The following is a 230,686-nucleotide window of genomic DNA, read 5'->3' as shown; positions in this document are numbered from 1 at the left end:
AATGGCACTGTTTTAGATCTGAAAAGTTATAATAAAATATTGGAGTTCAATCCGAAGCAAAAAAGAATAAGAGTGCAGAGCGGTGCAACGTGGAATGACATTCAAAAAATTATTAATCCATACGGCCTTGCCATTCAAGTTATGCAATCACAAAATATCTTCACCATCGGTGGTTCTTTAAGTGCAAATGTACACGGAAGGGATATTCGGCATGATGCACTTATAGATACAGTTGATTCATTTCGTTTATTAATGGCAGACGGCGTAATTAAAAATGTAAGTAGAAATGAAAATGCAGAACTATTCTCTTTAGTAATAGGTGGATACGGTCTATTTGGAGTCATTCTAGATGTAACACTAAAGTTAGCAGAAGATGAACTGTACCAAATACGAACTAAAACGTTAGATTATCACCAATATACTTCTTATTTCAAGGAGCATGTTGAGGGTGATGAACAAGTGAGGATGCATTTAGCTCGTATTTCTGTCGCGCCAGATTCATTTTTACGTGAGATGTATGTGACAAATTACGTTCTCGCTACGAATCAAGAGAATCGAGAACAATATATTACTTTAAAAGAAGAAACAAATGTTGTACTTCCAAAGTTTTTTCTTGGATTATCTAGGTACAGCGACTGGGGAAAAACGATGTTTTGGAATATCCAAAAAAAATATTTTGAACGTACGGATGGATCTTATGAAACTCGTAATAATGTAATGCGATCAGATAGTGCATTCATGGAATATGAAAATCCGAATCATACAGAAATTTTACAAGAGTACTTTATTCCTGTTAATCACTTTTCTTCGTATATAGATGACCTCAGAAAAGTATTAGAACAAGAAGAATTAAATCTTCTTAATGTTACTATTCGATATGTGACAAAAAATGATAGTGCAGTTTTGTCATACGCGAAAGAGGATATGTTTGCTCTTGTACTTCTTATCAATCAGGGACGATCTGAAGAAGAAATAGAAAAAACAAAAAAAGTGATACAGAAAATGGTGAATGTTACTTTGCAACATGATGGAAGCTACTATTTGCCATATTATCCTTATACAGAAAAACAACAATTGCAAAAAGCTTACTCACTTACAAACGAATTTTTTCAAAAAAAGAGGGAATACGACCCACAAGAACGGTTTGTTAATCTATTTTACAAGGAGTATGGTCAATGACATATACAAGATTTGTAGTTTCACAAAGTCTCATTATGATGGCAGGAAGTATGGTGTTTCCTTTTTATGTATTACTACTAAGAAACGTTGGCAACAGTTTTTCACAATTTGGCTGGGCATACGGTTTATTTGCGTTAACATCAGCTCTTGTGTACCCTCTGATTGGTAGAATCTCCGATCGATTCGGTGATAGAAAGCTCTTAATCATATATTCTTGGTCAATGGCTGTTTTGATGCTATGTTTTCCAATTGCTACAGATGTTTGGCATGTATATATTTTGCAAATTATGATGGGGTGTTTAGGAGCTGTGCAGAAAAATACAGAAAAAACATCGCTTGTACGAAAGGTAGAACGTCAAGATGCTGGTTATGAAATTGGAAAATATCACATATGGACATCCTTAGGAGCAGCAATAGCTATTATTTTAACAGGATACTTAGTTGATTTTTTAACCATCGGAACTATTTTTTATGTCGCTTCAATTCTATATATGATAAGCGGTATCGTAATTTGGCGGACAAATAATCAAACCACATATAACCGATAACATATGTTATCGGTTATATGTGGTTACATAAAAGTTTAATTTACATTTAAATGCTGTAAAAACAAAGTAGCTGATACGTAACGCTTCGCTAACCTTTGTACATAAGCAGTATGAACAGATAACGTTGCAATAATAATTGCATTTCGAATTGCTTCGCGTTGTTCTTTGTTTATATGTTCAATTTTAGCTGCTAATTGATCAGCTTTTTCTTTAATTGTTTGTTCAATAGTACGAATCGTATTCGTTGTATTGAATTGAACGTAACCTTGTTGATTCAGTTCTTCAAATAAAGAAGAGTAAAAAACATATAATTGAATAGGATTAATTAAATCATCAGTACGATCTGCAGGATCATTCACAATAAGCTTTAACAACTTTCGAATGGACTCAAAATCGAGTGCTGTTTTTAAATCTTCTACAATAAATAATAAGGCTGCTTGTTCAATTGAATATTTTTTTCCTTTTTGCGGAGAACCGATCATTTCTTTTATATCGCGTTTCACCCAGTTTTGCAGTGCTGTAATAGAAAAATTAGTGTTTTCAATTTGATTTCCAAGTGCGACGATTTCATTTAAAGAGAATCCAATATCAATTTCTTCTATTTTAATAAGCTTTTCAAAAATAGGTGCTAGTGCAGTTGTAAGAAAGGCCGTTACACTTTGACCACTCTCAATATCTTCTTTATGCGACTTTGTCCAAGCTTCTTGTAAAATTGCAAGAGGCTTTTTTGTATTCCACCCTCTAAGAGAAAGGAGAAGCATTGCCATTTCGTTTCGTGTGAGATGAAATGTTTCCATCTTTTCACCTCCGATAATATAAAAGTTCTTATGAACTTATATTATGTATTGTTTTATATAAAGTCAATTGTATTCTCGTGATTTTTCTGGTAGTCGAATAAAGTTAATAATCATAAGAAATAACTCTTGATTATTATTACAAAAGTTCATATAATAAGTTCATAAGAACCTTTCTATTAACTTTAAGGTTCATCTATCTTTTTCATAGTTTAAGAGAAGGATAGATACTATATACTTATAGTAGAAGGAGAATGAATATTATATGTTAAAGAAAATCGTTACACTATTGACTGCATTTATGTTTGTCTTCGCCGCTGGTAGTTTTATTTCAGTAGATAGTGCTTATGCAAAAACTTACAAATCTGGTCAAAAATCTTATACTCCAAGTTCAGGCCAAACACAAAAATCAACAGTGGATTTAAAGAAAAAAGATTCTAATGTAAATGCAAATAAAACGACAGGTTCAAAAACAAAAGCAACAAATACAGCACCAAAAAGCAATAAAGGAAGCTTTATGAAAGGTCTTTTAGTTGGTGGTATTGGTGGTTTATTAATGGGTAGCTTATTTGCTAACATGGGAGCTCTTGGTTCTGTATTAGCATTTATGATTAATATGTTCGTAATGGCTGGTATTGTAATGTTAGCGGTTCGCGCATTCAAATATTTTAAAAATCAACGCAAGAAACAGGTGGAAGAAGCAGCATGGAAACGATAAAAATTTCCGAACAAGAGTTGATTAATGCACTCTGTGTATATATTGCACAAAAACGTCAAGTTCCCCCGGAACAAGTACTTGTGGAACTGATGTACGATGACGATTACGGCTTCTCAGCTGAAGTAGAAGTAAATGGACGTCAGCAAATTTTAATTCAGGCAAATTTAATCGAGGCACTTCGCTTATGGCTTGATATGGAATATCATATTAATCCGTTTGCAGCAAGATTACAGCTTGAATTAGATGATGAAGAAGGTATTATCGCTTTGGCGAATTTAAATGATTCATATGAGTAATATAAAAAATAGCTGTTGAGATGTAACTATTCTCAGCAGCTATTTTTTTGCTTTAAAGAGAAAATATACGTTATAAATTGATGGTAATTTAGGATACTGCTGTTTTTCTCGTACATACTAACATAGTACATAAAAAAGGAGGGAATATAATGGATTTTCAGCAACAAGGTTCAACATATCAATCATTACAACATTATAAAGAAGGATTAGGAAAGTTTACGCAGCAAATCCCAGAAATCGCTGAAGCTTACAACGCTTTTACACAAGCTTGCTTCCAGGAAGGAACCTTAACAAAACGAGAAAAGCAGTTAATCGCATTAGGCATTAGTTTAGCTATGCAAGATGAATATTGTACAATTTATCACACAAAAGGTTGTATGGATCAAGGGTGCTCTGATAAGGAAGTACTAGAAGCGTGCGGCGTTGCATCAGCATTTGCTGGCGGCGCTGCAATGAGTCAAGCTGTTACACTTGTACAGGAATGTATGGAAGAATTACACCGACAGAAGCATTGAAAGATCGAAAAACTCCTTCTCATGAAGGAGTTTTTGTTCATTCATGAAAATGAATCATAGGAACTTGTTAATTATGGTGCATGATTTTCATCTAACGACTGAATGAAAGTATCTACTACTTTATTAAAACGGTCTGTTTCTTCTAAGAAAGGGCAATGACAGCTATCTTCGAAAATGATAAGCTGAGAGTTTTTAATATGTTTGTGTAAATGTTCACCTGCTGCAACAGGAATAAGTTTTTCTTCTCTCCCGAAACAAAGTAGAGTAGGAGTGGTAATTTGATCTAAGTAGTGTCGATAGTCCACAACAGATTGGTCAAATAAAACAGCACTTGCTATAGACTCCGGAATAGTTGTCACTTCTTTTAACATCCACTCAAAATCTTCTTCAGAAAGAGGTTTTTTGAACATTAATGGTATAAATCCTTTCAAAAAACCAACTCGATCCATTTGAATTTCTCGCATTATATGAATAAGAGCAGGGAAATCAAAAGCTCCAATCGGAAAATCGGGCCATTTAAAATCCGAAGCTAGTTCATCTACGATAACAGAAGCTTTCACGTTACTTTCTCCGAACTGTTTCAAATATTCCCAAACAATAAATGCCCCCATAGACCAACCAACTAATACAACGTTCTCAAGAGATAATTTTTCAATAAAAGCATGTAAATCACGTGCATAGTTTGCAATGGTATGCCCATATTGTGCGTGAGAAGAACGGCCATGACTTCGCAAGTCCAGTGAAATCGCGCGGTAGTTTTCACTAAAATAAGGAAGTTGTTTATGGAAAAAGCGACTGCTCATCCAAACCCCATGTACGAATATAATCGGCGTTCCTTGACCTTGATCTTTATAATATATATTCACATCATTATCAAGTTTTATATAAGGCATGTACATAAACCTCCTTTTCACAGAAAAAATAAGTTTATATATTCAAAAATATGCTTTATTTCAGTTATGTATTCAAAGCTTCTTATGATAATTCAATATCATCTTTGGTATTTGAACAGAATAATTTTACACATTGGCACAGAAATCTTGAATTTACATGTAAATTCAAAAGAAAGCTTGATTATTTATAAAAAAAATTCGCCTAAAATATTGTCATATTCTGTCCTTTAAGATATCCTTTTGTAGAGAGGTGAAATCATGGAAAAAGTACTTATTTTCGGGCATAAAAACCCAGATACAGATGCAATTTGTTCTGCAATTGCATATGCAGAACTAAAAAAAGAATTAGGAATGAATGTTGAGCCTGTTCGTTTAGGCGAAATTAGCGGTGAAACACAATTTGCTTTAGATCATTTTAAAGTAGAAGGACCACGTTTTGTTGAGACAGTAGCAAACGAAGTGGACAACGTTATTTTAGTTGACCATAACGAGCGTCAACAAAGTGCTAATGATATCGAATCTGTTCGTGTATTAGAGGTAATCGACCATCACCGTATTGCTAACTTTGAAACAAGCGATCCTTTATACTACCGTTGCGAGCCAGTTGGTTGTACAGCTACAATTTTAAATAAAATGTACAAAGAAAACGGCGTTGCAATTCGTAAAGAAGTTGCAGGATTAATGTTATCTGCAATCATTTCAGATTCTTTATTATTTAAATCTCCAACTTGCACAGATCAAGACGTAGCAGCAGCTCGTGAACTAGCAGAAATCGCTGGTGTTGATTCTGAAACATACGGCTTAGAAATGTTAAAAGCTGGTGCAGATTTAAGTGGTAAAACAATGGAGCAATTAATTTCCCTTGATGCGAAAGAGTTCCAAATGGGCGATGCAAAAGTTGAAATTGCACAAGTAAATGCTGTTGACACAAACGACGTTCTTGCACACCAAGCAGAATTAGAAAAAGTAATCTCTGCAGTAGTAGAAGAGAAAGGTTTAGACCTATTCTTATTCGTTGTAACAGATATCTTAACAAATGATTCTGTTGGCCTTGCAATTGGTAAAGCAGCACAAGTTGTTGAGAAAGCATACAACGTAACATTAGAAAATAACACAGCTACTTTAAAAGGTGTTGTGTCTCGTAAAAAACAAATCGTTCCTGTTTTAACAGAAACATTCCAAACTCTATAAGAGAAGCTTTGGACGAAAAGGAAAGAACAAGCCGATATACAGTCTGCTTGTTCTTTTTTTGTTTTTAGGAAGCATAAAAATTCGGATATTAAGGTCTGTTACTTTAATGTTTCATATTGGAAAGATGAAAATTGGGTAGGAAGAAGAGAAAAACCTGATGTTTTTATCTGTGAATGAAAAATGCTATGATTTTATTGCAAATTACTATTTCATATTTTAAAAGTAATAATGAAAAAATGCAGCAGATTATATAGGATCGAAAGAGAAAAGAGGTAAGAAGGTAACAATGAAAAGATTATGCATCATTCCATGTGGGAAAAAGAAGATTTGGGATAAGTACCCTGATGAGGGGCCGACAGAAGCAAGAGAAGTGTACATTAGTCCATTCGGAAAAGCGTGCCAAGCGTATGCTTCTCAATTTTTTACACACTGGGTAATTTTATCCGCAAAGCATGGATTTTTACTGCCAACTGATATAGTGAAAGAAAACTATGATCTTGCTTTTAATTCGAAAAGTAGTGAGATTATTAATATAGAGCAACTAAAAAAACAGATGATGGATAAAGACTTGCTAGACTTTGATGAAATTGTTCTGCTTGCAGGCAAGAAGCATAAAAAAGTAGTGACAAAGCTATATCCAGAAGAGATTATTTCTTATCCATTAGAAGGCTGTAAGGGGATTGGATATATGTTGCAGAGGCTCAAGAAGGCGGTTGAAAATCATAACGAGATTCAGTAACAGTTAAAAGAATTTGATTTATGAGGGAGATTAATAATTAGTTATTGAAAAATAAAGGGGCATTAGGGATCCCCCTTTATTTTAAAGAGAATTTTCATTAAGATCATAACTATATAAATCCATTTTAATGTTCCAACACATATGTCACTGCTATACAAAACACAATATGCCCTGCACTCGCTTGCTCCTTTTGTTTAAAACATGGCATGTGGCAGAAAAGGGCCCTGACCGCTCCTACGCACGGCCAGTCGCTCACGCCCTCTCATAAAAAGAAGAGCGATTTTATGTTTTGTATATATATAAATGTTAGTTATAGTTTACTACTTGCTTCATAAGGTTTCTTATCTCTTTAACTGGTGGTTTTTTATCGTATATATCAATATGTGAAGAATAATAATTTAAATTTCTAACAAGACCTTTTCCGATTTTTTCCTTTAGGAAAGGAAATACTTGTCCAGTGTAGTCTTCGAGAGATTTACAATAGTATTTTTCATCCAAATAAATGCTATATTTACATGTTAGCTCTACTAGTGGATTACCTTCAGAATCATATACATCTTTAGATTCAATAATGTCTATTAGTGCAAATCTATCATTAAGATAAACTTTTTTCTTCTTTTTAGGCTTATTAGAAAGAATAAAAGCGATACCTATTGCGTTAATCAAGATGTTGCCTCCTATAAATATAAAGTGAAACTTTAATCAGCCCTCATTACGGGCAGCACATCTCCCAACTAATTTCTTTGCCTTTGCTGAATTTTGAGGTGGGGGTCTTACTGCCTATTAATACGGTATAAAAAAAGATACTAATAAAATATATCGATATGTGTTAAATGTAAAGGGATAAGGTGGATTTAGATAACAATGGAAATAATCATATCAAATAGCGAATGATAATTTTGATATTAGTCATTTTTTTATTAATATTATTGCTAAAAATGGTTTTCTCTAGCTTTACATGAGTTGTTAATAATTATTCGTAAGCATGCGAAGTGTTGGAGAGAAGTAGAGAGTACAATGACTTTTGACTAATGGTATAATACTAATAAATGAAAGACTAAGAAAAGCAGGTGAATTTTTTTTGTTTACAAAAGCACAAGAACTTTTAGCTTCCTATTTTGGCTACTCGTCATTCCGTAGAGGGCAGGATGAAACAATTAAAAATATATTGGATGGAAAAGATACCGTTTGTATTATGCCAACAGGCGGTGGTAAATCTATATGTTACCAAATTCCAGCACTCGTATTAGAGGGCACAACATTAGTTATTTCTCCGCTTATTTCACTGATGAAAGATCAGGTTGATACTTTAACGCAAAATGGAATTCCCGCTACATATATTAATAGCTCTATTTCAATCACTGAAGCCAATCAACGCATTCAACTAGCAAAACAAGGGCATTATAAATTGTTATATATTGCGCCGGAGCGTCTTGATTCTATTGATTTTGTTGATCAACTAATTGATATGAAAATCCCGTTACTGGCAATTGATGAGGCACACTGTATTTCACAGTGGGGGCATGATTTTCGCCCAAGTTATTTACATATTCAGCGTGTACTTGATTATCTTCCAACGCAGCCAATCGTACTCGCATTGACGGCAACGGCAACGCCGCAAGTACGACAAGATATTTGCAGTACTTTAGGAATAGCAGAACATAATACGATTATGACGACTTTTGAACGAGAAAATTTATCGTTTTCCGTTGTAAAAGGACAAGACCGTGATGACTTTTTGTCAGGATATATTCGTCAAAATAAAAAAGAAGCGGGTATTATTTATGCAGCGACACGTAAAGTTGTCGATCAACTTTATGAAAAACTAAATAAAGAAGACGTTTCTGTAGCACGTTATCATGCTGGTATGAATGATAACGATCGTAATGAACAGCAAGAACGTTTTTTACGAGATGAAGTAAATGTAATGATTGCAACATCTGCATTTGGAATGGGAATTGATAAATCTAATATTCGATACGTGATTCATTATCAACTTCCGAAAAACATGGAAAGTTACTATCAAGAAGCTGGACGTGCTGGACGTGATGGCTTAGATAGTGAATGTATCCTACTTTATTCTCCGCAAGACGTGCAAGTACAGCGATATTTAATTGACCAGTCAACAGGAGCTTCTCGATTTTCTAATGAACTAGAGAAACTGCAACATATGACAGATTACTGCCATACAGAAAATTGTTTGCAATCATTTATTTTACAATATTTTGGCGAAGAACCAAAACAAGATTGCAGTCGCTGCGGCAATTGTACAGACGATCGAAATAGTGTCGATGTTACAAAAGAAGCACAAATGGTACTATCATGCATGATTCGAACAAATCAACGTTTCGGTAAGCAAATGATTGCGCAAGTATTAACAGGGTCAAAAAATAAAAAGGTAATTGAATTTAATTTTCATACGTTACCGACGTATGGATTGCTATCAAATCAAAGCGTGAAAGAAGTTAGTGAGTTCATTGAGTTTTTAATCTCTGAGGAGCTCATTGCAGTTGAGCATGGGACGTATCCGACATTAAAAGTAACAGCAAAAGGGAAAGAGGTTCTAGTTGGTAACCAGTCTATTTTCCAAAAAGAAAGAGTAGAAACAAAGAAAATTGTAAAAGATCATCCACTATTTGAAGAATTGCGTCATGTGCGTAAAGAAATTGCACAAGGAGAAGGAGTGCCACCGTTTGTTATTTTCTCTGATCAAACATTGCAAGATATGTGCACAAAACTGCCAAAAACACTAGAAGAAATGCTACAGGTAAAAGGTATAGGTGAGCATAAACTGGAGAAATACGGTAATATATTTTTACAAGTTATCGTAAACTTTCTTGAACAGAATCCTGATATAGATACGATGATTACGACAGAAATTGTAACAGAACGAAAGCAATCGAAAAAGGCAATGAAAAATTCTCATCATGCTACATATGAAATGTATAAACAGGGAGATACACTTTCTCATATCGCTGAAGTACGCGAACTGTCCATGCAAACTGTAGAAAATCATTTAATTCGTTGTTTTGATGAAGGGATGGAAATAGATTGGCCAAGCTTTGTTCCGAAAGAATATGAATCTATGATTGCATCCGCAGTAGAGCGAGCTGAAGGTGGATTAAAAGCTATTAAAGAACAGCTTCCTGATAATATTAGTTATTTTATGATTCGTGCTTATTTACAAATGAACAAATAACAGAGTGATAGCGAGGGATGAGAATATGCATTATGTTTTTGTATATGGAACGCTGCGAAAAAATGAAGCAAACGCTCATTTTTTACAAGATTCCATATGTATTGCAAACGAATCTTGGACATACGGTTCATTATTTGATACGAATGAAGGGTATCCAGCGATGATTCATTCAAAGGATAAGAAAGTATATGGGGAAGTATATAGAGTAACAGATGCTGTATTAAGAGATTTGGATAAATTAGAGGAATATACAGGGGACTCTGAACAAGATCTATACAACCGAATTACACAAGCTATCTATATAAACGAAAAGATATTAGAAGCTTATGTATATATAGCACAAAAGCAAGATATACTGCAGCATCAGATTGTAGAAGGTGATTGGGTATCCTATCGTAAATTATTATATAAGGATAGATAATGGAAGGAGAGGGAGAACCCTCTCCTTTTTTCATAAATACATACAGAAAGATAGAGGAAGCATGCCAATGATTTAATCAGAACAACTAAAAAAAACAAATGCCTTCACCAGAATGGATTAAACAGTTAGTGTAGTTATTTTATAATTCGTGCTTATATACAGAACAAATGATAATTTGTATGAAGTCATTTCGCTTTACATGATATGAATGATTCGTATAGAATATAATCGATCTTTATTTCATGTCACTTCTAATTTATCCAGATTTTTAATACGCTAATGAATGAGAGAGGTTTGAAAGGGGCGTAAGGTATGAATAAACTAATATTTAAACAATTTGCGATGACAAGAAGTTATTTTATTAAAAACGTAGAATCACTTTCGAAGGAAATAGTAAATGTGCAGCCAGACGGTTTTAACAATACGATCCAATGGCATATTGGCCATGTATTAACGGTTACTGAACAGTTTATGCTCGGCTTTCCACATAAAACGACGCATCTTCCTGCAAATTATATCGAATTATTTGGAAACGGTACAAAGCCAGCTGATTGGAAGGGAGATGTACCTACCGTAGATAAACTCATTGTTGAGTTGAAAGATCAATTAGTTCGTCTTCAACAAATTCCTGCTGAACAGTTAAATGAAACGCTGGAAAAACCATTTATGGGACTTGGAACCTTTGGAGAATTAGCCGGCCTTACATTAATGCATGAAGCAAATCATTTGGGGCAAATTCAAGCGATGAAGCGCATTATTGAACACGCGGGAATAAAGAACTAACAAAATCAAAAAAATAATTTGATGACTTTCAAAAGGAGTTATTCTCAGATGAGATAGCTCCTTTTGATTTTGCAAAAGCACTTATAGGATTCTTTTTGATTTAGACAATTTTTTAATTGAATTTTACGTTAAACCAAAAATACCGTGAGAAGAAGGAGTTGAATGACTATGATTCAAGCGAAACAACTCAATTTTATTGTTGAAATCATGAAAAATTTTAAACATCCGTGGTTTATTGCAGGGGGATGGGCTATTGATTTAGGAATAGGAGTAGTAACGAGAACACATGAAGACATAGATATTTGTATTTTTAGAGAACATGCTGAAGAAGTCTTTACATATTTCTCTGATTGGGACATTTATGTAGCAATTCCGGGAGAGGGACGAGTCGATCCATGTTTAAACTTAGAAGATATAGCTCTTCCAAGATATGGTTTACATCTATACAAAGAACAAGATTTCATCGAGATATTATTAACAGATAAGGAAAATGACAAAGTTTTATTTCGAAAAAATAAAAATATATGGATGGATTATAAGCACTTTGTTCATGAAGATGCACTTGGACGTAAATTTATTGCCCCTGAATGGCAGCTGCTATTTAAAGCAAAAGAGGACAGAATAAAAGATGAACAAGATGTTAAGGCATATATACCATATATGAATGAACAACAAAAGTTATGGTTAACGAGTGCGCTAAAAGAACAATTTCCTTCGTTAGCATGGATTAAAGAGTTAATATAGGTTTTTCTTAGGAAATTTCCTCTAAACACTTGACTTACAGGCTTCATTTTTAATAGAATTAATCTTCGACTGAAAATTTCAACGAATAGGAGGGAATTACGAACATGAAGGAAATATTTGAACTAGAGTTAGAGAAATTAAATAACACGCTTTCGCAAATTAATCAGCAATTGCATAAGCTAGAGAGTATTCCAGTTTATCATGGAGAAAACTTTACAGAACAAGTGCTTGAAACTATGCGAGAATCTAGCCGGCAAAGACTTCGAATCGCCAGTCAGGAACCTTATTTTGGACGCTTAGATTTTCAAGAAGAAGGAGAGCTGCAGCAAAAACCTGTCTATATTGGTAAAGTTGGTGCTTCTGATGAAGAAACGCAGCAACCAATCGTCGTTGATTGGCGAGCGCCTGTTGCAAGTATGTTTTATTCATTTACTGGAGGAGAGGATGTAGCTTTTTATGATTCTCCAGAAGGAATCGTTGAAGGGATCGTTCACTTAAAACGCAACATTGCTATTCGGAAGCAAACATTAGAACGAGTTGTAGATACATATGTCAGAGGAAGTGATGATCTATCACTAGCAGATGATTTTCTTCTCTATCGCTTAGGAGAAAATAAAGATAATAAATTAAAAGATATTGTTTCAACGATTCAATCAGAACAAAACGAAATTATTCGTGCGGAAAAAAATGTTCCCCTCATTATTCAAGGTGTTGCAGGTAGTGGGAAAACAACAATTGCCTTGCATCGTCTTGCTTTTTTAATTTATCAATATCGTGAGCAGCTTCGCGCTGAGAAAATGATAGTTTTTGCACCTAACAGCATATTCCTTGATTATATATCCAGCGTATTACCAGAGCTTGGTGTTGGTGATATTCATCAAACTACATTTCAAGATTGGGCATTACATACTTTAGAAAATAGCGTTTCTGTACAGAGCACTGATAAACAATTACAACAAGCATTCTCTATTCATAAGGACAAAGATGAGATAGCGGCTGGTAAATTAAAAGGATCCATGGAGTTTCAAGTGTTTATCAATCAGAGTCTGTGCAACTACGAAAAAAATATCGTGCTAACGAAAGATTTTGAGCCTTGGGACTATTCAGTTTTACAAGGAGAGGTAATTCAACAGTGGTTTGAAACAGAATATAAACACTATCCGATAGGAAATCGAAGAGATCGAATTGTCGCTCGTATGAAGCGGTGGATTGAGATGGAACTCAAGATGATTTCGGACACAAATAAAAAGAAGCAACTAAAAAAACAAGCAACGCAAAGGCTTAATAGCTATTTAAAATTTTGGCCGAAGATGACTGCGCTATCCTTTTACAGTATGTTAATGAAACAAGAAGATATTTTAAACGTATTACCAACTGAACTTGTACAAGAAACGGCAAAAAACTGTCGAAAAAAAGAGGTTGCACTAGAAGATTTAGCGCCGCTCATCTATATTCATCACTATTTAGAGGGGATAAAAACTGGGCAAAAATTTCATCATGTTGTGATTGATGAAGCGCAAGATTTTTCCCCGTTTCAGCTTTCCATCTTAAAAGAAATAACACTTGGAAACTCCTTTACTATTTTAGGTGATTTATCACAAGCTATTCATGAATATCAAGGTATTCACGATTGGCAACAGTTTCAAGAAGTATTTAATCAAAATACCCAGTATTTCGAATTAACGAGAAGTTACCGCTCAACAAAGGAAATTATTCACTTTGCAAATGAGGTCATTAAAAATGCCAATATTCCAGTAGGGCTTGCCAATCCTGTTTTTCGCAGCGGCGAAAGTGTAAAAATTATCTCGACAAATAATCAATTTCAATCTGTTTTAACTACAGTGAAGACCATGCAAGAACAACATGTAAAAACGATTGCTATCATTGGACGAACTGAGGAAGAGTGCCGTGAGATATACGGAAAACTCACAGAAGCTGGTATTTCTACAAATATAATAGAAGCCAATCAAAGTAAATATGAAGGCGGTATTTCAGTCGTTCCTGTCTATTTAGCAAAAGGATTAGAATTCGACGCAGTACTACTTATCGATGTAGATCAGGCTCACTATAAACAAACAAAACAAGATGCTAAATTGCTGTATGTCGGATGTACTCGCTCTCTACATGACTTACGGATTTTTTATTCAGGGACATGTTCACCTTTAATTCAACAAATTCCAAGAGAATTGTATGAAGAAAGGATAGATGTTTAATCAAACTAGAACAGAAATTAAAAAGATGTAGCGCAAAAAAGTACTTTATACTAGTACCTTTATGGCTACATCTATTTGTTCTGAGATATTAATTTTTTCACACCATTACTTTTACCAATAACAACTATTTGAGCCATGTTAATGAATAATCCTGTCTCAACCACACCTGTTAATGTTTTCAAAAATTGATGTGTTTCAATTGGATTTGTTATGAAATCAGGAAAAGCACAATCTACAATAAAATTTCCATTGTCTGTTATGTAAGGTTGATTATTTTGAAGACGTAAAGTAGTTGTACAGCCTAATAATGTGCGGATTCTCTTTGCTGTATGCTCTGCTGCAAAAGGAACAACTTCAACAGGCAATGGAAATTCCCCTAAACGGGACACTAATTTAGATTCATCTGCTACGATAATAAGCTGTTTTGATGCAGTTGCGACTAACTTTTCGCGAAGAAGTGCACCGCCGCCGCCTTTTGTTAATTGTAAATCATCACTTATTTCATCCGCTCCATCAATAGTTAAATCAAGTTCATCTACTTCAGATAAAGACACTAAAGGAATTTGTAGCTCTTTCGCAAGTTGTTCTGTTTGTTTAGAAGTAGGTACACCACGAATTGCTAAACCTTCTCTTACAAGTTCTCCTAATTTTTGTATTGTCCAATACACAGTTGAACCCGTACCAAGTCCAATTGTCATACCTTCTTTTATGAAATCAACAGCGTATTCACCAGCTAAGCGCTTTGTATGCAATATAGTACCTCCTTATCGTACAATTATTCAGCTGGCCTTGGTCCCGCATCCATTCCGGAAGTCTCGACTGTTAAAACAGGGCGTACTGTCATATCTGCATTCACATACACTTGACACGATAAACGTAAGTAATCTTCTACACCTTTTTCCGCAAATGCACGCTTTTCAACCCGGTTAGGTTCACAAAAATCACCATCTAATATTTCTACTCGGCAAGTTGTGCATTTTGCTTTTCCACCGCAGCGGTGAAGAATACTTACACCGTTATCTTCCAACGCTAATACTAATTTTGTTCCGACTTCCACTTCAAAAGTTCCTGTTCCTGGAACGGTTATTTTTGGCATTTTATCTCCTCCTTATATAAAATGTTAATAACATAATTATCACCTTGCCATGTATAAGGTAAACATAAGACTATATAACGTTTCATTAGTGAAAAAATTACTTTGAAAAATTCGTAGATGCCGTAACTTTTTTCTTTGTTAAATCGTTTATTAAGTAAGCGCGCTTAAAAGGAGTGATCACTTTGAATACAAAGAGAAAGATGATTTCACAATCCGATTCGGATATTCAACAATCAAATAAATCTGTTATTGTTAAACATTATGCGGAACTAAAGCGTTATTGTACATTTTTAACACAAAGCACATGGGACGGAGAAGATCTTGCGCAAGAAACGATATGTAAAGTATTGAAGAAATATACAAATGCGGAATGTAACCAAAGTATTTGTTTAACGTTGTTATACAAAGTGGCTCGTAATCAATGGTTGGATCAAATGCGAACAAAAGCACATGAAAGAGAAAATGATCAAGAAGCTTCTTATGAACCACATGCAAACGTTGCTGAATTATACGCTTTAATCGAAACAATGCTATCTTGTTTAAATGAAATGCAAATTGTCATTTTTTTATTAAAGGATGTGTTTGACTACAGCTTAGCTGATATCGGGGCCATTACTTCTATGTCAGAAGGGGCCGTAAAAGCTTCCTTGTTTCGAACACGTAATAAATTAAAAATGATAAAAGAAGAGGAAGGTTTTGTATCTTCAAAAGATATGGAAGAAGAAATTGAAATACTTGTAAAAGCAATTCGGCAACAAACACCAGAACTATTGGTAAACCTTATACCAACACTGAAATTTTCAAGAATCTCGCTACAACAACCATTAATTTTATTACATCAAAAATCTTCTTACAACTGTTTCTCATGTGCTGCTTAAACTAAAATGCTGGAGGGATTTTTTATGAATACAATTCCTTATGTTATAGAGCAAACGAAACTTGGAGAACGTTCGTATGATATTTATTCCAGATTATTAAAGGATAGAATCATTATGATTGGTCAAGAAATTAATGAACAAGTCGCCAGCAGTGTTGTTGCGCAGTTGTTATTTCTCGCAGCAGAAGATGCAGAAAAAGACATATCTATTTATATAAACAGTCCTGGCGGTTCTACTTCTGCTGGTTTTGCGATTTTAGATACGATGAATTATATTAAACCGGATGTACAAACCATTTGTATCGGTTTAGCCGCTTCATTCGGAGCGTTATTGCTGCTGGCAGGAGCAGAAGGGAAACGCTTCGCTTTACCAAATAGCGAAATTATGATTCATCAGCCACTTGGCGGAACGCAAGGGCAAGCAACTGAAATTGAAATTTCTGCAAGGCGGATTTTGAAGTTAAAAGAACATATTAATCAAATTATTGCTGATAAAACAGGGCAGCCAGTTGAGAAAGTAGCAAGGGATACAGAACGAGATTATTTTATGAGCGCAGAAGAGGCAAAAACTTACGGTATTGTAGACGGAATTATTGGTTAATACTGAAAAGGGGTTGTTTGAACATTATCGTTCAATAACCTCTTTTTAGATTGAATTTTCTCAATTAATGGAATAAAATGAAAATATTATATATTCTTCAGTATTAATATATAAAATACATATTATTTAAGGAGCTTATAATGCAAAGGAAAAGATTAAGAGATTTAGATATTAATATCGGAAAATTGAAACCAGGAACATTTAATGCAATTACCGATGTAGAAGGCGTAATCGTCGGTCACAAAACAATTTTACACACAGATGTTTGTTCAGGACTTACTGTTATTCTACCTAACAACGGAAATCTAGCTGGGTCGCATTTTCCAGCAGGATTCTTTTCTTTTAATGGAACTGGAGAATTTACTGGAAGCCATTGGATTGATGAAACAGGTACTTTAGTAACTCCTATTGTTTTTACCGGCAGTCATTTACTCGGTTTAGCGCATCATTTTCTTTCGCGTGCTACAAGAAGAATTGAAAATTTAGAACCTTTTTCAAATGGAACAGTGGCAGAGACTTGGGATGGTTGGTTAAGTGATTTAGAAAAAACCTCCATGACATATGAAGATTTAGAAGAAGCGATTATACATGCCAAATCTGGTGTAGTTGAAGAAGGAAATGTTGGTGGCGGTACAGGAATGATCTGTTTTGAATTTAAAGGCGGAATCGGTACCGCTTCCCGAATTGTTGAGTGCGAATCAGGTACTTATACAGTTGGAGCTCTTGTACAAACTAATTTTGGTAGAAGAGAAGATCTTATTATTAATCATAAACCTGTTGGAAGCATATTAAATGAAATGGAAGTACCATTACCATGGGGGACTCCAGAAAATGCAGGCTCACTTCTCGTTACATTAGCAACGGATGCTCCATTATTGCCTTCACAATGTGAAAGAATATCAAAAAGAGCATCGCTAGCAATGGCTAGGTTAGGAGCCATTGGAGAAGAAGGTAGTGGAGATTTTTTCCTGACTTTTTCAACTGGGAATTGCTATTCTTATGATAATGAAAAAGCTTATCCTGTCGATATGTTTCCATCAGAACAGCTAGATTTTATTTTTGAAGCGGCAATTGAATCTGTTCAAGAAGCAATTATTAATTCTATGTGTATGGCAGAAACCATAACAGGACAAAAACAAAGACAAGTGCACGCATTGCCGTTAGATAAGTTAGTACAAATTTTAAAATAACGAATTCTATGTATGTTTCCTCATAATCAAAACAGTTTTATTTGTAAGAAACACGAAAGGTACATATACACCAGGTAGTGTAATTTGATAGAAAGAACTTGTTAAGAAGGGGATTAACATGAAAATAGAAATAGTTTTTGAAGAATTTCCAATTTTAGAATCTATGAATCTAGTATTAAAGAAAATTGAAGATGTTCATTTACAGGACGTATATGCAATCTACAATAACGATAAAGTGTTTGAATACTGCGGAATTATACCGAAACATAATATGAAGACGGTAAGTAAGATGATTCAACACTTTGAGAGGGACTATATTAAACAGAGTAGAATTAAATGGGGGATTTTTCGAAAGAATGAAAGTGATACATTAGTTGGAATCATTGAAGCAATGGATTTTAATCGAAAGGTCAATATGGTTACAATCGGATACTTTTTAGCAGAAAAGTATTGGGGAAAAGATATTGCACCTGAAGCGGTTCATGCAATCGTAAAATTTTTATTTGAAGACGTTCATATAAATAGAATTCAAGCTGAAGTTATGCCGGCAAATGAGATATCAAAGAAAGTGCTTTTAAAGAATGGATTTATAAAAGAAGGTTTATTAAGACAGGCTACATTATGGTCCGGAAAGGGAGTCGTCGATTTAGAAATATATAGTATTCTTCAAGAAGATTATAAATGATATAGACAAAATTACATTCACTTAGTTTATGCTTTTCTTAGAGAAGTAACAACCTTCATTTAAGTTTTTTACGATAATAAAGTGAAACCTCCATCAGTGGGGGTCATACTGCCCGTTAATGCGGGATAAACCTCTATCAATCATTTTTCGCCTATCATTGCATTGCTAGCAAATTAGAGAAACGGAAAACCTCCAAAACGAAAAAAAAATTAATTCTCATAATTAAATTTTTTGTTTTGAGGTATCTCTTTTTTTGCTAGCTTTATTTTGCTGGCGGCTACCTCTTGTATGAAAAAACAATCATCATTTATTCCTAACGTTCGTAATAAAATAGTAGAAGGACATTCATGTTAATGGGAGGAAAAGGAATGCACCATAACGACCGGAAAAGGAAATGGAACAACTTTTCCAAGACAATTCCGTACTCTCTTTTAGATGTAAAAAATGAATTAAAGAAAAAAAGTGAAAAAAAGCAACTTTTCGTTAAAACATGGAAATTAACAAAAGAAGAGACAATGTTAATTCACCAAATTAAAGAGCAAACAAGACAACACAACAAAAATAATGTGACGCGAACACATGCTTATTATCGTTTTTACCTCCAATACCCAGAAATACACTGGGCGTTGCTTGGACATATGGTATCGCGTAATGGTGGTTGGAATATGACAGATTTAAAAGGGGAGTTATATACAAGGCTATTGTCAGAAAAGGATCAAGTCACCTTCTTTTCTTTTTTAGAACGAGGCAACTGGTTAATCTTCCAGGATGTATATCCGCAATTTTTATTGTACGAACAAAGTGTGAAAAGATCCGAAAGACTGTTTCATCTTCTGCCTTATTTCCATGTATCAACGTTTATGGAAACGATATGGAACCATTTTTGGAGCACAGGTGACCGCTATACGTTAGCTATTGCCACCGTTATTAATGAACAAAGCTATTTAGAAAAAAGAGTTATTCAAAATGAACGTTTTAAAAAGACTGTACTGAATAGTATTGGATTCAAACTGTATGATTTTTTCCGCTTTAATCATATCCTTTTTCCATTCTATAAAGATGAGACTAAACAAAAAATATTGCTTTTCGGCGATACAATGAAACATTTCACCTCCCTGCATGAGCGGATTTTACTCGGAAAACGATTATACTCACTACTGTTTCGACATGAGAACGTTTTACAAAGAGTAGTAAATTGGGCTCATGATCATCCTCATACTGGTTCACGAAAAGACTACTGGCCGCATTTATTTTATGATGTAAATGAATCATTCTCTCGTGCATTTTATGAACGTCGAATAAAGAACTGCCAATTAAGAAAAGGTGCAAATCGTTTATATAGCCCGCGACTAATATACGCATGGAAAGATCTTCATCATGAAGAAGCGGAAAGTGAAGACTGGTTTGAAGACTGGCGCATCATGGACTATTTAATCGATAAGGGAGAAATGGCAGATGGGAAGATTTATAATGAATACTGCAAAACGCTTGAAAAAATTGAATTTGCCATTCTGGTCAAAAAAAATGTCTTGCTCCGAGAAGAAGAAGGGGAGGAATAACTCTCAGGCTTTTGTAGCCACTATCATTTTCTCTAGTTTGATCGGAACATATTTAGACCTACTGTTTGTCAGTAAACAAATGTATGCCTTTCCAACAAGACCATTCCCACATATATTTACAATCAATGTCGTGTTTACATTATTGATATTACCAGTATTTACCATGTTCTTTTTACAGATTGCAAGAATGTTACCTTCATTTTTAAAAATCCTATTTATCACTTTGATTGGACTTTGTATGAGTATTTCCGAACGGTTTGCGGAGCAGTTAGGATGGTTCACTCATAGCGAAGCATGGCATCATTCTTATTCTTTTTTCGGATACACAATATTCATGATTCTTATATGGAAGTTTTATCGTTGGTTTCAATAACAGGAAATTGTGTTAAAGAGATCTAAAAAATAAACAAAAAGATTGTTCGAAATCCTGTATTGGAATTTAAATAGGGTTTATTAAAAAACTATCCGTTCAATGAAGGGAATGGATGATGTTATTAAGTTAACGAGTGCTAATTGAGCAACCATATTTATTTCCAATAACACGCGTTATGTTGATATTACATGTATAATGGATACATAAAAAAACGCTGACTTTTTATCATCAGCGTTTTTTTTATATAAGAGGTTTTTGAATTAAAGTAGCAAATTCTATTTCATGGACATGCCCGTCGTCTAATGTAGTAGTTCCTTTAACATAGTGTACATGTTTTCCGTCGCCAACTGGGATGGCAGGACCTGTTTCTATTGCAACCTTATGATGATGATCAAAAAAGTCAGTATTAACCATTATTATATGTACATGACTATCTCCTTTTGGAATTACTTCACTTGTAAATCCAGCAAAACGATGATTATGCCTGTCGTTTCCTTCTTCTGCCAGTTTAGTACTAGCAACAAATTCATGTACATGTGTCTGAACCGTATCTGGTGCTTTTCCTGCAGATACTATAGCTGGTTCTGTTACGTTTTCATTATTCGTTTTTGTGCTAGATATATTTTCCGTTCTAGGTATATTCTCCGTCCTAGATGTATTTTCCGTTCTCTGTTTCCCCCTACCTGAAAATTCTCTATTCATAAAGATAATGCCTCCCTTTATATAAGGTTATGGTACATTTTATTATAATTAGTAAGAATATATGTTAAGAAAATCCCTTCAAATTTTATTCTGAAGGGATTTTCTTAACATGTTAGATAAATTGACTACCGATGACATTCGTGTAACGGTATTATGAATCATAGCGGAAGAAAAGGAATAAAATACAGTGTAAAAGTCTGTTGTTTTTCTAAAATTTGTTTTAGTATAAATAAGGGCACCAAAAAATAGAAAGAGGTGTCAAAATGTATGGAATAATAAATTATGAGGTATTTTTAATTACAGGAATTCTTTTAAATCTAATTCCTGGTACAGACACAATGTATATAGTGGGAAGAAGTATTTCACAAGGCAGAAAAGCAGGTGTTTATTCTGTTTTTGGTATTATCACTGGCTCTCTCGTTCATACCTTGTTAGTTGCTTTTGGATTATCCATCATACTTACAAAATCTATTATCTTGTTTAATGCTATTAAAATCATTGGTGTTATCTACTTAGTATATTTAGGAGTTAGAATGATTATTGATAAAACGAATATAAATTTTCATTCTACTGCAACTAGTAAACTGAACGTTAGAAAGATATATGTACAGGGACTTTTGACAAGTCTTACGAATCCAAAAGTTGCTTTATTTTTCATTGCATTTCTCCCGCAATTTATAGATACAAAAGCTTCTAGCCCTATACCTTTTATTATTTTAGGACTTACTTTTACAATCACTGGATTATTGTGGTGTCTATTTATTGCTTATTTTTCTTCCTATGTTACAAAAAAACTAAGAGGAAACGAAAAGGTAGGAACTGTTCTGAACAAAATAACAGGAATCATTTTTATCGGTATGGGGCTGAAGTTACTTCAAGCAAAAGCTCCTCAATAAGCAAACAAAAGCCCCCTTTTAGAAAAGTTATATAAAAGTTTAATTGGATATAAAAAGCCTCTTTAGAAAAATCTTAAAGAGGCTTTTCTTTTGAAAGTATTGTATCTAAAAATCTACTTTATTACGTTCTGTAAGTATTATAAATCGCACATCTAATCTAATATTTTATATCCCAACTTGATCTATAAGATTTTGAATTTGTTCTTTTGGAGTATTTGTACATATACCTCCGTGATAACAAATTACTGATTCAATATCTAAATCTAAATATTTCTCCAGAGAAGAAAGAGCCTTATTCATATCTAATGTTGTTTTCTCGACAGGTCCTTGTAAAGAACCATTTACACATATCATAGCATCACCGGCAACAAGAGTTTTGCTTTTCTTTAAATAAAGGCTAATATGCCCAGGGGTATGTCCAGGTGTATAAATTATTTGAATCCCTCCACAATAGGGAAGTTCTTGTCCATCTTTTAAAGTCTGATCTACTTTCGATTTAGGAGGATTCATATACAAGAATTGCATTTCCTTAGGAAGAGATGCCCACGCTTCTTTGCTCATACGTTCAGGATCTGTTTTCATAAGTGGGAATATTCCTTCGATATATGGCTTATCAAGTTCATGCGCATACACATCGATTTGATGAGTAACTGCTTGTAATATTTCAGGAAGGCTTCCAATGTGATCTAAATCTTGGTGTGTTACAATGACCGCTTTTAATTTTTCAAAAGGAACCCCCACATCATTCATAGCAGTACGGATTTGATCTAACTGTCCAGGCATACCAGTATCGATCAAAACAGCTGTTTCTTCGTCCCACATAAGTGTAGGATGCAAAACGAAACCTTGTATTTTTAATTCAAGCATTGATACTCCATTTGAAATCTTCATGGATTGAATCCCCCTTAATAGGTGTGTTTGGATTATTATTAACTCCTACATATATTATTTATCACACCCAAAAAACCTAAGTCAATAAATAAATATTTAATCATAACATAAATAAATATTTTTGTCAATACTCCGAATTGATCTTATTATTAGATTCAATCAAATAGAGAGGAGGAGTTCAAAATTGTATAAAGAATATAAAAAGATATTTTAAATAAGGAGTTGTTCCTGTGGATCTTACATCAAATGTTACAGCGATTGTTTTAGATTTAGATGGTACTTTATTGAATTCGCAAAAAGAAGTATCCAAAAGAAATTTACAAGCTATACTCGAATGTTATAGAAAAGGAATAACTGTTATTTTTGCAACAGCAAGACCCCCGCGTTCGGTGAAAGCTTTTCTTCCTCAGGAACTTCAAGAGATAGCAGCCATCGTGTATTACAACGGTGCTTTAATTATTGATAACACATCAGAGTACAGACAACATTATCCGATTGAATCAGCTATTACAAATGAAATTATTGAATATGTGATCACTCATCATTCGGATGCGTGTCTGTCTATTGAATCAGAAGATACGTGGTACAGTAATAGGTCATTAGATTATAGTAAATCTATGAATACAATTGTAAACCCAATCGTAGTTTCTTTACATGAATTTAAAAGAATCAATGCTTCAAAATTATTAATCTCAGAATATCCGTATTACGAGAATTTACACAAGCAATTTGAACATAAAGTAAACACGGTGTGTACCGATTCAGGAACGTTAATTCAAATTATGGCCAAAGGCGTTTCTAAGAAACAGGCTATAATGGATCTTTGTGTTCAAAATCATATTCCGATGAACAGCATAATGGCATTCGGTGATGATTGGAATGATTTAGAGCTTTTTCATGCGTGTGGTTTTCCAATCGCTATGGAAAATGCAATACGTGAACTAAAAGCAATTGCATATTTTGTTACTAAGTCTAATGATGAAGACGGTGTAGCTCAAGTATTAGAAAAGTTAATTTGTACCGTCAATAATAGTTAAAAATGATCAAACTTTTTTATAAAAGATGGATTGAATTAAAAATATTCAGAGCGTGTTTTAATCAATTTTTTTAAAACACGCTCTTTCTTTTTGTTTGATTATCAAGGTTATTAGTATGAATTTGATCAAATACTATTTCAAAGCTACAAATTCAAAAATTTCATTTTTTTGTAAAAAATATAGCTTGAACACCATTGACCAGGGAGGTTAACAGAAGTACAATGTGATTGACTGATGTGGTCAACTGCAATTTTTAGAATGAAAGAAAAGAGGGCTGCCCCTATGTATTCAAAATTTTTGAACCTGGATAAGGAAAAACAAGACCGCATAATAAATGCTGCGATAAAGGAATTTGCCCAGAAGGGATATGATAAGGCATCGACTAATGAAATCGTCAAGGAAGCGGGGATATCAAAGGGGTTATTATTCCATTATTTCCAAAATAAAAAGCAATTGTATTTATTCTTGTATGAACATATGATCGATATTCTAATGGAAAAAATTACAGAAAAAATAAATTGGGATGAAAAAGACATTTTTGTCCGCTATCGGCAAATCGCATTGCTGAAAATTGAAATATATCAAATTTATCCCGAAATGTTAAATTTCGCTAAGTCGATTTATAAAGACTCCTCCCCCGCAGTGAAAATTGATATAAACCGCAGGGCGAAGGAATTGTTCGAAAGTTCCTTTAATAAATTATTTTCCGATATTGATCTTTCTAAATTTAAAAAAGGGATTGATATCAAAAAGGCGATCAACATTATTAATTGGACATTGGAAGGGTTCGCCTATCAAATGCAAGAAAAAGCATTGTCCCTATCCTGGGAGCAAATCGATAGCGAGGAGACAATGGCAGAAATGGAAGAATACTTGAAAATACTAAGAAATTCTTTATACGAATAAGGAGGTGATCAATTATATACAAAATTGGTCATTTCGCATAACTGATGGAGGAGAAAAAGGGAGGTTTTATAAATGAACGTAATAGAAATTAAAAATCTAACCAAAACTTATGGCAAGGCGAGAGGAATATCCGATATTAGTTTTAATGTTGAACAGGGTGAAATTTTCGGGTTTATTGGACCTAATGGTGCTGGGAAGTCGACAACGATTCGTACATTATTATCGCTCATTTATCCAACGAGCGGCAGCGCCACGATTTTTGGGAAAGACTGTATTCAATTTGCTCCAGAAATAAAAAAGGAAATTGGCTATTTACCATCAGAAATTTTTTACTATGACAATATGAAAGTAAAGGACCTATTAAAATACTCAGCCAGCTTTTATAAAAAGGATTGCAGTAAGAAAATCAAAGAGTTAGCAGAAATTATGGACTTGGATCTCAATAAAAAAATTGATGACCTTTCTTTAGGAAACAAAAAGAAGGTTGGGATTGTTCAAGGGCTGCTCCATGAGCCTAAACTCATTATTTTGGATGAACCGACGAGCGGGCTTGACCCATTAATGCAGCAAAAATTCTTTGAACTATTAGAGGAAGAGAATAAAAAAGGTACTACGATTTTATTTTCGTCGCACATCCTCAATGAGGTTCAAAGATTATGTAATCGTGTTGCCATCATTAAAGAAGGTAAAATCGTAACTGTAGAAAAGATTAGTACGTTACAAGAGAATAACTATAAAAAGTTTAAAGTTGAGACGAAATCAGCCCTAGACAAGAATTACTTCCAAATCGACGGGGTCAATAAATTAGAAGTTCACAATAACGTAACTAGCTTTTTATTTAAAGGTAATATCAATACGGTGATGAAAAAAATCGCTGAAATTGAAATCGCGAATTTGTGGATTGAAGAGCCGGACCTTGAGGAGATCTTTATACATTATTACGAAAAGGAGGCCTAAGAAACTATGAATATCTTTATGCATGAATTGAAGGCTTATCGAAAGTCTACAATCATATGGTCGCTATCGTTAATTGTAATCATTATTATTTTTATGTCGATGTATTCTTCATTTGCTGAGGATGCAAAGGGTTTTATGAAAATATTAGAAAATTATCCAGAGGCGATAAGAAATGCAATCGGGTTTAATCAAGAAAATTTTTTTACTATTTTAGGATTCTATAGCTTCCCATTATCGTTTATTACTCTTTGCGCAGCAATCCAGGCGATGAATCTCGGCACTTCCATTGTCAATAAGGAAGTGCGTGAAAAAACAGCGGACTTTTTGCTAACGAAGCCTGTTACACGTACAAAAATTTTGACAGCCAAGTTATTGGCAGCACTGGTTTCGATTGTCATGACGAATATCTTTTATTTCGCTGCAGCTAGCTTTGTGGCATTACAAGTCAAGACAGATGATTTTAGCTTAAAAATTTTCTTTTTGCTTTCGCTTACAATTTTTTTCATTCAGCTGATATTCCTATCCTTAGGAATTATCATTTCCGTTATTGTTCAAAAGATCAAATCCGTGCTGACCGTCTCGCTTGCTACCGTCTTTGCTTTCTATTTTGTGGGAATGTTCAGTGATACGACAGGTGATGAAGTGAAACGTTATTTTTCGCCGTTTAAATATTTCGACACCACCTATATCATTAAACATTCCAGCTATGAAACAACATTTTTGATTGTTGGTGCAGTTATTATTATTCTTGCTATTGCAGCTAGTTATGTTGTCTATATCAAGAAGGATATCCATGCTGTTTAAGAATGCTAGCTTTGCTTGCGGAAAGCTAAATGGAGGGGTTCGGTCATGAATATATTTTTAAAAGAATTGAAGTCTCATCGAAAATCGCTCATATTTTGGAGCATCGGTGTCTTCCTTATGGTGGCATCAGGAATGACTAAATACGAAGCGTATTCGACGTCGGGCCAATCAATAAATGATTTGATGGCAGATATTCCAAAATCGCTGCGGGCTGTATTAGGTTTCAGTGATTTGGATTTAACGAAGGCCAGCGGCTACTATGGTATGCTTTTTCTCTATTTATTATTAATGGCAACCATTCATGCAGTAATGCTCGGAGCAACCATTATTGCCAAAGAAGAACGGGATAAAACATCTGAGTTTTTATTCGTAAAACCAGTATCTAGAAGTAAAGTTATTACAGCAAAGCTATTGGCAGCTTTCACAAATATCGTAATCTTTAATCTCGTAACATTCGTTTCGTCCATTATTCTTTTAGGGAAATACAGCGATGGTGAGGCGGTTAATGGTGAAATCGCAATCTTAATGGCGGCAATGTTCATTTTGCAGGTTTTATTTATGGTTATCGGCAGCGCACTCGCTGCTGTAAAAAAGAAACCAAAAACAGCTGCATCAGTAGCTACTGGAATCCTATTATTTACGTATATGTTATCAATCATTATTGATTTGAATAAGAATATGAAAGGCTTAAGATATTTTACACCATTTAAATATTTTGAAGCAAAAAATGTAATGTATGGTGGTGGTTTAGATGTAATCTTTGTAGTAATTTCACTAATGTTGATTCTAACACTTTTGGTTGTAACTTATGTATATTATAAAAAAAGAGATTTGAATGTTTAGTAAAAAGACCGTAATTTGCGGTCTTTTTTTATGGTTATCAAAATCAACAATGGAATTTAACAGAACCTATAAGGAGTAACGTGAAAAAAGACAGCCTATGAGCTATCTTTTTTCATACTATTTAAATCGTCTTAAAACGAGAAACTCCCACCATTTCCACGGCAGTAGATTTTTTAATAGAATCATTAACTTTACTCCTTTTCCAATTGGATAACGTAAAGTTGGATGCTGTGATTCAGCAATAGCTACTATTTTCTCAGCGACATCTTTCGGATTTTCTAAAGTTTCACTCCCATTATGAATATGTTGTTCAATTTTCTTCATGTATTCTTTGTAGGGGGACTCGGATTCAGAAGTAGCTTCCGCGAGTTTTTGTCCAATTTCCCAAATATTTGTGTTATATGATCCCGGCTCAATTAATGAAACGTCGATCCCAAACGGTTTTACTTCTAAACGAAGGGACTCACTCCAACCTTCGAGTGCATATTTTGAAGCAACGTAAGGGGAGAGGCCAGGGAAACCCATTTTTCCACTGATGCTACTAACATTAATAATTTTCCCTCGTTTTTGTCTTCTCATAATTGGAAGAATAGCCTGTGTTACTGCGATAGCTCCGAACACGTTTGTCTCAAATTGTTTACGGTATTCTTCAATTGGAATTTCCTCCGCAAAACCACCGCTTGCGTAGCCCGCATTGTTAATAAGAATATCTATCCGTCCAAGGTTGTTTATAAAAGCTGTAAATTTCCCAATAGATTCTTCGGAAGTTACATCTAACGGATGAATTTTTATATTTTGTTCTATATGCAACGATGTAGCTTTTTCAATCAACTCTGTTTGTTTTTCAACATTTCGCATCGTAGCAATTACAAGATAGCCATTTTTAGCAAATTCTAATGAAGTGTGGAGCCCAAATCCACTTGATGAACCTGTAATAATCACGATTTTTTCTGTCATTTGTTTCTCTCTTTCTATTAAAATTAAGTTTAATTTCATCATGTCGAAAGGATAAGGAGAAATTCAATAGCTTAGTAAATAGACAAATACACACATTTGTATTTTTGGTAAAAAGTAGATTTCAAAGGAATTCACTTTTTATGTCGGAATATGCGCTTACCAGGGAAATAATACGAAAGTGTTTTTATTCCCTAAAATAATCTAAACAGTATAGACAAACTAGTTTTTATAAATAAAGCCCGCCCATATACATTTCCGTTAATGTATGTACAATATCTTCAAGAGAGAAATCTCGTTCATTTCGAACGATTTCCCACAAAAACATTTCATTCGCAAAGAACCAACTTCTCGCTACTAAAAAACAGTTCAAATCTTTACGTGCTAAACCGCTGTTTTGTGAATACGTAATATCTTGAACAATCCGCTCAATAAACCGTTCTCGAATAGCGCTCCATCTGTACCGAACTTCGTCAGAAGCACCGATTGCTTCTTCAACCACTTGTAATAGTTGTCTTTCCATTTCCGCCATTTGTAAAAATGCACGCACTTGCTGCTGAATCATACTACGAGCTTCTTGCTTCGTTACTGGTTGAAAGACACATTCTGCGATTGTATAAAATTGATTCATCACATCATCCATTAATACAATAAGTAAATCATCTTTATTTTTAAAGTATACGTATGCTGTCCCGTATCCTGTTTCTGCCTTTTTGATAATCTGGGAAATTGTTGTTTTTTGAAATCCATGTTCAATAAAGACTTCACGGCCAGCAAATAATAGTTTCTTTTTTGTTTCAAGTGAACGTTGTTTTCTAGCTGAGAAAACATCTTTGCTCATATGTACCACACCTTTGTGTTGAAATATCAGAAAATTTAACTTTATTCTAGGTGAAACATTTATTAAATGTCAACTGACATTATGTCATTGACGTTATGTCAATTTTGGTGATATATTTTAACTAATTAGAATTGAAAGAAAATTAAACAGAAGGTGATAGAATGCATTCAAAACCATTTGAACCATCTTACGAGCATGCTCGTCAATGTGACATTTATGATGAGCTTGCATCGTTTCAACATGAGTTTTATAAAAAAGAAGGAACAATTTATTTAGATGGAAACTCACTTGGGCTTTTATCAAAACGAGCTGAACAATCTTTATTAACATTGCTAGATTCATGGAAACAATTTGGCATTGATGGTTGGACAGAAGGACAGCATCCATGGTATTTCTTATCCGAGCAATTAGGAGAATTAAGCGCTCCACTTATCGGTGCTTCACCTGAAGAAGTAATTGTAACCGGCTCCACGACAACAAATTTACATCAAGTTGTCGCTACGTTTTATGAACCAAAGGAAGGGAAAACAAAAATCCTTGCTGATGAATTAACATTCCCATCCGATATTTACGCATTGCAAAGCCAAATTCGTTTAAAAGGGCTAGATCCTGCTGAACATCTTATTCAAGTGAAAAGCAGAGATGGAAGAATGTTAAATGAAGAAGATATCATTGCAGCAATGACAGAAGATATTGCGCTCATTGTACTTCCGGCAGTGTTATATCGAAGCGGGCAAATTTTAGATATGAAGCTTCTTACGAAAGAAGCACATAAACGCGGTATTCATATTGGCTTTGATCTTTGTCATTCCATCGGTTCTATTCCGCATCACTTTCAAGAATGGGATGTCGATTTTGCAGTTTGGTGTAATTATAAATATTTAAATGCCGGTCCAGGTGGAGTTGGTGGCCTGTACGTTAATAAAAAGCATTTCAATCGTTTACCAGGATTAGCAGGCTGGTTTAGTTCCCGAAAAGATAAACAGTTTGATATGGAACACGAACTTACGCCAGCCGGGCATGCCGGTGCATATCAAATTGGAACACCACACGTGTTAAGTGTTGCACCGCTTATCGGTTCTTTAGAAATTTTTAAAGAAGCGGGCATAGAGCGATTACGACAGAAATCTCTTCATATTACACGCTATATGATAAACCTAATACATCATGAATTAACAGATATGGGCTTTACACTTGGTAATCCGTTAGACGATGAAAAAAGAGGCGGACATATTTATTTAGAACATAAAGAAGCAGCACGTATTTGTAAGGCACTAAAAGCGAATGGAATTATTCCTGATTTTCGCGCACCAAACGGTATTCGTTTAGCTCCTGTCGCTTTATACAACACGTATGAAGAAGTATGGAAAGCCGTACAAATTTTGAAGAAGATTATGGTGGAAGAGCAGTATAAACAATTTGAAAATAAACGAGAGGTTGTGGCATAAGGATGAAAGAAAACAAGTGGATTGATATTTCTCAACCTCTAAACAATGATATTGCCACTTGGCCGGGCGATACGCCTTTTTCCTATGAAGTGTCATGGACAAAAGAACAAAGTGGATCTGTTAATGTTGGTAAAATTTCAATGAGCATTCACACTGGAACACATATTGATGCGCCGTTTCATTTTGATAATGATGGTGAAAAAGTAAGTGATCTTGATATTAACGTCTACATTGGTCCTGCTCGAATTATTGATGTGACAGGTTATAAAAGCATTGGAGCAAAAGAGTTAAAAACGCATGATTTAGAAGGAGTAAGTAGATTATTATTACGGACCTCATCAAAAACAAATCCGCACGTATTTCCTGAAACAATTCCGTATTTACGTGCTGATCTTGCACCTTATCTGCATGAAAAGGGCGTGCGCTTAATCGGTGTAGATGTCCCATCTGTTGATCCGCTTGATGATAAAGAGCTAGCAGCACATCATGAGTTATTTAAACACGGTATTCATATTTTAGAAAATGTTGTTCTAGAAAATGTACAAGACGGAGACTACGAACTTATTGCTCTGCCGCTTTCGCTAACAGATGCAGACGGTAGCCCGGTTCGTGCTGTAATAAAACCATTATAAAAATAGCCTATACTGCATAGAGAGGATGTACACATATGAAAGAAAATGAAAAAGTAATTATGGAGAAGGGGATTCATACAGATTTTCGTAATAACATGACATACGGGGAATATTTACAATTAGATAGTTTACTATCTAGCCAAAAACGACTCTCTGATCATCATGACGAAATGTTATTCATCGTGATTCACCAAGCAAGTGAGCTTTGGATGAAATTAATTTTACATGAATTAGAAGCAGCTAACGAATCAATCAAAAACGAAAAACTTGCACCTGCTTTTAAGATGCTTGCACGTGTTTCAAAAATTCAATCGCAAATTATTCAATCATGGGATATTCTTGCCACGCTCACACCAGCTGAGTATATTGAATTCCGCGATTCACTTGGTCAAGCATCCGGATTTCAATCTTATCAATATCGAATGATTGAATTTGCGCTTGGCTATAAAACACCACATGTTCTTAAAATCTATGAAAAAGATGAAGAATTGCACGCTCGTCTACATAAGGCGCTTCATACACCGAGTTTATATGACGTTGCGATTCAAACTCTTGCAAAAGAAGGATTTCCAATTAACCCAAATGTGCTTCAGCGTGATATTACGCAACCATATGAAGCAGATGCAACAGTAGAAGCAGCGTGGTTAGAAGTCTACTCAGATGTAAAGAAATATTGGGACTTATATCAATTAGCTGAAAAGCTAATCGATATCGAAGATTGGCTGCAGCAGTGGCGTTTCCGTCATATGAAAACTGTAGAACGTATTATCGGACATAAAATGGGAACTGGCGGTTCTTCAGGCGTTTCTTATTTAAAACGTGTGTTGGATCAATCCTTCTTCCCAGAGCTTTGGAATATCCGGACAAAATTGTAAAAGAAAAGTCGGTAGCTATTATCAGTTACCGACTTTTCTTTTTAATAATTATTTCATGGTATAGTAAAGACTAGTAAAAAAGTCTTTATTCGGAGGAACGTATATTGGATTTTTACGCATTAGAAAATATGCTCAAAAAAAAGAAAGTACATTCATTTTTAATTCACCAACGTGGTGAATTCACTACAAAGTACTATAAAACAGAACAATGCGCACATAACTTATACAAAATCAATTCTATTACAAAAAGTATCGTATCTACTCTCATTGGAATCGCCATTGATAAAGGTTTTATAAATGGTATACATAGTCCCATAATAGAATGGATTCAAAATATACCAAAAGAAAAGCAAGACCTGACTATATATCATTTATTAACGATGACAACAGGTGAGGAGTGGCAGGAATTTGGAAACGGTGTTGTTTTCCCAAATGATTTTGTCGAGTCTGATCATTGGATAGATTATATTTTAAAGAAACCAATGATAAATCGGCCTGGAACAAAAATGAATTATAATTCAGGTTCCTCGCATCTATTAAGTTATATTGTACAAAAGGCAACTAACATGACGACGGAACAATTTGCAAAGGTACATCTATTCGATCCTTTACATATTACCGACTACGAATGGCAGCAAGATCCACAGGGAATTTTTGTTGGCGGCTTTGGCATGAAAATGAAAGCAGAAGACATGCTGAAAATTGGCTTATTATGTCTACAAAATGGATATTGGAACGGACAGCAACTTGTATCTTCAAGCTGGATTGAGCAATCCCATCAAGAAAGATTTACAACATATGAACATATTGGGGCATACGGTTATCATTGGTGGGTATTAGATCAAAACAATTTCGACATGCCCTACCATACATATTTTGCGATGGGATATGGCGGACAATATATTATCATTGTTCCTCAATTAGAGTTAGTTACAGTCATTAGTAGTCAAATGCCAAAGCGGGGCTTAGTACCGCTTAAACTGTTTATAAAACATTTACAAGAAACGTACTAAATTAACTTAGCACAGAATGAATGTTTGCAAAGGATAAGTTGGGGGATGGATATGAACAAGTTATTTACAATAGACTGTGGTGAAATATTACTAAGAGAGTTTAGAATTGAAGATGTTGATGCTATTTATGAACTTACTTCACAACCTGAAGTTTATGAATTTTTGCCAGATTGGCGTTCAACAAGAGAACAACGATTAAACTGGGTTACAAATTATGAGGTACCATCCAATAAAGAGTTTTTGTCAGCCGTACCTAATATCGGTGGTCAAAATTATTTGAAGTTAGGAATTGTATTAAAGGAAACTGGCAAATTTATTGGTTTCTGCAATACAGGTATCAAAGAAGAGCTGAGTGAACCAAACCGAGAAATCGCTTTTGCTATTTCAAAACATTACAGAAATCGAGGGTACACAACAAAAGCAGTAAAAGGATTGGTAAAATATTTGTTTGAGAATACAGATGTTGAACTACTAAATACCATTGTTCTTCCTCATAATGTAAGCTCGAATAAAGTAATTCAAAAATGTGGTTTTCGTTTTAATGGAAATATGGAGATTGAAGACCAACAATATTATCATTACATTCTTCACAAAGAGGAATGAAAAAGTACTAAATAATATAAAACCTTTTACTACAAACATTTCATATTCAACAAACGGGTGCTTTAGTTTAAAAAAGAGTACACAATAAAAATAGCCTGTATCTTTGATTACTAAGTAATCGTAGATACAGGCTTTATTTTTCGGTAATTAACTGCCCTTATATATATTTAAAGAAATTCTAACCTTTTTATACAAATTGCATTGTAAAACGACAAATCTACTTACAGAACTTGTACAATGCTTACACACGATTGTAAGTCCATGTTTTTTGATACATTTGATTGCATGAGTAATGTTTTTGTTTTAGTGTATTCTGCCAACGTTCCGCAATGCTAAGAATACACACTTCTGTAATTATTCATTCTAAACATGAATTTTTAAAACAACATCAGTTCATTTGTAGACTCACTCTATATAATGCTTGTTCTTCTGTTGCGGTATTTTGTTTTTTCTTATCTCGGCGTTTCTTTAAAAAGAATGTTTAAAAATGTTTCTGTTTTTGTTTCAAATTCTACATCAACAAATACTCCAAATTCTTTTCCGTTCTTCTCTCGCAACCACAACTTAAATTTTTCAACTGATACATTTGCCGTTTTTGGTTTTCTTCCTATGTGAAGATAATCGATAATATCAGCTTGTGGGTATTTTTCTTTCGTTTTTTGCACTGCAAGCTTTCCCCATTTTGCGTATGGAGGTTGAGCATGAATGATTGAAAACGGTCTGTATATAAATAAAGCTACTGTAACAAGTCCGATACATATAATTAAACGTGTATATAAAGGTTTCATATTAAGCTCCTTTATCCCGCTACTTTTGGGCAGTAAGACCTCCACCTCAAGATGCAGAGAAAGGGAAGAAAATAGGTGGAGGAATACTGCCCGTAAGAGCACGATTGGTTCAACTAACCATCAGTAGGGTATAAAGCCCCCCACTAATGGAAGTTTCATTTTATAGCATTTTCTATAGTGTTTACACTTAAGCGAATTCATATGAATTTGCCTTTTTTTGTCTTCCTTACATAAAACCGCATCATTTACAAAAAATAACCTTGAAATCATCGTCATATTCAAGGAGGTTGAACTATGCATCGTAAAGCTTTCTTCAAAGTACCGCTTTTACTCGTTACATTTGCGGCCGCTTTGTTAGTAAGTAGTGTTCATGAGAAGGAAGTAGGGGCTTTTTCTAATCAAGTCATTCAAAAAGGAGCCTCTGGGGAAGATGTAATCGAACTACAATCAAGGCTCAAGTATATTGGATTTTACAATGGAAAAGTAGATGGTGTCTTTGGATGGGGTACATATTGGGCACTTCGGAATTTTCAAGAAAAGTTTGGGTTACCGGTTGACGGACTTGCAGGTCCAACTACAAAACAAAAACTCGTTAAAGCTACAAAATATGAAAAACAACCAAATAACACAGCAAATAAACAAAATAACAAACCGGCGCCAAATAAAGGTACAAATGTTCCAAATGGATATTCACAAAACGACATTAAAATATTGGCAAATGCTGTATACGGAGAATCTCGCGGTGAACCTTATATCGGACAAGTTGCCGTAGCAGCTGTTATTTTAAATCGCGTCAGCAGCCCGTCTTTTCCAAATACAGTGGCAGGTGTGATTTATGAGCCGCGTGCCTTTACTGCTGTTGCGGATGGACAAATTAATTTAACACCAAATGAAACAGCAAAAAAAGCTGTACTTGATGCAATTAACGGATGGGATCCATCTGATGGCGCGATTTATTACTTTAATCCAGATACAGCAACAAGCCAATGGATTTGGAGTCGTCCGCAAATCAAAAAAATTGGAAGACACATTTTTTGTCGTTAGGAGGTGGATGAGATATGTTTAGAGGTTTCATTATCGTTTTATTAACAATTGGAGTTGTAGGTACAGGATATTGGGGATATAAAGAGCATCAAGAAAAAAATGCTGTTTTAATTCACGCTGAAAACAACTACCAGCGGGCTTTTCATGATTTAGCGTATCAAGTTGATTTATTACACGATAAAATTGGGACAACATTAGCAATGAATTCACGAACATCATTATCACCTGCATTAGCTGACGTGTGGCGTATCACATCTCAGGCGCATTCTGATATTGGCCAATTACCACTTACATTGCTCCCGTTTAATAAAACAGAAGAATTTCTAGCAAATATCGGAGATTTTAGTTATCGTACAGCTATACGCGATTTAGATAAAGAACCATTAAATGACCAAGAATATAATACACTCCAGCAGCTATACAATAATGCTGCAAATATTCAAGATGAACTGCGCAAAGTACAGCATCTGGCCTTAAAAAATAACTTGCGTTGGATGGATGTTGAACTAGCCCTTGCTTCTAATAATAACCCAGCCGATAACACGATTATCGATGGATTTAAAACTGTGGAAAAAAATAGTCAATCTTACTCAGAAAAGCGTTTTGGGCCAACGTTTACAAGTTTGGAAAAAGAAACAAAAGGCGAGACGCACATATCTGGTCCAAAAATTTCAGAAGATCAAGCAATAAATATTGCAAAATCTTTTCTTAGCTTAAAGGGAGATGAAAAGATTTCTGTTGAAAAAAGCAGCAAGGGAGCAAAACAAAAATTTTATAGCATTACTGTGAAAGATCCAAAGACAAATAGTGAAACGAATATGGACATTACTGAACAAGGTGGATATCCAATTTGGGTCATGAGCAATCGGGAAATTAAAGAACAAAAAATGAGCTTAAATGAAGCAGGAGAAAAGGGACTTTCCTTTTTAAAACAAAATAAATTCAAAAATATGGAGTTATATGAAAGTTCACAATACGACTCTGTCGGCGTTTTCACATTCGTAACTAATCGGGACAACGTACGTATATATCCAGAGTCCATTCAAATGAAAATCGCACTCGATGACGGTTCGATTGTTGGCTTTTCGGCAAAAGACTATTTAGCTTCTCGTAAAGATATAAAAATTCCAAAACCAACACTATCGGCTTCGGATGCACGAAAGAAAATCAATCCGAATTTGAAAGTTATGGAAGAGCGTGAAGCAGTTATTGTAAATGACTTGCATAAAGAAGTACTATGTTATGAATTTTTAGGAACACTTGGCAAAGACACATATCAAATCTTTATTAATGCCAATAATGGCACGGAAGAAAAGGTGAAAAAACTACAAAGTGTAGAACAAGTTTATGATTAATGAATAGGAGTGACACCTTTGAGAAAAATCTTTTATTTTTGTATCTGTTTGCTTCTATTAGCGAGCTGTAATACAAAAAAGAACAATAATGCAGCGAGTCCAAGTCCAACTTCGAATGCTAAATTGATTTCAACAAAAAACGAAACAAATCAAGATGTTACATATAAATCAGATGAAAAAGTGGCGGATCACTTAGCAAGGTTAGCATCGAGCGTACCGGGTGTAAACGATGCAACAGCAGTTGTACTTGGAAGATATGCAGTTGTTGGAATTGATGTTGACGCAAAACTAGATCGCTCTCGAGTGGAGACAATCAAATATTCAGTAGCAGAGAGTTTAAAACATGATCCACTCGGAGCAAATGCAGTTGTTGTAGCAGATATCGATACGTATCAGCGCTTAAAAGAAATGGGCAAACAAATAAAGGAAGGAAACGCAGGAAAAGGAATTCTCGATGAACTCGCAGCAATTGTCGGGCGTGTAATGCCGCAAGTACCAAATGATGTATTTGAAAAGAAACAGATCAATCCAACTAAAGAAAACGATCAACAATTACAAAAAGGCGAACAAAGTGAACTAAAACAAGAACAAGTTGATCAATCCAATCAAAATTTAAAACGATAAAAATAATCCCCGTGTTATATAGCACGGGGATTATTCCTTGGAAAAAAATCGAATATTTTATTTATTCATAAAAATATTATATGATTTTGTATAAAAGAAAACATACGTTTTTGTAAATGGAGGAATATACGTCATGCAAATAAATGGATCTATTCAACTCGTTCCATATACGGAAAAATTTAAAGAATCTTTGCAAACATTTACTTTACCTGAAGAACAAGTGCAATTTACAGCCCATCCAATGGAATTACTCAAAAAAGTAGAACAAGATCCAACTCGAAATCCTATTGTTATTTTAGCTGATAACAAGCCAGTCGGTATTTTTGCGTTGCAATCGGGAAGTCGTGTACAAGAATATACAAATAAAGAAAATTCTTTACTGCTTGTTTCATTTTCAATCGATTACACAGAACAAGGGAAAGGATATGCAAAACAAGCGTTATATCAGTTACCACATTATGTAGATTCATATTTTCCGAACATAGAAGAAATTGTGTTGGCAGTCAATGAAAGAAATATTCCCGCTCAAAAATTATATGTAAAAGTTGGATTTGAAGATAGAGGCCATCGTAGAATGGGACCAATTGGACCGCAATTTGTTTTATACTTACCAGTCAACAAACCACTACTTAAACGCTAATGTGCTTTAAAATGGTGAATCTGTAACAGTTCTGATAGGGAAGGAATAGTCAATCAGAAGTCTTCTTGTATGAACCATAAATGTTATGATGGGAATTAGAGTTTTGATATATGGAAGCTTGATGTTATTGCAAGTCTAGATATAAATTAACTTCTGCTTAATACCCATTTAATGCTAAAATAGTAAAGTGGTGGCTTCTTTCGAGACAGATACTAGGTAGAACTTATTGGTGTAAAAGAATCAATTAATTTTGGAAAGTCCTTTAATTTTTTAGTGCGAACGTAAAGCGTACATGAAATTCCAAGGACATTCGCACCTGAATTTTTACGATTTATGATTAAATTTTATGATTTTCTGTATAAGTTTCTTTATTCAATAAAGAAACTAGTGTATTTTTGAACGGGATTTACGCATTTATGCGTTATTTTGAACAAAAATCGCAGTCGCATCCCTCGTGGATGCGTGGATTGAAATTCATTTTTAAATTTCATAATATGGTAAACCCCTTGTCGCATCCCTCGTGGATGCGTGGATTGAAATTGAGTATTTGAAAAAGGAATGGGAAGGCGAAGAGTCGCATCCCTCGTGGATGCGTGGATTGAAATAGTTCCTATAACACTTGATAGTGAGTGGTTCAGGTCGCATCCCTTGTGGATGCGTGGATTGAAATAATTCTAACGCAGTGCTAATACGGATTAACGTTGTCGTATCCCTCGTGGATGTGTGGATTGAAATCATGCTAACTTTTGTGTATAAGTAATTGGTTGAAAGTCACATCCCTTGTGGATACCTGAATTGAAATAAGACAAATACTGGAGAGTTTGAAAATTAACATTAATGCACCTCCAATAATTCCATATAAATTTAGGGAAGATACATTATTACTAGGGAGGGAATAAAATGAATTATATTGCCCACATCCGTGAAAGCGACAATGAAATACAAACTGTTAAGGAACATTTATTAGAAGTGAAAAATTTAGCAGAATCCTATGGAGAAAAGCTTGGTGTAAAGCACCTAACCGGTTTAGCCGGGATACTTCATGATATAGGGAAATATACGAATGAATTTAGAGAATACATATTAGAAGCTGTTAGTAATCCTGATACACCACCTAAAAGAGGAAGTGTAGACCATTCAACTGCAGGCGGAAAGCTTCTATACGAGCTTTTTCATACAGCAGGGAACATCACTCGTTATAAAGGAATAGCAGCTGAAATTGTTGGAAATGCTATTATCTCTCATCATGCCTACCTCCAAGATTTTTTTAGCCCAAATTTAGAATCTAACTATTTAAATAGAGTTCGAGATAAAGAACTAACTGAATATCATATGACGAAGCGCTACTTTTTTGAACATGTTATGAGCGAGACAGATTTTTATGCGTATGTTGACGAGGCAGCTGTTGAATTAGAGAGCTTTTTAGCTAAAGAGCCCCCAGAACATAGCGAAAAACAATTGATGTTTTTGACGAAATTTATCTTCAGTACTTTAATTGATGCTGACCGAACGAATACAAGATTATTTGAAGAAAATAAAACCTATGAAATACTAGATAATTATGAAGAGTTGTTCAGCGTATACTATGAAAAAATTATGGGAAAAATTAATTCATTTAAAGAAGAGGAAAGTACCCCTATCAATCATCTAAGAGCAGAGATGTCAGATCGGTGCGATTGGTTTGCCGAGAGGCCATCAGGAATATACACGCTATCTATTCCAACTGGTGGCGGCAAAACATTAGCAAGTTTGAGATATGCTCTAAAACACGCCAAACTGTATAATAAAAAACATATCATTTATATCGTTCCCTATACAACTATAATTGAACAAAATGCAGAAGAGGTTCGAAAAATATTAGAAGACGAGACCAACATTTTAGAGCATCATTCAAATGTAATCGAAGACATGAACGATGATGATGAAAGTCAAGACGGTATTATGACTGTACAGCAAAAATTAAAGTTAACTAAGGACAATTGGGATTCTCCTATTATTTTTACAACGATGGTACAGTTTTTAAATGTATTTTATGCAAAGGGAACTCGAAATATTAGGAGACTGCACAATTTAAGTGAATCTGTTATTATTTTTGATGAAGTGCAAAAAGTTCCTATTTCCTGTGTATCCCTATTTAATCAAGCATTAAACTTTTTAAAAATATACGCCCAATCTAGTATTATTCTCTGTACTGCTACTCAGCCGGCACTAGACTTTGTTGAACATAAGTTAGAAATCGATACAAATGGTGAGATGATTGATAACCTAGAATATGTTATTGACGCGTTTAAACGGGTAGAAATTGTTGATAGGGCAACTGATCAAACGTTCAATAATGATAAGCTTACTAATTTTATTCAATCAAAAATAAGAGAAGTTCAAAGTGTTTTAGTTATTTTAAATACGAAATCCGTTGTTAAACATCTATATACCCAATTAAAAGACAGTGAAATATGTATTCCAATTTATCATTTAAGTACGTCGATGTGTGCTACACATAGAAATAAGATTTTAGACGTAGTAAGAGAACATTTAAAGAAAGGCAATAAAATCATTTGCATCAGCACTCAGCTTATTGAGGCTGGAGTAGATATTAGTTTTGAGTGTGTAATTCGTTCTTTGGCAGGATTGGACTCCATTGCCCAAGCTGCAGGTAGATGCAATCGGCATGGTGAGAAGGAAATACAAAATGTATATGTTATCGATCATGAGGAAGAAAAATTGGACCGTCTAAAAGAGATTAAAGTTGGAAAACAGGTGGCAAGAAGAATTCTTATCGATATTAGACGAGATAAAACAAATTATGGCGGACATATTTTATCCAGACAGGCTATGGAAAAGTATTTTAGAGAGTATTATATGGAATTTGAATCGAATTTAAATTATGTTATACCAAAGCTTAAAAAGGAGATGACTGAGTTATTGTCCGCAGCAAAAGGGAATAACACTTACTATCAAGCCTATCTTCATAAAGAGAGAAAGCCGCTTCCATTATTTATTGCAAACAGTTATAAAACAGCGGCAGAACATTTTTATGTAATTGATAATAATACGGTTTCTGTACTTGTTCCTTACGGCGAAGGAAAAGAGATTATCGCAGAATTAAATAGCAATGTAACAATTGCTAATCTTACAAAATTATTAAGGAAAGCTCAACAGTATACGATAAATCTTTATAAATATGAACAGGAGCAGTTAATAAAGAATGATGGATTGGTCAGCTATCTAGATGGGAAAATTTTAGCGTTAAAAGAAGGAGCTTATGATACAGAATTTGGCCTCAACCTTGAAAACGACAGTCAGTTTGATATAAGCATGTACTAAAAAAAGCTAATCTAAAAGACATATAATATCTTTTAGATTAGCTCTTTTTAAATAATATAGTACATTTTTCAATCCACGCTTATAAAAGTGACAATTTATTGAAAATATTTACAAAATAATCTATTATTTAACTACAAAGGAAAAATAAAAAAGGAGGTGGCATTATGAGAAATTCAATTGAATTTGAAGTATATGGTAATTACGCGTTATTTACCGATCCTTTGACAAAGATGGGGGGCGAGAAACTTTCCTATCAGGTTCCTACATATCAAAGTTTGAAAGGTATTGTCGAGTCTATATATTGGAAGCCAACGTTATTAATGATAGTCGATGAGATTCGGATTATGAATCCAATTCGAATGGAGTCAAAAGGAATTCGTCCAATTGAATACGGTGGAGGAAACACGCTTGCCAATTATACTTATTTAAAAGATGTGAGATATCAAGTTCGGGCACACTTTATTTTTAATCCGCATCGCCCTGACCTATCTTTTGACCGTAACGAGCATAAGCATCATAATATCTTGAAGCGTGCTCTTCGTGCTGGAGGGCGGAGAGATATTTTTCTCGGCACAAGGGAATGTCAGGCCTATGTGGAGCCGTGCGTATTTGGCGAAGATAAAGGATTTTATGACGATTATGGAGACATTCATTTAGGTACTATGGTTCATGGTATTAACTATCCAGATGAAACAGGAAAAAATCAACTGGAAGTGCGTCTATGGAATCCAGTTATGAAGAATGGTATTATCCAATTTATAAGGCCGGACCAGTGCAAGCACGTACGTAAAATTATGGATATAGATCCGAAGCATTTTGATGCTACTAATATTGAAGCAGCAGACGACCTGTTACAACAATTAGAACAGGGGTGAATACATGAGTTGGTTATTGAATCTATATGAGACTTATGAATCTAATTTAAATCAAGTTGGTGTAATTGAAAAGAAATATAACGGTCAGGAATTCACATTGCTGCCTATTTCTCACACAACACAAAATGCACATATTGAAGTACAAATTACAGAAGACGGTGAATTTCACTCAGCAGATGTTATCAATAAAAGCGATGCTAGTACATTAATTCCATGTACGGAAGACTCAGCAAATCGGGCTGGTTCCAAAATAGCTCCTTATCCACTTCACGATAAATTAAGTTATGTGGCGGGAGACTTTGTAGCGTACGGTGGGAAAATCAAAAAAGAAGAACCTTTTGCATACTACATCAAACAATTGGAAGAATGGGTAAACTCCCCATATGCCAATGCTAAAGTGAAAAGTATTTATAAATATTTAAGAAAAAAACAATTAATTCAAGATTTAGTAGCAGAAAAAATTCTCCATTTAGATATTAATGGCCACTTAATAGGCTCATGGGATAAAAAGTACGAGTCTTTGCATAAAGAAAAGCCAGCCCTATTTTCAGTTCTTAGCGGCGAACAAGAAAGCGCTTTCATTCGATTTAATATTTACTCATCGAATGAAGTTTTAACGAAGGTGTGGAGAGATAAGGACATATACAAGTCTTTCATTTCTTTTTATAAAGACTCACTAGGTGATACAGACATTTGCTATGTAACAGGTAAATCGTTACCGAGCACGGATAAACATGCTAATAAAATAAGAAATGCAGCAGATAAAGCAAAATTAATCTCAGCAAACGATACAAGTGGTTTCACGTTTCGAGGGCGCTTTAGTAAAAGCGATGAGGTTGCAAGTATTAGCTATGAAGTATCTCAAAAAGCACATAATGCCTTAAAATGGCTGATTAATCGTCAAGGAAAGACAATTGATCAGCGAGTGTTTCTCATATGGGGGAATGATGAACTTGATATTCCGGATTTTACAGATGATACATTTTCAATCAAACCAGTACCAATTGAAAAAAACAAAAAAATAGCTTTTACTAATCAGGAATTTGCTCATGAAGTTTCTAAGGCTTTAGACGGCTATAGAAATGACTTATCAGTTCAGTCAAATGTCAATATTCTAATCATTGATTCTGCAACTACAGGTCGATTGGCAGTACTTTACTATCGTAATATAGATAAAGATATATATATAAATAAATTAAAGAAATGGCATTCAACTTGTGCATGGCTCCATCGATATCAAAAGGATGAAAATGGGGAATACGTACAGTTTTACGGTGCTCCAGCTACGCGAGATATAGCCTTTGCTGCTTATGGACCAAAGGCTAGCGATAAAGTGGTCAAAGGATTAATGGAGCGTATGCTTCCGTGTATTGTTGATGGTAAGAAAATTCCTTTGGATATCATCAAAAGTGCCTTTCATCGTGCTTCAAATCCTGTAGCAATGGAAAAGTGGGAATGGGAAAAAACACTTACTATTACATGCGCATTAGTAAATAAAATGGAGGGATATAAAGTGGCTTTAGACTTAGAAAATAATGACCGTTCCTACTTGTTTGGTCGCTTATTAGCTATTGCTGATGTTTTAGAAAGACGAGCGTTAGGCACAGAGGAAACACGTGCCAGCAATGCGATTCGTTACATGAACTCTTTTTCTAAGCATCCTGCAAGAACATGGAAAACTATTCAGGAAAGTATGCAACCTTATCAAGTAAAGCTCGGAATAAAAGGATTATACTTATCAAAATTGATAGACGAAATAGCATCTAGAATTCATTTTGATGACTTTAACAATAAACCGCTATCTGGTAAATATTTATTAGGTTTTTATAGTCAACGACATGATTTGTACCAAAAGAAAGAGAATGTAACGGAAGAAGAAAAATAAAAAGGGAGTGTGGATCATGACGACATTAGACCATAAGATTGATTTTGCTGTTGTATTATCTGTTACGAAGGCGAATCCGAACGGGGATCCATTAAATGGAAATCGACCAAGACAAAATTATGATGGATATGGTGAGATATCCGATGTATCCATAAAAAGAAAAATTCGAAACCGCTTGCAAGATATGGGAGAAGCTGTTTTTGTTCAAGCAAACGATAGAAAGGTAGATTCCTTTAACAGCTTGCGGGAGCGTGCTGAAGCTAACCTAAAACTAGAGAAGATCATGAAGTCTAAAGAAAATTCAAACGATGAGTTTGCAATGATTGCATGTAAAGAATGGATTGATGTAAGAAGTTTTGGACAAGTTTTTGCATTTAAAGGTACGGGTAAAGGAACAGGTGTCTCTGTTGGTGTTAGAGGACCAGTATCTATTCATACTGCAACGAGTGTTCATCCAATTGATATCACGAGTATGCAAATTACAAAAAGTGTGAACTCCGAGCCAGGAAAGGACAAAGGCTCTGATACAATGGGAATAAAGCATCGCGTGGATTTTGGAGTGTATGTTTTTTATGGTAGCATTAACACACAGCTAGCTGAAAAAACGGGTTTTACAAATGAAGATGCGGAAAAAATTAAACAGGTACTTGTTTCATTGTTTGAGAATGATACATCAGCTGCCAGACCAGAAGGAAGTATGGAGATTCATAAGGTATACTGGTGGGAGCATAACTCTAAAATAGGCCAATATTCCTCAGCAAAAGTGCATCGAACATTAAAAATCGAAAGTGGCGTGGAAGAACCAAAAACATTTGATGATTATACAATTGCTTTAGAGAAATTAGAAGGCTTAAAGGTAGAGGTTATTGATGGTCTATAATGATGAAGATGATTTTCTAATGTTATCTGGTATTCAGCATTTTCAATTTTGTAAGCGTCAATGGGCGCTCATTCATATTGAACAGCAATGGGAAGAAAATGTAAGAACGATTGAAGGGCAACATCTTCACCATAAAGCTGATCAACCATTTCTTAGAGAAAAACGCGGGAAGAAACTCATTGTTCGAGGGATGCCTGTAAAGTCAAGTAATCTTCAAATTACAGGTGTTTGTGATGTGGTAGAGTTTATTCAAGATGATAGCGGTGTTGAAATAAATGGGGCTGAAGGAAAATATATTGCTTATCCTATCGAATATAAACGTGGAAAACCAAAGAAAAATGATGCAGATTTATTACAATTAGCAGCACAAGCTATGTGTTTGGAGGAAATGTTGCTTTGTGAAATAAACATGGGATATATGTTTTATAATGAAATAAAACATAGGGTTGAAGTACCTTTAACAATTAAGACTAAAGAAAAAGTTAGATCCATTGTCGCGGAAATGCATGAATACTATAAACGCAAACATACACCTAAAGTAAAAACAGGGTCATTTTGCAAAAGCTGCTCCCTTCAACATATTTGCCTGCCAGAACTAATGAATAAACGGTCAGTGAAAGGTTATATTGAAGGGAAGATTAAGGAATGAAAAAGCTGCTTAATACATTGTTTATTACTCAACCAGATGTATATTTATCATTAGATGGGGATAATATCGTACTTCTGAAGGAACAAGAAAAGCTAGGCAGGCTGCCACTTCATAATTTAGAGTCTATTGTCTCCTTCGGTTATACCGGTGCAAGTCCAGCGCTAATGGGCTATTGTGCAGAAAGAAATATTTCACTGGTATTTTTGACGATAAATGGAAGATTTCTTGCAAGAGTAATCGGGAAAAGCAAGGGTAATGTAGTTTTAAGAAAGAAACAATATTCTATGTCTGAAGATGAAAGGGCATCAGCAAAAATTGCTCGTAATTTTATTACAAGTAAAATCTACAATAATAAATGGATTGTTGAAAGAATGACAAGAGATTACCCATTGCGAATCGATGTAACTCAATTCAAAGAAGTATCTCAGCATTTATCATCTATCATTCTTGAAGTGAGAAAATGTGAAAATTTAGAAACATTAAGAGGTTGGGAAGGGCAAGCTGCCATCAGCTACAATAAATTAATTAATCAAATGATACTACAACAAAAAGAGGATTTTTATTTTCATACTCGTTCTCGAAGACCACCGTTAGATAATGTTAATGCAATGCTATCATTTGCTTACACATTACTAGCAAATGACATGGCATCCGCATTAGAAGGTGTTGGATTGGATGCATACGTTGGTTTTCTACATCGCGATCGACCTGGAAGAGTTTCCTTAGCTTTAGATGTAATGGAAGAACTGCGTGGTGTTTACGCCGATAGATTTGTTTTGTCACTAATTAACAAAAAGGTTATAAATAAAGAAGATTTTTTGAAAAAAGAAAATGGCGCTGTTATTATGACAGATGAAGCAAGGAAAAAATTTTTGACAGCTTGGCAAAATAAAAAGCAAGAGAAGATAACACATCCATACCTAGGTGAAAAGATATCATGGGGATTAGTACCGTATGCACAAGCCTTATTGTTAGCTCGTTATTTACGTAATGATTTAGACGAATATCCACCATTTTTATGGAAGTAGGTGCAGCATTTGCTAGTATTGATTACATATGATGTAAGTACAGTCACTAGTGCAGGGCGAAAAAGACTACGTAAAGTCTCGAAAGTATGTCAAAATTATGGTCAACGTGTCCAAAACTCGGTATTTGAATGTGTTGTAGACGCAACCCAGTTTACTACCTTAAAAATAGAGCTTGCTACTATTATTGATGAAGATCAAGATAGTCTCAGATTCTATCGTTTAGGTAATAACTATAAAACTAAGGTAGAGCATATTGGTGTAAAAGAATCAATTGATTTAGAAAGTCCTTTAATTTTTTAGTGCGAACGTAAAGTGCACATGAAATTCCAAGGACATTCGCACCTGAATTTTCACAATTTATGATTGAATTTTATGCTTTTTCTGTATAAGTTTCTTTCATTTAATAAAGAAAATAGCGTATTTTGAACGGAATTTACGCATTTGTACGTTATTTTGAACAAAAATCGCTGTCGCATCCTTCATAGGATGCGTGGATTGAAATTACTGCCTAGTACACAAAAAAGGGGATGAATGATGTCGCATCCTTCATAGGATGCGTGGATTGAAATCAAAAACTTGCGATCATTTGTTGACGAAATGTTTGTCGCATCCTTCATAGGATGCGTGGATTGAAATACTCATAAGCTGTATTTCTTTTGTCATCACATCGGTCGCATCCTTCATAGGATGCGTGGATTGAAATGTAACTTGTAGCTATTAATATGTATGCCATATTCGTCGCACCCTTCATAGGGTGCGTGGATTAAAAAAGGAGATAAGTTACAGAAAAGGGTAATTGTTTCATGGTGTATATAATGACAGCTGCCATTTGCATACTTTGGTTTTTCCAATGATGTACGTATCTGAATCTGAATGGTTATAATACTGATTAAATTAATTATTATTTGAGTCTATACCAAAATCTGTGCTTGACGATAAATATATAACTTTCTCGTTCCTTTACATACGATAGAATCAAGGGAAATATGATCATGTCTTTTAGGAGAAATCAAGAACACGCTTTAACGTAGATCCATTATATTAATACCTTTTTACAAAAATGCTTTTACTCTGCATATGTACTTACTCGCTTATTTAGATTCTTGTTAAACACTCATGTAGACGTAGTAATTTTTGATTCACCATAATGCTTAATTTTTTCACAATGGCTCTGAAAGATATAATTCAACACCTATTTTTTAAACTCTCTATTAAACTTCCTGTTTATTGTACAGACATTTTCTGATATAAAAGTAATCATCTATTGTCAATTATTATTGAGTTTTTTGTTTACTTTTTGGCATGAGTAGGCTTAAGATGTTTTGTAAGCATGTTATTGTTTAGCTGATTGTACATATACAAAACAGAAAAATACCAGTATTATATAGAAGCTAGAAAGAAAGCTGAAAGGGATTGAGAATTGTGAAGAAACTTGATGTACTGTTAATGGTGCTCAGCGTCCTGTTCCCAGTTGCAGGTATAATGAAACAAATTCCTCTACAATTATCATTATTTATGGGAGGATTATTGTTTTTAACTAGTTTTGGAAGTTATCATGCAAAACGAATGCATTCACGAATATTTAGTTGGGTAGCTTATACAGCATTTATCACACTCTTGCTGACTATTTGGAATCAATTCGTAACAACCAGCTCCTTAGTAGCAAACGCAAAAATTGCTGCATGTATTGCTGTGATCCCGTTTTTATTCCGATTCCGTACATATGCCATTACACTAGGATTACTCGCATTATGGGGCGCAATGTTATGGGATATAAAACAAGTACATTCATTAGCGGTTCTAGGGCGGATGATGAACCTACTCACAACAGAACGATTGTATTTACTTATTCTAGTAGCAGGATTTTTAATTGGCGGATTACTTGCAAATGCACTATATCGTGATAACAGTCGTAACGGACAAGACAAAACAAGCATATTTAAACAAAAAAAGAAGCGAATGAGACCTACATTTAAAATTCGTATTCCGAGTTTACCAAGAATTAAATTTAAAATGTTTAAGTTCGGTAAAAAATCCTCCAAACAAAGAGAAACTCGTCCGTATGAACGAAACTATGAAGAGAGAACACCAACTTACCATACAACACAAACAGAACAACATAACAATACTGGAACAGGACATGGACAAACGAGAATGGAACGAAGAAAAAATCGTTATAATGCATAGAGAATATGTTTGTACAAATATAAAAACCCGCAATTTCCCTTCATACAATTGATGGGGCATTGCGGGTTTTTACTATATAATAATTAATATATCAAATATATTACTCATAAAATCCCTTGATTTGAAGAGGTACTTGAATAAAGTAAAGTTTCCGCTAATTACATACTTAGAGAAATGGTAATGAAAATACACTCATAAAGGAGAAACTATGCTCAAACACTTACAAAAAACAATCGAACATTTAACTGAAGAAGAAGCAAAAGAGGTGCTCTTCAATTTACTCTCACAACTTCACTCACTAGAAACACATTTTAATAAAGAAACATTAACTTCACTTACAAATACACCAATAGAACTAATTCAACAGTACATACAAAAGACTGATATTACGAAAAGTAAGCATGTTCATATCGCTTTTGGTGATTCAGCAGCAGGTTCTTTAAAACACGCTCTAAAAGAAGCTAGCATTCAAGAAGAGTATGTTTTGTTATTTTCCGATGCTTTTTCTGTTGGGCCTCTTTTTCACTTAGATCAAGAGGCAGGACAAATTGCTCGTCAGCAATGGCTCCAGGAAAAATTACCGATAGAAGGCTACTTGTATGAAGAATATTTGCCAGAAATGAAAGTAACTTTAGAGAAATTATATGCGATTCCGTCTCATATTCCGATTACAATTTGGACAGGGAACAATGCATATGAACATATAGGACTTATTTTTGTTTTATTTTTACTAAAAGAGGCTACTCATGATATATATGTCGTGAATACAGCTGATGGTTTTGATAAATTATTCCGTACACCAAATTTGGATTATACAGTACGCCATACCGCAGAACTTGCTCCTAACAGATTAATGGCAATACGCGAAGCATATAAAGAGCAATCTCCTTTAATAAAAGAAGAGCGACAAGTACTTGAAAATGAATGGAAAGCATTACGCGAAGATTACGAAGTTTTACGTATTTGGGAGAATAATCGTGTTGTTTCTGTTTCAGAAGATTATATCGATCATTTCATCGTACAATGTGCAAAAAGTTTAGAAACTGATGGTTTTACAGATCAATTTTATAAAGCTTCTCGATTAGTCGGAGAAGTTTTAGGACGTTTTGAGCAATGCGTAGGTGATGCTTTTATTGAATATCGCCTGAAATCATTAATACAAAAAGGGATTTTTCATATGACAGGGTCTTTACATTCCATGAGGTCTTATAGCGTACGATTAGCACAGCCAGAAAAATGAAAGCGAATAAAAGGATATATATATGTGAACATCTCCTTTTATTATTTTCATATAAAAAGTAATATACGATTGCAATTTTCTGAATTTTTTTAAAAATTAAATGCGTTATAATGATGATTAAAGGTTACGTTTACCAAATATTTCTGAAGATGAAGATTGTAGAAAGATCTTCAAGAATGAAATGAATGGTAGTTATCAAACAGCTGCTACACGATTTGAGGAGAAGAATAATGGTATATTTACGACAATTATTTTATTTTGGTTATCAACAAGCTCTTTCATGCGTTTTTCCTGTACTGATCTTTTTGACACTTGCTCTTTCAAAACTGATCCATATTCCTGGTCTATACCGTTATGATTTTATCTTACTCATCTGCCTTCTCATTCAATATGGAATGTATAAAACCAGGTTAGAAACAAAAGACGAGCTCAAAGTGATTACCGTTTTCCACTTCATTGGGTTAGCATTAGAAATATATAAAGTACATCATGGTTCTTGGTCCTATCCAGAACAAGCATGGACAAAGGTAATGGGAGTGCCACTTTATAGTGGTTTTATGTATGCGAGTGTTGCTAGTTATATATGTCAAGCATGGCGCAGGCTACACTTGCAAGTAGAAGGATGGCCAAAAGCGATATGGACGATACCACTGGGAGCAATGATTTATTTCAACTTTTTCACACACCACTTTATGTATGATTTCCGCTGGATTCTAACGGCCTTATTATTTGTGGTCTTTTTTCACACTTATGTGCATTTCTCTGTGCAGGAAATTACATATAAAATGCCGCTTGTTCTTTCGTTTTTATTGATTGGTTTTTTCATTTGGATTGCAGAAAATATCGCAACTTTTTTTGGAGCGTGGCAATATCCAAATCAACATGGAACATGGAAACTCGTTCACATTGGGAAAATTAGTTCATGGTTTTTACTCGTTGTCATTAGCATTATGATTGTGGCACAACTAAAACAAATCAAAATCCAAAAAAGTAATAGTTCTTCTTACCATAACTATGATAGCTAAAAGTATGTATGAATACTAAACAAAAGAGGCGATCTGTTTTGAAGAAAAGAAGAGTAATAGCCTTTTTTACATGTATTGTAATAATTGCTTTTGGAATAGTGATTGCTGTATTTAATAAAATGAATAATGAAAACGACTTAGATTGTAGAGCTAATGCTGTTCAAATCAAAGCTGTTGCGGTAGATGATAAGAATAAACCTGTATCTAACGTGAAAGTTTATGAAAATTCAATCACTAATCAGGAACGAACTGTTACAAATTCACAAGGAGAGTTTCAATTTTACTCCAGTGTTTGTGGCAAAATTACTTTACTATTTGTTACTCCAGATGGAAATACATACACAAAAAAATATGATAGGGAAGATGTACCTAACATAGTAAAGTTAGAGTAGTGAATTATATAAATTAAAAAGCAAGGGGTGTGCATATGAACATCTCTTTTTTTATTTCCACATAAAAAGCAATATTCAGTCGCAATTTTCTCAACTTTTATAAAATTCAATGCGTTATAATGGTCATTAGGTGCTATGGTCACCAAATATTTCTAAAGATGGAGGTTGGAAGTATGTCTTCAAACAATGAAATGAATCGCAACACATTGCCTGAGATACAATTAACTTCATCAAAATTTAAGCATGAAGCATATGACATTTACAAAGAGTTACGTGCATCTCATCCTGTCTATTCGGTATATCCTCAAAATTGGCTTATTACAAGATATGAAGATGCAGTGAGTCTTTTGAAAGATGCACGATTACTGAAAAATGCTGAAAGTGTGTTTAGTAAAGAAGAATTTGAAGCCTCTTTTACACTAAAAAATGGAGAATTTTTGAGAAAACAGATGCTGAACTCTGATCCACCTGACCATAGTCGCTTAAGGTCCCTTGTTCAAAAAGCTTTTACTCCGCAGATGATTTTACAGCTGAAAGATAGTATCCAATCCATTGCTGATGCTTTACTAGATAAAGTAGAACACCAGCACACTATAAACCTCGTAAACGATTATGCTTTCCCGCTGCCAATTATTGTGATTAGCGAGATGCTTGGTATCCCACAAGAAGATCGAGATAAATTTAGAGTATGGTCACATGCGGTTATCGATTCTCCAGAGACGCCAGAAGCTATTCTTGAAGTCGATAAAAAACTAGGTGAATTTCTTCACTATTTACAATATTTAATAGATAAAAAACGAGAAAATCCTTCAGATGATTTAGTAAGTGCATTAATACAAGTAGAAAGCGGAGGAACAAAATTAAGTGCTCCAGAATTAAGTTCGATGATTATGCTGCTTATCGTTGCTGGACACGAAACAACTGTCAATTTAATTACAAACATGATGTTAGCGTTGCTTGAGCATCCTGATCAGTTGCAGCTTCTGCGACAAAATCCTGATTTAATTGATTCAGCAATTGAAGAATCATTACGTTTTTACAGCCCTGTTGAATTAACGACTATGCGCTGGGCAACGGAACCATTTACATTACATGGTCAAAACATTCAGCCAAAAGATGCGATTATCATTTCATTAGCTTCTGCCAATCGCGATGAAAAGATATTTCCAAACGCTGATGTTTTTGATATTACAAGAAAAAATAACCGTCATCTTTCTTTTGGACATGGCATTCATTTCTGCCTTGGTGCGCCGCTCGCTCGTTTAGAAGCGAAAATTGCAATTCCTACCTTATTACACCGAATGCCTAATCTTAAAATAAAAGGAACAAGAGAGGACATAAAGTGGAGTGGTAATTATTTAATGAGATCATTAGAGGAATTACCATTATCTTTCTAGACAAATGAATACGAAACAGTATGACACCTCTCAATACTGTTAATACTAAGCAAAAAGGAGGTGTCATACTATGGCTCAAGATGTGCTTTGTGAAGTAAATAACTGCCAGTACTGGGGTAATGGAAATAAGTGCAATGCAGATTCTATTTATGTAGTAAGTCATACAGGAAAACAGGCATCTGATAGTAAAGAAACAGATTGTAAAACATTTATACCAGAAGTTTAATTTTCTAGGGGTAACCACAATGTAGGTTACCCTTTTATTATTTATATTATCGATAATAAATATCATTTTCATTCATGTTTTTATACATTTTTTATTTAAAGAAAATTAAAGAGGTCAACTAAAAGGACTAGTTTCTCATTTAAATTGTTCCATTCGATTTTATAAAATAGATGAATAAGAGAATTCATATCTCTAAATGAATCTCATTTTTACAAAACAGGCATGGATTATTTTTTGATAATCAAGAGAAATATCCTTTATAACGTCACTCAAATCATGACGTTATTTGTGTTTAGCGCATATTGATAATTTTATTATAAGAAAAAAACATTTAATCCTTGACCTGAAATGCGTTTCATAAATTATAACTAAGATATTGTTGAATACGAACAAAAATATACTCATATATGAAAACGATATCACTCGTTATACAGAAACGAAAGCAGGGGATCGAATGAAACTTATTGCAATTGATTTAGATGGAACTCTTCTTACATCAAAGAAAGTAATTAGTGAAGAAAATGTTACCGCAATTAAGGAATGTCAGGAAAAAGGACATGTTGTAATTATTTGTACAGGGCGCTCTATAATAGATGCCCAAAAACTTTTGCAAGAAGCAAATCTAAAATGTCCAATCATTGCCGAAAACGGTGCAATTTTGTATTCAAGTAACAAAATGTTGCAACGATATCCAATCGTAACTGAACATGCGAAAGAAATTGTTGATTATCTAGAAGAAAGAAATATATTTTATCAATTGTATACAGATCAAGGTGTATACGTTCCAGAATATGGAGAAGAAAGCGTTCAATTTGAGATGGATTTTATAATAGAATCTGATTCACATGCTGATAAAGAAGAACTGAAACATATAGCAGCTTTATATTTACAGCATACTGAAATTAAAAAAATTGCAAGTTGCAAACCACTATTTTCAAAGCAAATTCATATTCATAAAATACTACCATTCTCGTATCAGAAGGACAATTTAAAGTTATTAAAAGATCAATTCATCAATAATAAGGAATTATCAATTACTGCATCTTACTGGCACAATCTTGAAATCAATCATATCCATGCTCAAAAAGGAAATGGATTATATACGCTAGCTAACTATCTTGGTATATTAAGAGAACATACTATTGCAATTGGTGATGGTTTAAACGATATGTCTATGATGGAGAAAGCTAACATATCTATCGCAATGGGCAATGCAGTAGAAGAAATCCAGGCAATTTGTCGTTACAAAACACTTTCAAATGATGACCACGGTGTTGCTTATGCCCTTCGACGCTATGTCTTAAATAATATAAATAGTTAATGACGAAAAAGAGAGCAAATTTTGTTGGAATTTGTTCTCTTTTTTTTGTTTTTATCCACTTTTCTCCTCAATTCTATTAAAAAACAAAAAATTTCTAAATAACTCTTCTTTTTCTATGTACCTTGATGAATATAATTCGTATAATAAAAAAGCTAAATAAATTAAAAATTAGACATAATTAAAAAATTAATATAAATACATTTAAATTATATATAGAGGTAGAGGTGGGAGTATATGTACCGACTTAGGGAACTTATTAATATTAAGGAAATACAAACAATAGCAGAACAATTTTATCTTTTAACACATATTTCACATCAGCTTCTTGATTGTAATGGAGAGGCATTCTTTCATTACGGCATACAATCCATCGATTTAAATTTACATATAGAAATTCATGTCCCAATTATAATAAATGAACACACCATTGGAGATTTCATCATTTTTGCTCCTAAAAATAAAGTTGAGCCTTGCACAACATATTTCAAATCCCTTGCAGCGTTTATGACCGATATCGGAATGAATAAATTGCAGCAACTTGAGGAAAATCAGTCGATACCTGCTAAAAATATATATACCATTTTACAAAACATGCCTGTTATGGTGGACGCATTTGATGAAGAAGGAACTTTTGTTGTATGGAATAGAGAATGCGAACTAGTAACGGGTTATAGTGCAGCTGAAATTATTAAAAATCCTCACGCATTAGAGTTACTTTATCCGGATGAAGTATATCGAAAACAAATGCAACATGAATTTTCCATACGGGGTAAAAATTTTCGAGATTGGGAAATGACACTTACTTGTAAAAATGGTGATAAGAAAACGATTATGTGGTCAAACATATCTGAGGAATTTCCTGTCCCTGGATATAGCTATTGGGCAGTTGGTGTTGATATTACACATCGAAAACAGATTGAGGAGGAGCTCATACAAAAATCCTCAGAATTAGAATTAATTTTCAAAGCACTTCCAGATTTATGTTTTTTAACAAATTTTGATGGAACAATCGTTGACTATAAAGCAGGCTGCCCATCAAAGTTTTATGTACCTGTCGAACAATTTATGGGAAAAAAATTTCAAGATGTTTTACCTTCAGATGTCGCCGAGCAGCTGAACGAAGCAATTGCAAAAATACAACAGAAACATTCTATGGAAATTATAGAGTATTCCTTACCAATGCATGATAGTACTTATTTTTTTGAAGCGAGATGTTTGCCACTTTTAACAGATAAAGTTATGGTTATGGTTCGTGATATTACAGAGAAGAAAAAGACAGCAGAATTATTAAATAAATCAGATACATTAGCTGCGGTTGGTCAACTTGCTGCAGGAGTTGCGCATGAAGTACGAAACCCTCTAACTGTCATTAAAGGATTTATACAATTATTACAAACTCGAGAAAGACATGATACAGAATTTTTTCGACTCATGATTTCTGAAATTGAGCGAATCGAATCTATCATTCATGAATTTTTATCAATCGCTAAACCTGAGATTACTTCTTTCGAAAGGAAGAACCTTTGTTTTATATTAGAAAATGTTGTGTCATTAATTAACACAAAGGCAATTATGACAAATATTCACATTGCATGCCAATCAAATCCTGACTTCTTATATATTGATTGCTGCGAAAATCAATTAAAGCAAGTATTTATCAATATTTTACAAAACTCTATTGAAGCAATGCCAAATGGAGGGGAAATCATAATTACTGCTAAAAAAATAAACGACAATGAGGTAGTTATTTGTATTTCAGATGAGGGACTAGGGATTCCCGAAGAAAGGATTATAAAACTCGGAGAACCTTTTTATAGTACGAAAGAAAAAGGGACAGGTCTTGGTCTAATGATTAGTTATAAAATTATTGAAAGTCATCAAGGAAGAATTCATATAGCAAGTAAAGTTCGAGTAGGGACATCGGTTGAAATCTATTTACCAATTTCTCAACCTGTTTAATATAAGATATATTTTTGTTGCTTCAATTTGCAGACATATTAAACGGATAACGCAACAAAGTGAAAATATTTCAATTCATTTATTTAAAATAAATCTGCAAAACAAGAGTAAAAGAACCTTCTATTTGGTAAATTCTTTTACTCTTATTTTGTATGTAAATAGAACTTCGAGTGATTATGCTATCATTTTGTCGTATGGTGTTCCTTTTAGATGTCATGCCAATATATTGTTTTTTCGATTATTACAATGAAAAATTATACAAGGTTTTAGAAATCCAAATATTAATTAATAGACAAGAAGAGGATATATAAAGAAGAAGTATTTATTATGTAAGTGTACTCAAAAATGACGTATTACTTCGAGGGTTCTTATTACTACAATCGAAAAGTCTTTGGCTAAAAAACTCTTTTACCTAGTGATGTTGTCCAATCTTTTTCCCCTTTTTTTGCATTAACTAGTAGTAGCTTGGAAAGGAGAGAGGAGAGAATAAAGATGGAGAACAGAGAATTTAGGCCTAAATTATATAAGCCTACGGATGAAAAAAATCTGAATATCCCTAGTCGAAATAAAAACGAACGGAATAAAGATTATGATATAGAAGTAAGCATTATTATTCCTTCCTATAATAAATACCCGCTAAATTTATTAACTTTATATTCTTTAAATAACCAAACATTTGACCTTTCGAAAATGGAAGTCCTCTTTATCGATGATGCTTCAACTGATCAAACCTTACAAATGGTACGAAAGCATCATTTTTCTTATCATTTTAAGTATATTAAATGCCAACGAAATCTTGGCAGAGCGAAAGTTCGAAACGTTGGAATGAAATATTCAAGAGGGAAAGTTCTTATATTTTTAGATGCAGAAATGATTGCAGAGCCTGAATTTGTTGAAAATCATTTTAATTATCATCAATCAATGGATAACTTGGTTTTATCAGGAGCTATGTATTATAACGCGGTATATTCTTGTATATTTTCGGAATTTAGTCAAGAACAAATAAAAGAAATATCCACTATGGCAAAAAACGACCGAGTGCTCTACGAACGAATTGAAAACTATAAGCATTCCAACATTTCTGCTCCTTATCCGCTATTAGAAAGAAAAGATATTGATACTAAGCTTTATAGAGAATTAAAGGTTAAGACGCCTTCATCACATTGGTATAATACAATACAAGAAAATTTTGATGCACAATTAAATGGATTTCATTTTCCGTGGATGGCCTTTTTAACCGGAAATGTTTCCGTACGTAAAAAATTAATTGAACAAGTGGGGCCATTCGACAAAGAGTTTATAAATTATGGTTATGAGGACTGGGAGTTAGGATATCGCTTGTATAAGGCTGGAGCTAGATATTTAGTTAGTAATACTGTTACGGCTTATCATCAAGAGCATCCTGTCGGAGAAAGCAGATGGAAAGAAGCGACGGGAAATTACCACTTATTCACGCTAAAACATCCTGACGTGGATGTTCTTATCCTAGGTCTAGAGCTTGCCCGAATTACAGATTTATTAATGATGAACAAAGTATTAGGCGAGTATAAGTTACTCGTTCAAAATCACCCAAATGATTCACTATCTTTTCAAAAAAAGTTCACTGAAATTCTAGAGACTATTGCACTTTTGTTAAAGATTGATATTCGACATATAAATATATTAGAAGCAGCCGGTTTTGACTTAGAGCAGAAAAATGAGCTTCTATCGGATATCAATAAAATAAAAAAACTAAGAAAGTATAGCAATTTGGTTTATGTCGTAGAGAAAATTTTTGGAAAAAATTACAATAGAGTGGGTTTCCTAAAATAAATCGCAAAGTTTTAATCGTTATTTTATACACTTTCTTTGTCTAAGTTATCTATATTATGTTAGGAGTGGGAACGTAAATGGTTTCAATTATTACTTGTACAATAAGAGAGGAGTATATAGAGAACGTTTTCAGAAACTATGAACAGCAAGTATGGAGAGATAAAGAATTAATTATTATTTTAAATAAGGATACTATGGATCTAAATAAATGGAAAAAAAAGGCTGTTAGTTATCATAATATCCGTGTGTATCAACTACATGAACAGGCAACTTTAGGCGATTGTTTAAATTTTGGAGTAGAAAAATCTAAATATAATCATATAGCCAAATTTGATGATGATGATTACTATGGTCCATATTACTTAGCTCATGCGATGCCCGAATTTAAAAATACAGAAATTTCCGTTTTAGGAAAAAGCTCTTATTATGTTTATTTTAAGAATAAAAAAGCTTTGATGTTAGTATCAAATACAGAAAAAGCATTTACTGATTCTGTAGCAGGAGCTACTCTAATCTTTAAAAAAGAAGTATTCAAAAAAGTTCAATTTGAAAAAGTAAATAGAGCTGAAGATTATTTTTTTATAGACAGCTGTAAAAAGAATGGTTTTAAAATCTATTCTACTGATAAACATAATTTTGCTGTCGTACGCCATGATACGGAGAAACACACATGGAAATTATCTGACGAAGATTTTATGCAGTGGGGGGAAATGATCGCTAATACAGATGATTTCCGATCATTTGTTGAACGTTCTAAATTTCCATATAAATAGTCTTTAGGGAGAATGGTATGATTCCTATTATAAATCTAATAATAAAAACATAGAGATTTCTTCATCTCTATGTTTTTACTTTTGATTCTGTTAAACGATAGATAATGTTAATAATTTAGCAAAAACGAGAGATTTAAACCTTCCTTGCTAAGCTAACTTGTCAGTTAATTTAACAAGAAATGCAACAACACTATTTAACAGAGCATTATTTTAAAACAACTTACTAATAAATTTTCAACAACTACAAAGTAACTAACATATATGGTCTCAAGTTTATAAATGTGCTTTATCTAGACATCAAGTTAAATGAAATTCCAATAAAGTGAAACGTCTATTTGGAAAAGACAAACAGAAATTTTCTTATTTCTATATCTACTTTAAAAATCGATTATCCACTTTCTCATTTAATTTTAATCTTTCTTTCATGGTCTTTTCTTTTTTTGTGGTTAAAATATAAATCAACAATTACTTTACATAATCACAGGGAGAAGGGAATGAAAATGTCAAGAAGTCTATTCAATCAAATTTTTCATTTATCTATAAAAATTATAGGGTCTTGTATTATTGCATTTAGTGTTACAATGTTAGTGTTGGATTTCATGGTAGGAGATCGAATAGTATTTAAAGGACTGAATAAAAATCTTGGTTCTTTTGCAGAATATGGAGCGATCGCAGCAGGTTCTTTATGGTTATTTCGTAATATTTGGTTATATTTTCATAAAAGAAAAATAACGGTTGCAAAATACACAAAAGAACTTTACATGTTATTAAAGCAATATCATACGTTTATCGGATATGCAGTTTTTTCAGTTGCTACTTGTCATGGTATATATTTTTTAATGGTAGGCAGCAGTCATATGATTCGGATTTATAGTGGAATTTTCACCTTGATAGGATTAGTTCTTGTTGCGATAGCAGGGATTCTATTACACAAACTAAAAAATAAGAAAAAATATATAACGTATCGAAAAGCTCATCAAATTGTTGCCATTTTATTTGGAATTGGATTACTCATTCACCTTGCCGTATAGGAGTGATAGTATTGCAACGTATTTTAATTATCGAAGATGAAGAAAGTTTAGCAGAATTTTTAGAGTTAGAACTAAAATATGAAGGATATGCAGTAGATGTTGTGTATGATGGACGAAAAGGATTAGAAACCGCTCTTAATCATAATTATGACATCATTCTTCTTGATTTAATGCTTCCTAATCTGAACGGGATAGAAGTATGCCGTCGATTGCGTGCAACAAAAGAAACACCTATTATTATGCTAACAGCTCGTGATAGCATCATGGATCGTGTAACCGGATTAGATAGCGGTGCAGATGATTATTTACCAAAACCTTTTGCCATCGAAGAATTATTAGCAAGAATGCGTGTAATTTTGAGACGAAATCAAAAAGAAGAACATAAAAATAAACTCCTTTTAAGATTTAAAGATTTAGAGCTCGATGTAGAATCTCGAACTTTGCACAAAATAGAAGAGATCATTGAATTAACAAATAAAGAATTCGAGTTGCTTATGATGTTTATGAAAAATATTAATCGTGTATTGACGAGAGATATGCTTTTGGAGCAAGTCTGGGGATACAATGCAGTGGTAGAGACAAATATAGTAGACGTATATGTTCGTTATTTACGTAATAAATTGAGTAGCCAAGACAAGGAAGATTACATTCAAACTGTCAGAGGCGTAGGGTATGTGATGCGATGATGAAGCAATTAAAAAAACACATCCGAAATCTTCCTATAAAATGGAAATTAACACTATGGTCAAGTGCATTATTATTTATCTTGTTCTTTTTATATAATATTTTACAGTTTGTTATCATTGACCATTGGACGCTAAATTATGAAAAAAAACAAATTGATAGGCAAGTAAAAGAAATAGAAGCCTATTTCAATAACGAGAATACAAATCACACAGCAAATACGATTGAAAATAGCAAAGAGTTTCTTGCAAGTATAAATGATAAAAATCAAATGATTCGAATTTTGGATGCAAAAGGAAAAGCGCTTGTCACTGTTTCACGCGACTTTAATCCGAACTGGGTTGTTCCAAAGAATGTCGATCAATCAGAAACTTCTATGACAAGGCATCTTGAAGATAAGGTACTTGTGCAGCGTATGCCTATTACAACACGTACATTCACTGGCACAATTGAAGTTGGGCAAAATTTCGAAGCTTTCGATCATTTAATGAAGCTGATTTTTCTTGTTATGGTAGCTGCTGGTATCGGCGGATTATTACTTAGCTTTTTAGGCGGTACAATTCTTGCAAAGCAACTTTTATTAAGTGTTCAAGCTATTACAGATACGATGAACAAAATTAAGACAAATGGTTTAAAAGAAAGAGTGCCGATTCACGAAAATAACGATGAATTTGCCAAGCTTGGATTACTTTTTAATGAGCTGATGGACAATTTAGAAACTTCCTTCATGCAACAAAAACAATTTGTTGAAGATGCATCCCATGAATTACGCACACCACTTGCGGTTATACAAGGACATCTCTCTATGTTAAATCGTTGGGGAAAAGACGATCCTGATGTCTTGCAAAAATCTCTGAATTCGAGTTTAAAAGAAGTGGATCGTCTCAATAAGCTTGTATCAGAGTTATTAGAATTATCCCGAGCAGAATCAGAACAAATATATCCTGCTGCAGCCGAGCCTGTACATGTAAATTCAGTAATAGAACAAGTCACACAAAATTTCGAATTGTTGCATGCTGACTTTCAATTCGCTAGACAGCTACATGCGAATCAGGCATATGTCTCTATTCCTTCTTCTTATCTCGAACAAATTTTAGTCATCATACTAGATAATGCTATAAAATATACAAAAGAACATGAAAAATACATTTGTTTGCAAAGTAAGGTAGAAGAAGATAAAATTAAAATCACCATTGCAGATCATGGAGTCGGAATACCTGAATCTGACCTACCATATGTACTCAATCGTTTTTATCGAGTCGATAAAGCAAGAAGCCGGAAACAAGGTGGCAATGGATTAGGACTTTCCATTGCCAAGCGTCTTACAGAAAAATACAATGGACGCATCATGATAGACAGCAAAGAACAAGAAGGAACAAAGGTTACTTTATCGTTTTATTGTGTAAAAAATATATAACAAAAGCGGAAGATATCGTATATATCTTCCGCTTTTGTTATTAGAAACTAGCATAGGAATTTTTAAGATACAAAAGAAAAATGAGAAAAAGATGAGAAAAATTTAAAGAGTATTTCATATAGCTCGTGTATACTGTGTAAATCAACAATAATTGATAACATGTTTAATTAATTAAGGAGAGACTGATATGAATTACACAATATTTCACTGGATCAATAGTTGGGCAGGATCGTCTGCTTTTCTAGATAAAGGGATGATATTCATTACAAAGAGCGCACCCTATATTGCAATTATTTTCATGCTTTCTTTATGGTTTAGCAACAAACAAAAAGAAGCCGCTATTCGTAAGCAATATACAGCTTTGTATACGGTTCTTTCTCTTGGTATAGCATTACTTTTAAATGCTGTGATTCACTTAGTATATTATCATCCACGACCATTTATCACATACCATGTACACCAATTAGTACCACACGCTAATGATTCTTCGTTTGTAAGTGATCATGCTGTACTTGTATTTTCTATCGCATTTACAATGCTTTTACGTGGAGAAGCTTGGAGAAATATCGCTTTACTTTGGGCTATATTGGTCGGGATTTCACGTATATATGTTGGTGTCCATTACCCAGCAGATATTATAGGAGGAGCCGTTTTATCTTTCGTAACAAGCGCTTTAGTCATCAAATATACAAGTAAAATAGAACCTTTGGCACATCTATTGTTTCAAATTTACGCTAAAATAACAAAACGAATTCCGTTGTTATCTAAGTATAATCACACAACTTGAAGTGTTCACCGCCTATCAATATAATATGTCCTATTTGTAGATTAGAATACAGATAAATGGTGATAATAGTAATACTGTACATCAATTTAAAGGATGATATTATGATTTATATCTATACGGACTATGGCGGAACACATACAACTTCACTAGCAGCAGCGTACCATCTGAAAAAGTTACCGACTGATCGAAAACTTACAAAAGATGAAATATTAAACGTTGATTATTTTAATAAATTAAAAACCTCTGATATGGGGAAAATCATTTTTCATGGACGCGATGAAAATGGAGATCCTGTTTATACGGTTGGCCACGGTGCATCTAAAGTTGTCGTTCCAGCTTTAAAAAATTTAAGTGTACTATTACAAGATAAATATCAAAACCATGAAAAAATTGTGTTCTCTAATACATCACCAACTGTTCCAATCGCTATGACATTTGGTGGTTTATTTTCAAGAAGATTAAAAATCGATTTTATTGGTGTACCATTATTAGTTTTCGGCGCAAAACAAGCCTGTAATAATATTATCAGGCTTGTAGAATATACGAAACAAGCCGGAAGACTAACAAATGAAGATGTTGTGATATTAGAAAATGAAAACTTTAAATAGTTTATAACAAAAAGGATGGCTAACAACATATTAGCCACCCTTTTTACTATAATATCTCAACTTTTTTTCGAATCACAATCTTGTCAATGTCCTCTTCTTCATCACCAACATATAAACCACGTTCTTTCAAATACATCTCAAAATACAAATCAGCTTCAGCACGCTCATCGTAGGGCTTCACTGATAAAACAAATCCCATTTTATGTTGTTCTTCCAATTCAACCGTAGAAATATAGGCGGGGATTTTATTACGTAAAAATAACTCTTTAACTGGAATAATCATGTCTTTCATTAACTTTGATAAAAGATTCATTTCAAATTCAAAATTAAAGCGATCAATGCTAGATAAATCTGCAAAAACAACCCCAATAAAACCAGTATTAAAAATTTCTTGGTAATCTTCCTCTTCTATCTTTCCATTGTAAAAATTCTTTTCAATTAAGTAATTTTTAAAATAAGCAACGCCTTCAGACTCTTTAAAAGGTTTCGTAGAAAGAACGAAACCGATTTTCTTTTGTTTATGTAAATACACGCATGATAAGTAAGCAGCAACATTATGTTCAGCAAAAAGAGAACTTGTTGCTTGTACAAGACCATCTAATACATGATGTGCAATATGTAGTCGTTTACGGGAAAAATAATATGATTTTTTTTGTAATTCCAATGTATCGATAAACACAGAGCCAATAAAGCCTGTATTTGAAATGGTAGGAGTATGCTTTTTTCTTCCTCTGCGTTTATTTTGAGCCAATGTAATCCATCCTTCCTAATACCTATCCGATAGGGGAGAGGGAGTATAAAACGAACATTTGTTCTTATATTAATATTGTACTATTTACTGGTTAAAAAGTAAATGTTTAATCTTTAAAAATAAAGTGAAACTTCCATCAGTGGGAGTTTTTTCCCACTGATGGAAAGCTCTCACCAATCGGGCTTTTACGGGCAGTTATCCCCACCTATCTTGAATCTTGAGATGGGGGTCTTACTGCCCGTTAATGCGGGATAAATAAAAAGATGCCTCAAAAAGGCATCTAAATTAAGAAAAGGGGCGAGTAATCACCCCTTATGAATAATGTATATTTATATTAAGAAATAGAGACAATTTCTTCTGCATCTTCGACGTCTAAATGACAATCCATTGTACGTACATCTTGATCTTCATGGCTTCCAAAATAAATAGTAATTTTCATATGTATCGCTCCTTTATTTTAGGAATACCTAAAATAATCATTTATTGATTTCTATTATATACCACTTTACATATTCGTACAATCTTACCAATATTAAAAAAGAGTTTATTCAATATCAAGAATATTGATATAATAAAGTCATCTATATTGAAGGAGGAATTAACATGCAAAAAACACTAAAACCATTTTCAAATGAAGGAAGAGGAGTGAATATCAACTAACGCAAGATAACACTCCTACTTCCAAAATCATCATAAAAAACGAATGGTAGAAAGTAGGAGAACAATTGAAGAAACAAACTATCGCGTCACATAACATTGGAATTTTATTTTGGGTACAGTTTTTTGGAACGATAAGTTTTTTGCAGCCGGTAATGACACTTTTTTATATGGAGAGAGGCTTAACAGCAGCAAATATATTTGTTGTACTCATGTGTTGGAGTGGGGCCGTACTTGTTGGAGAATTGCCAACAGGTATTTTTGCTGATAGGCTCGGTGCAAAGTTGTCATTTTTAACAGGATCTATCATAAAAACGATTAGTATTTCTATCTTATTATTTGCAGATAATCTATGGCTATTTTGTCTATATAGTTTATTGAACGGTTTTTCGGTTACATTTTTCTCTGGCGCAGACGAAGCATTAATTTATGAGTCATTAAAGGAAACAAATGAACATCATTTAATGGATAAAGCCATGGGGAAGATCCAATCAGCAGGCTTTATTTCAATGTTAATCGCTGTAATCTTCGGTTCGTATTTCGCTAAAGATTTACGCGAAGAACAATTTACACTTTTAATTGTACTCGGAATATTATTTCATCTGATAGAACTTGTTTTATTACTTTTTATTAAAAGCCCAAAGAAACTGTCATCTTACCGAGAAGAGTCTTTTTCACAAGTAATCGAAGGAATAAAGGTTATTCGTGAAGCACCACAATTACTCGTTATGTTTTTAAATGTCTCTCTTGTATTCATTCCGGCAAGTGCAGTTTATGATACATTTAACCAACCATTGTTCACGAATGCAGGCCTTCCTGTATTTGCAATTGGTATTATGTATGCTTTAGCTGCCATCCTTGGATACTTTTCTTCAATATCAATCGGATGGCTTACTAGCAAATTCTCACGTATAGTTTTAATGAATGCAACAGGTGGTTTAGCTGTTTTAGGGCTGCTTTTATCAACGTTTTATGGAAATACACTGTGGGTCGTATTAGGAGCGTTCTTTATTTTACGGTTTGTACGTGCCATTCGATATCCGATTTATTCGCAGCTTAGTAATGACATTATTCCATCCCATGTACGAGCAACAACGATTTCGTTACTATCTATTCTAGATTCGATATTAGATCTTGCTATTTTCGGAACACTATCATTTTTAGCCGTTCATGCATTACCATTTGTCTTTGCTGGCTGCGCATGTATTGCATGTATCGGAACGTTTTTACCGATTAATGGTGTTAAAGCAGGCGTTGAAATACATCATTCAACGAATCGAAATGTAGAGTAAAAAATGCCCCACAAGTTTTCAATAAACTTGTGGGGCTGTAAAAAATAAGGAAAAACAATTATTTTATCCCATTTTCGGGGGAAGTAAGATCCCATAAAATCTCGATTTGGCGAGCTTTCCATTAGTGGGGAACCACTGATGGAAGTTTTATTTTATATCAAGGAGGGAAAGAAAATGTTAAATATACAAAAAGCTAACCTAGATGATATGCAATGGGTTAATTTTCAATATAAAAAGGCTAACTTTGTACCGTCACATTTAGACAATGAAGAGATTGGAATTGCATATTTAAATGGCCAAAAAGCCGGCTTAGGAAGGCTAGTAAAAATTGATAAAAACAACTTTGAAATAGGTGGAATATATACGTTAGAAGGCTATAGAGGAAAGAAAATTGCTGATAGTATCGTTGCATTTCTTATTAAAGAAGCTCGGAAACTTCAAATTCAAAATGTATATTGCATTCCATATGAACATTTACAACCTTTTTATAGTAAACATGGATTTAAAGAAGTAGTAGATTTAGCTGCGGTTCCTAAACAAATTATAGATAAATATAATTGGTGCTTAAAGCAATATGATATAAAAACATTGTTAATGAAATTATAGACTTGAGAACACACATAAGCTGTGTTTTTTTGTTTTTCGAAAAAGTACGGACAAGGAAAACATATTTATTCCTTCATAATCTCTCTCTAATATTCCAAACGATTTGCTGTATACTCGTTTCTTGATATTGATATATTTATATCCCTTATTTTATTTCGAAAAATTTTTATATTCACACTCTTAGAATTATTTTTACATAACCCTAAATTAGGCATTTGAACAAGTTACAATACCTAATTGTAGGTCATATTTTGTTGGTGAGTGCATTCACAATAATCTATCGTCTTACTTATTGCGGGGCGTATTTTCATTATGGCTCGCTAAAAAAATACATGGGGGTTATGAAATGAATAATTTTCAACAAGAACTACAAACGTTAAATCTAAATGATTATCAAACTGGAAATGTCGTATACTGGGATAGCCAAATTCCTTCTCCATACTATATTGATGAGGACTATACTCGTCGTTGCGGAGGTTGTGGTCGTTGCGGAGGGTTTGGCCGTTGCGGAGGGTTTGGCCGTTGCGGAGGGTTTGGCCGTTGCGGATTCCGTTGCTTTGGATGCTTTGGATGCATTGGATTTGGATGTGGCGGTTGCGGCGGTTGTGGCGGTTGTGGCGGTTGCGGCGGTTGTGGCGGCGGATTCTGCGTGGACGGAGTATGCTTTATTTAATTCCTATTTTTTAATTGAAACTTCAAATTCAAAATGTATATTGCATTCCATTTGAACATTTAAAACCTTTTTATAGTAAACATGGATTTAAAGAAGTAGTAGATTTAGCTGTGGTCCCTAAACAGATTATAGATAAATATAATTGGTGCTTAAAGCAATATGATATAAAAACATTGTTAATGAAATTATAGACTTGAGAACACACATAAGCTGTGTTTTTTTGTCTTTCGAAAAAGTACGGACAAGGAAAACATATTTATTCCTTCATAATCTCTCTCTAATATTCCAAACGATTTGCTGTATACTTGTTTCTCAATATTGATATATTTATATTCTTTATTTTATCTCAGGAATTTTTTATATTCACACTCTTAGAATTATTTTTACATAACCCCAAATTAGGCATTTGAACAAGTTACAATACCTAATTATAGGTCATACTTTGTTGAAGAGTGCATTCACAATAATCTATCGTCTTACTTATTGCGGGACGTATCTTTATTATGGCTTGCTAATTATTTACACGGGGGTTATGAAATGAATAATTTTCAACATGAATTACAAGCGTTAAATCTGAATGATTATCAAACTGGAAATGTCGTATACTGGGATAGCCAAATTCCTTCTCCATACTATATTGATGAGGACTATACTCGTCGTTGCGGAGGATGTGGCCGTTGCGGAGGATGTGGCCGTTGCGGAGGATTCGGTCGTTGCGGAGGATTTGGATGCTTTGGATGCTTTGGATGCGGTGGATGCTTCGGATGCTCGTTGTTCTGGTTTATTTAATACTGATTTGTTAACGGAAATTTTACTTCAAGAAAAGTGTTGCCACATGATTTTTGTTGTAGAAACACTTTTCTTGAACCGTTCTTCACTTTCCATTTGACATAAGAAAAAATAGGATACATAAAATTGTTATGACGGAAGTTATCACGCTCATTCAAGAACAATGAACAGAGAAGGAGGAGTACAATGACAAAATTAAACGCTTCTACACGTTTAAAAATGAAAAGAGATACTTTTTTTCTCTCTGATCCAAAAGGAGAAGTGTATTTTAGAAATAATGCCAGTTCATTCCGAATGGAAGGGACGTCTATCAACCAATGGATTGAAAAACTGATACCAATGTTCAATGGAGAATACACATTAGGAAATTTGACAAATGGCTTATCTGAGCCATATCGAAAGCGAGTATTTGAAATAGCAGAAATACTGTACCAAAATGAATTTGCAACAGACATAAGTCAAGATCATCCACACCAATTACCAGAAAACATTCTCCAAAAGTATGCATCTCAGATTGAATTTTTAGATAACCTCGGTGTTTCAGGTGCATATCGTTTTCAATCTTATCGCCAAACGAAAGTATTAGTTGTTGGCTCTGGTTCTTTTTTTGTTTCTCTTATTTCCGCATTACTTGAATCTGGGTTACCGAAATTTCATATGATGATTACTGACCGAGTATCAACCAATCAAAGACGAATAAAAGAATTAATAGAACATGCCCAAAAAACAGACCCCGAGGTGAGGGTCGAAGAAATTTTTCCACAAAAAGAAAAAGTAAATATTTTAAAAAGGGCTTTGCAACCATTTCATACAATTTTGTATGTATCACAAGAAGAAGACATAGAGGAATTAAAAATCCTTCATTCCATTTGTAAAGAAGAAAAAAAGATATTCATCCCTGCCATATATACGCAAGGAGTCGGATTAGCCGGGCCACTCGTTCACCCAGAAAGTGATGCTTGCTGGGAATCAGCTTGGCGACGCATACACAAGTCTGCATTTTCTAAAAATTCTCAAGAACACACTTTTTCTTCTACACCAGAAGCAATGTTAGCAAATGTAATTGTATTTGAACTGTTTAAAATGGTTACAGATGCAACAAAGTCCACGCAAACGAATCAATTTTTTCTGTTAAATTCAGAAACATTAGAAGGAAACTGGCATTCATTTCTGCCTCATCCCTTAGTAACTGAAAAAATGGGAATCGAATGGATAAAAGATTTTAATACAAGAATCAAACAGAACGCAAATAAAAATGAATTGAATGAATCTACTCTGGACTTGAATTACCTTGTATCAAAAGAAGCAGGGATTTTTCATATTTGGGAAGCAGGGGACTTAAAACAACTGCCATTGGCTCAATGTCGTATTCAAACAGTTAATCCGCTGTCGGAAGGACCTGCTGAATTATTACCCGATATGATTTGTACAGGTTTAACACATGTGGAAGCAAGATACGAAGCTGGATTAGCTGGAGTTGAGACTTATATGTCACAAATGGCTAGCTTACTTGTTTCAAAACTTCCCGAACATCAACAAATAAAGAACGGTATGATAGATTCTCAGGAATATGTAGGAGTTGGAACAGGGAAAACAATCGAAGAATGTGTTTTACGAGGATTACAAAAGTGTTTAAATAAAGAATTTTATAAGAGACAGCAGCGCCAAAATATTGCCGTTTCTCGAATAGAGTTAGATGTCATAGACGATGAGCGTTGCCGCTTTTATTTGCAAGCACTTACCACTCTGCAAGGAACACCTACAATCGCTTTTGGAGAACCCATTTTCGATTTTCCTGTTATATGGGTCGGCACGAATAATCGTTGGTACGGAAGTGTAGGATTCGATATAACAATAGCATTACGAAATGCATTACAGCAGGCACTTATAGAAGCACAAAATTGTGATGATTGTCTTACATCACAAGCATTAGAGTCTTCATCAGTTTTATTACCAGATAAAACGCCATTACATTTCGTTATTTCTTCTTACGAAGACAAGACACAATTAGAAATATTACAATCTGCTGAACAGATACTAAAACAGAACGGAAAACGGCTCTGTGTATTTGAAATAACGCTAGAAGCAGTCTGGAAGGAGGAATTGGCAGGAATATTTGGAGTATTATTGGGAGAGGAGGAATCCCAATGAGCACCTCCATTTTAATTATTGGAGAGGGACTATTGGCAAATCACGTATATGAAGAATTATCTGTCCAATATGAAATCAATCAACACACTGATTTTGATCTAAAAATACCCGCAACAACTGATTTAATTCTCGTATTACACGATACTTGGAATCCTTCTTTTCATAAAGAAGCAGAAAGTATACTTCAATCAACGAATATTCCTTGGCTGCGAGCCTTCGTTTCATTCGGAGAAGGAATAATCGGTCCACTAGTTCGGCCTGGCACACCAGGATGTTCCCAATGTGCAGATATACGCCGTACTTTCGCAGGAAATGATTCTAAAGAGATGTGGAAGATATTGCAGAGCCTAACAACAAAAAAGGAAATACCTCGAGACACATGGGCATCAAGGAATGGATTATTACAGATGACGCATATTTTGCTAGAAGAAGTGCGGTGCATTTTACAAGATGATCATGCACGATTAGAAGGACACATGTTTTTCGTTAATTTACAAACATTGAAAAGCTCATATCATTTTTTTCTACCTCATCCTTTATGTTCAAATTGTAGTCAAATGCGTAATGATTCATCAAATTTAGCCGAGATTTCATTACAATCAAGCCCAAAGATTAACATAAATGATTATCGTTGTCGTTCAATCTCTGAACTGAGTAACGTATTAGCCAAGGATTATCTAGATTATGAAACTGGGTTTTTAAATGATAAAATGTATAACCTTACACCTCCATTTGCCGAGGTAACTGTAAATCTTCCGTTTCTCTTTGGAAATGAAGTAACAGCTGGCCGTACCCATTCATATGCAGCGAGTGAATTAACCGCTATTTTAGAAGGATTAGAACGATATTGCGGTCTAGAACCTCGAGGGAAACGTACAGTTATTCAGGACACATTCCGCAATTTAGATCATCAAGCACTTAATCCCCTTGAAGTGGGTGTACATGCAAGAGAACAATATATGCAGCCTAATTTTCCATTTAAACCGTTTCATCCAGATCGTCCAATGAATTGGGTATGGGGTTATTCATTTTTGCAAGAACGTCCAATTTTAGTTCCAGAACTACTTGCTTATTATAGTTTAGGCGGTAGAGATGGTTTTGTTTATGAGACTTCCAATGGTTGCGCATTGGGTGGCAGTTTAGAGGAAGCGATTTTTTATGGCATTTTGGAAGTGATTGAGCGCGATTCATTTTTGCTAACTTGGTATGCTCAGCTTCCTCTCCCGCGTCTTGATCTTTCTTCTGTCAATGATCAAGAGTTGCAGTTAATGGTCGAACGAGTGCATGCAGTAGGGGGATATGATATACATTTATTTAACTCGACCATGGAGCACGGAATTCCAAGCGTCTGGGCACTAGCAAAAAACAGAAAGGAGAAGGGAATAAATATTATCTGTGCAGCTGGAGCTCATTTAGATCCGGTACGGGCAACGAAAAGTGCAATATATGAATTAGCTGGCATGATGTTAACGCTTGATAAGGAATTTGAGGCGAATCGCAAGAAATATGTACAGATGTTCCATAATCCTTCCCTCGTGAAGCAAATGCCTGACCATCCTATGGTATGCGGTTTGCCAGAAGCGGAAGAACGGTTTCAGTTTTTGCTAGATGAGAATTGCCCGTTACAAACATTTACCGAGGCATTCAAACAGAAAACAAGACATGCGGATTTGACAGATGATTTAAGAGAAATGCTTCAGATGTTGCACCAGTTAAATTTCGATGTGATTGTAGTAGATCAGACAACACCAGAAATAATGCGAAATGGATTACATTGTGTGAAAGTACTCATCCCAGGAATGTTGCCAATGACATTTGGGCACCATCTTACGCGCTTAACAGGTCTAGAGAGAGTATTACGGGTACCAATGGAAATTGGGTATACGAAGCAAGCGCTAACGTTTGAACAACTCAATCCACATCCGCATCCGTTTGCGTAAGCGATGATTAGGAGGGAGAAGGATGGGTTTAGAGACATTTTTGAACAATTTACATTTTAATACCGACGAATCAGCATCTTCGACTTGGGAAGTGGATTGGGAAGACGGTCCACTTTCATATAAGCTTTATCGGGACTTACCGGGAATTCCATTATCTTCAGAAGTAACACTGTCACTTGAAAATCTCGAAGTATCAACAGAACCTAATCTTCGCGAAATCGGTCACTTTCTCTGGTACGTATTTGGGATTACTCAATTCTGTCAGTCAACCTTACCGACACCAGAAATAAATTTTATGCAGTCGTATCGGAGATTTGTTCCCTCGGGCGGAGGCTTATATCCAAATGAATTGTATATATATTTAAAGACAGAAAATGTGCCTGTTGGAATTTATCACTATGATGTAGCGCACCACCGCTTAGTGTTATTAAGAGAAGGTCATTTTGATTCATATGTAACGCGGGCACTTGGGAATAGTTGTGACATATCCACTTGTTTTGGTGTTGTTTTTGTATCGACAATGTTTTGGAAAAATTTCTTTAAATACCATAACTTTTCTTATCGTCTGCAAGGATTGGATGCAGGCGTGTTAATCGGACAATTGCTAGAAGTAGCAAACCGATTTCAGTTCACATCAAGCGTGCATTTTCAATTTCTAGACCGGGCCATCAATCATTTACTTGGGTTATCCGAAAAAGAGGAGAGTGCGTATGCAGTTATCCCTCTATCGGTAAATTCTATAACCCCACAGTTTAATAATGATGATGCTGCTACGAATAAAGAAGTCTCTGCTACTCAATTATGCGAAGAATTACCAGTTATTCATCATAATCACTATGTCCGATCACGAAAGATTGCAGAGTATCCGATGCTGATTCAAATGAATGAAGCATCTATGCTTGAATCTACACGATCGTTTCAAAAAATCAAGAGTGAAACGAATAAAATGCGTGATGGTCAAGCGTTAGTTCTTCCCCGTATAAAGCGAATGTCGTACGACTTAGCATCAGCGTGCCAAAATCGATTTTCACCGGAAATGGATTTTACTTTTAGGAAAATGAGTCAAGAACAATTGACTAAGTTATTATATGAAGCAACTGCTTCCTTTGCCTATCAAAACGATTTGGATACAAAGCACGAAGAACTCGCATCCCGTGTTTCCCTATACGTATGTTTATTTGGTGTTGAAGGTATCCAAAGCGGCGCTTATCATTATGATAATAATGCTCATACATTACGACAAGTACATCTTGGAGATCATCGACTCTTATTGCAAAGCGGGATGACATTTCACAATGTGAATTTATTCCAAGTACCACTTTGTATACATGTAGTAGGGGATAGAACTCATCTCAAAACAGCACTTGGCTATAGAGGATATCGCATTCAACAGATGGAAGCAGGCATCCTTGTACAAAAATTATTGTTAGCAGCTTCTGCCCTGGGGCTAGGAGGACACCCGCTTCTTGGATTCGATGCCAACTTATGTGATGAAATTTACAAGCTAGGTTCAGAAGAAAAAACGAGCCTAATCCAGATCCCAATTGGTTTCCATCGTCAACGTCCTTGGTTGAAAGGGAGTTTGCATAGTTAAATAGTTATAAATTAAAAATAACCTAGTTTATAAGGAAGGAGTATCAGATAGCTTGAATTCAATTGAATTCAAGCTTTTTAATGCTGTAAAAATGTTTGCATCAGAACCGTAAAAATTCCTTTTTTACACGCTGTGCACTTTTAGAATCTTACTTTACAAATCCTTAACACTAAGTTTATTTCGGCAACATAATAATTTGATAATTTTTAATAGAATTAATATTTTGTAAAAATGTGCCGAAGGAGTGTGGATGATGAAGAAGGAATATTTGTCGATAAAAATACGGCAAATTAGTATTGTATGGTTGGTAGTCTTTTATGTTGTAAGTATGCTAGCATCAACTGTTTCTTTGCCTGTATATGCGGCTGAGTCTTTATTTCAAACAGTAAAAGAAGATGGTTTTACCGTTGGGCCTGGTGTTGTGCATAAGAGTCTCACTCTTAAGAATGAAACTCATATTGAAGCGGTAAATATGATAGAAGTAGACCCGAGCAATCCTCATATTAAGCTTGAAGTCACTTCTCCGAAAGGGAAGGTAGTGGCACTGGATACGGTGCGTAATCAAGCGAAGCAAATTGACCGCGAAGGAAATCGGGTAATCGCTGGCTTCAACATGGATTTTTATAATACCGATCCGAACTATGCAGGTGTACCAAACGGATTGCAAATTACACAAGGAGAAGTGATAACTGCTCCTGTAAGTACGCAATCAGCGCTTGCTGTAATGGCAGATGGAGACATTAAGATTGCTAAGAATCTTAAAATGACAGGTACTATTTTGAATCCTGCAAACGGTCAGGAGAGAACGGTTGATGGAGTGAACAGACCGCGTACAGATTCTGCTTCTAACAACCTGTACTTATATACTTCTAAGTTCAACTCTACTACAAAGTCTGCTGGCGCAGGAGTAGAGGTTGTGATTAATCCTTCAAACACGAAGCTCGAGGCAAATAAAGTGTTAACCGGAAAAGTAGAGGCTGTCTATGAAACAAATAATACAGCTATTCCTGACGGGAAGTGGGTTCTTTCTGCGACAGGCGATCAAGCAGCTTGGGTGAAGGAAAACTTTTTTGAAGGAAAAGAAGTGCAAATCAATATACAGTTCAATGAGGGTTTTAACAATGCAGTGCAAGCAGTTTCTGGCGGTGCTGTGCTTGTAGAAAACGGAAAGCCTACTGAACAAGCTTTAAATGATGATAAGGATCGTCATCCGAGAACGTTTGTTGCTTCTAAGCAGGGAAAGCTGCATGTAATTACATTTGACGGAAGACAGCCGACATATAGTGACGGTGTAACTTTGGCGGAGGGTGCCAAATATCTTGCTGAGCTTGGTATGGAAACGGCCATTAATGTTGATGGTGGCGGTTCTACGACATATACAGCCAGAATGCCAGGGGATCAAACACTTTCTGTTTTAAACAGTCCATCTGACGGCTATGAGCGTTCTAACTCTAACTCTTTAATGATTGTATCAACAGCGCCGGTTTCAGATCTTGCATATCTTGTTCCGGTACCAAAAGGACCATTAAAGGTTCTTGTAAATGGAGGGATTGATTTTTCTGCAAAAGGGCAAGACCAATATTTTAATGGTGTGCCTGTTGATACACAAAAGTTAACCTTTGCAGTAGATGATGCAATTGGAAATATTTCCTCAGCGGGTAAGTTTACTGCAAGTAATACAGTAGGACAAGGAAATGTAAACATAAACTTAGGAGCTATTTCTCAATCTGTACCTGTAGAGGTTGTAAATGAACTTTCCTCAATTAAGATTTCACCAAATCCGGTTATTGTCAATCCAGGGCAAAAACAAACTTTTCATGTAAAAGGGTATGACCAGAGCGGAAATGAAATCATCGTTTCACCAAATCTCCTTAAGTGGGAAGTGACGGGGAATATTGGCACCATATCTCCTAATGGGGAATTGACAGCTGCAAATGAAACGGCGACAGGATCTGTTATTGTTTCCTATGGAAGTACAAAAGCGGAAGTCGCGGTAAGCGTCGGAAAGCCTCCTGTTGTGATTGAGGATTTTGAAGACCTAAACGATTTATATGTTTCCTCGGCAAGAGCAAATATTGTAAGTCTGGATTTAATGAGTCGTTCAAAGCCTGTAAGAGTCGGCACCCATTCTGCAAGGCTTTCCTATGATTTTACTGGAACAATTGGAACGTCTGCAGCTTATGTGAACTTTAAAGGTGCAGATGGAAATATAGGACGTGAATTAGAAGGAAGACCTTCTAAGCTTGGATTATGGGTATATGGAGATGAAAAGAACCATTGGCTCCGTGCGGTTATTCAGGATGGCAACGGTAAAAACATTCCGCTTAGTTTAACGGGTGCAGGAGAGTTGAACTGGGAGGGATGGAAGTACGTATCAGTAGATATCCCATCTGATACAGTAACTCCAATTAAGCTGCGTCAAATTTATGTTGTGGAAACGAGTAATAGTAACAAAAATAAAGGAGCCATTTATTTTGACCATTTGCGTGCAATTTACTCTGATACTGGAGAGGATCTAATAGGGCCCGTCTTTTCTGATGTGTCTCCCGCAAAGGGAAAGCGCGTCTATACGAATACACCTGATATTTCAGCAGTCGTAAAGGATGAAGGAAAGGGTGTAGACACTGGTTCCCTTAAGATGATGATTGACGGCAACGTTGTACAGCATCAATACGATGCAACAACAGGCAAGATTTCTTACAAGCCTGCTGAGCCATTAGCAGATGGAGAGCACCACGTTGTTATTGATGGCATGGATATTGCAGGAAATCCTGCGCTGCCAAAAGCAGACTGGAAGTTTGTTGTGTATACAGGAGATGATCTGGATAAGCCGGAGGTTACTATTATTTCTCCTGCGGATGGCATCACAACACGTACAAACCAGCCGCGCATTGCTGCAAAGTTGTTTGACGAGTATAAGGGAATCGATGTAAGTAAGATACAAATGACGATTGATGATAAAGATGTTCCGTTCCAATACGATGAAGCGAGCGGAACCGTGTATTATATGCCTAGAATTGCATGGGAAAACGGAACAAATCATAAAGTAAAAGTAACCGCAGTGGATAAAAGCAATAATGAAACGGTAAAAACATGGTCATTTACCATTGGTTCGCCGCTCGGACAGCCTAAAAAACAAAATCATTTTCAAATGAGCGTTATCGGTGATGGCGGTTATTATACAGCAGGACAGGGACAAACGGCAGCGGATATTTTGCTTCGAGAACAAATTAATCGGATTAACCAAGAGCCTTCAGAGCTTATAGGGTATACGGGAGACATCGTAGAAAATGATACAGCCGAAAATTTTGCGACAGGTCTTGCAAATATGAATCTCTTTAAAATGCCGTATATTGTAAGTATAGGAAACCATGAAATTTCCGGTACAAATTCGCGCTTAAACTATCAAAAAACGTTTGGTGAGCCGACATATATGTATGATTATGGAAATACGCGCATCATTGGACTGGATAGTGCAAACGGAGGTCTTACAAATTCTGATGCATCACAATGGCCTTGGCTGCAAGAAGTGCTAGCAAACAATAATAAAAAAAATGTACTTGTGTTTATGCATGTACCGCCAGATGAAATTAGCGCAGATGGAGAAGACTATAATACAGGACACGGATTTTCCAATCGAGAAGAAGCACAGAAGTTTTATGATATGATGGGTGCCTACAAACAGCAGAACCGTAATAAAAATATTGTAGTATTGAGCGGCGATCTTCACGCATATCAGCATAAAAATGTACAAGGTGTAGATTATATCATTTCAGGCGGAGGTGGAAAGTATACGCATATCCCTCCGGAAAAAGGCGGCTTTTATCATTACCTCAACTTAAAGATAAAAGGTAATACAATAAGCTGGGATGTTATTCCTTTATTAGACTCCATCAGCTTCAATGCAGATTCCGTAACGGTAGAAACAAATGCGAAAGTGAAACTGGAGGCAAATGGCAAGTTTATGACGAGCACGAACACCCCAATTACGCTTCCAATTGCACCGCCATTCAAGACAGAATGGAAATCGAACAATGAAAAGGTTGCCTCTGTAGATGACACAGGAACCGTTACAGCTTTATCTCCTGGAGAAGCGGTAATTACGGTAAAAAGTGGCTGGCGAGAAGGACAAATAAAGCTTATTGTGCCAGATTCTCCTGCAAAAGCTGCAGTGATATATGCAGCGCAGTTGGCGAATGGAGATTTAACTACACAAGAAAAAATTATGGATGCCTATAAAGCTATTTCTTCTGCGGAAGACCTAGTAAAAGCATTGCCAAATAGCAGGGAAAAAAGTGACTTAATAAAAAGAATAAGCATACTTAAGGAAATCGTTAATTTAAACCAGCGTATATACGAAATTCAGTCAGCTGCATATACAAGCGCTGAATCAATAGATCAAGGAATTACCAACTATGAAAAGGTAGATGCGCTCATGAAGGTAATTCCGGATGAAACAGAAAGAAAGCTTGTGAAGGAAAAGTTGATACAAGCAGAAGTGCCGATTGTACAAGGTATAAAGGTGGTGTTGGAGCAGCAAGATAAAATGAACCGAATGAAAGATACGTGGCTTCGTTTTGTAGTCACACATGGAATTCATAAGTTCAATCCAGCCGATGAATCTGGTATGCAGCAAGTATATGGTTATATTAAAGATATTGTAAAAGAACATGCGACAGAGCAAGAAATAAAAGCTGCAATTCAAAAATATATGAAACACGATAAAAACATCTAAAATAGTTAGTTTCAGATACTATACGCAAGTTACTTTTCAGTCTTTAGTATTTTAAAGACTAAAGCTGTTTAAAAGAATATCCAAGAAATTTAAGAAAACAGCCGGCTGCATATATGCAGCCGGCTGTTTTCGTTCAGACTTATTCAATACCGTACTAATAAAAACTGTAGTTTTTGAGACTTTTGTTTGCAATATTTATTTTATCGGCAGTATTTCTAACAACGATTAGGATAGGTGTTTAGCATTCTTTGTTACTTCAATTTTACTGTGAGCGTACTTCTTATGAAGCCACTCATAAATAATTGGAATGATAATAAAGCTGTTAATTGTTGATGTAATCATTCCTCCTATAACCACGATACCTAATGTTTGAGAAATAACCGTATCTGTACTATGAGAAAATGCAAGTGGTAACAAAGTAAGAATTGTTGCCGCTGCTGTCATTAAGATTGGTCTAATCCTTGAAAGACTACCATTCAATACAGCTTCTTTAATAGGCATTCCTTCTTTTCGATTTCGTTCGATTTTGTCGATTAATACAATTCCGTTCGTTACCACGATTCCCGTCAACATAAGTACGCCAATTAAGGCTGCTAAGTTCCACTCCCCGCCGAATAACATTAGTGCAATTACTACACCACTTAAGGCAAGCGGAATGCTGAGGAGTACAGCTAACGGAGCTCTCCAACCTTTAAATACTGATGAAATAATCAGTAACACTAACAAAATGGAGAACGATATAGCGATGGACATATCAAAAATCATTTGTTTGACTTGTTCTGATATACCCCCAATAGAATAACTCACACTATTCGGAAGCTTCATGTTTTGCAGTGTTTGATCCACTTGGTTTGAAATTTTGCTAATGTCATTTGAAGTAATTTGAGCTGTAACGGCAGAAAATGGTTGACCATCTCGTTCACTGATTGTAGACGGAGATGTATCTTTTGTAATCGTTGCTAGCTGGTCAAATCTTACACTATTTCCGTCTTTCGTTTGGAACGTTTCAGCTCCTAATGAAGCCATTACATCACTTGGCGAAGCATCGATCTGAACCTTTGAATCCTGTCCAGAAGCAATTTGATCTAGATATACGTCTACTGGAAGGTTCTTGTGATCAATGGTAATCGTTGCATCCTTCGCCTGTGCCATATATCTGTTTACTACTTTTAGGATATCGGCAACATTTACACCTTGTTGTTCAATAGCTGAACGATTTAAAGTTACTTTATATTTCGGTAATCCATTTGTTAAATCTACTTGTCCATCTACGCTTAATCCAGGTATTTTTGCTAACTCCGTTCTTACCTTTTGAGCCGTTTGATCGAGTGTAACTTGGTCTGCACCAGTCAGCAATAGTTTCATTTGTGAATCATCACCGGAGATATTTTGACTAGTTACGGTATAGGCTACTTTATCGGAAAGATGCGGCAATTGAGATTGTAAATTTTGAATAACAGAATCGGCATCCTTGTCATTTTTCAATGTAACAGAGAGATTCGCGACATTTGGACTTTGAATAAATCCTCCTCCTTGGTCGAACACATCATCACTTTGAGGAGTCATAGTGGAACCAAAGCTAGACGAATACGATTTCACCTTCGGATTTTCTTTTAAAGTTTGTTCCACTTTTTGAACTTCTGCATCTACCTCTGGTAATGTACTTCCTTTTGGTAATTCTACCTTAACGGCAATTTGACCAGATTTGGCGCTTGGCAAAAAGTTAATAGGAAGGAAGGCAGCATAAATGACTGCGAACACAAAGATAATTACAGATCCAAACACCATTGCTTTTTTATGATTTAGAGCAGATTGTAAAACTGGCTTCATCATCGGCTCTATGCTTACTGATTTTTTATTGGATGGAGCACCTTTCCAGCCCATGAATGCTAAAGCTGGGATGACGCACATCGCAACAAAGAATGAAGTAATAAGCGCAATGACTACTGACCAAGCAAATCCACTGTAAGATGCACTGATCATACCTCCTACCATGGTGATTGGTATAAATACTGCAATAGTTGTTAAAGTGGATGCGAGAATCGCAGGTAACATTTCCGTTACCGCAGATCCTAGTATTGAGAGTAAAGATTTCTCTTTTGATTCTTCTCTTTTACGGTACATGTTATCCAAAATGACAATCGAATCATCCACAATTCGTCCCATCGCTACAATCAAACCGGAAACCGTTAAAATATTTAACGTGATACCCATAGATTTTAATATCGCAGTTGTTGCCAATAAGGAAATCGGCAATGAGATTGCAATGAGCAAAGTAGATCGAACATTACGGAAAAAGAAAAATACACAGATCATAGAGAATACACAGCCGAGTAATCCTTCTCGAACTAATCCGAATAAGGAACTGTTTAACTCCTGTTCGCGATCCAATAAGGTTTGCATTGAAACGTCACCATTTTTAACAGGTGCAAGATTTTGTACTCGATCTTTTACTTGTGCTGCTACGTCTGTAATATTAGCAGAAGGTGTTTTAATGACGTTTAGCACTACGCTAGGTTGACCATTTGTTCTAGACATGGTCTTCACATCATTTAAGGAACGAGAGATATCCGCAACCGCTGATAAAGGTACAGTTTTTCCTTGTGCGTTTTTAATAGGTACATTTTTAAGTTGTTGTTCATCTAGTGTTAATCCATCAAAGCTTACTGGAATGGATAATTGATTATTTTGCATTGTTCCTTTTGGCAAACTTGGAAGAGATGTAGATAATGATTTATTTACATCATCCAGTGTTAGTCCGTTTTTTTCTAAATCCTTCGTGCGTACGTTTAATACAAATCCATCTTTTGCTCCGCCAAAGACGCTCACATCTGAAACACCTGGTACGGATTTGATTTGTTTTACAATGTCTTGTTGTACGGTAGAGCGCAGTTCTTGTTCATTAAATTTAGAGCTTGTTAAGCTATACGTTAAAACAGGAAATGAACTTGTAGTTACTCTCGTCACAGTTGGTTTCGCTGTAACAGTAGGCGGTAACTGTGCATTTGCCAACGCTTTGTTTACTTCGTCTTCTGCTTTCTTCATGTCAAAATTCATAGGGAAATACAAACTCATAAACAAACCACCGTCATATGAGGTTGTCTCTACGTTTGCTAATCCGTCTACAGTTTGTGCAGCACTCGCAAGTGGATCTGTAATCTCTTTCTTGATTTGATCTGCTTGCTCCGCAGGAACACGCATACTTACTGTAAGAGTGGTGTTGTTAATTCCTGGTAGATAGTCACGTTGCATTTTGAAAGCAGAAATGCCTCCCCAAGCCAATATAATGAGAGCACAAACAATCATTAATATGCCTCGTTGCATCGCTCCCTCAACAATCTTTTTCATTTTCTTACCTCCTCGTTTCATTCATGTAAATAGAATCAATCACAAGTGACAAAAATAGAAAATATAACATTTCTCTAGTAATCAGAGGATCTATTTCAGCCTATTTTCCTCATTTTTTCTTAGCTTAGGCCTCTATAGCTATACTTAGCTAAAAAGGGGATATGTTCTGTTAATCTCTTGTACATGTAGAACACCAATTGTACTAAAGGCTCCAATTTTTTTGAGAACTGCATAACCAATATACTTGTCCCATATGAAACAAGAGCACCGCCAATCACATCTGCAGGATAATGGACTCCGACGAATATACGGGAAATGCCAACAATGATAGCCCATACTAATACGGGATATTTCCACGAATCGTTTCGTAGCAACAGCGTACATGCTATAGAAAATACTAATACCGAATGATCACTTACAAATGAAGAGTCAGCAGGATGCGATATTAATTGATGAACATGATGTGCCACGAATGGACGTGGATGGTAGTAGACAAGGTGAAGGATTGCGTTTATGGACAATCCAAGTAAGCAAGAAAAGACAATGTATATAGCTGTATACTGTTTCTCTGCTCTTTTTTCTTTGTTTGCAGTAAACCATAGAAATAACATAAATGCGATTACGACATAAGGGACGCTATTAGTGATGAATATCATACCTCTATCTAGAAAAGAGGAGCGACCGGCCAAATCGTTAATCCATTGAAATATTTCATAGTTCATATTGTTCAGCTCCTTATTTATAGGTTTTGGGTGTCTTATGTAGAAAGATAAAAACGCAAGCTCACCAAAAAACGTGTATTCTGAGTGTATCGTGGGAAACTGAACATCCTATGAAAATTACATTAAAAATGGATTAAAAATGAAAAAGCACCTAGAGTTTAGTGCTATAGTGGTTTATAAATGAAAATAAAAACAAAAAAAGAATGAGGCTCGGAGGAACGACATGGAACATTTTATATCATTATTTGAACAGCACAGTTATATTATTTTATTCACTGTTATTTTGATTGAACTGCTTGCGATTCCGATTTCGGCTGAATTCTTTATGAGTTTTGCCGGATATTTTGTGTTTCAAGGAAAAATGGATTACACTTTGGCCATTCTGACAGCTATTGCTGCTGGAGGAGTCGGAATTACAGTTACATACTGGATCGGAAGGTTAGGAGGCTATAAACTGATCGAGAAGTATGGACGGTATATTCACCTTGGACCTAAGAACTACAAAAAAGTAGCTGCCTGGATGGAACGATCAGGCAGTAAATTGTTGGTAGTTGCTTATTTCATTACTGGGGTTCGGCACTTCACAGGATACGTATCTGGTATTTCAAGAATGCCCTATCGAACCTTTTTTGTTCCAGCATATATAGGGGCAAGCTTATGGGCAATTAGCTTTATTACACTAGGTAAAATTTTAGGGCCGCGCTGGCAGGATTTTCATAAATTGGCCGGACAATATCTCATCTACATTGTCCTTGGACTCGCTATCGTTATCGGAGGGTTACTAGTTTATAAATTTTACAAAAAACAAATCAAAAACTTTTTCGTACGACTGCTTAATCGGCTTATTTCTTACTTTCGAACCATTCGAGCAACGGAAGTGTTCCTTATCAGTCTTACACTAGTCTTATTAGGAATGATAACCTTAATGTTGGGAATGGCACAGGATTATTTATATAATGAGTTTACTCAGTTTAATGAGGTTACTATATATATTGTTCATTCTATACTTCAAACAGGTTGGACAAATAGCATGAGCAGATTCCTATCGTTGCAGTCACCTATCGCATTTAGTATTCTCATTATTATTACGATTTTAGCCATTTGGAGAAAAGGAAGGAATAGATGGCTTGAAGGCCTCTTACTTATCGTTTCCATACTTGGAGCGCATATGTATCATAATGCGGTCACACACACACTGTCTTATTTTCATTTTATTGGAAAAGAAGCGGCAACTCGTTCTTCTACTTTTCCGGATGAAAAAGCAACAATTACCATTATTGTGTATGGCACCTGCTTATTTCTAATGGTACGTCATATGAAGAATAAATATATACAATTTGTTCCCCCTCTTCTGGGTATATTGCTTTTACTATGTATAGCAATTGCAAACATTGGGTATTCTCATATACTTCCAAGCGATATCGTGGGTGGATATGTATATGGCGCGGTGTGGATGTTCTTGAATTTCTTGCTATTTGAGATGTTTCGCCTTATCGTAAATAAGCAAATTTAATATTCAGTGCATACAGGAATATGACAGACAATGAATGTAGAAAGAAGAGGAGATTATGAACAAACGGATTTTAGTTGTAGAAGATGAAGTGCAAATAGCAAGGGTACTACAGTTAGAACTGGAGTATGAAGGGTACGAAGTATTAGTAAAATATGATGGGAAATCAGGATTAGAAATAGCCTTACACGAAAATTTAGATCTAATCTTGCTAGATGTAATGTTGCCAGAATTGAGCGGTATAGAAGTGTTACGACGATTAAGAAAGGCTGGTATCCATGTACCAGTAATCCTTTTAACAGCTCGAAATACAACATTAGATAAAGTTATGGGCTTAGATCAAGGGGCAAATGATTATGTTACAAAACCGTTTGAAATGGAAGAACTTCTTGCGCGGGTACGTTCAAGCATTCGTTCAAACACCATGATTACAGCTGGTGTTCCGTTAAATGAACAAACACCTCTTTTATCCATTGCTGATTTGTCGATAAATATGGATACGAGAGAAGTGACAAGGAACGGGAAATCCATTTCACTAACTCCAAAAGAGTATGATTTATTAGTATATTTACTTACAAATAAAAACAAGATTGTAACACGTGAAGGTATTCTTACTCATGTTTGGGGATATGAATACGAAGGAGAAACGAACGTAATTGACGTGTATATTCGTCATCTTAGAAAGAAGATAGACGAGGAGTTTTCTTCTCCGTTAATTCATACGATCCGGGGAATAGGGTATTCCATAAGGGAGAAATAAGATGAAGATCACGACAAAAATTAATTTGTTAACGACAGCTTGGCTATTTTGTATATTACTCATTATAAACGTTGTTGTATTTTTTGCTTTTATGAAAACGACTGTAAATATGGAAGAAGAAGTGCTGTTTGAAAAAGCGAACGATATTATACAAGAACTTCATAAACAAAATACAACGACGCTAACAGAAGACAAATTAAAATCATATTTAGTCGAGCATTCCTTCATTCGGATTATAGATCCTGATTCTCAAGTGATTAGCCAAGTCACGGATGATAAACATTTATCTAATATAGAAGCTAAATTCTCTAAAAAATCTGAGTCACAGTTATACAAAATTCGAGAGGAACAAATCTTAATCACTCGCGTTCCCATTACTTCGGATAATCATGTTGTGGGCACATTGGAGATTGGCGAGCGATTAACCGGACTTGAAACGAGAAAAGACATTTTATTATCTATTCTTATCGCTTGTTCCGCTATCGCCATTATATTATCTCTTCTCAGTGGAAGATGGTTGTCAAATATTATTATGCGACCTATTTCTAATATGATTAAAACGATGGAAGATATTGAACAAAGTGGTGTTCCAAAAACAATAGCTATTCATAAACAAACAAAGGATGAACTTGAAAAACTGGCTACAGCGTTTAATCTTATGATTAAGAGGCTACAAGAAAACTCTGAAAAACAGAAACAATTTATTTCAGATGCCTCTCATGAACTAAAGACTCCTCTTACAGTCATTAGAAGTTATGCCAATTTAGTAAGAAGACGAGGCATCCAAAACGAAGAAATGACAATAGAAGCGATTGAGGCAATCCATTCAGAAGCAACTCGAATGCAAAGAATGACGGAAGCGTTATTGGATTTAGCAGCATCAGAAAAAGAAACTGTTTTAGAAATAAAATCATCTGATTTAGTATCACTATGTCATAGCATTCTACAGCAATTTAAAGATGTTTATAGAAGAGAAATTACACTCCATTACGATCAAGCACCTATCATGGTTAAAATGGATGAGCTGAAGATAAAACAAGTCATCATCATATTGCTCGATAACGCTATTAAGTATAGTTCTGACAAAATTGAAATTTTCTTGGACAAGAATGAAAATCATGCTGTGATACGAGTAAGCGATTATGGTATCGGTATACCGAAGGAAGAAATAGAGCATATTTTTGAACGATTTTACCGGGTAGATAAAGCAAGGAGTCGAGAGACAGGAGGAACGGGATTAGGACTAGCTATCGCAAAAAATATTATGAAACAGCATAAGGGAGAAATCAAGATACGAAGCGAGGAAGGAAAAGGAACAGATGTGGAATTACTTTTACCTGTTTCCTCTATGAATGAATAAAGTAGTGAGACTAAAAAATAATAGTGAGGATAGATTTTAGAAATCTAAATCATCGTTTTATTTGGTTTCTTTAATTTCTACACTTTTTACGTTTGGTCATCTCTCTGATGCATCATGGTAGATATTTAGGTCTATGGTTGCCTGCATTTAACATGTTGTAATCGCTGCATTATTGATGATAGGCATGTGTATTTAAGGAGGATTTTTTTAACGAAATGAAATTGAAATTACAACTAACTCGCGCGTTTTTTATTAGTCTTTTGTGCGCTATTGCATTTGGGCTCATTGCACTGCTTATAAGTGACCAAAAAATTGTTGGATTTGACAATGCTGTCATTTCTTTTATTCAAGGACTGGAATCTCCAACACTTACAAGTATCATGAAGTTCTTTACTTTTATCGGGTCGGGATTACCCGTTGTTTTTCTTACGTTAGCTATAATCCTTTTTTTATATAAGGTTTTGCACCATCGAAGAGAATTGATTTTATTCGTGTGGGTTGTTATTGGATCGGCACTTCTAAATTGGATATTAAAGATGATATTTCATCGTGCCAGACCGACTATTCATCGCATTGTTGATGCGAATGGATTCAGTTTCCCTAGTGGTCATTCGATGGCGGCATTTAGTTTGTACGGAATCGTCACTTTTTTGCTGTGGCGGCATATCAAAAGTTCATTTGGTCGTGTTATTTTAATTTTAATTAGCGCAACAATGATTCTTGCTATTGGCGTAAGTCGTATATACTTAGGAGTTCATTATCCAAGTGATGTACTGGGAGGTTATCTAGCTAGCGGATCGTGGCTTACCACTTCAATCTGGGCATATCAGTTATATGAAGAAAGACGTTATAAAGCAACACAAAATTAACATGAAAGTCGTTAATTGATGCAGGAATTCTACTGTCCGTTAGTGCGGGATAAAACAATTGAATAATAAAAATCAATGGCTAATTTCATTTACCGTATTTTTACAATTAATAAAACACAAAAAAGAATAAACATGTGGATTAACTCCTATTCATTCAAATAGAGTAGAAAAGAGTAGTATAGGACATAATTACATTTGAAAAGACGTTAAGGAGATGATTCAGATGGAAAAACAACCTACTAATAATAAAAAAACAAACATTAAAAAATTAAATACTGAAGAAAATGCTATTTACAGCGATCCAAAAGATGCAAGTAATATGCAGCCAGTACCACAGCCGAAAGACTATGATGAAATAGAATATTAATTAATTAGCAAAAAGAAACCGAAACGATATTGTTTCGGTTTCTTTTTCAATGTACTGTTCACTTAAAAGAGAATTTTCTTATTTTTAAGCTACTCAACAGATAGTGATAATTCAATAAGGGGTACCTTCACATCCTCATCAAGCTAAAAGATTTCATAGCTTACAAACAAAAAGAATGATATTCTATCCGTAGACTATTTGTAATAATTTCCTTTTACTTTTTGGTTTTAAAGAGAAATGTATCTAAATCTCTTTAAAACAAACGAAAAATTTTAAAGCGGGGGACATAGGACCATGATTCAGTATAAAGATAATCACATAACCATCTTTCAAAGCGCTCTTTATCAAACAAACTCAGTTATTATAGAAACTGATAAATTAGTATTAGTAATAGATCCTACTTGGTTACCTAATGAAGTAAATGAGATTCAGAACTATGTTTATAAAAATAAAAAACATAAAGACGTTTACTTACTCTTTACACATTCCGATTTTGATCATATTTTAGGTTATGGTGCGTTTTCTCACATCAAAGTAATTGCAAGTAAGAAATTAAATGATACCCCCGACAAGCAATCAATTATCAATAGTATTAAAGATTTTGATGATTCCTATTATTTAACAAGAGAATATGAAATAAAATTTCCAAATGTAGATATTTCAATTAGCAAAGAATATGAGGAATTAGAAATAGGAGACATAAAATTTTATTTTTATCATGCTCCAGGTCATACTGAAGATGGCATTATTACAGTTCTCGAACCATTTGGTATCGTAATAGCTGGAGACTACTTATCTAATGTGGAGTTTCCGTATATTTATCATAGCAGTGATGACTATTTAGCAACTTTAGAAAAATTCGAATCTATAATAGAGAAATATGACATTAACATCTTAATACCGGGACATGGTGGATTTACAAATGATAAAACAGAGATGAAAAAGAGAATATCCGAATCAATTGATTATATTTTACAAGTTAAACAGTTACTACTAGAAGACAAACAAGAAGAAACATACGCCCTCATAAAAAAATATAATTATCCAAAAGCAATGAAAAAATTTCATGATTATAATCTTACCTTGTTAAAAAAAGAGTTAGCATTATAAAGTAATCTCTTCTTTTATTCCAAGCCATATAAAAAACACTCAAGAGTGATTAAAGGGATTAGTCCGTCTGTTCACTCTCCTACAGAAAAACCGATGAAAATCTCATAGGTATGGGAAAAAGACAGTCTTTGATATATTAGATGTCATTTAAATTTGTATCAAGTTTGACGATTAAGCACCTTAATTTTTAAAAAAGTGAAACTCGTTAAACTTTCCTTACATAAGCTTAGCTTAATCGTGATGTGGCTGTCCTCCAATAATCATATTAGATGACAGCTTTTTGGTGTTATTCCTGATTATCAGGCGGAAGAGAAAGAAAGACTAATGAACCAATGAGTTCAACTGAAATGCTAAAATCGTCGTTAATTGTAATTTCTACACATGCAACTAACGGTAACGTAATGATGATTACGTTACCATCAATTGAAACCCCTGGTGTACATGTGTCGTAGTCACTTATAGAAAGCTCTATTTCTGTCTCTGGAGCAATTAAAATTTCTAAGCATATATTCATGCATTGTTCGAATGAATAAGCTATTGTAGACCTCTCCTTTCCAAATAACCCATAATTCCTATGTAGATAGACACATAAAGTAGCGTTTATAAGAACAAGAATGAATAGAAAAGTTCACGATATGTTGGCTATCTTTTTAATTACATCTTTGAAGGTAGTTCTCATACCATTCTATTTAAATGTATACCCTCTTGATTGGACATGTTATCTATTTATCAAAAATAATGTACGTAGTAAGGAAATGATTGGGGAAATAATCTAGAGTAAAAAACACTATATAGGCTATCTCCTTAAAATGAAGAACAATAACAATGCTTCTTAGATGGTTTGCTGTTAAGAAGCTACTTAGTTCATAAGGATAAAGATCGGCGAAAAAATCATCTTAACATAGGTAATTTATTGGAGGTTTTATCATCTCTTATGTGGAATAAAATCTTATCCATACATTACTAATTTTTTAGGGGGGAATTGTAATGAATTTTAAATTAGCCTCTGTAACACTAGCCACAGCTTTAACATTCAGTGCTCTCGCAGGAAACACTGTGTTAGCACAAACAAAAACAACAAACAACTCAGCTCAAACGGAAAAAAATTACTTGATTGCCTTTAAGAAAGATTTACCAAGCAATTATCAATCTATTATTTCGAATGCAGGTGGACAAGTTATCCGCGCCATTCCTGCCATCGGTGCTTTAGAAGTAAAGTCGAGCAATGCTTCCTTTTTAGATAATTTGAAAGGGGTTTCTTCTATCCAAGCTGCGAATCAAGAGATTGTCCATGCTTTAGATAAAGAAGAAATAAGTCCAGCAGCAGCGGACGGAATGCCCGTAACCGATATCCCGCAGCCAGAAAATATAGATAGCTATTGGGACTATCAATGGGATATAAAAAATATAACGAAAGACGGCGCATCCTATAAGATTAATGGTGGAACTGGAAAAGGAGCAACAGTTGGTGTAATTGACAGCGGTATTGACGCGAATCATCCTGATTTAATAAAAAACTATACCGGCGGCCAGAACTTTGTACCAGCTGGCGAAGACGAAACTGAAACAGGCGATTCTGCTGATGTAATGGATCGCGGGGGACACGGAACTCATGTAGCAGGATCAATTGCAGCGAACGGTAAACTAAAAGGGGTTGGACCAGATCTTAAAATTCGTTCATATCGTGTTTTCCCTGAATCGGGCAGTGCACCAACAGCTTGGATTGTAGACGCTATTGTTGCTGCTGCAAATGATAAAGTAGACGTTATTAATATGTCTATCGGTGGATTTGATAGCTTGAAATACTATTCTAAAGGACAAAGATATAACGATGTTGCCGATGTTCTTCTTTGGAAACGTGCAATTGAGTACGCTGTACAAAAAAATGTAACAGTCGTAGCTGCCGGTGGAAATGAGTCATTGAATATGAATGATAAAAAGATGGTAACTGATTACTTAAATAAGGAATACGGATCAGCTGACCTTATTTTTAAAGGTCCATCCGTTGAAACTCCTGGTCAAATTCCGGGTGTAATCACTGTATCTTCTTCTAATCAATGGTCAACTGATAAAATTGCATTCTACTCTAACTATGGAAACAGCTTTATTGATGTAGCGGCACCAGGCGGTGATAATGGTCCTACATATGCTGAGACAGGCGATTTAAACCAGCGCGATTTTCATTATCGTGCATTAAGTACATGGCCAACATATTTAGAGCCATATTTTACTTCAAATCTGCATAACTACGCTTTACTTCACGGGACATCAATGGCTTCGCCAAAAGTAGCGGGGATTGCAGGGGTTATTAAAGCAGCTCATCCAACATACTCTCCTGCACAAGTCGCAAACTTAATCAAGCAAACAGCAAAAGATTACGGTAAACCAGGACAAGATGCTTTATTTGGAGCTGGTGAGGCAAATATTTATAATGCGTTATCAAATATAAAAAAATAATCTAGAAAATTTAGGATACTGATACACTTCTCAAATGATTCTATTCCTTCAGACATTACATTTATTATAAGTCCGATATAACCTTAATACGGTTAAAATCGGACTTTTTTACGTGAAAACAAACTTATTAATGTGGTTTAATTAGCGAATTTTAAATAAAACTTTATAAATTTGTATACCTCATCCAACCACTCTCAGATCGTTCCGCATTGTACTTACCGTAAGATAAAAGCTTCATCGCCGAACGATTAGCTGCATGAAAAACTAAGCTCAGTTTCCACTCCTCATCCATTTCATCAGGATAGGCTGTGGATTCGTAAACATAATAAGCCGCCATAATGCAAGGGATTACTTGCTTTGGCTCAAATTCATAAGTATTTGCATCATCAACAACCAAATCAATGACACTTCTTTTTCCAGGTTGAATTTCTTTTCGGAGCAACTTCTTTACCGTCTCTGGTACTAATTCTAATATCTCTTCCCTCATGGTAGTCATTTTTTAGGTCTTTCAGCACGAAGTATCGCATCATTTGTTGGGGTGTTAGGTACATAATTCCCATGGCTGTCGATGCTGTGTGCTTCCTTATCGTATTGTCCATTGGCATTATGTTTCTTTGTTGTGAACGGGTCTTGATTGTGTCCCATGATTGTCACCTCCAATAAGAATAGTATGTGCTAACAAGTATATATTTTGCCTAAAAGAAAGTTCACAAAAAGTGGAAACAAGAGTTGTACATCTCATCAATTCATAGTGAATTTACTTAGAAAGAAAGGAACAATTTTATCTGTATCAAATTGTTCCTTTCGTACAAAATAGGTACAAACTTAAAAAAGGAGGATCATTTATGACGAACCGAAATGATAATCGAGAACGCAAAAACAAATATCCTAACAACTTAAAAAACGATACTGAATTCTCCAAAGATGTAAATATTAGAAGCGAAGTGACGAAAAAAGATTTAAATAAGTAATGGTTTGAACTATTAGATATGAAAAAAGCTTGGATTTAATCAGATCCAAGCTTTTTCATATAACAAAAATTCAGTCATACTTCTTATAAAATAGAACAAATTTCATTTACCGTATTTTGGTAAAAAATAAAAACAATTAAATACATAAAGAAAAAGAATACACAAACCATATTTCATGAAGGATGTGTAAATCATTATTGAATATAAAAGAAAGAGGGGAATTTCACCATGAAACTAACACCAGAACAGCGTATTCAATTGCATGGATTTAATAATCTTACTAAATCATTAAGCTTTAATATGTATGATATTTGCTATACAAAAACAAGAGAAGAAAGAGAAGCCTATATAGAATACATAGATGAACAATATAATGCAGATAGATTAACAAAGATTTTAAAAAACGTATCTGACATTATAGGTGCACACGTATTAAATGTAGCCAAACAAGACTATGTTCCACAAGGAGCAAGTGTAACAATTCTAGTTTCAGAAGGCCCAATTGTAGAAGTTCCAACTGAATCATTTAACGAATCACCCGGACCTCTTCCCGGATCGGTCGTCATGCAGTTAGATAAGAGCCACATCACGGTTCATACGTATCCTGAATATCATCCCAATGAGGGGATTAGTACGTTTAGGGCCGATATCGATGTGTCTACATGCGGAGAAATTTCACCACTTAAAGCATTAAATTACCTTATTCACTCATTTGATACGGATATTATGACAATTGATTACCGAGTGCGGGGATTCACAAGAGATATAACAGGTAATAAATTATTTATTGACCACGAAATAAGCTCAATCCAAAATTACATCCCAGAGAATGTAAAAAATTTATATGATATGATTGATGTTAACGTATATCAAGAGCATATTTTTCATACGAAATGCAAACTAAAAGAATTTGACCTAAACAACTATTTGTTTGGATATACACAGGAAACATTATCTATAAACGAACAAGAGGAAATTACAAGGAAATTAAAAGTGGAAATGGATGAAATATTTTATGGAAAAAATATAAATCATGGCTCAATTGAAGAGAGTTCAAATGAATGAGACATCCAAAGTGGCAGTTAAAAAGCAGGGAAACAATCCCCTGCTTTTTTGCTTTTAGTTATGAAAAAGGCTTTTCGCTCTTATGGTCAGTACTCGAAGTATTAAAGAAAGGTGTTCTTCATTTTTTGTCGAAATTGAAATTTGGTATAGATCCAATAAAGAAAGGGATAAAAATGAAAAAATGCGAGCAATTAATTTCATGGGTAGAACATATAAAAGAACGAAACCATAGCTCCGCAGCAGCACTTTTTATTATGAAAGACAATAAAGTTGTATTGGAGCATTATAGCGGAACCCATTCTAATACAAAAAATAGCCCTCCTATTACAGCGACTTCACAGTTTAATGTTGCTTCTGCAAGAAAGAGTTATTTAGGACTTGCGATTGCCTATGCAATTTATGAGGAGAAAATTAGGAGTTTAGATGATTATGCTATAGATTACTTCGAAGAATATGATAAAACTTTACTCGGTAAGACAACTTTAAGACATTTAGTAACACATTCTCACGGTTTACATATGAGTGACAATGGAATCATTTATCGAGAGTTTCAACCAGGAGAGGAATGGGCTTATAGAGGCGTTAACATCGAAATGATGACACATCTAATCTGCAAATTATACAATAAAAGTTTTCCAAAATTGCTGAGAGAACGAGTCTTCATACCTGCAGATTTTAAGGAAACAGCTTGGCAAACAACAGATCATGAAGATTTAGTAAAAGTAGTAATAAATCCAAATGAAGAAGCTGTATGTAAGATAGGGGTATCAGATGATGGAACAGAAACAAATCTTTTTGTCTCCGCTAGGGAATTCGCTTATTGGGGAAATCTTCACTTAAATAAAGGGTATATGAATGGAAAACAAATCGTACTGAAAGAAGTCATTGAATTAGCAACACAAATACAAAGTCCTGATTATAAAAATAAAGATTTACCGCAGAACGGATTATTTTGGTTTGTTCAGAATACACCAGCATTACAAAGTGAAATCGGTGAAAGAGTTCCAAAAGGATCTTATCAAATATTAGGTGTGACAGGACCAACAATTTTAGTTATTCCTGAATATAATGTCGTTGTCGCAAAAATGTATAACAAAAGATATAACTATGGAGGAGAGAATTATCTTTACTACTTACGAGAATTTAGCAATAGAGTTGCCGATATATTTGCTCACTAAATGTTCATACAAACTGTTACTATAGGGGGCACCATATCAAAAAAAAGAAAATTGTACGTTTAGACACAATTTGGACACATTAATACTTTTTTATAGGTTTTTTGTCTCGTAATGGCCATAATTTAATTAACTCCATTTAATTTTTCCATAATAAAGATGACATAATTCTAAACCCTAAAGGGAAAATTTTATTAATGAAAAGCTTTATGCAGTAAATTTTATAAAAAAGGTGATCGAATGGAATTGTCTAACGAAAGCAAAACTTATCATGCTGGAGATATTGTCTATGTTTTTTATCGCAATCCCCACACTCAGGATGTAGCAAATGTACAAGCCGCAGCTGTTGTAAATAACCCTAATACTCCTAATGAATTAGCATTGTTTCTTTATGAAACTTATTATCCACTTTCACATGAAATGGCTGTTTATTCTACAGAAGAAGAGGCAAACCAAGCTTACAACTACTATTATGGGGATGCTTCAGAAGGGATGCTAGAATGAATAATCCATTCATGCCTAAACTTGTATACTTTGAACCCAAAGCACTGGATTATCCATTAGGGAGAGAGCTTCATGAAAAATTTGCAAAGACGGATGTTGAAATTCGGCATACTACTTCTCATAATCAAGTGAGAGATCTCCCAGGAGAAAACGATTTTCAAAAGTATCGGGTAGCAAAATCTACTCTTGTCGTGGGCGTTAGAAAAACACTAAAATTTGATACCTCAAAGCCTTCAGCAGAGTATGCTATTCCGTTTGCAACAGGCTGTATGGGCCATTGTCATTATTGTTATTTACAAACAACAATGGGAAGTAAGCCATATATCCGTACCTATGTAAATGTCGACGAAATTCTAGAAGCTGCTGACAAATATATAGAGGCACGTGCGCCTGAACTGACAAGGTTTGAAGCCTCCTGTACATCCGATATTGTGGGAATTGATCATTTGACCCATACCCTCAAACGCGCAATTGAACATTTTGGAGAATCCGAGTATGGAAAATTGAGGTTTGTTACAAAATTTCATCATGTAGATCATTTACTTGATGCAAAGCATAATGGAAAAACAAGATTTCGGTTTAGTGTAAACGCTGATTATGTTATTAAAAATTTTGAGCCAGGAACTTCTCCACTAGCTAAAAGGATTGAGGCAGCTGGAAAAGTAGCAAGAGCAGGATATCCCCTCGGATTCATTGTTGCTCCTATTTATCTTCATGAAGGTTGGAAAGATGGATACTATCAGATGTTTGAGCGTCTTGATGCTGAATTACCCCCTGATGCACGTGATGATATCACGTTTGAATTTATTCAACATCGTTTTACAAAGCCTGCTAAGAGAGTGATTGAAAAAAATTATCCAATGACAAAATTGGAATTAGATGAAGAGAAAAGAAGATATAAATGGGGAAAATACGGAATTGGAAAATACATTTATCAAAAAGAAGAAGAAGAAGATATAAAGAATTATCTTTATTCTTATATGGAGAAGTTCTTTCCCAATGCAAAATTAGATTATTTCACATAGAAGAATAATAATTAAGTAGAGGTATTTAAAATAGCTCCACATATTTTCCACAAAGCAGGAAAATACTAATACTTGATTTAATACTTTAATTTCAAAGTATTAAATCATAATTACTAACTGCGATACTAGGAGGACGTTACTATGAATATTCGTGAAGGATTAATTCCAACTACACTAGGTACAGCAGTTACAGCTGCGGGTTATGCCCTTAAGCAAACTCGTGGGTCTAATAAGATGATTGCAAATACAGTATTTGGATTTGGTTTAGCTCACGTTGTTTTAGGTGTAATTGATCTTGTGGAACATCGTCGTTAGAAGATAGGGCAAGCACCTTTTGATGCTTGCCTTTTTAATATCGAAAGTGTTTATTAATTTTTAATTTTGTTTATTTTATTAAGGTAATCCAAAAATTAGCTACATATGTATACGAAAAGGATTTTGTTATCTAGGTTAAAGGAATGGGCTCGTTCCTTTCAAAAGTTACTGACTGCCAAAGAAATATTAAAAGAGCCCAATATGCCTGCTTTATCCACTTTTTATGAAGCGTTAGTCAATTTGAAGTGAACCCAAAATGTAAGGCACTCTTTTTAAAATATATATAAGAGTATTGTAGAAAAAATAATTAAGAAGCAATCATAATTACTTACTTAATCCGTTCCAATAAAAATCAACAATTTGTTGTGCTAAATCTTCTATATCAGGGATAAGGGGATTTTGATCAACATCTTTGTAGTCTCCAACGTATAGTAAAGCAACAAAGGCGTGAGCACTTAAAAGCGTGTGCCTTTTAGGGATCTCCCCTTCTTGTATCGCTTTATCTATGGTTTGTGCCAAAACTTCATACATTTTATCTTCTGCATCTTGCATTTGTTTTAAGTGCTTATCCGACAGGGAAATCTTTGCATCCCTCATAAAGCTTTTTATATCAATGTCCATTGTAGCGGTTAAATGGATTTTTGCAACATCAAGTAAGCGCTCTTTAAGAGGCTTATTTGTCGAAAGAATCGTATACATATTTTCTCTAATTCGAACCATCATTTGAACCATTGTATCAGTAAAAAGATCAGCCTTAGTAGCATAATAATAGTAAACGGTTGCCTTTGTCACATCACATTCTTTAGCAACATCATCCATAGAAACAATTTGATATCCTTTATTTAAAAATAAATTTGTAGCAATGGTTACAATTTTATCTTTTGTAGATATAGTATTTTTATTTTGACGTGGTCTTCCCAAGGGACGCTGTTTGTGTTCCAATTCTATTCGCTCCTGACTTTTCAAAGTTAAAACTATTATAGCATATTTATATAATAGTTCTTGATTAATTAACTGACTAGTATATATAATTAATGCAAATATTTAGTTAGAAAGGGGGATATTTATGAAAAAACATCCTCTATATACTTGGGGACAATTGGTTGGGGGACCAAAAGCAAGGTGGATTACTCTTTTGGTATGGGTCTTATTAACCTTGGTTTTATCATTTACATGGCCAGCAGTTAATACAGTTGAAGATGAGACGGCTCCAAATCTTCCTGAAAGCGCTATGTCACAACAAGCTAATCGTTTAATTAAACAGGAGTTTCCTAATGATGCTGGAAACCCCGCGCTTATCGTTTGGCATAGAGACAAGGGTTTAGAAGCGAATGACTTTAAGGCAATTCAAGATACTTACAACCAGCTTAAAAACACACCATTAAAAGGTCAATCCATGTTACCGCCATTTGATACAATGCCACAGCAAACATTAGCAAAGAGTGTTTCAGAAGATGGTACGTCTCTAGTAACTCCTGTATTTTTTAACACAACAGCAGGGACAGATATTCTTCAAGAGAATATGAATGAATTGCAGCGTGTTATAAAGGATACTTTGGCAGATGATCCTTTTAAAAGAAAAATTTCTGATTCTGGTCTGCATGTTCGTCTCTCAGGGCCAGTTGGTATTCAGACTGATGCAGTAAGCTTATTCAGTCAGGCTGATGTAAAATTACTTGTTGCAACAGTGCTACTTGTTTTAGTTTTACTCATTCTTCTGTATCGCTCGCCACTTTTAGGAATCTTACCTTTAATTGTAGTTGGGTTTGCTTATGGGGTAATTAGTCCAACTTTAGGATTTTTAGCAGATAAAGGATGGATTACTGCTGATGCACAAGGAATTTCAATTATGACTGTACTTTTATTTGGAGCTGGTACTGATTATTGTTTATTTCTTATTTCAAGATATAGAGAGTTTTTATTAGTAGAACAAAATAAATTTAAAGCTTTGCAACTTGCTATCAAAGAATCGGGTGGGGCAATTATTATGAGTGCTCTTACAGTAGTAGTTGGATTAGGTACCCTTTTACTTGCTCATATTGGTTCTTTCTATAGATTTGCAGTACCATTTAGTGTTGCTGTGTTCCTAATGGGGATTGCCTCATTGACGCTTTTACCCGCATTACTAGCTATTTTTGGGAGAGTAGCATTTTTCCCATTCATTCCAAGAACAAAAGAAATGAATGAAGAATATGCTAAGAAAAAAAGGAAAACAATTAAGTTAAAGGAATCGAAAGGGTTCTTAAGTAAAAAACTTGGAGACCTTGTTATTCGTAAACCATGGACAATTATCCTGTTAACACTATTCTTATTAGTTGGGTTGGCTTCATTTGTTCCACGTGTCCAATTTACGTATGATTTATTAGAATCATTTCCAAAAGATATGCCTTCACGTGAAGGATTTGATTTAATCTCTAATCATTTTTCACCTGGTGAGTTAGCACCTGTACAAATTGTTGTTGATACAAAAGGAAAAGATGTATCTGTCAAAGAAGAATTAACAAAACTTTCTTTTGTAGATCAAGTAACAGAACCAGTGCAAGGAAAACTGAATAATCAATTACAAATGTTTGAAGTTTCAATAAAAGATAATCCGTATTCTATTGAGGGGATGAATAAAATCCCTGAGTTAAGAAAAAGTTTAGAACAGGTAATGAAAAGTGCTGAAATAAGTGATGCTAATAATTACATATGGATTGGAGGAGAAACGGCTACATTATACGATACGAAACAAACAACTGAACGTGATCAAAATGTGATTATTCCTGTTATGATTGGTATTATTGCATTATTATTACTTGTTTATTTACGTTCTGTTGTGGCGATGATCTACTTAATTGTAACAGTGGTATTATCATTCTTCTCTGCATTAGGAGCAGGGTGGTTACTACTTCACTATGGTATGGATGCTCCTGCAATACAAGGGGCGATTCCTCTATATGCATTTGTGTTCTTGGTAGCATTAGGAGAGGACTATAACATATTTATGGTTTCTGAAATATGGAAAAACAAAAGAAGCCAGCCACACCTTGAAGCAGTCAAAAACGGGGTAGTTCAAACAGGTAGTGTTATTACGTCTGCTGGTTTAATCCTAGCAGGAACGTTTGCGGTTTTAGCTACACTACCAATCCAAGTACTTGTTCAATTTGGTATTGTTACAGCAATAGGAGTACTACTAGATACATTCATTGTAAGACCACTTCTTGTCCCTGCCATTACAGTGGTTCTAGGACGATTTGCATTTTGGCCGGGTAAGCTTTGGAAGAAAAAAGAGAGAACAAAAGTAGATGCTTGAAAATATTATAAAATTAAAAAACCAAGGAAAATTAATTTTCCTTGGTTTTTTATTAGAAATAAAATATGTATACAAAATAAAAGTAGTATCTAAATACTAATTACTTTTCAAATTTTCGTTTTTGGGTGTTCTTTGTCTTCTATATCAGTTTCAGGCATTCCGTACAATCCATTCATGGCTTGTTCTACTGGTTGAAGTCCAGTTATTGTAGTCTCAGACTTTAAGTTTTTTGAATTGTTACTCTTTTCTTTTTTAGAATGTGGAAAATTCATTTTTATACCTCCAAACACTAAATTTTTTAAAAATAAAAAGCGTATGAAAGAGTTTGGCAGATAAACAAATGTATTATCTGTCAATTGAATGAACAATTATTTGAGCTATTAATGTAATAGCATATACATAGTATGTTATCTTTTCTAGAAAATATGTAAGATGATATAGTAAGATTTTAATTTAGATGTGTATTTAGGCCTCACCATATAAGTAAAAGTATCTATATTAGAAGATACCTTGTCTTCTGCAATAAAATCGTATATATCTAAACAACAAAAAGACACTTGTCAATGAAGTGTCTTTTTGTTGCGAAAGAACAATAAAGTCATTTTTATATGAAAGATAATACTCTGTATTAATTTTTATTTCAATATCCGTATTTCGCGTAGCATTGTGGTTATAATAAACATCGTTAGACAATCATTAAAAAGAATTGAAATAAGAAAAGAGAAGGAAGGATGATATGAAACATTCATCTGTTAATCCATGGCTTGTTGTCTTCGGTACAATCATTGTACAAATAGGCCTTGGAACGATTTATACATGGAGCTTATTCAATCAGCCTTTAGTGAATAAATTTGGTTGGAATCTTAACGCTGTTGCTATAACCTTCTCAATCACTAGCTTTTCTTTATCATTTTCAACTTTGTTTGCGAGTAAATTACAAGAGAAATTGGGAATTCGCAAACTCATTATGATAGCCGGATTAGCTCTAGGAATTGGCTTGATGCTTAGCGCACAGGTTTCCTCATTACCAATGCTTTATGTGCTAGCAGGTGTTGTTGTAGGTTACGCAGATGGTACAGCCTATATCACTTCACTATCCAATTTAATAAAGTGGTTTCCAGAGCGTAAAGGTTTAATTGCTGGTATTTCTGTCTCTTCATACGGCACGGGCAGCTTAATTTTTAAATACATTAATGGAAAGCTAATTGATTTAGTTGGCGTATCACAAGCGTTTTTCTATTGGGGCTTAATTGTTGCAATTTTGGTAGTAATAGGCGCGTGTTTTATACATAAAGCCGCTGAACATGATACAGTTCAGGAAACAATGAGCCATGATTATACAACAAGGGAAATGCTACGTACAAAAGAAGTTTATATGTTATTTATCATGCTATTTACATCATGTATGAGTGGCTTATATTTAATTAGCATGGTAAAGGATATTGGTGTTCAACTTGTAGGGCTTAGCGCGGCAACAGCAGCTAATGCGGTTGCTATGGTCGCTATCTTTAATACGGTTGGTCGAATCATTTTGGGGCCGTTATCAGATAAAATCGGCCGTTTAAAAATTGTTTCGGCAACTTTTGTCGTTATAGGTATGTCTGTTTTTGTTCTCAGTTTTGTGAACTTAAATTATGGTATCTATTTCGCCTGTGTAGCAAGCGTTGCTTTTTGCTTCGGTGGAAATATCACTATTTTTCCAGCCATTGTTGGTGATTTCTTTGGTCTAAAAAATCATAGTAAAAACTACGGTATCGTGTATCAAGGTTTTGGTTTCGGAGCACTCGCAGGTTCCTTTATTGGTGCACTTCTAGGTGGATTTAAGCCAACTTTTATGGTAATTGGCGCATTATGTATTGTGTCATTTATCATCTCTATTTTGATTAGACCACCTAATCAGCAAAAGGAACAACAAAAAATTTATCGCGAAACAGCGTGAGTATGTTTAATATTTATTACATTCTAAAAAGAGACTCATTTAAGGTTTAAAGACAAAAGAAGAGGGGTTTACTTTTCATTAGAAAAGCAAATCTCTCTTCTTCATTCATACTTCTAAATACATATGATTTTTAAATTTGATTAATGTGAATTCACATACTCTCTAGATCTTAACATAAAGATCTAAGCTAGGATCTGATCCGCGTTGATATGTGAACAAAAATAAACTTCTGAATTTTCATCATTACACTCAAAAAAGGCGTATCCAGCAATTATGGATTTAGTAAATAAATAGATTAAATTTGATTTTAGAGATGCAGTTACAGGCGAACAATTGGTACAGTTCTTATGTAATGCTATGAAATTATAAATAGAGTATGGCATATAAAGAGAAATATAAGGTAGTATAAAAAATAAGATGTAAAAATTTTAAGAGAGGACAGAAAATATTATGATGGACCAATACGAATTGAAACAGGAGCTACAACATATCAAAAATAACAATTACTCCGTCCCGGAAGATGTAGATGCATATCCATATGCACAATGGATGCTTGATTATATCGGATCATCCGATGCTGAGCTGCGTGATGAATTGATTTACAGTACGCTCGAACGATGGATTAAAGGCGAAGTATTTAGACAAAAAGAGCTACGCGGACTGCTGCTGCAGGCACTAAGTCCTGATTATTTATTTTACAAAATCGGTGAAAAGGAAACAGATTCTGTTTTTAAGCGTGCATTTTCTATTCTAATTCCACCACTTATTTTATCTGTTCATGAAAAAGAACTGTTATTATCTGAAGAACAGCTGTATAGCGTCGCAGAACAAGTTCTTGAATATGTGTACCTTGAACAAGATGTAAGAGGATATGTAGAAGGGAAAGGATGGGCGCATTCCACAGCGCATGCTGCAGATGCCCTAGACGCTTTAGCCCGTACGATACGAAATCGCGAATTTTCGCACGCAATCCTTGCTGCTGTTCGTCATAAGATTCGTCTGCATGATTACTTGTACATAAACTTTGAGGATGAGAGATTAGTGACAGCAGTAATGTCTTTATGGAACCAAAATATCTTGGTACAAGAAGAATGGAAAAACTGGCTTTACAGCTTTACGATAATTGAAGCAGCCCCAGTTCCTCAAAATGATATATTAGTACAAAATATTAGAACGTTTTTAAGAAGCTTGTATTTCCGAAGTTTGGAACAAGAGGGAAACTCTGCGTTTACGATTGCTGTGTTGGAAACTTTGAAAGAATTGAAGAAATTTTAATATAGAAAAATGTTGGAATTCCGTTAGCAAGTGTTACTCTCATAGTGTTATATAAAACATAACTGGATTGCTGGATCGGATTATTCGAGCACAAGTGGATAGATATTGGGAATGGTCTAGTAAAATTGTGTATTTAGATCCCTAAATGTTTATTTTGAAGATACTTTATGATTAGGTACATAAAATTAGTTTTTCTCACAATTAATAAAATCGAGGTAGAAGAAATGAAAAAACTTTCAGCATTCATGTGTATTTCCCTACTCTTACTAGGGGCATGTGAACAAAAAGAAACGAATACATCTAAGAATCAAACAGAAAAGCAACAAGAATCCCATACATCGAAACAAACAGAAAAACAACAAGAGTCTCATGCATCAAAACAAAAAGATGTATTTGCAGCTACTCGAACAGCTTTATCAGCAAAGACAAAAATGAATATATTCTTACCAACAGAAATCCCTCTGTCTAATGAAAACAAGTTTTTATCTGCATACACAGAAGGTCAAGATAAAAATTACACTGTTACATTTTTTGAAAGCAATAGCCCATTACCTGTCGATTCCGCTGCACTTTCGGATTCTAATCAAGCTAAGCAAATTGCAAAACTTTTTGTCCAACAGTATGAGACAAAGGAAGAAGCGGGTAAAAGTTTATGTTCAACGTTTGCATTAAATCCTGATTACGATAAAGGTATACCAAGCAATGATGATCCTAGCGGAATAGATTTAGGATATGGAGTCAAAGGTTTTACCGATGGGGCAGCAGGAACGATGTATTTGAATGCTGTTAAGGATCATTGGGCAATTTTCGTAAAAAGTCCATCGGCAAATAAAGATGACAATATACCTGTAGCAAAATCCATAGTGAAGCAATTAGAGAAAGGGCCACTACCAACTCCAGACTCTTACGCAGTTATAGAAGTGGATACGAGACAGAAACAAAACCGTGTATATTGGCAAAATGGAAATACTTTATATGGGATAGAAACAAGCGGCGCTATCCAAGATGCATTATCTATTGCTGCTCACTTTGAGTCTACGTCTAAGTGATTAACAAATGTATTTGCTCAATTAAGTGGATAAAAGGATCTAAAAAGGTCATTGACCTCTAATCAATTTAGTAAATATATTTCTGGGATAAAAAATAACCAATTGTTTATCAAAAAAGAGCCTTAATTATTAAGACTCTTTTTTTGTGTATTTAGCATAGCAGTGTAAACAAAATAATATCCATGTAGAAAATGAAAAGATCATCAAGCAATAAACCTTCACAAAGTGTTGATGTAAATAGATATGAACTTATCGATTTTTGATGAACTAGAATTGTTTTCTAAAGAGTTACAACGATATATGTCACCTGATGCCTTAGAGCAATTAGTTAAAAATGTAGGATTTGTTAAACGAAAAAGTAAATACCGCGCACAAGATTTAGTGGCCCTATGTATTTGGTTAAGTCAAAACATAGCTCATACTTCATTGACACAATTTGAACTTATCTTTAAAACATGGAAATTATTTTTTCGTATTCATCAGTGTAATTCTGTAAAATTAGAACGACTAGAATGTCATTTATATGGACAATTAATTAGCATCCTTCTTTGTTCATCCACCATGTTTCAAATGTGTCAATTACTCCTCATCAAGAAGAAACGAAAATTAAGCGAATATAAAGCGATTTATATCATAAAAGATTATTTTCCACTTCTTTATCAGGCTCTACAAAAAGACACCCAAGAGATATCAAAGATACTACTTCGTCTGTTCAATCTTCTACAGAGAAATGGGCGAAAATCCCATAGGTATGAGAAGAAAACAGTCTTTGATATCTTAGGTGTAGTATACAAATTTTCTATTTCTCACAATCATGTAGCATAATCCAAAAAATTGAAACCCGATAAGGTTTATTTGGTATGCAAATCTTTAAAGAACTTACACTGGATCTTTAGAAAAAAGAAAAAATCTCACCTGAAATTAAACTTATATAATCTTAGCTTGATGGGCATGGGGGCCGCCCACATTTTAACGAAAATATATGCTAAGCAAACTTCGACATAAAATGAGCCGAGTATAAACTTTTTTATAAAAAAGTTTGATCATTTCAATGAGCCTTATTCCACAAAAGAACCCTTTACTTTAAGTACAAATCTTCATTTAGTAGTAATATCATATATCCTCATTCCTGTTTATTATTCAAATATTTCTACTAAGCTGCTAAACTTTAGGGGAAAGTGATGATTGGACAGGACCGCCATAAAAAAATCGAAACGTGATTCTAGTTGCTCCTTTCTAGTTGGCTAGAAGATAGGAATTTTGCATACTCTAATGGATTAAGGAATGCCCGGTCAATCGTTTGTTCATCACAAGACCATAATGACTTCTTTCCTGGCTTAATATTACATTCAAAAAGAAATAAAGAACCTTCTTTATCAATCCCAATATCAATGCCCATTTCTCCATAGCTGCCATAGGTCAATTCAAGCTTTTCAAAAATGTTGAAAAGTAATCTCTCTAATCTAGTTTTCAAACTACATATTTCTTTATCCGAAAATCCTAATTTTTCACGAAAGAATTCCTCAAATGGGTAAATAGATGACTTTGTCTTTGTGTTCGTAACATGTGAGTTTTTTGCACTGACACGGACTGCATGGGACACACATTCTAATTCACCCTTTCCGTTTCGTTGGACATCACATCTTAAGTCTAAAGTGCTGTGTTTATATTGTAATAAATCAATCGACTTTTGGACTATAAACTCATTACCTGCATAGAATGAATGTATGATCTGTATCAATTCTTCTAATGTACTTGCAGTCCCTTTCTTTAACTTTCCTTTTATAAAATATTTATATTCATAGCAGTTAGTTTTTTTGGTTACGTATATTATCCCGTTTCCATTATTTTGTCTGAATGATTTTAAATAAAGACTTGAAGTATCTTTTAACATATTAACTAAATCACTTTCATTTTTATACAATATTGTTTCAGGCAGATGAGGACGTATTTCTTCATATTTATATAATTCTTGGAAGGAATACCATTTATTATAAAAATGATTAGAGTTTATTTTTGTTATACTCATTTTTTCGATCGTTTCCCTGACTTTTTGTACATCTTTATTATTTTTGGATTCTCCTCTCCGGTTGTAATATACATCAGGAAATGGGAATTCAGCAACAGTCCACTTGCTTGTTTTAATATTATAATAGACCCCCTTAATTTTTTTTTTGTTATATTCCACATCTCTTTCTGAAAAAAAATACAGGTTTGTTTTGGCTATATTATTCATTTTTTGGAGCCTGTTATTATTGCGGCCTACTTTTTGTTTTTTTAATAAGTTTATGACACTCCATGTAACATGTACGCCAATAAAGGGGGAGTTGTTATCTGACTCATATTCATTCACTTCCATATTTATCACCTTCTTATATTAATAAGTTTATGACACTCCATGTAACATGTGCACCAATAAAGGGGGAGTTGTTATCTGACTCATATTCATTCACTTCCATATTTATGTTTAATCTCTAAGCTTATATTATAGTTTTTACTTTAAACCGCAACGGCACCTGTCCAACTAAAAAGAAATAATTCTTTTGATCCGCAGCAGCTTCTCTTAAGTACTTTTTTGTATTTATGGAAATTTTACTCTCTCTTTTTCTTAAACAAAGATTCTGGCTGAATTTTTTACCAGTTACTGAAATAACAGCAGGTTGTAAGCCGTTACAGATAAAAACAGAACTACATAAATATATATATAATTTTGTGAAAGGATGTTTAAAAAATGTGCGTACCTCACATAGAAAACCTTCCAAAACCGATAATTGGTGTTTTTATGAATTCTAAGACTAAACTATTTAAAAAAGGTCCCTATAACGGTTACAATTTACTAAATAAAGCAAATGAACGTACTAAGGCTACTTTATATTTTTTTACAAGAAAAAATGTTGACATAGATAGGAAACTCATTAATGGTTATGTTTATGACAAAGAAAATGGCCAATGGATTCAAAAGGTTTTTCCATATCCTGATGTTGTATATAATAGAATTGTGCAAATGGACAACATGAAATACAAGTATATTAGAGATAGTTTTCGAAAAGAGAAGGTTATCTTTTTAAATCCAGTCGCACGTTTAGATAAATGGGACCAGTATAAGATTTTTAACGAAAATTATACCCTTAAAGAATATCTTCCTGACACAGTCTCTTTTTCAGAAGAAAATTTAAGGACAATGTTAAACAGGTACAAAGAGGTTTATGTAAAGGGTACTGTGAGTGGACAAGGCAGACATGTAATCCAAGTTATCCAAACCCTTGATAATAAATTTCAGTGCAGATATTACGAAAGTGAATTAATAACATATACTACTGATAGTCTGGTCAAAGTTATAAAAAGATTAAAAAAAAGATTAAATGGAAAAGAAGCAATCATCCAGAAAAAAATTGAATCGCTAAATAGAAAAATTGATTTGAGAATAGAGATACAAAGAAATAAACACAATAATATTGAAATTGTCGGAGCAGCAGTCCGTGTTGGTGATAAAAAAGTTCCTATCCTAAATACACGTTCTCAGCCAACGATATATAATTTAGAAGAATTCTTTTCGGAACAACTGTATTATTCAAGAAAAGAGTTGCAAAGTTTACAACAGGAATTAACTACATTAGTAAAAGCAGTTTTTCTGACTTTAGAAGAAAAATACGGAACTTTCGTTGAAATGGGTATTGATATAATGTTAGACCAAAACCATGATTTGTACCTGATTGAAAGTAATTCTACCCCAGGACGTAAATCGCTATATCATGGATGTGGTTCAGAAAGCGTCTCTAAAGCGTTCTCTAATGTTCTGGAATATATAAAATGGTTGACCCAGGATAAATTGAACGGTAGCTAAATGACATACAAGGATACCACTTACCTTTTTCACAAAAAAATAACATAAAAAACCTCCAGTTATTGATGGAGGCTTTGAAAGAATTGAAGAAATTTTAGTATAGGTGGATAAGAGCACTGAACAAAAACATTGTCCTCTAATCGACTTAGTAAGTATATTTCTGTTATAAAAAGTAATCTAGAAAAAGAAATATCTATTATTTATCAAAAAAGAGTCTTAATAATTTAAGACTCTTTTTTGAGCATTTAGCATAGCAATATAAAATAAATAGTATCCATAGAGAAGATGAAACATCATCGAGTACATAGATATTATTCCTTACATTTTGAAATTATATTTCATAACACCGATAAAATATTGAAATTATATTTCATTGATGTTATGCTGTAACCAACAAAAGAAAGCGGTTTCAAAAAATGAATGAGGGTGAGAATTATGCTAGAAAATTTAACAACCGAAACACGTAATAAAAAAACAATGAATTTAGACGAAATGTCAACAATTGATCTTTTAACAATCATGAATGAAGAAGATGCACAAGTCGCAGAAGCAGTGAAACAAGAACTTCCACAAATCGCAAAAGCAGTTGAAGCGATTGTTGCAGCAAAAAGAACAGGCGGCCGCTTAGTATATATAGGTGCTGGAACTAGCGGACGTATTGGTTTGTTAGATGCGGTTGAATGTCCTCCAACATTCGGAACAGATCCAGAAGAAGTAATTGGATTAATCGCTGGTGGTGAAAAAGCCTTCATTAAAGCAGTAGAAGGTGCAGAAGACAGTAAAGAATTAGGTATTCAAGATTTAAAAAATATTAATCTAACAAACAAAGATATTGTAGTAGGAATTGCAGCAAGCGGCCGAACTCCATACGTTATTGGTGGATTAGAATATGCAAATTCAATAGGCGCACAAACAGTCGCAGTATGCTGTAACAAAGGATCAGCAGTAGGAAAAGTCGCAAACATTGCCATTGAAGTAGTAAACGGACCAGAAGTATTAACTGGTTCAACTCGCTTAAAAGCGGGCACATCACAAAAATTAATTTGCAATATGCTTTCAACAGCCTCTATGGTAGGAATCGGTAAAGTGTACGGGAATTTAATGGTTGATGTTCAACTAACAAATGAAAAGTTAGTAGAGCGCGCAAAGCGTATCGTGATGGAAGCAACATCTTGCGATTATGAAACAGCTGAAACCTACTTAGTAAAAGCAGATAATAAGCCCAAAATCGCGATTATAATGATTTTGACAGGACTTTCAAAAGAAGGAGCAATGAAGAAATTAGAAGAAAGACAAGGATTTGTTAGACAAGCATTAAAATAACCGAAAAGAGGGAGACATGATGAACAAATATCATAGCATGGCATCTCAAATTTTAGATGCGGTTGGTGGTAGCGCAAATGTTTCAACATATACAAACTGTATGACACGTCTTCGTGTTACACCTGTAGATCGTGATTTAATTAATGAAGAAGTATTAAAAAAGATTGATGGGGTTCTTGGTACTGTTGATGATGAAACATACCAAATTATCCTTGGACCAGGTGTTGTAACAAAAGTAGCAGAACAATTCGGCATTGTGTTAGCAGAGAAAAAAGGACAAGGTGGTTCTTCAAAAGCTTCTTCTGCAGAAGAACTACAAGCAAAAAGTGCAGACATCAAAGCAGAATTAAAGAAAAAGAATAATACACCTTTTAAAAATTTTTTAAGAAAAATTGGAAGCATTTTCATTCCTCTTATACCAGCATTCGTTGGAGCAGGGTTAATTGCTGGTATTGCTTCTATTCTATTAAATAATATTACAGCAGGCAATTTAGACAAAGAAACTTGGGGACAATACGTAACAGTTTTAAATGTGATAAAAAATGCACTTTTTAGTTATTTAGTAATTTATGTCGGCATTAATGCGGCAAAAGAATTCGATGCAACGCCAGCACTAGGTGGAGTAATCGGTGGTATTACCCTTTTAACTGGCATGACGCCAGAAAATCCAATTCCTAATATCTTTACTGGTCAGCCGTTATCACCAGGACAAGGTGGAGTTATTGGGGTATTATTGGCTGTTTGGATCTTAGCATTTGTAGAAAAGAAATTACGTAAAGTGATTCCCGATGCAATTGATATTATTGTGACACCTACAATCGCATTATTAATAGTAGGACTTGTAACCATTTTCTTGATTATGCCGTTTGCAGGTTTCGTTTCAGATAACTTAATTGGTGCTATCAATTGGGTATTATCACGCGGTGGTGCATTTGCAGGATTTGTACTTGGTGCATCATTCTTACCACTTGTTATGTTAGGATTACACCAAATATTAATACCAATTCATATTGAAATGATCAATACAACAGGTATGACACAATTACTTCCTATTCTTGCGATGGCAGGTGCTGGGCAAGTTGGTGCAGCAATCGCATTATGGATTCGCTGCCGTAAAAATAAATCTTTAAGAAATGTAATCAAAGGTGCACTCCCAGTAGGAATTCTCGGGATTGGGGAACCGTTAATTTACGGTGTTACACTACCATTAGGCCGCCCTTTTATCACCGCATGTATCGGTGGAGGTATTGGAGGAGCGGTCATCGGATTACTTGGTAACGTTGGTGCAATTGCTATCGGACCATCTGGTGTAGCATTAATTCCTTTAATTGCTGGTGGAGTATGGTGGAAATACGTCATTGGATTATTTGCAGGTTACATTGGTGGGTTTATCGTAACCTATTTTTTTGGTGTACCAAAGGAAGCGATGACGGAACAAGAATAATATATCTTAAAAAGTACGATTAGACTTTAGGTCAATCGTACTTTTTTTGTATAATAAGAACAAATGAAAAGGAGCTGACAGAGTGAAAGTGAGCAGTATTCAATCTCAAATTGAGTTAGTTTTGAATGAATTACCTGTATCTGAAAAAAAGGTAGGAGAATACATTCTGCTACATGCTAAAGACGTCACAAATATGACTATACATGAATTAGCAAAAGCGGCAGAAGCAAGTAGCGCAGCTGTTATTCGCTTTTGTCGTTCTTTAGGAATATCAGGATTCCCAGCTTTAAAAATGCGTTTATCTGCAGAAGTAGAACACATTCGACATGTAGGATATTTAGATATTGAATCAAACGAAGAAGTGCAATCAATTATTGAGAAAACGGTCTCTAATACGGTACAAACATTTCATGACACTGCTAGTCAACTAGAACCAGAATCTATTGAAAAAGCAGTAGATATATTACATAATGCAGATGTTATCTATATTTACGGAGTAGGAGCATCATTCCTTGTCGCTGAAGATGCTGCACAGAAGTGGAATCGCGTAGGAAAAAAAGCATATGCTATTTCAGATCCTCATGTATTGGTAATGACAATGGCAACACAATCAGAAAGCGCAGTATTCTGGGGAATTTCTTACAGTGGAGAAACAAGAGAAGTGATTCAGTTAGTGAAAAGCGCAAAAGAATTTGGGATGAAAACCATTGGTCTTTCTCGTATAGGAAATAATAAACTTTCACAAATGGTTGATGTTTCTTTATTTACAGCTCGTGCTCCAGAAGCTGAGCTTCGTAGCGGTGCAACAAGTTCTCGTTTTGCACAATTATTTGTAGTAGATGTAGTATTTTTTACATATGCCTCTTCTCAATATGAATTTACAGTAAAACAATTAAAAAAGACAAAACAAGCGATTCAGGATCTTTATGATTAATAAAAGGTGCGAAATATATAGTTTTTTATAGTAACGGCAGCAAAGTATTCGAGATTCAAATTGTTAATAAAGAAAGAAGATGGGTCTTATTGTAGACATTCATCTTCTTTTTATTTATACCAGACATTTGTCAACACTCACTGCTATATTTGTTTTTTAATAAAACAATTAGTTATCTTTCTTTTTTCCTATGTAAAGTAAGTGAGAAGATACTCCTAAAACGTGAGGATTGGTTGCTGTTTCTTTTAATAATTCAATAAGTTGAGTGAACTCATCTTTTCCACGATTTTGCCAGTATTCCCATTGCTCTTTTGATAAAAGAGTACCTATGTTAGATGAACCGATAAGATTTAATGTCTCAAAGCCATAAGACTCCATAAAAGGTTTTATGTCTTCAATATTAAAGTAATAAGCTCCTGTAAATCGTCCTTCGTCACTATGATTAAATTCACCCGTACGGATGAATTGCTGAATGGAGTCCATGTTATCATTCGGTTTCCACGTCTGAGGATATAGCAGCGATGAAAGAACATGCTTAATTCTTGGCATAAAAGCTACGTAAACAATCCCATCGTTCTTTGTGACCCTATATAATTCTTTAATTGCTAAATTACGGTCTTGCTCTGATTGTAAATGATACATAGGTCCCATCATAAGAGAAGCATCGAACTGCTCGTTTTCCAATAAAGTAAGACTTCTTGCATCTGCAGCATGAAAACCATCAAACCGGTCAGATAAACCTAGTTCTCTTGCTTTATTTTCACCAACCTCAACTAATCTAGGCACAAGATCAGTTAATGTAACTCTATATCCTTGTTCAGCCAATTTCATAGCATATTTACCAGGTCCGGCTCCATTATCTAGTACTTTCCCTGTCTTAGGTAAATATTTTTGTATATAGTGCCAATTAACCTGAAATTCTAATGGTTCACGATCAAGACGTCCCCACTCATCAAAGGTAGAATAATACTCAACAACTTTATTTACCTCTGTTTTCAAAGAGTTTTTCATATTCATTATTTTTATCGCTCCAATCAATATGTACTAATTGATATATTTTCGATTTAAAATTTCAAAGTCCTTCTAACAACTCAAAACTCCAATGTCCTTAATTTTTACAAACATTTTCTTCAGCAAAAAGGGGAGTTATAGAAGTAAAATACAAAAACACCTAAACTATGAATGAACTATGCTACAAATTTAAAAAGAGAAGCTAAAGAGAGGGGGGATGTCTAAGCTGGCAATAGGCTGGCTGATTGTGGATTGAGTCACATGAAGATTCCGTGCAGCTATAGTCAGAGAACCGTGTTTTGTACCTTCAACAATATAGTAATTATTAAACATTAATGGCTGCATCCCTTTTCTAATATTAGTAGCACTTACTTACAAATTAAAATCTTTAATTTTATTTAATTATAATTTATAAGTATAATCAAAACGGTAATAATATTTATAAAATTTAAAATACTTACAATATAGGAGGGGGTAGAATGTCATTACAAATACCTATTTGTTGGTCAACGAGTTTTTTCTAGTTTTATAGACAGTACATAATAGATATTATGTATGATTTATTATTTGAGCGGAAAATAAAATAGCTAAAATTGAAAAACCTAACTAAACCACTTGATTCGTTAGGCTTCTTTAAAAATATTTTTAAAAATCGATATTTTCTTTTATAATGTTCAAACCAATTTGTCCATCTGTACGTTTACATAGAACGAAGGGATAAAAATTCAGACACGATTACAAAAGGAGGGAATCAAAAAACGTGTAGGTGTCTTGAAGATTTATCATGCAAAAAATTTTTAACGAGGTGAAGAAATGTTAAAAAAAATGAAATTTAAAAGTGTATTGGTTGTAGCTTTGATGTTTGTTATTATTCTTCCGACTGCCATTTTTGCCTCAGTTACTGAAAAGAAAAGCCCTATGGCAGAGGAGAGCTTCGATGGCAACATCACTAACAACTCCCTTGCTGTAAGTCCCGATGAGCAGATTGCGATTGTTTCAGATAGTCGCGAACAATCCATACGTATCTATGACCTTGCTAAAGGCACTTTACGAAAGGAAATCGATGGCTTTGTCACACCGAGAAATATCGTGTTCATTAACAATGGCTCAGAGTTCGTCGTCTCGGATAGTACGCTTGGCACTTTGCGCTTCTATAACACAAAAGGCCTAACCTTAAAGGATGAAGTCGTAGTCGGTCCAGGTGCATTCGGCACTGCTGTCAGCCCTGATGGAAAAACGCTATACGTGAACAATCAGGCACACAGTTCTGTAACTGTCGTGGACCTTGAGAAACGCAAACCAACTGCGGTCATCACTGGTTTCGCCCAACCACGCCAAGGTATTACAGTCTCTCCGGACGGAAAATATGTGTTTGTAACAAACTTTAAAGGAGATAAGGTGTCCGTAGTTGATGCAGCCACTAAGAACATCGTACGTGAGATTACTGGTTTCTCTATGATTCGTGGAATCTCCGTGAGTGCTGATGGTCATACATTGTATGCCGCAAACAGCGGTCGTGACAGCATTTCCGTGGTGGACATCTCTCTAGGACAAATCGTCAACGAGGTAAAAGTTGGACATGAGCCATACGGTGCAGCCTTGTCACCCGATGGTAAATTGCTTTTCGCAAGCAACAAGGCAGACAATACTATCGATGTGATCAACGTCTCTGATAACCGTGTGATTAAAACAATCAGTGGTTTCACAGAACCCCGTCAAGCAATTGTCTTTAACCGGGAGGGAGAACGCGCTTATGTCCTTAATCGGGATCTTTCCATTTCCCGTGTGAATGTAAAAGACTTATCCATCACCGATACGATCAGTGATAAGTCAAACAAATACAAGCTTCAGGTGTTAGAATCGGATGGAATCGGAAAATATTTAGCAGATGATCAAGGAATGACACTTTATTACTTCACAAAGGATGAACCAGGAGTAAGTAATTGTAAAGGTAAATGTTCTGAAATTTGGCCTACATTCCATGCGGAAAACATAGTGGCTCCTAGTGGATTTAATAAAAGCGATTTTGGAACCATCACAAGAGAAGATGGACAGAAGCAAACAACGTATAAAGGCCATCCTCTTTATTACTATTTTAAAGATACGCAGGTCGGTGATATAAATGGACAAGGCGTAAATAATGTCTGGTTTGTTTTAAATAAAAAGATTTTTGAGAAATAAACAATTGCTTCAAGTAACATAATCCGTATAAGCAAAAACCTCTTCGAAACCAAAAAGAAGGGGTTTTTGCTTTATTTTAACTTGATAGATTTTTGTCATTTAAGTGTTGAGACAACAAACTGAAGCATATTGAGGAAGTAAAACAAAAAGTTGCGGAGATGATTAGCAAATGAAAATAAATGAAATCGAATCAACTAAAAATATGGAGTACCTTCAAGAATTGAATCCAGAAAAAGATATTAGCGAACTATTTAAAAAAGGACGACGAATTGGTATATATGGTTCATCATTTGATCCTATCACAAATGTTCATTTGTGGACTGCTTCCACTGTGGCACATCGTAAAAAACTAGATTACATTATCTTTTTACCTTCTACAAACAAGCGTATCGATAAAAAAATACAAACGACCGGTGATCACCGTGCTAAAATGATTAGTTTAGCCATACAAGATAACCCGAAGTTCATTCTAGACACTCATGAATTAAACGTATTACCAGGCAAACATTATACATACTATACAATGAAGCATTTTAGGACTATATTAAAAGAAGCAGAATTGTTCTTTATCATGGGTGCAGACCTTTTAGTAGATATCGCTGATGGAAAATGGAAGATGGCTGAAGAATTAATAAGTGAAAATAATTTTATCGTTATGGCTCGCAATGGTATCGATATGCTCCAAACGATTAGTCGATCTGCTCTCCTTCGCAATTATGACGATGGTAGGTTTCAATTAATCGATAAAGGATTAGCTATGGAAATAAGTTCTACATATATACGCGAAGAATTTTCTAAAGGCGGCGAACCGCGTTACCTTCTCCCAGATAGCTGCTACTATTACATCAAAGAAAAAGGTTTGTATCAATAATAGGGATTACATTTCATATAAAACTCTAAAAACCGAAAGGGAAGATTTTGTAATGACAACTCTACAACAAAAAATCATGTCGGACTTAAACGTATCAGCAGTAATTGATCCTACTCAAGAAATTCGTAAAAGAGTCGATTTTTTAAAGGAGTATGCACTTAAAACAAGAGCAAAAGGCTTCGTTTTAGGAATTAGCGGTGGTCAAGATTCAACATTAGCTGGAAGACTCGCTCAACTAGCAGTAGAAGAACTGAGAGCCGAAGGGCATAATGTAAAATTCGTAGCTATTCGCTTACCTTACGGAGTTCAAAAAGATGAAGCTGATGCACAAGCAGCGTTACAATTCATTCAAGCAGATGAAGAACTTGCATTTGACATCAAAACTACAGTTGACGCTTTTGCAGAGCAATATAAAAAAGATGCAAAAGAGCAACTTACAGATTTCAATAAAGGAAATGTGAAAGCTCGAGTTCGAATGATTACACAATATGCAGTAGGTGGTCAAAATGGCCTTCTTGTAATTGGTACAGACCACGCAGCAGAAGCTGTGACCGGTTTCTTTACTAAATACGGCGATGGTGGTGCTGACATTCTTCCGTTGTCTGGATTAACAAAAAGACAAGGAAGAGAACTATTGAAAGCTTTAGACGCTTCAGAAAGATTGTATTTAAAAGTTCCAACAGCTGATTTATTAGATAATAAACCACAACAAGCAGATGAAACCGAGCTAGGAGTTACTTATGATGAATTGGATGATTATTTAGAAGGTAAGAAAGTAGAAAAAGAAGTAGCAGAAGCGATTGAAAAACGATATTTAGCTACAGAACATAAACGACAACTTCCTGTAACTATATTTGATGGTTGGTGGAAGTGATGAAAAGCTGCGGTTATTCCCGCAGCTTTTCTTATTTATCCTGCATGAAAATAAAGATTAGATCTCTAATTTTTATTTTTGTATGCCGTCAATCATGAGTTTATTTTTCAAAATGATTTTATTGAATATATAATCATATCAATATAATAAATTGATGATGTAAAATCGTTATTTTTATCATTTAAGTTAAGTAAAAATAAAGGCTTTAGCATCTTTCTTATAGTTGCTAAAGTTTTTATTTTATTGATTATCTTTTTATTAACGGTAGACAGAACATTTATTCTTTCAAATGATATAGAAGAAGATATACTCAATTTTTATATCTGTTGAAAGGGGATACTGTTAATGTGTAGAAAGGTCAAAAAGAAGTCTAAATACACGATGGAAAAGGCAGAAATGATTAAGTTATATTTAGAAGGTTCTAGCACATCAGACATCGCAAATTTAGCTAATGTTTCTTCTAGATAAGTTCGCATGGTCCTAACAGATAACAATATTGAAAAGAGAGCGCGTGGAAGCTGGAAGCGTAAATATGATTTAAATGAAGATTATTTTAAAATTTGGTCTAACAACATGGCATATATTTTAGGTTTTTTCGTTGCTGACGGTGTAATAGCCAAAAACAGTCACACAGTTAGTATTTCTCAGTTACTAAAAGAAAAAAAGATTTTCTTATTGAATATCAAAAAAACAATTCGATTAGCAAATCCTGTGAAAGTATCGGAATCAAAAAAACAACATTTCAAAGTTGGATAAAAAGCGATTTAGAATTTAAAAACCAATTTGAGCACCTGACCGAAATACTCAACAAAGTTCAATGATTGATACTAAACAACAAAAAAGATTAGCGCGTTTATAGAGCAATATAGCAAACGCAATAATCTTTTTTGTATTTCATTGTTCACTCTTAAACCTCAGAAGGGAAGCCGAGATCAAAAAAAAGAACTTACTTAATTATAGTTGATTTATTTTTTACAGTTAACATAATATAAATTATAGGAAGTTGTAAAATGAGAGTGGTTTCATATCTCTAAATCCAAGTAAACTATATATTTTGAGACGGAATAGGGGTTTTTGAAACAATCTATAGCATGTTCAAATAATCATTTGAAACTCCATATTTCAAATGAACCATTATGATTTCATTCAGTAAAATTTATCACAGCACACAGCTGGAGAAATTTTATGCTAAATGATCAGAGCCATAATTTATATTTATATTGCACTTAAAAGTTTATTTTCTAGCTTAGTTTCAATTATACATTTAATATTGATATCTTATTTTCTGAATATACACAGAAATATGTTTTATATAAAAATGTGTCATAATTCCAACTCTAACCTATTTTTCCTTTACTCAAATTTAATCATTTTCAGTTAACATAATATATTTATAAAATATAAAAATCCTCCCTTATTTTAGGAAGAATTTTAATAAATGACTTGTATTCTATTAGATATAATTTTTTCTACAAAATCCGTATTTACTATCTTTTCTGTTTGACGAATTAAATGTAAAATGCCACTTTTTCGATTATGATAAATCACTTTACGTTCTTCATTTCGATATATTTGCACCAGTATTCCCAGTGTATCAACATCACCTTGTTGTACGTTATAACTTTGTAGCAAGACATCATTACAAATAATGTAAATCACATGAGGATTATTTGTCACGCTCTGTTTATTTCCAACAAATGTGATGGTTTGCTTGATTCAATATACTGGCTGTCCATAATAATGACATTTCTCCATGATTTTTATGATTACAATTCACAAAAAACGCCTCATAGTCGTCAAATACAATCTTTTCAGCAATTTGAAATGTATTTCTTGCTTTTCTAATGCTTTCTCGCAATGGTTGTATGCAGGAAAATGCTTTTTCATTTGCAATTAAAAACTTTTGTTTCGCTTGTGCTGCTGCATATTCTACTTTAAGTAATTCATACAAATCACGCTCTTCTACATAAAGAACTGTATCAAATTTTGATAAATAAGCTAAATATCAACCTTCTAAATCCTCTGTAAGACGCATTTCTTTTGCGATTACAATCTGTGACTAAGATAGGAATATCTTTCGTATGTTCAAGAAATAACGTTGCTTTATGCTGATAAAAAGCTTTCTCGTGAGAAGAAATAACTGACGTATCATATAAGAACACATGGTCTTTCTTTAAAATACTATCTATACTCTCTTCAATGTCTGTAATGAAGTGTGTTTATTGTTGGATAAAACTTTTTAGTTCTGAAGATGTCACTCTGCTGCCTCTCCCTTCATTTTATGGAAATACCCAATAACTTCTTCAAGAACTTGTTGGTTAGTTTGTTGTGCTACATAAGGTAAAGTATACTGATTCATTAACTTTTCTAGTTTTCCAAAGTTCACAACATTACTTCGTTCAATCATATAAGGATCTAACCCAAGAGCTTCAAATTCTTTATGATAATCAATTGTTTTATCAAAATATGTTTCCAATGTTTTTTCATCAATTAGGTACAATTTATAGAGACGAATAAGAGTTGCTTTGTGCGGCGCCTGAAAACGGCTCATACAAAGAAGAATCTTTGTTAATGTAGTTTCAAATTCATTTTCTGTATCCGTATAAAAAGCATTTAACTCATGTTCATCAATTAATAGAACCTATGCAAAATAATCAGCTTTTTGTTCAAATTGATTTTTATCAAGGCCTACATGAATAATATGTAATTGCTGCTTAAGCTATTGAAATGAAATAAGATGATACAGTTCATGAAGCAGACTAAAATTTTGATAAATTCGAGATTGATACGTATTCACATAGCAAATATACTTATCCGTATTTGTAGAACGAATAAAACCACCCAAAGACTGATTTTGAATTGGTGCTTCAATGAAAAAATGTTGTGTAGAAATATATTTTTTCGCACCTTCAATCATTGTCCAGCCTCTTGGGTGGTAATGCTGCAAATACTTTTTCATTAAATTTTCTACTTCAGACTTTATCTTTTGATTTTCTTCTAAAATTTGCGGAAGATCTGCAGACGAAAGCTCAGGCATGTGAATCACCTCTATCATAAATTTCAAGTAAGTCACAAATTTTTGTTAACTGAGCTAACTCTTCTTTTCCTCTCTCTGACAACAGATTACCGGCCGAAAAAGCGAAATCCCTCTCCTCTAGCTCTTGATAAAAACGTTTGTTCATGACCTAAAGTATTAGCCAGTTTGGCCGCAAAATCATAAATACCATTCATTCGTTTTCCATTTAGATAGTCAGAGAAATTTGACTCAGACATGTTCATACATTTCGCTAAACGTTTTCTTTTTAAACCTTCTGCTTCAATATATTGATTCATATTACGAAAAATAATAGATTCTGAATGCCTCTTCCTCACTTCCGTCCTAATAGTACACTTCTTTATATATGTTTATCCTATCTTTAACGCACATGAAAAATCCATTTAAAGAAAATTCTTGTAAAATTCATTTTCATAAACAATTAATTTCCCCAATAATTGATCATAAAAATACTCTTTCCGAGTTTATTCTCAAAAAGAGTATCAATCATCCAATATTAACCTGGTTTACTTATTTTCATTTTTTGTGCTGATGGTGGACAAGTTAAATTGTGCTCGTGAATTTTTTTATTAATGATTTCAACCATTGCAGCAAACTCTTCCTTCTCCATGCATGTATGCAATTTTTCCTTTAACGCATCAATTTCTTTCGAAAGTTCAATCCACCTCGGTAATATATGATTATCTTTCATTGTCTTATATAGTTGTTTTTCTGGATTATAAGAGAGACTTTTATCAATTTGTAGCGGCTTTCCTTTTCCTACTAAATCATCAAATACGCCTTCTTTTTGAGAACGTTTAATAATAGAACTAATATGATCTTCGTACGTATATGACCAAACTTTCTCATCTTTCACTAAAATTTCTTGTTTCTTTAATGCCTTATCTATTTCTTTTTCTCTATCCTTCATATGTTTTCTCCTCCCTTTTTATTATTTCATAGGTATTTTAAATTGTTGTAAGGATACTAATCCTTGAGCAAACTGTCTATGCCACCACAATTCATCGTGACCACCAGGGAATTCAACATAAGTGCTTTGATACTCTTTTTCTTTAAGTACTTCTGATAATCTCCTATTTGCTTCTAACAATGGTTTATTTTCTAACTCCCCAGCACTCATATAAATATGTAATGGTAATGTGCCGCTTCTTTTAAATTGATTTTCGATCCAAGGGTGTGATTCTGCGTAATCTTCGTTTTTCCAATGTACAGAACCAGACATTGATAAAACGTTTCCAAAGAGATCTGGATATCGCAATGCTGTATAAAAAGCTGCTAAACCACCGAGACTGAATCCGCCAATTGTTATATGATACGGATTTGCATTAACATGATACTTTTGTTGAATCCACGGAAATAGTTCTTTTGCTAAAAACATATTCATTTCCTCGTAAAATGTGAGTTCTGTAAATCGATCTACATGATCAATGCCAATTAGAATACACGGTGGAATTTCCTTTGTATGTATAAGATGATCTAGTGTTGCAGTTGCTGATAACGTCTGCAGCATAGAACTGCCATCAAACATGATAAGAAGGTCATAAGGAGCTTGTTCAAGTGAGTAATTATGCGGAGTATATATCCAAAGTTGTCGTTCATTCTTTAATATAGAACTATGAAACTGATGTGTTTCTACTTTTCCTTTTGGAATATGAGTTTGTCGCTTAGTTTTATCAATTTGTGACGATAGGCCTAACTCGAAAACAGATATTGGTCCTGCTTTATGCCCAAATATTTTAGAATTCAATGGATCACGCTTATAATTTTCACTTCGTTTTACCCAATCTTGTTCAAAGTCATCATTAATTGAAAAATAATACGTCGAAGCAAACCTATTTTTTGTTCGAAATGTTTTAAACCATATGTTTGTATGTAAAAGCTTATTCATTTCATTGGCCGTCAAATCCCACCCAGGAAAACTGCCAAATACATATGCATTTTCGGTTTGTTCATCACCTAACCAAATATATGTAACAAGATGGTACTCATCATCAATTGGGCAAGTCTCCACAATAGGTGTTTCTTGTTTCTTTATGCTCTCTAAAAACAATGTAACAGCAGCAGGATTCCCTAGATTTAATTGCTTCGCCAAATCATACATAATTGGACTCATTAGTTTCTTCATTTTTTGCCTCCTTTCCTCTGTTCAACTCAATACTTATTTCAGTAACAAGTGGGTTGTTTCCTCGTTATTTACTATGGATATAGTGTATTTTTTGTGAACAAATTTTATATTTAAGACTAAATAGAATAAAGTATTCGACTATAAAAACTTTACAAACCAAAAAGGTGTTTTCTAGACGTGAAAACACCTTTTTAACATAAATCCAGTTTCAAGAATTTAAAGTGTACTAACCCAACATGTTTCTATGTCATGCTCTTGAATTTTTTTCATAAGTGTTTGTACGGCAGCATCCGGCATGACTTTATATCTTTTTAAATTTTCTTCAGTAGGTATCATCCAATAAAAATCCAGATGAGATTCTCTAGATTTAGGAGGTGTTTCCGTGTTTAATTTATCACTGTTAACTTTAAAGACATGATTAATTTCATAATGTAGTGTGTCTCCATCTTTCCACTGATTTTCAATTACACCAAGGAATTTTTCGATTGAACAAGCTGCACCTATTTCTTCTTCCCACTCTCGTATAAGTGCATTTTCGACTGACTCACCTAATTCAATATGTCCTCCTGGTAAAAAAGAATGATGCCCCTTAAAATGTGCTACCAAAAGCTTTCCGTCTTTTATAAGTACACCCCTGACAATATGGTGAAAGCGAGTTCTCATACTTTGGCCCTCCTTATTTACTCATCAGATATTAAATTCTAATGTAGGAAGTCAAATTCCTTTGCCGGTTGAATATAGATGACATCATTAAAACTATTTGGTTTTTTTGTTGTAAAAATACGGTAAATGAAATTAGATTGAACGTAAATTGTTCAATCTAATTTCATTACGCTCTTATGCTTTTCATTAAAATCACCTAATCATGACCACGATTTCAACTTTCTCCATCTAACAAAATATTAGTTTACTTAATCCATTGTTTTAGGTGCTCAAATTGATTTTTTGCATCACTATAACCAAGTTCATATAAATGAACTAATCTTTCTTTATTCCGTTCTAATCCACTTGCAGGTAACTGAACACTTGGTTGTATAACAAAGAAATTCTCTTTTTGTTTTTCTGAATAGAGATAAGATATAGTATTATTATAGATTTCATAATGCTCAACAAGACGATTTGCCACATTAGGATAATGTCGATACAACCATTTCGCAATAGACGATAGCTTATTCCGTTGTTTTTCAAATCCTGCTGGTTTCGTCATAATAACCACATTTTTTTGAAATCCATCAGCCTGCGCTTTCTGAATCGGAATTGGGTCTGTAATCCCTCCATCTAGTAACTGTTTATCATCATATTCAACTGCCGGAGCAATAAATGGTACAGAGCTTGATGCACGAATAATTTTTAAAATATCATTTCCGTGTTCATGTTTATTGTAATACACAGCTTCGCCTGTCTCACAATCAGTTGTGCCAATAACAAACTGTTCTGCCCCGTTTTGGAATGTGTGAAAATCAAATGGAACAATTTTGTTAGGTACTTCATCAAATAAAAAATCCATGCCAAACAATTCACGTTTTCGTAAAAAATTTCGAAATGATATGTAACGTGGATCGCTTACAAGTTCCGTGTTTACTTTCTTATTTCTTCCTTTTTGACGAGATAAATACGTAGCAGCCATACAAGCCCCTGCTGAAACACCTATCACATAAGGAAAATACAACTCTTTTTCCATGAAAAATTCTAATACACCTGCTGTATAAAGTCCTTTCATTCCTCCGCCTTCTAAAACTAATCCAATATTGTTCATATATTGTCCCTCTGTCATATTTCAAATTAGTAGTGTATAAAAAGTTCTTACACAAATATATTAGCATAAGATATTATGATGAAGTATTAAATTGTTTCATTGCAATTGAAAATGAATTCTCATATCGAAAAGTAAGAATCTGCTTTTCCGTTTCATGTTACAATAAAAGAAACTCATTCTATACATAAAGGAGGACTTCATAATGGGTTTATTTAGTGGCATTTTAGGAAATGCATCTGATGCAGATATAAGCAGCGTAGAACGTGATTTACAAGCGATTATGTTAGACGATGAGCAAGTAGAACACGCTTATAAGTTAATTCGTGATTTAATTGTATTTACAAATCGCCGAATGATTTTAGTAGACAAACAAGGTATGACTGGTAAAAAAACAGAATACCATTCTATTCCATATAAAAGTATTACACAATTTAGCATAGAAACAGCTGGTCACTTTGACTTGGAGGCTGAATTAAAAATTTGGATATCAGGTATGCATGATCCAATTACGAGAGAATTTAGAAAAGACGATAGTATTTACAGCATTCAAAAAGCACTTGTAGCCTACACAACAAAATAACAATATTGTATTTTTATACAACATAGAAAGTATTTACCCCGTATATTTTGGAACGATATACATAAATTTTGATTAAAAATACAAAAAAGACTATCTATCAGAAGATAGTCTTTTTTGTATTTTATCAAATTATCTTTTTGATATTTTAAATAATCTTGTTCAGCTATTAAGACCAACGTAATTTATTATTTACTAAAAAAATATTGTAAAAACTTTTTTAATGATACTTGTCCAAGCCATATCTATTCTATTCCATATAATGATTGTAGTTAGATGATACTAACTAATAATTTAAACCCAATTTGGAGGGATATTGGAATGGATGATTTAAAAAAAATGATTTCTTCAACACTTAATGAAAAACAAAAGAACGAACTATTCAATATAGTACTTTCAGATGTTTTAAATAGAAATGATATAACAGATTCATTTCTAAAAAATTTACCCTCAGAGAAAAAAGCACAAATTAAAAAAATCTTTTCTGAATTACAAAATCAAATTAATAACATTTTAGACTAAAAGGAGAGAGTTTATGTCTGGAGTTTGGTATCCAAATCAAGATAAAAAATGGAGTGCATTAGATTCTTCAAAGCCTCATCCATCCTTCAACGATCCAACAATTTCAGAAGAAGCTAAGCAAAAAAATAAAATGTATCAATTGTCTGAAGAATATATTGCGATTGTTGACTCTGCTGACGTTCAAGTTACTACCACAGATACAAAAGTAGCACTATCGATTCAAGCAGCATTACAAGCAGCAATTACTGCTATTATAAGTATATCTATTGCAGATAGTGAAAAAGCTGATAAAATAGCACAAGAACTTTTTCAAAAATCAGCTATTACACAAATCAATAGACAACGTACTATTATTAGAAATTCTCGAAACGTTTCAGTAACTACTACAGATACTGATATAGCAGTAAATATTCAAATCCTTCTTCAAATTTTAGTAGCTTTATTAGTTAAAGTAAATATTTTATAAAAAATAATTTAACTTTCCTATCATGGTTCACAATTTAAAATTCAATATAAGAATCCATTGATTTTTAGGCGTTGTGTAAAAGCGTCTTCCAAGAACCCCCTCCAATTGGGGTTTTTTTATAGTTGAAACTTTTTTTAATCAGCTAAACCGCTGCAAATACATGACACAAAAGGATATTTTTTCACTTGTTAGATCCAAAAAATTATCAACATTAGCTATAGATATTTATATGGTTCTCCTTATTAAACTAAATGGATATAGTTTAATAAGGAGCTTGTCAATTCAAATTTAAATAAATGCTAACTGTGGGACAAAAAAGTAGTCATTTTAAACTTCAATTATTATAGGAAGAATCATTGGCTTTCTTTTTGTATGTTCATATACAAATTGTCCGAGTGTTTCTTTTATATTTTTTTTAAGAACATTCCATTGGCTAATATTCGCTTTTTGTGAATTGTTGACAGTTGTTACAACCAGTTGATTAATTTGCTTTAAAAAATCTTCTGAATCGCGCACATATACAAATCCACGAGAAATTGTGTCTGGACCAGAAATCATTTTCCCATCTGTTTTACTGAGAGTTATGACTATAACAAGCATACCATCCTCTGCAAGCTGTTTACGGTCACGTAAAATAATATTTCCAACATCACCAATACCCAATCCGTCTACATATACATTTCCTGCAGGTATTCGTCTAGTTTGATAAGCAACTTGGTTCTTTATATCAACAACATCACCATTATTCATAACAAAAATATTATCTTTCTCAACACCAACGGACTCTGCTAAAAGGCGATGATGATGTAACATTCTAAATTCCCCATGAATCGGAATGAAGTATTTGGGTTTCATTAAAGTAAGCATTAATTTTAGTTCTTCTTTATAAGCATGCCCAGAAACGTGCATCCCCGTTGAACTTCCTGTTCCATAAATCACATTAGCTCCTAATAAAAATAAATTATCTACAATACGCGAAACATTTCGTTCATTCCCTGGTATAGGAGTTGCAGCTATAATAACGGTATCTTCAGGCAGAATATCTACCTGTCTATAGTTTCCACTAGCTAACCGAGCTAAAGCAGCCATTGGCTCACCTTGACTACCAGTACAAAGAATAGCGACCTTTTCTGGCTCCATTTGGTTGATTTCATGCGCTTCTATCAGCATTCCCTCTGGAATATTCAAATATCCTCGCTCCAATGCAACAGATACTACATTCACCATACTTCTTCCAAGCAAAGCGAGTTTTCGATTTGTTTTACGTGCTGCATCTACCACTTGCTGTACGCGATTCACATTAGAAGCAAAAGTGGAAAGAATAACTTTTTTACTGGCCTTGAGAAATGCCTCTTCAATATGTTCACCTACAATTCGTTCTGACGGAGTAAATCCAGAACGTTCCGCATTTGTACTTTCAGAGAGTAAAGCTAAAACACCATTACTTCCAATTTTGGCCATTTTATGGATATCTGGATATTGATTATTTACAGGAGTCAAATCAAACTTGAAGTCACCTGTATGTACTACCGTACCTTCTGGTGTATGAAAAGCAATGCCAAGACAGTCCGGAATACTATGATTTGTTTTGAAAAAAGTTAGACTAATTTGTCCAAGTTCAATTAACGATTCAGAATCAATAACAAATAGCTCTGTTACATCTTGAAGTTTATGTTCTTTTAATTTAACTTCAATTAAACCTAACGTTAAATGTGTTGCGTAAATTGGCACATTCAGTTGTTTTAATATATATGGAATGCCTCCAATGTGATCTTCATGTCCGTGTGTAACAACTAAAGCCCGAATCTTATCTTGATTTTCCTTTAAGTATGTAATATCAGGAATAATCAAATCAATTCCTAATAAACTTTCATCGGGAAACTTCGATCCACAATCAATGATCACAATGTCATTTGCATACTGTATAACATACATATTTTTTCCTATTTCCTTTATGCCGCCTAAAGCAAAAATGGATAGTGTATTTTCTGCTGTGCTCAAAATGAATATCCTCCTTTTTTAAATTTTTATTCCCTATTAAAAATCTATTTGTTTATATATTTTCCAACACATACAAATTTATTATCTCTTACAAAACGAATAAGTATATTATTTACTTCTTTAACTGAACATAGTTAAAGGTGCTAAAAGGGGCATTCAAGAAGCTAGGAGGTTCTAGAATTATGAAAGCTGTGACTTATCAAGGACCAAATCTTGTCGAAGTTAGCCAGGTAGAGGATGCAAAAGTTGAAAAGAAAGATGATATTATCGTAAAGATTACCTCAACTGCTATTTGTGGATCTGATTTACATTTGTATCAAGGGAACATGCCATTACCTCCAGGATATATTATTGGCCACGAACCGATGGGTATTGTAGAAGAGGTAGGACCTGATGTCACCAGGGTCAAAAAAGGAGACCGTGTTGTAATTCCTTTCAATGTTTCATGTGGGCATTGTTTTTATTGTCAACACGAAATGGAGAGTCAATGTGATAATTCAAATCCTCACTATGATTCTGGAGGATACCTTGGCTATACAGAGAAATTTGGTAACCATCCAGGTGGCCAAGCTGAGTATTTAAAAGTTCCTTTTGGAAATTTTACTCCGTTTGTTATCCCTGAATCATGCGAGCTTGAAGATGAGTCATTGCTTTTTTTATCCGACGTTCTTCCAACTGCATATTGGAGTGTAATAAATGCAGGTGTAAAACCTGGCGATACTGTCATCGTTCTTGGATGTGGCCCTGTTGGATTGATGACTCAAAAATTTGCTTGGATGAAAGGTGCTAAACGTGTCATCGCTGTTGATTACTTAGATTATCGTATAAATCATGCCAAAAAAATGAACAAAGTTGAGGTATTCGAATTTACAAAATTCCCTGATATGGGAGAGCATTTAAAAGAAATTACTCATGGGGGCGCCGACGTAGTTATTGATTGCGTTGGTATGGACGGAAAAAAATCACCTCTTGAATATCTTGAACAAAAATTAAAACTACAAGGTGGCACTCTTGGTCCTATTCAAATTGCTACGAAAGCTGTTAGAAAATGTGGAACGGTGCAAATAACGGGTGTTTATGGAGGAAACTATAATGCATTTCCTTTAGGAGCATTTTGGACTAGAAATATAAATCTTAAAATGGGACAAGCCCCCGTCATTCATCTTATGCGGGAACTGTTTGAAAAAATAACAAATAACGAGTTTGATCCAAGAGAAATTATTACACATAAAATACCTCTTGAAGACGCAAGTCATGGTTATCGAATTTTTAATAATCGTGAAGACGATTGCATAAAAGTCATTTTGAAACCATTGTAGCTTTGTAATAAAGTTTGATAAAAAGGACACAGCTAATCTTTATTAGATAGCAAACAAAAAAGAATCCATTTTGAAAAAAGATCGATCAAAATGGATTCTACAGTTTTGATATAGATGTGATTTTTATAAAAAAGTTTAATCATTCTAGGATTGGACATTATATAATAGCAAAAATGAGTAGTAGATATTATCACTATCTAAAAAAATGTTTTATTGCTTCAAGTTGTATTTTATGATTACATTCATCACAGCAATATTTCCCTCTCGGATTTTCCTTGAATTTCTTATATTTTTCAGTTCCTTCATATACCCGAAATACATTTTTACAACAAAAACAAATAACCTCATAAAATATCATGTACTTCCCCCCTTCTCAGGGTGATACATTGGAACGTTAAAAATTATTTTTAAATATATTTTAACTATCCTATCAAGTTCCATTACTAAATGTCATAAAACATCCTTAAATTCCGCTCCAACCATTAAAGTTAAAATTTATTTCAAATAAACGTAACCACAGCAAGTGCAAAGCCGTCATATCCTTTGGAACCAACAGTTTGAAGTGCTGTTGCACTCACGCGTGGCTCAGTAGCGAGCAACTCATAGAATTGTCGTATCCCTTTTACACTCTGATCATCACCTGAATTTTCTAGCACTGCACCATCACGTACAACATTATCTCCAATAATTAAAGTACCTGGACGAGAAAGTTTCAGTGCCCATGCTAAATAATACGGATTATTCCGTTTGTCAGCATCAATAAAGATGAAATCAAATGGCTCATGTTTTTCATCAACAAGCTGCTGTAGTGTATTTAGCGCTGGCCCAAGACGCACCTCCACTATATCACTCAAATTAGCAAGCTTAATGTTAGAACGAGCCACTTCTGCATGCTTTGGGTCTGCTTCTAACGTAAGAAGACGACCATCTTTAGGTAATGCCCGCGCCAGCCAAATAGTACTATAACCACCTAACGTACCAATTTCTAATATAGTGCGTGCTCCTTGAATTTGCGCAAGCAATTGCAGGAATTTCCCTTGATTCGGGGAAACATCGTGCGCGGGTAAGCCAGAATCTGCGTTAACTTGGAGTACCGTATCAAGTACAGGATCAGACGGAACTAGTAAATCTGTTATGTAGCGATCTACCTCAGTCCATTTATTAGATATCCCCATATAAACTGTCCCCCTTGCAGTTCAACTGCTTAATTTATTATCTATAGAACTGTTACCATCCTAATCGATCACGAAGAGAAGTAATATGTGCAGTATGATGACGACCATGCCATGCGTAAAGCCCAATCGTTACACCTAATTTATTAGATCCTGATTCAGGATGATTAAACGTTTTTTCAAAATCATTATGTTTCATAAATCGCAGTAAAGAAACCCATCGCGTATGTAATGATTCTAAAAGTGATAGAGATACGTCTATTGGTAATGTAGAATCAGGAAGCTCTGCCCATTTTTCTTCCATATACGGTTTAATCGTTGGATTATTTTCCGTCAGTGCCAATTTAAACCGAATATAACTATTCATATGACTATCTGCAATATGATGAACGACTTGGCGCACTGTCCATCCACCAGGACGATACGGCGTATCAAGCTGATTTTTATCTAAGTCTTTTACTGCTTGTGTTAATTCAATAGGAAGATTTTCAATTTGTTCTATCCAATTCTCTATTGTATCTTGTGTAATGTTCTCTTCATAAGTGAAATGACCGATTGGATAACGTAAGTCCATAGTTGTATTGCTCCCCTTCTTTGTTTTAATTAGAATGTTTCCAAATATAATGGATAAAATCAATTTTTTGGCCGTGTAACTCTGCTGTATTTTCATCAATTGAGATGCGTGAAAAAAGGTTCTTTTCTAATACTTTTTGAGAAGCAAAATTATTATTTGTTGTTTTCGCATGAATTTTAGTAACATGATAGTTTGTTGCTTCATCTAAGAGGAGTTTTACAGCTTTAGTTGCAATACCTCTTCCAACATATTTTTCGCCTAATCGATAGCCAAGATACCCGAATTCTTTATCTTTCTCAATATCTACTAAATTGATTCTCCCGACAATTGTTCCTGCCTGATTTCTTATTAGGTGAAAATATGAAATACCTTCAAGTTGTTCTTTTAATAATTCATAAAATATCTTTTGAAACGTTTCATATGTATAGTAATCTTCACCACGACTAGGCAACATCTTTTCGAAAAAAGACCGGTTACTACATTCAAAAGCAAACAATTTTTCTGCATCTTGTTCCTTTAACTTTTCTATGTAGACTTCCATTCGATAACCATTCCTTTTCAACATCAATCAACTATATACATTTGCTATTTCGTCACAAAATCCTGCTGAAAAAAAAGGCTACTTTCCTCGACTCATAAATATAGCAAACAGTACTTTTGGATGAAAAAGATGTAAGGGACTGCGAATTAAATTCATAACATTAACCAATCGAATATAAATTTCCGGATTAAAAGCAGAAAGACGATATACCTTTTTGGTGTACCACTGTTTAAATGGTTGCATAAGAGGTCTGTCCCCTTTAATGTTCGAAACGCGAAATGCTTCTGTTGTAGTCATTTCCCACGGCGTTGCTATCAACTCCGAAATACTCTTATGAAATTTGTAGGTGAAATCTTTTTCGAGATGTTTATTTTCCCGGAGACATCTTTCCAACTCTAAAGCTTCCATTGCAGCGACTGAAATCCCTTGTCCAAAAACGGGATCAAAACGGCAATGAGCATCTCCAATTACTAAAAAACCTTCCGGAACATGTCTTATTAAGTCAAAGCGGCGACGCACTTGATAAGGAATTTTATGTATTCTTATATCCGAAAGAGGCTCTGCTATTTCAAGAAAACTTCGCACATCAGGGACCGGTAATTTCTGAGCATAAGCAAAAAATTCTTCATCAGTTTGCGGAGCACGCTCATTTGCGTAACCGCTAAAAGTTACATAAAAACGATCGTCTTCAATTGTTTGAATAAGAGCACCATAAGGGTTTTCAGGAAAACTAGGAGAAACAAGAAGGTTACACCAATCTAGCCGTTCTTTTGTTTTTAAACGAAATACTCTAGTAGCATAAAATAGTTGAATCCATACTTTTTCCTCTTTAACCTGTATACCATGTGTTTGTAACCACTCTACACTCTTTGACCCAAACCCGCTTGCATCCACAACTACATTTGCATGAATTTCTTCTTCTGCACCTGTTTCAAGGTTTTTCACTCGTACTCCGTATACTTTATTATGCTCTTCATCTATCAAAATTTGTTCAACCATCATTCTATATCTAGTTACAATATTAGCTACTTGATCAATTCGTCTTTTTAAATGCCACTCAAACATAGGACGGCTTTGTTGAACCATGGTTAAATCTCCTGTAAATTGTGGTTTCCAACAACCAAAATGATGCCACTTCACATCTTGTGTAAAATTACTTACAATACTTTGATCCTCAATTAATTGCGAAATAATTTGAGGAAATAATTCCTCAATTGCTTCTTCTCCGCCTTTTAATAAAACATGTGGATGATAACTTTGCGGCACTCTCTTTCTAGGAGTCTTTTCCGTCCATTCTTCACCTATTTCTAAAATTATTACTTTCTGAAAAGAATGAGATAAAGCCTTTGCAGAAAGTTTTCCAGCAATGCTGCCTCCAATTACAATCGCGTTCTCCAATATGTTGCCCCCTATCTACCTTTTCACTATTTCTCTATCAATTTTACTACTTTAAAACCTCTCAATGGGACATAACGGATTTAAAAATCCTGTATCATAATATTAATACAGGATTTTAATTTCTAGTGATATTTCATTCATCTTTACTTTTCATAACAAGAATCGCATGCGCAAATAATCCACAAGCAATCCCAATAAAAATTCCGATGTTAGGCTTTTCTAATAACATTCCACCTGCTAAACCTAACATAAAGAATCCCCCATAAAATAACCTTACCATTTCCTCATATTTTTTCATGTTCCTTCTCCCTTAAAATACACCAGTAAATTGTAAGGTAAGAATGAGAAGTCCAAGGGCCCATACATAATACGCAAATGTTTTTAAAGAATGATGTTTTAAATATTGAATCATCCATGAGACGGCAATATATCCAAAGAATGCTGCAGATAGTGTACCAACAATAAGTGACGTGTTAGAGATTGCTTCTGCTTTACCTTGAAAAACATCGACTAACTGTAAAATAATTGCCCCAACAATTGCAGGTGTTGATAATAAAAATGAGAAATAGGCTGCTGTTTCACGATCTAATTTTCTCCAAAGTGCTGCGACGATTGTCATGCCTGAACGAGATATCGCTGGAAAAATAGCAAATGCTTGAAACGAACCAATAATAAATGCGTCTTTATATGTTATATTGTCCATCTTCTTCCGTCCGCTTTTTTGTTTCTCTGCCATATATAAGAATAAACCTGTCACTAAAAATTCCCATCCAATCGTTATACCTGTTTTTGAAATCTCTTCAAAGAAATCTTTAAATAGTAAACCAATTACAACCGCAGGAATTGTTCCAATAATCAATAAGTACGTTAATTTTGAGAATGGATTTTTTATTAAATAGAGAAATTCTTTTTTATAGTAAATAAAAACTGCTAATAACGTCCCTATATGAAGCATCGTATCTAAAAAGAGCCCTGCCTCATCTAAACCAAAAAGGTGCCTTCCTAAATACAAATGACCGGTACTGCTAATTGGTAAAAACTCTGTTAAACCTTGAATAATTCCTAGGATAAAGGCTTCTAACCAATTCATGATTGTCTCCTTTCAAGTTTGCTTGTACCAGTATATGTTTGTACTTTTTTAGTTATGTAAAGTTACTCGTTTTTAATAGATTCTTATACCAAATGAAAATAATGTGATTTAGAAAGCAAAGTGATAACAATTGACAATGAAGAACCCATAAAGATAATATAAATGCATAGATAAGAATATATGTTCGTTTTGTAAAAATGAACAATTCTTTGTATTTAATAAAAGGAGTGAATAGAAAATGGAAATCTCAAATCAAAAAATTACTACCTTCTTAATGTTCCTTGGAACAGCCGAGGAGGCAATGAAACATTACACTTCTATATTTGATCAATCAGAAATCATAAGTATTTCTCGTTATGGAACGAACGAAGCCGGCGCGGAAGGGACTGTGTTACATGCTACATTTTCATTAAAAGGACAACAATTTATGTGTATTGATAATAGTAATAAAGATGTACATCAATTTACTCCCGCCATGTCATTGTTTGTCTCTTGTGATACAGAAGAAGAAATTGATCGAGTTTTTAATAAGTTATCTGAGGATGGCGCGGTACTAATGCCATTAACTGCTTCTCCTTGGAGTGCAAAATTTGCTTGGGTCCAAGATAAGTATGGTGTTTCTTGGCAATTAAATCTTGTTAAATAAAGTTCAATCAAAAATCTTTCAGAAACATTTTTGATTGAACTTAAAGGAATGACACGCTCATAAAAGGTGTCCAAAAGCTATAATAGCGTGTCATTTTTATAATATATTTTAATTGATTATGAAAAGCTTTATGTACGCAGCTATTGTACATATCAGAATAATGAAATTATTTCCAAACCAGCCGTAGTTTACATAATACTCTTTGTCCTGATGCAACAAAAAGTAAGGCATGTAATTTGGTTCTTGAAACCCTTGAGAGAGTAAGGTAGAATTAAGATGCAGTAGAAATGAAAAGACCTCGTTTAGAGAATTAACACATCACAGCGATCGTAAGTTGCAACTTTTTTGCAGAAATGAAAAGACCTCGTTTAGAGGATTAAAAACTAGTAGAATATGTAAATATACAGAAAACAAAAAGAAGCTAATCATCTACATATAGTAGGTAATCAGCTTCTTTTTGTTTTGCAATAGACTTTTTCAGTTGTAGCTTTGAAATAAGGGTTGTATTTTAATCAAACTTTATTTCAAAACGGTACGACTTTTTTTCTAAACAGTTACACTTTATTCCAAATCAATAGTGGTAGTAAACGAGGTCATTTATAAGTATTGTGTAACAAACTATATAATAAGTGAGTATCCGAAATTTAAAAACATATTATAACCAACTATTTCAATGCTTCTAACATTTCCTATAAAAGTTTACCGAATTACAGTTTATTCATTAAGCCTTGGTTGCGCAAAACCCATTCTGCACATAGACCAATTAAATGCTGTTTTTTGAATTTCATCACAAATGTCCCACAAGTTATTTACTAAACGTAATTCAACATTACGTTTAAACAGTTCTTGAAATAAATCAACTACTTCTAACTTAGCAATCGGAATTTGTGTTGTTTCACTTACATAATAGCCAGCAATCTCATCTTGAAGTGTGAATTGTTTTATATCAAATTCATACAAGTATAATTTAGTATTTTTCATCGTTTCAAACCATTTGTTTTCAATCACTACTACATGTGAACATGATCTTGATGATATATATGTTTGCTTGTCGATTTCAGATGTATTTGATCCAATATGATAGCAAACGCGTGGACAATTTCTAGGCATTAAAAAGTTAGGTAAACGTTTATCATCGATTGCCCATACAAGTCCCTTCTTTGGATCTAAGTCCGTTCTAGTAGGTATTCGGGGCTGAAACACTTGTATATGACTCTCTTCACTTACATGGAATATCCGCACACGATTCCCTCCTTAAAATACATTACCTTGTCCTTATCCCTTGTTTTCTTAATTTGAATACAATATAGCTCGACAAACCATATTTCCATATAGCTTGCCTATAATGAAAACGCTAATAAGTGAAAATTTGAAATAAAGTCACGATGTTTCTAAAAAAGACGCGAAGTTTTGAACAAAGTTGCGACGTTTCTAAAAAAGATATGATGCTTTACCTCTTCATAATCAAACTTAATTTTAAAACTACACTTTATTTCAAAGCTACAACTGAAAAAGCCTATTTCATAATAAAAAGAAGCTGATTATCAACTATATGTAGATGATCAGCTTCTTTTTATTTTCTATCGACATGTTCTACTAGTTTTTAATCCTCTAAACGAGGGTTTTTCATTTCTACATAAATAGGGAGTGATTGGAATGGCGAATTATAGTATTGGTATTAATCCTCTAAACGAGGTTTTTATATCTACTGTATCTTTATTTTACCTAATTCTACCAAAAACTTCAAGAGCTAATACTATTATTATACAACTGGATTATTATATAATTTTTGAAAAAAGGTGCCTTTTAGACACCTTTTTCCTATATATATTTTTTGTTGCATTTGTGTAAATGGACTGTGATGCTATATTTCTATCTAATCTATCTTAAATCGTCAATAAACTGAAGTAGTACCTTATTCATTTCTTGATATATATTCCTCACGCCCAGCTCATTATTGTTAAAAAGAACGAAAAGCTGTGTTCGCAGCATCCTAAAGAATGTATCCTCTAATTCTGAAACATCATTGATTGGTAATTCTTTATTGACGTGATTATATATATCTTGCTCAGAACATCCTTTCCACCCATGGGCAAAAATAAGCTTATTACGAAGCTCTGCAAGTTTATCTAAGGCTTTAGATGTATTGAGAAATATTTGTAATTCGCTGTTACCTTGCTTGATATAAAAGTCTATAATTGCTTCCATTGAAAAGCGAGTAAGCGGGCGATCTAATTCCACACGAACGCCTTTATAATTTTCTAGGAAGTTCAGTAAATTCTTCTGTCCCGTAAGCCAAGATTCATTTACGTATTTACCTTTCTCCTTTAAAGCAATTTCTAGCCTATCTTTTAAAATTAGTTGCAATGATTCTTCGTGAAAGCGGAACACACGTCCTACCACATCAATAAATTGTCCTCGTTGATATAACATCCACATGTTCCAATATAGTTCAGACATCATACGGCTTATATTAGAATCTTTCGAATCATTCAAGTCATAAATTTGATTATAAAGTTCTTCAACCACACGTCTATACTGAGGACCGTTATCCCATACTTGCTGAATACTTTCTTCTGCCTTTTCAAAGTCAAAAGATGCTCTTGAATGAGCATATTGAAGTAATTGTTCAATGTTATTAATAGAGTGCTTTGCTTCAAATTCCTCAGAGTGGCTCTGAATCATTTTCAATGCTGCATAATAATCGTAGTTCTCTATATTTTCCCTTATTGTATCTATGTAGTTCTGCTTCATAAGAATTTTACCAATTTGCAATTGAATAGGCACATTTGAATTATTGGGCAGATAAAGAATTTCTACCTTATTTTTCAAATACTTCATGCTATTTAATAACAACATTGTACTCATAGCAGGAGTCCCGCTTGTAATGGATACGTATACTTGATTGGTTGAACTCAAGTTGCCCGCAACGCGTCCTATCTCCGCTTCATAAAATTCATTCATTACATCCAAATCTGCAGGATTTTGTTTAGTGAATCGAATGATAGGTTTTTTTAACCCATCCAATAAATGCTTGAATTGCGGACTTTGTTTTAAATCCATTAAATAAGCTTGAAGTACTTTTGCCACATGAACAGTATCTGTAAAATGCGGCATTTCTTGATCCGACGTGAAGAGAATGATTTCATGAATCTTTTCTTTGTTACGCTTATTAATGCGTTCAAGTGTCTTTTCAACTATTGGGAACATTATCTTATTTTTATAATCCTGATAGTTTTCAGAGATGTATTCACTTATTTCCCGAAATCTTAATTTATTTGCAATAATATCTGTAAATGTTTCTCCAAGTATTTCGATAGGTTCTTTAAAATATAAATCACGATTTCCTATATTGAATATAACTACATTTTTCATGGTTTTCCCTCCATTGCAGCTATTCTTCAAATCCATTCCCGTCAGTTAGTACGAATGTTTGTCGGGAGTTTCTGAAAACTGATAGCACTTTCTGTAATCCCACTCTACACTCTCTTAGTTATACTAATGTACCAGCGGGAATCCACACCTTATATTTTCCTAGTCCAAATACCGTTTGTTTTCCTATATGACTAAAAGATCCACATTGCAAGTATGGAACTAATTTTTTCAGGTCACCTTGTAATTGAAACATACCCACAACGCCTCCAAGATTCATGCTCTTTTGTTGTTTTGCTGAGTACCTATGCCAGTCTTCCCATTTCCCCTCTGCATAGCTACAATGTATGGAGTTAATAATATCATTAAGATCTTCTTTGAGTAGTGGATGCTTTATCTCGCCATATAACTTACAAAGGTATTGCGTACGCCGTACACACGTCTGTAAAAACACTTCTGCATCCATATCACGTATTACGTATCCAGACTTTAACAGACGTGTAGGCGTTTGAATTTGTATCATAACTTGGCTGATCTCATGTGTAGGCTCTTTCCATCCCCACCATTCCACAGGTAGCTGATCATCTTTTAATTGACTTGAGGTAACCCGAGTAACAAAACCTGCTTTAGAGACATGCTCTACTTTACTAATATGGAATTTGATTCGCTTTGAGCCTATACCATATTGCTTTCCTATAATATCTAATGTATCAACAAAATATCGAGCGTAAGAACTGTTTTCACCAAACAAGATAATTTCTAGTTGCTTCTCTTGTCCTTTGCTCCAAAATTCTTCATTAAACACAGGTGCTTCAACAACTAACGGCGGCGAGAGATAACGTGTCTGAAAAGCAAGTTCTGGTGCAAAAACTGCGCTTATTGGCTCGAATATTGAGCCATACGCACAATTTAGCATGTAGGAACATTTCTCACACGACAGGTTTGGATATATACATGTTCGTTTCCTAATCTCTCTTCCCCACATTCCGCGAAAGATGGATGAGGAATTTTTCGGCATTGCCCCGCTATCTAAAGCCTGTATTGTAATCCTTAACTTTATTGCTTGCAGTTTGATTTTTACTAAAGAAGAAACCTCTATGTTAGCCATAATAAAGCTCCTTTATTGCTAAAAATAATGAAAGAGATATTCCATAAAAAGAGATATCTCCTTTTTTAAAGATAGTTTGGTAGTTTAACGGGCAGCGCTAATGCGTAAGCATATTGAACAACATCTTTATTGAAAGAAATATTATTTAGCATTCTTCCATAGTATGGCTTCGGTTCAGTTGTTACAAATATTGAACCAGGTATAATGCGGGTTAAAGGTTTTTTAAACAAGTTCTCTGACTCTGAAATACGTCCACCGAGTTTTCCATACTTTGTTTCAAGTTTATACCATCCAGAGATTGGATCTTCTTTACTCGGGACACCATAACTCAACCACACAACAGCATCAGCTCCATGAGACATTGTATCTAAATCGAATCTTTCAAAGATATCTATCACTTTAAACTGACCATAGCCAAGGTTCTTTTTTCTGCCATATCCTGTTAGTGAAATATACAACATAAGTTTCTGTAATAACTCTAAATTATTCTCATTTTGGACTCTTACAAATATTGAGATACGATTCGTACCCTTTAATAAGGTGCTTTCTTCTTCAAATAACCCATCCGTATCTAAACTTCTTCCGCTATCTCGGCTTATAGTATTATGAACTTGAATTACAGATTTATAAGTTCCTTCTACTTCGTTTGAGAAAGAAATCGGGTTTCCCTGTAAAAAAGCATAGAAATCTCTTTCGTGAATTAATTTTAGATTTTTCAGTCTTTTACCCCTTTTAATGTTCTCTATTTTCTCCTTCTTGGACTGCTCCTGTCTCTCAGGTGGAGGAAACAGAGGGCGTGGGAAACTCCCTTGGATAAAACCATCAGATAGAACAAATAAAGGTGCATCCTGAAACTTAACTAGCCAGTCTAATAGGGCTTTCTCCCCAAATAAATCTCTGTAAGCCCAAGCTAAATGCCCAAACAAAATATCGCTTTGCCATGGAGTCATGAATGGACTTTCTAATTCTAAACATATCTCATATAGCTTCATATGAATTCACTCCGATAGCTTTTATTTACTTCCTACTTCCTTTATAAAATCAATCTTCTCATTTACGTCATGAGGAATGAACTCCAAGTTCTTAAATGACACCTGTCCATAGCCACGGCTACCAGAACCACCAAGATAATCCGATTCCAACAGCTTTAGACCCTGCTTAATAAAGTTAATTACTTGCTCTTGGTTATCTTTGTCATAAATCTTCAACACCATCTTTAAGTCAAATTCCGCCCCTTCAGGTACACGTTCAAATGTTCTCGGCTTATCAGCAGTACCCGTAGTGCGAACAATAATATTTTCTGTTTTAATTTCTGTATAAAACATACCCTTTGAAGCATTAGCATGCTGCAGGCTCTCTCTAGATTCATTTGTTAACTTAAAATCACGCACTAGCAAACGTGTTGGCCCAAGTTTGTGATGAGAATTTTTGTGTGGTCCAAAAACTCGACATACTAGACATGTCTCATGTGCACAGCCACAAGGTTCACCTGCAGCACGAGGATGAGAGCTCTTAGGCTTCCTACCATATACGCCTTCTAGAAGTGATCGAAGCTTTCCTTTTACAGAAGAACCTGGTATATAGGGCAGATCTGTTAACGGCTGTCTTATAATCGGATTATCTAACCCGCCGATTTCTATTGAGTCCTTTGAACCGCCAATTCTAAGACCCGTCTCACATTTTATTATACCTGTGATCTCGATAATCTTTACTACTTTCATCTTTTATTCCCCTCCCTATCAGTTTCCTGTGAAATAAGCTATTACACTTTGAAAATGACCAATAAAGGCTAAAAAGTGTTTATAACTTTTAAGGGCTTCTTCCGTATTTCTTTCCATAAAAACTTTAAACTGAACTGGAAGTTTTTGATCTTCTTTATTTACAACATAATTAGCTAGCGGAACAACAGGATAAAGTCGATGTCTCTCCTCTTCAAATGTACGCTCATCCTTAAAGAACGGTTCTAAGCCTTTTATTAAACCATAGAATCGCCGGATTGAGGCGCGTGTCATTCCCTTCTGGGCAAGTTCCTTCGCAATAGTTTCTGCCCAATCCATATATAATTCTTTTCTAGGCTTTCCGTTTTCATCAAAGTACCCGTCTTGAAGATAAGTTTGCCAACTAAACGTATTGTTTACGCTCATTTTGATTATGCTCCTTCCCTATAGAAACTACTTAATCGGACAATAGTCCTCATATATTCCCAAGTCCAGTCCACTTTATCATCATAAATGTTCTGAAGTGACTTCGCCCAATGGATAGATTCTTCATTATCCATACTCCATTGATTCGTCACAACATCTAAAGAATCAATTAAGTTACGGCGGATTGAGTAGTGAAGCATAGGAACAAATTTTAAATATTCGTTCTCACCTTTTTGCTTATACATCTGATACATATGGCTAAAGTTAACAAGTTGATATAGGAAAGAAGAAGATAATTTCTTCTCGTTCCACCAATTTGCTATTCTAATAGCCTCGTCACGAATATCTTTAAAGCTACTCCACTCCATTGTAGTACCAATGAGACTAACCTGGTTTCGCCCATTATCTATGCCTTTCCTTATCCGCATACAATTAGGTTCATCCTTTGCTGCCTTTAATAAATCTTCTACTTGGTGTGAAGCATGCGTTATAGAAAACTTCGCTCTAACAATATCAATACCAGCAGATAAACTTACTTGTGGGTTTAAAACGTACTGACTAAAATTTTTCCTAACTTCTTCAGCCACAAATAATATCTCACTCCATGGACCAATTAGGAAGAGATCATCTCCACCAGAGAACACCGTATATGTCAAATGATACTTCTCCCAAAGCCATTTATTCATACCACCAGAGAAAAACCTTTCTAAGAGCTTACTTAACGTTACTATGTGAGAGAATGTATATGTTCTCTGCGATTCGCATTGCTCGTCTTCTGGAATCAAGCCTACAGAAAACAACATTCCCAAATTATCGACGTCAGCTTTTAAATACCCCAATAAGTCTCTCCCCTGTCCCAGGGTAGCAATTTGGCCGAATGTCAAGGGAGACCTTACCTCTAATTTATCATTTGGGTCTGCATGTTTCTCTAGAGTTTCCTTTCTTTTTTCAGTTAGAAGAGGTACATAATTAGCTACCCATTTTCGTTGAAATGGAATATTTACACCTAATACTTCTACTTGATTCCATACTTGAAGAAAGTACCCTTCCTCTAATGATCTTGGAAGTTCGCTCAATACATCCACTGATACTTTTTTTCCTAAAGAAATCATACCTTCGTTTCTCTTAAACAGCAGATATTTAGCCTTTGGCAGAATACGACCTATCTCCTCGTCTAGGAAACAAGCTTGACAAAATCCTTCTGTATTCTTTACATGTTCAAAACGTGGAAACTTACGACAACTTGCACAAGGCTCTGATTGTTCATTAGAATGATGAATAAAAACATTTTCACTCCATTTTCCTTCTTCAGAAGTCAAAATGTTAACAAATGGTGTTCCTTTCACTTTCTGAATTTCTTGATAAAGTCCATTTAATATATGTGGGAATGATTCATTTACATCTTGTAACTGAACAGATTTAGAAGCTGTGTTCAAACATATGAACCCATGGTAACGTTTATAATAGTAGTGGTTTATTTGATGTTGCCACTCCTGAATTGAATATGATTCTGGGAGGATGGCGTAGAAAATTCCGCCTGCTGAAAGAAGTAGATTAAACATTGGCATTTTTGCTTCGAGCAGCAATTCATGAGCTGCCGAGTCTGCCAACAACCCTAGAAGAAAACTTCGTGCACGTAAGCGTTTCGCAACCTTACCCGCACCTATATGAGCAATGTCCATTAAATATTTTTGAATACCTGATATATCACCAATTACTAACCGGAATGATGTACCTTCACCACATGCAACTATAAGTGCAGCCATTAGACGAAAATGCATTGCTAGTGAAACAGAATTTAGGTCTCTAGATACTGGTACTGCAGCTAGCCACTTGTCTCCCCAATCTAAAAAATGAGCAAGCCTGGATTCTAACTCATTTGGAGCTTTCCTAATCCATCTCAACCAAGAATTCGCGATTTCTTCCCAATGATCCGCTAAGTCACTAGTAGTGGGTTTGCTGTAAGATGGATAACAAACGGCTTCTTGCCATGGTTTTGGTTCATAATAAGAAAGTTGGGAAGCAGTATTGCTATTCATAATTCTGAGTTGGCTAAACACGGATACTAAGGGCTCCATTCCCTTATCTACTTGTTCACCCAGCGCTTTCCATACATGTCCAAACGATTCTATGTCTTCCCAAACGTCAAGCAACTTTTTACCCCACTCTGTCTTTTGGAGCTCTTGCTTTATTTTCTCCCCTTTACTAGCTTTATACTGAAAAATCCGTTCATATAAAGCTAGTATCAAAGCATTCTCAACGCATTGTAAGGGTCGATCATTGTGCATAAAATCCCCCCATTTCTATTTTTTTCATGTTCTGTTAATATATATGATATATAGTTTTAATACCTCAATCAAGATTTTCCATATGAAAATATGAAGTATTTAAACTAAGTAAATATTTATGCTTGTAGATTGTAAACGAACTAGGAAACGCTAAGGCAACTCAACATTTTCATAAGTGACTTATTATTAGAAAATAGTATACAATCGTAGTTGCGCGAACTTTCAGACTAAATCCGACAGTAGGCATTACTACCTAAAAAAATTAAAAAGCCTTGGAAAGGGTAGTCATCCCCAAGGTTTTCAACACAGTTACTTGACACACTATTGATTTTTCCCTTAAAACAAAAAACAAGAATCTTTTCCCACTTACTCTCACTACTTTTAGCATGTTGTCGCAAAATTTTCTCCATCACTTTTTATACAGTTAATTCAAAAACACGATAGACTAACGCTTGATGAACATACTCCCACCGCAAGAATAGAAGGGCTCTTCACTCCTTAAACTGAATTTGTAAGGTACAAAGTCTCAGGTTTTGTATATGAATTAATAAACAGGATGATTTTTCCTTTTTATTCAGATTATAATGAAATTATTATATACGAAAGGAGCCATGGTATGGACAATGAATCTCTTTCAAATTTATTTGACGTTCAGACCGAGTTGTTTATTCCTATAGAATCCCATGATAGAAAGTATTTAAAAACACTAAAATCCTCGACTGAATGGAGTGAGATAGATCTATATGAGAAATATCAAACGTATTTCTCTCCTGCAATCTCTTCCTTTTTGTACAAGGATACGAAATGGTTTCATAAACAAATTGATCAGGATGCAGAATTGAGCTTTGCAGGGTATTCTAAAAATGAACATGATACCCAGCTGCTAGAGATAAAGGTTGAAAAAGCAGAAATTGTCCTATTTCCTCAACAAGCATATCTTCTCTTAAGACTACATACTAAAGGCAACATCCATGATATTACGAAATTCAATAGTTGGATTACAACTATTCGCAGCAGTCAAAGTAATGTATATATCCGAATGAAAAAAACTATATGTACACTTTTCGACTATATAAATCTCATATTGAATGAATTACATTTCAATGTATCTTCGCATGTTGGTAAGGTTTTTGGTTACAGCCTACTGAAAACAACTGATAGCTCTCTTGTTAATGTTCAATTGAATACATACCTCCCTGCATTAAAAGATTTTTTTGAGTTAGACCCTTCTGATTCGTTCATAGAATCGGAGCATTCAGATGTACTTCAGCGGTTCCAATCTCGGCTTCAAACTTTTTCCTTATCCGGAGGTATGGTGCTTGTAGATGAGAATATTTTATTTAATCAAGAATTCTATGGGGAATATCATCACACCATCTATAGGGACATTGCCTTGCTTGCTTTATACCAGATGGACTTCCTAAATAACTTGGCACTTCGGTTGTCAGATGTTAGAAACTTAATTTACCATCGAAAGCAAATATTATACCTACGTATGTTATTTTTAGAATTTACAAACAAATCTTGGTTTTCTCATATTAGTATGCGACCATATCCGCAGACTTTACGAGACTATTGGCAAAAGCAGCTCCAAATACAAAAATTATATGATGATGTAACAGAGCAATTAGATCAGCTTACAAACTTTGCTCAGCAAGATCGTTCTTGGTGGCTGACAATAGGTCTCGGCACATTAACACTCCTTTCTTGGCCGGGGCTTTTTATAAAAAACTCTATATTCAATACTTGGTTCCCAGATATTCCATATTTGAGCACTATACTAGCCATTTTCTTACCTGTTGCTATTATTATCGGAGTAACTTGGGATCGTTTTAGAGGAATAGCATTTTCTTTGCGTTACTCTATAAGTGAATTCTTCTCCAACAGGCAAAAATATAAAAAAGGGAGTAAAAAATTAAAGAAATACTTTAACCGTAATAATATAGATTTATAAAAACGAACATACAAAAACATGCTGCCAAGTTCTGGTAGCATGTTTTTTATACTTTGAAATGTTTTTTATTCAAGTCTTCACCTTAGATTAATGTAGCTTTATAAAAAAGTTTAATCAAAAATATGCTATAAACGTTGGTCTATCAACACTTTTAATATTTGTTTTTGAAAAAAGATTGATTAAAACCGTAGGTCGGCTACATTTCAGAACACGTATTTTATAATAAAGTTCGATCAAAAATGTGCTAGAAACATATTTGAGTGAAGTTAATGACACGCTTATAAAAGGTGTCCCAAAGCTATAATAGCATGTCATTTTTATAATATATTATAATTGATTATGAAAAGCTTTATGTACGCAGCTATTATGCATATCAGAATAATGAAATTATTTTCAAACCAGTCATAGTTTACATAATACTTTTTGTCCTGATGCAACAAAAAGTAAGGTGTGTAATTTGGTTCTTGAAACCCTTGAGAGAGTAAGGTAGAATTAAGATGCAGTAGAAATGAAAAGACCTCGTTTAGAGGATTAACACTAAGTTAGACTTGAGAACCTATTACGACAAAACAATATGGTTTTATTGGAATCCGTGAACCGCTTCCGTAGAAATGAAAAACCCTCGTTTAGAGGATTAAAAACTAGTAGAATATGTTATAGAAAATAAAAAGAAGCTGATCATCTACATATAGTAGGTAATCAGCTTCTTTTTATTGTGCAATAGACTTTTTCAGTTGTAGCTGTGAAATAAAGGTTGTATTTTAATCAAACTTTTTTATAAACGGTTAAACTTTATTTCAAATCAATAATTAACTTACTCAGCAACATCTTTTCTCTATACTGAACATTTTTATTAATCTTTGTTTTATTATCAAGACCTAAGTCGTAAAAAGGCATATAAAATATAAGTACTACTAAGGGCTCCAACTAAAATGACCTCGGCGCAATACCGAGGTCATTTTTCACAGAACTTTTTATTTAAAAAATACTTTATCTACATTATATTTTGCTTGAAGTTCATTAATAATATATGTTTCGTAAATTTCTCTTTCCATTGGATCCTCTACGATACAAGCATCAATTCGATATACTTCATCTCTATAGGCTTTAATTGGTGAAACATTGTCTTCAAAATGCTTTTTAATTCTTTGTCTTAATTTACGTGCTTTTCCAACGAATAAGAGCTCGTCATTAATATTATAAAACATAAAAATGCCACCCTTATCTCTCGGAATTAAATGAAAATCAATAAACCCGTTAATCGGAGTAATTCTTGGTTCATCACCTTTTATTACTTGCTTACGCTCTGTAATCGTAACTTCTGGTGTTGGTATCTCAATTTTGATCACTATATGTCACGTCCTTTTTTTGTTATAAAGGAAAATAGTATCACAATTATGTAAAAAAAACCATTATAATGTTATCCCATGTAAATATACTATATGTGGGCTGAACAGAGGGCTCTCTCTTTTCAATGAAAACTCACGAATTATTTGATGAATAGAATCTCAGGCCTCAGAAACGTTCATATAACGTTTTTGCTTTGCTTCACCTCCTCTACTTTGCGTTTGCAAGCTAACAATTTGATAATTAGTTGTTATTAAAAATAATATAAGTATGTAATGATACCTCTTAAAGTAAAAAAGATGCTATCTAGCATCTTTTTTTAATTTAACTAACTATTTAGTTATATTTTTAGCTAAATTACTTTTATTTTTTCCATATAACATATAAATAACTAGTCCAATAAGCATCCAGATTATAAAGCGAATCCATCATTTGAGATTAAGAATAAGTAAGAGTTCGTCATTGCAATTCCAAATGTATCCGCTTAGCTTCAAAATAAAGAACCTGAATAAACCTTTTCACATCAATACGGGGAGGTGATGTTGGCTCATTATTCAATTCCGTCATCTTTCTCCTTACGGTTGTAAAATCAAAAAACCTAGAAGCATAATTTTCGAACTTCGGGTTTAAAAAATCAGTAAGTCCAAGGGATGCTAAATGGTTTAATGATTGGTAAATTGCCCTCCGGATCCGTTGTTTAGAGGCTTCAATAGATCTTTTTAATTCAGCCTCTTCGATTGATTCTCCAAGTTTTGTTTGAGCTAAATTCATAAAAATCTCTCTTAGAGAGGGAAAACCTTGTTCAAATGTTTTATCTTGTTCATATTTATATAAATAATCCAACATGTCCATTAAGTCTTTACTTCCGCTTTCGGTAGCTATCCCTAATTCGGATAGAAGAAAATGAATGGAATCTCGAAAATGGCTGGAAGTACTTATATGTTTTTCATTACGGTATTTTTCCTGCGGACTTTGATAGCTATCTAATTTAAGCACTGTATTGAGCGATTCGTGAATGTTTTTTATCGATTTTTCCAATTGGATTCGTTCGATGACTTTTTGAACGACTGTTAATACTTCAATCCGGTTAATCGGTTTGATAATAAAGTATTCAACACCAAGCAAATACGCTTCAGCAATCAATTCTTTTGATTCTACTTGAGAAACCATGATAATTTTTCCTTTGAATGACGGTTTTATTTGACGAATCGTTTTTATCCCATCTTGAATCGGCATTAACAAATCGATAAATAAAATGTCTATATTTTTCAAGATTAGCATTTGTTGATCTACCAATGAGCCATTCTCAGCTTCTCCTACAACCTCTCCAAGATCTTCATCCTCGATAATTTGAGCCAACATTAAGCGAACCGCTTTCTCATCATCTACTATATAAAAATTCATAGAATCACCCTTTTCTAATTATGTGATCAATCCCTAATCTAATTATAAAAATCGATCCTTTTCCTTCCGCTCTGTCCTCAAACGTAACATCACCTTCAAGTTGTTCGACCATTTCTTTTACATACGATAGTCCGATACCTGTCGATGCGTTACCAGCAGCATCATATTTAGAAGTAAACCCAGGTTCGAAAATGGACTCTTTATACTTTGAGGAAATACCAGGACCGTTATCTTCAATTCGAAATTCCACCAAATCATGCTCTTTATTAATGTCAATTTTGATGGTTCCCATATCTTGGATAGCTTCTACAGCGTTTGCAACGATATTGTTTATAATTGATAAAATTGTGTAAATATGATAGTGAGGGTGCACACCATCAATCTTGTATACAAATTGGATGTCTTTCTCTAGTAAACGGGCGTATTTCTCGTTTGCTCGTACAATAATGTTTACCAATTCATATATGGACATATAATCAGTAAAACTTTCATCAGAAATCAGCTTTGAAAGTCCAGCAAAAATACGTTGATTATCCTTTTTAATATCATGGACTTCACCAGCGATTTTCAATGCATGCTGTCGTAAATCCTCAACCTGAAAGCTCATCTGACCATTCTCTAAAGAGTCTAAACTTTTATATAAATCATAAGATTTTTTTGTTATATTTTCAGCATCTTGCAACGTTTTTTTTAAATGAACAGCATCTTCATATAAATTGGAAATGAGCATGAGCATGTGTTCATTTTGTTTTTTAATTTGCCTCTCCCTTGACTGTGCTTCATACAGTTTCATCATATTGAAAAAGCTTAAAACGATAAAACTGTGGGAAAATGCGACAACGATTATCTCATATAGTGCCTCTGGTGTAATAGTTGTTTTTAATGCAAAATATTGAATCATTAATTCCACACAGTCCGATAATATTTCGATGATGAAGCCAATAAACCCAATCATCAATGGTTGGTGATGAAACCGTTTGATTTTTGCTAAATAAAAGAGACAAGAATAAGTAAAATAAAAGAAAAAACTAGGATATTGGATATGAAAGGAAGATATCCAATCCATATTCTCCTGTGTGATGAGGTCTATCAGGATACGAAATTCTACAACTACCATTCCTGTTAAAAAACCCGGGAAGAATACTGGAATTCGCCGAAATAATAACAAAAAAAAGAAAAATGTTGGTGCACCAAAGCTCATTCGAAACGTCTCATTAAAGGGGAAAAACTTTATTTCACCTGCTAAAGGTACTGTGAATATCATCAGAACCAGAATATAAATGTCTTTTTTTACCAAATTGTTGAGTTTCAAGATAATCACTTCCCAATTTTGACTAACAATCAGTATACAAACCCGTTGATATTAATACAACACTTACTCTATTTTTTATAAAAACTAAGTATCAAATCTAAGATGAAAAAATCGAAAATTGAGAGTATTCTTGATATTCCCCGACTTTATAAAGGGAAAGTACTATGTAACGCAAAAATGCTCAGACACATTATACGGCCTGAACATTTTTGCGTTTGTTCTGACACCGAAACACCCTTGATGTTTTTTAGAAAATACTTAAATCCCATTCTTTTGCAATACGTTTCAATAACATAACTCCTGGTAAACTATTCCCATATTCATCAATAGCTGGTCCATAAATACCAATACCACATCCATCTGAAAACGGCAGTTCGCTCTTTAGCCTTGAGGGGACGAGTGTCATAATCCCTCCGGACACCCCACTTTTAGCTGGCAATCCGATGAAAGCAGCAAATTTGCCAGATGCATTGTACATTCCACAAGTGAGCATTAAGGCTTTTGTTAATCTAGCTACTTCTTTAGGTAGGACTTGTTCTTTACGAATAGGATGATATCCATCATGTGCAAGTATGAGTCCTATTAAAGCTATATCCTCTGTATTTATTTCTATAGAACATTGTTTCAAGTAAACCTCTAGTGCTTCCTCCACATCCGATTCTAAAAAACCATTCTCCTTTAAATAATGTGCTAAAGCTCTATTTCGATGGGCTGTTTGCCATTCAGACTGAAACACTTTTTCATTAATGACGGGACGCTTCCCTATCATTCTTTCGATTAATGCGTAAAGAGTTTCTAATTTTTCTTGTGCCGATGTTCCTGGCAGAATCGAAGCGACTGAAATCGCTCCGGCATTAATCATAGGGTTAAACGGCTTTCCAGGTTTATGCATCTCTAAACGAATTATCGAGTTGAAAGCATCTCCAGTTGGTTCTACATCAACCCGCTCTAACACATAAGTAATACCTCGGCTTAAACAAGCCGCTATAAAGCCGATTACTTTTGATATGCTTTGTAAGGTGAAAGGTACGTCCCAATCCCCTGACTTTATCATTGTTCCATCTGGCTCTACTATACAAATACCTAATTGCGATAAATTTATCTTTCCTAAAGCAGGAATATAACTGACGTTTTGTCCTTTAACAGCATAGGTTCGATAATGTGCTATCCATTGATCTAAGCAAGCTTTCTTTTGACTCTCAACTGGAACGCTATACTCCTTTATCATTTAACCATATTCCCCCGTCCTATTAATTTTATACAGTATAAATTTTTCTTTATAATGAATAGACAAAAAGTGCAAAAAACACTGTCAAGACGGTCACCTTTCTTTATAGATTGATAGGTAATAGCATATAACCTAACCAATTATAAGCTATATTGCTCTCAAGGGTAATTAAATGTGGCCAAATCAAAGACAGCTGTTTTTTCTTATTCTATCGATATAAGCAGCTAAACATATAGACCTGTGATGTTTGAGAAATCGTTTTTAAAGGAATCGACCAGTACTTTCGCTGTTTTTCAGGTCCCTCTTTTCAAGATCTTAATATAGTTGCAATATATTAACACCTTTTACTATTCTGCATCTGTTAGTTAACAATTTTTTTGCACTAGAACCAAGAAAGATATTCAGACATATTGCAGCCCGAATATCTTTCTTATTACATACTTTTCTTTTCTGAAGTTGAAGCATCCTGATAATGCTCCCAACATTCAACGTTTTCAATTCCTTTAATGCTGTCTTTATAAAAAATAGGATCTTTACCAGCTTTTTTCTGTTTCATGTAATCATGTAACGCAGCAAAGGCTGTTTTTGATAGTAATGTAATAGCAATTAAATTTATAATAACCATAAAGCCCATAAATAAATCCGCTAAATCCCATACAAATTGGATCTTTGCAACAGAACCGAATACAATCATGGCTAACACGCTTATTCGGTATACCATCAACCATACTTTACTATTGTTTAAGAATCGAATATTTGTTTCTCCGTAATAATAGTTACCAATTAACGCACCGAATCCAAATAGGAAAACAAAGATAGCAAGACAGCCTGACGCCCAAGAACCGATGTGTTCACTTAATGCTGCTTGTGTAAGTGCAATACCATTTAGATCTGGTTGTTTGTATGCATCAGAAAGTAAAATAATAAATGCTGTGCTTGTACAGATAATCAGTGTATCCGTTAATACGCCAAATGCTTGAATAAGTCCTTGTTTCACCGGATGGCTTGTTGTTGCCGTTGCGGCAACGTTTGGCGCACTTCCCATACCAGCTTCATTTGAGAATAAACCACGTTTAACTCCATTCATGAGCGCTGCGCCGATTGAACCGCCTGCTATTTGTTTAAAGCCAAATGCGTTTTGAACAATAAGAGAAAGAACTTCCGGCATTTTTGTTATATTCGTAACTACAACAAATAATGCAACACCAATGTATAACACCGCTAGGAACATTACCTTGTATTCAGCCATTTTTGCAATACGCTGCACACCGCCAAAGATAATCGCAGCGAAAGCAATTGCCATGATAATCCCTACAGTTAAACGATCTGTACCGAATGAGTTCTCAAAAGCAAGTGTAACGGTATTTGATTGGACAGAATTGAATACAAGACCGAAAGTAATCGTAATTAAAATGGAGAATAATACTCCCATCCAACGTTTGTTCAATCCTTTTTCCATATAATAAGATGGACCGCCGCGGAAACCATTTTTATCTTTTACTTTATATATTTGCGCTAACGTACTTTCAACAAAGCTGGATGCTGAGCTAATAATAGAAATAATCCACATCCAGAATACTGCTCCAGGACCGCCTAATGCAATCGCAATCGCAATTCCTGTGATATTTCCCGTTCCAACGCGAGCGGCCATACCAATACAGAACGCTTGAAATGGAGAAACTTCGTCTTTAGAACCAGCTTTCCCTTCCATTAACACACGGATCATTTCCTTTAACATTCGAAACTGTACAAATTTCGATTTAAATGTGAAATAAATTCCGCAAGCAACAAGCATAACAATTAACAATTTAGACCACAGAAAATCATTTGTTAATCCCAATAGATCCGACAAAAATTGTTCCATATCATCACCTCATATTAAAATTTAGTAGCCTCTAATCCATATAAAATAATTTTAATTTTCCGGCACGACTAAACTCGTCTCATATACACATGTAACACAGGTAAAAATTTTCTGTGAAAATGGTATTTCCTCATTTATACGAATCTCCGTAACATGTAACCGTACAGCTGACATCTTAAAGGGCCTGACGCTTCTACATGTGAATGCTCTAGCTCCTCCTGCAAAAAAATAGTTTTTATCCTAAAATGTGGCTGCACCATCATACTTGTTCCGTATGCCGGATTTTTAAATTGGACTTATATAGATCCTTTTTGTCTCTTTTTATTATTTGTACAGGTAATTAAACAAATTTTCCGAAAATACAAATAATTTTAAGCGCTTTCATATTTGTTCTAGAATAATGTCTCTTTAGTTTATAAATTAAAGTTTCTTAGAAAAGCACTTGACTGCTCTGGTATTCCCTTCTAAATCAATACATGATATCAGTAGATCTACTCCCTTCACTTGTCTTCAAATTTTCACACCAGAACTTTCATTAATTTATAATCAACACTACAGAATCTCACCAAAAAATACATGGTTTTACAAAAAAGATTTTTTAAATATCAGAAAAGTGATTTTGGTGCAAAAACTTCAAAAAATTGCAATCAATCTCTAAACCTTCAACATACTGAAATTATTATTCTGAAAAGAGTATGTGATTAGTATGGAAAAATAAATCTTGTTGAGCTAAAGGTTGCCTTATTTGAGGAAGTTAGTAGAAGAGTCGAATACTAACTAAGGGAATTGACTATTTTAAACTGAAATTAGTTTAACGTTGAAGACCCACGTTTTTCTGACATATCCCACAAAGGATTCAGCATGTTTGTATCATTTTAAACAACTATATAGCAAAAAAATATAATAAGCCGATGATTCCTTAGTGTAGGAATCATCGGCTTTCTTCATGACGAAATTACTGACTTAGCGTACGAAATTAGCGTTTTGTTGGCGCTATCCCATGCCCATCAAGCTAAGAAATTAATTGTTCCCCAAAACGAAAAAAATGATCCAAATTCTCATAAATAACTGTAAAAAGGTAAAATTTTCGTTATGGGAGTGTCTCAAAACATTAGCTTAATGGGTATGTATGGTGACACTCTACTAAGAAAAAATATTATTTCCACATATTACAGATTGTAATTGTGATTTTTTAATTTATACTTTTTGTATAAATTTAAAAATTTGTATTATCAATGATAAATTATACAAAAATAATAACTACTCAGCTATACCTTTAATTTAGGAGTTTCATAGGCGGAAATTCGGTCTATTTTTTTGTCTACAACACAAACATGTGCGATACACTATATCTTGTGATAAAACAAGTAAACATATTTTTTAGTAAATGTTTCTAACCATCTTATATCTTCATGAGGTGACTGAATAGTTACCAGAAATATGTATATAAGTTACGGATTAGGGTTAAATTTTTAGGAGGTTTAAATGAGAAAAATATTACCAGGGGCCATTTCATCTCATACCCAGTATGGGTATTTAAAGGTACCGAAAAATGTGAGAAGTCAGTGTCCTAAATGCGGTAAACCAAGTGAATTTACGTTAAAAACGAATTTTTACCAAGTTACAAAAAGAGGATTATTCGCAGAAGGGCTTTGTTTTGAATGTCAAAAGACATCAGAATTTGTGATTATGTTTAATGATTATCCGGATCAAATAAATAAAGAAGTAGAAGTGTATATTTATAGTCCTTCGGATTTAAGAGATCCTTTAGATCAGCTCGAACGCAATAAACATATCCCTATAGACCTTGTTAGGGCATATCGCTCTACTTTAAATGTCAGTCAATCAAAAGATAATTCTGCTACTGCAGTACTGTCAAAACAAGTTCTTGAAAGTGTCCTCAAACATTTTCTTGGAGAGAAAAGTAATGGACAGTCTCTTTCCCAGCAATTTGAGCAATTGCCAAAATATATCGATTTAACTAAACCGATTCAAGATGTTGGCAACCTCGTTCATCCGGAAAGTCCTTTTCATGGGATGCTTGAATTGAAACAGGAAATTGATGATGAAGCAGTAGCTTTGTTAACAGAATTATTAGAAGTCCTTATCGAATATTTATTTGTGTTGCCTGAAAAAATCGAATCAGTACATGATAAGATTGAACAGAAATTTAAAAAGGTGTAGCATGTACATTTTAATGTTTTTATACGCTAAAAGATTTTCGAAAAACAATAGCATGATTTCAATTGGGATTTTAATTTAAAGATAAGTTTTGAGACACCATTTAAGCTATTTTTAGCTTATTTTACTTAGCGTATATTTTCGTTAAAATGTGGACGGTGCGCCATTGCCATCAACCTAACAAAATTAAATACCCCATAACAAAAAAATATTCCACATTCATATGTGATAAAAAAAGGATAGATAAAATAGAAACCTTATCTATCCTTTTTATGTATTACAAATACTTAAGTTTGCTACCTCTTACAGAAAAAAACTGAATCAGTTTTTAAATGAACATAGTAATAAATAATGATAATAGGTATAGATGAAGAAAAAACAAGGGACCTTTACATCTGTCCTTTTACTTCTTATCCCCGAATCTGTCCATTCCCACGAATCACATATTTTGTGGAAGTCAATGCAGATAGCCCCATCGGTCCCCGCGCGTGCAGCTTTTGCGTGCTGATGCCGATTTCTGCGCCGAAGCCAAATTCAAAGCCATCAGTAAAGCGGGTCGAAGCATTATGGTAGAGCGCCGCGGCATCGACGGACGTGAAAAACTTACTGACGTTTTCCTCGTTCTCTGTAATGATCGCTTCGGAATGCATGGAACCATAAGCATTGATGTGGCGAATCGCTTCTTCAACAGAGGAAACGATTCTGACTGCCAGCGTAAGAGACAAAAACTCTGTTTCCCAGTCTTCTTCTGAAGCGGGTACAAGAGAAGAATCAATTGCCAATGCTTTCTTATCTCCACGAAGCTCCACTCCTCTTTCCTTCAAGAAAGAAAACAGCTCGGTACCGAATCGCTGCGCCCAATTCTCATGAAGTATAATTGTTTCAATAGCATTGCATACAGACGGACGCTGTGTTTTGGCGTTTACGATAATATCGAATGCCATCTGTTTATCTGCTGTTTCATCAATGAAAATGTGACAATTTCCCGCACCTGTTTCCAATACAGGAACAGACGCTTCTCTCACTACAGTATCTATCAACTGCTTGCCACCTCTTGGAATAAGAACATCCAAGTACTCGTTCAATGTAAACAGCTGCTTTGCGCTGTCTCGTGAATTGTCTTCAATGAGCTGTACGCTTTCTGGAGGCAAGCTCGTTTGTTTGAGCGCTCGATGAATGACAGCGACGATGGCTTTGTTGGAATAAGCGGCGGAAGAACTACCACGCAAGATCACTGCGTTGCCTGTTTTCAAGCAAATTGTGGCCGCATCCACCGTCACGTTCGGCCTCGCCTCGTAAATCATCCCGACAACACCGAGCGGTACGCGCATCTCCCGAATAGACAAACCATTCGGCCGTTCCCATGCAGCTACACATTCTCCGACAGGATCGCGCAAATCAATTAGCTGCCGGATACCCTCTGCCATATCAATAATGCGCTGTTCATTCAGCATGAGGCGGTCGAGAAGAGAGGCAGACATTCCCTTCGCTTTACCTTGTTTGATATCCCGTTTGTTCTCCTCCAAAATATAGGATGTCTCTACTATCAATTGCTCAGCGACAGCCGCCAGTGCCTTATTTTTTTCATTAGTCGATTTGGCCACAAGCTCTCCAGCAATCTTTTTCGCTTTTTGTCCCTTTGCCAACACTTCATTCATTTTCGTTTCCCCCTTTTAAAGATTAAAAAGTATAAAATTCAAGACGTGTCCAACTCCGCCAACTAGGCACAGCGCCTTTTAGGGCGAAGGACCCTGTTTTCTTCACTTGAACGTGCCATTTAAAATGAAACCCAATTATCCCTATGAATGACCTCATAGCTATGCCTTTCGCCTCGCGCTTGAATGTCATGGCTCTGCATACCTTTTAGCTCCCGCAATTCCTCTGCACCATATCTGCATTGTCCTTTCCCTATCACGCGTCCTTGTTGCGTGATGACCTCCACAACTTCACCGGATTGAAAGATTCCAAACACACCGGTAACACCGGCAGGCAGAAGACTTTTTCCACGCTGAATGATGGCAGCGGCTGCTCCGGCATCCACTTCGATTTGTCCGCTGACAAGCGAATGCAGCGCAATCCATTGCTTGTTCATCTTGATCGCTTTTTGAGGCGTATTGCCGATATATGTTCCATCACCTTTACCCTTCAAAACATCTGAAAACTTCTCTCGTCCACGTCCTGTTCCGATGAATACACTCACACCGAGAGATAGTGCCGTCTTTGCCGCATCGATTTTCGATTTCATGCCGCCGGTACCAAGTTTTGAGCCAGCATCTCCAGCAAGAGAGGCGATTTCTTCCGTAACGGCAGGGAGAAAGTAATACTTTTTTGCGTCCGGATTTTTCTGGGGATTCCGGTCATACAAACCGTTCACATCCGTAAAAATCATGAGCATATCCGCCGAGACGAGCCCGCTTACTAAAGCTGACAGCATGTCATTATCCCCAAACGTCAGCTCCTCCAAAGAAATAGAATCGTTTTCATTGATTATAGGAAGAGCGGAACGGTTTAGTAGCTCCGATAAAGTGGCGTAGGCATTGCTGTATTGTTCTTTTCTGGAAAAATCGCTTCTTGTCAGCAGAAGCTGCGCGGTAACAATCCCATATTTGCGGAATTCTTCCGTATATGCCTGCATCAACAGACTTTGCCCGACAGCGGCGGCAGCCTGCTTCCCTTTAATTGTCACAGGTCGGCCGGGATACCCGAGAGCGGAAAAACCTGCGGCGACGGCCCCAGATGTAATCAGCACGATTTCATGTCCTTCCTGCTTCAGTCGCGCCAAGGCGGCAACGTGATCTGAAAGCTGTTCGCCAGAGATGCCGCCATGATTCGCTGCCAAGGAACTGCTTCCGATTTTTACGACAATTCGTTGTTTTTTCACTTTTGTACCCCCTAGTCTAAAATAAAAGTTTTTTATAAATTGTGCTGCTTCTTTTTTCAAATGGAGAAAAACTATTCTTCTACCACGTGCAATTTGCAGCAAAGAACCTCTCACCAATGATGCCTATCTCGCAATAAAGAGCCAAATAAAAAAGACCGCTCCGCCCTTAAAAAAGGACGAAACGGTCATTGTTCCGCGGTACCACCTTCATTGATATAAATCTATATCCGCTTGTCGCCTGTAACGCAGGCATACGCTTAAACTTTCGTTTAAGACTCAGGGATAGGTTCGATAATTTCTATACGAGGAATCTTTCAGCCTGCGGATTCCACTCTCTTGCGCAAGAAGACATATGTACTAGTTCCCTTCAACGATTTTCACTTTAATTTTTATATAGTATGCGATATAACGCATTTTTATGTCAAGAGATATTTTAGAAAATAAGGAAAGAGAGTGCTACGTTTATATTCTCCAAAATTATTTAAAATGTTATTGAGTGGTATATAACAAAAAATATTAAATTATAGAAAATGTACTTGTTTAGTGCAGAATAAAAGTGATTTCTATATATTTTTTGTATTGCAAAAAGTAATGTACTCTCTTAAAATGTTTTTTTATACGAATCTCGATATAGTTTATAATGTTTATTTCTTATGTACGGGATATCGTTATTTTTTTAGAATAATAATTTCAAACCAATAAAATTTATACTAAAAGGAGCAAGAGCGAGTTATTATGAACAAACAAATAGGATTCATCGGATGTGGAAACATGGGTATCGCTATGATAGGTGGAATGATTAACAAAAATATAGTTTCTTCAGATAAAATAATTTGTTCAGATGTAAGTGTCATTAATTTAAAAAATGCTAGTGAAAAATATGACATAACTACAACTACTGACAACAATGAAGTAGCTAACAATGCTGATATTTTAATTTTATCAATCAAACCAGACCTATACTCATCAGTAATTAGCCAAATAAAAGAGCAGATAAAAAACGATGTACTAGTCGTAACTATTGCTGCAGGAAAAAGTATTAAGAGTACTGAGAATGCTTTCGGCAGAAAGTTAAAAGTTGTTAGAGTAATGCCTAATACACCTGCTCTTGTTGGAGAAGGAATGTCTGCGTTATGTGCTAATGAAATGGTTACAGAAAAAGATCTAGAAGACATACTAAATATATTTAATAGTTTTGGCCAAACAGAGATAGTAAACGAAAAATTAATGGATGTTGTAACATCTGTAAGTGGTTCTTCTCCAGCATATGTATATATGTTTATAGAAGCCATGGCAGATGCTGCTGTACTAGATGGTATGCCAAGAGCTCAAGCATATAAATTCGCAGCTCAAGCTGTATTGGGTTCTGCAAAAATGGTACTTGAAACAGGAATACATCCAGGCGCACTTAAAGATATGGTTTGTTCTCCAGGTGGAACGACAATAGAAGCTGTAGCAACATTAGAGGAAAAAGGCTTAAGAACAGCTATCATTTCAGCTATGAAACGTTGTACTCAAAAATCTGTTGAAATGTCCAGTTTAACTAGTAAGTAAGAAATTACGTTTAGAGGTAACATCACATTCATCAATTTAAGCTATTTTAAAGTTAAAAGCCTGTTACTATTTTCTTATAGGGGTACCGTAACATGGCCATCAGGCTAAGAAATCCTTTTCTCCTCACAACAAAAAAGAATCTTACTTCTTATAAATAGTTGTAGAAAAGGAAATTTTTCGTTATGAATTATTTTATTTTTTAGGCTGATGGGCATGTGGTACTACCCCACATCCATCAACTTAAGGATTTAGACTATTTTTGAAGCTAAAAGCACGTTACTATTCTCTTATGTTAATGAGAAAGGGTGACGTGCTTTTTATGAATATGCACCAAAAACAAGAGTTATCTTTATTTGCCGAAGAGTTATATCGATATATGTCTCCCGCTACACTTAATCAATTAGCTATAGAAGCAGGCGGAATGAAACGAAAACGTAAGTGCCACGGGCACCATTTCTTATCTTTGTGTGTATGGTTAAATCAACAAATCGCTACTACCTCTCTTACTCAACTTTGTAGTCAATTAGAAACTTCAACAGGAATCTTATTAAGTCCGGAGGGACTTAATCGACGATTTAACTCGGCTTCTGTAGCCTTTTTTCGAACTGTATTTACTACACTTCTACAAGCTAAAATTGGAGGAGTATCTAAGATTTCTCATTCTCTTTCTTCTTATTTTGAGCGGATTCTCGTCCTTGATTCTACAACCTTCCAAGTTCCAGATCGATTCGCAACTACTTATCCTGGTGCCGGAGGATGTAGTCATACAGCTGGTGTGAAAATTCAACTAGAGTATGACTTGTTGAGTGGAAAATTTTCTGATGTGGAAATTGAACCAGGAAAACGAAGTGATCAGGCATATAGTACGACTCGAACAGGCATGGCACAAAAGAATGAATTATATATTCGTGACTTAGGATATTTTCGTCTACAAGACTTTAAGTCTATTCAAGATAAGCAGGGATATTATTTATCACGTCTTAAGTTACCAACTAAAATATATAGAAAAGAATTTGAAACAGTGGTATTTAAAACAAAACCTGCTCAATTGAAACCGGTATATACACAAATTCATTTGGAAGACATCATGAAACAATTGCAGCCTGGCCAAGTGTATGAATTACATGATGTATATGTAGGGAGTAAAGACAAACTGCCTACTCGTATTGTAGTTTATAGATGTACCGAGGAGCAAAAAAAGAAACGCCTACGTGATCGAGCTATTCGCGAAAAGAAAAAAGGAATTACATATACAGAGCGTACGAAACTTTTACAAGGTATTACGGTATATATGACAAACATTCCTACGGAATGGGTACCAAAAGAGAAAATTTATGATTTATATTCACTACGTTGGCAAATTGAGCTGTTATTTAAAATATGGAAATCTTGGTTTCAAATTCATCGTTGTAAATCTATTAAACAAGAACGATTAGAATGTCACCTTTATGGGCAACTCATTAGTATTCTATTATGTTCTTCTACTATGTTTAAAGTGCGAGAACTCCTGTTACGTAAGAAACAGAAAGAGCTAAGTGAATATAAAGCGATGTACATAATTAAGGATTATTTTTTACTTTTTTACCAAGCATTACACAAAAACACCCAAGAATTATCAAAGGTTCTCCTTCGTCTGTTTAACCTCCTACAGCACAACGGACGAAAATCTCATCGATATGAGAAAAAGACAGTCTTTGATATTTTGGGTGTTGTTTATGAGTATACCACTTCTACTCATCAGGTAGCATAGTAAAAAAATTGAAACCCGTCAGGGTTTATTTGATATGCCCACTTTTATAAAATCTATAAAAGATAATAAAAAACTATATGGAAAGACCGCATTTTGTATAAAAATATACCTTAAGTTGATGGATGTGTGGTACTACCCCTATATGTAATACATACTATTTCTCTAATTCTTTGGTTGTTCAATTGCCCCAGCTACATCATAATAACTAAGTTCAAGTTCTGTTTGTTCACCAAGAGCAAGTTTTGCAAGTTCAGAACCTAAGTAAGGCCCTGCTGTTAACCCAGAAGCACCCAACCCATTTGCAACTAGTATGCCTTCAAAGTTAGGTAATGCGCCAATCACAGGAAGAAAGCCTGGTGTAAATGGTCTATATCCGACTCTCGTTTCAAGTACCGTGCTATTTGATAAACCTGGAGCAACCGATAATGCTTTATCGAATACCTCAAGTAATCCACCTGCTGTTACTCGGTAATCAAATCCAGTATCATTTTCATGTGTTGCACCTACTACGACACGACCATCTTCAAACGCAAGAATGTACTGGTCATTTGGCGGCATAACAACAGGCCAACTTTCTGTATTTATTTCTGGCATATGGAGATGAACAATTTGCGCTTTTTGGAATGTAACTAAGAAATTAACACCAAGCGGCTGCAATAACTCATTTGCCCAAGCACCAGCAGTTACGATAACTTGATCAGCTGTTAAAGTCTCACCATTTACTTCAATACCAATAACTCGATTGTCTTCATGAACTAATGATGCATCTCCCATGATACATACAGCACCTTGTTTTTTAGCTGCATTCAAAAGAGACTGACGAAGCGCTCTTCCGTTCACACGAGCAGCACCACTAATATGTACAGCGCTATATTCTTCTGATAACGGTGGAAATAAGCTCTTTGTTTCAGAACTTGATAGACGAGTAATTTCACCGATTTCCGGAGCATCCTCGCGTCGTTTATATGCCCGCTCTTCCATTTGATCTAATTTTTTCTCTTCTGTATGAAGACTGATCGCACCTACACGTTTATAACCTGTATCCGTTTCGCCATCTGCTTCTAATTGTTGAATTAAAGAAGCATAGTAACGAGCTCCACCTTTTGCGATTTGGTACCAAGCTTTATTCCGACGCTGTGAGAGCCAAGGACATACAATTCCCGCTGCTGCATCAGTCGCCTGTCCTAAATCTTGGCGATCGACCAATGTAACATGTGCTCCTGCTTTCGCAAGATGGTAAGCAGTAGATGCTCCAAGAATTCCAGCTCCAATTACAATATACGTTTTCATTCATAACACCTTTTCTATTTTGTTCTTTATAGATCCGATATATAGCTAAACCATCAATGTTAGTAAAGTTTGAATCATATTCAGTATACTGGACAGGTACATTTTTTCAACCTTTCCATTAAGGTAGAAAGCCGTAAAATATATAATTTCAAATTAATTTTGCATAAAAGGTATAAATATCGCTTATTTTTAAGTTGTCTTTGACTTTTCACATTACTATACCTTGCTTTTGCTAAACACTTATTACAACATTTTATCTAATTTCATTGAAAGGGTAAAATTATAACAATAAAAAACCATCACAAAGGTACGCTCTTAGATGATGGTTTTTTATTGTTTGGTGTGGGGGAAATACCCAGTTTGAATAATAACAATTAATATTAGTTTTGTAAGTATTTAGCCGTTTACAATTTCCCCACCATTCACGTGTAGAATTTGCCCTGATATGTAAGATGCATCATCGGAGGCCAAGAATACATAAGCAGGTGCCACTTCAAACGGTTGGCCGGCTCGCTTCATAGGAACATGGTCTCCAAATGTGGCAATCCATTCTGGAGGTAAGGAAGATGGAATTAATGGAGTCCAAATTGGTCCTGGGGCCACACCATTAACTCGAATCCCTTGCGAGGCCAGTGACAATGACAGCGAGCGTGTAAATGAAACAATGGCTCCTTTAGATGCAGAGTAGTCAATTGCGTCTTGATCTCCATGATAGGCACTAAGGGATGTTGTATTTATTATGGAGCTTCCTGAATTCATGTATGGTAAAGCAGCTTTCGTAATAATAAACTGCGAAAAAACATTTGTGTGAAAGGTGCTTGCTCGTTGATTCGAGTCTACATTAAGTAGACCGTTCCTTATGTATAGTACACCGGCATTATTCACCAAAATGTCAATACGACCAAACTGGTGAATCGTTCGCATTACAGCTTGTTGGCAATGCTGCTCATACCCAATATCACCTGGAATGGTAATGCAACTACGGCCGTACTTTTTGACATAGAACTCCGTTTCTTTTGCATCGCTGTGTTCATTTAGGTATGAGATTGCAATGTCTGCACCCTCTTTCGCAAAGGCTACAGCGACGGCTCTCCCAATTCCACTATCCCCACCAGTTATAAGCGCCACCTTATTTATAAGCTTACCGGCTGGTTTGTAATTGGGGTTATCAAATATAGGTCTGGGTATCATTAATGATTCAATGCCAGGTTTACTTTGTTGTTGAGGCGGGAAACCCATCACATACACCCCTCTCGGCTTTTTTCTATAATGTATATGATATTCAAGAAAATATATCCTTTTCAAAAAATTAAATGGAGGAAGTGAGGGTGTAAATTACAGCGACTGCAGCAACAGAACCGGAGCTGGATTCACCTACCAAAAATTCTCCAGGTCCATAAGGATTAAAAGTTTGTCCTCCTCTTGCGCTATACCCAGCCCATATTTTTAATGACATTCCATTTGCCAATTCTGTCATATTTGTTTTACTGAGAATAATCGCTCCTGCATCTCGAAGCTTTTTCACTAAATACGCATCTTTTTGACTCACATGATTTTTTAAAACGAGCATACCAGCACTTATATGCATTTTATCGCCTTTTGCAATCCGGTATAAATAATACATAACAAGTTCTCTTGATGTGAACTTACCATTTTCCATTGCTTCTTGAATCATTGTAATTGTTAGTTCTTCTACATTCATAATTATGTAAATGAAATTCCATATAGTGAACCCCTTTGTTGAATTGTAAAACATAATTTATGTTCGTTATCAAATATGAAATTCTCTCTTTTCCATAAAGGTAATATAAAAAGTATACCTCTCGTATTTCTCATTCTTTTCAGCCTTATCTATGTACAAATCCTCATTTTATAGTTATATTATGGTTATTGAGTTGTTACGAAAATACAACCATCGCTTTATTTTATATCCATAAACTGTATGAAAATCCATTTGTCATAATGAATTTTATTTGGAAGGAGGTTTGCAGTTTATACGTGAGGATATAAATACCAGTTTTTCTTTACTTAAAATAACTGGTGAAAATATAGGAGGCGACATAATGTTTCGTACAATTTCAAACTTTATGAGAGTAGCTGAGATCAGAAACAAAATCCTTTTTACTTTAGGGATGTTAATCGTTTTTCGGATTGGCACATTCATTCCAGTTCCTCATACTAATGCTGAGGTATTAAAAATACAGGATCAAACAAATATTTTAGGAATGCTCAATGTATTTGGCGGAGGTGCCTTAAAAAACTTTTCAATTTTCGCAGTTGGCATCACACCGTATATTACAGCTTCCATCATCGTACAGTTATTACAGATGGATGTCGTTCCTAAATTTGCAGAGTGGGCAAAGCAAGGTGAAATGGGTCGTAAAAAATCAGCTCAATTTACCCGCTACTTTACAATTGTTCTTGCATTCATTCAGTCGATAGGAATGTCTATTGGCTTTAACAATATGGCAGGTGGACAATTAATAACTGATCCAGGTTGGAAAACCTACTTATTAATTGCTACCGTATTAACTGCTGGTACTGCGTTTTTAATGTGGCTAGGTGAACAAATTACTGCAAATGGAGTAGGCAATGGAATTTCAATTATTATTTTTGCAGGACTTGTGGCAGGAATTCCAAGTATTATGAATCAAATATACTTACAACAAATTCATAATGCTGGAGATCAGCTCTTTATGCATATTATAAAAATTGTATTAATTATTTTAGTCATTTTAGCAATCATCGTTGGTGTAATCTATATTCAGCAAGCAAATCGGAAAATTCCTATTCAATATGCAAAAGCTTCTACTGGGAACAATCCGTATCAAGGAGCAAAAAATACACACTTACCTCTTAAGGTAAATAGCGCAGGTGTCATTCCAGTTATCTTTGCTTCAGCATTTTTAATGACGCCGCGGACAATTGCACAGCTATTTCCAAACTCTGCAGTGTCCAAATGGATAAATACAAACTTGGATTTTACACATCCAGTTGGAATGTTTCTATACATTGGCCTCATTATTGCTTTTACATACTTTTATGCCTTTATTCAAGTAAATCCTGAACAAATGGCGGAAAACTTGAAAAAGCAAAATGGATATGTTCCAGGTATCCGACCAGGGAAAATGACAGAGCAATACGTAACAAAAATCTTATATCGCTTAACTTTTATTGGGGCAATTTTTTTAGGAACCATTTCTATTTTACCAATTATATTTACAAAAGTTTCTGATTTACCCGCTTCTGCTCAAATCGGCGGAACAAGTTTACTCATTATTGTCGGTGTGGCACTAGAAACAATGAAAACGTTAGAAAGCCAGCTCGTGAAACGCCACTACAAAGGATTTATAAAGAAAGTAAATTAACGATAAATACAATAAAGGCCTATCGTAATGTTATGTGATATCAAATCCATAACGTTATACGATAGGCTTTTTATTTTCATAAAAATGGCTTTCTTTTGAAATTAATCTGCTAATTCACAACTTAATCACGGATTAGGTAAAAGAATTATCACATCTCTTTTTTCAATAGCTTCCCTTGTCTCCAATACAATTCAAGTGTGGATCGATTCGCCATAAAAACACCAATCAAAATGAAACAAGCTCCAATTCCCATTTCTGGTTTAATTGGTTCACCTAAAAATATATATCCTGTTATAACAGCAATTAATGGCGAAACATAAAGCCAAGTAGATGGAAATACAGGGTTGGTTTTGGATAATAGCCAATAGTATAGGCCATGCCCACCTATTGAACCTATAAATATTAAATACAGAATCGGCCATTGAATGTTCCATGAAGTTAAGACAGATAGATTCGGATGTTCTAATAAGAGAGAACAAACAATTAGTAACAGACCTCCATACAACATTTGAATGCCATTAATTAAAAACGGTGAGACATTTGATAAATCTGATAAAAGTTCCTTTGAACGGATCGTACCCATTCCGTAGAAAAATTCTCCTACTAATATAACAAGGCAAGCAATGCTCCACATATAAGAAAATTGCTGCTGCAACCCTGGTAAAGAAATACATACTACTCCTATAAGAGCCAGTACAAGGGCAAAAAGTTGTTCCCTTCTCAATTTCATTTTCGTTCGTTTCGTTTGAAGCAATAAAATCATCATTGGACCTGTAGCGGAAAGAACAGCTGCTAATCCCGATGAGATATACTGCTCTGCCCAATATAAAGTTGCAAAGGTCATAAATGTAAGACAAAAGCCAGCAAATATAATTCTTTTTGTTAAAAGGTATGGTATGACTTGTTTCCGTTTCACGATAAAAAACATGATAACGATTATACCGGCAAAAAAGAAACGAATCCCCGCTGAAAAAAGTGGTGGTGCGCCTGCTGCGATTCCGATTTTAATCGTTAAAAATGTCGTCCCAAAAATAATACAAATAAGAAGATAATTAAAAATAACCATAATGCTTCCTCCCTTTCATTGTTGAAATGAGTATAGAGGAAACAGTGTATAACAGTACATCAAGCTATATAACAGTTGTATGAATTTTCTGTTGATTATAAAGTTTTTTTCAGTTTAAATGAAAATAAAAAGAAGATTAGGTGAGATAATGAAAATTGTACTCCGAAAAGAATCTAATATACCGTTCTACCAGCAAATCTACGAGCAAATCGTTCAGCGTATTCAAGGTGGTATGTTAGCAGATGGAGACCCCCTTCCTTCTCTACGTATCATGGCAGATGATTTAAAAATAAGTGTATTGACGGTTCGGAAAGCATATAAACAGCTTGAGACAAAAGGTTATGTATACATACAACCAGGAAAAGGGGTTTACATAAGGGGAAAAAGAAATACTCCTCTAAACATACATGCTGCTTATGACTGGCAACATATGAAAGCTGTTAATGTGATAAGGTCTCAATATATTATCAATCGCCACAAAAAATTTTATGATTTTTCTCAGGCCATTCTCTACCCACGTCTTTTACCTAATCCGTTTCTATCAGGCGAAATGCAAAAAATACTAGACAGAGACAAAATGATTTTGGCCACATACGGACCTGTACAAGGTGATGAAGAACTTCGCATGGAAATTAGCAAATATTTAAAAGACTATCAAAGATTAACAGCCGATCCTGCTCATTTATTAATTACAAGTGGTGCCCAGCAAGGCATTGATTTAATTGCTCAAACATTATTAAAGCCTGGGGACACAGTAATAGTAGAAAGTCCGTGCTACGGTGCTGCAATTGATGTGTTTGTTAACAAAGGAATCAACGTTATTCCTGTTGAGCTTGATGAACAAGGCATCCGTTCTGATTTATTAGATGAGGTGTGTCAAAAGAATAATCCAGTTTTGTTATACGTGAATCCTGCCTTTCATAATCCTACTGGAATATTAATGAGTGAACGAAGAAGAAAAGAGCTTATAGAACTAGCAGAATTTTATCATTTTTTTATTATTGAAGATGACTCTTTTGGTGAGATCTATTTTAATGATATTGAGCTTCCGGCTCCTATTAAACATTTTGATAAGAACGGTCATGTCATTTATTTAAAAGGATTCAGTAAAACGTTAGCACCAGGGCTTCGTATTGCAGCATTAGTCGCAGAAGGGCCTGTATTTGATTGGTTATATGCTGCGAAAGCATTAATGGATATAGGTAGTCCACTAATAACGCAAAAAGCCATTCTACCTTTTTTGCGGACAGAAAGAATGAAGAATCATTTAGAAAAACTACGAACTGCCTTACAAATGCGTCGGGATGCTACGATAGAAACACTTGCACCCTTAACAGATATACTTCATTTTCAAATACCACAAGGTGGCTTTAACTTATGGATTTCCCTTCCGGACTCAATGGATTCATTTGCATTACTTAAAAAAGCAAATGAAGTTGACGTTTCTTTTTTACCAGGAACAGCTTGCTTTGTTCACGAGTCAAAACACGAGTATATGCGTATCAGCTATTCTATGCTAAATGATCAAGATTTAATTGTCGGACTACAAAAACTACGTGAGATAATTTTCGATTTTCAAAAATAGGCATAATTATATTCCTTATTCTTTAGAAATGTATTGACGCAGTACCTTTTCTAGCACTTCACGAGTAACCGGTTGAGTTTGAGCAGTTAATTGATATCCGATACGACCATTTGGCTCTGCAGTTACTTGCTGTAATGTTTGAATGTCATGAATCCCCTGTACTCTTAGATGCATAAATAATTGCTGTTCTGTCATTTTGGCGCGTTTTAAATTGTTCTTTAAAAGCTCTCCATCTTTAATAAGAACGATATTATCACCATTTAGAAATTGTTCCACCTTTCGTGATTTCATTTCTAAATAATGAATTATAAGTAAAATCCCAGAAAATATACATGTAGCGAGTATAGTTGGTCCTATTTTCTTATTTAACACTGGTTCTACAATAATTCGCCCAATAGATACAACGATAATAATTTCAGCTCTCGTCATTTGACTAAGAGTTTTACTCCCCGTTAACTTTAAACCGAGGATACCTGTAACGATTAGTATGATGCTTTCAAAAACAATATTCATACAGTCCATTCCTTTTACAGCAATTTACACACAGTATTACCATTTTCAAATTAATCTTAATCCTGTTTATGAAATATAAAAGAGTATGTTTAAAACAAATTGTTCCAAACATACTCTTTTTCATTTAGAAGGAAACTCTCTTATTCCTCTTGTTTATCCAATTTTGTTTCAACAATTTTTAATCCACTGTTCTCTCCATTTTCAACCACATGTTTCAAAATAGATAATTTATTATTCCAAAATTGTTCGTAAAATGAAAGCCACTGCTTTAATTCTTGTAAAGGTTCTGGCTGCAGCTGATAAATTTTTTCTCTCCCTACCTTCTTTCCACTAACTAGCTTTGCTTCTGAAAGAATGTGAAGATGTTTTGTAACAGCTGTACGACTAATCGGAAAATGAGATGTTATTTCTGAAATAGGCAATTCTTTTTCTGCCAGTAACCGAAGTACCTCTCTACGAGTTGGATCAGCAATTGCTTGGAATACATCATAAGTTTCTGCTGATGGAGACATTTAGCCTTCAATAACCTTTTTAAGTTTTTCATTAACAATGCCAGTCCAACCATATGCCATTCTCTCGCGAATAATAGCACTTTTCTCATTCGCTTTCGGAAGAATAAAGTCAGGGTCTTTCCAACCGCCATGAATGAGTGTAAATTCTGTCTTATCTCCTAAATCTTTCAAAATAAAGGAAACAATCCAACCGTCTGTATCCCACGCAAACGAAAGGTGATGAGGCGCATCTATTTCTAATACTTTACATGGAGATGGACCAAAAGGTGATTGAATATGAAATTCATATCCTACTTCTGGCTGAAAATCATTTGGCATAAACCATAATGCAATACCTTCTGCAGTTGATACTGTATCCCATACTTTTTGAATAGGTGCTTCTAGCACAATAGTTTGCTTAATGTCTTGTAATGTATTCATATTACTTTACCTTCTTTCCTAAATTCAAAATAAAACCTTTTGGTTTCACTTCCATAGAATATAACACCTTATGGTTGCATGTCAATGTTAATTAACCTTTTAGCAATCATTTGAATATTGAAGACGATTGAAATAAATAAAAAACCCGTATGATTACGAGTTTTATCTATTCTTTCCTAAATCAATGGAAATTCTTTATAAAGTATGTTTTACATGTTCCTCAAAATATTTTCCCCAATCAGGCTGTCTTCCATCTATATCTTTAAATCCATATTCTCTTGCTAATTCCCATGAACTAAGCGCTTTACCTGTTTTCTTATGTACATTAGGATCACTCGCTAAAGCAGCAATTGCTCTTCCAATAAAAAATGGTGTTTCTGATGCAATGAAGTGCGGATCTTTTTTTGCTCCTTCTTGCCAATTTTCTTCTGTGACACCGAATATATCTAACATAGCTTCAGAACGTAAAAATCCTGGACTGACTGCAACAGATGTTATGTTGTAGGGAGCTAAGTCTCTTGCCATTGCTTGTGCTAAATGAATTGTCGAAATTTTAGCGAGACTATAATACAAATTCCCTCGATACTCATAATCAACACCATCTGTAATTTCAATAACAAGCCCTTTCTTATTTTTCACCATAAGCGGGACACCGTAGTGACTTGTTATCATATGAGAATGTACAGCAGTTGTTTGTATTTGGATTCCATTATCTAAATTATGCTCCCAAAATGGTACATTCCATTCTGTCAGCGGATCGCCTCCCCATACATCATTCACTAAAATATCTAACTGTCCATTCTGTTCTTTTTCAATCTTCGCAAATAAAGCTGCAACATCTTCTTTCACCGTATGATCGACGCGAACTGCAATTCCTTTTCCACCTTGTTTCGTTACAAGTTCAGCCGTTTCTTCAATTGTCTCCGTTCTTCCCATGGATGATAAATTTCCTTTTGTACTTCTTCCTGTCACATATACAGTAGCACCGGCTTCACCAAGCATCATCGCAATGCCTCTTCCAGCACCGCGTGTTGCACCAGCTACTACTGCAACTTTTCCTTGTAGTGATTTCATAAATGTCTCCTTTGCTTAGTTTTAATTACATTCAATTTCAAAAAACGAACATCTTTCCTCTTCATTCTGCCATCTAATTTCTACATAAACTACCTTTTTTCAATATTTAGCCCTTAATGTAACATATTCTTAATTATACACATGAAAATGTGGTAATATTTGTATGCAACTCCCAAAGTCATCATTTCTAAAAAAAGTATATCAAATAAAGGAGAAGTTGATGAAATGAGATGGAAAGTACGACGAGATCGAGGATATTGGTATATGATAATTGGAGCTACCTTATTATGTAATGTACTCCTTTCTCTTCCGCTTTGGCTAGATAAATCATTAACCTCTGTGGATTGGTTCATCATTTCGAGCATCCTCTTTATATTTGATTTATTTATGTTATGGATCATTTTCGGGATTCGCTATGAATTGCGAGAAAAGAGTTTATATGCAAGATGCGGTCCTTTTTGGTGCAACGTTCCCTATGAAAATATTACAAAGATTCATCCAACTGATGATATGCTTATGGGGTTTCGCCCAGCGGCTGCACTTCACGGTGTAGAAATTCACTATCCAAATGCCATATTTGGCAGTGTCAAACTATCACCAGAAAATGAAGAATTGTTCATACAAACCTTACTTGCTAAGTGTCCTCATATACAAAATAGTGAAATGAAACATTTCTAATTCAACAAGTAGTTACTCTTACGACACAGGAGGATGTATTTCTTTATGGGAAATCATTTTTTTCTAACTGGCAAGCCGAGAGTAGGTAAAACTACGGTTTTAAAGAAAATAATAAATGCACTTGGAATAGAAAATTTTGGAGGGTTTTATACCGAAGAAATCGTAGAGAACTCTAATAGAACTGGTTTTAAAATTATCTCCCTTGACGGAGAAGAATCAGTGATTGCAGATATTAATTCTAAAAGCGATATTAAAGTTGGCAGATATGGCGTAAATGTTTCCGAATTTGAAAGTATAGCTATTCAGTCTATTCAAAATAACGCAAAGAAGATTATAGTGATAGATGAGATTGGACCTATGCAAATCGCATCTCCAAAATTTCTATCTACTATTAATCAATTTATGCAAGGTCCTCAAACTGTGTTAGGAACAATATACTATGATTCTCATCCTAAAATAGATGAAATAAAGGCTAATAGTGAAATGACAATTTATGAATTAACGCAGAAAAATTATAATGATGTGCTTACTAAAATGATATATGAATTACGAAAGACAAGCCTTTTTCAGCCTAAATAAGCAGTTAAAAATCATTAATATATAAATATTAATTATGAATCTATATATTTTTAATTCTTGACTTAAAATATAAATCATGATTATAATAACTCATATTAATTTCATAGCATTCGGATGAACCATACAGGAGAAGATCTTTTGATCTACCGATGGGGCAAAAAGCTGGTCGGACAGCTTTGAAACTCTCAGGTCTTGTATTCAAGTAGAACTGTATGGGGACGAATCTCTGGAGAGACTCCCTCCTATTGCATAGCAAAAAGGAGGAAACAGAGCACCGAAGGAGCAAATCTGCTATTACAGCGGATAATCTCTCAGGTAAAAGGACAGAGACAAGCAACAGAAAATACCGATTCCCGAATCGGTTTATTTTTCTATTCCTTGTATCTCCAGAGACCATTTCGTTTATATGAAATGGTTTTTTATTTTTTGTAAAGGAGAATAAAGATGGAAACAGTAAATCAAGTTTTAGAAGTAATCAATCATTACGTATGGGGGCTACCTACACTGTTACTGCTTGTTGGAACAGGAATCCTCCTTACCGTACGCCTACGAGGCTTACAATTTGTTAAACTATTATATGCACATAAGCTAGCATTCGGAAAATCAGAGGACAAATCTTCTAAAGGAGACATTAGCCATTTCCAAGCATTGATGACTGCTATGTCAGCCACAATTGGTATGGGGAATATCGCCGGCGTTGCAACAGCAGTGTCTATTGGGGGACCTGGCGCAATATTTTGGATGTGGATTACCGCCTTGTTTGGAATGGCAACAAAATATTCGGAAGCGATTCTTGCGGTAAAGTATCGCATTCATGGAGCTAACGGTGAATACTCTGGTGGCCCCATGTATTACTTAGAACGTGGACTAGGAAAGAAATGGCTAGCTATATTATTTGCTATTTTCGGAACAACAGCTTCATTTGGAATCGGAAATATGGTGCAATCCAACTCTGTTGCTCAGGCCATGAAAATTAATTTTTCCGTATCACCTATTGTGACTGGAATTCTAATGGCGCTTTTCATCGCAATAGTCATTTTAGGCGGAGTCAAAAAAATAGGAAAAGTAACTGGTTACTTTGTTCCGATTAAAGCTTTCTTTTATATACTTGCTGGACTTATAATTATTTTTTATCATATAGATCAAATTCCAGAAGCATTTCAGCTCATCTTTTCAGGTGCTTTTAACGGCACTGCAGCTGCTGGCGGTTTTGCCGGAGCAACTGTTGCTTCAGCTATTCAAATTGGGATGGCACGAGGTGTATTTGCAAACGAAGCGGGACTTGGAAGCGCACCAATTGCAGCTGCTGCTGCGAAAACGGATTCCCCCGCTAAACAAGCACTCGTATCTATGACTGGTACGTTCCTTGATACATTTGTCGTATGTACGATTACTGGTCTAGTACTTATTACAACAGGCGCTTGGAATTCTGGTAAAACAGGTGTTGAAGCGACGACATTTGCATTCCAAACTGTATTTGGAAACGCCGGAAGTATGATTCTTGGCATTGCAATTATTTTATTTGCTTACTCAACGATGTTAGGCTGGTCATATTATGGTGAAAAATGTGTGGAGTATTTATTCGGCCGTAATGCTGTTCGATACTACCGTTTCATTTTTGTTGGTATGGTCGCATTTGGAGCAAATTTAAAACTAGGACTTGTTTGGACGTTTTCTGATATTGCAAACGGACTAATGGCAATCCCAAATTTAATTGGTCTTATTGGATTAAGCGGGATTGTTGTTACAGAAACAAAGCTCTTTTTACAAGGAGAAAAATCGAATAATTCTAACAATCGGATTGCAAGTTAATCAAATTGAAAAGGCTATATAGTGTTTATTTATTCACTATACAGCCTTTTCGTATTGAACCATACTTCATGTGCATATCACCTAGAAACAACACAAAATATTTTAAAAATGTAGAGTAGGATTTTCCTAGCAGGTATAGAAGTTATAAAGTAATTAAAAGGGACAATCACCTCTTAGATTAATTCCACTGTAGCATATCCAAAGATTCAATTCTTATTTACATAGATCATAAAATTAGGAGGCATACGATGACACACCTTGATTCGTTACATCCAATTGTTGAAAAGATAATCAACAATATCGAAAAAGTGATGGTCGGAAAACGAAAAGAAACCATTCTTACCTTGACAGCTCTTTTAGCTGAAGGTCATGTGCTATTAGAAGATGTTCCAGGTGTCGGAAAAACAATGCTGGTACGCACCCTTGCTAAATCAATCGATGCCGATTACAAACGAATTCAATTTACACCTGATTTACTACCGTCAGATGTAACAGGTGTTTCTATTTATAATCCGAAAGAGCTACAATTTGAGTTCAAACCAGGACCAATTATGGGGAATTTCGTACTTGCTGATGAAATTAACCGTACATCACCGAAGACACAATCCGCCTTACTGGAAAGTATGGAGGAAGGCAATATTACAATAGATGGTATAACTAGACCTCTACCAAATCCATTTTTTGTAATGGCCACACAAAACCCAGTTGAATACGAAGGAACATACCCTTTACCGGAAGCTCAGCTTGACCGTTTCTTATTAAAACTAAAAATGGGTTATCCTACAGCAGAAGAAGAATTTGAAATTTTAAACCGTATGGAAAAAACAAATCCACTCTCCCATTTACAGGCTATTATTACAATAGAAGAATTGCTGAAATTAAAGCAAAGCGCACAAGAAATATATATAGAAAAGGCAATCAAGCATTACATCGTAAAACTCGTCAATCAAACTCGTTATTATAGTTCTATACAGTTAGGAGCAAGTCCCCGAGGTTCTATCGCTTTAATGAAGGCTTCACAGGCTTATGCGTTCATCCACAACAGGAATTATGTTATTCCGGATGATGTTAAATTTTTGGCCCCGTATGTTTTAGCTCATAGACTCATTCTAAAAATGGAAGCAAAATTTGAAGGAATAACAGGAGAAAAAGTCATCGCAAAAATTGTCGCACGAACTTCAGTGCCGACTCAAAGGACGATAAATCCTTGATGAAAAAGCTACTACGAGCAGTTTATAACATTGGAAAGTTATTGATAATTCCTTTATTCCTTGTCTTAACATTTTTATATGCCATGATACACGGAGGATTTGTAAGTTGGTTTTTATTTTATAGCACTCTCCCTTTTGGCTTCTATTCAATGCTGCTTCCCTTTTACGCTTTGCGGGATGCTGAAGTAAAACGCACAACAAATCAAAAGGAATACATAGCCGGAGAACAATTTCGAAGCACTATTATAATAGAAAGAAAAATCCCTTTTCCCTTACTTTATTTAATTATAGAAGATGAACTTCCTCCACAATTTAAAAATTATAAACAAGCAAAGGCTGCCAAAGTAATACTATTTCCAGGATTCAAACGAAAGATTTCGTATCAATATGTAATTAACACAATCCCGAGAGGAGAACACACTTTTTCAAATGTACGTGTAAAAACCGGCGATATATTCGGTATTATTGAAAAAGATATCATGTTTTCAGTTCCTAATACATTTTTAATCTATCCTCAATATATGAATATAAATTATAAACAATTGGAAAATCATTTCGAACAAGGAGCGCTCTCAGCAAACATAAATTTAACAAAAGATTCTACAGTCTCAGTTGGTGTCCGACAGTATAAACCTGGTGATCGCTTTTCATGGATCGATTGGAAAGCAACCGCTCGAAAAAATAATATTATGACGAAAGAATTTGAACAACAGCGGAGTCAAGATGTCATGATTTTTATGGATAGAACTCCATCTCCCCTATTCGAGTCGATTGTTACGTTTACAGCCTCTCTCGTCAGAGCTATCTTAAAACAGAATTCACCAGCATCATTCGTATCTGTCGGAAAAGAACAGACTGTTTTCCCTTTGCACAACGGAGATACGCAGCTGCAACAAATCTTTCGTCATTTAGCAAAGGTGCAAGCAGACAGTATATTCCCGCTCTCTCAAACTGTAGAAATGGAATTAAGAAAAATGTATCAACCAGTAACAGTTATACTCGTGACAAGTGATCTTTCTCCCGACATTTTAAAAACAGCTGAAGGTTTGGCATTAAAAAATAGAAGGCTGATAGTGTTTGTCGTGAAAGAAAAAGCGAACCAATTCTCAAATCGTGAACTAAGTATATTAGAAGCACTGCAAAAACGAAAAATATTTGTAAAAGCGGCTTATGATAATCGTTATACAAATGTGTTTTTTGATTGAGGTGAACAAATGATGACACTACGTACAAAAAAACAATGGGATATAAGTAGATTCCTCATGTATTTATGTGGGTTTCTTATTTTACTAGAGTGGTTAAGACCACTTATAGGTGTTACGAGTATGGAGAGATTAGATATTTTTGCAGCATTTATAGGAATTTGCTTCTCTCTCTCCTTTTTACAAACAAGATGGCAAATTCCAGTAAAAATTGCAGTTATTTTATTCATTATTCATTCCCTATATTATAAAGGTACTTTTATTAATCCATCTTGGATGACATCATTCTTTTCTGATATTTTCCAAAATATCACTCTTCTCTTTCAAGCAAATTGGCAAGGTCTTTCCGCAGTTTTTCGCACCTGTTTATTTTTTCTATTGCTCTGGTTTTTATGTTCTCTCATCTCTTATTGGATGATTCGTCAAAAACATGGACTGTTATTTCTTATATTGACTATTATTTATATCACGACTTTTCATAACTTACACTTATACAACGCAAATCATGCAATTATTCGCACCGTTGTCATCGGTTTTTTTATGCTTAGTCTCCTTCATATCGAACAGATAAAAGCGCATGAGCACTTACGACAGTATTCCAAACTGATATCTAAATTACATATACCACTTGCTATATGTATTGTATTATCCGTAGCCATCGCATATTTTGCTCCAAAGTTTGGCCCTCAATGGCCAAATCCTATTACTTTTTTAAAATTCGATACAGCTGCAACAAGTAAGAAAGCTGAAGTTTCAAAAATCGGATATAGTGTAGATGACTCTCAACTAGGTGGCCCTTTTAAGCCAGATGATACAATTGTTTTCACAGCACAAACGCAAAATAGTCAATATTGGAGAGTAGAAACAAAAGACTTTTATACCGGAAAAGGCTGGGAAGTTTCTGAAGCACCAAAAAAAAATTCTTTTAAGAATAAAAACAACGTAGTGAAATGGTATGAATCGAATATAAAAACGAGTACAGCTGTAGCAACAGTTAACATGCAAAAAAGTTATCCTCATCTTATTTATCCCGCAGGATTAGTGTCAGTTGAAGCTGTTTCAGATGTATCATTCAGCGTTGATCCGTTTTCAGAAAAAATTTATACAATGAAAGAAGGATCTTCTACCTCTTTAAACAAATATAAAGTGACTTATGAAATTCCTCAATTTTCCGTAGAAAAATTGAAAGCTGTAAAAACGGATGAGAGTATGGAGACAAGTCCTTATTTCATGGCAAAATATACACAACTTCCCGAATCATTACCACAACGAGTAAAAGACTTGGCAATACATCTTACAAAGGATAAAATCACTCGATATGATAAAGTATTAGCTATCGAAAGTTACTTCGTAGACAATTCCTTTGTATATGAAACAGAACATGTTGTGGTACCTGGCAAAAACCAAGATTACGTAGATCAATTCATTTTCGATACGAAAAGCGGATACTGTAATAATTTTTCAACGTCCATGATTGTATTACTTCGTTCTGTTGGTATTCCCGCGCGTTGGGTGAAGGGTTATACCGAAGGCACTCTTGACGATACAATAGTTGATTTAGAGGGTGATAGCGTCTATAAAATTACTAATAATGATGCACACTCTTGGGTGGAAGTATATTTTCCAGGATACGGCTGGGTCCCATTCGAACCAACAAAAGGATTTAGCAACCCGTATAACTTTACAAACGACGCTCCGGCTTCCGGTTCACAAAATAGTGAAGTGATTAATCCTAACAATGAACAAATACAACAGCGAAATAATGAAGCGAAACACAAAAATCTAATAGAAAATACCGAAGAATCCTCTACCAAAAAGATGACGAATTCTAAAAAAGACTTTTCTTGGTGGTACTTATTCCTCACTATTATATCAATAAGTATAATTAGCTACATTCTCTTTACTACTAGAATGAAGTGGCTTACATTTTTCGTGATTTTCCTCTATAAATACCGAAAAGGTAATGCTGTTTATCCAAAGGCTTACGAGGCACTCTTAAAACAATTTGCGAGAATAGGTATTCCCCGCAACGAAAGCCAAACATTACGTGAGTACGCACTTCGTATAGATACGCTTTACAACTCAACTGATATGCAACAACTTACTCTTAGTTATGAGAATGCTATGTATCAAAAGGGACAGGCCGCATTGGAATGGAGAAAATCTGTTCGATTATGGGAACAACTCATGAAAAAAGCAGCCTCTCTGCCTAAATCAAATGACTTCGATGTAGTGATTTAATTTTGATAAAATAAATGGAAAAAATTTGATTTTAACCATATTCATTGTGGGCTAAAAGGCATATGAGCTACTTTCGAGTGGATGAACCGAGGCATCAGTTTACTACTGTATGGTAAGGTTTAGCTATTTTTTGAACTCTTCCTAATTTAATTATAACATATAAAAAATGGTCAATATAGACTATTTATTCTCATTTACTACTGCTAAAATCAATAGAACATTAATGGTTAGGAGAGATGTAGAATGAGTTCTTTGGTTTTCGGTTTTCAGGAGATAGAAAAAACACAGCTTTTGCTCGTTGGCGGAAAAGGGTTAAATTTAGGGGAATTATCAAAAATTGAAGGAATACAAGTACCAGAAGGATTTTGTGTCACAACAGTGGGATATCAAAAAGCCATCGAACAAAACGAAACGTATCATGCTTTGTTAGATCGACTAACAACGCTAAAAGTAGAAGATCGAGATCAAATTGGTGAAATTAGCAGGAAGATTCGACAAATCATTATGGAAGTAGAGATTCCTTCCGATGTTGTGAAAGAAGTTACTCACTATCTCTCCCAGCTTGGTGATGAACATGCTTATGCAGTGCGTTCTAGTGCGACTGCTGAAGATTTACCACATGCCTCTTTTGCTGGTCAACAAGACACCTATTTAAATATCATCGGCAAAGAAGCAATCATGCAGCATATCAGCAAATGTTGGGCTTCCCTATTTACGGATCGCGCGGTAATCTACCGTATGCAAAATGGATTTGACCACAGTCAAGTTTATTTATCCGTTATCATTCAAAAGATGGTTTTCCCACAGGCTTCAGGAATTTTATTTACTGCTGATCCGATTACTTCTAACCGAAAGTTGCTATCAATCGATGCCAGTTTTGGACTTGGAGAAGCACTGGTCTCTGGCTTGGTATCTGCCGATTGTTATAAAGTACAGGAAGAGGAAATCGTCGATAAGATGATATCAACCAAAAAATTGGCTATCTATGGACTAAAAGAAGGCGGAACAGAGACACAGCAGATCGATCCTAATCAGCAAAAGACTCAAACACTTACTGAACAACAAATTTTACAACTAGCACGCATAGGAAGACAGATCGAAGCTCATTTTGGTTGTCCACAAGATATCGAATGGTGTTTAGCTGATGATACATTTTACATTGTCCAGAGTCGTCCAATCACGACTCTTTTCCCCATCCCTGAAGCGAATAATCAAGAAAATCACGTTTATGTATCTGTCGGTCACCAACAAATGATGACCGATCCCATAAAACCACTGGGATTGTCATTTTTCCTGTTAACGACTCCTGCTCCTATGCGTAAAGCTGGTGGGAGGTTGTTTGTTGATGTCACACATCAACTGGCTTCATCTATCAATAGAAACATTTTATTAAATGCCATGGGACAACACGATCCGCTCATGAAAGACGCACTTATGAACATTATTGATCGAGGAGATTTTATAAAATCGTTACCAAATGATAATAAAGCACCAAATCCCAGAAGAGGCAATACAGATATGCTAGCACAAATCGAAAGCAATCCATCAATCGTTTCTGATTTGATTAAGCGTAGTCAAACATCCATAGAAGAGTTAAAACAAAACATCCAAATGAAATCAGGATCAGATTTATTTGATTTTATTCTAGAAGATATTCAGGAATTAAAGAAGATTTTATTTGACCCACAAAGTTCAGCTGTATTTATGGCTGCCATAAATGCTTCATCATGGGTCAATGAAAAAATGAACGAGTGGTTAGGTGAAAAAAACGCAGCAAACACGCTTTCTCAATCTGTACCAAACAATATTACTTCTGAAATGGGTCTAGCACTATTGGATGTCGCAGATGTAATTCGTCCTTATCCAGAAGTAATTGATTATTTACAACATGTAAAAGATGATAACTTTTTGGATGAACTGGTTAAGTTTGATGGTGGACAGGAAGCTAGAGACGCTTTCTATGCTTTTCTCAATGAATACGGAATGCGATGTGCCGGAGAAATCGATATTACTAGAACTAGATGGAGTGAAAAACCAATTACACTTGTCCCCATGATTCTGGGTAACATCGAAAACTTTGAGTCCAATGCTAGCCATCGGAAATTTGAGCAAGGGCTACAGGAAGCTTTGAAAAAAGAACAAGAGTTATTAGATCGATTGAAGCAATTACCGGATGGTGAACAAAAAGCCAAAGAGACAAAACGAATGATCAGCCTAATCCGGAATTTCATTGGTTATCGTGAATATCCAAAATACGGCATGATTAATCGCTACTTCATTTATAAGCAGGCTTTACTAAAAGAAGCCGAACAACTCGTAAAAGCGGGCGTTATTCGTGAAAATGAAGATATATACTATCTCACTTTTGAAGAACTTCACGAAGTTGTACGCACAAATAAACTAGATTACCGGATCATCAGCAAACGAAAAGACGAATACAAATTATATGAAAAACTTACTCCCCCACGTGTTATCACGTCTGATGGTGAAATCATTGCAGGTGAGTACAAACGAGAAAATCTCCCAGCCGAAGCGTTTGTAGGTCTGCCAGTTTCTTCCGGAGTTATAGAGGGAAGAGCACGTGTCATTTTAAGCCTAGAAGATGCTGATTTGAAAGATGGAGATATATTAGTCACCTCATTTACAGACCCTGGCTGGACACCATTATTTGTATCCATAAAAGGTCTAGTCACCGAAGTCGGTGGACTGATGACCCATGGAGCAGTTATAGCACGCGAATATGGCTTGCCAGCAGTTGTCGGAGTGGAAAATGCTACCAAAATGATAAAAGATGGGCAACGAATTCGTGTGCATGGAACAGAAGGGTATATCGAGATATTGTAATTCCTGAATAAATCTAGATTTAATTAGTAGCACCGCTCCAGTGGATACTAGAGCGGTGTCTCACAATCTTTCAATTGGGACAAAAAATTGAAGCCAACTTTTTCGGTGGTGCATACTTAAAAATGATAGTTACCGATCCAACTCCACTCAATACATTAATATGGCCGACTTTCCAAATGTGGAGATCGGCTTTTTTATATAAATTTGTGAATGCTATCACTTAAACTATAGGGTACTTTTTTGGAGTAACGAAAAAAGTCCAATTTCTCAATTTTAATACTGAGAAATTGGACTTTTTAATATTATAATTTCCTTAACGTTGTAAATCCGCATTTTCCTGACGCTACCCCTTATAGTTCTTTAAGTAAGGCTTATGGTTTTTATTTATCTTCAAATAAAGTGTAACTTATTTCTATTTATAACTATAAATAAACACCCCTTAAGAATTATAATTTAAACTGTTTTAGTTTTAGTGAATCATAGGACTTTTCACGAAGATAATCATTTCCCCCATTACCCTCACCATCAATACCCTAAAAACTGCTCTGCCTGATTTGATTTTAACATAATACTCCAATTGGAAATCCCTTATTCTAAAAAATTGACAAAATAAAAAAGATCGCCTTCATTAACGACCTTCTTGTGTCAATTCTTCTTCAACAAACATGCCCCGTTAGTAAAAGAGAGATTGTTCATATTCAACAATGACATAGTATGGGTTCAAATACCATTGAATCCAATTTTCTTAATAATTTATCCTTTTGTTTCTCATCTAGATTCTGTACGGATTCAATCTGGCGATGTAGTTTTTCTGAAATCGGTTCAAGTAAATCTGAATCAACAACAACAGCATGTATCTTTTGTTGTACGTTGACGCAAACACTTATGTAATGCTCAGCTAGTTCCATATTATTAATTAAGAGATCACCTACTGTTTTCCCTTTTACATATTCCATTATAATCGCTTGTCTACTCTTTATTTCTGTGACTTCTAGTACCTTTGGGACGTGAAGCCCACATGAATAAGCGTATTCTTGTTTCTTTGCTTCGTATAAAGATTCTGTATTTGGAAAATGTTTTTTAAACACTTTCACAATTTTATTATCACAAAGATATATCTTTGCTGTATTCCCTATAGCTATTGGATTACCTAGGTTCAATTATTTTCTCTCCCTAAAGTAAATTACAATAATACCCTTCACTTTATCTAATACATTCGATGAAATTATTGTGAAGTCCCTCTGCTACTAAACTGCCCCTCCGTTTGAAAGAGGGGCAGTTATCTATACTTTTCATTCTGTAACAGTTACTTCAATCGGCTCAGCTACAATATGCCATTCCTTCCCAAGCATTTGGAAAGTATGCATCGCAAATACATTCACTGTTCCGGGCTTCAATGCTTGAATGGTACTGCCTTCAATTTTCACTTTGTCTTCTCCGCTGTTCACAAAGATAGTAGTAGGAATATTCTCTCTTTTGTCCTCGCGATAATTTACTTTGGACTTTATGTGTATAGTCGCTGTTTTTCCTACTTTCAGGTTTACTTTTTTATTCGGGATTTCCAAACGAATCGGCGCATCCGTCAGCCACTGCATATAGTCCGTGATCGGTCCGACAACGCCGGCCTGCAAGGCTTCTCCAAACGGATTCTCGTCCCTGAACGTCCAATGCATATTCAGAAATCCGCGCTGACGCATATATTGGATAAATTCCGGATACAGGCTACCGTAGCTTGCATTCAATGTCGCGTTCATGCTGGCGCCGTACTGCATCATCTGCTGAGCCTTCTTCAGCTTACTGTCTAGTGTGGAAGGAGGGCCAGCGGAGTAAAGATAGCCGGTTCCGACTTCACGGTTGAGACTGCGAACGTTTCTGATATGGTTGGCATCAAAGCTTTGAATCACTACGTTATCAATCATTCCAGCTTGCTCAATTTCCTGCATCACTTGCTTCTCGATGCCGCTCGCCTTAAGCTCGACAAGCAGAACCACATCTTTCCCCTTAAAACCATTCAAAAACTCTTCAAAGGTAGGTACCTTTTCACCTTGGAATTCGGGACTGAATTTGATACCGGCATCCAATGTGCGAATCTGTTCAAGCGTTAAATCCTTTACATAGCCCGTGCCGTTCGTTGTTCGATCCACATTATAGTCATGCATAATTACCAACTTTCCGTCCTTCGTCATCTGCACGTCCGTCTCAATCATATCCGCACCTAATTCATAAGCTTTTCGATAGGAAGCCATCGTATTTTCAGGCGCAAGGGAAGGTACGCCACGATGTGCCGCCACGACCGGGCGCTGCACAAGTGTATTTTCTGGATATTGTCCCAACGCTTCAATGGAGGCTTCAGGTTTCCCTGTCACAATGCCGTCCACTCCAAGATGAATGAGCGTATGGGCGGCTTGCACATCCTCTGCTCCGCTTCCCCAAACGGAAATTGCGCGGCTATGTAAATAATGGACCGCATCAGGGCTCAGATTTTTTTGCGGCATTACCGCAACCATCGCATCGCTTTCATGAATGTCACGCACGAAAGCGGCCATATCATCCTTATTGAAGGATGACTTGGTGTAACGAAGGGCACCGCGAGCTGTTTTAATGAAGCCGCGCATTTCTTTCACGATGGCGGGATTGCTGGATAAAATCTGAAAATCCTGCGTCTGTGTTTCTTTCATGATATTTGCGAGACCTTCAATATCCGCATGTTCTTCCACCTGAACAACCGGAATGAATTTGCCTTTTATGTTTTCTAGAGCTTTTTCAATAGGAGCTCCGTCAACAACCCATTGCCCCTGCACGTTCCGCTTTGCCTGCAGGAGAACCGAAGATGCGCCTTCTTGTGCAACAGATTGCGAAATGATCGTAGGGGGATTCACGATATTCGTTTTCGCTTCTTTCGGAAGAAAAGCGTTCGTTTTCGCTAAAGGAGGAAGTGCATTCGGATATTCATTCACCTTTACATTATCAAATTGAACCGTCGTACCATTCGCTTGAAAGCCAACATCCCCGTTTGCCCATTTCCCAGCTTGATCCGTATCAATCACAAGCTGCCCATCGATGAACTGCTGAACACGATTGCCACTTGCAATCACTTTGATATGATATGTCTTATTGAGAGCCATATTTTCCGGGTAAAAATTCGTTTCCGGCACGACCCACTGATTGCTTTCATTCCGAATGGCGAACTCCAGCCCGTTCATCGCCGTAGTGCCTCTACGCATAGCGGATTGATAATACGGATAAGAATTGGGCTGTATACGATACATCAACGAAGCCCATCTGCTGTCTTCCACCGCGCTTTGAAACGTCATATCCGCTTCAAAAACGTAATTCCCTGATTGATCTCCTAAAGGAATCACTACTCTGGCAGGGGCGGTAGAAGAAGGAGAAGATAATACTAGCTTGCCGTCTACGACCTTGGCATCTCCCTGTACAAGCTTCCAGCCGGCAGGCAGTAACCCGTTGGCGATTTGGTCGAAATTCTCCTGTGTGAGAGTTTGCTCCGCGGCATGAACTTTTGTTGAACTGTCAACCGGAGCCATCCATATACTTCCGAAAATACTTGCCGATACTAAAACAGTTGCAAATTTTTTTGAATTTCCCGTGAATTTCGATGTCATCACTAGTCTCCTTTTTATTTAGTAGAAACATTGTGACTGATTGGCGGGTATTCTTCTGTATTTCTAATAGATAGAGTGAGAAGAAATATATACGTTTCCTATGAAAATATTACCAGATGAAGTTAAATATGGGATTAATGTTTTGCAAAGATATTGTAAAGATAGGACATGAGACTGAGATGTAGCTTTGGAATAAAGTTTGATTAAAAACTTCTTACAAATCCGCTTTCTATGGTAAACAAAAAGCATCCATTTTGAAAAAAGATTGATCAAAATGGATGCTTTTCTAGTAGATTTAAGATTGGTTTTTATAAAAAAGATTGATCATTTTTTACTTATGTTGTTCAATAATAACGCTCTATAATTGAATAACTGATGGTTTTCTTACAGCAAGTTTACGAAGATTACAGTAAATTAGTAAAGTAAAAAAGAGAATATCCAAATTAACATTCTCTTCTTGAGGTTTACCCGTTTAAAAAGAAGGTAAGTTATTTAAGTTATTTTCTTTAATACCATCAGGTTCACTACGTATAATATCCCTGCCATACTTATGAAATACGTCCACATGAGCTAAATTCCCTGATTTTGCTTCATCAAGAGCAGTAATGTAATCTAATTCTCTTCCACTACTTGTTTTAAAAGCAATAATATCATCCTCATCATTTTTACGAACTGCAACAATTTGTTCTACTCCTGAATCGACTTCCTCAACTACTTCCAATTGAGCTTGGTCTTCCCCTTGTTGTAAGTATTCATTATAAATTTTTTGAAAGTCTTTTTTATCCATAACACCCACCTCCAAAACATTTTATTAGTATGTTCGGAAGCTATTAGTTTTATGTACTATGATCCTTAACAAAATGAATTATTTTTACAGTTTTTCATACTTCCATTCCATAAATGCGAACCTATTCCAGCTTTTCAGTTCTTATTCAACATAGTGGCCCAATACATAAAGATCGAGCACAATTCTTGCTACAGAATTGCGCCCTTTAATTAAACAACATTGCTGGCGTTTTTAAATCTTGAATTGAGAAATTTTCATTTTATTATTTTGGGGTAATTCTGAATTCTTAACTTGATGGCAATGTGGCAGTACCCTAACTACAAGTATTTTCGATTATAGCTCCTTTATTTGCTTCGTAAGTTCTTTGAATCTTTTATCAAGTTCCATGTACGCTTCATCTTTAAGAGTTAAAAAGCTTAGTTTTCCTAAAACTTCTTGTCTTTCTGTTTCAAGCTTTAAACGTAGTTCAGCGAGATTATCTCTTTTTTGAGATGTTTCTTTTAATTGCTTTTGTATGCTATTGTTTGAAAACACCAGTCTACTATTAGTCGTTTTTTCAAGAAAGTACCGATCATGTGAAACAACAAGCAGTGTACCATTATATTGCGCTAACGTATTTTCAAGCTGTTCACGTGAAGGTAAGTCAAGATGATTTGTCGGTTCATCTAAAATAAGCACATCTTTTTCATCTAATATATACGCCATTAGCTTGCACTTTACACGCTCACCCATACTCATGTGCTTGATTGGTTCTATCCATTGAGAAGATTTAAATCCTAAATGATTCATTAAACTTTGTGCTTTTCCTCTTTCTTCAAAAGTCTCTTTATAAAATAACTGTTCTGGTGTTTTTTCAAGTGGTAAATCAAATACCTCTTGTGTTAAATAACCAATGTTTGCAGATGGTGAAATCCATACTTCGCCTTCAAACGTTTCCTGTCCCATAATCACCTTCAATAGTGTTGTTTTCCCACAACCATTAGCACCTAGTATTGAAATCTTCTCACCATGTTGAATTGTAAAATTAACTTTCTCAAATAATGTTCGTTCCTCAAAACATTTTTTTAATTGTTTCACTTCTAAAAAACGTTTTCCTACCTTTTTATTTGCTTCAATTGAAAACTCTACAATAGGGTCTGGCTTAACACGTTCTATTTTCGTCTTTTCAAGCTCTTTTTCAAGACGCTTTTGTTTCGACTTTACTTGCGCATCCATTCGCTTTGCCTTTACACGATAATATTCTTTAATGCCATCTTTTTTTGTCGACTGTGCATGTGCTTTTTGTGACCATGATGATATTTCCTTCATTTGTGATTCTATACGTTCGATGTTTTTTTGTTGCTTTTCATATTCGCGCTGCTGAGTGAGTCTCTTTTGTTCTCGAACTTTCATATAACTCGTATAATTCCCTTGATGCTCAATTAGTTTTGTATCTTCTATCGACCAAATTCTCGTTGCAACAGCATCTAAGAAATATCGATTATGTGATACAACAATGATTGTTCCACTTTTGCTTTTTATCTGTTCAATGAGCAATTCTGTACTCTGCTCATCTAAATGATTCGTCGGTTCATCTAACATTAGAAGGTTTGTACCTTGCGCAAATCCTTTTGCAAGTCGGACTTTAAGCTTTTCTCCACCACTTAACTTATGAAAATCGTTTGTTGGTACTCCCCATTTTGAAAGAAGTTCAGCTTCTATCGCTGTTACTTCATTAGATATATATGCCTCTTTTTCTTGTTCAACATATGCCATTGTTACGTTCATCTGTTGCCATTGAAGTTTCCCTTTTGTTGGCTCTATTTCTCCATTTATCAACTGTAACAAAGTGGATTTTCCAGCACCATTTTTTCCAATTACTCCAATGATATCTCCCTGTTTCACTGTAGTATTAATTTGTTCAAACAAAGTATTTTCCATTATTTCCAAACAGACATCTTGTATTTTTAAAAGTTCCTTCATACCATCTATTCCTCTCTTTAAAAGGAGAATAAAAAAAATCCTCCCAATTAAATTTGGCAGGATTAGTCGTTTAAATTATTTATACCCAAATAAGCTATTTTATTAAATAGCTTTACTTCCTTATGAACAATGGGTAGACTAATCCTATTTTTTATAATTTGAAATATCCAATTTCAACATTTAAAAATAAGATTAGTTAATCATCGTCCACCCATCATCCTTTCTGTCATTAGTAGTAATATTGTAGCATGGTAATGTTTTATTGGTAAATAGTACAAAAGATTGGTTTTAGAGAAAAGGAGTATTTTCCTCGTTTTGGAGTTATTTTCATATCTTAGCTTGATGGCCATGGGGCGATACCTGTAGCTTTGAAATAAAGTCGTATTGTTTATAAAAAAGATGTACCGTTTACAAAAAAGTTGCACCGTTTTATTCCTTTTCGATTAAAGAATTCTAAGTGAGTTTTAATCAAACTTTTTTATAAAACGGAATGTTCATTCAAGAAGAAAAGAATCCATTTTGATTAATCTTTTTTCAAAGTGGATTCTTTTTGGTTCTCACTAAATAAGGGTTTGCAAAACATTTTTGAACAAACTTTATTCCAAACCAACAATACCCCATACATATCCAGCTAAGATAATTTTGTATCCATTTTTAAATTTAACAACATTTGTTTTATAATTTACAAATAGGGAGAGTAACATCTATTATTGTTCCTCTATTCACCTCACTTTCAATACATATTTTGCCTTGATGCATTTCAATAATTTTGTAACAAATCATTAATCCTAAGCCAATCCCCTCTTCTTTAATGCTATAAAAAGGTTCTCCAAGGTATGGTATACGCTCTTGAGGAATCCCACATCCTTGATCAATAAATCGAATATTTATTTGATTATTACCAGCTTTATTAATTTGAATTAAAATTTCTCCTCCCGTTGGCATAGATTCAATTGCATTTTTTAAGATATTAACGAATACTTGTTTTAATTGATTCCCTTCACAAAGTATTAGTGGAATATTAGAGATAACTTCTGTCTTAATTTGTATATTATTCATTATTGCTTGGGGCTCTAGTAGCATTACAACTTGATTCATTAACATACTTATATCATTAGGGTGAATTTTCACCGCCTGTGGTTTGGCTATTGCCATAAATTCATTCGTAATGCTTTCAATTCGATCAATTTCTGATGATACTATATTTATATAGCGATGATTATTTTCATTTTCCATTGTTTTTAATAATTGCATAAATCCTTTCATTGCAGTTAAAGGGTTTCTAATTTCATGAGCGATTGCTGTAGCTAATTGACCTACAACAGCAAGTTTTTCAGATTTTCTTAATAATTCTTCCGTCTTTATTCGTTCGGTAATATCTCGAGAAATACTTAAGAAAACTTCTTTTCCGTTCAACTTGAATACACGAATACTAAATTCAGTCGTTATTTTCTTTCCTGTATGAAAAACATATTCATCTTGCAAAGTAAAAGAATCTTCCCCTTTTTTAATTTTTTCAATTAATCTTTTTAAAAGGGGAGAATCCGTAGAAACAAGATCAGGAAATGGTATACTAAGAATTTCATCTCTACTTAAATTAAACCTTTCACACCCAATCGCATTTACTTCAATGAATCGAGTGGGTGTTCGATTTTTATCCAATTCTACTACGTATACCGCATCCGCCGCCTCTTCAAATAATACACGATATTTCAATTCACTTTCTTGCAATTGTTGATATAATTGATGTCGTTCTTTTTCTGCTTGTTTTCTTTCAGAAATGTCCCTACATATTGCAGAGAGAGCCATTATATTCCCTCTCAAATCTAGAATAGGTGAAATCGTTATACTTACATCAATTAAATCCCCATTTTTTCGTTGTCTAATGGTCTCTAATCGAGTAATTGTAGATTTTTCAGACAGAATATTTTGAATGATTTCTATCGATTCATCCATTAAGAAATCAGGTACACAAGGTACTTTTTTACCGATAGCTTCTTGTATTGGCCAACCAAATATCGTTTCAAAAGCTTTATTCGCTTGTAAAATATGCCCTTCTCGATCAGTGATAACAATCGCATCTATGTTGTTATTTACAAATGACTCCAGTAATTCTTTAGTCGTTTTTAATTCACACTCCACTTTTTTTCTCTCTGTAATATCAATTGCAGAACCAACAACTTCAATAACTTTTCCATTTCGCTTAATTGGCCTAAGTGCGATTAGAGCAATGGTTTCATTATCTGGCCAAGGAATTTCAAATATAACTTCATTTCCCTCCCATGCTTGTACATAATACTTCAGTAATTGAGGAACGAGATGGGGAGGAATAATGGAAGAATCGATAGTACGTAAACTTTTTCCTACCACTTGTTCAGAATGAAATCCAGTTTGATAATAAAATTGTCCATCACACATCGTATGTATAAAGTGCGTATCTACTTTAATAAATTTAAAAATCCCTCCTTGCAGTTCATGGACAGTATCTTTAAGTTCTTGCTTCGATCCTTTTAATTTTTGATTCGTTCTAAATAACTCTTGTGTTAAGGAATATAATTTTTGATAAGCTTCCATCAGAAAAAGTCCGCTTAACAGACCCATACTTGTAAATAATAAGTTTTGAATGTGAAGCATTTTAGATATTACAGTCGGAATGAAGAATTCGCCTACCAATCGAATCATAGCCATATAACAAATCAGATAAAGAAAGCTAGCTTTAAATGGATGTAAGTTTTTGAAATATGTTTTAAAAATAGTAAATATAATGCCTATTCCTAATAATGCGACGATATATGGTACATAATATCCATCCATATAAGTAACACGCATGATAAAAATACTAAGTACCGTAATCCAACCGGCAGTGCGACCAAAGTAAACAAATGATAAAATGAGAGGAACAGCTCGAAGATCATAGTAAAATCCCATGTATTTAAAAGAAAAAGTCATCAAAATAACAGCAATGATTGCCCCATATATTTTTTCCATGAACTGGCTGGATTTCATTACAAACACTTGGATGAATATAATTGAACTAACTAGGAATGCAAAAATAAAAAGATTAATAAAAAAGTCTTTGATAAACATATAGTGTCCCTCCTTATATGAAACAAATTCGACAAAAAAGGAGAAAATCCTACAAATAAAATTATAGAAATAGAGGGACAGTTCCATTTTGCTAAGTCTATATAGGGGTAGCCTCTTGGATCCTTCATAATAGGAAGCGCGAATTTAAGAGAAGTAGGTTGTCCAGTTGAAAATGTACCTTATCTTTTTTTATATTTTTTAGGCACAATCCTTATTAGAAGATTGCGCCCGTTTGTTAAAGATCGATTAACTTATTTTAGCTGGTTATTTATTTCAGAACATTTAAGAAGCATCTTTATAAGGTATAACGTCAGGAACTTCCGAATTTATTATATTAAAACTTTTTTCAAAAAAGATCCAAAAGATTAATCATATAGTTATTTAACTAATGCTGCTCTCAAATTAACACCATATTCCAAATATCCCTTTAAACAGGTCAACATATAAACCCCACCCTCTTTAATTGAATATTAAATTCACTATAATTGTTTAATTACCCTTACATACTTCTCATGCCATTTTTCCCATTCACCTTTTGGAAAGTCCATATATTGACCATCCAGTAATGTACTGAATATATCTAGACATACATGCCATCCAGCTAAATCTTTTGAAGTATGATCACTCAGAGTAGGAATATATTCTTTTAATACTAATAAACAACCATCATCTTTTGGAAATAATTCGAATCGAACCCAACCTTCTCCCCATTCATACTGCAAGTAGGACTGTTCTTTGAAATCTATAATCGAAATATCAATAGATTTCCCCGTCCCATCGTTCATATTGAACTTAATCATTCCGCCTTTTCGAAGGTCTACAACTTGTAAGTTTGGCATCCATTTTTCCAATTTCCCATTTTCAGTTAATGTGGCCCAAACCTTTTCAACTGAATGATGTAGTGGTCGATTATATGTGGCTACATATCCATCCTCAAACTTTTCTACAACTGCTAGCATACATTACTCCTCCTCATCTAATAATTGTTCTAGCATATCAAACTTGTCTGACCAGTACTTTCGATAAGGTTCTAACCAGTTATCAATTTCTGCAAGGGGCTCCGCATTCAAATGGTAAATATTTTTTTGGGAATCCTTAATGATTATCACTAGCCCAGCTTCCCTTAATTTTCGAAGATGTTTAGAAACCCCTGGCTGGCTTAATTGTGTACACTCAACTAATTCTCCAACAGACCTTGGGCGTTTTCTGATAAGATCTATAATTTTTCTACGGTTTTCCTCAGCTATTACTTCAAACAAACTTGTGGTGTATTTTTTCTCACCCATATTCATCACATTCCTATACGTTTTATAACCACTTAGTTATATTACCGAATGGAAATGAACGAGTCAAATAAGTTGATCATAATCCAATTAGATCGCACCAGTTATTCCACAATCTGGCCCAGTTTGCTTTATAAGAAAAAATCCTACATTATCAAAAATCCAAATATAAAACGAAGATTTTGTGCAAATTGCTCGGTTTCTTCGTTTTTGTGGTGTATTTCTTTTTTAGCTTGATGGTTATGGGGCGATACCCCACATCCATCAACTTAAGGATTTAGACTATTTTTGAAGCTAAAAGCACGTTACTATTCTCTTATGTTAATAAGAAAGGGTGACGTGCTTTTTATGAATATGCACCAAAAACAAGAGTTATCTTTATTTGCCGAAGAGTTATATCGATATATGTCTCCCGCTACACTTAATCAATTAGCTATAGAAGCAGGCGGAATGAAATGAAAACGTAAGTGCCACGGGCACCATTTCTTATCTTTGTGTGTATGGTTAAATCAACAAATCGCTACTACCTCTCTTACTCAACTTTGTAGTCAATTAGAAACTTCAACAGGAATCTTATTGAGCCCTGAGGGGCTTAACCGACGATTTAATTCGGCTTCGGTAACCTTCTTTCGAAGTGTATTTACTACACTTCTACAAGCTAAAATTGGAGGATTATCTAAGATTTCTCATTCTCTTTCTGCTTACTTTGAGCGTATTCGCATCCTTGATTCCACGACCTTTCAAGTTCCTGATCGATTTTCATCTACTTATCCTGGCGCCGGAGGGTGTAGTCATAAAGCTGGTGTAAAAATTCAACTAGAGTATGACTTGTTGAGTGGAGAATTTTCTGATGTGAAAATTGAACCGGGAAAACGAAGTGATCAGGCGTATAGCGCGAGTCGAACCGGCATGATACAGAAGGATGAACTATACATTCGTGACTTAGGATATTTTCGTTTACAAGACTTTAAATCTATCCAAGATAAGCAAGGATACTACCTATCACGTCTTAAGTTACCAACTAAAATATATAGGAAAGAATTCGAAACAGTGGTATTTAAAACAAAACCCGCGCAATTGAAGCCGGTATATATACAGATTCATTTGGAAGACATCATGAAGCAATTACAACCTGGACAAGTGTATGAGTTACACGATGTATATGTAGGGAGTAAAGACAAACTTCCTACTCGCATTGTGGTGTATAGATGTACGGAAAAGCAAACACAGAAACGCTTACGTGATCGAGCGATTCGTGAAAAGAAAAAAGGGATTACATATACAGAACGGACGAAACATTTACAAGGAATTACAGTATACATGACAAACATTCCTGCGGAATGGATATCAAAAGAGAAAATTTATGATTTATATTCATTACGTTGGCAAATCGAGCTTTTATTTAAAATATGGAAATCCTGGTTTCAAATTCATCGTTGTAAATCTATTAAACAGGAACGATTAGAATGTCATCTTTACGGGCAACTCATTAGTATTCTATTATGTTCTTCTACTATGTTTAAAATGAGAGAGCTCCTGTTACGTAAGAAACAGAAAGAACTAAGCGAATATAAAGCAATGTACATAATTAAAGATTACTTCTTACTTTTTCATCAAGCATTACAAAAAAACACCCAAGAATTATCAAAGGTTCTCCTTCGTCTGTTTAACCTCCTACAGCAAAACGGACGAAAATCTCATCGGTACGAGAAAAAGACAGTCTTTGATATATTGGGTGTTGTTTATGAGTATACCACTTCTACTCATCAGGTAGCATAGTTAAAAAAATAAACCCATCCGGGTTTATTTAGTATGCGTACTTTTAAAACATCTGTAAAAGGTAATGAAAAACTACTTGGAAAACCTTAACTTTTATATAAAAATGAATCTTAAGTTGATGGATGTGGGGCGATACCCCATCGCCAATTGGAAATATTTTCAGATGTGGCGGTTCATTCTCTGAATCGTTCACGTACTCCTATAAAAGAAAGGAAATATTACACCAGGTATTACCCGATACAGAGATCATTTCGAAGATCCGTTATATCAAAAAAGATGGCAGCACTTATTTTGATGCTGTTAAACATATTGATTTAGAAGGCATGGTTGCTAAATCAGTCATAACCCATAAAGTCCAAAAGTTTGTTTATCTCGAACCAAAGATACAGGCGAAAGTAAAAACACGAAATTGGACTCGCAAGGGATATTTACGAACGCCAACATTCGTCGATTTTTTCCTTTAAATGTTCTAGTTTCCAAAAACCATTCAGTTTCATAACGGCAACAAAAAAGAAGCAATTGGACATTGCTTCCTAAAATTAAAAAGTATCTAATGACTACGTGTATTTTTCCTTGTTTTGATACTCGCTCCTAATTCACTTGAAGGCATTAAGTGCGACCTTGGCAGCCTGTGCTATAAGTTCATTATTATAGGTAGCATTCTTAGTATCATGGGTGGATAGAATCGCGATAATGATGGGATCTCTATTCGGCGGCCAAACGATAGCAATGTCGTTTCGCGTTCCATAGTCTCCTGCTCCGGTTTTATCGCCTACCTCCCAGCCTTTAGGTACGGCCGCACGGATCAGTTCGTCTCCAGTAAGGTTCCCCCGCATCCAATCTGTAAGAATTGTACGCTTATCATTCGAGAGCACGTCATCGACCGTGAAAGCCTTCAGGTTGGTGGCAAGTGCTCTTGCTGTACTTGTATCACGGATGTCTCCTGGGATGGCACTGTTCAAATCAGTCTCGAAGCGATCAGCCTCGGTGACATTATCGCCGATCTGCCTCAGTGCTTTTTCGAATCCATTAGGGCCGCCCAGTTTCTGCAATAAAAGGTTCCCTGCGGTATTATCGCTGTAACGGATAGCAGCATCGCAGATTTCCCTAAGGGTCATCCCCGTATCCACGTGTTGCTCTGTGATCGGCGAATACGTGACCAGATCATCTTTGGTGTAGGTGATTACCTCGTCAAGTTTGTCAATCGAGTTTTGTTGCAGCACTGCCCCTGCAGCCAGAGCCTTAAAGGTGGATGTATAAGCAAAGCGTTCATCAGGTCGATAGGCTACCGTGCGATTTGTGCCAGTGTCGATAGCATAGACCCCGAGCCGAGCATCAAACTTTTTCTCAAGTTGTACGAACTTTTGGCTAATCGCATGACTTGTACTTTTTGTTTGCTCTACTTTTTCTTTTGCTTCCGTCTGCTTTGATTCTCCAAAGAGGCTTAAGCTTACAAGACTTAAGCTTAATAGTCCAAAACACATCCCTTTTTTTAACAGCCTTACACCTTTCAAAATGATCAGTCCTCCCGTATCCTAGAGTATGTGATCTTGGTTCAAGAATTAAATGTAATTACAGCCTGATTCTATCATAATAAACACGGTAAAACAGTGCAATATGTTCACAATGTTTTTATTCGGTAATTCGGAATATTCACCAAACCATTCCACCTTAATAGTGATAGAGGGGGCAAGCTGCGATATACCGAATTCTTCTACCCTTTATTCACAAGTTAAAGCGTATCTGATGCCTTTTCACTCAAGAGCGAGATAAAACCGCAATCAACCTTTGTAACTTTCATTTACCCTTTCTTACTAAATAGCTCAACAAAAAATACATCATGCTAATACATAAAATCATAAATTCATATATGCTTCCTAATGCTCCTATAGAAATAAAAAAAGTAACAAAAAGACAAATTCCAAGTACCAAACAGAATCCAAAGTAAACGACTCTCCATACATTCCGGTTTAACCAAAAAGAACCTGCTCCAGTTATTACGCCGACTATGAGAAGACCAATAAGAATGACTAAAGTAAGCCTATCAGTTGCTGATGAATCAATTTCGGAATGGAGCGCTTTCCCTAAGGAAGTACCAAGTAAATACAGAAAGCCATATCCTAACGTAACAATGATCGTTAATATCCCTAAGACAACCCCGATTGCTTTTGATAATCTGTATTTTTCCATCAACACACTCCCTATAGCGTAAATTTAGATTTAAATTTTAAGAAAGATAAACACCGTTCTTTTTATAAGGACGTACCCCAACCTATTTTTTATTATTTATTTTAATATTCATAGAGTCCTTTCCTTATGCAGAAATCATGTAGACAACTGTAGGGAGATAAAATTTTTGTTTTTTGGGGTACTTCAAAATATTAGCTTGATGGGCATGGGGTGATACTCCTAATACTACTTTCCGACATTGCGGATTACTTTACATTTAGGTCACTATGTAACACAATAAAAATAATAAGCAAACTATACCTGTAAGGATTATTAATTTATCCCATTTACAATCTTGTATCTCAAAAAATAAGAATCACATCCCTTTCGATACCGACTTAATATTGGATAAGCAATGGATAAATGGAGGAGCTATGAAATACGAAATCATATTGTTCGATGTTGATGATACACTGTTCGACTTCAGTATATCAGAAAGAAAGGCACTACATAAAACTTTTGTAGAGTTTGGATTGCCTACGGGATTGGCGGATTATGAAGCTAAATATAAAGAGATTAGCAATGTATTGTGGAGAGATTTGGAACAAGGGCTTACTACTTTGCCAAAATTGGGAGTAGAGAGATTTAGGAGATTATTCCTTGCACATGAGCTTGAAATCAATGCAGATACGTTCAGCAATGTTTATCTTGAATATTTGGGACAGGAAGCGCATCTTATGCAAGGTGCTGTAGAATTATGTGACAATCTTACTGGTTGTCGGCTGGCCATTATAACAAATGGATTCACAAATGTGCAGACATCAAGAATTGGGAGCTCGTCTCTCTGTAATACGTTTGAGCATATCATTATTTCTGAAGAAGCTGGATTTCAGAAACCTGATAAAGGTATCTTCGATTATGCGTTTTCTAAGCTGCAAATTACAGATAAAGCTAAAGTGTTGATTGTAGGCAATTCTTTGACTTCCGATATTCATGGAGGCATAAATTACGGGATTGACACTTGCTGGTTCAATCCGCATCTTAAAGAAAACCATTTAGGAATTAAGCCGACTTATGAAATCCGTAAGCTAACGGATCTTATAGAGATAGTATAGTCGCTTAATTTTGATATAGAAAAATAAAAGCCTTACTACACTTTATATTATCAAGACCTAAATCGTAAAAAGTCATAAAAAATAAAGGGCGATACATATTAGTCATGTATAATATGTATCGCCCTTTTAATTGTTGTTCAACAATCGCGCCCTTTAATGGGATAACAAAAATAGGGCCACGGATACAAATAGGCTTATTATTTTCAACTAACGCACTCCGTTTGTTTAAGAAAAGAATGTCAAACATCACTTTCTAGCCATATATAATCTTACTTCTTGTGGAACAACTATTTTACCATTTTCACTTTCGATATAGTCTGCAACACTTTCTAAAATAGCTTGTTTCTTCTCATCGTTAATATCGTGAAAATCTGAGTAGGATTGAATTAATTTTAGATACTTTTCCGTAGTATATTCGTCATCCCATCGGTATATCTTAGTAACTGGCTTTTCAAATAAATTATTGATTTGTATTTGTGAGATGCGAAGGTTATGTAGGTCTTCAGCTTCCTCCGTGGTCATATAAGTATCAAGCTCAGGAGCATATTCTCGATAAATATTTCTTATTTGAATTAGCATTTCAGTTTTTGGCTCAATAATAGATGACATATGCCAGAAAATAGCTATTTTTTATGATTATTTTTATCGAAATCAAGAAATACAAAATGACATAATAGAAAAACTGATGAAGCAAGTATTTACTGGAGGTCGTACAAGGTATAAGGATTTTCTCTATCATAACTGCAAGAGACAACTTTCAGTTATTAATGGTTGATACCAGTTATACGAGCTTGCCCATCCTTGAAAAACAAGGCTTCCTATTTAGCCAAATCGACTCCCTGCATGTCACCAAGCTTCGAGTAACTATTAAAGGGTGTTAGGCACCAGAAAAGGACATTTGTCCCTAACGGTGCCTGACACCCTTTATTAATATTCTGCCTTATTAATTGAGGTTTTCCAAATTTTGAATGGTATCATGTAATTTCCTGGCCGTACTTGTTTCATTGGTATCGCTCGCTCCTCGAATCGTAACGCAAGTTGTTCGTAAATAAACTGATCGTCAAATCCAATTCCAGCAGCTTCTGTTTTTGTACACGCATAATAGATTGATGTTAGTCTCGCCCAATAGATTGCTCCGAAACACATCGGGCAAGGCTCGCAGCTCGTATAAATCTCACAATCTGTCAATTGGTAGCTATTTAATTCTTTACAGGCTGCGCGAATCGCCTGCATCTCAGCATGTGCGGTCGGATCGTTCGTTGCTGTCACTTCATTACGGCCAATTCCAATGATCTTGCCTTTTCGCACAATAATGGCTCCAAACGGGCCACCGTGTTCTGTCATAACATTTTCAAGGGCAATGTCTACTGCCATCTTCATAAATATTTCTTCTCTCACAAACTCCCCCCTGTTCATAAAACATCCTTGCTGTCGCTCTTACGAAATATCTACTTTTCAACAAACGTCTACTCGATGCGTACAAAATGAACGTTTTGTCCACGAACGGTATCAGGCACCGGAAATGGCATTGGAAATGGATTTTACTGCTCGAAGGATTCCCCCATATCCCGTGCAGCGGCATAGATTACCAGACAGTCCTTCTAGGATTTGTTCCTGGGTTGGGTGAGGATGTTTTTCTAACAATGCTTTTGTTGCTAAAATCATCCCAGGTGTACAATACCCACATTGAAAGCCGCCCTCTTCCATAAAAGCTTTCTGTATCGGATCGAGTTCTTCTTCACCGTCAAGTCCTTCTATCGTTACGATTTCAACATGATTTAATTGAAACGCCATCACTAAACAAGAGTTAACCATTTGACCATTCATTAAGACAGTACATACACCGCAGCGGCCGATTCCGCAGGAGATTTTGGTTCCAGTCATTTCAAGATCCTCGCGAAGAATATCGTTCAGACGGCGTAAAGGTGGGACCCCAAGATTTACCGATTGATCATTTACTTTAAACTGAACCTCAATGATTACGTCCAAATTCTCCCCTCCTTTTCCACTGCCTGTAAAATTTCCTCCCGTGAAACAGGAATTCGGTTACACCAATACCCAATCGCATCATGAATCGCTTTGGCAATCGCCGGGGCAACCGCCACTGTTCCAATTTCTCCAATCCCCTTTGGTCCGAATGTGTCTCCTGACTGGACAGTTTCAATGGCGTACACGTTCATATCGGGAGGAACATCGCAAATCGTCGGAATTAAATATGTGTCAAAATTCTCAGTTACGTACTTTCCTTTTTCCATTGGACAATCCTCCGTTAGCGTGTAACCAATGGACATCACCCCGCTTCCTTCAATTTGACCGAGATACCCCATTGGACTAACGACCGGGCCTGCAGCGATCGCTTGGTCCAAACCAAGCACAGTAACCTTCCCTGTTAATAGGTCAACTTCAACTTCAGCTGCAACAGCTGCAAAAGAATAAAGGTAGCGTCCTTTTTGCACGGTATCATTGGATTGTGGATAAGGGAATTCAACCGATACCTCGATAGGTTCATTTAATTGACCTGCTAAATTAACATAAGAGACGATCAACTTCGACTCCCTCCATATTCCACCTGGACCTAGACACAACTGCTGTTTTGGAAGTCCCGTCATTTGTGATGCACGCTGAAGAATTTGACTTTCAAAGGATTCTCTCATCTTCTCAATGGCTAACCAAATCATGGTTGTTGCCCTTGATGCCGTTGTCGAACCGGAATGTGGAACCTTCTCCGTGTCCCCGATTACAATATTGAGATCATCACTTCCACATTTAAAGGCTTTCATAAGTAAGGTTTCAATGACAGCCAATACCCCTTGACCCACCTCTTCTACACCAAAAGCTGCTTCAATTTTGCCATCCTTACTGATTGACATGTACCCTGCCCCTGGGTCCGGAATCCCGTGACCCAATCCTTGGCCGAGAATGGTTATCGCAATCCCTGCACCTCTCCTTTTCCATTTACCATTATCCGCTTTTTTCATCCGTAAAATGTTAGACTGTTTGATGGCATCCAAGACTTCTTTTGCTCCATCCGTTGGTGCAATGGTTTGATCAAGAGCACCTAATCCGTCTAATCTCTTAATATTTTTTTCTCTCAATTCAATAGGGTCCATCTTTAATTTTTCAGCTAACCGATCAAGCTGCCCTTCGAGTGCAAAAACAACTTGGTTGCTGCCAAACCCTCTAAATTCTCCTGATACACCGTTATTCGTATAAACAGATACGCCATCAATATTGATATTTGGAATCAAATAAGGTCCGACTGTATTTTCAACCGCACACTCTAATACTGCAAGGCCGAGTGTCGCATATGCTCCCGTATCAGCAATGATAGTAGCTTCATGCGCTAAAATATTTCCATCACGATCCACACCTGTTTTCATCTTAATCCGCATCGGGTGCCGCTTTATTCCTGACTGTATCGACTCCCTCCGATTTTGATGGATTTTTACAGGATAGCCCGTGTAAAGCGCGAGCAATGCCCCATATGACTGAACATTTAATTCATCTTTTCCTCCAAAGGAGCCGCCCATCGGACTTGAGACAACCCGTATTTTGGTTTCATCGAGATTTAAAATTCTCGAAAGCTGAAAGCGGTCGCAGTAGCCATGTTGCGTCCCCATGTAGACGATGATCCCGCCATCCTTATCAGGAACTACCACTCCTCCTTCCGTTTCCATATAAGCATGGATTTGCCTTGGAGTATCATACGTTTCTTCAATAATAAACTCGCAATTTTTAAAGCCTTCATCCAAATCTCCTTTTTTAAAGGATGAACGGTGGAGGATGTTTCCCTTTTCATGAATTTGAGGTGCTGACGGTAACAGCGATAGCTCTGGGTCATCGACTACCGGGAAAACTTCATACTCCACTTCAATTAACTTTAAGGCTTGTTCGGCTATCTCTTTGGATTCAGCGGCTACAGCCGCGACAGCATCACCGATAAACCGAACCTTATCATGGCATAGGACAGGCTGATCCGGGTCGAGAATACCAAACCCATTTAACCCAGGTATATCCTTATAGGTTAAAACCCCATGGACTCCCTTCAGTTTTTTCGCCTTTTCTGTATGAATGGCTATAATCCTTGCATGTGGATAGTGGCTGCGCATAATCTTTCCAAATAACATAGTTGGAAACGTTAAATCAGTAAGATACTTTAAGGTGCCTGTTACTTTTTCTACTCCATCAGGTCTTACCCGCCAGTTTTCGCCTGATGATTCACGATTAAGATGCAAGCACTCCCCCCCCTTAAGATAACGATTCGGTTAGACCGGCAATTAATAGATTAGCAGCAACTAATTTAAGATAGTGAGAGGAAGCAAAACGGTCTGTTAGCGGCTGGAATTCTTGGAGGATTTGTGCATGTGCTTTTTGCCATAACTCTTCATTTGGCACTTGATTTTGGAGCATGCTTTCACATGTTAGTAAACGGGAAGGAACGATGACTCCTCCACCAACCGCAAGTCGAACATATTCTATTTTATTTCGTTCATTCATTGCGAGTGTACCGGCAACCGTCAAAAGGGAAGGTGTAAAGGCTTCACGCCGGCCAATTTTTTTATAAAAGGTTTTAGTTTTTGGGGATTTTGGTAAATGAATTTCCGTTACAATTTTGGCTGAGGAATTCTTTAAAAAATTGCCTGCCTCATCGGTTATATAGTCGGATCCATCAAACCAAGTAATAGTTGCACCCAACACCAGCAGGGCTGGAATGATATCTCCAAAGCCGCATGCGATATTCCCGCCTATCGTACCTTGATTTCGTACCGCTGGAGATGCGACATTTCGAGCGGCCTCTGCTAAAATCGGCCAGTACTTCTGGATATCAGGGCGGCTGCGGCAGGCTGCTAAGGTGGTGAATGTACCAATACTTAAGGTTTGGTCAGCTGACAGCTGAACCTTATTTAATGCATCGATTTTTCCAAGATGAATGATATGATTGGGAAGCTTCTCCCCCGATTCCCAGCGAAGCTGAATCCATGTTCCTCCAGCTATAAAAATGGCCTCTTGGCCAAGTTCTTGTTTTAATTTCCATGCTTCTTCAATCTGTTTTGGAATCCAAATCTTTGGTGAAAAAGTGATCTTAGTGTTCCCGTCCAACTTGAAATCACCTCTTCCAGACATTTTCCTATAACATAAAATATTAACCAAGTTTAAAAAAAAGAACAACTTACTTTCTGGGAACCTTCATTTTCTAGTTAATAGCAAGAACAAAATCGCTAACGCGACTTAAATCACGCCCCAAGTGAAGATTATTCACTTGGGTCTTTTCTCTCTCTTCGCATTGTGCCATTACAAAAAGGTCATACTACTTCCACTTCTTCATCCTCTTTTAAATCATAATGAAACTCTTCCACAACATATTCAGGAACCTCATCTTCTTTTCCGCAATAAAAATCATTGTTTTTATTTTCCATTTAAATCAAATGTATCATCTTCTTCCAACCATTTCAAAAAACCTTTATTCAATTTACCCTGCTCTTTTATTAAGTTATTATTTTGTACATGGTATTGCATATTTGATCAAAATTGCGAAGTATAGAAGTGAAAAGATGATGAGTAAAGAGGAATAAAAATCCATATATATTGAAAAAACGCCCTTAAAGGGTAGTCTATCCAATTGAACAAACATCTTATCGATAGAATGATTTTTTCCTCTTGTGTAAGTGTCAACATTTTATTGGTTCTTACTCAATTCCAACGCCTTAGTGGCAATGCCATCCGAAGTTAATCGGTACATGCCGAGCAAAACTGGATTAGCCTGAACCAAACCTTCATGCATTAAATCTTTAAGCGCCTGATTTACGTCGGATGGATTGTCACATGCTTTTGAAAGCTGACCAGCAATCTGTATTGGTGTCTGCCAATCAGTGGTTAATGCAAGTAACACGGATCGTTGATTTGGGGTCAAGTTCATACTTACCTTCTTGCTTTTTATGGTTATCATCCGAGAACCAATTATATTATATGTTACCATTTACTAAAAAAACGAACAATTCGAGAACAATGTGCAATTAAAGAGCAGCGTATTCAATAAAAGGACGCTTTTCTTGTGCGAAATGTTTCTAGCTTAAATTGAGAATGACTACATTACTCAGATAATGGCTAGACAGTTCTTGCCGGAACTGAAGGGTTATATCGAAGAGTCAAATGATGAGGTAACGTCTTGAAGGGTTCTCTCTTAGTCGAGTAGCATTGGATTTAGTAAGAATGACATTGTTATCAATATGAACGCTCGGGATGCCGTACATGTCATCGACGGTTTGCTCTATCATGAAACGGATTTGACTATCGAGGAGCATTATACGGATACGGCTGGTTATCAATACCTTTTTATAAAAAAGTTAGAATTATAATGTGATCTATCATATGTGGCTTTAAAACAAAGTTTGATAATTTATAAAAAAGTCTGATCGTTTAAAATAAAGATTGATAATATGTAAAAAAGTTTGATCAAAATCCTGTGTTGATGTGCAGGGTTTTTTCTTATTCAGCAATCGGGCCAGATTTTTGAGGAAGAGTTGCCGATTTTACAGAAGGTAAATTAGTTTAAGATTAATGGTGGTGAACCGTATCATAAGTAATTGAGTTTTATTGTTCAAGTTTTACCATTTAAATGGCATTCATTATTTAATTTCCATTCAAATACCTCCCGATGTTTTACAAGCAGTCAATCGTATTAAAAGGCCGACATATACTAGTTTGGAGAATCAAACATTGTATATGTCGGCCTTTATTTAATGGTCATTAATGTTTAATCGTTTTCATGATGTATGAATTATCCCCATAGGTACTGTATTTTGACGACCGTTCCCCTTTTAATTCTGGAATGCTGTAAGAACGATCGGCTATCATCCACTCTATAGAATCCTTAGCATTTACGGTTACCTTTACATGTAACTCTTCGGCTTGACCTAGAACGTAATTGAATTCAAATGGCGATTCCTTTGTGAATTCTTTTTGCTTCAACTCCACTTCTTTTCCATTGATGGTCAGTTGAGATACATTCATCTTTGAAAAAGACTCCATTAACAATTCTTCAGCATTACGATTCGTTTTCAATTGGTATTCTATTGTCCGCTTGGCACCTTCAACCTTATCAGATAATACCGTCACACTAGGTGCTTCCATGCTATATAAATCAGCCTGGGTATAACTTGCATCCCAGTTTAAAATAGGAAAAAATTCTGACGTATGGCCTTTCTTCACATTTTCATTAATATAATTCGATGTATATTCATCTAATGGCTGACGGGCCGCCCAATATGCTTTGTTTGAATCTGCATCCATAAAATAAGCAATATCGCTTGCTTGTGGATGTTCTGCTGTCGGCATGTTGTTTAGGTTGATACTGTTAGTGATCATGACCAATAATCCTGTAACTAAGAAGATGGATGGTATCACCCAATTAAATTTTATTTTTAGGGTGGTGAAAATAGATACCAGCATGGCACCTAAAAGAGAAACAAGGACCATGAGCACACCAGCCATATGCATGGATATGAGTCCTTCAAAGAGATAAATAACTGGTGATAGAATAAGAAATGCCGGGATGGCAAAACCAGCTGTAACAAGATAACTCTTCCATGAATGCTCATCTAAACGAATCAAAATATTGACGCAGATTAGAGCAAATAATAGTGGCCACGCAAACACATAACTGCCTGCTGGGAGCAGAAAACTCGAGGCAGCTAAAAGGATTAACCAAAGAAATAAGGCACCCATCATTAAGCTGCCTGTTTTGATTTTTTTATGAGCCAACCCATAAAGGATCGTCAAGAAAGCAAAGATAATAATGGAAAAACTGATGAGGTAAAGGGTACCAACCGTCTTATCGGTTCCCATTAACCATTCTTGATCCGTAAAAATAAAGGTGAGTACGGACCATAATCCTGATCCGATGGCAAAAGACCCGATGATGCCAATAATGAAAACAAGAAAACCTGCAAATGTTCCAAGAAGGGATAGTTTCTTAAGCCAATATCCATGTACGGCCGTAACGGCAAAAAGAATAACCGCCAACAGCATAATCGGAATGACAAGTTTGTCTGAGTAGGTAATCATGTTGGAACCCAAAATGTTAAAGAAAACTTGATTCCCTTCATGAGTTTGAGTGAGGTCGACGTTTCCAAAATGGGTAACAAGATGTAACATATATTCGCCGTGATGCTGGAGACTTTCTAAACTTAGCTCTTGAAAGTTATCGCTGGTTGTATGATAATGGCTAACCCCATCACCAAAGGCAAAATTTAATCCTTTAAGACCGGCTTCTTTAAACACGCTGAAATCAGTATCATTTGGCATTTGCTTATATAAACTATAAAGGAAGGAATGAGCGACAGGTGTGTAAGTACCTTGAACGAACTCCTTAACTAGCCAACTATTGTTATCACTTGTTTCAAACATAAAAGAGGGACCTTCGTTTCCCCGTGCCTCAAAGTTTAACACTAATCCGACATCATTTACCCAAGGATGTCCCTCTACAAATGCTTTTGCTCCAAGTAATCCATTTTCTTCTCCGTCTGTTAAGAGTATAATGACATCGTTTTGAAGAGGTGCCATTTCCTTTAAGGCCCTTACTGTTTCTAAGATGGCAGCCACTCCGGCCCCATCATCGGCTGCACCTGGTGATCCTGGTTCAGAATCATAATGTGCAACAAGCATAATCGCTTTTGTAGAGTTCGTTCCTTCTATTTTGGCAACAATGTTTTCCACTGTGCCGCCTACTATCCATCTGCCAATACTATTTAAAGAATTGGCTTTTTGGATTTCAGGATTTAATCCTAACTCTTCTAAACTGTGAACAAGATAGTCTCGAACTCTGTCATGTTCTACCGATCCAAGAGGATGTGGTTTTACAGCAAACTCTTTTAAATGGGAGAGTGCTCTCTCTGCAGAAAACTCATTTGCTGAACCAGTAGTTGGTACAACCTTTGGTGGCTGAAGTTGTAATAAACTCACAAAAATAGTTCCAATAAGAATAGCTACAACAGCAATGAAAATAAGTGCATTTTTTTTCGTGTCTTCACGAGCTTGTAGCTTCGTTTGGGTAGATGGCACTGGTTCCAATTAAATTTCCTCCTTAAAGTTGAGAAAAATTTTTTCTAGCGAAGTATAAAGTGTAAACAATCAACCAGGGACGATTTTAGATAAAGCAAGTAAATTCAAGTTTTGGCAGCTTCCTTTTTTCATGACTGCCGTATTTCCGTTATTATTCTTGGTAGTATAAGATTGAATTTTGTTCTTTTGGAATAAGCGTGGTGGTTTGTTCTGTTCTTTGCCTTGCTCTTGGTTTGTTGATACCTGCATTATATAGTCTCTATATTTATAATGAGATGATGAAATAAAATATACCTAGTTAAGTATCTTATTTAAGCAATCGGGGGCAATTCTCTAATATGAATTGTGCCTTTTCTTTTGGTATAGGGCGCTTTAACGGAGGAAAGATCACAAAAATGATTATACTTTTTTATGAAAGATAAATAGTCAATCTCAAAAGTGGAATCCATTTTGATCAATCTTTTTTCAAAATGGATTCTTTTTCTTTATCGTAAAATATGGGTTTGTGAGGTATTTTTAATCAAACTTTATTTCAAAGCTACATCATAGTAGACATGTATTTAAAGAATGATTTAAAAATGGCTAACGATTCAAAGTCGTTAGCCATCATCTTCTGCAATCGCGCCCTTTAATTGAATAACTAAAATCTGACCTCACTCATAATATCACTTAAGGCTTATAGAACTAACGCATGCGTTAGTTCTATATCAAAAAAGGAATTTTACAATAGTAAAATTCCTTAATAAAGCCCCCCCTATAATGGAATAACTGTAAAGCTAATGAAGCTTTTTTAAAAGCTGCGTTTCCCTGCCCAAGCTCCTTGCATTTTACTAAGGAATACAATTTGCCCAATATGATATGCGTCGTGCATTGCTAAACTCTTCAGTTCAAGCACTAATGAATTATCTTCTCCTGGGATCTGTCTATACAAATCTTCATGTTCTGATTTTGCTAGTATTTTTTCAAGTTCACGATGAACATAAAAGTATTCTTGTTTTGTTTCCTTCCAATTTTCTAACGTCTCAGTTGGTAATCGAAATGTAGATTCATTATTTTCTGCCTGTGGTTCATTCGCTGTTTCACCAAGAAATCGCATCAGAAATCTCTTTTCATAGAAAAGTAAATGACAAACTAATTCCCAAATGGAATTCATTGCCCCATCAGCTGGTTTCCAAATTGCCTGTTCAAAAGTGATATCCTCTAGCACTTTTTCAAGTGGTGGAAACCAGTCTTCTTCATCTAAGCAGCTTGCCCATTGCTGTAACAAAAGTGTTGTTACATCCATTTTCTATTCCCTCCAATTTAATCCCTTTACTAGATAATCCCGTTGGTCAAAATTCATTTGCGGCTTGTTGTAGAGAGGTCACTAATTAAGTTGTCATGCCAATTCCTTTAACTTCTTTCTTGATAAAAGTAATTTTTTTCTTCCAGCATAACTACACAATTAATTAATTTATATAATTCCTTTTAAGATAAAAAAAATCCTTTAATTATTCAACTATCCTGCCAGTTAGCTTAAGTACATTTTTTCACAATCTCTTATAAACTTTAACATAGATATCCAATTTTCTTAAAAGGTGTTGTTCAACAATCTGGCCCGATTGATGAACAACATTATTTAGAATAATCAATTATTTAGGATATAATTTTCCTTGAATTAGATGGGTATGGGGGTTATAACCCCATCACAATGTCTCCTTTTTCTCTTTTTGGAACCAAGTCTCTAGCAGCTCTTGCTCTCTTTCTCGTGATATCCCTGTTTTTCGTTCTGTATCCTGTCTCGCTTTCTCCCATTGATACACATCATAAACAGTATCTTCAAGAGGTCGGAAGGAAAGTCCAGCGTTAACAGCTTTTTCTATACTGATGAAAAAAGATCCTTTCCACGGTTCTGTTTCTCCTTCTAACGGGAAGTGTTCAGGAATCCATAAAGGCATTTCCGTCCATGGTTTTACTTTGTGCTCCAATATAAACTGTTCTTCTGCCCACACAAATTCGGTATCGCTGTTTGTGACAGCTTTACAGGTGTTTAATAGCTCTTTCATAGTCAATTCATAATTCGGACCTGTTACATTAAACGTACCTTTTTTTCTGTTTTCTGCCATATTGAACACCCATGTTGCTATATCTTTTACGTCAATCAATTGAACAGGGCGATCTGAACGTCCCGGCACCAATACTTTTCCACCTTGTGCCACACGCTGAACCCAGTACGGAAGCCGATCCGTATAGTCAAACGGTCCGACAAGCAGCCCTGCTCTTATATGCAAAACACGCCCTGGCCAATGCTTTTCTGCTTCTGCTTCACAAAGTACTTTCAACGCGCCGTAATACTCATAGGGAGAAATTTTCCCCTCCTCAACGTCTTTCAACTTATCATCCGGCGGCATGGATTGTAAATGATAATTTTCCGTAATATTGAGGGGAATCCAATCCTTATAAAGAGAGATGCTTGAGATATATGTATAATGTTCGACGTTATCCCCAAGTACAGTCGCAATTTTTTTGATTTGATGCGGAGCAAATCCGCAGGTATCCATTACAACATCCCATTTCCGGTTTTCTAGAAGTGAGACATCACCGTCTCTATCACCAATTAGCTGCTCAACCTCAGGAAACATCTCTTTATTGGTACCGCGATTAAATAATGTAATTTCGTGACCTCTTTTCAATGCTTCTTTTACAAAAGCTTTTCCTAAAAAACGAGTACCTCCTAATATAAGGACCTTCATAGTTTTCCCCCATTCACTTTATTAGAGTGTAAAAATACCTTTCATTTTACATAACGGTTTTCCTTCTTAAAAAGATACGGAGAGTATAAAAAATGTATTCCCTTTTATTAATTGAACATAATATCCTCTTATTAATTTAGTCTATTTAACTTTATATGTAGCAAGGCTTTTTTATTTGGATTTCCTTAACATTGAAAATGCTACAAATCTGTTTCCTTAATGAACATGTCGGTTTGAAATAAAGTTGTACTGGTTATAAGAAAGTCGTACCGTTTATAAAAAAGATGTACTGTTTGTAAAAAAGTTTGATTAAAAATCCTGCTTGAAATGCAGGATTTTTCTTGTTCAACAATCAGGCCATTTTGTTGAATAAGAATTCTGAACAAAATTGGATATTTATGTTAAAAAACTAGTGTGAGATTGTGAAAGAAATGTACTTAACTAACGTTGCAGGAATATTGAATATCAGAGAGAATTTTTAGGTGGAAGAAGTGGTTTACATCGTGAGTGGAAGAGAATGTTATTTGTTCGTTTTAAATATAAAAGAATTTGTTTGGAGGGGAATTTGTAATGCAAAAGATACTCATTCTGGGTGCAAGTGGTCTTGTAGGAAGAGCTTTAATAGATGAATTTACTGATGAATTTGACCTATATGGAACGTATTTTTCTTCGTTAACTACCCTCCCTAATGATAAGCAATTCCAATTAGAAGTTCAGCAACTCGATAAACTGAAAGAAATTATAAGGACAATTAAACCCAACATAGTGATTTCTTGCCTCAGAGGGGATTTTGATCAACAGCTCCTGTTTCATAAAGAATTAGCTATGGAATTACAAAATAAAAGTAGCCGTGTTTATTATTTTTCTACCACAAATGTATTTGATGGAGATATTTCAAGACCCCACACAGAAACAGATATACCTATTGCCGAATCAGATTATGGGAAGTTCAAAATTGAATGTGAAAACATGCTAAAAGAAACTTTGAATGAGCGAGTGATAATTATCCGAATCCCAGCAATATGGGGTAAGGATTCACCAAGATGGAATTTAATCACTGGAAGCATAAAAAATAATAAAGTGATAGATGTGTACAGCAATCTCGTATGTAACAATCTTTTGGATGTTCTGTTAGCAAAACAATTACGATTTATTATTGAAAATGATTTAAAGGGAATATTTCACTTAGGTTCAGTGGATACGATGACTCAGAGCCAATTTTTTGAACAAATTATAAGTAAACTCGCAAGTGAAAAGAAAATATTACGATATCGTTTATATCAGGATAAAGTCGACACTTGTTACTTTAGATTAAATTCAAATCGTGATGATATCCCAAGCTCACTACAAAGTAAGAATCAAGATATTATTTCTTACTTGCTGGAATAAATGGGAAGTATGATATTGAGCTAACGTATGCTAAATTCGATAAGTACGATCCAGCTTCAACAGCTTTTGATCTTCAACGAAAGTAGCTAGAAGCTAATTAATTATTCAATTAAAGGGCGCGATTATGGAGTAACATAGGCAGAAAATAATCAAACTTTTTTATAAAATGAAAAGTTCATTTAAAATGTAAAAGAAACCATTTTGATCAATCTTTTTTCAAAATGGATTCCTTTTTGTTTGTTGCAAAATACACGTTCTATTAATATGTTTAACCAAACTTTATTTCAAAACAACAGAACAATCTATATACGTTTCATTTCATCGATAATCTTACATATCCCCTCTTCAATCATTTCTTCCTTTACGTTTGATACGTTTAATTTCAATATTCTTTCTCTCGGAATAAAAGATAAATAATTTTTATCAATCGAATCTAGTAATACATTATTTTTTAGTAGCTTTCGAATAAGTGGCTGAACGATAACTTTCTTAACTAGCGTAATGTGTGTATGGACACATGGAAAATGTGCGTCGTGGTATTGAAACAACTGGTTGTTCGTACTACTCCATTCTTTCAAAGAAGCGGCTAACCTCTCGGATCTTTCATAATAGGAAACGCGAATTTTTTGTTTATGTCGATCAAACATCCCGCTTTTTATGTAAACTTCTAAGGCTGCTTGGGAAATCATAGAACTATCAATATCTAGTAATTTTTTATATGTAAAGAAAATTTCCGTTAAACAATTAGGTATGACAGCAACACCAACTCGGAGTCCAGGAAAAATAATTTTGGAGTAACTCTTCAAATAAATAACATGAGAGGAATCATCATAACTGTACATCGGATCCGCTTTAGCATCTCTTTCTAAATCTGCTAAATAATCATCTTCCACGATAAATACATCATATTTCTTCGCTAAACGGACAATAGCCTCCTTTTCTTTCTTAGAATACGATGTACCTAACGGATTATGAAACCGCGGCATTGTATAAAAAAATTTAATATCTTCTGTTTGAAATATACGTTCTAATTCGTTTAAATTTATCCCTTCCACTGTTCGTTCAATTCCCCTAACAGGGATGTTGTGCGTTTCTAAATACTCGATAAATAAATGATAACTCGGTTGTTCAATTAAAATCGTGTTCTTTTTATTTGGAAACGGGATAGAAGTTAACAAAGATAGCGCTTGCTGTACGCCAGATGTAATAAAAATATTCTCTTCATTCGTAAACACTTGATAGTTTGTTAATTGCCTTTGAACAACCTGAATTAACGAAGGCAACCCTTTCGGAGTCCCATATATAAATAGATCATTTTTGTATGTATCAATTGCTTTATTAATGCAATGCTGAAAATCTAAATATGGAAAAACATCTGGATCAGGTGCAGATGTTGCAAAATCTATTACACTACTATGGCTTGCATGATCTTCGTTCGTTTTTTTCACAACATAGTATCCGCTTTTCAAAACGGAGTATATCATATGTCTTTTTTCTAACTCTTGGAGTGCACGAATAATTGTACTTTTCGTGCATTGATAACGCGTACTTAAAGATCGAATAGAAGGTAATTTATCACCTTCTTTTAATTCTCCATTTTGAATTAACTTTTCTAAATCATTAAAAACGATTAAATATTTATACACGCTTACACCTCTATATATTTTTGTACCGGTACAGATGGTATTTATTTGTATTGTAGCATCCACAAGAAAATATTACCATTTACGTATACTGGCCAGTAAGAAAATTCATTACATGAGGTGTAAATATGACACAAATAAAAAAGGCATACGCCGCAGCTGTTCTTTATACATTCATAATTGGTTTTTCATTTATGTTTGTAAAGTTAACTCTTACAGTCACGGGGCCACTTGATACGTTAGCTCATCGATTTACCGTTTCTTTTCTTATCGCATCTATTCCAGTAATATTCGGTTTTATCAAATTAAAGATTACATTTAAAAACATGCTTACTATTTTACCAATAGCAATTCTATATCCAGCTTTATTCTTCACTTTTCAAGCATTTGGATTAGTGTATACATCGTCTTCTGAAGCAGGCATTATTCAAGCTACTATTCCTATCTTCACAATGGTATGTGCCTCTTACTTTTTGAAAGAACGAACAACAATTTGGCAAAAGCTCTCACTTCTTTTATCTGTATCTGGTGTCATCTATATTTTTGTTATGAAAGGATTCGGTTCTCATACTACTAGTTTTACCGGCGTTATACTCATTCTCTTATCAGCATTATCATCAGCTGGTTATAATATCCTAGCACGAAAAATGACAAAACAATTCCGATTAATCGATGTAACGTATATGATGACCGCAATTGGTTTTGTTTTCTTTAATACACTGTCTATCGGAAATCATATTGCTGCTGGAACTATGAACCTATATTTTCAGCCCTTTACAAGCCCATTATTTCTAGTTTCAATCTTATATTTAGGAATCCTTTCCTCATTATTAACAGCATTTCTATCAAATTACGCTTTATCCATTATGGAAGCATCAAAGATGAGTGTATTCAGCAATGTATCAACTTTAATTACGATGTTCGCTGGTGCAATCTTCTTACAAGAAGATCTTGCATATTACCATATCATCGGGGCAGTCATGATTATTCTCGGTGTATTAGGTACAAACTTTTTAGATGAAAAATTCATGTTAGCGAAGAAGAAAAATGTTAGTTTGTAAAAGAAAAAGCCTGTTTTGAATATCATCAAAACAGGCTTTTAACAATATTACTGATATTTTCTGCAATAAGAAACTCAATAACAGGTAAAGTTATCATCGATAATCCTAATAAGAGTAATAAAAAAATGTATGAACATTAGGTGATATTTTAGACAATGTTCTTATATAAAACCTAACCGTTCGTAAAATCAATGTCTTCAAAATAAAAAACGGAGAAAAAATACTCTCCTTCAAATAAGTCCATATTATAACCGAATTGTTTCGGATTATTTTTGTGTACCTTAGACGTAACAATATAATACGTTTCATAACGTTATGCGTAATCAGAATTCTCTCGTATTTTTTAGATATTAGTAAAGTGTAAATTTGTATTTTCAAAAATTAATTAGCCAGATTTTTTAGTGGAAGATCTTGATAAAGAATCCATGAATTGTTTTTTAGTAAAATGGTAAGTTCGGTGAGTGTAATAAACTTTCGCAGTAGCAAGATTATCACAAAGGGAACACTTAATTTGAAACGAAGCTTTGCTAACATGGGGAGTTTCTAAAAATAGTAATGTTTCTTTCATATGTGTAGTACAAACCCACATAATTTCACCCCTTCATTAATTTTTTACAGTAACAGTTACTCTCAAAGTGAAAAATGAAAAAATCTTTACTTTGTGGAGTGCACTTTCTTCTTAAGATTATCCGCCTTAAATAAAACGCTTTCATTATGATTTATAGACTAAATTCTTCATTAAAAGAATTTAGCTTTTCACAACTTCTTCAAGTTGAGAATACAGACCATCTTATTCGAACATTATTCATTATTAGCTGGACCGTTCTTCCAACCAGTCACCAATCGTTGGATAAGTTATTTTTGAAGCTTTACTTCCAAAAGCAATAGATGTATGCCCAACAGGTAAATTTATATATTGTTTATCTCTACTTGATATGTGATTCATCAATGCTTCTACTTGATGTGGTTGAGCAATAATATCGATTTCACCTGATAAGTTGAGCACATTAGCAGTGATTGCCTCAAGTTTAACCTGACGACCACGAATAAATAGTTCCCCTTTAATCAGTTTGTTTTTTTGATAAAAATCGCTAATCCACTGATGATAGGCTTCACCAGGAAATGGAATGCCGTCGTTTAACCATTTTTGCAAAAGCTTAAAGCTTTTTACGAATTTTTCATCTTCAGCACGATCAAAAAGACTAACATATGGCCCATAAAAGTTTGCCATCGGTTTGAGTAATTTGTTTCCAATGTCAATCATTTCAGGTGGAATATTACCGAGTGTTTCGACAACTTTATCAATATCAAAATACCGCTCATCTAGCATAGCACCGTATAGACCAGTTTCTTCAAAATCAAAAGGAGTTGTCAAAAAAACAAGGTTACGAATTGGTAATTCAGGGTGAAGCGCCGCAAATATTGATGTTATAGTACCACCCATGCAGTAACCAAGTATGGATACCTCATCAGCATTCGATTTTCGCAATATTTTACGAACTGCACGTGGGATGTAATCCATAATATAATCATCTAATTTCATATTTTTATCTTCACGGCCAGGTGTCCCCCAGTCAAGGAGATAGACATCAAAATTACGATTAACTAAATATTCTACTAAACTGCTACCCTTTGTTAAATCCATAATATATGGTTTATTAATCAGTGCATAAATCAACAAAATTGGAATTTTATGTTTTTTTGGTTGATCAGAAATATATCGATAGAGCTTCGTTTTATTCCTAGTCCAAATAACTTCCTTCGGTGTTGGACCTACTTTTGGCTCGGCATCTAATGTTAACACTTGAGTTGCACTTTTTACACGTCTATACATCTGTTGATACTCCTCAGGTATCATTTCGATAAACTTTTCGTATTCTTTTGTCATAAGAACACTCATGACTTCACCCCTTACAAAATTAATTTATTAATAATAGACTTATGGATTTGCTTTTTCTGTATCACTTTTATACAGTACCTTTTGTACTCATATCTGTTGGTGATTTTAATAAGATTATGATTTGATTCAGTTTCGTATCAAGGCTTTTCATATCCTTTTTTAAATTTGCCATTTCACGTTGCAATTCCGCTGAATCTCCTTGATTATCCTGAGTTTCTTGTATAAATTCTTCTAAATCATCAACCTTTGCATCTATATTGACAATCTGAGAGGAAATATGTGCAAGGTCATCTCGTGTTGGTAGATTAACAAATTCATAAAAACGTTCTGTTGTGTCATTCATCATTTTTTTGAATTGAAGATTCATCTCCAACATCTGTCCTATCCCTTGAGCAGGAAACTCTTTAGTCACTTGCTCATCCCAAAAGTTGCTATACCGGGAGTAATTATCTTTCCAAATTTGATAAAAGTTAAAGTTTTGGGCCACCTTTTCTCCTCCTATTACCTGAATAATTTATTAGTTGTCATATATTTATAAAGATATTCCCTTGATTCTGTTAAGAGTTTACAAGTACTTTTTTGAATTCTTCCGTTAGAAGTGGAACCACCTAAAATAAATCACCAACAATACCATAGTCTGTTATTTTTTACACTTTTTGCTCAAGAAGTTTTCGGGTATAGATGGTTACCCATTTCCTTGGCAGCAGTCCCACAGATTTAGCCATGAATTTATTTTTAAAGCCCGGGATGATTACCCTTTTATTCTTCATTAACCCTTCAAATCCGCACTTGGCAACCATTTGCGGATCCAACATGTTCTTATTGAACACTTTCGTGCCTGCTCCGGCGAATTGCTGCGTGAGCGGTGTTTTGGTAAAGCCGGGACATAATACGGAAACTTGAACCCCGGTTCCTTTCAGTTCTTCCGCAATCGCTTCCGAAAAGGATAAGACGTACGATTTGCTTGCTCCATACATCGACATCCGTGGAACTGGCTGAAAGGCCGCTAGTGAAGCCACGTTTAAAATTTTTCCTTGCTTTCGTTTCACCATGTCATCCGTAAAAAGTCTAGTTAAATACGTAAGCGAGATCATATTGAGCTGCAGATATTCCATTTCTTTCTGAATATCCATTTCCGTCATGAGCCCGAACCCGCCAGCTCCAGCATTATTAATCAAAATATCGATGTCAATTCCCTCGTTTTTCAAATGGCGATGCAAGCTCTCTACCGTTGTAAAGCTGCTCAAATCGCCGGCAAAAGTATTTATTTGTATGCCATAATCCTTTTTAAAATTCTCGGCTTGTTGTTCCAGCAACGTTGCGTCTCTGGCCACTAAAACTAAGTTATAACTATGGCTTGCGAAAATTTTAGCAAATTCCAAACCGATTCCTTTTGTAGCACCTGTAATTAAAACAGTTTCTGTTGACATCTGTCTCCTCCCCATGTATTATTTATCCAGTTACGAAATAAGAAAGCGCTTTATCCACACCTTAAACGCCAGATTCAGAATCTGTTACGCCAATGCTAGGACAAGTACTCGTCTCCCTAATACTTCGATTTCTTTCACAGCTTTCTCGTGACCCTCTATTCGACGTGAACATACTACAACGTTTGCATCCTCTTCTGCCCACGTGAGTATCATTAACTTCCATTAACCGCCCTAAACTATTACCACCTTCAGTAACTATTTCTTCCTGTCCTGTTAAATCAAAAAATTGTTTTGATGACATTCTAAACCCTCCTTTATATCGAGAATATTCTAAAATTTCCAAATATTATTATTGTTTTGATTATACTCATAAATTATAATTAAATAAAATTAAAGATTTTAATTTGTAAGTAAGTATTACTAATATTCAAAAAAGGGGTACGGTCATGAACATTGAGCAATTACTATATATTATTGAGGTCTCGAAGCACAGTTCTCTGACTATTGCAGCGCAGAATCTTCATGTGACCCAATCCACAATCAGTCAATCCATTACCAGCTTAGAAAAGGAGTTAGGGATTAAAATTCTTAATCGCTCCCGTGGACACGGTGCTGTACCAACAGATGAAGGTAGAATCATTCTAAAACTCGCCTACGAAGTACTGAAAAAAATTGAAGAAATTAAAGAGACATCCAACTCATTCAATTCCTTGGATGTGGGGGAACTAAGATTATCTTCTTTACCCGGATTGACGACGTTTCTGGTAAAAGCTATAGCTGCTTTTAGACAAGAATATCCACATGTGAATGTGGAGGTGTCCGAAAAAAGTGGATCTGCTGTGATTGAAGATATTCGACAGCATAAGACCGACATCGGACTAATTACATATTCAGCCGATTTGAACATAAACATGGAAGGAATAGCTTTTGAAACACTATTTGAAGGGCAACAGAAAGTATATGTTTCTAAGCATTCTCCCCTAGCGTTTCTTGGTACCATAGCTCCGCATGATATACTTGATCAAACTCTCGTTACATATAACGGTGAATTTATGCAGTATTTTGTTCAAGATTTCTTTACCAAATATAAGCCCTTAAAAATCCTATTTACATCAAATAATATGGACGGAGTTCTTCAAGCCATCATTGAAAGTTTAGCTATTACATTTGCTCCTGATTTCGTAATGAAAAATTATCCCCCTGTCATCAATGGTGATATCATTCCGATTGATTTGATGAATCATAGGACTGTAAATATTTCTTTAGGGTTGGTTCGATCAGAGAATAAACATTTATCCACTTTCGCCAACAAATATATTCATTATCTAAAATCCAAAATTATTAAGAGTTAAGAAAGAAAAAAGAGAAGCACCTTCGTCACATGTGAACGACTGGCTTCTCTTTTTTACGAATCTATCTTTTAAAATTTGGTCACATCTACAGGTTCAATTCCTTCAGCCGCGCAATGGTCATGGTATTTTTTCAGGAATGACTCAAAATTATCTCTAGCAATAATTTCTCCATTCTCACCTAAATAGTCTAATGTTCCTTCAACAATATTAAGCGTAATAACTTCTTCATCTCCTACAGCCTGAGGTGTATGTGAGGAGCCAGCTGGTTCATAAACGACATCACCAGCTTTAGAGATCCAAGGATCCTCAAGATATCTCCAAGAACCTTGGACGGTATAAACAATAACTGTACCAGGATGAAAATGAGCGGGAAGCTGCATAGCCGCAGGAACTTTTAATAGCGTAACCGTCTGTCCTGTCACCGGATTGGCTTTAAGCAATTTAAATTTTGCATCTCCAAAATAAGGAATCCAAGGCAAATCGTCTGGACAAATATTATTGGCATGGAATGCCGTTACCTCTTTTACACTTTTTACGTTACTCACTTCTATCCCCTCTTTCAATTTTTTGAAATTCGCATATTGATAACGTTTACAATAATGAGTTAATTGAATATTGCGAATTTATTATTTTTAGTATATTTATAATTACCAATTAAGTAAAATTATTATTTTTAACATATAATTAAGTTTTATTAATTTAGCTATCAACTTGATAGTTACTTAGCGCCAAGTCCCCCATCAAGAGTCAATATTTGTCCTGTACAATAATCAGAAGCTGCTGAAGCAAAATAAAGGACTGCTCCTACTAAATCATTGTCTCTACCTAACCTCCTCACTGGAACTTGTGAAGCGATAATCGGGCCAGCCTTATGTACAAGTGTTCCCGGTATTTCTGGGTTATTCATTCCAGTAGTGAAAACTCCAGGAGCAATGGAATTCACATGCACTCCATGGCGCCCCCACTTAACTGCAAGATCCTTCGTTAAAGTCATAACTGCACCCTTACTTGTTGTATATCCTACAGAATCTACAGCTTCTGGGTCAGTACCTTTAAAGCCGATTGAAGAAGAAATGTTAATGATTTTTCCGTATTCGTTGTCTATCATATGTCTTCCTACAGCCTGACACATTAAAAATGTTCCTGTCACATTTGTATCGAGCATAGATTGCCATTGTTCTAAAGGCATATCCGTAGCAGGCGTTTCAAAAACCGTTCCACTACTGTTGACTAAAATTTCGATTTTTCCAAAATGAGAAACTGCTTTCTCCACACCTTGAACGATAGATTCAGGAACTGTTACATCCAATGATACGGCAAGTGCTTGTCTTCCTAACGCCTCGATTTCTTTCACAACTTCTTCGCAAACCTCTATACGACGTGAACAAACTACCACGTTTGCTCCGGCCTCAGCCAACGCCAGTGCCATTACACGCCCTAACCCGCTACCACCTCCAGTAACCATTGCTGTCTGTCCTGTTAAATCAAACAATTGTTTAAATGACATTCTACATTTCCTCCTATATTAAGAATATTCAAAATTTTTAAAACATATCATGTTATTGATTATACTCATAAGTTATAATTAAATAAAATTAAAAATTTTAATGTGTAAGTAAGTATTACTAATATTTAAAAAGGAGTACAGTCATGAACATTGAACAATTACTATAAATATGGACGGAGTTATGCAAGACATCATTGAAAGTTTGGCTATTACATTTGCTCCTGATTTCATAATGAAAAATTATCCCCCTGTCATAAAGGGGGAAATTCAGTTATACAAACTATTTTACTTCATCTTCTACTTCAATATGATCATCAGAGTAAGTCTCAGACATCTTCTCTTGACAATTCCAGCACTCACTGCGATTTCGCTCCATAATGGCTAATTCTTCATGACAATGTACACAACGATCCATTTATGCAGCCTCCTTTTCATATTTACTTATTTCTTTCCCTCCTCGATCCATCAATGATTTTTAAATACTTACTTGCTCCTCTGCTTTTATTGTTGTGTGGCTTTGCTTCGCGGGACGTACAACAATCAAAAACAATAATCCGATAACGAACATACCTAAAGAAGTTACTTGAAACCCATAACGATATCCCATTGCCTCAGTCGCTGCATATTGGATAAAATACCCGAATACGAGCGGAGCAATAATACTTGTTGAACTTGCAAGAGCAACGTAGGCCCCTTGTGCTTTTCCGATGTTTTTGGGAGAAAAAAAGTCCATCAATATTGCAGGTGCGAGTGAAAGAATGACATAGGCGAAACCTGGAGCAAGGGTGAAGAACAGGATGGATATAGCAGTTGAATTCACGGCATTTGCCATATATACACAAAGAGCAGATAGCACCATCATGGAACCGGCAAGATTTACTCGTGCTTTACGAATATCCCCAGTTTTACGATAAATCCGATCTGATAGCATAGAAAATCCAATTTGGCTAATGGCAGCGAAAAGAAAAGGTAACGACACGGCTAATTTTAATGTTTGATTATCAAAATGTTGAACTTTAGTAAAGTATGCCGGAAACCATATCGCTTGAACAGACAATAACCAATAGGCACACCCTCCACACAAAATGATAAAAACAAAATTTTTAGACAACAGATGCGGAAGAAACTGACGCCAAGAAACCTTGGAGAGGGTTGATGAATGCTGCTCCTCTTGATGAAATGAAGGCAACCCAATTTCTTGTGGACTTTCTTTACCGAAAATGACCCATAAAACTAGCACAATAAGTCCAACAATCCCCATGGCTATAAAAGCAGATCTCCATCCATATTGATTGATCAAGGAGATTAATAATGGTGAAGCAATTGCAGGCCCAATTGTTGCTCCACAGAGAACAGCGCCAAAGCCTATACCATGTCTATGTTTCGGGAACCATTTTCCCACCATAGCCGTTGATAGAGCAGGGGCTGCGCCTTCGCCTGCTCCCAAGAGCATCCTTGTAAGCACTAGCAGAGACAGACTAGAAACAAAAGGTGTAACAAATTGAACAACCAACCATGTAAGTGACATCCAAGTTAACATTTTTTTCGTGTTTTTGGAATCAGCCATGCCCCCAATAATGATAGAGGAAAAGGTGAAGAACCAAAAGAACGAACTTCCCACCAATCCCCATTGTGAAGGGCTTAAATGTAACTCTTTCATTACAGGAACGGAAACCAAGCCAATGACAATTTTATCAACTTGGTTGATCATACCAGAAGCAACTAGAAATAATAATATTATCCAAGAATATTTTGGGGTGTTCAATATAAAAATCTCCCCTTACCTTAAGTTTTCTACAATACCACCAGCTGTTTTTCCACGTACGGGAATACCACCGCGACCTGCTTTACCTGTCTTCTCATCAATAAACATGGCAAAATCAGGTGCAATTTCTCGGCTGTTTGGCATCGTGAGCCACAATCTTAGTAAATGACGTTTGCGTTCCGGTTCTTCGTAGTCTTCGTATACAGTACGTGAATGAAGAACGGTATAATTATTAACAAATTGCATATCCCCCGGTTCCAACATCATATCAATATGCATGTTTTCATCATGAAGGAGGGAATCCATTAAGTCATATGCTTCCATTTCAACTTGTGACAAATGGATACCTGTTTTCGCTTGTGCTGATTCGACATATCCGCGATTATATCTGCAGCTCAATTTACCTTCGTAATAACTAAAGACTGGTGATGAATATACTGGGGATTCTCCTGGTGCTTCCTCACCACGACGATCCAAGAAGTATGGACGATAAAGAATTCCAAGATACTCTGGGTACTTCTCAAGAATTTCATTATAAACAGCCATAGAACTTACGATACTACTGAACCCTCCAGATTTAGCTTTTCGAAGACTTAATAATCCGACTACGTCAGATCCATCTGGGTGAAAGGGAAGATGTGCATTCGTTTGGTAACCGCGTACATTTGAATCATTAATGTTGAGACCTTGATCAATGACATGTCCTAAGAGGTCACCTTTTGCGTTTTGCGTTACCGGGATGCCCAAGTGAACTCCAAGACCCCAATAAATGATGCTCGCTTCTTCATCCGTATACCTTTCCATTGGTAATCCACGAATTAATAGAAACCCCCTACCATTCTCTAGCTCTTCAACAAAGTAAGCAATTTCGTCAGAGAGATCCGAAATCGGGAAGTCCTCCTTGTTAAAATTAGGTGCTTTTAAACCCTTTTGTTTAACAAGAAATAAAGCGTTTTCAAGAGATTCGATTGTTTTCTCGGACAAATAATAAACCCATGAATCATCTTTAGCTAGATCAATACCTTTCCACGCTACCGGTCCTTGAATTTTTTCCTTTAAAATGGACGGCATAGGTACTCCTCCTTCCTTTTCTAATGCAACTTTTAAAGTTTCTCATTTGTTTTCTTAAGTAACTCCTTTAAAAACTCCACTTATCTAGGAAGCTTGTACTAAACCAGCTTATCCTGACAGAACCAGTCATTTATGTGCAAGTTTTGATGAGATAACACTGCAACCTTTGCTTCATCGGTTATTCCTAATGTGTATAGAATTACTGCAAGCCTTCCTAATGATGAAAGTGCTCTCATAAATATGATAGCTTGTTTCCTAATAAAAGAGCGACTCCATCTCCCTTCTCAAATTCTTTGTCAGATAAATTATAACTTTTTAAGTGCTGTCCCCCTCCTTTACCTATATGAAAGCGCTTAAAATAACAACTATTACGATTGTATTAATTGTTACTTAATTCATTATATTCATAATTTTCAGTTAAATAAAATTAAAATTTTTAATTTGTAAGTAAGTATTACTAATATTCAAAAAAGGGGTACAATTATGGACAGTAAACAATTACAACATATTGTTGTAATCACAAAACACAGCTCTCTATCTACAGTAGCATAGAATCTTCATATGACCCAATTCACGATCAACCAGCCCATTGCCAACTTAGAAAAGGAATTAAGACTAAAAATTTTTAATCGCTCACTGGCATACGGTGCTGTACCAACCGGTCAAGATAGAATCATTCTAATCTAATATTTGTAAATCTCAAGGAAGCAAAAGAGACAGCCTACTTACTCAATTCCACGAAAGTAGAGGAACTAACAATATCTTTTTCCCCCGAATTGATGACATTGCTGGTAAAAGCTATAGTCGCTTTTAGACATGATTATCCATATGTAAATCTGCAGATTCAGTGCTTCAAATTTTATTATGCCTCTCTCCTCCTTCCCTCAATAAAGTGAAAGTGGGGGCTTTCTTTATCCTCCACTGATGGAAAGCTCTCACAAATCGGGCTTTTACGGACAGTTATTCTCCCCTATCCTCTTCGCTTCTCTCAACCTTGAGGTGGCCACGAATAGCAGGATAAACGAGAATAGGAGTGCGCTCATCCTCTTGAAGAACCTATTCGATTGTACAAGAAAAATAAAAGACTGATACGTTTTACTAAGGTATCGAGCCTATTTTATTTACAAAATAGCTTTTTTTATTTTATATTAGTAGTACTTAATTACAAATTAAAATTTTTAATTTTATTTAATTATAATTTATCTGTAGAATCAAAAATAGAAATGACTTAATATTCCGAAAATTGACTTTCAAGTTTGGTCTTTTACGGTTAAATCAAAACAGGAGGTTGAACTATGGACTTAAAGTTATCTGGAAAAAAAGCACTGATTGTTGGAGGAAGCCGAGGGATTGGTAAAGCTACTGCTCGCCAATTGGCTCTAGAAGGTGTAGATTGTACGATTTGTTCAAGAAACGAATCCTCACTAAAAATCGCTGCAGAGGAATTAGCTCAAGAAACAAACAGAAATATTTATCCAATTGTGGCAGATACAACTGATCCTGACTCTATCCTAAATTTAGTTGAAAAATCAGCAGCAGCAATGGGAAGCATTGATATTTTAATCAACAGTGGAGCCCGTGTTGGCGGCTTTGAGCCAGAGGATTTTCATAGTATTAAAGATGAACTTATTTTGAAAGATTTTGAAGAAAAGTATATGGGCTATTTTCGTTGTATGCGAGCTGTAGCTCCTTATATGATAGAAAATAATTGGGGACGTATTATAAATATAAGTGGTCTGGCTGCTAGAATCGGCGGCAATTATTTTAGTTCCGGTCCACGTAATGCATCTGTTGTCCATTTAACAAAATCCGCATCATTAGAATTAGGAAAGCACGGAATTAACGTCAATGCTGTTTATCCAGGGATTGTCGATACGGAAATGTTTAGAAACCGAGTCACTAATGAAGATGCTGTGCGTCAGATGGCAGCACTCAATGCACTCGGCCGCTTGATTACAGTAGAAGAAATTGCTAATGTCATTACCTTCCTAGCTTCACCTTTGGCGGCATCGATTACTGGTGATGTCATTTCAGTAACCGGCGGAATTGGAGAAACCGTTTTTTACTAAACAGCTAGAATTGATATTGTAACTGTATCGAAGATTACCAATAATAGTGTATTTAAAAAACGAGCCTCGCTAAAAGCTGAGGCTCGTTTTTTTATAACTTTTAATCTTCATCTACCCAATTGTATATTTAGCGGTATTCAAGAACTTGTCAATCTTAGAGACAGTTGATTCAATGTTCTTAGAGAAAATAGCCATGTGTGAAAAAAAGCCGTGGACCATACCGAGTTCACACGCATATTCAACTTTCACACCAAATTTTTCCAGACGTTCAGCATAAGCCATTCCTTCATCCCGAAGCACATCATTTTCTGCTGTAATCACGATTGCTGGCGGGAGACCACTTAAATCTTCAGCAACCAAAGGAGCAGCGTATTCATTATACCTGTCCTCATCATTCCTTAAATAATGATCCCGGAACCAAATCAGCTGTTCGCGATCCAGACCAAATCCTTTTGCAAATGTTTGATGGGATTCCGTATTAAATTCAAGATTTGTCGCAGGGTAGATTAAGACCTGTGCAGCGATGTCGGGACCTTTTCTGTCTCTCGCCATCATAGTTACTACTGTCGCTAGATTTCCACCTGAGCTATCCCCTCCGACTGCCAATCTAGTAACATCTCCGTTAAAGGAGGGCCCTTTTTCATAAACCCACTCCAATGCCGCATATGCGTCTTCGACCGGAGTCGGGAACTTATACTCTGGAGCAAGACGATAATTTACAGATACAACAATACTAGCCGTTCTATTTGCTATCATTCGGCAACTTGCATCCATCACTTCAATGTCTCCTAGAACCCATCCTCCACCATGGTAGTAAATAAATATCGGGAAGGGACCTTGCCCCTCCGGTATGTATACCCTACATTTGATTTCTTCGTCTTCGCTTACCGGTATCATCAAATTCTCTACCTTTGAAAGTGGATCTAATTTTACAGCAGGGCGCGGCGCATTAGAAAGCATTTCTCTTACAGTCTTAGGATCCATCTCGTGAATAGGCGGCATCTGATTAAATACTTGTAAATATTTTTCTGCTTGCGGATCTAAATTTACCAAGAAACATCATCCTCACTTCCATTTATTTTAAAATTAACTCGGTTAGTTCTTAAACCTTTATTCCAGTCCTAAAGCCCTCACAATCACTTCATTATTAAAAAACATACAATGGTGATTTTATTCACCTTATTTCGATGAATAAAATCACCATACAATTTAATATAAGAGATATTGGTGATTAACATTACCACCAGCTTTTTATCTAATTACAGGTGCTCCTCCGATATAAAACTCGAAATCTGGGGCAATTTTTCGGCCATTTGGCATCATGAGCCATAATCTTAATAAATGACGTTTGCGGTCATCTTCTTCATAATCTTCAAATAATGTACGTGAATGAAAAACCGCATAATTATTAACGAATTGCATATCACCTGGTTCCATCATCATATCAATATGAAAGTTTTTATCATGAGTAAGGGAATCTATAAAATCAAATGCTTCGATTTCCTCTTTCGACAAAGAGATACCTGTTTTCGTTTGTGCTGATTCGACATATTGGCGAATATATCTGCAGCTCAATTTACCATCGTAATAGCTAAAGATTGGTGATTGAACTACCGGAGATTGACCTTGTGCTTCTTCCCCACGAAGATCATGGGCGAATGGACGATTAAGAATTTCAAGGTACTCTGGGTGCTTCTCCAGAATTTCATTATAGATAGACATTGCACTAGCGATACTGCTTAAACCACCAGATTTCGCTTTGCGAAGACATAGTAATCCGACCACATCAGCGAGATCTGTGTGATAGTCAAGATGCACATTTGTTTGGTAACCTCTTACTTTTGTATTATCATTAAAGTCTTTACCTATGTTTTTGATATGCCCTAAGAGGTCCCCAGTTTTGCTTTGGATGATCGGCAGTCCCAAGTGAAGTCCGAGACCCCAGTAAATGATGCTTGCTTCTTCGTCAGTATACCGTTCCATTGGCAACCCGCGAATCAATAGAAACCCTCTCCCATTCTCCAGCTCGTCAACAAAGTATTTGATTTCGTCAGCGAGATCAGGAATCTGGAAATCCTCTTTTCCAAAATCAGGTGCTTTTAACCCCTTTTTTTGAACATGTAATACAGCTTTCTCAAGTACAGCAATCGTTTTCGCGGACAAATAATAAATCCATGAATCATCTTTAGCTAGTTCAACACCTTTCCACGCTGAACGCCCTTGAATTTTTTCCTTTAAAATGTTCGACATCAATAATCCTCCTTTATTAATTTGGTTATTTTCTAACTTAAGATGACTGAATTTTTTTAGCGTTAATAATGAAGAAAAGAGAAGCATCTTAATCGCCCTTGAACCCGGACCTCTCGCTATCTTTTAAAACGTTGATAGCGTTTACGTTAGTTTTATGACTGAATATTTTGAATTTTCTTTTCTTTATTATACTTATAACTATAAATTAAATAAAATTGTTATTTTTAATTTATAAATAAGTTGTATTAATATATACCGTCATTCAACCTCACAAACTAACCCTTTCAAAAAACTAAATAATAGATTCATTGACCAAATAATCAATCAACATAGTTATAATCTTCTTTTCTCAATTTAGCATATTCACTAACTAAAAATATCCTTCTTTGAAGTTATAATTATACCTTTATTTGCTGTATGTCTTTTAAATACTCACTTGCTCCTCTGTTTTTATTGTTGTGTGACTTTGCTTCGCGGGACGTACAACGATCCAAAACAATAATCCGATAACGAACATACCTAATGAAGTAATTTCAAACCCATAACGATATCCCATTGCCTCAGTCGCTGCATATTGGATAAAATACCCGAATACGAGTGGAGCAATAATACTTGTTGAGCTTGCAAGAGCAATGAATGTCCCTTGTGCTTTTCCGATGTTTTGTGGAGAAAAAAAATCCATCAATATTGCGGGTGCGAGTGAAAGAATGACATACGCAAAACCTGGAGCAAGGGTAAAGAACAGGATGGATATAGCACTTGAATTCACAGCATTTGCTAGATATACACAAAGAGCAGATAGCACCATCATGGAACCGGCAAGATTGATTCGTGCTTTACGAATATCCCCAGTTTTGCGATAAATCCGGTCTGATAGCATAGAAAATCCAATTTGGCTAATGGCAGCGAAAAGAAAAGGTAACGACACGGCTAATTTTAATGTTTGACCATTAAAATGCTGAACTTTGGTAAAGTATGCCGGAAACCATATCGCTTGAACGGACAATAACCAATAGGCACAACCTCCACATAATACGGTAAAAACAAAGTTTTTAGACAACAGATGCGGAAGAAATTGACGCCAAGAAACTTTAGAGAGGGTTGATGAATGCTGCTCCTCTTGATGAAATGAAGGCAACCCAATTTCTTGTGGACTTTCTTTACCGAAAATGACCCATAAAACTAGCACAATAAGTCCAACAATCCCCATGACTATAAAAGCAGATCTCCATCCATATTGATCGATCAAGGAGATTAATAATGGCGAAGCAATCGCTGATCCACCTGTTGTTCCTAGCAGAACAGCACCAAAGCCTATACCATGTCTATGTTTCGGAAACCATTTTCCCATGATAGCCGTTGATAGAGCAGGGGCTGGGCCCTCGCCTGCTCCCAAGAGCATCCTTGTAAGCACTAGCAGAGACAGACTGGAAACAAAAGGTGTAGCAAATTGAACAATCAACCATGTAAATGACATCCAAGTTAACATTTTTTTCGTGTTTCTAGAATCGGCCATGCCACCAAGAATAATAGAGGAAAAGGTAAAGAACCAAAAGAAGGAGCTTCCCACCAATCCCCATTGTGAAGGGCTTAAATGCAACTCTTTCATTAGGGGAACGGAAACCAAACCAATCACAATTTTATCAACTTGGTTAATCATACCGGAAGCAACTAGAAATAATAATATAATCCAAGAATATTTTGGAGTGCTCAACGTATAAATCCCCCTTATTTTTGCCATCAAGGAAAACCTTTTCCTGAAATCTGAAAAGGTTCTCCCCATCACATGAATTAATTGGTGTTCTTATGAAACGGTTTATACAGGTAAGACTTTCAGGTTTAAGCTCAATTACTTCAAGTTTTCTACAATACCACCAGCTGTTTTTCCACGTACGGGAATACCACCGCGACCCGCTTTACCTGTTTTCTCATCAATAAACATCGCGAAATCGTTTGCAATTTCTCGACCATTTGGCATCGTGAGCCACAATCTTAATAAATGACGTTTGCGTTCCGGTTCTTCATAGTCTTCGTATTGTGTACGTGAGTGAAGAACTGTATAATTATTGACGAATTGCATATCACCTTCTTCCAACATCATATTATAATGCATATTTTCATCATGAAGGAGGGAATCCAGTATGTCTAACGCTTCAATTTCGACTTTTGACAAATGGATACCTGTTTTCGCTTGTGCTGATTCTATAAATGTACGGACATATCTGCAGCTCAATTTACCATCATAATAACTAAAAATTGGTGATGTAAATACTGGAGATTCACCTGGCGCTTCCTCACCGCGACGATCAAAGATGAATGGACGACAGAGAATTCCAAGATACTCTGGGTACTTCTCCAGAATTTCATTATAAACAGCCATTGAACTTATGATACTACTGAACCCCCCAGATTTCCCTTTTCGAAGGCTTAATAATCCGACGACATCAGATCCATCTGCGTGAAAAGGAAGATGCAGTTTCGTTTGATAACCGCGTACATTTGAATTTTCTAAGCTAAGACCTTGATCAATGACGTGCCCTAAGAGGTCCCCATTTGCGTTTTGCGATACCGGAATGCCCATGTGAAGTCCGAGACCCCAATAAATGATGCTCGCTTCTTCATCCGTATACCTTTCCATTGGTAATCCACGAATTAATAGGAACCCCCTCCCATTCTCTAGTTCTTCCACAAAGTACGCAATTTCGTCAGAGAGATCCGGAATCAGGAAGTCCTCCTTGTTAAAATTAGGTGCTTTTAGCCCCTTTTGTTTAACATGAATTAAAGCGCTTTCAAGGGATGCAATCGTTTTCTCGGACAAATAATAAACCCATGAATCATCTTTAGCTAGATCCATACCTTTCCACGCTACTGGTCCTTGAACTTTTTCCTTTAAAATGGACGACATAAATACTCCTCCTTCAATAATATGGTTAGTTTCTTACTTGACTTCAATCAATTGTCTTAACTCTCTACGCAAAATTTTCCCTGTTGCGTTTTTAGGTAACTCTTTAGAAAATTCCACTTGTCTAGGAAGCTTGTACTTCACCAGCCTATCCTGACAGAATCGGATAATGTCATTCATGGTGACCTGTTCATCATTGACTACGACATAAGCTTTTACATTTTCTCCGTATTCTCCATCGGAAACTCCGATTACGGCCGCCTCTACAACAGCAGGATGTTGATACAGAACTTCCTCTACTTCACGAGGATATACATTGTATCCACCAACAATAATCATGTCCTTCTTGCGATCAACGATGTAGATGTATCCTTCTTCATCCATTGTTGCTAAATCACCAGTGTAAAGCCATCCATCTATTAAGGCAGCTGATGTAGCTTGTGGCATCCCTAAGTATCCATTCATTACATTTGGCCCTTGAACTACTAATTCTCCGACTTCTCCTCTCGGCACTTCTTTTCCGTCCTCATTGACAACTTTGCTTTTGACGCCTGGTATATCTAGACCGATAGATCCTGGCTTACGGGTTCCCTGTAAAGGATTAATAGCAACGAGAGGAGAAGTTTCCGAAAGGCCATACCCTTCCATGATAGAAACGTCATACTTGTTTTCAAATTTTTGTAATAGCTCGACCGGAATCGAGGCACCTCCAGAGATACACACGCGAATGGATAAGAAATCTTCCGCAGTAGATTCAGGCAATTGCAAGATAAAATTGTACATCGTAGGAACTCCAGCAAACACTGTTGCCTTTTTTTCTCGAATGGTACTGATAACATCAAGAGGACTGAATTTAGGTAGAATCAAGACAGTTGCCCCGCAAGCAATTGGCGCATTCAGACAAATAGTCATACAAAAAACATGAAACATTGGTAGAACAGCTACTACACAATCTTTATCATGGAGTTCAATTAATTCTGAAATGGCATCTGCATTCGAAGCCAAGTTCAGATGAGATAACATCGCACCCTTTGGTTTCCCTGTTGTTCCTGATGTGTATAGAATAACTGCAAGGTCTTCTTGATCAATGAAAGGGTTTATGTAAACATTATTGCTTGTTTCCATCAGATGCTCCCATGTCCATTCCTGCTCCTCGGCTTCTGTATAAATAACTAGCTTTAGATGTTCCAATTGTCCCTTTAATTCTGCCAACTTTGGTTCTACGGATATGTGCGCAATAACCGCTTTCGCTTGACTATCGTCTAAAATGTAGTTGATTTCCTCTTTGGTATACAAAGGATTCATCGGAACAACAAATGCACCTAGTCGTAAAATGCCGTAGTACGTAATAAGAAATTCAGGACTATTCCCTAATAAAAGAGCTACTCCATCTCCCTTCCCTATTCCTTGGGCAGACAAACCAGCAGCCAATCGATCCACCTGCTGATTTAGTTCCTTATAAGTAACACTTTTATCTCTATAGATATAAGCGATACTGTCTGGGAAACTACTTGCACTTCTTTTCAGATTTTCGTCTAAATGATAACTCATTAAATGATTCCCCCCTTTACCTCACATGGAAGTGTTCGAATAATCACTATTGTGAATATTCAAAATATTATTACAGTAAGTATACTCATAAATTATAATTAAATAAAATTAAAGATTTTAATTTGTAAGTAAGTATTACTAATATTCGAAAAGGGGGGCAGCCATGATGGAGGGGGTTTCAACATTGCACAGATATGTAAATAGATCGAAATTATGTCGACACGCACGGACAAAATGTTGTCACGTTTGCCTTTTATATTTGTTTGATTTTAAGCTGATGCCACGTTTCAAAGATATTGACTTTCAGAAATTGTATTGACATGAAGCGGGAATGAATGAGGAATCCCCTCACTTGCAGCTCGTCTTAAGTAAGCCCTTTACCTTAACTGGGATTTGATTCGTCAACAGTATGAGCAAATCAT

203 protein-coding genes, 9 pseudogenes, 1 CRISPR repeat array, 1 riboswitch and 1 other annotated feature (2 of these 215 only partly in view) are annotated in these 230,686 nt (G+C 35.1%); of the genes and pseudogenes, 115 read left to right on the top strand and 97 right to left on the bottom strand.

What is annotated here, in order from left to right; all coding sequences use genetic code 11:
- Together NKR74_RS11680 and NKR74_RS11675 are read left to right on the top strand one after the other, a co-directional pair.
- Positions 1-1,179 carry the 3' portion of an FAD-binding oxidoreductase gene (locus NKR74_RS11680; protein WP_253629655.1) on the top strand. 258 nt of this gene lie to the left of the window's left edge, so only the last 1,179 of its 1,437 coding nucleotides appear in the window; its start codon lies beyond the left edge, outside the window; its stop codon occupies positions 1,177-1,179.
- A complete protein-coding gene (locus tag NKR74_RS11675) occupies positions 1,176-1,727 on the top strand; it encodes an MFS transporter (RefSeq protein ID WP_253629654.1) in 552 nt (183 codons plus the stop codon). The genes NKR74_RS11680 and NKR74_RS11675 overlap by 4 nt, the downstream gene beginning before the upstream one ends.
- Before the next feature lie 35 nt (positions 1,728-1,762).
- On the opposite strand, the gene NKR74_RS11670 is transcribed toward NKR74_RS11675, so the two are convergent.
- A complete protein-coding gene (locus NKR74_RS11670) occupies positions 1,763-2,524 on the bottom strand; it encodes a DUF1836 domain-containing protein (protein WP_253629653.1) in 762 nt (253 codons plus the stop codon).
- Between the two features lie 262 nt (positions 2,525-2,786).
- Between NKR74_RS11670 and NKR74_RS11665 the strand changes: the two genes are divergently transcribed.
- The 3 genes from NKR74_RS11665 to NKR74_RS11655 all read left to right on the top strand — a co-directional run bounded on the left by NKR74_RS11665 (position 2,787) and on the right by NKR74_RS11655 (position 4,050).
- A complete protein-coding gene (locus tag NKR74_RS11665) occupies positions 2,787-3,239 on the top strand; it encodes a hypothetical protein (RefSeq protein ID WP_253629652.1) in 453 nt (150 codons plus the stop codon).
- The gene (locus NKR74_RS11660) at positions 3,227-3,535 is read left to right on the top strand and encodes a YxcD family protein (protein WP_098310335.1); all 309 of its coding nucleotides are present in this window, start codon (positions 3,227-3,229) and stop codon (positions 3,533-3,535) included. The genes NKR74_RS11665 and NKR74_RS11660 overlap by 13 nt, the downstream gene beginning before the upstream one ends.
- 149 nt (positions 3,536-3,684) lie before the next feature.
- The gene (locus NKR74_RS11655) at positions 3,685-4,050 is read left to right on the top strand and encodes a carboxymuconolactone decarboxylase family protein (protein ID WP_098310334.1); all 366 of its coding nucleotides are present in this window, start codon (positions 3,685-3,687) and stop codon (positions 4,048-4,050) included.
- Between the two features lie 71 nt (positions 4,051-4,121).
- On the opposite strand, the gene NKR74_RS11650 is transcribed toward NKR74_RS11655, so the two are convergent.
- Positions 4,122-4,943 (bottom strand): alpha/beta fold hydrolase, encoded by an 822-nt coding sequence (locus NKR74_RS11650; protein WP_253629651.1) that lies wholly within the window; start codon positions 4,941-4,943, stop codon positions 4,122-4,124.
- A 258-nt stretch (positions 4,944-5,201) separates the two neighbouring features.
- Here NKR74_RS11650 and ppaC point away from each other — a divergent pair, with 258 nt between their 5' ends.
- Together ppaC and NKR74_RS11640 are read left to right on the top strand one after the other, a co-directional pair.
- Positions 5,202-6,134 (top strand): manganese-dependent inorganic pyrophosphatase, encoded by a 933-nt coding sequence (gene ppaC, locus NKR74_RS11645; protein ID WP_253629650.1) that lies wholly within the window; start codon positions 5,202-5,204, stop codon positions 6,132-6,134.
- Positions 6,135-6,420: 286 nt separating this feature from the next.
- Complete coding sequence (locus NKR74_RS11640; RefSeq protein ID WP_098310331.1) at positions 6,421-6,873, top strand: DUF6884 domain-containing protein; 453 nt, start codon at positions 6,421-6,423, stop codon at positions 6,871-6,873.
- Between the two features lie 306 nt (positions 6,874-7,179).
- Here the strand turns inward: NKR74_RS11640 and NKR74_RS11635 are convergent, their stop codons facing one another.
- Positions 7,180-7,539 carry a cytoplasmic protein gene (locus NKR74_RS11635; RefSeq protein WP_253629649.1) on the bottom strand — a complete coding sequence of 120 codons (360 nt, stop codon included), beginning with the start codon at positions 7,537-7,539 and terminating at the stop codon, positions 7,180-7,182.
- A 415-nt stretch (positions 7,540-7,954) separates the two neighbouring features.
- Between NKR74_RS11635 and recQ the strand changes: the two genes are divergently transcribed.
- The 5 genes from recQ to NKR74_RS11610 all read left to right on the top strand — a co-directional run bounded on the left by recQ (position 7,955) and on the right by NKR74_RS11610 (position 14,233).
- Positions 7,955-10,072: a DNA helicase RecQ gene (recQ, locus tag NKR74_RS11630; protein WP_253629648.1), complete on the top strand. Its 2,118-nt coding sequence runs from the start codon at positions 7,955-7,957 to the stop codon at positions 10,070-10,072.
- 25 nt (positions 10,073-10,097) lie between these two features.
- Positions 10,098-10,493, top strand: a complete 396-nt coding sequence (locus tag NKR74_RS11625; protein ID WP_098310328.1) for a gamma-glutamylcyclotransferase family protein — start codon at positions 10,098-10,100, stop codon at positions 10,491-10,493.
- Between the two features lie 312 nt (positions 10,494-10,805).
- Positions 10,806-11,276 carry a DinB family protein gene (locus tag NKR74_RS11620; protein WP_253629647.1) on the top strand — a complete coding sequence of 157 codons (471 nt, stop codon included), beginning with the start codon at positions 10,806-10,808 and terminating at the stop codon, positions 11,274-11,276.
- A 162-nt stretch (positions 11,277-11,438) separates the two neighbouring features.
- Entirely contained in the window at positions 11,439-12,020 is a 582-nt protein-coding gene (locus NKR74_RS11615) for a nucleotidyltransferase domain-containing protein (protein WP_253629646.1), read from the top strand.
- Between the two features lie 104 nt (positions 12,021-12,124).
- On the top strand, positions 12,125-14,233 hold the full coding sequence (locus tag NKR74_RS11610) for a HelD family protein (protein ID WP_253629645.1): 2,109 nt from the start codon (positions 12,125-12,127) through the stop codon (positions 14,231-14,233).
- A 71-nt stretch (positions 14,234-14,304) separates the two neighbouring features.
- Here NKR74_RS11610 and rpiA read toward each other — a convergent pair whose 3' ends face one another.
- Together rpiA and NKR74_RS11600 are read right to left on the bottom strand one after the other, a co-directional pair.
- On the bottom strand, positions 14,305-14,985 hold the full coding sequence (gene rpiA / locus NKR74_RS11605; protein WP_253629644.1) for a ribose 5-phosphate isomerase A: 681 nt from the start codon (positions 14,983-14,985) through the stop codon (positions 14,305-14,307).
- 23 nt (positions 14,986-15,008) lie between these two features.
- Entirely contained in the window at positions 15,009-15,329 is a 321-nt protein-coding gene (locus tag NKR74_RS11600; protein ID WP_253629643.1) for a 2Fe-2S iron-sulfur cluster-binding protein, read from the bottom strand.
- 182 nt (positions 15,330-15,511) lie between these two features.
- On the opposite strand from NKR74_RS11600, the gene NKR74_RS11595 reads away from it, so the two are divergent.
- The 6 genes from NKR74_RS11595 (at position 15,512) to NKR74_RS11570 (ending at position 20,614) form a co-directional block, all read left to right on the top strand.
- A complete protein-coding gene (locus NKR74_RS11595; RefSeq protein WP_375337664.1) occupies positions 15,512-16,207 on the top strand; it encodes an RNA polymerase subunit sigma-70 in 696 nt (231 codons plus the stop codon).
- A gap of 9 nt (positions 16,208-16,216) precedes the next feature.
- A complete protein-coding gene (gene clpP, locus NKR74_RS11590) occupies positions 16,217-16,807 on the top strand; it encodes an ATP-dependent Clp endopeptidase proteolytic subunit ClpP (protein ID WP_098310351.1) in 591 nt (196 codons plus the stop codon).
- A gap of 140 nt (positions 16,808-16,947) precedes the next feature.
- Entirely contained in the window at positions 16,948-17,997 is a 1,050-nt protein-coding gene (locus NKR74_RS11585) for a P1 family peptidase (RefSeq protein WP_253629642.1), read from the top strand.
- 118 nt (positions 17,998-18,115) lie between these two features.
- On the top strand, positions 18,116-18,682 hold the full coding sequence (locus NKR74_RS11580) for a GNAT family N-acetyltransferase (protein ID WP_098310321.1): 567 nt from the start codon (positions 18,116-18,118) through the stop codon (positions 18,680-18,682).
- Positions 18,683-19,050: 368 nt separating this feature from the next.
- Positions 19,051-20,241 (top strand): DUF2515 domain-containing protein, encoded by a 1,191-nt coding sequence (locus NKR74_RS11575; RefSeq protein ID WP_253629641.1) that lies wholly within the window; start codon positions 19,051-19,053, stop codon positions 20,239-20,241.
- Positions 20,138-20,614: a CBO0543 family protein gene (locus NKR74_RS11570; RefSeq protein WP_375337663.1), complete on the top strand. Its 477-nt coding sequence runs from the start codon at positions 20,138-20,140 to the stop codon at positions 20,612-20,614. The genes NKR74_RS11575 and NKR74_RS11570 overlap by 104 nt, the downstream gene beginning before the upstream one ends.
- Before the next feature lie 240 nt (positions 20,615-20,854).
- On the opposite strand, the gene NKR74_RS11565 is transcribed toward NKR74_RS11570, so the two are convergent.
- Positions 20,855-21,190, bottom strand: coding sequence for a YmaF family protein (locus NKR74_RS11565; protein WP_253631136.1), 336 nt, complete (start codon positions 21,188-21,190; stop codon positions 20,855-20,857).
- Between the two features lie 389 nt (positions 21,191-21,579).
- Here NKR74_RS11565 and NKR74_RS11560 point away from each other — a divergent pair, with 389 nt between their 5' ends.
- Complete coding sequence (locus NKR74_RS11560; RefSeq protein ID WP_253629640.1) at positions 21,580-22,212, top strand: LysE family translocator; 633 nt, start codon at positions 21,580-21,582, stop codon at positions 22,210-22,212.
- Between the two features lie 165 nt (positions 22,213-22,377).
- Here NKR74_RS11560 and NKR74_RS11555 read toward each other — a convergent pair whose 3' ends face one another.
- Positions 22,378-23,103, bottom strand: a complete 726-nt coding sequence (locus tag NKR74_RS11555) for an MBL fold metallo-hydrolase (protein ID WP_253629639.1) — start codon at positions 23,101-23,103, stop codon at positions 22,378-22,380.
- A 230-nt stretch (positions 23,104-23,333) separates the two neighbouring features.
- Here NKR74_RS11555 and NKR74_RS11550 point away from each other — a divergent pair, with 230 nt between their 5' ends.
- The 5 genes from NKR74_RS11550 to NKR74_RS11530 all read left to right on the top strand — a co-directional run bounded on the left by NKR74_RS11550 (position 23,334) and on the right by NKR74_RS11530 (position 27,650).
- Positions 23,334-24,140: an HAD family hydrolase gene (locus NKR74_RS11550; protein ID WP_098310317.1), complete on the top strand. Its 807-nt coding sequence runs from the start codon at positions 23,334-23,336 to the stop codon at positions 24,138-24,140.
- 234 nt (positions 24,141-24,374) lie between these two features.
- Positions 24,375-25,046 carry a TetR/AcrR family transcriptional regulator gene (locus tag NKR74_RS11545; RefSeq protein ID WP_253629638.1) on the top strand — a complete coding sequence of 224 codons (672 nt, stop codon included), beginning with the start codon at positions 24,375-24,377 and terminating at the stop codon, positions 25,044-25,046.
- A gap of 72 nt (positions 25,047-25,118) precedes the next feature.
- Positions 25,119-26,003, top strand: coding sequence for an ABC transporter ATP-binding protein (locus NKR74_RS11540; protein ID WP_253629637.1), 885 nt, complete (start codon positions 25,119-25,121; stop codon positions 26,001-26,003).
- A gap of 6 nt (positions 26,004-26,009) precedes the next feature.
- Positions 26,010-26,807, top strand: a complete 798-nt coding sequence (locus tag NKR74_RS11535) for an ABC transporter permease subunit (protein ID WP_253629636.1) — start codon at positions 26,010-26,012, stop codon at positions 26,805-26,807.
- Between the two features lie 45 nt (positions 26,808-26,852).
- Positions 26,853-27,650, top strand: a complete 798-nt coding sequence (locus tag NKR74_RS11530; RefSeq protein WP_253629635.1) for an ABC transporter permease subunit — start codon at positions 26,853-26,855, stop codon at positions 27,648-27,650.
- A gap of 117 nt (positions 27,651-27,767) precedes the next feature.
- On the opposite strand, the gene NKR74_RS11525 is transcribed toward NKR74_RS11530, so the two are convergent.
- Together NKR74_RS11525 and NKR74_RS11520 are read right to left on the bottom strand one after the other, a co-directional pair.
- The gene (locus NKR74_RS11525) at positions 27,768-28,607 is read right to left on the bottom strand and encodes an oxidoreductase (protein ID WP_253629634.1); all 840 of its coding nucleotides are present in this window, start codon (positions 28,605-28,607) and stop codon (positions 27,768-27,770) included.
- A 226-nt stretch (positions 28,608-28,833) separates the two neighbouring features.
- Positions 28,834-29,445 carry a TetR/AcrR family transcriptional regulator gene (locus NKR74_RS11520; protein ID WP_253629633.1) on the bottom strand — a complete coding sequence of 204 codons (612 nt, stop codon included), beginning with the start codon at positions 29,443-29,445 and terminating at the stop codon, positions 28,834-28,836.
- A gap of 161 nt (positions 29,446-29,606) precedes the next feature.
- On the opposite strand from NKR74_RS11520, the gene kynU reads away from it, so the two are divergent.
- The 5 genes from kynU to NKR74_RS11495 all read left to right on the top strand — a co-directional run bounded on the left by kynU (position 29,607) and on the right by NKR74_RS11495 (position 34,016).
- Positions 29,607-30,893: a kynureninase gene (gene kynU / locus NKR74_RS11515; RefSeq protein ID WP_253629632.1), complete on the top strand. Its 1,287-nt coding sequence runs from the start codon at positions 29,607-29,609 to the stop codon at positions 30,891-30,893.
- A 2-nt stretch (positions 30,894-30,895) separates the two neighbouring features.
- Positions 30,896-31,525: an arylformamidase gene (kynB, locus tag NKR74_RS11510; RefSeq protein WP_253629631.1), complete on the top strand. Its 630-nt coding sequence runs from the start codon at positions 30,896-30,898 to the stop codon at positions 31,523-31,525.
- Between the two features lie 35 nt (positions 31,526-31,560).
- Positions 31,561-32,400: a tryptophan 2,3-dioxygenase gene (gene kynA / locus NKR74_RS11505; protein ID WP_253629630.1), complete on the top strand. Its 840-nt coding sequence runs from the start codon at positions 31,561-31,563 to the stop codon at positions 32,398-32,400.
- A 104-nt stretch (positions 32,401-32,504) separates the two neighbouring features.
- On the top strand, positions 32,505-33,413 hold the full coding sequence (locus NKR74_RS11500) for a serine hydrolase domain-containing protein (RefSeq protein ID WP_253629629.1): 909 nt from the start codon (positions 32,505-32,507) through the stop codon (positions 33,411-33,413).
- A 51-nt stretch (positions 33,414-33,464) separates the two neighbouring features.
- Positions 33,465-34,016, top strand: coding sequence for a GNAT family N-acetyltransferase (locus tag NKR74_RS11495; RefSeq protein ID WP_253629628.1), 552 nt, complete (start codon positions 33,465-33,467; stop codon positions 34,014-34,016).
- A 452-nt stretch (positions 34,017-34,468) separates the two neighbouring features.
- On the opposite strand, the gene NKR74_RS11490 is transcribed toward NKR74_RS11495, so the two are convergent.
- Complete coding sequence (locus tag NKR74_RS11490) at positions 34,469-34,804, bottom strand: DUF3889 domain-containing protein (RefSeq protein ID WP_098310307.1); 336 nt, start codon at positions 34,802-34,804, stop codon at positions 34,469-34,471.
- Between the two features lie 294 nt (positions 34,805-35,098).
- Between NKR74_RS11490 and sleB the strand changes: the two genes are divergently transcribed.
- From sleB to NKR74_RS11360, 26 genes are all read left to right on the top strand, one after another.
- Positions 35,099-35,848 (top strand): spore cortex-lytic enzyme, encoded by a 750-nt coding sequence (gene sleB / locus NKR74_RS11485; protein ID WP_253629627.1) that lies wholly within the window; start codon positions 35,099-35,101, stop codon positions 35,846-35,848.
- 14 nt (positions 35,849-35,862) lie between these two features.
- Complete coding sequence (gene ypeB / locus NKR74_RS11480) at positions 35,863-37,203, top strand: germination protein YpeB (RefSeq protein WP_253629626.1); 1,341 nt, start codon at positions 35,863-35,865, stop codon at positions 37,201-37,203.
- 18 nt (positions 37,204-37,221) lie between these two features.
- A complete protein-coding gene (locus NKR74_RS11475; RefSeq protein WP_253629625.1) occupies positions 37,222-37,827 on the top strand; it encodes a YhcN/YlaJ family sporulation lipoprotein in 606 nt (201 codons plus the stop codon).
- Positions 37,828-37,960: 133 nt separating this feature from the next.
- Positions 37,961-38,467: a GNAT family N-acetyltransferase gene (locus tag NKR74_RS11470; protein ID WP_253629624.1), complete on the top strand. Its 507-nt coding sequence runs from the start codon at positions 37,961-37,963 to the stop codon at positions 38,465-38,467.
- 900 nt (positions 38,468-39,367) lie between these two features.
- On the top strand, positions 39,368-41,791 hold the full coding sequence (cas3, locus tag NKR74_RS11465) for a CRISPR-associated helicase Cas3' (protein ID WP_253629623.1): 2,424 nt from the start codon (positions 39,368-39,370) through the stop codon (positions 41,789-41,791).
- A 164-nt stretch (positions 41,792-41,955) separates the two neighbouring features.
- Positions 41,956-42,666 (top strand): type I-C CRISPR-associated protein Cas5c, encoded by a 711-nt coding sequence (gene cas5c, locus NKR74_RS11460; RefSeq protein WP_253629622.1) that lies wholly within the window; start codon positions 41,956-41,958, stop codon positions 42,664-42,666.
- 4 nt (positions 42,667-42,670) lie between these two features.
- A complete protein-coding gene (cas8c, locus tag NKR74_RS11455) occupies positions 42,671-44,551 on the top strand; it encodes a type I-C CRISPR-associated protein Cas8c/Csd1 (protein WP_253629621.1) in 1,881 nt (626 codons plus the stop codon).
- Between the two features lie 16 nt (positions 44,552-44,567).
- On the top strand, positions 44,568-45,431 hold the full coding sequence (gene cas7c, locus NKR74_RS11450; protein ID WP_253629620.1) for a type I-C CRISPR-associated protein Cas7/Csd2: 864 nt from the start codon (positions 44,568-44,570) through the stop codon (positions 45,429-45,431).
- On the top strand, positions 45,421-46,080 hold the full coding sequence (cas4, locus tag NKR74_RS11445) for a CRISPR-associated protein Cas4 (protein ID WP_253629619.1): 660 nt from the start codon (positions 45,421-45,423) through the stop codon (positions 46,078-46,080). The genes cas7c and cas4 overlap by 11 nt, the downstream gene beginning before the upstream one ends.
- On the top strand, positions 46,077-47,108 hold the full coding sequence (cas1c, locus tag NKR74_RS11440) for a type I-C CRISPR-associated endonuclease Cas1c (protein WP_253629618.1): 1,032 nt from the start codon (positions 46,077-46,079) through the stop codon (positions 47,106-47,108). Before cas4 ends, cas1c begins: the two co-directional genes overlap by 4 nt.
- Before the next feature lie 9 nt (positions 47,109-47,117).
- Positions 47,118-47,408, top strand: coding sequence for a CRISPR-associated endonuclease Cas2 (gene cas2 / locus NKR74_RS11435; protein WP_253629617.1), 291 nt, complete (start codon positions 47,118-47,120; stop codon positions 47,406-47,408).
- A 168-nt stretch (positions 47,409-47,576) separates the two neighbouring features.
- Positions 47,577-47,878: a CRISPR direct-repeat array (repeat unit 34 nt; unit sequence TGTCGCATCCTTCATAGGATGCGTGGATTGAAAT).
- A gap of 652 nt (positions 47,879-48,530) precedes the next feature.
- Positions 48,531-49,295, top strand: coding sequence for a DUF3959 family protein (locus NKR74_RS11430; RefSeq protein WP_253629616.1), 765 nt, complete (start codon positions 48,531-48,533; stop codon positions 49,293-49,295).
- A gap of 208 nt (positions 49,296-49,503) precedes the next feature.
- Positions 49,504-50,535, top strand: coding sequence for a DUF1835 domain-containing protein (locus NKR74_RS11425; protein WP_253629615.1), 1,032 nt, complete (start codon positions 49,504-49,506; stop codon positions 50,533-50,535).
- Positions 50,536-50,765: 230 nt separating this feature from the next.
- Positions 50,766-51,560 (top strand): DUF817 domain-containing protein, encoded by a 795-nt coding sequence (locus NKR74_RS11420; protein WP_253629614.1) that lies wholly within the window; start codon positions 50,766-50,768, stop codon positions 51,558-51,560.
- A gap of 38 nt (positions 51,561-51,598) precedes the next feature.
- Entirely contained in the window at positions 51,599-51,952 is a 354-nt protein-coding gene (locus tag NKR74_RS11415; RefSeq protein ID WP_098310298.1) for a hypothetical protein, read from the top strand.
- Positions 51,953-52,125: 173 nt separating this feature from the next.
- Positions 52,126-53,349 carry a cytochrome P450 family protein gene (locus NKR74_RS11410; protein WP_098310297.1) on the top strand — a complete coding sequence of 408 codons (1,224 nt, stop codon included), beginning with the start codon at positions 52,126-52,128 and terminating at the stop codon, positions 53,347-53,349.
- 70 nt (positions 53,350-53,419) lie between these two features.
- Positions 53,420-53,575 carry a DUF1540 domain-containing protein gene (locus NKR74_RS11405; protein WP_098310296.1) on the top strand — a complete coding sequence of 52 codons (156 nt, stop codon included), beginning with the start codon at positions 53,420-53,422 and terminating at the stop codon, positions 53,573-53,575.
- A gap of 454 nt (positions 53,576-54,029) precedes the next feature.
- Positions 54,030-54,896, top strand: coding sequence for a Cof-type HAD-IIB family hydrolase (locus NKR74_RS11400; RefSeq protein WP_253631135.1), 867 nt, complete (start codon positions 54,030-54,032; stop codon positions 54,894-54,896).
- Between the two features lie 234 nt (positions 54,897-55,130).
- Complete coding sequence (locus tag NKR74_RS11395; protein ID WP_098310294.1) at positions 55,131-56,855, top strand: PAS domain-containing sensor histidine kinase; 1,725 nt, start codon at positions 55,131-55,133, stop codon at positions 56,853-56,855.
- Between the two features lie 492 nt (positions 56,856-57,347).
- Positions 57,348-58,667, top strand: coding sequence for a glycosyltransferase family 2 protein (locus NKR74_RS11390; protein WP_253629613.1), 1,320 nt, complete (start codon positions 57,348-57,350; stop codon positions 58,665-58,667).
- Between the two features lie 77 nt (positions 58,668-58,744).
- Positions 58,745-59,440: a glycosyltransferase family 2 protein gene (locus tag NKR74_RS11385; protein ID WP_253629612.1), complete on the top strand. Its 696-nt coding sequence runs from the start codon at positions 58,745-58,747 to the stop codon at positions 59,438-59,440.
- 500 nt (positions 59,441-59,940) lie between these two features.
- Positions 59,941-60,471: a hypothetical protein gene (locus NKR74_RS11380; RefSeq protein ID WP_253631134.1), complete on the top strand. Its 531-nt coding sequence runs from the start codon at positions 59,941-59,943 to the stop codon at positions 60,469-60,471.
- Positions 60,472-60,482: 11 nt separating this feature from the next.
- Complete coding sequence (locus NKR74_RS11375; protein ID WP_098310290.1) at positions 60,483-61,157, top strand: response regulator transcription factor; 675 nt, start codon at positions 60,483-60,485, stop codon at positions 61,155-61,157.
- Positions 61,154-62,572 carry a HAMP domain-containing histidine kinase gene (locus tag NKR74_RS11370; RefSeq protein WP_253629611.1) on the top strand — a complete coding sequence of 473 codons (1,419 nt, stop codon included), beginning with the start codon at positions 61,154-61,156 and terminating at the stop codon, positions 62,570-62,572. Before NKR74_RS11375 ends, NKR74_RS11370 begins: the two co-directional genes overlap by 4 nt.
- Before the next feature lie 187 nt (positions 62,573-62,759).
- Positions 62,760-63,359 (top strand): undecaprenyl-diphosphatase, encoded by a 600-nt coding sequence (locus NKR74_RS11365; RefSeq protein ID WP_253629610.1) that lies wholly within the window; start codon positions 62,760-62,762, stop codon positions 63,357-63,359.
- 101 nt (positions 63,360-63,460) lie between these two features.
- The gene (locus NKR74_RS11360) at positions 63,461-63,967 is read left to right on the top strand and encodes a DUF3189 family protein (protein WP_098310287.1); all 507 of its coding nucleotides are present in this window, start codon (positions 63,461-63,463) and stop codon (positions 63,965-63,967) included.
- A 46-nt stretch (positions 63,968-64,013) separates the two neighbouring features.
- On the opposite strand, the gene NKR74_RS11355 is transcribed toward NKR74_RS11360, so the two are convergent.
- Positions 64,014-64,718, bottom strand: coding sequence for a hypothetical protein (locus tag NKR74_RS11355; RefSeq protein WP_098310286.1), 705 nt, complete (start codon positions 64,716-64,718; stop codon positions 64,014-64,016).
- Between the two features lie 725 nt (positions 64,719-65,443).
- Here NKR74_RS11355 and NKR74_RS11350 point away from each other — a divergent pair.
- The 8 genes from NKR74_RS11350 (at position 65,444) to NKR74_RS11315 (ending at position 79,155) form a co-directional block, all read left to right on the top strand.
- A complete protein-coding gene (locus NKR74_RS11350; RefSeq protein WP_253629609.1) occupies positions 65,444-66,667 on the top strand; it encodes an MFS transporter in 1,224 nt (407 codons plus the stop codon).
- 174 nt (positions 66,668-66,841) lie between these two features.
- Positions 66,842-67,273 (top strand): GNAT family N-acetyltransferase, encoded by a 432-nt coding sequence (locus tag NKR74_RS11345; RefSeq protein WP_253629608.1) that lies wholly within the window; start codon positions 66,842-66,844, stop codon positions 67,271-67,273.
- Between the two features lie 346 nt (positions 67,274-67,619).
- Entirely contained in the window at positions 67,620-67,946 is a 327-nt protein-coding gene (locus NKR74_RS11340) for a heterocycloanthracin/sonorensin family bacteriocin (RefSeq protein ID WP_253629607.1), read from the top strand.
- Positions 67,947-68,483: 537 nt separating this feature from the next.
- On the top strand, positions 68,484-68,735 hold the full coding sequence (locus NKR74_RS11335; RefSeq protein WP_253629606.1) for a heterocycloanthracin/sonorensin family bacteriocin: 252 nt from the start codon (positions 68,484-68,486) through the stop codon (positions 68,733-68,735).
- Between the two features lie 186 nt (positions 68,736-68,921).
- A complete protein-coding gene (locus tag NKR74_RS11330; protein ID WP_253629605.1) occupies positions 68,922-70,886 on the top strand; it encodes a putative thiazole-containing bacteriocin maturation protein in 1,965 nt (654 codons plus the stop codon).
- Positions 70,883-72,826, top strand: a complete 1,944-nt coding sequence (locus NKR74_RS11325; protein ID WP_253629604.1) for a TOMM precursor leader peptide-binding protein — start codon at positions 70,883-70,885, stop codon at positions 72,824-72,826. The genes NKR74_RS11330 and NKR74_RS11325 overlap by 4 nt, the downstream gene beginning before the upstream one ends.
- A gap of 22 nt (positions 72,827-72,848) precedes the next feature.
- Positions 72,849-74,420: a SagB family peptide dehydrogenase gene (locus NKR74_RS11320; protein WP_253629603.1), complete on the top strand. Its 1,572-nt coding sequence runs from the start codon at positions 72,849-72,851 to the stop codon at positions 74,418-74,420.
- A gap of 253 nt (positions 74,421-74,673) precedes the next feature.
- A complete protein-coding gene (locus NKR74_RS11315; protein WP_253629602.1) occupies positions 74,674-79,155 on the top strand; it encodes a phosphodiester glycosidase family protein in 4,482 nt (1,493 codons plus the stop codon).
- A 225-nt stretch (positions 79,156-79,380) separates the two neighbouring features.
- Here NKR74_RS11315 and NKR74_RS11310 read toward each other — a convergent pair whose 3' ends face one another.
- Both NKR74_RS11310 and NKR74_RS11305 read right to left on the bottom strand, forming a co-directional pair.
- Positions 79,381-82,503: an efflux RND transporter permease subunit gene (locus NKR74_RS11310; RefSeq protein WP_253629601.1), complete on the bottom strand. Its 3,123-nt coding sequence runs from the start codon at positions 82,501-82,503 to the stop codon at positions 79,381-79,383.
- Between the two features lie 119 nt (positions 82,504-82,622).
- Positions 82,623-83,225 carry an undecaprenyl-diphosphatase gene (locus NKR74_RS11305; RefSeq protein ID WP_098310276.1) on the bottom strand — a complete coding sequence of 201 codons (603 nt, stop codon included), beginning with the start codon at positions 83,223-83,225 and terminating at the stop codon, positions 82,623-82,625.
- A 223-nt stretch (positions 83,226-83,448) separates the two neighbouring features.
- On the opposite strand from NKR74_RS11305, the gene NKR74_RS11300 reads away from it, so the two are divergent.
- The 6 genes from NKR74_RS11300 (at position 83,449) to NKR74_RS11275 (ending at position 89,201) form a co-directional block, all read left to right on the top strand.
- Positions 83,449-84,738: a VTT domain-containing protein gene (locus tag NKR74_RS11300; protein ID WP_253629600.1), complete on the top strand. Its 1,290-nt coding sequence runs from the start codon at positions 83,449-83,451 to the stop codon at positions 84,736-84,738.
- A gap of 55 nt (positions 84,739-84,793) precedes the next feature.
- Positions 84,794-85,495: a response regulator transcription factor gene (locus tag NKR74_RS11295; RefSeq protein ID WP_253629599.1), complete on the top strand. Its 702-nt coding sequence runs from the start codon at positions 84,794-84,796 to the stop codon at positions 85,493-85,495.
- Position 85,496: 1 nt separating this feature from the next.
- On the top strand, positions 85,497-86,855 hold the full coding sequence (locus NKR74_RS11290) for a HAMP domain-containing sensor histidine kinase (protein ID WP_098310273.1): 1,359 nt from the start codon (positions 85,497-85,499) through the stop codon (positions 86,853-86,855).
- Positions 86,856-87,070: 215 nt separating this feature from the next.
- Positions 87,071-87,724 (top strand): phosphatase PAP2 family protein, encoded by a 654-nt coding sequence (locus NKR74_RS11285; protein WP_098310272.1) that lies wholly within the window; start codon positions 87,071-87,073, stop codon positions 87,722-87,724.
- Between the two features lie 223 nt (positions 87,725-87,947).
- Positions 87,948-88,091 (top strand): hypothetical protein, encoded by a 144-nt coding sequence (locus tag NKR74_RS11280; protein WP_253629598.1) that lies wholly within the window; start codon positions 87,948-87,950, stop codon positions 88,089-88,091.
- A 294-nt stretch (positions 88,092-88,385) separates the two neighbouring features.
- Positions 88,386-89,201, top strand: coding sequence for an MBL fold metallo-hydrolase (locus NKR74_RS11275; RefSeq protein WP_253629597.1), 816 nt, complete (start codon positions 88,386-88,388; stop codon positions 89,199-89,201).
- A gap of 286 nt (positions 89,202-89,487) precedes the next feature.
- On the opposite strand, the gene NKR74_RS11270 is transcribed toward NKR74_RS11275, so the two are convergent.
- The gene (locus tag NKR74_RS11270) at positions 89,488-89,715 is read right to left on the bottom strand and encodes a hypothetical protein (protein WP_098310269.1); all 228 of its coding nucleotides are present in this window, start codon (positions 89,713-89,715) and stop codon (positions 89,488-89,490) included.
- 473 nt (positions 89,716-90,188) lie between these two features.
- On the opposite strand from NKR74_RS11270, the gene NKR74_RS11265 reads away from it, so the two are divergent.
- Positions 90,189-91,658: a S8 family serine peptidase gene (locus tag NKR74_RS11265; protein WP_253629596.1), complete on the top strand. Its 1,470-nt coding sequence runs from the start codon at positions 90,189-90,191 to the stop codon at positions 91,656-91,658.
- A 163-nt stretch (positions 91,659-91,821) separates the two neighbouring features.
- Here the strand turns inward: NKR74_RS11265 and NKR74_RS11260 are convergent, their stop codons facing one another.
- Both NKR74_RS11260 and NKR74_RS11255 read right to left on the bottom strand, forming a co-directional pair.
- Entirely contained in the window at positions 91,822-92,145 is a 324-nt protein-coding gene (locus NKR74_RS11260) for a hypothetical protein (RefSeq protein WP_253631133.1), read from the bottom strand.
- A gap of 5 nt (positions 92,146-92,150) precedes the next feature.
- Positions 92,151-92,303 (bottom strand): hypothetical protein, encoded by a 153-nt coding sequence (locus NKR74_RS11255; protein WP_253629595.1) that lies wholly within the window; start codon positions 92,301-92,303, stop codon positions 92,151-92,153.
- Between the two features lie 200 nt (positions 92,304-92,503).
- Here NKR74_RS11255 and NKR74_RS23930 point away from each other — a divergent pair, with 200 nt between their 5' ends.
- The 6 genes from NKR74_RS23930 (at position 92,504) to NKR74_RS11230 (ending at position 96,713) form a co-directional block, all read left to right on the top strand.
- Positions 92,504-92,629: a hypothetical protein gene (locus NKR74_RS23930; RefSeq protein ID WP_255258154.1), complete on the top strand. Its 126-nt coding sequence runs from the start codon at positions 92,504-92,506 to the stop codon at positions 92,627-92,629.
- 228 nt (positions 92,630-92,857) lie between these two features.
- A complete protein-coding gene (gene speD / locus NKR74_RS11250; protein WP_253629594.1) occupies positions 92,858-93,694 on the top strand; it encodes an adenosylmethionine decarboxylase in 837 nt (278 codons plus the stop codon).
- Positions 93,695-93,867: 173 nt separating this feature from the next.
- On the top strand, positions 93,868-94,872 hold the full coding sequence (locus tag NKR74_RS11245; RefSeq protein WP_253631132.1) for a serine hydrolase domain-containing protein: 1,005 nt from the start codon (positions 93,868-93,870) through the stop codon (positions 94,870-94,872).
- A gap of 237 nt (positions 94,873-95,109) precedes the next feature.
- Entirely contained in the window at positions 95,110-95,373 is a 264-nt protein-coding gene (locus tag NKR74_RS11240; RefSeq protein ID WP_253629593.1) for a transcriptional regulator SplA domain-containing protein, read from the top strand.
- Positions 95,370-96,398: a spore photoproduct lyase gene (splB, locus tag NKR74_RS11235; RefSeq protein WP_253629592.1), complete on the top strand. Its 1,029-nt coding sequence runs from the start codon at positions 95,370-95,372 to the stop codon at positions 96,396-96,398. The genes NKR74_RS11240 and splB overlap by 4 nt, the downstream gene beginning before the upstream one ends.
- A gap of 141 nt (positions 96,399-96,539) precedes the next feature.
- The gene (locus tag NKR74_RS11230; protein ID WP_001025956.1) at positions 96,540-96,713 is read left to right on the top strand and encodes a hypothetical protein; all 174 of its coding nucleotides are present in this window, start codon (positions 96,540-96,542) and stop codon (positions 96,711-96,713) included.
- Between the two features lie 324 nt (positions 96,714-97,037).
- Here NKR74_RS11230 and NKR74_RS11225 read toward each other — a convergent pair whose 3' ends face one another.
- Entirely contained in the window at positions 97,038-97,655 is a 618-nt protein-coding gene (locus NKR74_RS11225) for a TetR/AcrR family transcriptional regulator (protein ID WP_253629591.1), read from the bottom strand.
- Positions 97,656-97,779: 124 nt separating this feature from the next.
- Here NKR74_RS11225 and NKR74_RS11220 point away from each other — a divergent pair, with 124 nt between their 5' ends.
- The gene (locus NKR74_RS11220; protein WP_253629590.1) at positions 97,780-100,008 is read left to right on the top strand and encodes an MMPL family transporter; all 2,229 of its coding nucleotides are present in this window, start codon (positions 97,780-97,782) and stop codon (positions 100,006-100,008) included.
- A 107-nt stretch (positions 100,009-100,115) separates the two neighbouring features.
- On the opposite strand, the gene NKR74_RS11215 is transcribed toward NKR74_RS11220, so the two are convergent.
- Complete coding sequence (locus tag NKR74_RS11215) at positions 100,116-100,280, bottom strand: DUF4021 family protein (RefSeq protein WP_018767739.1); 165 nt, start codon at positions 100,278-100,280, stop codon at positions 100,116-100,118.
- Positions 100,281-100,744: 464 nt separating this feature from the next.
- Here NKR74_RS11215 and NKR74_RS11210 point away from each other — a divergent pair, with 464 nt between their 5' ends.
- From NKR74_RS11210 to NKR74_RS11195, 4 genes and pseudogenes are all read left to right on the top strand, one after another.
- On the top strand, positions 100,745-101,947 hold the full coding sequence (locus tag NKR74_RS11210) for an L-lactate MFS transporter (RefSeq protein ID WP_253629589.1): 1,203 nt from the start codon (positions 100,745-100,747) through the stop codon (positions 101,945-101,947).
- 450 nt (positions 101,948-102,397) lie between these two features.
- Positions 102,398-103,222 carry a DUF2785 domain-containing protein gene (locus tag NKR74_RS11205; protein WP_098310264.1) on the top strand — a complete coding sequence of 275 codons (825 nt, stop codon included), beginning with the start codon at positions 102,398-102,400 and terminating at the stop codon, positions 103,220-103,222.
- Between the two features lie 224 nt (positions 103,223-103,446).
- Positions 103,447-104,271 carry a hypothetical protein gene (locus NKR74_RS11200; RefSeq protein WP_253629588.1) on the top strand — a complete coding sequence of 275 codons (825 nt, stop codon included), beginning with the start codon at positions 103,447-103,449 and terminating at the stop codon, positions 104,269-104,271.
- 432 nt (positions 104,272-104,703) lie between these two features.
- Positions 104,704-105,096 (top strand): annotated as a pseudogene (locus NKR74_RS11195) (IS4 family transposase); the annotation flags it as partial.
- Between the two features lie 397 nt (positions 105,097-105,493).
- Here NKR74_RS11195 and NKR74_RS11190 read toward each other — a convergent pair.
- Positions 105,494-106,630 (bottom strand): YheC/YheD family endospore coat-associated protein, encoded by a 1,137-nt coding sequence (locus tag NKR74_RS11190; protein ID WP_253629587.1) that lies wholly within the window; start codon positions 106,628-106,630, stop codon positions 105,494-105,496.
- A gap of 372 nt (positions 106,631-107,002) precedes the next feature.
- Here NKR74_RS11190 and NKR74_RS11185 point away from each other — a divergent pair, with 372 nt between their 5' ends.
- From NKR74_RS11185 to NKR74_RS11170, 4 genes are all read left to right on the top strand, one after another.
- Complete coding sequence (locus tag NKR74_RS11185) at positions 107,003-108,115, top strand: YheC/YheD family protein (RefSeq protein WP_098310260.1); 1,113 nt, start codon at positions 107,003-107,005, stop codon at positions 108,113-108,115.
- 435 nt (positions 108,116-108,550) lie between these two features.
- A complete protein-coding gene (gene murQ, locus NKR74_RS11180) occupies positions 108,551-109,438 on the top strand; it encodes an N-acetylmuramic acid 6-phosphate etherase (protein ID WP_253629586.1) in 888 nt (295 codons plus the stop codon).
- A 19-nt stretch (positions 109,439-109,457) separates the two neighbouring features.
- Positions 109,458-110,882: a PTS transporter subunit EIIC gene (locus tag NKR74_RS11175; RefSeq protein WP_253629585.1), complete on the top strand. Its 1,425-nt coding sequence runs from the start codon at positions 109,458-109,460 to the stop codon at positions 110,880-110,882.
- Positions 110,883-110,964: 82 nt separating this feature from the next.
- Positions 110,965-111,816, top strand: a complete 852-nt coding sequence (locus NKR74_RS11170; RefSeq protein ID WP_253629584.1) for a MurR/RpiR family transcriptional regulator — start codon at positions 110,965-110,967, stop codon at positions 111,814-111,816.
- Between the two features lie 168 nt (positions 111,817-111,984).
- On the opposite strand, the gene NKR74_RS11165 is transcribed toward NKR74_RS11170, so the two are convergent.
- Together NKR74_RS11165 and NKR74_RS11160 are read right to left on the bottom strand one after the other, a co-directional pair.
- Positions 111,985-112,833 (bottom strand): class I SAM-dependent methyltransferase, encoded by an 849-nt coding sequence (locus tag NKR74_RS11165; protein ID WP_253629583.1) that lies wholly within the window; start codon positions 112,831-112,833, stop codon positions 111,985-111,987.
- Positions 112,834-113,016: 183 nt separating this feature from the next.
- On the bottom strand, positions 113,017-113,160 hold the full coding sequence (locus NKR74_RS11160; RefSeq protein WP_253629582.1) for a helix-turn-helix domain-containing protein: 144 nt from the start codon (positions 113,158-113,160) through the stop codon (positions 113,017-113,019).
- Between the two features lie 480 nt (positions 113,161-113,640).
- On the opposite strand from NKR74_RS11160, the gene NKR74_RS11155 reads away from it, so the two are divergent.
- From NKR74_RS11155 to NKR74_RS11140, 4 genes and pseudogenes are all read left to right on the top strand, one after another.
- Positions 113,641-115,008, top strand: a complete 1,368-nt coding sequence (locus NKR74_RS11155; RefSeq protein ID WP_253629581.1) for a beta-propeller fold lactonase family protein — start codon at positions 113,641-113,643, stop codon at positions 115,006-115,008.
- Positions 115,009-115,177: 169 nt separating this feature from the next.
- A complete protein-coding gene (gene nadD / locus NKR74_RS11150; RefSeq protein WP_176524668.1) occupies positions 115,178-115,879 on the top strand; it encodes a nicotinate (nicotinamide) nucleotide adenylyltransferase in 702 nt (233 codons plus the stop codon).
- Between the two features lie 52 nt (positions 115,880-115,931).
- Positions 115,932-116,753, top strand: coding sequence for an ammonia-dependent NAD(+) synthetase (nadE, locus tag NKR74_RS11145; RefSeq protein WP_253629580.1), 822 nt, complete (start codon positions 115,932-115,934; stop codon positions 116,751-116,753).
- Positions 116,754-117,098: 345 nt separating this feature from the next.
- Positions 117,099-117,467, top strand: a pseudogene (locus tag NKR74_RS11140) (helix-turn-helix domain-containing protein); the annotation flags it as partial.
- 717 nt (positions 117,468-118,184) lie between these two features.
- Here NKR74_RS11140 and NKR74_RS11135 read toward each other — a convergent pair.
- The 9 genes from NKR74_RS11135 to NKR74_RS11095 form a co-directional block, all read right to left on the bottom strand.
- On the bottom strand, positions 118,185-118,385 hold the full coding sequence (locus NKR74_RS11135) for a hypothetical protein (RefSeq protein ID WP_253629579.1): 201 nt from the start codon (positions 118,383-118,385) through the stop codon (positions 118,185-118,187).
- 52 nt (positions 118,386-118,437) lie between these two features.
- Positions 118,438-118,704 carry a hypothetical protein gene (locus NKR74_RS11130; RefSeq protein WP_253629578.1) on the bottom strand — a complete coding sequence of 89 codons (267 nt, stop codon included), beginning with the start codon at positions 118,702-118,704 and terminating at the stop codon, positions 118,438-118,440.
- A gap of 303 nt (positions 118,705-119,007) precedes the next feature.
- Positions 119,008-119,304 carry a hypothetical protein gene (locus NKR74_RS11125; protein WP_253629577.1) on the bottom strand — a complete coding sequence of 99 codons (297 nt, stop codon included), beginning with the start codon at positions 119,302-119,304 and terminating at the stop codon, positions 119,008-119,010.
- A gap of 168 nt (positions 119,305-119,472) precedes the next feature.
- A complete protein-coding gene (locus NKR74_RS11120; RefSeq protein ID WP_253629576.1) occupies positions 119,473-119,790 on the bottom strand; it encodes a hypothetical protein in 318 nt (105 codons plus the stop codon).
- A gap of 86 nt (positions 119,791-119,876) precedes the next feature.
- Complete coding sequence (locus tag NKR74_RS11115; RefSeq protein WP_253629575.1) at positions 119,877-120,125, bottom strand: helix-turn-helix domain-containing protein; 249 nt, start codon at positions 120,123-120,125, stop codon at positions 119,877-119,879.
- A 179-nt stretch (positions 120,126-120,304) separates the two neighbouring features.
- Entirely contained in the window at positions 120,305-120,718 is a 414-nt protein-coding gene (locus NKR74_RS11110; RefSeq protein WP_253629574.1) for a DnaJ family domain-containing protein, read from the bottom strand.
- A 21-nt stretch (positions 120,719-120,739) separates the two neighbouring features.
- Positions 120,740-121,933: an alpha/beta hydrolase gene (locus NKR74_RS11105; RefSeq protein WP_253629573.1), complete on the bottom strand. Its 1,194-nt coding sequence runs from the start codon at positions 121,931-121,933 to the stop codon at positions 120,740-120,742.
- A gap of 216 nt (positions 121,934-122,149) precedes the next feature.
- Positions 122,150-122,596 (bottom strand): NUDIX domain-containing protein, encoded by a 447-nt coding sequence (locus NKR74_RS11100; protein WP_098310250.1) that lies wholly within the window; start codon positions 122,594-122,596, stop codon positions 122,150-122,152.
- Between the two features lie 244 nt (positions 122,597-122,840).
- Positions 122,841-123,689, bottom strand: coding sequence for a patatin-like phospholipase family protein (locus NKR74_RS11095; protein WP_253629572.1), 849 nt, complete (start codon positions 123,687-123,689; stop codon positions 122,841-122,843).
- Between the two features lie 202 nt (positions 123,690-123,891).
- Between NKR74_RS11095 and NKR74_RS11090 the strand changes: the two genes are divergently transcribed.
- The 3 genes from NKR74_RS11090 (at position 123,892) to NKR74_RS11080 (ending at position 125,254) form a co-directional block, all read left to right on the top strand.
- The gene (locus NKR74_RS11090) at positions 123,892-124,269 is read left to right on the top strand and encodes a PH domain-containing protein (RefSeq protein ID WP_098310248.1); all 378 of its coding nucleotides are present in this window, start codon (positions 123,892-123,894) and stop codon (positions 124,267-124,269) included.
- A 318-nt stretch (positions 124,270-124,587) separates the two neighbouring features.
- The gene (locus NKR74_RS11085) at positions 124,588-124,788 is read left to right on the top strand and encodes a spore coat protein (RefSeq protein ID WP_253629571.1); all 201 of its coding nucleotides are present in this window, start codon (positions 124,588-124,590) and stop codon (positions 124,786-124,788) included.
- A 13-nt stretch (positions 124,789-124,801) separates the two neighbouring features.
- Positions 124,802-125,254, top strand: coding sequence for a spore coat protein (locus NKR74_RS11080; protein WP_253629570.1), 453 nt, complete (start codon positions 124,802-124,804; stop codon positions 125,252-125,254).
- A gap of 327 nt (positions 125,255-125,581) precedes the next feature.
- On the opposite strand, the gene NKR74_RS11075 is transcribed toward NKR74_RS11080, so the two are convergent.
- Positions 125,582-127,255, bottom strand: coding sequence for a ribonuclease J (locus tag NKR74_RS11075; protein WP_253629569.1), 1,674 nt, complete (start codon positions 127,253-127,255; stop codon positions 125,582-125,584).
- Between the two features lie 182 nt (positions 127,256-127,437).
- On the opposite strand from NKR74_RS11075, the gene NKR74_RS11070 reads away from it, so the two are divergent.
- Positions 127,438-128,574 carry a zinc-dependent alcohol dehydrogenase gene (locus NKR74_RS11070; protein WP_253629568.1) on the top strand — a complete coding sequence of 379 codons (1,137 nt, stop codon included), beginning with the start codon at positions 127,438-127,440 and terminating at the stop codon, positions 128,572-128,574.
- Positions 128,575-128,767: 193 nt separating this feature from the next.
- Here the strand turns inward: NKR74_RS11070 and NKR74_RS11065 are convergent, their stop codons facing one another.
- The 7 genes from NKR74_RS11065 to NKR74_RS11035 all read right to left on the bottom strand — a co-directional run bounded on the left by NKR74_RS11065 (position 128,768) and on the right by NKR74_RS11035 (position 133,349).
- On the bottom strand, positions 128,768-128,932 hold the full coding sequence (locus tag NKR74_RS11065) for a DUF2197 domain-containing protein (protein WP_098311009.1): 165 nt from the start codon (positions 128,930-128,932) through the stop codon (positions 128,768-128,770).
- Between the two features lie 142 nt (positions 128,933-129,074).
- A complete protein-coding gene (locus NKR74_RS11060) occupies positions 129,075-129,749 on the bottom strand; it encodes an O-methyltransferase (RefSeq protein WP_098311008.1) in 675 nt (224 codons plus the stop codon).
- A gap of 52 nt (positions 129,750-129,801) precedes the next feature.
- Complete coding sequence (locus NKR74_RS11055) at positions 129,802-130,320, bottom strand: YfiT family bacillithiol transferase (RefSeq protein ID WP_253629567.1); 519 nt, start codon at positions 130,318-130,320, stop codon at positions 129,802-129,804.
- A 25-nt stretch (positions 130,321-130,345) separates the two neighbouring features.
- Positions 130,346-130,861, bottom strand: a complete 516-nt coding sequence (locus NKR74_RS11050; protein WP_253629566.1) for a GNAT family N-acetyltransferase — start codon at positions 130,859-130,861, stop codon at positions 130,346-130,348.
- 78 nt (positions 130,862-130,939) lie between these two features.
- On the bottom strand, positions 130,940-132,262 hold the full coding sequence (locus tag NKR74_RS11045; protein ID WP_253631131.1) for an NAD(P)/FAD-dependent oxidoreductase: 1,323 nt from the start codon (positions 132,260-132,262) through the stop codon (positions 130,940-130,942).
- 130 nt (positions 132,263-132,392) lie between these two features.
- Positions 132,393-132,557 carry a hypothetical protein gene (locus tag NKR74_RS11040; RefSeq protein ID WP_176524732.1) on the bottom strand — a complete coding sequence of 55 codons (165 nt, stop codon included), beginning with the start codon at positions 132,555-132,557 and terminating at the stop codon, positions 132,393-132,395.
- A 12-nt stretch (positions 132,558-132,569) separates the two neighbouring features.
- Positions 132,570-133,349: an undecaprenyl-diphosphate phosphatase gene (locus NKR74_RS11035; protein WP_098311004.1), complete on the bottom strand. Its 780-nt coding sequence runs from the start codon at positions 133,347-133,349 to the stop codon at positions 132,570-132,572.
- Between the two features lie 238 nt (positions 133,350-133,587).
- Here NKR74_RS11035 and NKR74_RS11030 point away from each other — a divergent pair, with 238 nt between their 5' ends.
- Complete coding sequence (locus NKR74_RS11030) at positions 133,588-133,995, top strand: VOC family protein (RefSeq protein ID WP_253629565.1); 408 nt, start codon at positions 133,588-133,590, stop codon at positions 133,993-133,995.
- A 714-nt stretch (positions 133,996-134,709) separates the two neighbouring features.
- On the opposite strand, the gene NKR74_RS11025 is transcribed toward NKR74_RS11030, so the two are convergent.
- From NKR74_RS11025 to cas10, 7 genes are all read right to left on the bottom strand, one after another.
- Positions 134,710-135,237, bottom strand: a complete 528-nt coding sequence (locus tag NKR74_RS11025) for a DUF6886 family protein (RefSeq protein WP_253629564.1) — start codon at positions 135,235-135,237, stop codon at positions 134,710-134,712.
- Positions 135,238-135,876: 639 nt separating this feature from the next.
- The gene (locus tag NKR74_RS11020) at positions 135,877-137,370 is read right to left on the bottom strand and encodes a hypothetical protein (RefSeq protein WP_253629563.1); all 1,494 of its coding nucleotides are present in this window, start codon (positions 137,368-137,370) and stop codon (positions 135,877-135,879) included.
- A 118-nt stretch (positions 137,371-137,488) separates the two neighbouring features.
- Entirely contained in the window at positions 137,489-138,475 is a 987-nt protein-coding gene (cas6, locus tag NKR74_RS11015; RefSeq protein WP_253629562.1) for a CRISPR system precrRNA processing endoribonuclease RAMP protein Cas6, read from the bottom strand.
- Positions 138,476-138,540: 65 nt separating this feature from the next.
- A complete protein-coding gene (gene csm4 / locus NKR74_RS11010; RefSeq protein ID WP_253629561.1) occupies positions 138,541-139,467 on the bottom strand; it encodes a type III-A CRISPR-associated RAMP protein Csm4 in 927 nt (308 codons plus the stop codon).
- 21 nt (positions 139,468-139,488) lie between these two features.
- Positions 139,489-140,196, bottom strand: a complete 708-nt coding sequence (gene csm3, locus NKR74_RS11005; RefSeq protein ID WP_253629560.1) for a type III-A CRISPR-associated RAMP protein Csm3 — start codon at positions 140,194-140,196, stop codon at positions 139,489-139,491.
- Positions 140,197-140,214: 18 nt separating this feature from the next.
- Complete coding sequence (gene csm2 / locus NKR74_RS11000; protein WP_253629559.1) at positions 140,215-140,619, bottom strand: type III-A CRISPR-associated protein Csm2; 405 nt, start codon at positions 140,617-140,619, stop codon at positions 140,215-140,217.
- 5 nt (positions 140,620-140,624) lie between these two features.
- Entirely contained in the window at positions 140,625-142,907 is a 2,283-nt protein-coding gene (gene cas10, locus NKR74_RS10995) for a type III-A CRISPR-associated protein Cas10/Csm1 (protein ID WP_253629558.1), read from the bottom strand.
- A 616-nt stretch (positions 142,908-143,523) separates the two neighbouring features.
- Between cas10 and NKR74_RS10990 the strand changes: the two genes are divergently transcribed.
- Complete coding sequence (locus tag NKR74_RS10990) at positions 143,524-144,861, top strand: hypothetical protein (RefSeq protein WP_253629557.1); 1,338 nt, start codon at positions 143,524-143,526, stop codon at positions 144,859-144,861.
- Between the two features lie 974 nt (positions 144,862-145,835).
- On the opposite strand, the gene NKR74_RS10985 is transcribed toward NKR74_RS10990, so the two are convergent.
- The 7 genes and pseudogenes from NKR74_RS10985 to NKR74_RS10955 form a co-directional block, all read right to left on the bottom strand.
- Complete coding sequence (locus tag NKR74_RS10985; RefSeq protein ID WP_253629556.1) at positions 145,836-146,210, bottom strand: nucleotide excision repair endonuclease; 375 nt, start codon at positions 146,208-146,210, stop codon at positions 145,836-145,838.
- A gap of 90 nt (positions 146,211-146,300) precedes the next feature.
- Positions 146,301-146,465 (bottom strand): annotated as a pseudogene (locus NKR74_RS10980) (Ger(x)C family spore germination protein); the annotation flags it as partial.
- A gap of 75 nt (positions 146,466-146,540) precedes the next feature.
- A complete protein-coding gene (locus NKR74_RS10975) occupies positions 146,541-146,633 on the bottom strand; it encodes an amino acid permease C-terminal domain-containing protein (protein ID WP_255258179.1) in 93 nt (30 codons plus the stop codon).
- Between the two features lie 34 nt (positions 146,634-146,667).
- Positions 146,668-147,612 carry a response regulator gene (locus NKR74_RS10970; RefSeq protein ID WP_253629555.1) on the bottom strand — a complete coding sequence of 315 codons (945 nt, stop codon included), beginning with the start codon at positions 147,610-147,612 and terminating at the stop codon, positions 146,668-146,670.
- Positions 147,613-147,616: 4 nt separating this feature from the next.
- Positions 147,617-148,933, bottom strand: coding sequence for an ATP-binding protein (locus tag NKR74_RS10965; protein ID WP_309247631.1), 1,317 nt, complete (start codon positions 148,931-148,933; stop codon positions 147,617-147,619).
- A 238-nt stretch (positions 148,934-149,171) separates the two neighbouring features.
- Positions 149,172-150,152, bottom strand: a complete 981-nt coding sequence (locus NKR74_RS10960; RefSeq protein ID WP_253629554.1) for a glutaminase — start codon at positions 150,150-150,152, stop codon at positions 149,172-149,174.
- A gap of 433 nt (positions 150,153-150,585) precedes the next feature.
- The gene (locus tag NKR74_RS10955) at positions 150,586-152,016 is read right to left on the bottom strand and encodes an alanine/glycine:cation symporter family protein (protein ID WP_253629553.1); all 1,431 of its coding nucleotides are present in this window, start codon (positions 152,014-152,016) and stop codon (positions 150,586-150,588) included.
- Between the two features lie 1,485 nt (positions 152,017-153,501).
- Between NKR74_RS10955 and NKR74_RS10950 the strand changes: the two genes are divergently transcribed.
- Entirely contained in the window at positions 153,502-154,200 is a 699-nt protein-coding gene (locus NKR74_RS10950) for a hypothetical protein (protein ID WP_253629552.1), read from the top strand.
- Positions 154,201-154,607: 407 nt separating this feature from the next.
- Here the strand turns inward: NKR74_RS10950 and NKR74_RS10945 are convergent, their stop codons facing one another.
- Positions 154,608-155,855, bottom strand: coding sequence for a glutamate-5-semialdehyde dehydrogenase (locus tag NKR74_RS10945; RefSeq protein ID WP_253629551.1), 1,248 nt, complete (start codon positions 155,853-155,855; stop codon positions 154,608-154,610).
- 119 nt (positions 155,856-155,974) lie between these two features.
- A complete protein-coding gene (proB, locus tag NKR74_RS10940) occupies positions 155,975-157,114 on the bottom strand; it encodes a glutamate 5-kinase (RefSeq protein ID WP_309247652.1) in 1,140 nt (379 codons plus the stop codon).
- Between the two features lie 133 nt (positions 157,115-157,247).
- Positions 157,248-157,458, bottom strand: a binding site (T-box leader).
- A gap of 355 nt (positions 157,459-157,813) precedes the next feature.
- Here proB and proC point away from each other — a divergent pair.
- Both proC and NKR74_RS10930 read left to right on the top strand, forming a co-directional pair.
- The gene (gene proC / locus NKR74_RS10935) at positions 157,814-158,632 is read left to right on the top strand and encodes a pyrroline-5-carboxylate reductase (RefSeq protein ID WP_253629549.1); all 819 of its coding nucleotides are present in this window, start codon (positions 157,814-157,816) and stop codon (positions 158,630-158,632) included.
- A 319-nt stretch (positions 158,633-158,951) separates the two neighbouring features.
- Positions 158,952-160,382 carry an IS4 family transposase gene (locus NKR74_RS10930; protein WP_253629246.1) on the top strand — a complete coding sequence of 477 codons (1,431 nt, stop codon included), beginning with the start codon at positions 158,952-158,954 and terminating at the stop codon, positions 160,380-160,382.
- Between the two features lie 162 nt (positions 160,383-160,544).
- Here NKR74_RS10930 and NKR74_RS10925 read toward each other — a convergent pair whose 3' ends face one another.
- The 3 genes and pseudogenes from NKR74_RS10925 to NKR74_RS10915 form a co-directional block, all read right to left on the bottom strand.
- Positions 160,545-161,672, bottom strand: coding sequence for an NAD(P)/FAD-dependent oxidoreductase (locus NKR74_RS10925; protein ID WP_253629548.1), 1,128 nt, complete (start codon positions 161,670-161,672; stop codon positions 160,545-160,547).
- 396 nt (positions 161,673-162,068) lie between these two features.
- The gene (locus NKR74_RS10920) at positions 162,069-162,911 is read right to left on the bottom strand and encodes an SDR family oxidoreductase (protein WP_098309805.1); all 843 of its coding nucleotides are present in this window, start codon (positions 162,909-162,911) and stop codon (positions 162,069-162,071) included.
- 79 nt (positions 162,912-162,990) lie between these two features.
- A pseudogene (locus tag NKR74_RS10915) lies at positions 162,991-163,374 on the bottom strand (amidase family protein); the annotation flags it as partial.
- Positions 163,375-163,735: 361 nt separating this feature from the next.
- On the opposite strand from NKR74_RS10915, the gene secY reads away from it, so the two are divergent.
- Positions 163,736-165,040, top strand: a complete 1,305-nt coding sequence (gene secY, locus NKR74_RS10910; RefSeq protein WP_253629547.1) for a preprotein translocase subunit SecY — start codon at positions 163,736-163,738, stop codon at positions 165,038-165,040.
- A 148-nt stretch (positions 165,041-165,188) separates the two neighbouring features.
- Here secY and NKR74_RS10905 read toward each other — a convergent pair whose 3' ends face one another.
- Entirely contained in the window at positions 165,189-166,106 is a 918-nt protein-coding gene (locus NKR74_RS10905; RefSeq protein WP_098309808.1) for a DMT family transporter, read from the bottom strand.
- 148 nt (positions 166,107-166,254) lie between these two features.
- Here NKR74_RS10905 and pdxR point away from each other — a divergent pair, with 148 nt between their 5' ends.
- Positions 166,255-167,691 (top strand): MocR-like pyridoxine biosynthesis transcription factor PdxR, encoded by a 1,437-nt coding sequence (gene pdxR / locus NKR74_RS10900; protein WP_098309809.1) that lies wholly within the window; start codon positions 166,255-166,257, stop codon positions 167,689-167,691.
- A gap of 15 nt (positions 167,692-167,706) precedes the next feature.
- Here the strand turns inward: pdxR and NKR74_RS10895 are convergent, their stop codons facing one another.
- The 4 genes from NKR74_RS10895 to NKR74_RS10880 all read right to left on the bottom strand — a co-directional run bounded on the left by NKR74_RS10895 (position 167,707) and on the right by NKR74_RS10880 (position 170,210).
- A complete protein-coding gene (locus NKR74_RS10895) occupies positions 167,707-168,204 on the bottom strand; it encodes a DUF421 domain-containing protein (protein WP_253629546.1) in 498 nt (165 codons plus the stop codon).
- A gap of 140 nt (positions 168,205-168,344) precedes the next feature.
- Complete coding sequence (locus tag NKR74_RS10890; RefSeq protein WP_098309811.1) at positions 168,345-168,716, bottom strand: ArsR/SmtB family transcription factor; 372 nt, start codon at positions 168,714-168,716, stop codon at positions 168,345-168,347.
- Entirely contained in the window at positions 168,717-169,136 is a 420-nt protein-coding gene (locus tag NKR74_RS10885; RefSeq protein ID WP_098309812.1) for an SRPBCC family protein, read from the bottom strand.
- A 195-nt stretch (positions 169,137-169,331) separates the two neighbouring features.
- Entirely contained in the window at positions 169,332-170,210 is an 879-nt protein-coding gene (locus NKR74_RS10880) for an SDR family oxidoreductase (protein ID WP_253629545.1), read from the bottom strand.
- A gap of 225 nt (positions 170,211-170,435) precedes the next feature.
- Here NKR74_RS10880 and NKR74_RS10875 point away from each other — a divergent pair, with 225 nt between their 5' ends.
- The 7 genes from NKR74_RS10875 to ppsA all read left to right on the top strand — a co-directional run bounded on the left by NKR74_RS10875 (position 170,436) and on the right by ppsA (position 180,777).
- Positions 170,436-170,888: a PH domain-containing protein gene (locus NKR74_RS10875; RefSeq protein WP_098309814.1), complete on the top strand. Its 453-nt coding sequence runs from the start codon at positions 170,436-170,438 to the stop codon at positions 170,886-170,888.
- A 45-nt stretch (positions 170,889-170,933) separates the two neighbouring features.
- Positions 170,934-171,467: a nucleoside-triphosphatase gene (locus NKR74_RS10870; RefSeq protein ID WP_253629544.1), complete on the top strand. Its 534-nt coding sequence runs from the start codon at positions 170,934-170,936 to the stop codon at positions 171,465-171,467.
- Positions 171,468-171,683: 216 nt separating this feature from the next.
- A riboswitch (glycine riboswitch) is annotated at positions 171,684-171,804 on the top strand.
- A gap of 107 nt (positions 171,805-171,911) precedes the next feature.
- Complete coding sequence (locus NKR74_RS10865) at positions 171,912-173,279, top strand: alanine/glycine:cation symporter family protein (RefSeq protein WP_253629543.1); 1,368 nt, start codon at positions 171,912-171,914, stop codon at positions 173,277-173,279.
- A gap of 248 nt (positions 173,280-173,527) precedes the next feature.
- A complete protein-coding gene (locus NKR74_RS10860; RefSeq protein ID WP_098309817.1) occupies positions 173,528-174,490 on the top strand; it encodes an AAA family ATPase in 963 nt (320 codons plus the stop codon).
- Positions 174,490-175,695 (top strand): DUF58 domain-containing protein, encoded by a 1,206-nt coding sequence (locus NKR74_RS10855; RefSeq protein WP_098309818.1) that lies wholly within the window; start codon positions 174,490-174,492, stop codon positions 175,693-175,695. Before NKR74_RS10860 ends, NKR74_RS10855 begins: the two co-directional genes overlap by 1 nt.
- Positions 175,696-175,704: 9 nt before the next feature.
- Positions 175,705-177,933: a transglutaminase TgpA family protein gene (locus tag NKR74_RS10850; protein WP_253629542.1), complete on the top strand. Its 2,229-nt coding sequence runs from the start codon at positions 175,705-175,707 to the stop codon at positions 177,931-177,933.
- 243 nt (positions 177,934-178,176) lie between these two features.
- Complete coding sequence (gene ppsA, locus NKR74_RS10845; RefSeq protein ID WP_253629541.1) at positions 178,177-180,777, top strand: phosphoenolpyruvate synthase; 2,601 nt, start codon at positions 178,177-178,179, stop codon at positions 180,775-180,777.
- Between the two features lie 704 nt (positions 180,778-181,481).
- On the opposite strand, the pseudogene NKR74_RS10840 reads toward ppsA, so the two are convergent.
- From NKR74_RS10840 to NKR74_RS10810, 7 genes and pseudogenes are all read right to left on the bottom strand, one after another.
- Positions 181,482-181,937 (bottom strand): annotated as a pseudogene (locus NKR74_RS10840) (aminoglycoside phosphotransferase family protein); the annotation flags it as partial.
- A 132-nt stretch (positions 181,938-182,069) separates the two neighbouring features.
- The gene (locus tag NKR74_RS10835; protein ID WP_098309821.1) at positions 182,070-184,400 is read right to left on the bottom strand and encodes a glycerophosphodiester phosphodiesterase family protein; all 2,331 of its coding nucleotides are present in this window, start codon (positions 184,398-184,400) and stop codon (positions 182,070-182,072) included.
- Positions 184,401-184,872: 472 nt separating this feature from the next.
- Complete coding sequence (locus tag NKR74_RS10830) at positions 184,873-185,187, bottom strand: DUF3892 domain-containing protein (protein ID WP_253629540.1); 315 nt, start codon at positions 185,185-185,187, stop codon at positions 184,873-184,875.
- Positions 185,188-185,520: 333 nt separating this feature from the next.
- Positions 185,521-187,149 (bottom strand): ribosomal protection-like ABC-F family protein, encoded by a 1,629-nt coding sequence (gene abc-f, locus NKR74_RS10825; RefSeq protein ID WP_253629539.1) that lies wholly within the window; start codon positions 187,147-187,149, stop codon positions 185,521-185,523.
- A 675-nt stretch (positions 187,150-187,824) separates the two neighbouring features.
- Positions 187,825-190,236 carry a PAS domain S-box protein gene (locus NKR74_RS10820; RefSeq protein ID WP_253629538.1) on the bottom strand — a complete coding sequence of 804 codons (2,412 nt, stop codon included), beginning with the start codon at positions 190,234-190,236 and terminating at the stop codon, positions 187,825-187,827.
- Positions 190,237-190,715: 479 nt separating this feature from the next.
- A complete protein-coding gene (locus NKR74_RS10815; RefSeq protein ID WP_253629537.1) occupies positions 190,716-191,195 on the bottom strand; it encodes an SRPBCC family protein in 480 nt (159 codons plus the stop codon).
- A 3-nt stretch (positions 191,196-191,198) separates the two neighbouring features.
- Positions 191,199-191,522, bottom strand: a complete 324-nt coding sequence (locus tag NKR74_RS10810; RefSeq protein ID WP_253629536.1) for an ArsR/SmtB family transcription factor — start codon at positions 191,520-191,522, stop codon at positions 191,199-191,201.
- Between the two features lie 345 nt (positions 191,523-191,867).
- Here NKR74_RS10810 and NKR74_RS10805 point away from each other — a divergent pair.
- A pseudogene (locus tag NKR74_RS10805) lies at positions 191,868-193,298 on the top strand (IS4 family transposase).
- Positions 193,299-193,894: 596 nt separating this feature from the next.
- Here NKR74_RS10805 and bla read toward each other — a convergent pair.
- Both bla and NKR74_RS10795 read right to left on the bottom strand, forming a co-directional pair.
- Complete coding sequence (bla, locus tag NKR74_RS10800; protein ID WP_253631129.1) at positions 193,895-194,782, bottom strand: class A beta-lactamase; 888 nt, start codon at positions 194,780-194,782, stop codon at positions 193,895-193,897.
- A 313-nt stretch (positions 194,783-195,095) separates the two neighbouring features.
- Entirely contained in the window at positions 195,096-195,488 is a 393-nt protein-coding gene (locus tag NKR74_RS10795; RefSeq protein ID WP_098309831.1) for a hypothetical protein, read from the bottom strand.
- A gap of 413 nt (positions 195,489-195,901) precedes the next feature.
- Here NKR74_RS10795 and NKR74_RS10790 point away from each other — a divergent pair, with 413 nt between their 5' ends.
- Positions 195,902-196,582, top strand: coding sequence for a YjjG family noncanonical pyrimidine nucleotidase (locus NKR74_RS10790; RefSeq protein WP_253629535.1), 681 nt, complete (start codon positions 195,902-195,904; stop codon positions 196,580-196,582).
- A 246-nt stretch (positions 196,583-196,828) separates the two neighbouring features.
- Here the strand turns inward: NKR74_RS10790 and NKR74_RS10785 are convergent, their stop codons facing one another.
- From NKR74_RS10785 to NKR74_RS10755, 6 genes are all read right to left on the bottom strand, one after another.
- On the bottom strand, positions 196,829-197,191 hold the full coding sequence (locus NKR74_RS10785) for a hypothetical protein (protein WP_253629534.1): 363 nt from the start codon (positions 197,189-197,191) through the stop codon (positions 196,829-196,831).
- 318 nt (positions 197,192-197,509) lie between these two features.
- On the bottom strand, positions 197,510-197,980 hold the full coding sequence (locus NKR74_RS10775) for a nucleoside deaminase (RefSeq protein WP_253629533.1): 471 nt from the start codon (positions 197,978-197,980) through the stop codon (positions 197,510-197,512).
- Between the two features lie 111 nt (positions 197,981-198,091).
- Positions 198,092-198,571 carry a (2Fe-2S)-binding protein gene (locus NKR74_RS10770; RefSeq protein WP_253629532.1) on the bottom strand — a complete coding sequence of 160 codons (480 nt, stop codon included), beginning with the start codon at positions 198,569-198,571 and terminating at the stop codon, positions 198,092-198,094.
- Positions 198,562-200,817 (bottom strand): xanthine dehydrogenase subunit D, encoded by a 2,256-nt coding sequence (gene pucD, locus NKR74_RS10765; protein ID WP_253629531.1) that lies wholly within the window; start codon positions 200,815-200,817, stop codon positions 198,562-198,564. Before pucD ends, NKR74_RS10770 begins: the two co-directional genes overlap by 10 nt.
- A gap of 13 nt (positions 200,818-200,830) precedes the next feature.
- On the bottom strand, positions 200,831-201,682 hold the full coding sequence (locus NKR74_RS10760) for an FAD binding domain-containing protein (protein WP_176524643.1): 852 nt from the start codon (positions 201,680-201,682) through the stop codon (positions 200,831-200,833).
- A 577-nt stretch (positions 201,683-202,259) separates the two neighbouring features.
- Positions 202,260-202,493: a hypothetical protein gene (locus NKR74_RS10755; RefSeq protein WP_253629530.1), complete on the bottom strand. Its 234-nt coding sequence runs from the start codon at positions 202,491-202,493 to the stop codon at positions 202,260-202,262.
- Positions 202,494-202,800: 307 nt separating this feature from the next.
- Here NKR74_RS10755 and NKR74_RS24125 point away from each other — a divergent pair.
- Positions 202,801-202,905 (top strand): annotated as a pseudogene (locus tag NKR74_RS24125) (Tn3 family transposase); the annotation flags it as partial.
- 424 nt (positions 202,906-203,329) lie between these two features.
- Here NKR74_RS24125 and NKR74_RS10750 read toward each other — a convergent pair.
- The 4 genes from NKR74_RS10750 to NKR74_RS10735 all read right to left on the bottom strand — a co-directional run bounded on the left by NKR74_RS10750 (position 203,330) and on the right by NKR74_RS10735 (position 208,374).
- Positions 203,330-205,642 carry a M20/M25/M40 family metallo-hydrolase gene (locus NKR74_RS10750; protein WP_253631128.1) on the bottom strand — a complete coding sequence of 771 codons (2,313 nt, stop codon included), beginning with the start codon at positions 205,640-205,642 and terminating at the stop codon, positions 203,330-203,332.
- A gap of 69 nt (positions 205,643-205,711) precedes the next feature.
- Complete coding sequence (locus tag NKR74_RS10745; protein WP_098309839.1) at positions 205,712-205,891, bottom strand: hypothetical protein; 180 nt, start codon at positions 205,889-205,891, stop codon at positions 205,712-205,714.
- Between the two features lie 541 nt (positions 205,892-206,432).
- Positions 206,433-206,927, bottom strand: coding sequence for a DinB family protein (locus NKR74_RS10740; RefSeq protein ID WP_098309841.1), 495 nt, complete (start codon positions 206,925-206,927; stop codon positions 206,433-206,435).
- 400 nt (positions 206,928-207,327) lie between these two features.
- A complete protein-coding gene (locus NKR74_RS10735; protein ID WP_253629529.1) occupies positions 207,328-208,374 on the bottom strand; it encodes an SDR family oxidoreductase in 1,047 nt (348 codons plus the stop codon).
- Between the two features lie 570 nt (positions 208,375-208,944).
- Between NKR74_RS10735 and NKR74_RS10730 the strand changes: the two genes are divergently transcribed.
- The gene (locus tag NKR74_RS10730) at positions 208,945-209,763 is read left to right on the top strand and encodes a sugar nucleotide-binding protein (protein WP_253629528.1); all 819 of its coding nucleotides are present in this window, start codon (positions 208,945-208,947) and stop codon (positions 209,761-209,763) included.
- Positions 209,764-210,065: 302 nt separating this feature from the next.
- Here the strand turns inward: NKR74_RS10730 and NKR74_RS10725 are convergent, their stop codons facing one another.
- A complete protein-coding gene (locus tag NKR74_RS10725) occupies positions 210,066-211,409 on the bottom strand; it encodes an aminotransferase-like domain-containing protein (RefSeq protein ID WP_253629527.1) in 1,344 nt (447 codons plus the stop codon).
- A 125-nt stretch (positions 211,410-211,534) separates the two neighbouring features.
- On the opposite strand from NKR74_RS10725, the gene NKR74_RS10720 reads away from it, so the two are divergent.
- Positions 211,535-212,467 carry a DMT family transporter gene (locus NKR74_RS10720; RefSeq protein ID WP_253629526.1) on the top strand — a complete coding sequence of 311 codons (933 nt, stop codon included), beginning with the start codon at positions 211,535-211,537 and terminating at the stop codon, positions 212,465-212,467.
- An 811-nt stretch (positions 212,468-213,278) separates the two neighbouring features.
- Here NKR74_RS10720 and phaC read toward each other — a convergent pair.
- The 5 genes and pseudogenes from phaC to NKR74_RS10700 all read right to left on the bottom strand — a co-directional run bounded on the left by phaC (position 213,279) and on the right by NKR74_RS10700 (position 216,098).
- Positions 213,279-214,367, bottom strand: a complete 1,089-nt coding sequence (phaC, locus tag NKR74_RS10715; protein ID WP_098309848.1) for a class III poly(R)-hydroxyalkanoic acid synthase subunit PhaC — start codon at positions 214,365-214,367, stop codon at positions 213,279-213,281.
- Positions 214,368-214,434: 67 nt separating this feature from the next.
- Positions 214,435-214,854 carry a hypothetical protein gene (locus NKR74_RS10710; protein WP_098309849.1) on the bottom strand — a complete coding sequence of 140 codons (420 nt, stop codon included), beginning with the start codon at positions 214,852-214,854 and terminating at the stop codon, positions 214,435-214,437.
- Positions 214,855-214,924: 70 nt separating this feature from the next.
- Positions 214,925-215,014, bottom strand: a pseudogene (locus NKR74_RS24120) (hypothetical protein); the annotation flags it as partial.
- Positions 215,015-215,797 (bottom strand): SDR family NAD(P)-dependent oxidoreductase, encoded by a 783-nt coding sequence (locus NKR74_RS10705; RefSeq protein WP_098309850.1) that lies wholly within the window; start codon positions 215,795-215,797, stop codon positions 215,015-215,017.
- Positions 215,798-215,858: 61 nt separating this feature from the next.
- Positions 215,859-216,098, bottom strand: a complete 240-nt coding sequence (locus NKR74_RS10700; protein ID WP_253629525.1) for a hypothetical protein — start codon at positions 216,096-216,098, stop codon at positions 215,859-215,861.
- A 145-nt stretch (positions 216,099-216,243) separates the two neighbouring features.
- On the opposite strand from NKR74_RS10700, the gene NKR74_RS10695 reads away from it, so the two are divergent.
- Entirely contained in the window at positions 216,244-217,149 is a 906-nt protein-coding gene (locus tag NKR74_RS10695; RefSeq protein ID WP_098309851.1) for a LysR family transcriptional regulator, read from the top strand.
- 68 nt (positions 217,150-217,217) lie between these two features.
- Here NKR74_RS10695 and NKR74_RS10690 read toward each other — a convergent pair whose 3' ends face one another.
- The 5 genes from NKR74_RS10690 to NKR74_RS10675 all read right to left on the bottom strand — a co-directional run bounded on the left by NKR74_RS10690 (position 217,218) and on the right by NKR74_RS10675 (position 221,492).
- Positions 217,218-217,694, bottom strand: a complete 477-nt coding sequence (locus NKR74_RS10690; RefSeq protein ID WP_098309852.1) for a 2,4'-dihydroxyacetophenone dioxygenase family protein — start codon at positions 217,692-217,694, stop codon at positions 217,218-217,220.
- Positions 217,695-217,867: 173 nt separating this feature from the next.
- The gene (locus tag NKR74_RS10685; RefSeq protein WP_253629524.1) at positions 217,868-218,656 is read right to left on the bottom strand and encodes an SDR family NAD(P)-dependent oxidoreductase; all 789 of its coding nucleotides are present in this window, start codon (positions 218,654-218,656) and stop codon (positions 217,868-217,870) included.
- A gap of 280 nt (positions 218,657-218,936) precedes the next feature.
- Positions 218,937-219,071 (bottom strand): hypothetical protein, encoded by a 135-nt coding sequence (locus NKR74_RS23925; protein ID WP_255258138.1) that lies wholly within the window; start codon positions 219,069-219,071, stop codon positions 218,937-218,939.
- 60 nt (positions 219,072-219,131) lie between these two features.
- The gene (locus NKR74_RS10680; protein WP_253629523.1) at positions 219,132-220,421 is read right to left on the bottom strand and encodes an MFS transporter; all 1,290 of its coding nucleotides are present in this window, start codon (positions 220,419-220,421) and stop codon (positions 219,132-219,134) included.
- Positions 220,422-220,436: 15 nt separating this feature from the next.
- Positions 220,437-221,492: a TauD/TfdA family dioxygenase gene (locus tag NKR74_RS10675; RefSeq protein ID WP_253629522.1), complete on the bottom strand. Its 1,056-nt coding sequence runs from the start codon at positions 221,490-221,492 to the stop codon at positions 220,437-220,439.
- Between the two features lie 1,295 nt (positions 221,493-222,787).
- Between NKR74_RS10675 and NKR74_RS10670 the strand changes: the two genes are divergently transcribed.
- Complete coding sequence (locus NKR74_RS10670; protein WP_098309857.1) at positions 222,788-223,561, top strand: SDR family NAD(P)-dependent oxidoreductase; 774 nt, start codon at positions 222,788-222,790, stop codon at positions 223,559-223,561.
- A 111-nt stretch (positions 223,562-223,672) separates the two neighbouring features.
- On the opposite strand, the gene NKR74_RS10665 is transcribed toward NKR74_RS10670, so the two are convergent.
- The 5 genes from NKR74_RS10665 to NKR74_RS10645 all read right to left on the bottom strand — a co-directional run bounded on the left by NKR74_RS10665 (position 223,673) and on the right by NKR74_RS10645 (position 230,264).
- Positions 223,673-224,614 carry an alpha/beta hydrolase gene (locus tag NKR74_RS10665; RefSeq protein ID WP_253629521.1) on the bottom strand — a complete coding sequence of 314 codons (942 nt, stop codon included), beginning with the start codon at positions 224,612-224,614 and terminating at the stop codon, positions 223,673-223,675.
- A gap of 198 nt (positions 224,615-224,812) precedes the next feature.
- Complete coding sequence (locus tag NKR74_RS10660; RefSeq protein ID WP_253629520.1) at positions 224,813-225,811, bottom strand: TauD/TfdA family dioxygenase; 999 nt, start codon at positions 225,809-225,811, stop codon at positions 224,813-224,815.
- Between the two features lie 424 nt (positions 225,812-226,235).
- Entirely contained in the window at positions 226,236-227,525 is a 1,290-nt protein-coding gene (locus tag NKR74_RS10655) for an MFS transporter (RefSeq protein WP_253629519.1), read from the bottom strand.
- Positions 227,526-227,660: 135 nt separating this feature from the next.
- Positions 227,661-228,716, bottom strand: a complete 1,056-nt coding sequence (locus tag NKR74_RS10650; RefSeq protein WP_098309861.1) for a TauD/TfdA family dioxygenase — start codon at positions 228,714-228,716, stop codon at positions 227,661-227,663.
- Positions 228,717-228,749: 33 nt separating this feature from the next.
- Positions 228,750-230,264 carry a long-chain-fatty-acid--CoA ligase gene (locus tag NKR74_RS10645; RefSeq protein WP_253629518.1) on the bottom strand — a complete coding sequence of 505 codons (1,515 nt, stop codon included), beginning with the start codon at positions 230,262-230,264 and terminating at the stop codon, positions 228,750-228,752.
- A gap of 145 nt (positions 230,265-230,409) precedes the next feature.
- Between NKR74_RS10645 and NKR74_RS24115 the strand changes: the two are divergent.
- Positions 230,410-230,686: pseudogene (locus tag NKR74_RS24115) on the top strand (Tn3 family transposase) (its annotated part continues 270 nt past the right edge of the window); the annotation flags it as partial.

The organism is Bacillus sp. 3103sda1 (assembly GCF_024159135.1).
Taxonomy (GTDB): Bacteria; Bacillota; Bacilli; order Bacillales; family Bacillaceae_G; genus Bacillus_A; species Bacillus_A rhizoplanae.
This window is presented reverse-complemented; position numbering and strand designations above follow the sequence as displayed.

Excerpts from the sequence above, each read along its gene's own strand:
- NKR74_RS11675 (WP_253629654.1), top strand. The coding sequence starts at position 1,176 with ATGACATATACAAGATTTGTAGTTTCACAAAGTCTCATTATGATGGCA.
- NKR74_RS11670 (WP_253629653.1), bottom strand. The coding sequence starts at position 2,524 with ATGGAAACATTTCATCTCACACGAAACGAAATGGCAATGCTTCTCCTT.
- NKR74_RS11665 (WP_253629652.1), top strand. The coding sequence starts at position 2,787 with ATGTTAAAGAAAATCGTTACACTATTGACTGCATTTATGTTTGTCTTC.
- NKR74_RS11660 (WP_098310335.1), top strand. The coding sequence starts at position 3,227 with ATGGAAACGATAAAAATTTCCGAACAAGAGTTGATTAATGCACTCTGT.
- NKR74_RS11655 (WP_098310334.1), top strand. The coding sequence starts at position 3,685 with ATGGATTTTCAGCAACAAGGTTCAACATATCAATCATTACAACATTAT.
- NKR74_RS11650 (WP_253629651.1), bottom strand. The coding sequence starts at position 4,943 with ATGCCTTATATAAAACTTGATAATGATGTGAATATATATTATAAAGAT.
- ppaC (WP_253629650.1), top strand. The coding sequence starts at position 5,202 with ATGGAAAAAGTACTTATTTTCGGGCATAAAAACCCAGATACAGATGCA.
- NKR74_RS11640 (WP_098310331.1), top strand. The coding sequence starts at position 6,421 with ATGAAAAGATTATGCATCATTCCATGTGGGAAAAAGAAGATTTGGGAT.
- NKR74_RS11625 (WP_098310328.1), top strand. The coding sequence starts at position 10,098 with ATGCATTATGTTTTTGTATATGGAACGCTGCGAAAAAATGAAGCAAAC.
- NKR74_RS11620 (WP_253629647.1), top strand. The coding sequence starts at position 10,806 with ATGAATAAACTAATATTTAAACAATTTGCGATGACAAGAAGTTATTTT.
- NKR74_RS11615 (WP_253629646.1), top strand. The coding sequence starts at position 11,439 with ATGACTATGATTCAAGCGAAACAACTCAATTTTATTGTTGAAATCATG.
- NKR74_RS11610 (WP_253629645.1), top strand. The coding sequence starts at position 12,125 with ATGAAGGAAATATTTGAACTAGAGTTAGAGAAATTAAATAACACGCTT.
- NKR74_RS11600 (WP_253629643.1), bottom strand. The coding sequence starts at position 15,329 with ATGCCAAAAATAACCGTTCCAGGAACAGGAACTTTTGAAGTGGAAGTC.
- NKR74_RS11585 (WP_253629642.1), top strand. The coding sequence starts at position 16,948 with ATGCAAAGGAAAAGATTAAGAGATTTAGATATTAATATCGGAAAATTG.
- NKR74_RS11580 (WP_098310321.1), top strand. The coding sequence starts at position 18,116 with ATGAAAATAGAAATAGTTTTTGAAGAATTTCCAATTTTAGAATCTATG.
- NKR74_RS11575 (WP_253629641.1), top strand. The coding sequence starts at position 19,051 with ATGCACCATAACGACCGGAAAAGGAAATGGAACAACTTTTCCAAGACA.
- NKR74_RS11570 (WP_375337663.1), top strand. The coding sequence starts at position 20,138 with ATGGGAAGATTTATAATGAATACTGCAAAACGCTTGAAAAAATTGAAT.
- NKR74_RS11560 (WP_253629640.1), top strand. The coding sequence starts at position 21,580 with ATGTATGGAATAATAAATTATGAGGTATTTTTAATTACAGGAATTCTT.
- NKR74_RS11555 (WP_253629639.1), bottom strand. The coding sequence starts at position 23,103 with ATGAAGATTTCAAATGGAGTATCAATGCTTGAATTAAAAATACAAGGT.
- NKR74_RS11545 (WP_253629638.1), top strand. The coding sequence starts at position 24,375 with ATGTGGTCAACTGCAATTTTTAGAATGAAAGAAAAGAGGGCTGCCCCT.
- NKR74_RS11540 (WP_253629637.1), top strand. The coding sequence starts at position 25,119 with ATGAACGTAATAGAAATTAAAAATCTAACCAAAACTTATGGCAAGGCG.
- NKR74_RS11535 (WP_253629636.1), top strand. The coding sequence starts at position 26,010 with ATGAATATCTTTATGCATGAATTGAAGGCTTATCGAAAGTCTACAATC.
- NKR74_RS11530 (WP_253629635.1), top strand. The coding sequence starts at position 26,853 with ATGAATATATTTTTAAAAGAATTGAAGTCTCATCGAAAATCGCTCATA.
- NKR74_RS11525 (WP_253629634.1), bottom strand. The coding sequence starts at position 28,607 with ATGACAGAAAAAATCGTGATTATTACAGGTTCATCAAGTGGATTTGGG.
- NKR74_RS11520 (WP_253629633.1), bottom strand. The coding sequence starts at position 29,445 with ATGAGCAAAGATGTTTTCTCAGCTAGAAAACAACGTTCACTTGAAACA.
- kynU (WP_253629632.1), top strand. The coding sequence starts at position 29,607 with ATGCATTCAAAACCATTTGAACCATCTTACGAGCATGCTCGTCAATGT.
- kynB (WP_253629631.1), top strand. The coding sequence starts at position 30,896 with ATGAAAGAAAACAAGTGGATTGATATTTCTCAACCTCTAAACAATGAT.
- kynA (WP_253629630.1), top strand. The coding sequence starts at position 31,561 with ATGAAAGAAAATGAAAAAGTAATTATGGAGAAGGGGATTCATACAGAT.
- NKR74_RS11495 (WP_253629628.1), top strand. The coding sequence starts at position 33,465 with ATGAACAAGTTATTTACAATAGACTGTGGTGAAATATTACTAAGAGAG.
- NKR74_RS11490 (WP_098310307.1), bottom strand. The coding sequence starts at position 34,804 with ATGAAACCTTTATATACACGTTTAATTATATGTATCGGACTTGTTACA.
- sleB (WP_253629627.1), top strand. The coding sequence starts at position 35,099 with ATGCATCGTAAAGCTTTCTTCAAAGTACCGCTTTTACTCGTTACATTT.
- ypeB (WP_253629626.1), top strand. The coding sequence starts at position 35,863 with ATGTTTAGAGGTTTCATTATCGTTTTATTAACAATTGGAGTTGTAGGT.
- NKR74_RS11470 (WP_253629624.1), top strand. The coding sequence starts at position 37,961 with ATGCAAATAAATGGATCTATTCAACTCGTTCCATATACGGAAAAATTT.
- cas3 (WP_253629623.1), top strand. The coding sequence starts at position 39,368 with ATGAATTATATTGCCCACATCCGTGAAAGCGACAATGAAATACAAACT.
- cas5c (WP_253629622.1), top strand. The coding sequence starts at position 41,956 with ATGAGAAATTCAATTGAATTTGAAGTATATGGTAATTACGCGTTATTT.
- cas8c (WP_253629621.1), top strand. The coding sequence starts at position 42,671 with ATGAGTTGGTTATTGAATCTATATGAGACTTATGAATCTAATTTAAAT.
- cas7c (WP_253629620.1), top strand. The coding sequence starts at position 44,568 with ATGACGACATTAGACCATAAGATTGATTTTGCTGTTGTATTATCTGTT.
- cas4 (WP_253629619.1), top strand. The coding sequence starts at position 45,421 with ATGGTCTATAATGATGAAGATGATTTTCTAATGTTATCTGGTATTCAG.
- cas1c (WP_253629618.1), top strand. The coding sequence starts at position 46,077 with ATGAAAAAGCTGCTTAATACATTGTTTATTACTCAACCAGATGTATAT.
- NKR74_RS11425 (WP_253629615.1), top strand. The coding sequence starts at position 49,504 with ATGCTCAAACACTTACAAAAAACAATCGAACATTTAACTGAAGAAGAA.
- NKR74_RS11420 (WP_253629614.1), top strand. The coding sequence starts at position 50,766 with ATGGTATATTTACGACAATTATTTTATTTTGGTTATCAACAAGCTCTT.
- NKR74_RS11410 (WP_098310297.1), top strand. The coding sequence starts at position 52,126 with ATGTCTTCAAACAATGAAATGAATCGCAACACATTGCCTGAGATACAA.
- NKR74_RS11405 (WP_098310296.1), top strand. The coding sequence starts at position 53,420 with ATGGCTCAAGATGTGCTTTGTGAAGTAAATAACTGCCAGTACTGGGGT.
- NKR74_RS11400 (WP_253631135.1), top strand. The coding sequence starts at position 54,030 with ATGAAACTTATTGCAATTGATTTAGATGGAACTCTTCTTACATCAAAG.
- NKR74_RS11395 (WP_098310294.1), top strand. The coding sequence starts at position 55,131 with ATGTACCGACTTAGGGAACTTATTAATATTAAGGAAATACAAACAATA.
- NKR74_RS11390 (WP_253629613.1), top strand. The coding sequence starts at position 57,348 with ATGGAGAACAGAGAATTTAGGCCTAAATTATATAAGCCTACGGATGAA.
- NKR74_RS11385 (WP_253629612.1), top strand. The coding sequence starts at position 58,745 with ATGGTTTCAATTATTACTTGTACAATAAGAGAGGAGTATATAGAGAAC.
- NKR74_RS11380 (WP_253631134.1), top strand. The coding sequence starts at position 59,941 with ATGTCAAGAAGTCTATTCAATCAAATTTTTCATTTATCTATAAAAATT.
- NKR74_RS11370 (WP_253629611.1), top strand. The coding sequence starts at position 61,154 with ATGATGAAGCAATTAAAAAAACACATCCGAAATCTTCCTATAAAATGG.
- NKR74_RS11365 (WP_253629610.1), top strand. The coding sequence starts at position 62,760 with ATGAATTACACAATATTTCACTGGATCAATAGTTGGGCAGGATCGTCT.
- NKR74_RS11360 (WP_098310287.1), top strand. The coding sequence starts at position 63,461 with ATGATTTATATCTATACGGACTATGGCGGAACACATACAACTTCACTA.
- NKR74_RS11345 (WP_253629608.1), top strand. The coding sequence starts at position 66,842 with ATGTTAAATATACAAAAAGCTAACCTAGATGATATGCAATGGGTTAAT.
- NKR74_RS11340 (WP_253629607.1), top strand. The coding sequence starts at position 67,620 with ATGAATAATTTTCAACAAGAACTACAAACGTTAAATCTAAATGATTAT.
- NKR74_RS11335 (WP_253629606.1), top strand. The coding sequence starts at position 68,484 with ATGAATAATTTTCAACATGAATTACAAGCGTTAAATCTGAATGATTAT.
- NKR74_RS11330 (WP_253629605.1), top strand. The coding sequence starts at position 68,922 with ATGACAAAATTAAACGCTTCTACACGTTTAAAAATGAAAAGAGATACT.
- NKR74_RS11325 (WP_253629604.1), top strand. The coding sequence starts at position 70,883 with ATGAGCACCTCCATTTTAATTATTGGAGAGGGACTATTGGCAAATCAC.
- NKR74_RS11320 (WP_253629603.1), top strand. The coding sequence starts at position 72,849 with ATGGGTTTAGAGACATTTTTGAACAATTTACATTTTAATACCGACGAA.
- NKR74_RS11315 (WP_253629602.1), top strand. The coding sequence starts at position 74,674 with ATGAAGAAGGAATATTTGTCGATAAAAATACGGCAAATTAGTATTGTA.
- NKR74_RS11310 (WP_253629601.1), bottom strand. The coding sequence starts at position 82,503 with ATGAAAAAGATTGTTGAGGGAGCGATGCAACGAGGCATATTAATGATT.
- NKR74_RS11305 (WP_098310276.1), bottom strand. The coding sequence starts at position 83,225 with ATGAACTATGAAATATTTCAATGGATTAACGATTTGGCCGGTCGCTCC.
- NKR74_RS11300 (WP_253629600.1), top strand. The coding sequence starts at position 83,449 with ATGGAACATTTTATATCATTATTTGAACAGCACAGTTATATTATTTTA.
- NKR74_RS11295 (WP_253629599.1), top strand. The coding sequence starts at position 84,794 with ATGAACAAACGGATTTTAGTTGTAGAAGATGAAGTGCAAATAGCAAGG.
- NKR74_RS11290 (WP_098310273.1), top strand. The coding sequence starts at position 85,497 with ATGAAGATCACGACAAAAATTAATTTGTTAACGACAGCTTGGCTATTT.
- NKR74_RS11285 (WP_098310272.1), top strand. The coding sequence starts at position 87,071 with ATGAAATTGAAATTACAACTAACTCGCGCGTTTTTTATTAGTCTTTTG.
- NKR74_RS11280 (WP_253629598.1), top strand. The coding sequence starts at position 87,948 with ATGGAAAAACAACCTACTAATAATAAAAAAACAAACATTAAAAAATTA.
- NKR74_RS11275 (WP_253629597.1), top strand. The coding sequence starts at position 88,386 with ATGATTCAGTATAAAGATAATCACATAACCATCTTTCAAAGCGCTCTT.
- NKR74_RS11270 (WP_098310269.1), bottom strand. The coding sequence starts at position 89,715 with ATGAATATATGCTTAGAAATTTTAATTGCTCCAGAGACAGAAATAGAG.
- NKR74_RS11265 (WP_253629596.1), top strand. The coding sequence starts at position 90,189 with ATGAATTTTAAATTAGCCTCTGTAACACTAGCCACAGCTTTAACATTC.
- NKR74_RS11260 (WP_253631133.1), bottom strand. The coding sequence starts at position 92,145 with ATGAGGGAAGAGATATTAGAATTAGTACCAGAGACGGTAAAGAAGTTG.
- NKR74_RS11255 (WP_253629595.1), bottom strand. The coding sequence starts at position 92,303 with ATGGGACACAATCAAGACCCGTTCACAACAAAGAAACATAATGCCAAT.
- NKR74_RS23930 (WP_255258154.1), top strand. The coding sequence starts at position 92,504 with ATGACGAACCGAAATGATAATCGAGAACGCAAAAACAAATATCCTAAC.
- speD (WP_253629594.1), top strand. The coding sequence starts at position 92,858 with ATGAAACTAACACCAGAACAGCGTATTCAATTGCATGGATTTAATAAT.
- NKR74_RS11245 (WP_253631132.1), top strand. The coding sequence starts at position 93,868 with ATGAAAAAATGCGAGCAATTAATTTCATGGGTAGAACATATAAAAGAA.
- NKR74_RS11240 (WP_253629593.1), top strand. The coding sequence starts at position 95,110 with ATGGAATTGTCTAACGAAAGCAAAACTTATCATGCTGGAGATATTGTC.
- splB (WP_253629592.1), top strand. The coding sequence starts at position 95,370 with ATGAATAATCCATTCATGCCTAAACTTGTATACTTTGAACCCAAAGCA.
- NKR74_RS11230 (WP_001025956.1), top strand. The coding sequence starts at position 96,540 with ATGAATATTCGTGAAGGATTAATTCCAACTACACTAGGTACAGCAGTT.
- NKR74_RS11220 (WP_253629590.1), top strand. The coding sequence starts at position 97,780 with ATGAAAAAACATCCTCTATATACTTGGGGACAATTGGTTGGGGGACCA.
- NKR74_RS11215 (WP_018767739.1), bottom strand. The coding sequence starts at position 100,280 with ATGAATTTTCCACATTCTAAAAAAGAAAAGAGTAACAATTCAAAAAAC.
- NKR74_RS11210 (WP_253629589.1), top strand. The coding sequence starts at position 100,745 with ATGAAACATTCATCTGTTAATCCATGGCTTGTTGTCTTCGGTACAATC.
- NKR74_RS11205 (WP_098310264.1), top strand. The coding sequence starts at position 102,398 with ATGATGGACCAATACGAATTGAAACAGGAGCTACAACATATCAAAAAT.
- NKR74_RS11200 (WP_253629588.1), top strand. The coding sequence starts at position 103,447 with ATGAAAAAACTTTCAGCATTCATGTGTATTTCCCTACTCTTACTAGGG.
- NKR74_RS11190 (WP_253629587.1), bottom strand. The coding sequence starts at position 106,630 with ATGGAAGTGAATGAATATGAGTCAGATAACAACTCCCCCTTTATTGGC.
- NKR74_RS11185 (WP_098310260.1), top strand. The coding sequence starts at position 107,003 with ATGTGCGTACCTCACATAGAAAACCTTCCAAAACCGATAATTGGTGTT.
- murQ (WP_253629586.1), top strand. The coding sequence starts at position 108,551 with ATGCTAGAAAATTTAACAACCGAAACACGTAATAAAAAAACAATGAAT.
- NKR74_RS11175 (WP_253629585.1), top strand. The coding sequence starts at position 109,458 with ATGAACAAATATCATAGCATGGCATCTCAAATTTTAGATGCGGTTGGT.
- NKR74_RS11165 (WP_253629583.1), bottom strand. The coding sequence starts at position 112,833 with ATGAATATGAAAAACTCTTTGAAAACAGAGGTAAATAAAGTTGTTGAG.
- NKR74_RS11160 (WP_253629582.1), bottom strand. The coding sequence starts at position 113,160 with ATGTTTAATAATTACTATATTGTTGAAGGTACAAAACACGGTTCTCTG.
- NKR74_RS11155 (WP_253629581.1), top strand. The coding sequence starts at position 113,641 with ATGTTAAAAAAAATGAAATTTAAAAGTGTATTGGTTGTAGCTTTGATG.
- nadD (WP_176524668.1), top strand. The coding sequence starts at position 115,178 with ATGAAAATAAATGAAATCGAATCAACTAAAAATATGGAGTACCTTCAA.
- nadE (WP_253629580.1), top strand. The coding sequence starts at position 115,932 with ATGACAACTCTACAACAAAAAATCATGTCGGACTTAAACGTATCAGCA.
- NKR74_RS11125 (WP_253629577.1), bottom strand. The coding sequence starts at position 119,304 with ATGAGCCGTTTTCAGGCGCCGCACAAAGCAACTCTTATTCGTCTCTAT.
- NKR74_RS11120 (WP_253629576.1), bottom strand. The coding sequence starts at position 119,790 with ATGCCTGAGCTTTCGTCTGCAGATCTTCCGCAAATTTTAGAAGAAAAT.
- NKR74_RS11110 (WP_253629574.1), bottom strand. The coding sequence starts at position 120,718 with ATGAAGGATAGAGAAAAAGAAATAGATAAGGCATTAAAGAAACAAGAA.
- NKR74_RS11105 (WP_253629573.1), bottom strand. The coding sequence starts at position 121,933 with ATGAAGAAACTAATGAGTCCAATTATGTATGATTTGGCGAAGCAATTA.
- NKR74_RS11100 (WP_098310250.1), bottom strand. The coding sequence starts at position 122,596 with ATGAGAACTCGCTTTCACCATATTGTCAGGGGTGTACTTATAAAAGAC.
- NKR74_RS11095 (WP_253629572.1), bottom strand. The coding sequence starts at position 123,689 with ATGAACAATATTGGATTAGTTTTAGAAGGCGGAGGAATGAAAGGACTT.
- NKR74_RS11090 (WP_098310248.1), top strand. The coding sequence starts at position 123,892 with ATGGGTTTATTTAGTGGCATTTTAGGAAATGCATCTGATGCAGATATA.
- NKR74_RS11085 (WP_253629571.1), top strand. The coding sequence starts at position 124,588 with ATGGATGATTTAAAAAAAATGATTTCTTCAACACTTAATGAAAAACAA.
- NKR74_RS11080 (WP_253629570.1), top strand. The coding sequence starts at position 124,802 with ATGTCTGGAGTTTGGTATCCAAATCAAGATAAAAAATGGAGTGCATTA.
- NKR74_RS11070 (WP_253629568.1), top strand. The coding sequence starts at position 127,438 with ATGAAAGCTGTGACTTATCAAGGACCAAATCTTGTCGAAGTTAGCCAG.
- NKR74_RS11065 (WP_098311009.1), bottom strand. The coding sequence starts at position 128,932 with ATGATATTTTATGAGGTTATTTGTTTTTGTTGTAAAAATGTATTTCGG.
- NKR74_RS11060 (WP_098311008.1), bottom strand. The coding sequence starts at position 129,749 with ATGGGGATATCTAATAAATGGACTGAGGTAGATCGCTACATAACAGAT.
- NKR74_RS11055 (WP_253629567.1), bottom strand. The coding sequence starts at position 130,320 with ATGGACTTACGTTATCCAATCGGTCATTTCACTTATGAAGAGAACATT.
- NKR74_RS11050 (WP_253629566.1), bottom strand. The coding sequence starts at position 130,861 with ATGGAAGTCTACATAGAAAAGTTAAAGGAACAAGATGCAGAAAAATTG.
- NKR74_RS11040 (WP_176524732.1), bottom strand. The coding sequence starts at position 132,557 with ATGAAAAAATATGAGGAAATGGTAAGGTTATTTTATGGGGGATTCTTT.
- NKR74_RS11035 (WP_098311004.1), bottom strand. The coding sequence starts at position 133,349 with ATGAATTGGTTAGAAGCCTTTATCCTAGGAATTATTCAAGGTTTAACA.
- NKR74_RS11030 (WP_253629565.1), top strand. The coding sequence starts at position 133,588 with ATGGAAATCTCAAATCAAAAAATTACTACCTTCTTAATGTTCCTTGGA.
- NKR74_RS11020 (WP_253629563.1), bottom strand. The coding sequence starts at position 137,370 with ATGAAAAATGTAGTTATATTCAATATAGGAAATCGTGATTTATATTTT.
- cas6 (WP_253629562.1), bottom strand. The coding sequence starts at position 138,475 with ATGGCTAACATAGAGGTTTCTTCTTTAGTAAAAATCAAACTGCAAGCA.
- csm4 (WP_253629561.1), bottom strand. The coding sequence starts at position 139,467 with ATGAAGCTATATGAGATATGTTTAGAATTAGAAAGTCCATTCATGACT.
- csm3 (WP_253629560.1), bottom strand. The coding sequence starts at position 140,196 with ATGAAAGTAGTAAAGATTATCGAGATCACAGGTATAATAAAATGTGAG.
- csm2 (WP_253629559.1), bottom strand. The coding sequence starts at position 140,619 with ATGAGCGTAAACAATACGTTTAGTTGGCAAACTTATCTTCAAGACGGG.
- cas10 (WP_253629558.1), bottom strand. The coding sequence starts at position 142,907 with ATGCACAATGATCGACCCTTACAATGCGTTGAGAATGCTTTGATACTA.
- NKR74_RS10990 (WP_253629557.1), top strand. The coding sequence starts at position 143,524 with ATGGACAATGAATCTCTTTCAAATTTATTTGACGTTCAGACCGAGTTG.
- NKR74_RS10970 (WP_253629555.1), bottom strand. The coding sequence starts at position 147,612 with ATGAATTTTTATATAGTAGATGATGAGAAAGCGGTTCGCTTAATGTTG.
- NKR74_RS10960 (WP_253629554.1), bottom strand. The coding sequence starts at position 150,152 with ATGATAAAGGAGTATAGCGTTCCAGTTGAGAGTCAAAAGAAAGCTTGC.
- NKR74_RS10955 (WP_253629553.1), bottom strand. The coding sequence starts at position 152,016 with ATGGAACAATTTTTGTCGGATCTATTGGGATTAACAAATGATTTTCTG.
- NKR74_RS10950 (WP_253629552.1), top strand. The coding sequence starts at position 153,502 with ATGAGAAAAATATTACCAGGGGCCATTTCATCTCATACCCAGTATGGG.
- NKR74_RS10945 (WP_253629551.1), bottom strand. The coding sequence starts at position 155,855 with ATGAATGAAGTGTTGGCAAAGGGACAAAAAGCGAAAAAGATTGCTGGA.
- proC (WP_253629549.1), top strand. The coding sequence starts at position 157,814 with ATGAACAAACAAATAGGATTCATCGGATGTGGAAACATGGGTATCGCT.
- NKR74_RS10930 (WP_253629246.1), top strand. The coding sequence starts at position 158,952 with ATGAATATGCACCAAAAACAAGAGTTATCTTTATTTGCCGAAGAGTTA.
- NKR74_RS10925 (WP_253629548.1), bottom strand. The coding sequence starts at position 161,672 with ATGAAAACGTATATTGTAATTGGAGCTGGAATTCTTGGAGCATCTACT.
- NKR74_RS10920 (WP_098309805.1), bottom strand. The coding sequence starts at position 162,911 with ATGGGTTTCCCGCCTCAACAACAAAGTAAACCTGGCATTGAATCATTA.
- secY (WP_253629547.1), top strand. The coding sequence starts at position 163,736 with ATGTTTCGTACAATTTCAAACTTTATGAGAGTAGCTGAGATCAGAAAC.
- NKR74_RS10905 (WP_098309808.1), bottom strand. The coding sequence starts at position 166,106 with ATGGTTATTTTTAATTATCTTCTTATTTGTATTATTTTTGGGACGACA.
- pdxR (WP_098309809.1), top strand. The coding sequence starts at position 166,255 with ATGAAAATTGTACTCCGAAAAGAATCTAATATACCGTTCTACCAGCAA.
- NKR74_RS10895 (WP_253629546.1), bottom strand. The coding sequence starts at position 168,204 with ATGAATATTGTTTTTGAAAGCATCATACTAATCGTTACAGGTATCCTC.
- NKR74_RS10890 (WP_098309811.1), bottom strand. The coding sequence starts at position 168,716 with ATGTCTCCATCAGCAGAAACTTATGATGTATTCCAAGCAATTGCTGAT.
- NKR74_RS10885 (WP_098309812.1), bottom strand. The coding sequence starts at position 169,136 with ATGAATACATTACAAGACATTAAGCAAACTATTGTGCTAGAAGCACCT.
- NKR74_RS10880 (WP_253629545.1), bottom strand. The coding sequence starts at position 170,210 with ATGAAATCACTACAAGGAAAAGTTGCAGTAGTAGCTGGTGCAACACGC.
- NKR74_RS10875 (WP_098309814.1), top strand. The coding sequence starts at position 170,436 with ATGAGATGGAAAGTACGACGAGATCGAGGATATTGGTATATGATAATT.
- NKR74_RS10870 (WP_253629544.1), top strand. The coding sequence starts at position 170,934 with ATGGGAAATCATTTTTTTCTAACTGGCAAGCCGAGAGTAGGTAAAACT.
- NKR74_RS10865 (WP_253629543.1), top strand. The coding sequence starts at position 171,912 with ATGGAAACAGTAAATCAAGTTTTAGAAGTAATCAATCATTACGTATGG.
- NKR74_RS10860 (WP_098309817.1), top strand. The coding sequence starts at position 173,528 with ATGACACACCTTGATTCGTTACATCCAATTGTTGAAAAGATAATCAAC.
- NKR74_RS10855 (WP_098309818.1), top strand. The coding sequence starts at position 174,490 with ATGAAAAAGCTACTACGAGCAGTTTATAACATTGGAAAGTTATTGATA.
- NKR74_RS10850 (WP_253629542.1), top strand. The coding sequence starts at position 175,705 with ATGATGACACTACGTACAAAAAAACAATGGGATATAAGTAGATTCCTC.
- ppsA (WP_253629541.1), top strand. The coding sequence starts at position 178,177 with ATGAGTTCTTTGGTTTTCGGTTTTCAGGAGATAGAAAAAACACAGCTT.
- NKR74_RS10835 (WP_098309821.1), bottom strand. The coding sequence starts at position 184,400 with ATGACATCGAAATTCACGGGAAATTCAAAAAAATTTGCAACTGTTTTA.
- NKR74_RS10830 (WP_253629540.1), bottom strand. The coding sequence starts at position 185,187 with ATGGATAAAAAAGACTTTCAAAAAATTTATAATGAATACTTACAACAA.
- abc-f (WP_253629539.1), bottom strand. The coding sequence starts at position 187,149 with ATGAAGGAACTTTTAAAAATACAAGATGTCTGTTTGGAAATAATGGAA.
- NKR74_RS10820 (WP_253629538.1), bottom strand. The coding sequence starts at position 190,236 with ATGTTTATCAAAGACTTTTTTATTAATCTTTTTATTTTTGCATTCCTA.
- NKR74_RS10815 (WP_253629537.1), bottom strand. The coding sequence starts at position 191,195 with ATGCTAGCAGTTGTAGAAAAGTTTGAGGATGGATATGTAGCCACATAT.
- NKR74_RS10810 (WP_253629536.1), bottom strand. The coding sequence starts at position 191,522 with ATGGGTGAGAAAAAATACACCACAAGTTTGTTTGAAGTAATAGCTGAG.
- bla (WP_253631129.1), bottom strand. The coding sequence starts at position 194,782 with ATGTGTTTTGGACTATTAAGCTTAAGTCTTGTAAGCTTAAGCCTCTTT.
- NKR74_RS10795 (WP_098309831.1), bottom strand. The coding sequence starts at position 195,488 with ATGGAAAAATACAGATTATCAAAAGCAATCGGGGTTGTCTTAGGGATA.
- NKR74_RS10790 (WP_253629535.1), top strand. The coding sequence starts at position 195,902 with ATGAAATACGAAATCATATTGTTCGATGTTGATGATACACTGTTCGAC.
- NKR74_RS10785 (WP_253629534.1), bottom strand. The coding sequence starts at position 197,191 with ATGTCATCTATTATTGAGCCAAAAACTGAAATGCTAATTCAAATAAGA.
- NKR74_RS10745 (WP_098309839.1), bottom strand. The coding sequence starts at position 205,891 with ATGCAGGTATCAACAAACCAAGAGCAAGGCAAAGAACAGAACAAACCA.
- NKR74_RS10740 (WP_098309841.1), bottom strand. The coding sequence starts at position 206,927 with ATGGATGTAACAACACTTTTGTTACAGCAATGGGCAAGCTGCTTAGAT.
- NKR74_RS10735 (WP_253629529.1), bottom strand. The coding sequence starts at position 208,374 with ATGAAGGTCCTTATATTAGGAGGTACTCGTTTTTTAGGAAAAGCTTTT.
- NKR74_RS10730 (WP_253629528.1), top strand. The coding sequence starts at position 208,945 with ATGCAAAAGATACTCATTCTGGGTGCAAGTGGTCTTGTAGGAAGAGCT.
- NKR74_RS10720 (WP_253629526.1), top strand. The coding sequence starts at position 211,535 with ATGACACAAATAAAAAAGGCATACGCCGCAGCTGTTCTTTATACATTC.
- phaC (WP_098309848.1), bottom strand. The coding sequence starts at position 214,367 with ATGAGTGTTCTTATGACAAAAGAATACGAAAAGTTTATCGAAATGATA.
- NKR74_RS10705 (WP_098309850.1), bottom strand. The coding sequence starts at position 215,797 with ATGTCAACAGAAACTGTTTTAATTACAGGTGCTACAAAAGGAATCGGT.
- NKR74_RS10700 (WP_253629525.1), bottom strand. The coding sequence starts at position 216,098 with ATGTCATCAAAACAATTTTTTGATTTAACAGGACAGGAAGAAATAGTT.
- NKR74_RS10695 (WP_098309851.1), top strand. The coding sequence starts at position 216,244 with ATGAACATTGAGCAATTACTATATATTATTGAGGTCTCGAAGCACAGT.
- NKR74_RS10685 (WP_253629524.1), bottom strand. The coding sequence starts at position 218,656 with ATGTCATTTAAACAATTGTTTGATTTAACAGGACAGACAGCAATGGTT.
- NKR74_RS23925 (WP_255258138.1), bottom strand. The coding sequence starts at position 219,071 with ATGGATCGTTGTGTACATTGTCATGAAGAATTAGCCATTATGGAGCGA.
- NKR74_RS10675 (WP_253629522.1), bottom strand. The coding sequence starts at position 221,492 with ATGCCGTCCATTTTAAAGGAAAAAATTCAAGGACCGGTAGCGTGGAAA.
- NKR74_RS10670 (WP_098309857.1), top strand. The coding sequence starts at position 222,788 with ATGGACTTAAAGTTATCTGGAAAAAAAGCACTGATTGTTGGAGGAAGC.
- NKR74_RS10660 (WP_253629520.1), bottom strand. The coding sequence starts at position 225,811 with ATGTCGAACATTTTAAAGGAAAAAATTCAAGGGCGTTCAGCGTGGAAA.
- NKR74_RS10650 (WP_098309861.1), bottom strand. The coding sequence starts at position 228,716 with ATGTCGTCCATTTTAAAGGAAAAAGTTCAAGGACCAGTAGCGTGGAAA.
- NKR74_RS10645 (WP_253629518.1), bottom strand. The coding sequence starts at position 230,264 with ATGAGTTATCATTTAGACGAAAATCTGAAAAGAAGTGCAAGTAGTTTC.